Here is a 230,686-nt window from a genome sequence, read left to right as displayed (position 1 = left end):
GTATTGATAAATCCTCTTCATTTAGCAGCTATTTATAGTTCCTTTGTTAATAAGGGCAGTATGATAAAACCATATATTAAATATAATGGAACTGCAAAGTCAGAAATGTGGAAGTCTAATGTTTTTTCAGAAGAGGTGGCAAGCACAATTTTAAAGGATTTAACTCAGGTTGTTGAAAATCCTAGAGGTACTGGACATCAAGCATATATTAAAGGACTAAGCTTAGCAGGAAAGACTGGAACTGCAGAAATAAAGCTTTCTCAAGATGATGTTAATGGTACAGAATTAGGCTGGTTTGCGGCAGTTAATACGGATAGTCCTGATCTTCTTGTAATAGCTATGGCTGAGGATGTAAAAGAAAGAGGTGGAAGCCATTATGTAGTGCCAATGGTAAGAAAAGTATTTGAAAAATTTCATCCTGTTAAATAATAGAGGATGTATTTTAGAAGGAACTCTAATAAGTTTCTAATAAATATATATAGTTGTATTAATATAAATTATGAGGGGAGTTAAGAAGAGTGAAAGAAATACCAAGAATTGCTGAAACTGAGTGGAAGGTTATGAAGATTATATGGTCTGATGCTCCAGTGACAGCAAATAATGTAATAGAAAAATTAAGTGGTGATGTTAGTTGGAAACCTAAGACTGTAAAAACGTTGATTAACAGGTTACTAAATAAAAATATTATTTCCTATGAAAAGGAAGGACGAATATACAAATATTACCCTATTTTTACTGAAGAACAATGTGTAAAAATTGAACGTAACTCCTTTCTTGATAGGATATATAATGGGGGCTTTAAAGAAATGCTTTTAAATTTTATAGAGGATGAAAATTTATCAACAGAAGATATAGAAGACCTTAAACAAATTCTTGATTGCAAGAAAGATAGGTAAATTTATTATGTTAATATCTAAGTTTTTTTCTCATTTAATTTATTCTTCCATTACTAGTAGCATAGTGATATTTGGCATATTGTTAATTAAAATTTTATTTAATAAGAAATTGGGGGCAAAATGGAATTATTATATTTGGTTTATACTAATTTTAAAATTACTAATTCCTTATTTTCCTCAAATCCCAGTAAGTATAGATAGAATTATAAGCTTTTTTTCAAACATTGCACACAAAAGCATGAATATTACCAATGTAACAGTTTCAAATAATTCACATAAAGAATTATCTATGTTAATGGATTCAACGAAGGACTATGCTATTTCTATAAATAGAGATTATTCAATATTTTATATTCTGTGGTTAATAGTTTTTCTTATAGGCTTTGCCTTAATTGTTATAACCAATATTAAGCTTAGGGCAGGAATAAAAGATAGACCACAAATTTATGATGAAAATATTAAGGTTTTATTGGGAGGCTGTAAAAAAGATCTAAATATAAATCGTAGCATAAACATTGTAAGAATAGATGGTGATAGATGTCCAGCACTTTTTGGATTTATAAACCCCTATATTCTTATTCCTGATGGAATAGAAGAGAAAATTACACAGGATGAGATGAGATATATATTGCTACATGAACTAGCTCATTACAAGAGAAAGGACATGGCTGTAAGTTTGTTAATAAGTCTACTACAATTAATTTATTGGTTTAATCCTATTATATATTATGGTTTTTATCTTATGAAAAAAGATATGGAAATAGCTTGTGATGGACATGTTCTTTCAAAAATAAATGAGGAAGAGATAAAAGGCTATGGCCTTACTATTATTAAACTTCTAGAGCTAATTGCTTATAATAGAAATAATATTTTCACGCTTGGTATTATAAAAAGCAAAAATAATGCAAAAAATAGGATAAAAATGATAGCTGGATTTAAGAAAGATTCAAAAGGTATAGTGTTGACTAAAACAGTTGTTTTTATTATTTTAACATGTATGTTTTTAGGTAGTACACAAGGAAATGCCATAGTAAAGGATAAAAAAGTATTAGAAAAAAATAGTGTTCATAAAGATTTAAGCAGATTTTATAAGGGCTTTGAAGGAAGCTTTGTATTGTTTGATGTTAATAAAGGAGACTATATAGTTTATAACAAAGAGAAAAGTGAAAAAAGAGTATCACCTTGCTCAACCTATAAAATAGTAGAAGCTTTGATAGGGTTAGAAACAGGTGTTATTAAAGATGAGAAAGAACTTTTCAAATGGGATGGGAGTAAATATCCTTATAGGGAGTGGAATCAAGATAATACATTATTTTCTGCAATGAAATATTCTGTAAATTGGTATTTTGAAGAAGTAGATAGAGAAATAGGCAAAAATAAATTGAAGTACTATATAGATAAGATGGATTATGGTAACAAGGATATTTATTCTCTACAAGCTGATTACTGGCTTCAAGCTTCTTTAAAAATTTCACCTATAGAACAGGTGGAAATGCTAAAAAAAATGTATAATTATGAATTGCCTTTTTCCAAGAAAAATATAGACATAGTAAAAAATTCAATAAAAATAATGGAAGATGGGGAAAGAGTAATGTATGGCAAGACCGGTTCAGGTGTTGAAAATAATAAAGAAGTTAATGGTTGGTTTGTAGGATATATAGAAGAAAATAATGATATGTATTTTTTCGCGACAAATATTGAAGGAAAAAATGGTGCTACAGGCGTAAAAGCCAAGGAAATAACATTACAGATATTAAGAGATTTAGGTAATGTTATGAAAAAATAACTTAACAGATTGATTAAATAACAAAGGAGAATTTATATGAAAAAATTAGTAAATTCAAAATTCAAGGTAAATAAGTTTAAAATTGCTATATTTATGCCGCTTATGATCTTTTCTCTTACTAGCTGTGGAAAGGTAGCAACTCAGCCACCTGTAAACACGAAGTCTGACACACAATATAATTCGTCATTTTCACAACTTGAAAGTGATTATGCTGTTAAACTTGGTGTATATGCTTTTGATACAGAGACGAATAAAGAAGTCGTATATCGTGCTGATGATAGGTTTGCTTACTGTTCTACATTCAAAGCTTTAGCCGCTGGTGCTGTTTTAAAACAAGATTCATTAGAGCAGCTTAAACAAGTAGTTAAATATAACAAAGAAGATGTTCTCTCTCATGCTCCAATTACAAAAGATAACGTTGATAAAGGCATGACCATTGAAGAACTTTGCAATGCAGCAATACGTTTTAGTGATAATACAGCTGCAAATCTTTTATTTGATCATATAGGTGGACCTAATGGTTTTAAATCTGTACTTAATCAATTAGGGGATAACGTTACGCAACCTACACGTATAGAACCAGATCTAAACGAAGCCATACCTGAAGATATTAGGGACACTAGCACACCACGACAATTGGCAACTGATTTGCAAGCATACACAACTGGAGATATATTAACAGACGATAAGAAAAAAATTCTTATTGATTGGATGACAGGAAATGCAATAGGTAATACACTAATTCGTGCAGGAGCACCAGATGGCTGGGTAGTTGCTGACAAAAGTGGAGCTGGTTCTTACGGAACAAGAAATGATATTGCCATAGTAATGCCACCAAACAAAAAACCTATAATTATTGCAATATTGTCAACTCACGATAAAAAAGAGGCTAAATACGATGATAAACTGATTGCTCAAGCTTCTAAAATTATATTTGATTCTTTTAGCACAACTGAAAATAACAATTAAAGTAAGTTTGCCTATGTATTAAATTAGCGGAAAATCTCTAGCAAGTAAAACAGGAACTGCTGAACTGGAAAAGAAAAGTGCAGATGATAAAAATGGAAAATAAAATTTAATGTATTTAACTCAATATTATTAAAAGGAAAGATTAAAATGGCAAATAAGTAAGTTGAACTTTCAACTAAATTATATGAATTTATAATGGATGAAGAAATTAAACAGTTAAAAATATCATTTAAAGGTTTTAGTGAACAAGAAAAGCAAATGGCAACTGAATTAGTAAAAAGAATGAGTGAAATATAGAAAAATATTGGCTCGATATAAAAAATAAATCAGTGTTAGCAAAGCAAAATAATTCAAGGTAATATTTGGGTGTAATAGATTAACAAAGTAGAAATATGGTAACTAATACAGAAGTTTATATATAGGCAAAACAGGGGCTATTTGTAGCTGTAAGGAGGATTGAAATGGAATTTAGAAAAGCAGTTGAAACAGATGCTAATGATATAATGAGTATTATTATGCAGGCACAAGCATACTTAAAAAAACATGGGATTAACCAATGGCAGAATAACTATCCCAATGTTGAAATAATAAGTAATGATATTGATAATAAAAATGGTTATGTACTGTTAAAAGACGATAATATTGTTGCTACGGCAGCAGTTTCTTTTGATGGAGAAAAAACATATGACTCTATTTATGAGGGGCAATGGATTAGTGATAATGAATATGCAGTTATTCATAGAATCGCTATTGACAACAATTATAAAGGATTAGCATTAGCATCACAGATTATCAAAAATATAGAGCAGATTTGTTTGAATAAAGGTGTGTACAGTATAAAAATGGATACACATGAAGAAAACTTATCTATGCAAAAGCTGCTTAAGAAAAACAAATTTCAGTATTGTGGAATAATTTATTTAGAAGATGGAAATAAAAGAATAGCTTTTGAGAAAACACTATACTAAAAAATAGTCACAAAATCATGAGTAATCTTAATTAATGGATCTTCATTAGAATTACTTATGGATATATTTAATCATTCGTCAAAATCACAGACTTTAAGATACATTGGGATTACTGAAGAACAAAAGAGGGAAGTTTATTTGAAATCTAACATCGGATAGAAAAATGTACCCCTATTTCAAGCTAATATACATTTTTGGCGGGATAGGCAGAAACACCCAATATAAAAAATACCTCCTGTTAAGTTTATCGTATCTTAACAAGGAGGTATTTTTTATAAATAATTCTTTAGCTCTTATTGACATTTTTTTAAAAAGTATTCTATGTGATGTGAAACTATTTCTTTACAATAATCTGTAAGATCAAATTCTCCATTTTTGAGACCAATTGTATATCGTCCCCCTTGAGATTAGAAGCAATTCATCACGAATTTGATTTGCTCGATAATCAGTTGTCAAAACACTCTCATCCTGTGCTTTTTGTATGAGTATCAACAAATTGCTTGAATTGCTACTTCAAATGCGTCCCAAATAGATTTCATAATGTTCTTAACTTCCCTAGAATCCCCAATGTTATATGTTTCCTTTTTACTTTTGTCAAGTATGCTTTGTAGTGGATTATGAGGCTCGTACCCTGTTGCAGCTATTATTGTGTCTGCGTTTAATATACTTTCTCCATCTTTATTAGAAACTTTAACACCATTCGAATCTATTTTTTCAATCTTTGTGCTAGTCATTACTTTAATATTGTTGAATGGAAGTAAATCCTTCATCATATCCCAGTTCATAAATGGCATATTGTGAGGACCACCGCAAATAACCGGAAGCATTTCTATTATGCTAACATTTTTGCTCATTTTTGACAACCAAAGACCGGTTTCACAACCAACAAGACCTGCACCTATTATTACAATATCTTTACCAGCCAAGGATCATCCATTCTACCTGAAATAGTGACTGGAACATCCACAACCTGCTTAACTTGTCTACCGAATTCTCTGTACATTCCCTTATCGTTAAAATACATTGGTGGGTGATTCCAATACCAAGAATCATAAGTCCCAGCATCAACATTTAGCATATCATAGCCCGCTTCTACTAATATTTTAGCTGCTTCCAATCCTTCTTCTGTGTCCTTACCAACTTCATCAAATTTTTCTCCTGGTAATGCGCCTTGACGAAGTCCCTTCATCATACTCTTAACACTGAAACGTAGTGAAACTGGGAAATCTTCACCACATTGTGCCTTGATTCCCTTAACTATATCAGTTGCGATTTTCAAACGGCCTCTTAAGTCTCCGCCATATTCATCAACTCTTTTGTTAAAGAAACCGATTGCGAATTGATCTAAAAGATATCCTTCGTGTACAGCATGGACCTCAACTCCATCAAAACCTGACTGTTTTGCCACTGCTGCTGATTTTATGAAGTTTTCTATTAAAACTTTTATATCTTCAGTAGTCATTGCTTCATGAGTTAATCTTGGGTCAAAGCGGTTTTCTGCCTTTGAAGGAGCAATTGGCTTTTTATATAGTCCAGGCATTGCAGAACGTCCCAAACCACCTGTCAATTGTAAAAATATTTTTGCATTATAAGAATGAATTCTTTCATTCATTGGAGCTGTTGACATATTAAAGCATAGTGGATTATAAGTAGGGCAAGGTTGAATTTTATTTATCCCAGTTTTCTGGTACAGGCTTAGTGATGTATTCAGTTCCTGAGAATATAGGGCAAGCACCACCAAATTTACCAACCACACCATCAATCATCTTAATTGAATGAGGAACACCTGCTGGAATATAAACAGCACCTGGAGTTTTAATTTCGTAATAGTCATCACCTAAAGTTACTGCGATAGTAGCTGCATTTTCTTCTCCTAAGATTAAATACATTTCATCTCCATAATGAATATGTGGAGTTGCCTTTCCCATAATGCTTTAGCTTCTGGAACAATGCTAGAGCTCATAATCAATTCTAATTGTTTTAACAACATACCCCATAGAGAATATTTACATAACATATTCACCGAATGCGTTATGTAAATATATTCTATAACAATGATAAAAAAATGTAAACAATATGATTTAAAACCATAAATTACAATTAAATTTACGCTGCAAATTTAATTGTAATTTATGGACTATCATTGCTTACAGAAGTGAACAACAAGTTAATAAAGTAATCGATGAAAACGAATCTGATATAAAAGAAAAAAATACATACAAAATGAAACTTGCAACATTAGAAGGTTATAAAAAGTTAAATAACAGTAACACACTCTGATTCAGAAATCTATACCTGAAAAACAGTTATAATTCCAATATAATGCATAATGTTCATTGTGAATAAACTGTAAATATAGTAAAATAATATTATGTTTTATATATTATGGAGGGAATGAAAATGAATTGCAAAAATGTGTGATTAGTTTAGAGGTTTATTATTTTTTTAATTATTTACAATAAGAAAGTGAAGGTGAAGGACATGCTATACATAGGAATTGACATTGGATCAACTGCTTCTAAGGTATGTATTCTTGAACATGATAAAATTAAAAATACTTTTATTTACCCAACAGGTTGGAGTAGTGTCAAAACAGCTGAGGAAATAAAACAAGCAATAGAAAAGCTAGGAATGACCTCTAGTAATAGTAAAATAGTTGCAACAGGGTATGGAAGGGTTTCTGTACCCTATGCAGATAAAACAATAACTGAAATAACTTGCCATGCAGTTGGAGCGTATTACTTATTACATGAAGATTGTACAGTTATTGATATAGGTGGACAAGATACAAAAGTTATAACTGTTGAAAGTGGTAAGGTTACAAATTTCTCTATGAATGATAAGTGTGCAGCTGGCACTGGTAAATTTTTAGAATTAATGGCTGGAACACTAGGATTCGATATTGATGAACTTTGCACTGAAGCCGCAAAGGGGAGTGGAACAACTATCAGTTCAATGTGTACCGTTTTTGCAGAATCTGAAGTCATTAGTCTTATTGGTAGTGGAAAAAAACGTAAAGATATTGCATTTGGTGTTATAGAATCTATTACAGGTAAAGTAAAATCTCTGTGTCAAAAACATTCTGATTCACATAATTATTTCTTAACAGGAGGACTTTGCGATAGCCCATTTATTGTGGATCAACTTTCAGAAAAATTAGGTTCACCTGTAGCTACTCAAAAAATGGCAAGATATGCAGGTGCTATTGGAGCGGCTATAATGGCAAGCAGAATTGAAGAAAATTCTAATGAAGCATTATAACGGAGGGGGATATATTAATGAATAACTTACCAGAAAAATTTGAGGATTTTAGTGAAGCAAGAAGAAATGCTTTTTTAAGCATCAAGAATTTAAAAGATGAAGGCAAGAAGGTTGTGGGGGTGTTTTGTACTTTCACACCAACAGAAATAATAATGGCCGCAGATGCTATTGCAGTTTCATTATGCAGTATGACTGAGGAACCTATAGCTGATGCCGAAAGGGATTTACCAAGAAATCTATGCCCATTAATTAAAGCATCTTATGGCTTTGCAATTACAGATAAATGTCCATTTTTCTATTTTTCCGATATGATTGTTGGAGAAACTACATGTGATGGAAAGAAGAAGATGTATGAATATTTAGCAGATATTAAGAAGACTCATATTATGCAGCTTCCTCAAAACTGTAATGATGAGGATTCTTATAAACTATGGAGCAATGAATTAGTAAAGCTAAAGAAGTGTCTAGAAAATTTTTATGGTGTTGAAATTACGGATGAAAAGATTAAAATAGCGATTAAGCTTAAAAATAGGGAAAGAGTAGCTCTAAGAAAGTTTTATGAGCTAGGCCAGCTAGAACCACCAGCAATTACAGGCTACGAAATGCATAAGGTTCTATCTGGAGCAGGATTTAAATTGGATAAAGAAGTATTGATAAAAGATCTTGAAAGCATAACAAGTGAGTCACTAGATAGGTATAATAGTGGGGAAAGAAAAGTTTCGAGTGATGCAAAGAGAATACTTATTACAGGATGTCCTCTAGGACAAGGAACTGAAAAAATAATTAAGGCAATAGAAGAGAATGGTGGAGTAGTGGTATGCTATGAAAACTGCGGTGGAGCTAAAACAACAGAGACATTGGTTGATGAAAACAAGGATCCTCTTTACGCTTTAACAGAAAAATATTTAAATATTGGATGCTCTTGTATGACTCCAAATGATAACAGAATAGATTTGTTAGAAAAGTTATGTAAAGAATATAAAGCTGACGGAGTAATAGATGTAATACTTCAAGCTTGTCATACGTATAATGTAGAAACTCTTAGATTAAAAAGAGTTTTGAACAAGAAAAATATTCCATATATGAGCATTGAAACAGATTATTCTCAAGCAGATATAGGACAAATTAATACAAGAATGTCAGCATTTATAGAGATGTTATAATATAAATGATTTAGATGGATATTATTTCAATTTATAGATAGTATTTGAATTAAAAGCTTTACATTGTTAAAAAAAAGATTATAATAAAGTTGTAATAACTTTTAAATATTGATAGATGATGTTTTCGGGAGATTAAGCTTAAGCTTAGTTATTTAATATAACATCCTTAAATGGATAGCCGAAGGGCCAAGTATTACATGCGCTGTAATATGAATATCTCAGGCAAAAGGACCGAAGATTGATATACCTCTGGAAAGCAATTGCACCGAAGGAGTAATTCTCTCAGGTAAAAAGACAGAGATAAAGGCTTAAATGAGCTTCTTATCTTTGTCTTTTTTTATGCGCAAGCGGAAATAAATTGAATTAATGTATTTGTAAGGGGGGGATTAATTGATAGAAGAAGTATTGATTGTAACTAATAACCCATTATGTCTAGACAAATTTGGTGAAAAATATAAAGTCGAATTTTTAAGTACTGGAATAATGAATGTACTAAAAGCTGTAAGAAATCATATTCATAAGGGACACCTTTTGCTCACACATCCGCTTTCTAGTAGCATAAAGCCAAATGAAACGCCCTACAAAACTGTAATAATAACAAAATCAAAAAAAGAAGTAATAGATTTACAGTCAGTTAATTTTATTGAAGAATCAATACACACAACTGAAAAATTCATTAAAGATAGGGGAACACCAGCATGGTCAGATGCGGTGCGAAATGATTTCATGTTAATAGATTACGATATTATAAGTCATGGTCTAAATTGAAAATAAATGCAATATACTGGGAGGGCTTAAAATGGAGCATATTTATGACACTATAATTATAGGAGGTGGCCCAGCTGGGCTATCGGCAGGGCTTTACGCATCAAGGTCAAAACTTGATTCTATAATAATTGAACGAGGAAAATTTGGAGGACAGGCCGCAATAACAGATGAACTTGCAAATTATCCTGGCTCAATTGAAGGGTGCACTGGTCCAAAATTGATTAAAAGAATGAGAACTCAAGCCGAGGAATTTGGTACAAAGTTTGCAAAAGATACTGTAGAAAATATTTTACTTGAAGGTGAAATAAAAACTGTTAAATGCAAAAAAGAAACATATAAGGCTAAAACTATTGTAATTGCAACAGGCGCTTATCCCAGATTAGCAGGTTTTAAAAATGAAAATGAGCTACGGGGCAAGGGAATTTCATATTGCGCTACCTGTGATGCTGATTTCTTTACGGAGCTCGATGTAGCCGTAAATGGCGGTGGAGATTCCGCCATAACTGAAGCAATTTATCTCACGAAGTTTGCAGATAGTGTAACAGTAATTCATAGAAGAGATGAATTAAGAGCTTGTAAATCAATTCAAGAAAAAGCTTTTGCTAATCCAAAAATCAAGTTTATATACGACTCAGTTATAGATGAGGCAGAGGGCGATGAAATACTTGAAGGCCTTAAGGTCAGAAATGTTAAAACAGGCGAAGTTCAAAAAGTGAAGGTTGATGGATGCTTTGTATTTGTCGGATACATTCCTATTTCAGAAATATTCAAAGGCAAGGTCAATATGGATGAAAGTGGTTATGTAATGACGAATGATGATATGGTAACCAACATTCCAGGCGTTTTCGCAGCTGGAGATATTAGGGTCAAGAATTTGAGACAGGTTATAACTGCAGCAGCTGATGGCGCAATAGCAGCAACTTCTGCAGAAGTATATATAGCAAATAAATAGAATTAGGGGGTATTTAAAATGATTAGTTTGACAAAGGAAAATTTTGATGAGGAAGTAGTATCTTATTCTGAAAAAGCAGTATTTGTTGATTTCTGGGGTGACAAATGTGAAGTATGTAAGGAACTTATGCCTGGAGTACACGAACTAGAAAACAAATATAGCGATAAAATCAAATTTGCAAGTCTTAATATCGGTGGTTCTAGAAGACTCGCTATATCTCAAAGAGTACTTGGACTCCCAACGATGATAATTTATAAAAATAACGAAAAAATAAGCACTATTACCCCTGAAAACATCGAAACAATTGATGATGTAGAGAATTTTATTAAAAGCGTTTATGAAACATTGTAATAAATGGCTAAACTATTTCGGAGGTGGAAACTTTGCGTTTAGAACTTGGTGAAATTAAAATTAATGATGTTCAATTTGGCACTTGCACAAAGGTTGAAAAGGGAGTTCTTTTTGTAAATAAAGAAGAACTGCTTGCACATATAGGCGGAGATGAAAGAATTGAAAGTATTAGCATTGAAATTGCAAGACCCGGAGATGAGACAAGAATAATTCCAGTTAAAGACGTTATTGAGCCAAGGGTAAAGGTATCAGGTAGCGGTGGGATATTTCCAGGATTTATAAGCAAGGTTGATACAGTTGGAAATGGAAGAACAAATGTTTTGAAAGGCGCAGCTGTTGTAACTACTGGAAATATTGTTGGGTTCCAGGAAGGAATGATTGACATGAGTGGAATTGGTGCTAAATATACACCATTTTCAAAATTAAACAACGTTGTAATAACATGTGAAACAAAGAAAAGCGTACTTCCACATGATCACGAAGAAGCTGTTAGAATGGTTGGATTTAAGGCTGCAACATATCTTGGTGAATGTGCAAGAGAACTTGAGGCTGATGAAATTAAGACTTTCGAAACACTTCCTCTTTTAGAACAGGTAAAACAGTATCCTGATCTTCCTAAAGTAATATATGTATATATGCTTCAAAGTCAGGGGCTTCTTCATGACACTTATGTATATGGAGTTGATGCAAAGAAAATAATACCTACATTCATATACCCAACGGAAATATTTGATGGTGCTATTGTTTCAGGAAACTGTGTTTCAGCTTGTGATAAGAACCCATCGTATGTTCATATGAATCATCCTGTAATTGAGGATTTGTATGAGAGACATGGTATTGACTACAATTTTCTTGGATGTGTATTAACTAATGAAACTGTATACCTTGCAGATAAAGAAAGATCTTCAAGCTATACTGCAAAATTAGTTGAATATTTAGGTGCAGATGCAGTAATAATTTCTGAGGAGGGTTTTGGAAATCCAGACGCAGATTTAGTTATGAATTGTAACAAGATTTCAGCACTAGGAATTAAAACAGTACTAATAACCGATGAATATGCTGGTCAAGATGGAGCTTCACAATCACTTGCAGATTCAACTCCTAAGGGCGATGCAGTAGTAACTGCTGGAAATGCAAATGAAGTTATTGTACTTCCCACAATGAAGAAAATTATCGGTCATCCAGAAAATGCAAATGTTATTGCTGGAGGACATTTTGGAAGTTTGAGAGAGGACGGCTCAATTGAAGCTGAAATCCAGGTAATTACTGGAGCAACAAGCGAAGTTGGTTATAATACTTTAAGTACAAGAGGGTACTAATTTTTTTATAGAAAGGATGATATAAATGTTAAAAGGTAAAAAAGTAATTGCTATAGGTGATAGAGATGGAATACCAGGTCAAGCAATCGAAGAAAGCGTAAAAACTGCAGGAGCAGAAGTAATATTTGCTTCAACAGAATGCTTTGTCTGAACTGCCGCTGGTGCTATGGATCTGGAGATCCAAAAAAGAGTTAAAGAATTAGCAGACAAGAATGGTGCAGAAAACATTGTAGTTATACTTGGTGGAGCAGAAGCAGAAGCTTCAGGACTTTCAGCTGAAACAGTAGCTGCAGGGGACCCTACATTTGCAGGCCCACTTGCAGGAATTGAACTTGGTCTTGCTGTTTATCATATGATTGAGCCAGAAATAAAGGATGAATGTGATGCGACGGTTTATGATGAGCAGTGTGGAATGATGGAAATGGTTCTAGACGTTGACGATATAATTAAGGAGGTAAAGACAATAAGAGATGAGTTTTCAAAATATTAATTTTAAGTTTAAAAAGTAAATTCAAAATATGAGAAAAGGGGGAAACCCAATTGATTAAGGTAGTTCATTATATAAATCAGTTTTATGCTGGTATAGGCGGAGAAGAAGAGGCAAATTATAAACCAGAAGTAAGAGAAGGTTTCGTTGGTCCTGGAATGGGGCTAAACAAAATTTTTAAAGGTGAAGCTGAAATAGTTGCTACTGTTATTTGCGGAGATTCATATTTCAATGAAAATCTAGAAAAAGCAAAAGCTGAAGTAATTGAAATGATAAAAAGTTACAACCCTGATTTAGTAATTGCAGGCCCAGCTTTCAATGCAGGAAGATACGGAATGGCATGTGGTGCTGTTGCAAAAGAAGTTAAAGAAAAATTAAATGTTCCTGTGCTTACAGCAATGTATATTGAAAATCCTGGTGCTGACATATATAAAAAGGACGCATATATTATTGAGACTAGAAATAGTGCGGTTGGTATGAGGCAAGCACTTCCCGCTATGGTAAAGCTTGGTTTAAAACTTGTTCACGGTGAAGAAATAGGATCACCTGCAGAGGAAGGTTATATTGAAAGAGGAATAAGAAAGAATTATTTTGATACAGTTAGAGGTTCAAAAAGAGCAGTTAATATGCTCGTTAAGAAGCTTAAAGGAGAGGAATTTGCAACTGAGTTTGTAATGCCTGTATTTGATAGGGTAGAGCCAAATGCAGCTATAAAAGACATAACCAAAGCTAAAATTGCATTAGTTACATCAGGTGGAATAGTTCCAAAAGGTAACCCTGACCATATTGAATCCTCAAGCGCTTCAAAGTTTGGTAAATATGACATTTTCGGTGTTGACGATTTAACAGAGGCGACATATGAAACTGCACATGGTGGATTTGATCCAACTTATGCCAATTCTGATTGTGATAGGGTTCTTCCAGTAGATGTATTAAGACAAATGGAAAAAGAAGAAAAAATAGGTTCGCTTCACAGATATTTTTATTCTACGGTTGGAAATGGTACATCCGTTGCCAATTCAAAGAAATTTGGAGCACAAATTGTAAAGGAATTGTTAGCTGATGGTGTGGATGCTGTTATATTAACGTCAACATGAGGAACTTGTACACGTTGCGGTGCAACACTCGTTAAAGAAATAGAGCGTGGAGGACTTCCAGTAGTCCACATGTGCACAGTAGTTCCAATTTCACTTACAGTTGGAGCAAATAGAATAGTACCGACAATAGCTATCCCACATCCACTAGGAAACCCTAGTTTAGAGAAGGAAGCTGAAATGAAGCTTAGATATAAACTGGTAGCTAAAGCACTTAAAGCATTAGAAACCCAAGTTGATGGGCAAAAGGTTTTTGAAGAATAAAACTATTATTAAAAAATGCAAAAGTGAAGGTGTTTATCTTCACTTTTGTTAATTTAAATAAAGGAGGAATGAAATAATGAGCTTTCCAGTAGTTAAAAAAGCATCTTATATTCTTATTAACACTCCAGATATGGTAATGCATTGCGGAACAACAGCTGCAGTTGAGAGAAAAAACAATCCGGATTCAGAATTCTTAAAAGAGGCAAAAAATCATTTAAGAACTTTTGAGGATGTAGTAGCATATCCTCCTAATCAAACTTATATAGGTAACATAATTCCAGAGCAGCTTTTAGAAATTAAAAGACCTTGGAACAATTCAAAAATTGAAGGTGCTCAAAAAACAGGAAAATTCGGAGAAATAATGCCTCAGGATGAATTTTACGGATTGCTTAAGGTTTCAGATGTATTCGATTTAGTAGTCTTAGAAAAAGGTTTTACGCAAAGTGTTAGAGAAAAATTTGCGAATCATGAATTGCTTAATGTAAAAGTTGAAGCACTTGGCGTTGGCGAGGATATAGTCAACATAAAAGAATTAGTTGATACTCAAGATGCAGAGGGGTTGTATCTTGGTTATGATCTAATTGGGTGTGTAAAAAAAGCTCATGATGTAGATATAAATCTTTCAGCACATGTTATGCTTGAAAACCTTGCTGTTAAGGCTTCAGGTGTTCTTGCATTAATGCAGTTAGTTAAGATTACCGGAATTGATGTAAGCGAAGTTGATTACTTAATTGAATGCTCTGAAGAAGCAGTAGGAGATATGAATCAAAGAGGGGGGGGCAATCTTGCCAAAGCATGTGGTGAAATTGCTGGTATTAAAGGAGCAACTGGTATTGACATGAGAGGTTTTTGCGCTGCACCTGTTCATGCAATAATAAATGCTTCTGCTCTAGTAAAATCAGGAATTTTCAAAAATGTTATAGTTTTTGCAGGCGGATGTACTTCAAAGCTTGGAATGAATGGACGAGACCATGTAAAAAAAGGACTTCCAATTCTTGAGGATTGCCTTGGAGGATTCGCACTACTTATAACAGAAAATGATGGCATAAGCCCTGAAATAAGAACAGATATCATTGGAAAACATACAATTGGAGATGGCTCAGCACCTCAAGCTGTACTTGAAGCTTTAGTATTAAAACCGTTAACTAATGCTGGAATGAAAATAACTGATGTTGATAAATACGCTCCAGAGCTTCAAACTCCCGATATAACGGAGCCTGCTGGAGCCGGAGATGTACCAACTCAAAACTATAAAATGATCGGTGCTCTTGCTGTTAAAAACGGACAATTAGACAGAAAAGAACTTCCAAGCTTTGTGAAAAAGCATGGCTATCCCGGATTTGCTCCAACACAAGGACATATTCCATCAGCAGTACCAATAGTTGGACATGGAATTAGTGCAATATTGGAAGGAAGAATGAATAATTTTATGTTAATTGGCAAAGGAAGCTTGTTCCTTGGAAGAATGACTAATTTATTTGATGGAGTTTCAGTACTTGTGCAAAAGAATTCCGGAAAGCAAGATGATGGAGCTGAAGTTTCAAATGAAGAACTAAAGCTTATGATAGCCGGCAGCATGAAAAAATTTGCGGAAATGCTAATGAACGAATAATTGATGATTGTAGGGAGAGTGATTTTATGGGAAACATAAAAACAAAAAAGGCTATAGCTGAGGCTTTTAATGAAATAGCAGATGGTATTAAAAGTGGAAGCTTTAAAAAGAGAATTAAAATAGGCCTAACAACATATGGCTCGGAGCATGGTATTTCTGAAATGTTAAAAGCATGCATACTAGCATCAAAAAAGTATGGCAGCTTTGATATTGTACTGATAGGTGAAAAGGTTGACTGTGAATTTGAAGTAGTTGAAGTAGCTTCTGCAGAGGACGGGCACAATAAAATGTTAAAACTTTTGGAGGAAGGGAAAATCCAAGGTTGTGTTACCCAACATTTTAATTTTCCAATAGGAGTTTCTACAGTGGGGATGGCAGTTACTCCGGCAAAAGGACGCGACATGATAATAGCTACAACTACAGGGGCGACTTCAACTAATAGGGTAGAAGCCATGATTAAAAATGCTATAGGTGGAATTGCAGTTGCAAAAGCTACAGGAATAAAAAATCCTAAGGTAGGAATTTTAAATATTGATGGAGCAAGAGAAGTTGAAAGAAACTTAGGTGAATTAAAAAAGTCTGGTTATAATTTTGAATTCGCCGATTCATTAAGAGCAGATGGTGGACCAATGATGAGAGGGAATGATGTACTTGCAGGAACTCCAGATGTACTAATTTGCGATTCACTTACTGGAAACCTTCTTATTAAAATGCTTTCATCTTATACAACTGGTGGAGATTATGAAACTTCAGGTTATGGATATGGTCCAGGAGTTGGAGAAAACTATGATAAGATTATTAACATAATATCAAGGGCATCTGGTGCACCTCTTATTTGTGAAGCACTTAAATATTGCTTTGAGTGTGCACAAAATAACCTTATGATAGTAGCGGCAACGGAATATAAAGCTGCAGAAAAAGCCGGAATTAAAAAGTTAATTGATGGGATACTAAGCAAAAGTGGAAAATCATCAGAAGAAAAAGTTGCGATGCCTTCAAAGGAAGTAGTTACTTTTGCTATACCAGGTATAGACATTTTAGAACTCGATGATGCATGTGCTGCTCTTTGGAAGGAAGGCATATACTGCGAAAGTGGAATGGGTTGTACTGGACCTGTATTAATGATAAACGAGAAAAATTCTGAGAATAGCACAAAGATACTTGTAAAATGTGGTTATAAATAAAAATATTGGTTATAGAGAAGAAAGAGGTGTAGCAAATAATTAATTAACATAATTGTCTCCAATAGAATAATATATGAATGTAAGATTATTATTGGAGGTATTTAGTGGGATATTATATTAGAGTAGAAGAAAATGTAAAAATCTATGTAGAAGATATTAACCCTAAGGGTGAAAAGACAATAGTGTTTCTTCACGGTTGGCCCGGAAGCCATAAGTTGTTTGAATATCAGTTTAATGAACTTCCAAAGATGGGCTACAGGTGTATCGGTATAGATCAGAGGGGATTCGGTGAATCCGATAAGCCGTTCGAGGGCTATGACTATGATAGGTTATCAGACGATGTTCGAGGGGTAGTAGATGCACTTAAATTAAAGGATTTTACACTAGCGGGACATTCAACAGGAGGAGCAATTGCTATTAGATACATGTCCAGGCACAATGAATACGGGGTATCCAAACTAGCTCTTTTTGCAGCAGCAGCACCCAGCCTTATCCAGCGCCCATATTTCCCTTATGGATTGCAAGCGGAAGTTGTCAAAGATATGATTAAGGAAACATATAATGATCGACCTAAAATGTTAAGGGGATTTGGAGACATATTTTTCTTTCAGCATATAACCCAGGCATTTTCAGATTGGATTTTTCAATTGGGACTACAAGCAGCAGGTTGGGCCACTGCGGCAACTTCAACCAGTTGGTTAGGCGAGGAACGTTTATTTTTTGATCTTTCTAAAATAAGTGTTCCAACTTTAATTCTTCATGGTATTCATGACAAAGTCTGTCTCTTCCCATTAGGGCAGGCACAAAGACAAGGCATTAAAAATTCTAAACTTGTACCATTTGAATTCAGTGGCCACGCATTATTCTATGATGAGAAAGATAGATTTAACAAAGAATTGGCTTTATTTATTGAGGAGTAAGAAATTTAAAAGAGGCAATGGTTGAGTATGATGGATAGGCTTTTTAATGCGATAAGAAGTATCTTAGTTAACTAAGATACTTCTTTCTTAAAATGGACATTTCCTTTAAATCTTTATGGGTGAAATAAGGAAGTATATCTATTAGAAAAAAATCAGAATTTAGAAGGAGTGTAGATACATATGTAGAAACTATAGTTAATAATATTAATATCTACAAGTGCATTTGAAACATATGGAAGATTGAATCCATACCTAATAATAAAGTGGTTTAAATTGAAGGCATTACCCTTTCTTGTGGTTCCTCATAGAAAAGGAAATTAAAGATTATGTAAGTGGTGATTATAATTTAATTAAGATGTTAAAGGACTCTAACTTGATTATAAAGGTTTCCAAGTTTGTAAAAAGGTAAAATTGTGTTGCATGAGGGGGATAAATTATGGAATGGATTAAAATAGAAAGTGATAATTATATATTTAATTATCATGTTGGTTCTATTGCAGAAAAGGACATAGAAGAAATAATTGACATACAGGAAACTTGTTATGATTTTATTTGTAACTGTTTAACTATTAAAATGGGAACTAAAATTAAATACTACTTATGTGAGTCTTCTATAGAAGTTGGCAAATTGTATGGAGACAATGAACCATGCAATGGATTTGCCCGTAAACCAAATGAAATATATGCTGTATATAATAAAAAAGTTAAGTGTGTAGGATTTCATGAAGATGCACATATAATTTCATATAATATATCAATGCCTCCCCAAACATTTATAAGAGAGGGACTGGCAATGTGTTTTGACAAAGTTTCCTTGGGTATACCTAATTACAGTTGGGTAAAATTTTTTATTGATAATGATTTGTATGCAAATATAGAAGATTTAGTAATTGATGAAAATTTTTATAAGTATAGTGATTTAATAACTTATCCTATTGCTGGGGCATTTGTAGATTATCTTATTTCACTTTTTGGTATCGACAAATTCAAGCTATTCTATTGCTCACTAAAAGAAGAGGATTTTAAAGTGAGTTTTTTTGAATTATTCAATATCACCCTATCTAATGCAAATAGAAAGTTTATTAAATATATTAATAGTATAGGAAATAATAATGCTATTTCTAATATAATAAAAGGTGAATTAGAAGAGCGAAATATCTTAAAATTAATAAAATGATATAACACGTATGGGCGTGGAACTTAAATATTTTCAAGAAATATTAACGTAAAAAAAGGAGGTTGATAACAATGGGAAGAAAGAAAAAAATTATAATTGGATGTATACTAATTTGTTTAGTTTGTATCATTGGAGCTTATAAGTATGTAAATAATAATCAAAAGAATAACTTTAAGATAAGTCAAGTAAGTTGGAATGGCGACACAAAAATTTGGACTGATAATACTCAAAATAACATTTATGATATTAAATTTCAAATATTTGATGGAACAGATTTAAAAGAGATAACTTCTGAAAAATCTACTTATGCTATGAAAATTAATTCTACTGCTGAGAAGGGGGAATTAAAAATTAAGATTTATAACGATAAAAAAAGATTATTTGAAAAAAATGGAACTATGAATAAAACTATAACAATTTCAAATGGTGATAGTAAAAATATAAAGATTGAAATTATAGGAAAAAAGGCTAAAGGTCATATTAAAATTAAACTAACATAAAGAAAATGGTGTATCACAATTCACTTTAAATGTAAGTTCTAATACCAGGTAATTTCTATAATGTGATATATATAAGTTTATATAATGGATTATATTATTTTAGAGTAAATGAAACCCAATAAGGGCATACTTTTAGTTATGTTCTTTATGGGTTTTTTATTATATTAAATTTGGGGAGGGATTTTCATTAAAATAACTAATATAAAAAAACTGCGTTAAGAACGGTGAATAGTGTGGTGATGTTATAGTAGAAATACACACTGATATAGATAATTAATAAAAATTAGCTTCTATTTTTTTGTTTTTGATGGTAATATACTTATATAGAAAAATAGTCGTAAAAAAAGCACAAAATATTTCTATTTCGACTTTTTCTAAGATCCAAAACGTATAATGTGAAATTTAGAGATGATTTAATTATAATACCTTTATAAATGAATGGAGGAAGTATTTTGCGGAATGGTTTCTTGCATCTAGATAATATTATTAATGTAGATAATTTTCAAAAAATCCAGGATAATATAGCGGAGGTAACCGGCATTGCTATGGTGACGGTTGATTATAAAGGTAAAAGGATTACTACACATAGTAAGTGTAGTGAATTTTGTAAATTTGTAAGATTGCATCTAGACGTGGGTCACCTTTGTGAGAAATGTGACGCTAGAGGAGGACTCGAGGCTGCTAGATTACAACAACCATATCTATATATATGTCATGTAGGTGTAATAGACCTTGCAATTCCTATTGTAATAGATGGGCAATACTTTGGTGCGGTAATGGCAGGGCAAGTTATTATTAAAGATGAAGAAAAGGAAGATTTAGAACAAATAGTTAACAATAAATATTTTAATATGGAATTAGAAAAAGAAGGCGAACTTAAAGTTTTATATGAAAAGTTACCTATGATGACTTTGGACAGGGTTAAATCTGTCGCCAACATGATTTTTCATATTAGTAACTATATTGTAGAAGAAGCCTTATTAAAAATAACTTCAAATAAACATAATGATAAAATTTTAACTGTGGGTTCATTTAAGACGACAAATTTACAATTTAAAAAGGCTAATAAAGTGAAAACAGTGGAAGAAAATTTAAAGAATAATGTTAACTTAGATTTTAGTGAAGATAAAAATAATATAAAATGTGAGAATAAATGCGATATTATTTTAAAACCAGCATTAGATTATATACAAAAGAATTATAGGTACGCAATTACCCTTAATGGTATGGCATCCTTGTGTAACATTAGTCCTAGTTATTTTAGTAAGCTTTTTAAAAAATGTATTGGAGATAATTTCTCGAGTTATATAAATAAAGTGAGAATAAAAAAAGCTAAAGAGTTGCTTGAGGCGTCTGATGTCCCAATAAGCAATTTAGCATTGGATTTAGGGTTTGAGGATTGTGGTTACTTTATAAAAGTATTTAAAAGGATTGAAGGGGTAACCCCGGCGGTTTATAGAGATGAATATAATGTAGAAAAATAGCACTAGGCTAAAACTAGTGCTATTTTTTTCGTCTAAAACACTAAATGCGACAAATTACTGTGGAAATTTACATAAAGTGAGCAATGTTTTTCTACAAGAATGCAATATTTTTCAATGAAAATTTATTTATACAAGCTTATACTTTAGATAGTTAGTAAATTAACAAGGGCTGTGTTAACAGTGAAGAAAATGTTAATATCACCTTAAAATAGAGTTCAGGTTACAATTCAACAAATTACAATGTTTAAAAGAACTAAGGAGGAATAATATATGAGAATGTATGATTATTTAGCACCAGCGGTTAATTTTATGGGAGCAGGAGCTGTAAAAGTAGTAGGCGAAAGAGCTAAAATTTTAGGTGGAAAAAAAGCGTTAATAGTGACTGATAAGTTTCTTCGTAGTCTTCCGGGCGGTGCAGTAGCACAAGTTGAACTTTCATTAAAGGAAGCAGGAATTAGTTTTGTATTCTATGATGATGTTGAACCAAATCCTAAGGATAGAAACGCAATTGCAGGCGTAAAAATATTTAAAGATGAAAAATGTGACATGATTATTACAGTTGGTGGCGGAAGCTCACATGACTGCGGTAAGGGAATCGGTATATTGGCAACTCATCCAGGAGAATTAGTTGACTATGCAGGTATAGAAACTCTTGCAAATCCACTTCCTCCAATCATTGCTGTTAATACAACAGCTGGAACAGCTAGTGAAGTTACTCGTCACTGCGTTATTACAAATACTAAAACTAATATTAAATTTGTTATAGTTAGTTGGAGAAACTTACCATCAGTTTCAATCAATGACCCACTAACAATGGTTGGAAAACCTGCAGGACTTACAGCTGCAACTGGTATGGATGCTTTGACTCATGCTATAGAAGCATACGTTTCAAAGGATGCTAATCCTGTTACAGATGCTGCTGCTATCCAAGCTATTAAATTAATATCAAACAACTTACGACAAGCTTATGCACTAGGAGAAAACTTAGTGGCTAGAGAAAATATGTGTTATGCTTCACTGCTTGCTGGTATGGCATTCAATAATGCTAACTTAGGTTATGTACATGCAATGGCTCACCAATTAGGTGGACTTTATGATATGCCTCATGGAGTAGCTAACGCTATATTACTTCCATTCGTTGAAAAATGGAACGTTATTTCAAATCCACAGAAATTTGCTGATATAGCAGAATTCATGGGTGAAAATATACAAGGACTTTCAGTACTAGATGCAGCTCAGAAATCTATCGATGCTATGTTTAGACTTGCAAATGATGTTGGAATTCCAACTAACTTAAGATCACAAGGAGTTAAAGAAGAAGACCTCGAATATATGGCTGAATGGGCATTAAAAGATGGTAATGCATTCAGTAACCCAAGAAAAGGAAACAAGAAAGATATTGTTGAATTATTTAAGTCAGCATTATAAATTCTCTTTAACGACATTTTCGAAGAAGATAATTTAATATAAATTAAAACAATTATAATATGTCCTTGATGCAATCATCGAGGACATATTATAAATTATATATGTCTTTGATAGTTATAAATTTAACAAAATCTTACGTTTTAGAAGATGTTTTAATAAATTGTAAACAGTAGTTAAATAAAAAAATTATATTAAGAGAGGAAGTTTTAATATGTATATTCTACAAGATGGATTTAGTAAACCAACAAAGAGGATAGTAGCATTAAAGGAACAAATACTTTTAGCAGTTCCATGTATTGAAGTTGATAGAGCGTTATTAATAACAGAATCATTTAAAGAGACAGAAGGACAACCTGCAGTAGTTCGTAGGGCTAGAGCACTTGAAAAGATATTAAATGAAATTCCTATTATTATAAGAGATGAAGAGCTAGTAGTTGGAAGTCTTACTCAGGAAGCAAGATCAGCTCAAATTTTTCCTGAATTCTCAAATAAATGGATTAAAGATGAATTTGAAACCATAGGAAAGAGAAAAGGTGATTCATTCCAAATTACTGAAAAGGCAAAAGGACAACTTACAGAAGTCTTCAATTATTGGGAAGGCAAAACTACTAATGAACTTGCTACTTCATATATGTATCCAGAAACTATTGATGCAATTAATGAAAATGTATTTACAGTTGCAAACTATTATCTTAATGGAGTAGGACATGTATCTGTAGATTACGCTAAGGTTTTAGCTAAAGGATATAAAGGAATTATTGAAGAAGTTGAATGTGCAATTGCATCTGCTGATAAAGAAAATCCTGAATATATTAAGCAAAAACTATTTTGGGAATCTATCATATGTTCTTGCAAAGCCATAATAAATTATGCACATAGATATGCAAAGCTTGCTAGAGAAATGGCTTCAAAAGAATCTAATGACGTGCGCGCTAAAGAATTATTACAAATAGCTAAAAACTGTGAAACAGTACCTGAAAATGGAGCAACTAATTTTTATGAAGCTTGCCAATCATTCTGGTTTGTACATGCAGTTATAAATATAGAATCAAATGGACATTCTATTTCTCCAACAAGATTTGATCAATATATGTACCCATATTATGAAATAGAATTAAATTCAGGAAATTTTGACATAGATGCAATTCAAGAACTTATTGATTGTGTATGGGTTAAATTAAATGATATTAACAAAGTTCGTGATGAAGTATCAACAAGAGCATTTGGTGGATATCCACTGTTTCAAAACCTATGTGTAGGTGGACAAACTAGAGAAGGCAAAGATTCTACAAATGATTTATCATACATGTGCATAGACGCTACAGCTCATGTAAGATTAGCAGCACCTTCATTCTCAGTAAGAATATGGAACAAAACTCCCGATGAATTCTTATTAAGATGTTGTGAGTTAAGCAGATTAGGCCTTGGTATGCCGGCATTTTATAATGATGAAGTTGTAATTACAGCATTAGTTAGTAATGGATTAACAATTGAAGATGCTAGAGAATATGGAATTATTGGTTGCGTTGAACCACAAAAACCAGGTAAAACAGAGGGATGGCATGATTCAGGTTTCTTTAATCTAGCAAGACTATTAGAAGTCACTATAAATAATGGTATGAGTAATGGGAAACAAATTGGACCTAAGACTGGAGAATTTACACAGTTCAAGTCTATTGAAGAAATTATTGAAGCTTATACGAAACAAATGGAATACTTTGTTTATCAATTATCAGTGGCAGACAATTCTATTGATATTGCTCATGCAGAAAGAGCTCCATTACCTTTCCTATCTTGTATGGTTGATGACTGTATAACAGATGGTAAATCACTTCAAGAAGGCGGAGCACATTATAACTTTACAGGACCACAAGGTGTTGGTGTTGCGAATGTAGGAGACTCTTTTGCAGCTATTAAAAAGCTTGTATTTGACACTAAAATGATAACTTTAAAAGATTTAAAAGAAGCTTTAGATACTAACTTTGGTCAAGAAGATTCAACTTCAAAGATAGATTTTGAGGACTTAAGACAAATGTTAATTCATAGAGCACCTAAGTTTGGTAATGATATTGATGAAGTTGATGAATTAGCAAGTCAAGGAGCATATATTTACTGCAAAGAAGTTGCAAAACATAAAAATCCAAGAGGCGGTAATTTCCATGCGGGATTATATCCAGCAGCAATTAACATCCTATTTGGTGATCTTATAGGAGCAACTCCAGATGGTAGAAAAGCACATGAAGCATTAGCAGATGGTGTATCTCCAGTTAGAGGCGCAGATAGTAATGGACCAACTGCTGCTATAAATTCAGTAGCTAAATTAGATCATTTTATTGCATCTAATGGTACTTTATTAAATCAAAAATTCCATCCAGGTTCAATTCAAGGAAGTACTGGATTAAATAATTTAGCATCACTTGTTAGAAGCTTTTTCGATCAAAAGGGTATGCATGTACAGTTTAATATAATAGATAAGGAAACTCTTGTTGAAGCACAAAAGAATCCAAGCAAATATAGAGATTTAGTAGTACGTGTTGCCGGTTATAGTGCGCAATTTATAACATTAGATAAAGCAATTCAAGATGATATTATAAAGAGAACTGAACAAACTTTCTAAAAGGAGGAAAAGCAGATGCCGATAAGAAGAATTAATTATAAGCAAAAAGGCAAAATTTTTAATATGCAACGCTTTTCTATTCATGATGGACCTGGGATTAGGACAATAGTGTTTTTTAAAGGTTGTCCTTTAAAATGTGATTGGTGTAGTAATCCAGAATCACAGGATCCATTAGTTCAAATTATGTTTAATGAAAAAAATTGTATTGAGTGTAAAAAATGTGAAAAAAATTGTCCAGTAGGCGCAATTGATATGCTAAGACCTGGAAGAATAGATAGAGAAAAATGCACAAGTTGTGGACTTTGCGCTGAAAATTGTTATCCAGGAGGTATTGTGAAATCTGGGGAAGAAACTACTGTAGAGAAGGTAATGACTGAACTAAAGAAAGAAACTATTCAGTTCAGACGTTCTGGAGGTGGAGTTACATTATCTGGAGGAGAAATGCTTATGCAACCAGAATTTGCAATTGAACTTTTAAAAGCTTGCAAGTCAATGGGATGGCATACTGCAATAGAAACTACAGGCTATGCTAGTGAAGAGACCATAGATAAGATAATTCCCTTGGTTGATTTAGTGCTTTTAGATATAAAACATTTAGATGATGAAAAACATAAAAAACATGTTCATGTAAGTAATGAAATAATAATAAGAAATGCTAAAAAAATTGCTGCTTTTGACACAGAGCTTATTATAAGAGTACCTGTTATTCCACAATTTAATTGTGATAAAAACAGTATATCTGATATTGCTAAGTTTGCAAAAAGTTTAGGGATAGTACAGCACTTAGATTTATTACCATATCATAAGCTTGGGGCTAATAAGTATGAGAACCTAGGATTAGATTATATAATGGGACAGGAAATTAAAACGCCAGATGAGGATACTATGAATAACTTTAAAAAAGTAGTAGAGGAATATGGATTGGAATGTTCTATTGGAGGCTGAAGATAATAAAAATGCAGAAATTATGCATGAAGCATTTAATGAATTATCAAAGTTTTAATAATTATAGTAAAAAATATTAATATGTTGATTATATATCAATAATAAATTATCAATACCAGCTACATTTGTAGCTGGTATTTTATTAATTAGATTTACTTTATAATATTATATTTTATGTCTATATTCCTACTATCAAAATACACAAAGTCTCCTGTTTTTAAGTGCCATACAGCTTTTAGAGTTGTTGGATGCTTTATTCCGTTCATATCTTTATAATCTGCACAAACTGCTGACCACTTTGCATTTTGTATGTTGTCATTTACATCGGTATATGATCTATCATCTGTAGTAAAATTTGTGATAGTACCATTATCATCAAATGTGAAAATTCCACTTGCTGATATTCCATAATAGGTTATAGTAGCCTTTGCGTGGTTTTCATCAATTTCTTCCCAAGTAATAAAGTCTTGCAAAAAACTGTTTGGCATTAATAAACCTTCCGCAAGGTAAGTAACAAGGCATGATTTATCCATGGCTTCACCCTTTTCATTAAATAAAGTTATAGCCCTTCCGATAACGCCCTTCATAGAACCTACTCCAGCTTGGTATTTATCAATACCCTCAAAAGGGATACCAAACATACTTGTATCAACTAATGCAATCCTTTCTGGTTTGTCTACAAAGTTGTAGTGGGTGTATTTGATTTTGAGCTTTGGTTTACCCAATAGTACAAAATCAACATCGTAGTAATAGGCTTTCATGTTGGACATTTTGGGTGTGCCAATATATCCGCAATATTTAAAATATTTTTGAACTGGTGGAGGTAGTTTAGAAATATTCGCTGTGGTAAAAATCCCATTTTGAGTTTTCATTTTTGCTATCTGATAACTCGTTAACTTTGAGAATTTTGATTTCATGGGTGAATAAGGAATATTAAACCATAGCAATATGCATAAAATAAATAAAGCAACAACTGCTAAAATCCAAATCATAATTTTTTTACCTCTTTTCATTATATAGAAATTATATATAAACGCCTTTAACAATTTGAACCTCCTATATGTTGTTTTGTGAACACTGTTTATTATAATAACATTGTTTAAAAAAGTCAATAAATGTAGAACTTTCTTTTTTTAAGAACTAGAATTTTAAGGTATGATTTTCATGAATAATAAGATAAAAAAGATTTAAAAATTCAGCGGTTTATGATGGATAGGCATTTATTGCTTATCCATTATTTTTTGTGCCAATCGTCAGTGGGTAACATTATTTTTAATGTAGAATATGACAGAATTCCCCTAATTTAGCAAAGTTATTATGATAGAATGGTTGGGATTTCTTCTGTAATTTCTAGCAAAAATGTTTCAATAAATGAATTTATAGAAAAAGGTGATACTCCACTTTAAATTGCTAAAAGAAATGTTTGATATTCAATAGGAACCAGCGGGAAACCTAATAACAAGTACGATGTTACATTGTATGGTAACGTATAAAAGGAGTTGATTTTTATGAAATATACAATTGCTATCTGTGATGATGAACCTGTTCAAGTAAGAGTTATTGAAAAATATATGGAATCATTCAACAAAGAAAAAAAATTTCATATCATTTGTTCTAACAGTGGTGAACAATTACTTTCCCAAATACAATACAAGCCTGCACACATTTGCTTTTTAGATATCCAAATGAAAGGAATGAATGGACTGGAAATAGGAAAAAAAATTAGAGAACTTAATAAAAATGCAATCATTATATTTATTACAGGATTTAAAGATTATGCATTGCATGCTTTTGGCATAAAGGCTTTTGACTACATTATCAAACCGATTACGGAGGAGAGATTTAAAAATTTATTTCAAGAAATATCCGAAAAGCTGAAAATTACCTATCGTTATGCAGAAGAGGAAAAAGACCTAACTATCAAAACTAAAGAAGGTATCTACAACATTAAATACGATTCCATCTACTATTTTGAAAAACATTTGAGGAAAATCATTGCTGTGTGCAAGGGTAAAAATTTAGAATTTAATGAAAGTTTTAAGAACTTAAAGGATCATTTAGATATGACCTGTTTTACCCAATGTCATCAAGGATTTATTGTAAATAATAAGAAAATTTCATTTTACAAAAATCAACAAATTTGTGTGGAGAAAATAAATCTATATATTCCTGTAAGCAGAGCATGTGTGAATGAAGTTAGGAGAATTTCCTGTCATAATTTATTCCGTTAGGAGGTGGTATACATGTGCTTTTTATGGGGAGCTTATGAATTCTCAATTAATCTACTAGAATGTTACATATTGTACTTTTTTCTTACTCTAGTTCTTCAAAAAAAAATTAAAAATAAGTATACGGTTGTTTTCATTATTCTATTTCAAAGCATCCTTCTTCAACTTATAAATAAAGGGTTAGGGCATGCAAACTTTTTTGGGGTTATCCTTATTTTATGTGTTACTATTGTAATTTATTTTATAACCCTTAATTGCAACTTAAGAAATCTATTTTTTGTAATGATTCTGTTTATGGGATGTATGGCAACCTTTGATTTTCTCGGTGTTATTATTACAAGTATGGTATTTCACGTTTCTCCAGGTCTTCTTGTGCAAAAAAACATATATAGAGTAATCAGTGCAGTGACCACCCGAATAGTCATGTTATTTTTTATACAATTTAAAGTGAGTACTTCTTATATTAGGAAAATTCTTATTTACCAAATTACTATTGTTTTAATGATAAATATATTTTTCAATTCTATTTTTTTTAATATATATGAGGGGAAATCTTTTTTTAAAACTAATTTTTTTATAGGATTCATTACCCTCTGTATAATACTTTTCAGTTTTGTTATCATCAAAATTATCCAGCAAATTTTAATCTATTCAAAAAAAGAGGTAGAATGGTCTCTACAAGAAATAGAATATAAAAAGCAGATCTTTTATATGAACAATATACAAGAGTTAATTCATACATTAAGAGCACAGAGACATGACTTTAACAACCATATCAGTTGTATCTACGGGCTTTTAAAGACAGGAGAAATAAATGTCGCAAAAGAATATTCTGAAAAACTAGCAAATCAAACATCAGAAATTAATACTATTCTAAACATAGATATTCCTATTATTGCAGCACTGTTAAATTTCAAGTTATCTATCGCAAAAGAAAGAAAAATTGAATTGTATATAGATATAAATTTACCTAAAAATATTAAAATAGATCCTGTGAATATCTCTATACTTTTAGGGAATGCACTAGATAATGCCATAGAAGCTTGTGAAAATATAGCAAATGGAAATAAGTTTATTCGAATCAAAATGTATATAGAAAAAGTACATCTAATCATTAAAATTACCAATAGCACAAACAAAGCAACACAGGAGGGGACAGGGGAACATAAAACAACACATCCCGATAAGGAAAACCATGGGTTCGGACTTGAAAATATAAATTACATAGTAAACAAATATGATGGTTTAATACAAATAGAAGAAGAAGAAAATTTATTTATACTGAATATTGCCCTATTAATAAAATGACAGACAGATTACCCATAAATTTACAAAGAAATATTCGATTATGACATTTCAACAACCAATCATGCAAACTCTATTTAAACCTTTACACAAATATGTATAATTGTAATAAAAGAGGCAATATTTAATTTCGAATCAAACAATTTATTAAACTTTCCAAAAGAAAATATGTAAATCAAAGATAATTTAGTAGATTTACTTATAAAAATAATGAAAGTAGAAAAGGGGGAAATGTAATTATGAAGAAAACAAAACATTTGATTATATTAATCTTTACAGTTGCAACATTTTTTATGACAGGTACAGCTTACGGTTGGAATGGTAATAAGGATGGAACAGGAACTCATGCAGTGATTACGGATCAAGCAATGGAAATGTTAAATAACGACTTAGATCCAGGTGAACCACAGAAAGTAAAAGAAAATGTAGAACTTTTAAATCAATATATTAATGACTTGAAAGTTGGGTCTACTTACCCAGATTTTGATCCAAATGGATATGATTTGTATCAAGACCACTTCTGGGATCCAGATACAGGATATAATTTTACTCATACGGCGCCATGGTATACTAGTTATACGGTTACAGAAACAGCAGACAGTCAAAGTAGAAAATTTTCAGCATTGGCTTTAAATGAATGGAAAAAGGGGAATTACCAAAATGCTTCAAATCTACTTGGACAAGCTATTCACTACTTAGAAGATATCAACTGCCCTTATCATGCTGCGAATATTACGGCGGTAGATAGCGCAGGACATGTCAAATATGAGACATATGCTGATAATAACATAGGGAAATACCTTCTTAATACAATGAATGGAACAACTAAGCAGCCAGTATATGCAAACGTTATTACAACGGCTGATTTTTCAAATTGGATTACAAAAAACAATACTTACTGGGGAAAGCTTTCAAAATCATTATATTTTTCCAAATCTACTATGTCTAACTCATATGCAGATTGGGATTATTCGCTAGGAGAAGCACTACCAAATTCTCAAAAAAGTATAGCAATGTTCCTATATAGGTTTATAAATGAAGCAGCGAATACTATACCAGCAGCATCACTTAACTTTAATCAATTACAAGTTGTTATTAAAACAGCAGACTTTGATTATGCAAGTACAGACGATTATGTTTACTTTGGCATTGAAACACAGGATGGGCAAAAATTTGAATTGCCCTTGGACAATCCGGGGAATGATTTTAAAAGAAATCAAACAGACAGCTATAATTTGACTTTACCTAAAACTATTAATGCAGATACTATTACAAATACATGGTTAAGAAAAGCTATATATACCGCTCCGGGAGATGATTGGAAGCCTGAAAATATAAAGGTAATCATTTGCGGAGAGGTAAGACAAGATTTAAATATTACTCCAGTGTTAAGCGGAAATGTTAAATATACGATGCCTTTTAGTTTGAAATAAGAGTGATAGAAATGCTATGTATTTAGTATTTTATAAAAGTTGAAAATAATTTTTTCAAAAAAACATCATATAAAAGGGATTTCTAAATATGGAAATCCCTTTTGCATGCACTCGATAAATAAAGGTGATTATTTAACAATGAGACCTAGTATGCTCGATATAGAAACGGCTTGCATAGTGGTAACTATTGCTCCCTTAACATCAGCAATGTTTACTCCTATACCTTCAAGATTGCAACTGGTAAAATCTATTCCTTTAAGACTTGTAAAATTAAATTGAGCCTGGAGTAGATTAGACTCTTGAAATTCAACTTTTAAAAATTTTGAATTTTGAAAATCGGAAGAGCGTAATTGACATTGAAGGAAGGCGACTTGTTTACAATTAGAATAACTAAAAAAAGCAAATTGACCGTTACAATTTTCAAAAATCACATTTCTCAAGGTAGCTTCATTTAAATTAATACCAATAATCTTACAATTTACAAATTCTACTCTATGTAACGAAGCCTCATTAAAATCTACATTTGATAAATCACAATTTTCAAATCTCACATCCATAAGTTCTATACGTCTAAAAGCTATTTTATTAAAAATAACTTTTTTAAATATAACTTGTTTAAAATTTACCATGTCTGCTTTATGGTTTTCTAAAGAGCAATCACTAATTTTTCCATAAGAAAATATAGCTTCATCCACTATGTTTTCTTTAGATAACTCTAGGATATCTAAATCGCTATCAAAGGTAGGTCTTAAAATCTTCGTTTTTAGTTTAGTGTTTTCCATGTGTATTACCTCCAATTTAATCAAAAACAAATAACCCTACGTAAGGGTATGCTCTAAACGAACATTTCATTTATTCTTTCTCTATAATTATAACATTTTTTCACTAAATAAAAAATTAAAGGACTGTCTTTTGTAGGGCAAAATTTTGGAGCAGAAAAGTGGGATAGAATTTATAGGAGATTTTAGAGGTTGAATAATATAGTGTCTATGATATACTTTAAGAGTAAAAATTATTTATGTTTTAAAAATATGAGGTGAGTGAATATGATATATCCACATGGAAATATGTAAGGGCCATACGTCTTATAAAATAAGTTGTATTTAGGCGAATTATCGGTATAATTTCACATAGGAAAGCAGATCATGTAAGCGAAGCAAATTTCGCTTCGAGCATTGTGTATCTGCTCGTTATGTTAGCGTTGTAATTATTCAGTTGATAGGAGTGATACCATGAGAAACATAATAGAAGTTAAGGATTTTGTAAAGAAATATGATAAATTCACAGCAGTCGACAATGTTTCATTCGAGGTAGAAGAGGGAAGCATTTTTGCGTTTTTAGGTCCAAATGGAGCAGGTAAAAGCACAACCATCAATACTCTGTGTACCATATTTGATAAGACATCAGGAACCCTGACTATTGACGGAAAAGACGTTTCGCATGAAAAGGATGATGTTAGAAGTGTTATTGGGGTTGTTTTTCAGGAAACGACATTGGATAATAAAATGACCGTTCTTGAAAATTTAATTATGCATTGTCATTTTTATGGTATACCCAAAAGTGAAGTCACAGAGCGTATCCAATTTGTTTTAAATTTAGTGGATTTACTGGAGTGGAAAAAAGCAATGGTAAGCAGTCTGTCCGGCGGGATGAAACGTCGTGTGGAAATAGCCAGATCGCTACTACACTACCCAAAAGTATTGTTCTTAGATGAACCAACCACAGGTCTTGACCCTCAAACAAGGGCTCATATATGGAATTATATTGTAAAGCTTCAAAAGGAGAAGAATATTACTATTTTTTTAACTACGCATTACATGGATGAGGCCGAAATTTGCAGCAAAGTTGCCATTATGGATGGTGGTAAAATAGTTGCAATGGACACTCCGTATCGTTTGAAACAGCAATATACAAAGGATAAAGCAAATATTACAACTAGTGACGAGCAAGGTCTTGAGGCACTGCTAGACACTGCGGGGTTTAAATACATGAAAAAAACTGGTTATTATTCGATTGAAGTTAATAGTATACCCAAATTGATGGAGTTATTAAGTCAGCAGAAAGAGTCGATAACGGATTTGGAAATTAAAAAAGGCACATTGAATGATGTATTCTTAGAAATTACCGGAAAAGATATAAGGAAGTGAGAAATTTATGGATATTATATTAGCTTTATGGTTTAGAAACATTAAAATTTTTGTTCGCAATCGTGTTCAGCTTGTTTTCACGATTATCATGCCATTCTTCTTTTTATATGTGTTTAGTTCGATATTTAAAAATGACAATATTCAAAATCCAGTAAACTATATGCTCGCAGGTATTGTAATAACGACCGTCTTTCAAACTTCCCTTACTATTGCGACAAGTACAATTGAAGATATTGTTTCGGGATTTATGAAGGAGGTGCTAGTAAGTCCTGTTAAACGAATTCAGATTGCCGCGGGTCAGCTATTATCAGCAGCAACAATAGCAACCATGCAGGGTATTATTATTCTAATCATTGGTTATTTTATAGGGCTTAAATTCACATCCTGGATAACACCATTTGCGGTAATCTGCGTGATGATTGTTGTTGGACTTGTGTTTTCGGGGTTAGGATTGTTTTTAGCAGCTCTGGTTAAAAATTCACAAACTTTTCAAATTGTAATAACGGCGATAACAATGCCGATGACATTCCTTTGTGGCGCATATATTCCGCTTTCAATGTTACCAAAAACAATGCAATATGTTGCTTATCTCAATCCAATGACATATACAACAGCATTTTTTAGAACTATCATACTGGAAAAGACGTCTTTAACAACCGATCAAATGGTTGCGGAACAGCTTGCTTTTAAAATAGGGGATTTTGTAATTACACCTCTTATTAGCATGGCGATTGTAATCATTTTTGGGATCGTGTTTTTACTATTATCAACCTATGTTTTCTCAAGGGTGGATTTTTCAACAATTAATCGCTCAAAAAGTAAAGAGGCTGATATATGGAGTTAGTAATAATATGAGCAATGAGTATTAGCTAAGCAAAGTAATAAAGATAAACCTATATGTTCTGATATGACTGACGCTGATAAAAAGGCGTTAGTTTTTATTATTTAAGGTATAAATTCCTCCCCCAATTGCTAGAATAGTAAAAATTGCTCCTACTATATTATATAACATAAATTTGTACCCCCTACTTTCTTCATAATAGATTAGAGTTGCGACTTAATCCGTAGAAAAATTATACCATTAAAGTATTAAACTCCAATCTATCCTTTGCTTTTATATTAAATATGCCTTGACCTTCTGATATTAAATAATTAGTACTTAAACTCCGCTCTGTTCAACTTCACATTTCAATGGTACATATTTCTCAAAAGGTATTTTAAAATTATCCATATTTTCAACTTTGTTAAAAAATTCTTCTACAGAGTTGCAGTCGTATTCCCATAAATTTGTATCTAACCCTTGTAATTTAGCATTGGGTTTAAAGTATATTGTAAGTCTTAATTGCTCCATACCGTTATATTCTCCATCATCTAACTCAAAAGTAAATTGTCTAACAAACTCCGAATAAAATAAGGCTTCACCTTTAACTTCTTCTACTCCACATTGAAACAACAGACCATCATCAGCACAATCAACTTTGATACTAAAAAACTTTTTAAAAATTTCCAATGCCAATTTAGAATTTGGATTATTAAAATCAAACTTTGATTCACTTAACATATTAATTAATACTTCTTTGGATTCATTAGCATTTATCATTTTACCCTCCATTAAAATCTTATTTGGTACATAATTTTTTATTAATCTGACGCAACTCATAGGAATATTGTACCATTGGGTTATGCAAGTTGTCACAAATACCCTATTTTTATAAACACTAGCTATATTTCGGCATAATTTTTAATTTATGTATGTTATAATGCGAATGCAACATATCCAATAGGGGGAATATTAAATGAATAAAAATAAATTTTTAGCTAAGATTATAAGTTGGAGGTTCCTATAAAATGAATAATGCTGATATTAGCAAACGGTTATTTGAATTAGAGAATAAACAAAGAATGCTATTTATAGGAGTTTGTAGAGCACTAGAAAAGCTTGGAATAGAACAAGATGACAATTTAGAATTGTTTTGTATATCGCGATTTTCATATGAAGGTTTTGAAAATTTTAAGACGTTTTTATTAGAAAATTCAATTAAGCTTCATAATGAAAATTTAAGCAAAGTTAAGTTCATAAATGATTACAACGCCATTTTCTCAGATAAAAAATTATTATTATCTAAGTTAATGGAATTAGTTGATAAATCAGATGAATTTGAACAAATATGTAGATTATATTTTGATAGAATATAAGTATTTATTCAAAAAAATGGTGTGATTCCATTAGGTAGGAAGCCTTACGGCTCCTTTCCCCTCTAAGAACCGTACTTGTGTGTTTCCACACATGCGGCTCAAGCCCTCTCTTTACCTCAAACAAGTTGGTATTTGAACTTTTTGAAAGCCTTCTTAATCAGTTTGTATCCTTCTTTGCTGTTAGGGTTCCACTTGATTGTTTTTGATGTAATAATTCCAAGTTGTCATACCTTTCATCACCGCCTAATTTAGTAGGTACAACATGATTAATATTTAAAGACTCTTCTCCAACTAATGATTGTTTACACACTCTACATTTGTAATTACTGAGTTTTGCTAACTTCATTCTGGTCGAAACAGTATCATTTATGAAATCTTTCTTATCTCTTTTTTCAAAATATTCTTTTAAACTACCATCATCAGGACTATTCGTATATTTAACTACAGCGTGCCTCACTACCGGTAACGCAGTTTATCACGAAACACTACTAATTAGCGACTTCTTGTCGCACAGTAATATAAGAATATTGTTCAATTAGTTTACTATAGGTTGTGCTCATAACCGGTTTCATTTCCATAAGTAGTAACTTACGAATTGAGTAAACTTAAAAATTATTGGAGTCTACTACCCTAATACCTTTTTCAATGATGGCTTCAGTAAATAAACCATGCCCCTCAATTAAAGTACCACTAAAAGACCCATCATAGATAGTGTTTACACCACAAGTAGGACTTCTTGACTGTAATATTGCTAAATCTATCTTTTGTCCCTTAATTTTCTCCATTGCAAGTTCTACTCCTTTGCGATATTCTGCATCTACATTCTCACCATTCTCAGACATTACAATGCCGTTTACTATCTCAGCACATGCCCTTGGGCATTTCATACCTGTCAGCAGTTCAGGACATATTTCAATCACAGTATGTCTTTGTATAAATTCAACTACACTTCTATTCAAATTATTTCCGCCATTATATTTGCAGTTTTGTCCTATTACACAGGCACTTACTAAAATATTCATGTACATCTCTCCCAACAATTCGGATTTATCCACGCATTATATAAATAATGTTTACTTCACAATAATCTACTGTTGCGACTAATACAATTATTTAATTATACTATTATTACCGTAAATTGGATATTAAAAAGAATGTATGATTTTAACCAAATATTAAATGGTTACATAAGAATTTAAAACTTGAGATTATAAAAATAATCTGAAATTTTCATTAACTACGAAATAATATTTTTGCGTATGCTATCCCAAATTTGCTTTTAAAAAGTAAGCAAGTAGTATATAATAAATATAACGAACTGATGTTCTAATATGAGTAAATAAGATTAATAAAAAGGAAGATGATTTATGCTATGAGTAAATTAATATTTCATATTGACGCAAATAGTGCCTATCTCTCATGGGAAGCTGCGTATAGACTTCAACAAGGTGAGCAGTTAGATCTTAGAACAGTACCATCTGTAGTAGGCGGAGATGAAGAAAGCAGGCATGGAATTGTTTTAACTAAATCAATGCCTGCTAAAAAATTTGATATTCACACAGGCGAGACTTTATATAGTGCTAGGGCTAAGTGTCCTGGAATAATAATTGTACCTCCAAGATATTCATTATATATGAAATGTAGCGAGGCTATGCATCAAATATTTTTAGAATACACTCCAATTATTCAGCGTTTTTCAGTTGATGAAAGTTTTTTGGATTTTTCTAATATGGAACATTTATATCCTGACTATTTGAAACTCGCTGAAACTATAAAAGAGAGGATAAAGAATGAGCTTGGGTTTACAGTGAACATAGGGATATCAAATAACAAACTGCTTGCAAAGGTAGCTTCAGATTTTAAGAAGCCAGATAGAATTCACACACTTTTCCAAAATGAAATAAAAGATAAAATGTGGCCATTACCTGTTGAAGATTTATTTATGGTAGGTAGAGCGACAGCACCTAAATTGTACAATTTAAATATTAATACCATTGGGGAATTAGCAAATTATAATTTAGATATTTTAAAGAATAAATTAAAGAGTCACGGTCAAGTTATTTGGAATTACGCCAATGGCATCGAGTTTTCAGAAGTCCGCAAGAGCAATTATATTAAAGTGAAGGGTATAGGCAATTCTACAACAATAGCCTTTGATGTGGAAGATAAAGACACGGCTCATAAAGTATTACTATCCTTGTGTGAAACAGTTTCCATGCGTTTAAGAGATTCACACAATTGTTGTACTGTGATAAGTATAAGCGTCAGGGGTAGTGACTTAATATTTTATTCTCGTCAAAAGAAAGTAGATGTAGCAACTGACTCTACTCGCAAAATATATGAAATAGCATGCTATTTATTTGATAATGTTTGGAAAGGTAATCCAATAAGACACTTGGGGATACATATCACAGACTTTTGTAGTAATGAGCTTTATCAGTGTTCGTTACTAGATAGTTTTGATTATGAAAAAGATAAAAAGATAAATGATACCGTTGATAAAATAAGATTAAAATATGGGCCAAAAGCTGTAGTTCGGTCTTGTTTTCTTCATTCAGGACTAAATAGTATGTGTGGTGGAATGGCAGATGGTGAGGAAGATTATCCATTAATGAGCGCAATACTTTGAGGAGGTTTATAATAAATGAAGGTTTTAGCATTACCTGTAGAAATGGTAAGGAATTTAGCAATTAATAGTTTTGTACAATATTGGTTTATATATGGAGAAAACTAAATATATAATGGTGGTGTAATTTATTATGAAAATAATCGCAAAACCTATCGAAATGATTTGTTGGTTTGATAAAAAGGGTATTATTCATCCTTTGAAATTTAGATTCGAAAATCTAGATGACTCCAATTCTGTAGTGAAAGTAGACAGGGTCATAACCAGGGATAAGGAAAAATTGGCTGGAAATGAAATGTTAGTATTTAGGTGTCAAAGTATTATAGCAGGTATAGAAAAAATATATGAACTTAAATTTGAAGTTAGAAGTTGTAAATGGATGATCTATAAAATGTGAATGAATATAACTAATTACTATAGAGATAAAATTTACGGCATTTCTAGTTTGCAATTTACTTATATTTTAGGCTTTGTTTTAATTTAGTGTTGAAATTTGATATATTTGTAAGTCTTGCAATAAAACTTTCACCGATTTTACAAACTCTGCTACTTATAAGAGTAAGAAACCATTAGATAAATGGCTTAAATATGCTAAATGTATGATTGCAGGTTACTCTATTAGAAAGAGTGCTAAAATTGTAGAGATTAACATTGCAACAAGTTTCTTTTGGAGACATAAAATACTTGATTGCATTAAGTCATTTTTTGGTGTAGGATCTGTTGATGGTGTAATTGAGGCTGATGAAGTATTCTTCGAAGAGAGTTTCAAAGGTACAAAACCTTCTAAAATGCCGACAAAATCTCGTAAGAGAGGTAAATAAGTTAAAAAAAGAGGTATTTCTAACAAGCAAGTGTGTATTGCTAGTGCCATTGATAGACAAGGTAATTTAATTATGGAGTTACTATGTAAAGGTAGAATGACACACCAAGAGTTAGAAAGGCTCTATGAAGGTCGTATAGGGGATAACTCTATCCTTTGTACCGATAGTCATAAGGGTTATGTTCAATTTACTAAAGATTTTTCATTGGAACATAAGCGAATAAAAAGAGGGAAACACAAAGAAGGAATTTACCATATTCAACACATTAATGCTGTACACAGCAAATTGGAAAAGTGGATGGATAAGTTTAATGGTGTTGCAACTTAATATATCAGCAATTATATGTACTGGTTCAAATGGTTGCAACTATTTGAAGAAGATAAAGAAGTTATTAAAATCAAAAATTTTATGGTTCAATGTAATGTAGCCCACGCTTATACTAAAATATCAGATTTCAAAGAAAGAGAACCTATTTTTGTTTAGTGTACATTTATATTGGAATTGATTATGTAATTATTATTCAAATATGATATAATTTAGTGCACAATTATGATATTGTAAAATTAATTTTTATTTGACTTATAGAGATAGGAAGTGATGTAATGGGATTGTTAATAGAAAGCATTATTTTATGTTTAATCTTTTTCGTAATTTGCTTTTTAGGAACTGGAAGTGACGAAAAAAATATTAAAAGTTTTGGTTCATACCCAGATGAAATACAAGGCATAATAATCAATAATGATAGGTTGAAAAATAAAATTGTAAGGAAAAGTTCTCATATGTCGTTTATATCAAATGTTTTTATATTCTCTATAGTGTTGTTTTTATTTGGATTTATTATAAGAACTGATAGTTGGAAACAAAATTTTATAAATATCTTTATTTTAGGTGAGGTTCTTAATGCTTTTGATTTTTTCTTTATTGATATGATTTGGTGGAGAAATACAAAAAGAGTAAGATTTAAAGGAACAGAAAAATTAGATATTGCATATAAAAATCCTAAAAAGCACATTAGTTCATTCTTGAAAGGAATTATTGTTTTTGTGATTGTTTTTGTGATTGTTGCATTAGTTGATACAGTAATGTTAACTTTTTTAAAATAAATTTCAATTTATCTGATTTAAAAAGCAAAACAAGGGAAATCAAATGATATGCTCCCCTTATGGTAGACAGTTAAAATAATAAAACTGTTTACTATAAGGAGGGCTATTTTTTTATGGGAAGAAAATCAACTATATCAGACCAACAAAAAATTAAGGCTGTAACATCATATTTAAATGGAAAAGCTAGTATGTTAAGTTTATGCAACAAACTTCAAGTACATAAGAGTTCTTTTCAAAAATGGGTAATACGATATAAATCAGAAGGTGAAGCTGGGTTAAAACATTCTAGCAAAAATACTTCTTATACTGCCAAAATCAAGATTAACATTGTAAAAGAATATCTTGATGGGCATGGCTCACTGAATGATTTATGCATTAAGTATCATATTTCGTCAAATACAGTTTTATGCAATTGGATAAAGAAGTATAATGGTCATGAAAACATAAAATCTTCTGGAACAGGAGGAAAAATAATCATGACCAAAGGACGCAAAACTTCTTATATTGAACGCATTGAAATCATAAAGTACTGTATTGAAAACAATAACAGTTATAATAAAACTGTTGAAAAATATAAGGTATCTTATCCTCAGATTTATACCTGGATGAAGAAGTATAATCAGTTTGGTATTGAAGGGCTTTTGGACCGACGTGGAAAGCCAAAGGCTGAAGAGTTAATGACAGAAGATGAAAAGCTAAAAGCTCAATACAAGCTTTTAGAAGCACAAAATAGAAGATTACGGATGGAGAATGCTCTTCTAAAAAAAATCCAAGAGATAGAAAGAAGGCGATATTAAGCGAAGCTAGATACGAAGATACTTATCTTGCAATCCAAGAATTATCTAACAAAGATAAATTTCCTATAACTGAGTTGTGCATTATAGGCGGCGTTAGCCATTCTGCATATTATAAATGGCTACACAGAGAAAAAAGTAACCGAGTATTGAAAAACGAAGAATTATTAAAGCTTATTTGTGAGTTATATGAGGAAAAAGACGGTATCTTAGGCTATCGCCAGATGACGATTAAAATCCGTAGAGAATATAATAAAAAAGTTAATTATAAACGAATTTATCGTCTGATGCAGATATTAGGATTAAAATCCGTATGCAGAAAAAAAAGATATAATTATATTAAGTCAACTCCTGAAGTTACTGCAGAAAATATTTTGGATAGAAATTTTAAAGCAGAACAAGTCAATAAAAAATGGCTTACAGATGTAACCGAGTTTAAATATGGGAGAAGTGGACAAAAGGCTTATCTAAGTGCAATATTTGATTTAGGTGATAGAAGTATTGTTTCATATGTCATTGGTCATTCTAATAATAACCAATTGGTTTATCAAACCTTTAATCTTGCTGTTAAAGTATACCCTGATGCTAAACCAATATTTCATAGTGACCGAGGTTTCCAGTATACTTCAAAAATATTTAAAGAAAAACTAAAAAAAGCTGGAATGATACAGAGCATGTCGAGGGTTGGGCATTGTATTGATAATGGTCCAATGGAAGGATTTTGGGGAATCTTAAAAACAGAAATGTATTATCTTCATAAATTTGAAGACTATGAAAGCTTAAAGAAATCGATTGAAGACTATATAGAATATTATAATAATAGACGTTATCAAAAACGTTTAAAGTGCATGACACCAATGGAATATCAGCGATATCTATTAGGTAATGCAGCATAAATAAAGCGCCTACCAAATGATAGACGCCTTACATAAAATCTTTAATTATTTCCACTGTCTACTTGACAGGGGCAGTTCAAAATGGTTTCCCTTAAAAATCTCTATATTTTCAACACTCTTTTAAAACATAGCCATATTTTAAAATTGAGAGCAAAAATTTTGCTCTTTTATTAGTTAATTTAGTATACTACAGACGAACGCTAACTAATAGCCATAAAGTTTATTGAAATTGCTATTTTGTTAAAACCAAGGTAGATATAATACTTTCAATGTAATAAGTCATGCTAGGCACATTGTAAGCTATAGTTCTTGGCAAAGGCATTTTGTGCAAGAATTCACACAACAGCAGATGGTTATTTAAATATTAGTAAAAATCTTTACACCTTTATAAAAAGTGTTATTTTAAAAGTATTATCTGTGCATTCTGTATCAATATCCCCGCTATATTTAGATACCACAGTTCTAATGATATCCACGCCATATCCATGTATTAGGTTATTTTTTTTATTAGTGATAAATCTCAGGCCATTTACTTTTATCTGATTTATCTTTGAGTTTTCAACCTCATAAACAAAATATCCTTTATCTGTATTTGACTTAATATTTATAAATCTGGAGTTTTTATCTTGTATTTTTGAACATGCATCTATTGCGTTATCAATAGTATTAGAGAACATGCTAGATAAATCTGGTTGAGAAATATTTAATTGCTCAGGAACATAAATATTTATGTTAACATTTATACCCAAATCAATAAGCGTTTTGTGTTTGTTATTTAAAATTGAATTTACTACTTTATTCTCACAAAATGTATGAATTGACATAGAGCTTATACTTTCTGTCACATTGCCAAGGTAATGCCTTGCATCTTCAATGTTCCCCTCATACAAAAATGAGTTTATAACCCCTAAGTGATTTTTCATATCATGCAATATTTTCTTTGTGATATTCTGATTTTCTTCTATATCCATATAATGTTCCATCTGCATTACTAATTGTTTATTTAAGGAGTCAGCTTCGGAACCTAAAGCAATTTCTTTAATAACATAAAACGTAGCAATAATGCCAAAAATATATAAAGTCATTATCGTAATGACAATGAGGTTGTAAAAGGTGGTTACTTTAAATATAAAAGGAACAATGCTAAAAACAATGGAGATGAAGGTAGCTAAAGACATAATACATATGAGTGCCCATATTTTGCTAGATAAAATTTCTTTAGCCCATAATACAACCTTATAAAGAGCAAAATATATTAAAATAAAAATCAGAACTCTTAAAGAAGATTCAATTATGTCATTAAATCTATATTTGTAGATTGGGAAAAAAGAAGCTATTCTAGCAGCCAACATTTTCACACTTACAGAGATAGTTGAAACCATGGACACGGCACAAATCCTTTTTATTTTTACGTCTTTATAAAAGATTAATCCTATAATCAAGTAGATAACAAATGAATATATAATATTTTCGATATCTCCTGACATAATAGGTATCATACACATCACAAATAAGGCAAAAAAATTTAATGCAGAAAACATTTTCGAGTCTCTTTTCGTTAAAAATGCATTAAGTAATTTAAATAAAATAATTGTTTCTATAAACGAAATAATAATTAAAATAATGATTGGAATAATAACTGCAATTATCTTCATAAAGCACCCTACCTCAGTATTTGTTTTGCAAACGTTATTAAAGTTTTTTTATATCTGTTTCTACTTATTGGAACGTTGTATCCAATTGTAGTAATAGCATGATTTTGCTCAATGCTATTTATATTAGTTAAGTTTATTAAATATCTTTGGTGACAGCGTATAAAATTTCTATTAATAAGTTCTTTTTCTACATCATCAAGCTTTGAATAAAATTCATATTCGCCCTGCTTACAGATTAGTCTAATAATCCTCTTATCACTAAAAAAATACACAATATCGAAAAAGTTAATTTTATGAGTTTTATCTTTGAAATTTATTATATACACATCACTATTTATCATATCCAAACTATCGAGAGCTTCTTTAAATACCTTAGCTATTTTGTCAATTTTAAAAGGTTTTAGTATGTAATTGAAGGCTCTGACGTTATAGCCTTCGAATACATATTCCATAAGTCCTGTTACAAAAATAATTATAGCAATTTTATTTGTTTTTCTGATTATTTTGGCAGTATCTATTCCTGATATCTTTTTCATTTGAATATCTAAAAATATTATATCAAATTTATATGAATTGTTTTTTATGGTATTTATAAGCTGTTCTCCGCTTTCATAATCGTTTATTTTAGCATCAAGGTTGTTTTCTTTAATCTGGCCTGCCAGAATATTTTTCAGCATATTTCTTTGTTTAAATTCGTCTTCACATATAGCAATTTGTAACATAAACGTTGTTCCTCCAATATTTTAAGAAAAATTTTTAAAATTTCTTATATTTTCAAAAAAGATCTTAATAAAGTTGGTAAATTTCAAAAATTCCCAATATGATGTTGATTACGAAATGACTTTTGAGGTGTTTACAAATTTACTCTAATAATATTATAACATGATTTAACAGTAGTATTTTACAATTTATACAGCGTTAATTATGAGATTTCCACAAACATTACCAAACGTTACAAAATAACTACCAAGCGTTACAACACCTCAATTTATGAGATTGAACTTCGCATATTAACATGCTAATATTTCCTTATAATATAGAATGAGGAGGAGAAAAAATGTTAGAAGTAAAGAGTTTAAAGAAGACTTATGTATCAAAGGGTGGTGAATATATTGCTCTTAGGGATATTGATTTGAAAGTTAATGAAGGCGAATTTGTGGCTGTTATGGGGCCGTCTGGTAGTGGTAAAACCACACTGCTCAATTGTATATCAGGATTTATACATGCAGATTCGGGTCAAATTCTTTTGGATGGAGTAAATATTTTAAATGTTAATGAGGATAGGCTTGCAGATGTGAGACAGAATAAATTAGGATTTGTATTTCAGGATTATATGCTGGTTAATGGACTTACAGTACTTGAAAACATATTTCTGCCCCAAATTATTGCCAGTAAGGATATGAATAAAATGATGAAAAGAACAGAAGAACTTATGGAAAATTTCACAATAGAAACGATAAAAAATAAATATCCTAACGAAATATCAGGTGGAGAAAAACAAAGAGTTGCAATAGCGAGGGCACTCGCGAATAAGCCCTTAGTTCTTTTGGCAGATGAACCAACAGGTAATCTGGATTCAAAGTCTAGCTTAGCGGTAATAAAGGCATTCATGGATGCTAAGAAAAACTTAGGAGCAACAGTATTTATGGTTACACACGATGCCTTTGCAGCATCATATTGTGATAGAGTAGTAGCTCTTACAGACGGACACATTGTTAAAGAACTTATTAGAACTACCTCTCCGCGGGAATTTTTAAATGACATTCTAACTTTCATGAAGGGAATAAATGGTGAGACTTATGACGCTTAACGCTATTGTTAGAAAGCTATTTAAAAATAACATAAAGGAATATGCTTTGTTTATTTCATCAATCATATTTGCAGTTACAATGATTGGGGGATATGGCATTCTCCAATTTAGTCCAACGGTTACCAAAGTACTCATGGATGGTGGTTCGACGCAACAAATTACGTTAAGCATGTTTGCATTTACACTAATAGGAACATTTGTATTTGTAATATATGCTTATTCGTTATTTATAAGATATAAGTCAAGGGAAATAGGTGTTTTCATTTCTCTTGGAATCAGACGTAAAAATGTAAGGAAAATTGTTATAAAAGAGCTGAATATAATTTTCCTAGCAGCTACATTATTGGGATTACTCTTTTCAATATTAATTTCATGGCTAAGCTGGACTGTTTTAACCTTCTTTCTAAAAACAGAAGAAACAGCTTTTTCTATTGGATGGACTGGAATAGCTATTGCAATTTTATTTTCAGCTTTATGCATGATTATTACTAGAGTACTAACTTCACGATATATTAAAAAGATAGACATAATAAAGATACTTAAGGCTGAAGAACAGGTCGAGGATACTAAAGGTGATAGTTTCGTTTTGGGTTTAATTGGTATAGTAATGATACCTGTAGGAATCATTCTATTTACTTCAAGAAATATGCCATATTTTTTAATTGCATCTTTAGTGGGGTTGTATTTATTAATAGTACAGATTACATCAATAGGTGTTTTGTTTAAAAAAATTAGTCCTAGCTATTATTATAAAAATATTGTGTTTTTTAATTTGATAAAATCAAAGGGAAAACAATATACTTTACCATTATTTGTATCGACTATTCTAATTGGAGTTGGGATTTTCGGTGTTGCTTTTACTTCCGTTCCAATGATATCGGGTATTTTAAGTACAATCTATGTTGATCCTTATGATTATATGGTTAAAGTAGGATTTCAACAAGGAAATTTTAATGAAAGTGATATAAAAAAATTAGCAATAGATAATAATGTTACACTTAAGGACTTCAAGAAGTTTGATACAATCATTTTAGGTGAGTACTTTAAAAAATATAATGAATGGGCCCCTATCAATTTTGTAAGTGAAGAAACTGTATATAAACTTACTGGCAAAAAATTCGATATTGATCCAGGTTCTTATGTTACTATTATATCTGCTGACGAAAATAGTGATTCAAGTAAATATCACTCACAATCTATTGGGCCTATAACTCTACTAAATCCTACTACCAAAAAAGAATTCACTCTTAATAATAAAGGAATAAAATTTATTGATAAGATTATGAATCCGGATACACTATTTGATCGAAAAAGTTTTTGTGTTATGGATACCGCTTTGTTTAATAAGTTGCGAAGCGAAACAAAAGAGGAATGTATATTTAAAACATATATATTCAATACACCAAATTGGAGGGAAACAGGTGTTTTTAGTAATGCATTATTTGATTCAATAGTTAATGCTAGCGTAGGGAAATGGTGTCCAAACTATAGCACCGGGGTTATATTTGATAGAATAAGAGCACAAAGACCAAACGAACCAGTAAACTATGAATATAAGGAGTATAAAGAAAATAGCTTTAAGGCAAATAGATTGTGGGGATTTACACCATATTCAAGATATCACATATTTAATAGTGGCATTTCTGATTTTGCTGTTTATTTATTGCTTACTCTATATATTTCTATAATCGCAATTGTTTCAGCAATTATGACAATCGGTCTTAAAATATTAAATACAATGTGGCAAGATAAGTTAGTATATAAAAATATTACATTCCTTGGAGTAAGAAAAACTAAGATAAAATCAATTATATCAATGCAAGTTGCTTTAATATACTTTGTTCCAGTAACACTAGGAACTATTATCACCTTATTTTTATTTAAGTCAATAATGACTACTAATGTTTGGGCGTTTTCAAATGTATCATTTTTATTTGCTTGTGGATTATCCTTATTAGTAGTTTTAATCCAAGTTGGATTATTTTTTGTAATTAGAAAGCAGGCTATTAAAGAATGTGTTAATTTTATAGATTTGTAAATTAGAAAAAATGTAACAAAGTTATAGAAGCAAATGTTTTAAGAAAGGTGAGTTGAGAAATTGGCAGGTAATATTATGATTATTTATAAGTGTCAGAGTGTAATTGACGGAGCTGAAAAGTTATATGAGCTAAAGTATGAGATGGGTACTTGTAGGTGGATATTATTTAAAATTTAGATGTTAGAATATCAATTACTGAAATAATATAGCCTGTACACATTTTATATTATTTCAGTTTCTCATATTATGAATTGTGATTAATATGTTATTTTAATCATTAAGGAGAGAGATAAATAGAACGGCACCTGGGCAGTTAGTTAGTTTTATTATGTATGATTATATGAAATTAATGGCAATCATGGTATGATATAAAATATATTTTGCGTCTGGATTGTATAATACGGCGAGGCAAATGGTATGAAATTAAATTTTCAGATTGGATGTTCCTCTTAAAATGAAATTGATTAAAGCAAATAAAAAGCGGAATTTGAAATTGAATATGCGGTGCCTGCTAGATACTCAGATAGATATAGCGATAAGCGCTAGTTAAATGTGAAAGATGTAAAAAAATTAATTATATTAGGTGGTGCAGAATAAATATGAAAATTCAAAACAAAAAGACATATATAGTAGTGCTTATTTTAGTAACAATAGATCAGGTTATTAAAATAGTAATTAACAACAATTTTCTTGACAAGAGATCTACAATATTGCCTCATTTGCTATACTTTGAGCCTATGTTCAATAGGCACTATTCATGGTTTAATTCTATGTTGCAATTAGGTATCAGTAAGTATATACATATTTCACTAGTGGCAATTATGAGTATATTAATATATCTGTTTTATCAATATTTAAATAAACAATTTGGAACTAACAAAACTATTAATAGCATGTATGCTTTTATATTTTCTGGTGCTATGTGTTCATTAATTGACAAGATTTTTTGGAACGGTAGTTTAGATTACATATTAGTAAATGGTTTTTTCACGTTTGACTTAAAAGATGTATATATTAATATTTTTGTTGGGTTGCTAATCTTAACATTGCTCTTAAAAAACAAAGTTTTAGACCAAATTGATGATAATATAGTAAAAGATTTTACTGAATATATTCTACGAAAATTATAAACATAAATTACATCACTGAAAGAATAAGAATTATTAACAATTGTAGTTAAGTCACATTGTTCGTAAATCTCGTAATAAACAATTGCAAAATTACTTGAGAGAGCAGACGAAATAGACAGATTGTGTCATATAAATTGATACTGCCTTAGGGGGGATATTATGACAAGGAAATATAATTTATACCAAATTGACTCATTCACTAAGGAGAAGTTTTCTGGAAATCCAGCTGGAGTAATAACAAATGCTGACGGATTAACTGAAGCTGAAATGCAGAAAATAGCTAGGGAACTTAATAATTCTGAAACAGCATTTATTCTATCTTCAAATAATGATGAGTATGATGTTCACATACGGTTTTTCACTCCAACAAATGAAGTGCCAATTTGTGGACATGCAACTATTGCGGCTCACTATGCCCGTGCAATTGAAAACAGGCTTGTTACTTCTAGGGTTTATCATAAAACTGGTGCTGGAATTTTACCTGTTGATATAGTAAAAGAAAATGATGACTATAAAATTATTATGACACAAGGTAAGATTGAATTTGGATCGATTATTGATGGAATAAATATAAAAAATATTACATTGGCGTTGAATATAAGTAATAAGGATTTACTAGAAGATTATCCAATACAGGTAGTTTCAACAGGTCACTCTAAGGTTATGATTGGTATAAAAAACATTGAAACTTTAAATAAAATGAAACCAAATTATGATGCCCTTTCTAAATTGAGCAACGATATTAAGTGTAATGGATATTACGTTTTTACAGTTAATACTCAAGATACTGATATTTTAGTACATGGCAGAATGTTTGCTCCTGCGATAGGCATTAATGAAGATCCTGTAACTGGTAATGCAAATGGTCCTTTGGGTGCATATCTGGTTCATCACAAATTGGTTAATCATAATAATTCTTTATTTAGATTCAAAGCTAAACAAGGTGAAGCTATAAAAAGAACAGGTATTATCGACGTTGAGGTAAAGATAGAAAATAAAGAACCTGTAGAAATTAAAATTTCAGGAAATGCCATAATAGCATTTAAATCTGAATTATCATTGGAATGACTATCTTAAATAACAACCAATTTAGATAAGATAGAATAAAGTTTAATAGATAAATGAAATGCTGGGAGTGGATTTAGCGTGATTGAAAATCCGATCAAAAAAGAAGGTACAAACTAATTGATACTTTGATGAAATAGTGACAAATAATTAAATATTTATAAGTTTTCATGAAACCGGGGAGGTGTGTATATGGAGTATTGTGCGTGGCTACAGCAATTAATTAATGGTGAAAGAACTAAAGTTGGTGAGGGATACAAAGTTTACTATTCAAATAAGACCTTTGAAGAGCTTGATAGTATTAAAGGAAAAGAAGTATTTCTAGTTAATGAAAAAGAAATTGAAGATTTATTGTTTTTAGACTGCGAAAGGAAAATTATTGAGTTTAGCAAAGAAAAAGAAAACAGAGATGTATATGTTGTTGTATTAGAAATAGATACTGAGGTTGGAGGGATAGGGATATCAATTAATACCAATGAAGCGCTAGAAATAAGTGTGAAAGAAGACTCAAATTATAAACAAGTTCAGACTTTAGGATTAGATGGACTGAGATATAACCCAGCTGATTTTTCATATAGGTTTTTTGAAGAAATCTTATCTAAGGAATCTAAGGAGATTTTAGATGCTTATTATTGTATTAATAATGAACATCATATTTTAGATATTAGTAAAGCAATAGCGTTTAAAAGCGATTTCTTTGATAATGCACTCTTGTTGATTGGGATTAATTTAGTAAATAGATTAAAGCCAGTTTTTCAATATTTAAATAAAACACCGGATTTTATCGCTTATTATAAGGATGGTTTTTCCTGAAGTAAATTGTGGTATAAGGTGCTCCCATAGAAAAGTAAATGAAATTATAGAATTAGGAGGATAAAAAATGAAAGACGTGGCTAAAAGTGAAAAACAGTTGTTAGAACAACTTGGATCATGTCCTATATCAGAGGTTATAGGTATAGTGGATATAAACGGAGTTAGTGCTGGAAGAACAGGTGGTGAGAAGCTATGGACTTTAGGTGTGAAACTTGTTGCATGGAGAGTTGTGAAGGAATATCTAAAGACTGAACCATTACATATTAGACGAAAAGTTACTCATGAGGAACTGAATGATATTAGAAATATGATTAGGCCTGAGACAATAATAAAAATTAATGCTCGTGTTATAGAGGAGAGTGTATTTGGTAGATCTGATGCACTTTTTGAAGGATTTATTGAATTTGTTTCAAATGATAATGAATTAAACGTATATTTAGAGGAACTTAAAAAACCAATTATTTATATTGATAGTATCTTAGGAACATTTACTTTTAATAGGCAAGTTAATTGGTATATAGGAGATATAAGCTGGAATGGGAAAAGTATTAAACTGAATTTGTCGGTAGATGAACCAGAGGGCATAAATTTAGGTCTACAGGTTGCAAAAACCTTATGGGAAGATCAGGTAACATGGAATAACCGTGTATGCAAATATGCTGTACATGAATTATTGAAAATCAAAAATGAAAGTTGGCTTGAGGAAGAAGAGGACAAGGTAACATCTGAGCAGTTCAGAAATTGTATAATACTTGAAGAAATTACTATAAACCCAAATGGTGAATTCGAATTTTGGCACAATGATGGTGACTTATTCTGGGGACATTCAATTTTAATTTCAGGCAATTTGACTGACGGGCCAAATGATGCAGATATTACTGGATAGAGGAATAAATGATTGAAGTAGGGACAATGTTCTCGTATAACAGAATGTTGTCGTTTGCCTTGCTCGAGAGTATTTCGAATAGGTCATGTGATGTACTCAAGTCTATTTTTCAAATCAAGAAAATCTTCAAATCTTAGACAAGACACATTTCTTCACCAAGTCTGGTTAGGTTCAGAAATGTAGTCAACTGTGTGATGAAGTTTATGGGTAGATATTACTGCAGGGTCAAGTCCGGATGAAATAATGCGACCACTGTTTCTTGAATTCCGGTTTTAATTTTGGAAAGTGAACTTGGGCATATTGTAAGCATTTTATTGAGTATTTTAGGAGGATATGGTAAATTAATGTCGAAAAAGTTCCCACTCTTGTACTTATAGGAATTTTTAAAGGTAGGACATATATATATATTTTAATTTAAACCTTAGTCAAGAGGATTTAAATCAACTATTTAAGCCGTTTACACAGGCAGATAACTCAAATACTAGAAAATTTGGAGGAACTGGTCTTGGTCTTGAAATTAGTAAAGAATTAGTAAGGCTTATGGATGGCGCTAGAGTTAAGTGTATAGAAGCTGGTATGGATGATTATATCAGTAAGCCTATTAATTTTGAAAATCTGTTTAAAATTATAGAAGATGGCATAAAGAAGACATATGAGTAAAGGCAATAATCATAAAAAATTTCCGAAAGTTAGTAATAGAAATAACTATAATAAACAAAGCAAACCTAGTGATGAATCAATGGAAAAAGATTCTTTGTTTGGAATACCAATATAAGTAATGTTAATACATGAATTTTAAAACATTTTATATTAAGAATGTGCAGAATTAAAGGGTGGATTTAAATGATAGTATTTATAATAACGTTTGCTTTAGCAATACTAATAATAAGCATCATATGCTTAGATCTTAGCAATAAGGTACTTTTACTCAATAAAAAATTCATGAGCATATATTTTATTTTTGCACCTCATATTGTTTTGTTAGGGTGGCTTTTTAGCGAACGCACTAAATTTGGACAAGATAAAGTTATATGCAAATGGATTATTTTAATCCAAATAATTATTTTCAGTTTTTATATTTGGTTAAAAATAAACATAGCCCCAAACGCATTTAAGCAAATTGTTAACATTAGATTAAAGGTAATGTTAGGTGGCAAACGTCTTGTTCTCTATGGATTGTATGTAGCGTTTATTCAAATCTTAATATACATAATAGGGTTTAAAGCAATAAAAGACTTCGTTATTTCTAATAATATCGTTGTAATAGATGTTATTATTATGGTATTGACTACTATTACTTTACTTGCAAATGGAATGTTACGAATCTTATGTACTTCAAGAAGGCTAAGTATATTAAAAAGATATATAGTAGCCGTTATGGTCTTTATTCCAATTATAAATATTTTTATAATGTTGTATGCTTGTCATATTGCAAAAATAGAATATGATCATGAGTGTTATAAGGTAATTAATAATGAAGCACGTGTTGACTTAGAGGTATGTAAAACAAAATATCCTCTTGTGTTAGTTCATGGAGTTGGATTTAGAGATTTAAAATACATTAATTATTGGGGAAGAATACCTAAGGAATTGATTCGTAATGGGGCAACAGTTTATTATGGAAATCAAGAAGCTTGGGGAACAGTGGAATGTAATGCGCAGGACATTAAAGATAAAATTCTTGATATTGTTAAGGCAACAGGATGTGAAAAGGTAAATATTATAGCACATTCAAAAGGTGGATTAGATGCACGTTATATGATTAGTAAGTTAGAGATGGGGGAATATGTTGCATCGCTAACAATGGTGTCATCACCTCATAGAGGATGTAAGTTTGTTGATATTGCTTGTAATATGCCTGATAAGCTTTATAAAGCATATGTTTAGTGATTATATAGTGACCATTCCTTATATTTTAGTGAAGTTAACGGAAGGTGAAAATGATGGTTTAGTATCTATTAATTCTGCTAAATGGGGAGAATTTAAAGGTGTGCTTAAAAATAAGCATAGGCGTGGAATCTCTCATGGAGATATTATAGATTTAAGAAGAGATGATTATAAAGGATTTGATGTAATGGAAAAATATGTAGAGATTATATCAACCCTTAAAAATGAGGGATATTAAGTAAACCTACTTGTAAATATGCTAAATAAAGGTGTTTCCTCAGATGATTTTGTTATAAATGATACAAAATTTACAGCAGTTTTAATGACTACAAGTATATTGGGTGTGGTTACTATGATTGTGTTAAATAACGTTTATGATGAAAATATAATAACTGCTACAACAAATGCTTATGTAGAACTCCTTGTTAAAGGAGTTTCAAGAAAATAAAAGGAGCCAATAGATTATGATTTGGAACGTAGAAGCTATCTCTTTATTGATTTTAGGTAGATGTAAGGCTTAGTTGTATTTTAATTCCAAGAAATTTATATTGAAAGAGGTTCTAATAATGAAAGTTGTAGTAATTTACAAATCAAAAACAGGTTTTACAAAGCAATATGCAGAATGGATTGCAGAGGAGTTATCGGCTGATATTTTTGATGTTTCAAATGTTGCAACCAATATAGTGGCAGCCTATGACATCGTGATTTACGGTGGCAGTTTGTATGCTGTTGGTATCAATGGAGTAAAATATATAACAAAGAACTTGGATATACTTAAAGATAAAAAAGTCATTATTTTTGCAACGGGAGCATCTCCCTCTAGCCAAGAGGCGATAGATGAAGTAAGAAATACAAACTTTACTCCTGGAGAACAGAAACATATACAGTTCTTTTATTTAAGAGGTGGATTTAATTATAGTAAACTAAAGCCTTTTGATAAGGTGCTTATGACATTACTAAAATGGAAGATGCAGATGAAGGTGAAGATGAAAAAAGATTTAACACCTGATGAAAGAGGCATGCTAGCCTGCTACGATAAGCCCGTAGATTTTACAAGAAAGAAAAATATAGATAAAATAATCACTTATGTTAATTCATAACAGTATTTTATTGTTTAAGAACTAAAGCCATGTACTGGAATCAATATCCAGAATGTGGCCGGTTTTTACACGTATGTCAACTGTACCTGTAATTTTAGGTATTGATGAATTGACGTGTATGGTAGTTACACACAAACTTGTTGATGAAGTACTCAGAATGTATGATGGGATAATAGTAGCCAACAATGGAAGGATAGAGGAGATAGGTAATTTTGATGAATTAACACAGAAAAAAGGTTATTGTCCAACAGCCACAAACGGCAGCAATGCCTTTTTTCTTTTTCCTAAGATTGATGATAAATAGGTATAGTACATAAGATGAATCTTTGTACTATACCTATTTACCTGCCACTTATCATATATATATTGGGTTAGTATACAATTTACGGTAATGATAGTATAATTAAATAAATATTTTGTGTTACAACAGTATAATATTGCGTATTAAATATTATTTATACTACCTTTGAAAAAGAAAATAAGGATGAAGGGATTCATAAACATCACTGCTCTATGAACTATGAATATTTTTAGAAGGAGATGAAATAATATTAAATATTTAATATTTAATGGAAGCCCTCATAGGGGTAATACATGGCGGTTAGTTAAATTGATTCAGGAAGATTTACATGAAATCTCACCTGAATCAACATTTGAGGAAATACAGTTAACAGATTTGGAACTACCCTTTTGCACTGGATGTAGTCTTTGTTTTAGAAAAGGGCATGAACACTGTCCGCATCATAAAATTATGCAGAGAATAATTGATAAAATTGATGAAAGTGATGGCGTGATTTTTGCAATGACAACCTTTAATATGCAACCAAACGCTTTGACTAAAAATTTGATTGACCACTTGTGCTATATGTTTCACAGACCTCACTTTTTCAAAAACAAAGCAATAGTTGTTACAACAGTGGGTGGAGTAGGCGGTAATAGTGCAGTAAACTACCTTTCGGCGTGGCTAAAAGGAATTGGATTTAACTATTGTTATAAATTACCTGTCATATCATATAGTTGGAATGATTATACAGTAAATAAAAGAATAAAAATAAAATGCAGAAGGTTGGCAGAAAAATTTCATAATGATGTTTCATCTAAAAAAATGCATACACCGAGTTTTGCTGTTTTAATACCATACAATCTATTTAGAGGAATGAGCCTTGGATTGTGACAATGTTAAATTCTAAATACAGGGGATATTTCAACTATTACGGAGTAATAGGAAATAGTAAGGGACTTAGTGAATTCTATGGACCATCCCTAAGAATATTGTATAAATGGATGAATCGTAGAAATCAAAGAAAGGGTTTCAACTTGGAAGAGTTTAATAAAAAGATGAATTGGTATGGACTAATTAAACATAGAGTAGTGGAAAGAGCAGAAACACAAATGAGAATCGAAACCTGTTTTGAGTGATTACGTAAGCGAATATATTTGAAGAGCCCGCTGCGGTAGTTCCGCACGCTGGGATCTGTGCGGAGTGTACTGGGTGACTAATACGTCTACCGTGACATTCTACGATACATGAATAATTGTAATATATAACGAACTAATGGAGGAGGGATTTTTATGAATTTAACAGTAAGAGAAGCAATTAGTAGTGATTACAATGATATTAGTAACCTTAATGCCGAGGTATATAATTTGCATGTTGAAAATAGACCAGATGTTTTTAATATCAATAATCCTTTATTAAAAGAGCATTTTAGTAATTTATTGAATACATATAATACAAAATTATTTGTTGTTGAAAATACTGATAAAAAAGAATCAATTGCTTATAGTACAGTGAAAATTATTGATATGCAAAGCGTATCAATATTAATACCAAGAAGAGTGGCTTATATAGATGATTTCTGTGTCAATTCAAATTATAAGAAAAATGGGATTGGAAGATTATTATTTCAATATATTGTAGATTATGTAAGAGCAGAAGGTGCTTCATCATTACAATTAGTTGTATGGGAATTTAATAAAGGTGCAATTTATTTTTATGAAAAAATGGGAATGTTAACAAGAAACAAAAAAATGGAATTAAATTTATAGTGGTTATAATTTACAACATTCTTTTATTGCTCGTCAACTGTATAAGCACCATAAACGGTTGTTTTTGGAACTGAATAGGTGTGTGGTATAACAGCCATTAGTGGGATAAATAGTAATGGTTATTATACCAAACAAATTACGCAAATAGGAGGCAGTTTATCTATGGAAACAGAAATATTAAATGTTAAAGATTTAAATATTAATTATAAAAATATTGTAAAAGGTGCAGAGTATCTAAGAAATGGTGAAGTGATTGCAATTCCAACAGAAACTGTTTATGGATTAGCCGCAGATGCTTTTAATGAAAATGCAATAAAAAAAATATTTGAAGTTAAAGGAAGGCCACAGGATAATCCATTATTGGTACATATATATAAATTGGAACAAGTGTATGACATATGCAAAGATATTTCAAAAGAAGCAGAGAAAGTATTTGGTACTTTTTGGCCGGGATCAGTAACTTTGATTTTTAATAAGAAAGATTGCATTTCAGATACAATTACTGCAGGAATGAAAACTGTAGGAGTTAGATTCCCAAAAAGTGAAATAGCAAGGGCTATAATTAAAGAAAGTGGAACTTTATTAGTAGCTCCATCTGCAAATTTATCAGGAAAGCCATCAACTACTAGTGCCGAGCATTGCTACAATGATTTAAATGGAAAAATTTCTTGTATTTTAGATGGAGGGCCGTGTTCAATTGGGTTAGAGTCAACAATTATAGATATGTCTACTCCAGCCCCAATACTGCTAAGGCCAGGAGCAATAAGCTTGGATGACATATGTAATGTGATTCCAAATCTTATATATAAAAAGGATTTATTAAGCGTGAAAGAAAATGAAATTCCAAAGGCTCCAGGAATGAAATATAAACACTATGCACCAGATGCACCACTAACATTGGTTGAAGGAGATTATGTAAAAACTTCTAAATGGATTAAAGAAAATGCAAATGAGAATGATGTTGTAATTTGTTTTCAAGAATTTTTAAACGATTTTAAGGACTATCAACATATATATAGTTTAGGAAGCTTTAAAATGTTAAATATAGCTGCACAAAAGATGTTTGATTTGATTAGAGAATGTGATAAATTGAGTGTAAGTCATATTTATATACAAGCTCCCAATAACAATGGGTTAGGGAATTCTATAATCAATCGATTAGAAAAAGCAAGTGCAGGAAACATTATTCATATATAAAACATATCGGTTGTTTTTAATTACAATAACAGGAACAGCTGTGATTATTAAGAGCAATATTGAGAATATATTGTAGGATATAATTGACGAATAAAATGCAGTAACTGTGATATGTCGAACTTACTAAACATTGCGAATTGTAAATAATTTGTAAAAAGCAAAAGGCAACTTCTTTTTATTGAAGCTACCTTCCGGCTCATTATTCAAGCCAGGATGAAATAATCGCTCCTAGCATAGTACAAGCTATCCATACAGCAATATTTCCTACATTCTTCGACAGGATATTAAAATTAATCTCAACTACCTTATAATGTATGGAAAGTATTATGATGGATACTACGAAAAATCCTACTTTAAGATGATTCATGACAATTCCTCCTATAAATAATTCTCAAATTATTCATCGGATGTAGAATTACTTTTGCATCTTTTGCTAATCTATTTATAAGCTTTTGTAAATAATTTTTTAACTAAAGTAGGATATCTAAATTATTGACAATCTTATAATAATTATTCAATGAGGGTGATGAATTTTGAAATATAAGATTATTGTATAACTGTGGAAAAATAAGTAAAATTGCAATGCCATTCCCAAAAATAAAATAGTCAATTTATTTTTGGGGTAGTGTCAGCGAAAATGATATTTCGTACGTCAAGGAAAGTATAATTACAAAAATGTAATTATTTTACTTGACAAGTTCATAAATCTAACTATTTTTATGAATTTAAATTTTAAAATCATTGTGTACGAATGTGGGTGTTTTTGCCTATCCCCCCCAATATTCGTTGCGTTTTTGTCGAATTACGATAAAATTATTCCAAATAAGACGGTTAAAGTTAATACGTCAATTAGGTAAAATTATATTTATAGCAATAAGATGAATTGCAAGCAGGAGGTATATATGAGAAAAAAGATTTCAATTGTAACCGGGCAAAGGCGGCTTTTGATGAGCTGGGCGTTAAAAAGTTGCATACTGTCAAGGCTCTGCAAATAGAATATTCCGAGCTACTCACCCAAAAGAAAAAAGCCTATACAAAGTACCATTCGGTAAAAAAAGAAGTGTAGGAAGTAGTTACCGCAAATGCAAATGTTGACCGTCTTATAGGCGACGATATGGCTCATCGAAAAAAAGAAAAATAACAGGAGCAGAGATAATCTGACCTGTGATTTTTTCAGCTCACGGAGTGAGCGTAGCCACACAATTTATTGTGTGTTCAGTGGGGATTGGGGATACTCCCCAATAAGCAGATTTTCCAAAAATCCCGCAAGGGGATTTTGAGCAAATTCGCAAGGTATGTACCACCTTGGCCTGCTTGCCGGAATACTGACATTTAAAGCCGCCTAACATCTTTAGCCTTTGCGGGAGCGTGAACGCTTTTCAACGCTCCTGTAATTTTTTGTTTTATACCTCAGCATGTAAATTTCCGTCAAAATAAATACAATAGAGTTATGAAGGTATTATGCGTGAATTATATAACGACAAAAGAAGCAGCGAAAATTTCGGGAATCACAGACAGAATGGTTGTGTGCCATTGCTCTTCCGGGCGGATTAAGGGAGCTAAAAAAATGGGAAATACATGGCTTGTTCCTGCTGACACTGAAAAACCGGCTGACGGACGATATAGGAGCAGTAAAGTAAAGGATGGTGAAAATAAATGAAACGGATATTTTTGGTTGAGGACGATAAGGCAATCGCTAAAAACCTTATGCTTTTGCTCCGCGCGGAGAAATTTACAGTCACCCACGCCCCTACGCGGAGTGAAGCCCTTGCCGCTCTTGCCGGGAATAAATTTGACTTGGCGTTGATTGATATTTCTTTACCTGACGGAAATGGCTTTATGGTTTGCACGGAAATCAAAGAAACGCAAGATATTCCCGTTATCTTTCTGACGGCTTACGACGATGAGGCGAGTGTTGTTACCGGCCTGAATATGGGCGCGGACGACTATATCACCAAGCCTTTTCGTCCGCGTGAATTGATTGCGCGAATTGGAACCGCCCTGCGAAAAAGCGGGCGTTCTAGGTCGGCTTTTGAAATCCGAGGGCTTTATGTCGATACGGCAAGCGGCGTTGTGAAGAAAAACGGCAACGAGGTTTTCCTTTCAGCATTAGAATACCGCTTGTTGCTGGTGTTTATTAGAAACCCCAAAAGCATTATCACGAGGGGCAGGCTACTTGACGAATTGTGGGACGCGGCGGGCGAGTTTGTCAATGACAATACATTGACCGTGTACATCAAACGCCTGCGGGAGAAGATAGAGAACAACCCCGCAAGTCCGCAAATCGTTCTGACCGTTCGCGGAACGGGGTATAGATTGGGGGGCGAGTATGCTTCGGAATAGAGAGTTTCGGCAGCTTGCAATCTTGTTCTCCTTAATAGCTACCACCACTGTAACGCTGGGATTTACAATAAATAGGTTGGCTGGAATCCTTGCCATTGCTTCTGCCGCCGTCTTTGGCACAGCGTTTTTCGCGTTTACCAAAGCCCGATACAAAAGCATTGCTCGGATTTCAGATCAAATCGATCTTGTGCTTCATAATGCTGACCATTTGTATATTGGTGAATCGGACGAGGGCGAACTTTCCATTCTGCACAGCGAGATAACAAAAATGACGTTGCGCATTCGGGAGCAAAACGACGTGCTGAAAAAAGAAAAAGAACATCTTGCAGGTTCGCTGGCCGACATAGCCCACCAACTCCGAACCCCGCTCACATCCGTGAACCTCATTCTGTCATTGTTAGCGAATAACCCTGATGAAACCGAGCGGAAAGCATTTGTGCGGGAAACAGAGGAATTGCTTGTGCGGATGGATTGGCTGATTACTTCCCTATTGAAGTTATCCCGCTTGGACGCGGGCATTGTGGTGTTCCAAAGCGAGCAGATAGATGTAAACAACTTGATATGTGCCGCGATTCGCCCGTTTCTAATCCCAATGGAACTGCACGATATTGATTTTCAAATAGATGCACCGAAAGGTATGATTATTCAGGGTGATTCAGGTTGGCTTTCGGAAGCAATTCAAAACATCCTCAAAAATTGCATGGAGAGCGCAGGCGAGAACGGGAAGATTGAGATTGTCTGCACGGACAACCCACTGTTTACCGAGATTGCCATCCACGACAGCGGCGCGGGCTTTGAAAAAGAAGATTTACCCTGCCTGTTTAACAGGTTTTATCGTGGGAAAAACCCAAACGCTACAGGATACGGGATTGGATTGGCTCTCTGCAAGATGATTATAACACGGCAGGGAGGGACGATTACCGCAAAAAATCACCCGCAGGGCGGCGCAATATTTGCCATTCGTTTCCCAAAGTGACTAATCTCTCACCTGAAAGTCACAGAGATGTAAGTTTAAGGTGCTATTATATGGGTAAGACATGAGAAAGGAGACTCACATAATGGAGTTTTTAAAAATTGAAAATTTATACAAGGTCTACGGAAAGGGCGAAAACCAAGTTACCGCGCTTGACCATGTTTCGCTTACAATCGAAAAGGGGGAGTTTACCGCAATTATCGGCTCCTCCGGCTCCGGTAAATCCACATTGCTTCACATCATCGGCGGCGTGGACGTGCCGACAAGCGGAAAGGTGTATTTGGAGGGGCAGGATGTATATGCCCAAAACAATGAAAAACTCGCCATTTTCCGCAGGCGGCAGGTAGGGTTGATTTACCAGTTTCACAACCTCATTCCCACTCTGAATGTGGTGGAAAACATCACTTTGCCTATACTGATGGACAAGCGCAAGGTCAACGAGGAACGGCTGAATGACTTGTTGGAACTGCTTGGGCTAAAAGACCGCAAAACGCATTTACCCAATCAGCTTTCGGGCGGTCAGCAACAGCGCGTTTCCATAGGACGCTCTTTGATGAACTCCCCGGCGGTCATGCTTGCCGATGAACCCACGGGCAGTTTGGACAGCCGAAATGGACATGAAATCATCAAACTGCTGAAAGAAAGCAATAAAAAATATGGGCAGACCCTGCTCCTCGTCACCCATGACGAAAATATCGCCCTGCAAGCAGACCGCATTATCGGCATATCAGACGGCAAAGTAGTGCGAGACGAGAGGGTGAGACCATGAATATTTTCAATAAAGTTACCCTGCAAGGCATGAAAAAAAGCCAAACACGAACGATTGTAACGGTTATCGGGGTTATCCTGTCCGCCGCCATGATTACGGCAGTCGCTACCTTGGGTGTTTCCATACTGAACTATCTGGCAAAAGGCGCGGCCCAGGAATACGGCGATTGGCACGTCGAGTATTTGAACGTTGATTCCTCTTTCGCACAGGAACGAACTCTCGACAATGGAGTTGCAAACACCGCAACATTTGAAAATATCGGCTACGCAAAACTTGACGGAGGGAAAAACCCCAAAAGGCCGTATCTTTTTATAGCCGGATTTAGCAAGAAAGCCTTTGATACCTTGCCCATAACCCTGGTTTCAGGTAGATTGCCGAAAAACAGTGGGGAGATTCTTGTTCCGCTGAGCGTCGAAGCAAGCGGCGGCGTTCAATTTGCGGTGGGTGACACGCTTTCACTTGCTGTCGGAAGTCGCATGGAGGTCAACAAAAATCTCAGTCAACAAAACCCTTACATTTCTGGAAAAGAAACTCTTATGCCAAAAGCCAAGAGAACCTACAAGGTTGTCGGAATCTGCGAAAAACCCGGTTTTGATGAGTCTTCCGCGCCGGGATATACCTTGATAACGCAAGCAGATGCAGAAGGCAAAGCGGACAGCTTAAACCTATTTGTCACGCTTAAAAACCCGCATGGGGTTCACGCTTACGCAAGCAGCACAGCCCAAAGCCATAGCTATGTATTTAACGATAATGTGTTGCGCTTCATGGGTCTTTCGGAGGATAAGTTTTTCAACACGCTTCTGTACTCGATTGGCGGCATTTTGGTTGCATTGATAATGGTAGGCTCGATTTTTCTGATTTATAATTCGTTCAACATATCAATGAATGAACGCACACACCAGTTCGGGATTCTCTCGTCGGTGGGAGCCACAGCGAGGCAGCTGCGAAATTCGGTGCTAGTTGAGGGACTTTGTATAGGTGCGGTCGGCATACCGATTGGCGTTATCGTTGGCATAGGCAGCATCGGGCTTGTGATTTCCGGTGTCGCCAAGAATTTTGAGCACGTTCTCTACAGCAACGTCCATTTCACCTTGACAGTGTCCGTCCCCGCGATTGTCGGCGCGGCGGCAGTCAGCATAGTTACAATTCTGATTTCGGCCTATATCCCGGCCAGAAAGGCCGCAAGCACTCCCGTTATGGAGAGTATTCGCCAGACGAACGAGGTCAAAGTTGAATCCAAAGCCGTGAAAACGTCAAAACTGGCGCAGCGTATTTACGGTTTGGAGGGAACCCTTGCGCTAAAGAATTTTAAAAGAAACAAGAAACGCTATCGCAGCATTGTGCTATCACTTGTTTTAAGCGTAGTGCTGTTTATATCGACCAGTGCTTTTGTAACGGATATAAAACAGGTGTCGGAGCGGACAGTAGAGGTTACTACCTTTGACATCGGTTTGGCCACACAGGACATGGACGATAGCGAAATGTTGCCGCTTTACGACAAATTAAAAACCGCCGACGGTGTTTACGAAAGCTCGTATCAAGCGCTTATGAAGTATTCATGCGCGGTTAAAGCAAGCAATTTTTCAGACCGCTACCGGAAATACGCGGGTTATAATTTGCCGGACAAAACGGTTAATCTGCTAATGAACATCCAGTTTCTTGGTGATAGCGCCTATCTGAATATTATCAAAGGCTTGGGTTTGCCCGTAAAGGAATATACCGGGAAAAACGCGAAAATGATCGCCGTTGCCCAAAAGGTAGACAACGCGAAAGCCGGGCAGAGCGAGCTGATTGATATATTCAAGAGTTCTTCCATGAATTTTACCATCGCTCCCGAAACAAATGGCAAGCCGAAGATAAAACAGGGGCGAAACGTAAGCATTACGTTTGTCAATACCGTGTCGCCTGATACACTCCCGATCCTAGGAAACTCCGGGTCGAAGAATCCGTGCATTTTTAGCGTGATGGTCCCCTATTCGCTCAAAGAGAAGTTTGAAACCTCCGATACCCATGCGGTTATTAAGGGATTGACCTTTAGATCAAAGAATCCCACAAAGTCGATGGCTAAAATGGAAGCGATGATTAAGGGTGTGGGAATTAAATCCAATTATAAACTGTACAATTATTATGAAATGTTTGATCAGAGCCGCAATTATATATTAATTGTCAACGTGTTCGCTTATACTTTTATCATTATGATTTCGCTGATTGCGGTTGCTAATGTGTTCAACACTATTTCCACTAATATCAAGCTGCGTCGGCGAGAGCTTGCCATGCTCCGATCTGTGGGGATGTCTGACCGCGATTTCCAAAAGATGATGAATTTCGAGTGTGCCTTTTATGGCATGAAGGCGTTGCTCTTCGGGCTTCCCATAGCGGCAATCTCCTCTTGGCTGATTTACAAAGGGATGGTCAGCAGCGGGGAGGACATCGGTTTTATGTTCCCGTGGGGCAGTATGGCAATCAGCGTGTTCAGCGTGCTCTTTGTAGTGTTCATTACGATGCTGTATTCTGTTAGCAAGATAAAAAAAGAAAATATTATTGACGCGCTTCGGGATGACATGAATTAATTCAAAACCGATATTGACTTGATAGAAAATCAAAAAAACATCTAGTTCAAGTGATTCGCAATCGCCCCGAAGTTGTACCACAATAAAATACGGCAAAAAACCCGCCGCGCAAGCGGAAAAAGAAAAAAACGTTATTCGGCGTGGGTTCGTTATGCCATAAAAAGATATACAGAAAACGGTGGTTTTGAAAATCAAAATCGCCGTTTTCTGTATACCGGAGGGATTGATAAACTGTGCCCTTTTTCGGGACATAACGGCTTGATTTAGCCAGCCGACAGCAAAGTATCTTGTAACTTCGGGCCGGGCCTGTTTACTGCCCCAGCCGCCGTTCCCCGCCATCTCCCTTCATCAGCCATAGTCTGTGGAGCAATCCGCAAACATGATAAACGGGGATCTTTAAATGAAACTTAGATGGTAAAATTTAGGGCCTGTGTTCCGGTACTACACAGACCCATGCCACATGAGGTTTTCGTATGAAGAATGAATGAGAAAATTTGATGTGGACCAGCCTTTGAGTGCGGCATCTTAGTCTCATACTAAGATTGATTTATAATTCATTACTTCTGCGCCAATCAATTTTCAGGTAAATTGAATGATACCTATCCTCAATATCTATGTCTTTAGTCTCTCCATCCTCAATATTTCCATAAAGGATACCGACAATCAACATATCATGATATGTTGATTGTCTTGATAGCTGAATTATAAATACATTCATAAAATATACATTTGATCATACCATAATTCTCATAAATTATTAATTATAAGATAATAATATAATTAATAAATAAAAGAGGTGATATATATTAAAAAGAATATATTATTTTTAGTAATGACATTATTTTTGTCTTTATCTTTTTCAATTAATTCCCATGCCTCAGTTTCTAGTATCCCACAAAAAAACTCTACGGAAGAATTATATCAGGATATTTTTACTACATTGCGATTTGAAAATATACAAGATGGCTTGGAATCATACTATAAAAAGCCAGTGCAATATGACCTTTTTGATATAAAAGTTTTAGAGGCTATTAGACCTGATGGTTATAGGACATTTGGATTTTTATTAAAGCTTCAAGTTAAACCATTTGTGGGTGCGCATAATACTATTGGTATTGATAACATTACATTTGAAATATCTCCGTCAGGTGTTATTATGAAAAAATTTGAACATATTAAAAGTTTTGAGTTACCTCTATATTTGCAATGATTTTGCAACTTAATATGGACTTTGTTTTCTGTAATAGATTTGCTACTGCATATGGGGGTAGTGCTCGCAAAACGCGGAAAATATACGTTGAGACAGTTATTACCAAAAGAGTCTTTTATCAAAATATTCCGACTTAGAATTAATACTAAAAAGTTCTAACTCGAAAAAATATATAACATCACTGTAAAACATTGATATACCTAGGGTTTAATCACTAAATGATAAAACTCTTATTTTTTTGCTCAAAACAAGTTAGTAAAAGTAGAATTATAGTATTGATAATGCTAACTAAAAAAGTAATAAAAAATATATATTAGCTAATGTAAAACCTTTGAGAAAAATATTAAAATAACACGAGTATATTTAATATTCTCCCTGGATTTATCGTTATTTTGGTAATATGTATCTTAACGTGGTAAATTTACGCTTAGCGGATACTACCCCCTAATATAAGACAACTTGAATACTTCATTACCTAATGGTAATTCTAAAACCATTTTTTCTGTATTAGGGGTTTAGGTAGTAACGGAACAGAAATCAGCTATAGGTCTGTAAATATATGGCGATAACTAAACCTAATCTGTACACAGTAGGTGTTTGAGAATACTAATTATTTAATATGAACGTTCAAAAACACAAAAATTAGATATAGTGAACGCTCTATATACCGTTTAAAAAAGTACACCTTTACGGAGAGTAATTCGTTTTAACATCAAACTAAATTATGAAATGTATAAAGATAGGCTGTATTGGTTTGTAAAAATAGTATTTAATGGTATTATATTTCTAGTGATTAAGTCGCAACTTAAAGCGATGATGAAACAATTTTAAAGGGGGTACTATGAAATATAAGTCTTATTATATATATTTTTTTGGTGCAATAATTGGCTTTTTAGCCTTTGCATTTAGTATGAAATATGCAGAATTTGAACCAATATTGATTATAGTTGGTTGTGGTGGCACAACAGGAATGGCGTATTGCGTTACAAAATTAGTTAATTTCCATAAATGACGCAACATTCATATATTGCTCAACAAACCAAAAGGCAGCGATGCCTTTTTTCTTTTCTTAAGATTGATGATAAACAGCTATTTAAATTTAAAATTCAATTTTTTTACACACTTATAGTAGTTTTTGGTTCTGTTACTACCTGTACCCCTATTGGCAGCAAAATTTATTATGCGAAGTGTTGCCATAGCTAAATTATATGCGTATCAGATGTAAACAATACTACGCACGTATATTTGAAATACCCAGCCACCTTGTGCAAGTTGTAGGTTCATCACAACTTGTTCAAGGTGGACCAGCCCTAAGGTGGAATAGGCAAATTATCTAAAAAACCTTTTAGGTATTTTATGCAATTTTTTTCTGTATATAGATAAGTGGTATATATTTGTAACACCACAACATCCTGAGTATAAAGGTCATCAGGATGTCGGTTACCACAACAGCGAGTGCTACAGAGCATACCTCCTTTGAACAGAAAAACAGGCGCTCCGGCTGTTAAATAAGTAGGCTTTTTTTACATTGGAAACACACTTTTTTCAAATATTTATTGGCATGGGTCATTCCTCATTGAAGCTAAATTCATGACTGATTCGCTTTTTTTATGGGATTCGAATAATTGCAGATTGAAACAAGATCTTTCACTACTATTGCCATTTCTTCTGGCGATTTCTGTGTACTGTCGTTCAGCCACCTGAGAAGGATGTGCATAAACCCACCAGTGCTAAATGTTAAAGCGTACTGAATATTTTCTTTAGGAAAAGGCATCTTTTCACCCTTTACCTCATCAAAAGCGGGCGGCAAAAGCTCATCAACTTTTGAAAGAAAAAGAGGGAGCAAGTGATGGCGGTTAACGAGTGAGAGAAAATCCAAATGCTTTTTCATCACATTGAAAAATATTGTGGCAATATTAGGCAATGTTAAGTCTATTTGCTGCCGGATAAATGATTCATATTCTAACCAGATTTTATAAAAACAGCCTTCTAAAATTTCATCTTTCGAGAAGTAGTTTCGGTAAAAGGTCCGCCTAGAAAGCCCTGCATTATCCGTAATCTCCTGTATCGTAATTTAAAGAAAAATTTTTCTTGTTGGACATTCTTGGGGAAGTATACTTGGGACTCAACTAACTACGTGCTCCGCATAAAAACGTTATTTAGTTTGATCGCTCTGATCATATGCCTAATTTTGAAGAATCAGATATGTTTTGTGAATTTTGTATAGCTCTACTTAAGGAAATGACAATTGTATAGTAGTAGCGGTAGCTACTGTACACAATCTACTTTTTCATTATGTCACCATTTTCTAATATTCTGAAAGTAACACAATGGTAATTGAGTTACTTTCACCTTGAGGCTATTACTCATTATTAAAAAAATTGTAAATATACTCAATTTATGGTTATTGTGCTATGATTAAATATATATTTTATGTCGTACTCGTAAAAGAGAGTGTCGGCAACACGATACGTTAGGCGTCATACTAATTAAAGGAAAGGGTGAAAAAGATGAAAAAATTAACCAAACTAAATAGCGATAACATTGCAGAAGAACACATTTGCTGCGCTATATCGGATAAGAAATGTAAAGAAAGTTATGAACTAAAAAAAGATTGGCTAAAAAAAGAATTTGATAATGGTTATGTTTTCCGAAGAATTGATGCAAGAGCAAAAGTTTTTATTGAATATGGACCTGCTGAAATGAGCTGGGTTCCTATAGATGCTCCAAATTATCTAATGGTCAACTGTTTTTGGGTTTCCGGACAATATAAAGGTCAGGGTTATGGAAAAGAATTGTTGAAAACCGCTATTGAAGATGCAAGAAGTCAAGGAAAAAGTGGATTAGTTACTGTTGTTGGGACAAAGAAATTCCATTTTATGAGTGATACAAAATGGCTTTTGAAACAAGGATTTGTAGATTGTCAGAGAATATCATCCGGTTTCAGCCTTTTAGTGATGAAAATTGACCCCGATGCTGAAACACCTAAGTTAAAAAAATCTGTACTCAGTGGTGAATGTTTTGACAAAAAAGGAATAGTTGTATATTTTTCAAATAGGTGCCCATTTGCAGAATTTCACGCAAAGACTTCTTTGATTGAAACCGCTACTAAAAGGAATTTGCCCTACAAGATTATTAAACTTGAAACAATGGAACAGTCACAATTAGCACCAAGTCCTGCAACTATTTTTAGTTTATTCTTTAATGGTAAGTTTATTACAACAGATATAAGTGTCTGCATGGACAGCCACTTTGACAAAATATTAGAAAAAGAATTGAAATGAAGTACGAACGCCTAACAACGCACTCAAGTAGAAGATAGCCAATGCACATTCCTTCGCCAATCGCGTCGCGCTAGGGATTAGGAACGTCTTGAGTTCAAAACGTTATTTGAAATAAAATGTTAGCAAAAATAATGTTCTGAATTAATTTTTTAATGATGGGTGTTTTTGTGTGTCATAAGTACATCTTATTTATTTATGACATATGTCAAATGGATAGTAAATGTTTTGAAATATAAATATAGGAAACTAGTTTGGGAATGGCTACATTTCAGAGAATATCGAATTAGTGATTTGCCTATTCCCCCTTTTCGGGGGGGTGGGCAAAATAACCACTATCTATTACTTTGGGGGGAAGTCTAAAAGTTTGTGAATTAGGAATAACAAGTACACTTATAAACAGATTACTTATATAACAGGGGGTAAAAATTCAATGAAAAAAATCCAAAATTTACTTATGTGTCCCGTATGCAAATGTGACTTGTCTGAAAAATTGGAATGTAAGAAGTGCGGAAATAAATTCTCTTATGAGCACGGAGTTTTTGATGTTGTTTCTCCAAAATTGTCAAGTAATCAGGAGATATTGTGGGAGATAACGGATGATATGATTGAAAACGATATTGAAGCCACAAAACAGAAAGATAATGATAATGCCTGTATTAAAGATTACAATGTACATAAAAACAAAGAAACACTTGAGGCAGAAAAAATGCTGAGTGAGCACATGGACAGCTTGATTGAAGGCTTTTCAGGCATAGTTTGTGATCTTTCTACGGGAATGGGCTGCATGCTTCAAAAAATGCTCAACGCAAATAATAAAAATTTCTCTATTGTTTGTACTGATATAGATAAACGCATATTAATGTGGACTAGAAAATTAAAGCAAACAGATGATCATAGAGTATTCTATATAGCAAGCGACGGCAAATATATGTCAATAAAGGATAAAAGCTTTGATTATATTGCCTCATTAGCCGCATTTGGAAATATTCCCGAGAATGATAAGGTTGCAAAAGAATTATATCGAATACTTAAACCTAATGGCAAAATTGTCATTCAAGGCAATTATATTGAAAAAGACAGTAAAAGCTTTGAAAGAGGCTTGGTTGAAGAATATTTGGTTAATGATTTAAAAAATGCAGGCTTTGAAAATATTATATCAACAGTTGTAGCAGAAGCTGTATTGGCAGAAAATCCATATGATTTACTTCCTGTGGCAGGCGACACTCAGCGTTATTGCATAATTCAAGCTCAACGCACAAAATGAGCATAACACGAAGTTGATAAATCAGAATTTATCTAAGCGATTAAATAGAATTTAATAATAACAATTTTCTTATAGTACGTCATAACAGCCACAAAATAGTAGTTTCATTTTTGCTTTACAGTTCATTTAAAATGGGAAATGCTGTCTTGTGGCTGTTTTTTGCACGAATCGTCGCCGTACCCCATAGCCATCAAGCTAAGAAAATTCTATAAAAATAAAGACCCCCATTTGTAAAAATGTTATTATTTGAATGATAATAAAAACACATTGATGGGGGTATTTTACAAATGATAGAAGAAAAGGTAAAATTAATACGTGGGAATTCGTTTGCTTATGCTGTTTTATGGATGCAGAGGTTGCGAATAATACACTTGTTACCTTATGTACAAAGCTTAGTGCAAAAATAGGAATAGTTATTTCTAATCAAGCATTAGATCAACGTTTAAATGAAAGATGTGTGGAATTTTTAAAGAAGATTTTTGAGAACCTATTGCGCCAAACAATAACAGGTTTTGGGCGTAGAACCCCTTAATGTAATCAGCTTTTAAAAGCAGTTGGTTACATTTAGGACATCTTACTTCTTCAATTTTGATCACTTCATTTTGTATAAAAAAATAACGCCTAGTTTCCTAAGTGTCATGATATTTACAAGTATACTTCTGTAGTATCTTCCATGTGTTGAGTATTTATCTTACTTTTAAGCTCTTTTATAAAACTGGGCCAATTACTAAAACCAACCATCTTAAAACTTAACACTTTTACATCTCTACTTTGAGATTTATAGTTTATTACCATGTAATATTTAGTTTCCGTAGTATGTTTATCGCCTATTCCACTTATACCACCTACAATAGCGCCTAGCGGCCCTAATAATACTCCACCTACTGCAGCTCTACCGACAGTACTTTTATTTTTTTGGATTATATTACTTTTTGAAATACGTTGTACTCCTGTTATTTGTTCTAACATTAGGTGTATAGGTGGGTTTTTAAATACTCTTGCGTTAAGTGTTAAACATTGTTTGTCATTATCTATAGTTAAACTTACCAAAGTTTCTTTGCTATATCCGTCTATTCCATCTACTAAAGATAAAGTTATACTTCTGTTTTTATTTTTCTTACTAAATATACCTATTGCAATCACTCCTCGTGTGTTTTATATCATAATTATACAGTACAAGGGTGCATACTACAATAATTTGGATAAATCCCCACCATTAATCAGCCATAGTTAGTTAAATTTCATTTAAGTTGAAAGGTGCAAGTACCTTTCAACTTCTTTTTCTCTGTACGTTTAGATATTTCACCAAGTCCATATGTGACACTTAGAGAAATACCCATTCAAGATAACATCTTATTATGTTGAATGCCTTTTGTTTTATTTAAAGGTGAACTTTTTATATGAAATATACATTATATATTTAAGTTACCTACATTGCAGTAGATATTTATTCCTATATTCAGAAGGTGTACAATTCATATATTTTTTAAATACCTTTCCAAAATAACTTATTCCATTAAAGCCTACATCAAATGCAATATTAGAAATAGATTCTTTACTTTTTAAAAGTAATTCTGAAGATTTTGAAATTCTATATTCCATTAAATAATCAAAAGGTGTCTCTCTTAAGATCCTTTTAAAGCAACGGCAACATTCACTCTTGCTAATACTTGCTGCCATTGCAATATTATCTAATAAAATATTTTCTGCATAATATTTGTGTATATATTGTAGAGCTGATTTAACACGTTCGTCATCATGAGAAACTTCACAAACAGAAGCTTTAATATCTTCTTTCACTTCTCTAACTAAATTTAACCAAAGACTGCCTAGACAATTTTTCATTTCTAATTCGTATCCATAGTTTTTTTCATTAGACAATAAAAAAACCTCTTCTAAATATTTTAATATGTTTTTCTCCCATAGAACAACAGGTTTTAAACAAATAAATTTCAAATTATTACTTTCAATAATTGGATTTAAATATTTTTTCTCAATAAGCGACTGTTGAATACCTCCAATTAAAGTTGGGTCGAAGACAATGGAAAACATCATACAATTATTATTGTTATATGGCTTAATTTGATGCAATATATTTGAATTCACCATAATTCCTTCCCCAGGTTCTAATATTATTTTTTGATTTTCAACAAAAAAAATTACCTTATCGCAAATTGAATACGAAAACTGTATTTCCTTATGCCAATGCCATCTGATATGTCCATCTTCAAACAGATTAAATCTATCCGTATAAATTGCTATTGGAAAATCATAAGAACCATGTTTTGTTGTTTCCTGTAAAGTGTCATCTACTTCTATTTTTGATACCTGCATTTTTATCATCTCGCTAATATAGTTTTAAATTGCGGCAATATATTAATTGTTATAAATTGAAAATACTAATAAAATTATTACATACTTATTTAAATAAAGCAATATATTTGCAATCAGTTATAATATGATACTAGTAAATTATTATAGTAAATTTTTTTGAAATAATTACGAAGAAAGTGAGTGGAAACATAATGAATTTTCAACCAAGAACAAAGGGAATACTACTTGTAATAATAGGAGCCCTGTTATGGGGAATATCCGGTACTGTTGCTCAATACTTGTTTCAGAAAAAAGGATTTAGTCCAGAATGGCTTGTTGTGATTCGTCTATTAGTATCAGGATTAATTTTATTATTATATGCCTTTATAAAAGGCAACCAAAATATTCGGAAAATTTGGAAGTCTAAACATGACAGCTTGAGTCTTATATTTTTTAGCATTATAGGGATGTTAGGTGTTCAATATGCATATTTTGCTTCTATTAAATATGGTAATGCAGCAACAGCCACAATACTTCAGTATTTATCACCAGTGATAATTACTTGTTATTTAGCCATTCGTACTAAAAAAAATCCGAATGTACAAGAAATTATAGCTATTGCCTTAGCGATGTTAGGTACATTTTTTATCATTACTAAAGGTAATATTCATAACCTATCAATTTCTAAGTTAGCATTCTTTTGGGGAATTAGTTCAGCTTTTGCAGCAGCTTTCTATACATTGCAGCCTCGTTCTCTTCTTACTAAATGGGGTTCTACACTTGTGGCTGGATGGGGAATGCTCATTGGTGGAATAGCTTTTAGTCTTATTCATAAGCCTTGGAATTTTACAGGTCAATGGTCTATTACTTCAATATTTGCTGTTATATTTGTAGTATTATTTGGAACTCTCATTGCTTTTTATTGTTACCTGGAAAGCTTAAAATATATACAACCAACAGAAGCAAGTGTACTCTCTTCTGTTGAACCTTTATCTGCAGCTTTTTTATCTGCACTCTGGTTACAGGTTCCTTTTGGTATTCCGGAATGTTTAGGAACCGTATGCATTATAGTTACTATTATAATTTTAGCTCGTGAAAAACATAAAAAAAATATAGCAGAATTTTTAAATTATAAAAGTAGTTAAGACTATTAATAATTCCCTATTAATAACCAATAATCCAGCGAGATCGTCTATACCTTGCTGGATTATTTTTAGTTCAAACCTTTTATAAGATAACAATAATATAAAATACTAAACGATAAATAATGCATAAAGGGGGTGCATATTCTCAATTAGACACCTTTTATGCAGTGAAATAGAGACTTATTGTATATTTAAAGAGCATGAATGAGGGTATAGGCTAGTTATAGGTACATAACAAATGACGTGAAATTAAGTTCTCACGACATTGTTCTTTTTTGATCCTTAATATATAACGTGTTTTTTATCTTCTATATAATAAAATATACCATAATTTATAGTATGATTAACTAATCATTTTATGTCAGCAAAGGAAAGGGGTTAAAACATATGACTGAAAAGGAAATGTGGAATTTATATAACAAAAATAATGATATAAAAAATAAGACTTATGATGCTTGGTGTTTTGGTGGAAAACCTTCAATAGCAAATGAACTTGCAAAACTTGTATTAAACGGTATAAAGACAGGAACCGCATCGGCTTATCAATTATATGAGCTTGAAAATAGCCCGTTGCCGCCAATAGGCGGTTTGAATATTATTTTGGACTCTGATAATAATGCTGTTTGTATAACTGAAACAATTAAAGTTTATACTTGTCCATTTGGGAAAGTGTCAGAAAGCCATGCTTTTAAAGAGGGAGAAGGTGACAGTTCTATAGTATATTGGAGAACTGTACATAAAACTTTTTTTCAAAACAGCTCAAAGTATGTGGTCTCAATTTTGATGAGAATATGCCTGTTGTCTGTGAAGAATTTAAAGTGGTTTTTAAATAATATGCAATAATATTTAGTTGTAGTTATATGCCGAATGTAACACAATAATTGAGTTACATTCACTTTGTGACTATAGGTAGTTGTTCATATACAATAAATGACGTGAAAGTCACCTTTCATGGCATTATATTGTGCGCCCGGCATGGGCGCAATCTAATGGGTGAAAGTCCCTAGCACGGGTTAATAGTGCCAAGTGCATAGCTTAAGACAAGGGTGTCCATCGTGAGATGGAATCTGAAGGAAGTTGGCGGCCAAACTCCGGTCTGACGAACAGAAACTACATATAAGGCATATGCTTGTGGGTAAGTTTGCAATACAAAACGAAGCCCAAAACTATTCGAAACAAGTGGTGTAAATGTAGCAGATAGATGGAGTGAAAGATTGCGTTCTTACCCGGGGAGATCTGATAGGTAAGTTGTGGATATGAATTTAGAAATAACAACCCATACAGTGATGTATGGCTGAACTATCAGAAGTCAGCAGACGTCATAGTACCATGCAAAACGCGTTAGCGTGGGAAGGACTGAACAATAGGAGGTTTGGAATTTTGAAGGATACGAGAAAATATGATAAAAGCAGACAACTTCATAAAGAAGGCTCTCTACGAGAGAATAGAGTGGAACTCGAAGGTAATGTAGAAGTGCATAGTATTTCCTCTATGTCAGAAGAAGGAAGAAACGATGTGAATGAATATGATAATGGTTTACTCGAGCAGATATTATCGAGAGATAATATGAATAAAGCATATAAAAGAGTAAAAGCCAATAAAGGAAGTCATGGGATTGATGGTTTGACAGTAGATGAACTTCTACATTATCTAAAAGAGCATGGACAAGAATTAAGGCAATCATTATTAGAAAGTAGATATAGACCTCTAGCCGTAAGAAGGGTAGAAATACCAAAACCTGACGGTGGAATTAGGCTACTTGGAATACCTACTGTATTAGATAGAGTTATTCAACAAGCGATATCACAAACTCTAATACCAATATATGAAAAGAAATTTTCTGATAATAGTTACGGTTTTAGACCTTTAAGAAGTGGAAAACAAGCTGTTGAAAAATGTAGGGGATATATTAATGCTGGACATACATGGACGGTGAATATAGACCTTTCTAAATACTTTGATACGATAAATCATGATAAATTAATAAGGATACTATCGGAAGATATTAAAGATAGTAGAGTAATTTCTCTGATACGAAAGTATCTACAAAGTGGAGTGATGATAAATGGGGTATTTATGAATACAGAAGAAGGAGCACCTCAAGGCGGGCCTTTGTCCCCATTATTAAGTAACGTAATGTTACATGAACTCGATGTAGAACTAACAAAACGAGGACTAAACTTTTGTAGATATGCTGATGATGCGAATATATACGTCAAAAGTGAGAAATCAGCAAATAGAGTAATGAAGAGTATTACGAGATTTATTGAGGAAAAGTTAAAGCTTAGAGTGAATAAAGAAAAGAGTACAGTAGATAGACCTTGGAAACTTAAATTTTTAGGATTTTCATTTTACCGAGCAAAAGGTGAATACAGAATGAGAGTTCCTCAAAAACCTATAATCAAATTCAAAGCAAAGCTAAAAGAATTAACTTCAAGAAGTAATGCGATGAGCATGAAATATAGGTTTATGAAACTTAAGCAAGTGATAGTTGGATGGATAAATTATTTTGCTATTGCAGACATTAAAAGTATTCTTAAAACACTTGATGAATGGTTAAGGCGAAGAATTAGAATGTGTTTTTGGAAACAATGGAAAAAGATTAAAACAAAATATGGGAACCTTGTTAAATTAGGAATACCAAACAATAAAGCTTTGCAATATGCAAATACAAGGAAAGGCTATTGGAGAACATCCAATAGCCCTATATTAAACAAAACATTGACCAATAAATACCTTAAAAATATAGGATTAGTTTCTATATCTGAGACATATTTATTAAAACATTAATTTCTATTGAACCGCCGTGTACCGAACGGTATGCACGGTGGTGTGAGAGGTCGCTAAATAAATTAATTATTTAGCTCCTACTCGATTTTGAAATAAGTAATTATAGTTTGTTTCGAAATAGGCAAATATATCGTCACAACCTGAATTACTGTTAAGAGTATATTAGTAGCTTTAAAAACTGCTTAAACATAAGTAACTACTTAAGTTTAAGATACTTCTAGGTATTCACATACTGAATTATATTTATGACGTACTTGGAATATATGTCGTTACAAGTACCCCCCCCATCTAATGATGTGAGGGGTAATATATTTAGGTATATTAACAATGTGAAAGTAACATAATACCAATTGTGTTACTTTCACATTGGGTCTATTGCCTATTACTTAAAAATATCATTTTGAATGTATTACAAATTGATATTAGTATAATAATAAAACTCCGTAGTCAAAGGCTGGTCCACACCAAATTTGCTCCTTCATTTTTCATACGAAAACCTGATGTGGCACAAGCTCTTTCACTGCTCTAGGTCCTAAAGGAAGCTTTGGACAAGCTTACTCACTGCCTATAGGGGTATGTGTAGCAGTTTGCATAAATATTTAAAATTAAAATTTTTTTTTGTTTCTAAAATTAAAAATACTTTTTGGCCCTGCTGAAATAGAACCAAAATAGCTGACCTCCGCATTGTCTAATAATGTTAAACGAAGTTCAAACTCCATTACCGCTATCTTATGAGGTGTAAAATTATCATTGGGAAGATAATCGTAGATGGGTTTTTTTGTACCGTCCAACAACCTACCTGTTTCTATATCATAAAATCCATTTATTGTAAAAGGGTCACCTGCTAATCCCCAATTAATAGAAATACTCATTTTTGAGATTTGCTCAACTAAGGTAGGATTTTCTCCTTTATAATGTAAATAAAGCTTTCCCTGATAAGGGGTATCATCTGAAGACATACCTGAAATTTTCATTTCGTATGAGTCTATTATAGTCAATTTATCATTATAATTAAACATTCTCTGTGAAGAAAAATTACTTTGGTCCAAAGGCTCAACAATGTATTGAATATCCCAATCACTCTTCCCTAATTTATAACCATTGTGTTCATCATTAAAATAACCTACTGTACTACCCAAATAACAGTAAGGTGGATTATATTCAGTATTATTTATGAAATATATGTAACAGCCTAAAAATATTCCAAACATAATAATTAAAAAAGGTATGTATTTTTTAAATTTCTGTATGACCATATTTCCCTCCTTTACCAATTAATTTTACGACAAAAGGAAAGACTTAAAGTGTTTTCACTCTAAGTCCTTCCAATACTATCTTCATTCCTTGATACTTTATCTTTTTAAAACAATATTCCTTCAAACGGAACATCAATTTCCATCACTGTTGCAAATGGCTTATATTTTCCAATATATTGATCATAATGCTGTAATACGAACCAAGCTCTAAAGCCTGCTAAATCAACATACCTCTTTTCAACATCTGGTAGATCTAAACCAAAATGATCATAAATATTAAAATGTAAAGTTCCTCTAAATATATTATCAGTAACTGAATAGTTTCTTACTTCTACATTATTACCCCATGTATCATTTATAGTTATTGTAAGTCCTCCGAGAATATCCCCCGGTAAATGAAATACTGGAAGATTTGCATTAGCTTTTATATAAGTATATAGTGTATTATTACTATTACTATTACTATTACTTACATTATACTCTAAAGCTAATAAATTACCACCATTTTTAACTAATTCATTAATTAAAGCACCTTTAACTTGTGCAATATAAGTTATTGTTGATTCATGTTCGCTTACATTTTTTGTTAATGTAGAGTTACTATAATCACTTCCGTCTCCACTCTTAAAGTGATTAATCATGTCTAAAATAACCGCCTCCATTTCCCCTTGTGAAAATAAAGTTGTTGACATGTCCGCCCACTCTCTAAAAAGGGTTTCCGGATCATTAGATTCATAAAGTTGATACTGAAACTGTGAGTTGATTGCAAGTAATTTATCTTTTGTAAAGTCTTTTGTCTCCATATCCTTTGCTGGGTTTCCATTAGCATCTAAACCTTTTTTTCTCGATGATTGAAATATTAATGCATTAGCTATTGGTGGTGTTGCAGTATCTGATTGCCACTAAATCCTGAAGACATATCACATACAAAACTACTACATGAAAGGCCAGCTTCAGCTATACGACTACACACATTTCTAGGAGCATATATTCCTATCTTATACGTTGTTTTAGTTCTTTTAAATACTTCATGAATTTCACTGAAATAAGGAAGTATTGATGATGTAATATCACCATCTAATGCATCAAAATCAACTGTAAAGTATATTATAGTTCCGATGTGCGGTTTTGGGCGTAGAACCCCGTCATGGAAAAAGAAATATACAGACCGTGGCATAAGAAAAATTTTAGAAAAATACTCCGCGCAAGCTGGGTTAAAAACAATGTTATCTCCTCATAAATTATGGCATTTTTTGTTTGCCTGGCTAAAAAAACAAGGCATAGACGATGCTTTGATACAACCATGTTCAGTTCACGAAAGCAGAAAAACCCTTGAAATATATTCAAATTTATCAATTACTGAAGCTCAAGAGGCTTATAATGAGGCGATTAACAAATTTCCAATATACGGAATTGAGTTTTCAGTACAGGACAGCTATGTTCTTTATACCCCTATTAAGTAGAATATAAATAAAAAGTACAACTCGTAAGCATTTATATACAGAGTTGTACTTTTTATTTTTTGTAGTTTAAATTCAGTTTAAAAAACTATTGTAATATAAAAATATAATAAATATAAAAACATTTGAGCAAGTCAAATAGAAAATTATAAATGATAGGGAGAGGATAAACATGTTAAACTATACAAAAATGTTAAGCGAATTAAATAAGGACTCTTTGCCAGAAGCGGGAGGCAAGGGTGCTAATCTTGGCGAATTGATTAATGCAGGGCTTCCTGTTCCACCTGGCTTTATAGTTACAGCAAGTGCATATCGTGCTCATCTTAAAGAATCAAGGCTTAAAGAACGCATAGCAGGAAGGCTTGAAAACCTTGAAAAACGGGATATTGCTGCAATATCAGAGGCAAGTGATGATATCATATCATGGATTGAAGAGGCCCCAATGCCAATTAAGGTGCAGAAGGAAGTGGAGAATACATTTGAAAACTTTTCTAAAAGTATGAGGTCTGATGCAACATTATCGGTTGCAGTACGTTCAAGTGCTACAGCAGAGGATTTGCCATCAGCATCTTTTGCAGGACAGCATGACACTTATCTCGGAATTTATGGTAAAACGGACGTCCTTAAATATGTAAAAAAATGCTGGGCAAGTCTTTGGAGCTCCCAGGCTATATCCTATAGAATTAGCATGGGTTTTGAGCACCTTAAGGTTGATCTTGCGGTTGTAGTTCAGGCTATGATAAATTCCGAGGCGGCTGGGGTAATGTTTACTGCTAATCCTGTAAATGAAAATATTGATGAAATATTGATAAGTGCTGGGTATGGACTTGGAGAGGCGGTTGTTAGTGGGCTGATAACCCCTGATACCTTTATTATGACTAAGGAAGGTAGTATTAAGGAAAAGACTCTCGGCTCAAAAGAGATTAGAATTATGTTAATGGAAAAGGGCACAATTACTGAAGAAGTTCCGAAGGAGAAGCAGAAGTCATACTGCCTTGGATCTAGTGAACTTATACAATTAATAAACTTAGCAAATCTTGTTGAAAAACATTACGGCAGCCCCATGGATACAGAGTGGGCGCTTACAAGAGGTAAAATATACATGCTGCAGGCTAGGCCTATTACTACAATGGAATCTGGTATGGATTTGAATATCCTAGATCCTGAGGATAAGATAATTTATCAAGGGAAAAAAGCTCCATTTGGTCTTCAAAGTGTAATGGAGCATTCTTCCGAACCCATGACTCCCTTGGATTTTGATTTATTTTGTGAAGGCTATCAAGGCCTCAACACTTTTTTACATGATGATATGGGTCTACGTATGCCGAAAGAGCAGAACAAGCCGATGGAAAGAGAAAACGGATGTGTGGCAATCAGGTATAATGACCCAAGGTTGTCTCCTGCGATGTTATGGAAAATACCCACATCATTAATTAAAGATTTCTCTAAGAAGTCTAAGGATCTATGGCAGCCTGTTTCAGAAGAAATGAATGCATGGCTCAAAAGAATGGAAGTCGCAGGAAAGAATACAAACGACGCAATAAAATACGTGAAGCTTATTGAACAAACTTCGGAAGAATGTGGGGTGCTTTTCCGAAAAAGAATGCAGGATTTCATACCAAATGCGGTCAATTATATAAAGTTTGACTATTTACTGAAAAAAGCTGTGGGAAAGAAAAATATTGACGAGTTTAAAGAAAGTCTTTTCAGAGCCTTGCCCTTCAGAACAGCCCTCCAGAATAAAGCAATGGTAAAGGTTGCACAGGTGGCGGCCGTAAATGGAAAGGATAGCAAAGCCTTTAAAGAAGAATTCAACAGCTTTTTAAAGGGATACGGAGACAGACCTTCTTCTAGCATGGCCCCCACGCTAGGGTCGCCTACATGGCGTGAAAAGCCTGAAATTATTCATGAACTTATTGATGCATTGCTTCAAGATACCACCTTGCTAAATTCAGAGGAAAGCTTCAAAAAGCAGGAAGATGATTATGAAGATGCAAAAAAAAGAATTAAGAAAAGCCTAAAGCCACGCAAATACCTTAAATTTGAGAAAGCCCTTGAAGAAGCTAGAAATCAAGTAATAGTTAGAGAAGAAGGTTTATTTTATATTGAAAAGATCGTAGCCTGCATGCGTAGAATGATTCTGAAGCTCGGAAGTCTTCTGGCCAAAAAATCGCTAATAAATGAAGCTGGGGATGTATTCTTTATTTTTGTGAAAGAGCTTGGTCCTGTAGCGCAAGGAAAGTTAAATATAAAAGAAAAGATAGAGAAAAGGAAGAAAGCATTTAAAAAGGTTTATGCTGCACATGAAAAAGGAGTGCACTGGATAATATCAACTGGTTCATTTCCGGTATACAAAACAAAGGGGAAAAAGAGGGGCGATGAGAAAGATGAAGCGAATTCAATCAAAGGGAGTTCAGCAAGTCGTGGGGTATATGAAGGACCAGTATGTATTATAAGGGGACCTTCTGAATTCAATAAGCTAAAAAAAGGAGATATACTAGTATCAACCTATACTGCACCTGTTTGGACACCACTTTTTAGGGTGGCATCTGCAGTGGTCACTGAAATAGGAAGCGCGGGTTCCCATGCAGCAATTGTCTCCAGAGAATATGGAATACCTTGCGTTGTAGCTATTGATAACGTGACAAATATATTAAGGGATGGACAAAAAATACGAGTAGATGGTACAAAGGGAGTAATAACATTATTAAATGGAGCTAGCACATCATTTTCGACAAAAATCATACAAGGAATTAATGTGGATATTTAAAGGAGGAATTATTAGTGCTAAAAATTATTAAAAGATTGCCGGTTATGCTGTCTTTAATAGCCATTGGCTTCTTAATCATACAAATCATCTGCACTCTGTATCTGCCAAAATTGACGGCGGATATCGTAGATGTTGGAGTTCGGACATCAAATATTTCCTATATCTGGTCTAAAGGATACCTGATGATTGGCCTCTCTGTATTCAGTCTTTTAGGTGCACTGTGTAACACGTACCTGTTCTCTCAAATATCATATAAGCTTGGCGGTGAGCTGCGAGCAGATATTTATAGCAAGGTACTCAGCTTTTCAAAGAATGAATTTGATAAGATAGGCACATCATCGCTCATAACACGTAATACCAATGATGTAACTCAAGTGCAAACCTTAGTTGAAGGCGGACTTAAATTTTTAATACTCGCGCCTGCAATGCTCATTGGCGGTATTATCATGACTTGGGTGCTTAGCCCTACTTTGGCGCTCATTTTCTTGTGTACAGTTCCGATTTTAGGTATCACGTATTTCGTGATATATCGATACGCAAGCCCATTGTATGCAAAAATGCAAAAGCTTTTAGACAATTTGAACCTCTTTTTCAGGGAAGGTCTGATGGGCGTCAAGGTAATCCGCGCGTTTGGCAAAGAAAATCAGGAGTACGAGAAGTATAAAAACGTAAACCAGGAATATACCCGCAACTATGTGAAAGCGGGAACGATCATGAGCGTTTCTATTCCACTTGTCACGATGCTTGTCAGCTTAGCAACAGTACTCATCGTATGGGTTGGGGGTAAGGGCGTCGGGAATGGAACAATTGAAACCGGCGCGATCATGGCAGCAATAAGTTATTCAATACAAATACTGATGGGCTTCGCCATGCTGACCAATGTCGTTTTAAGTATTCCGCGCGGACAGATTTCAGCAAAGCGCATCTATGAAGTGCTGGATATGCCGCTCAGCGTCAAAGAACCGGATAAAGCGGCAAGTGCGCGCAAAACGTCACTGACCTTTGAAAATGTTAATTTCAGGTACCAGGGCGCTGAGGAAAAGACATTGGAGGATATTAGTTTTACAGTTCAAGTAGGTCAAACGCTAGCGATCATCGGCAGCACCGGTGATGGCAAATCCACGCTTGTCAACCTGATATCAAGGCTGTATGACATGGAAAAAGGCTGTATCCGAATCGGTGGAACACACATACGCGATATGGAGCAAAGGAAACTCCGGGATCTTGTCAGCTTTACCCCGCAAAAATCCACCTTATTCTTTGGCACCATCCGTTCCAATATGCTAGCAGGTAGATCAGAAGCCACAGATGATGAAATATGGACGGCGCTTGATATTGCGCAAGCCACTGAATTTGTCCGCACATTGCCAGAGGGTCTTGGCAGCGCGGTTGAAAAAGGCGGAGGCAATTTTTCCGGTGGACAAAAGCAGAGACTTTGTATTGCGAGGGCACTCCTTAAAAACGCCTTTATCTACGTGTTCGATGATTCTTTTTCAGCGCTGGACTTCAAAACTGAAGGGGCGGTACGGTCTGCAATGGGCGCTAGACTCAGAGACGCTATTACCATAATTGTGGCGCAGCGCATCAGCACTGTCATGAATGCCGATGTGATTCTTGTTCTTGATAACGGTAAGATTGCAGGTCTTGGCAATCACGAAACACTCAAAGAAACGAATCCTGTTTATCAGGAAATTATAGATTCTCAGTTTTATCGAGAGGAGAAGGCGGTATGAAAAAGAAAGATAACGAACGCGTGGGCGTAAAAGGCAAAATTATTCAAAAGCCTAAAAATATGTGGGGGACGATTAAGCGGCTCGCGGTTTACATTAAAAAAAGCAGTTTCATGATTACTTTGGCGTTGGTGGCGACAATTGTAGGAACAGTGATGCAGGTGTACAACCCAAAAAGGCTGGGCGCCGCCATAACGCTGGTCTTTGACGCGCTTCGTAACGGCAAAGTGATCAACTTTAACCAAGTTGGGGTAATTCTGTTTACCGTTGCCGCTATGTATGTGGGTATATTTATCACAACCTTTTTGCAGCAGCGGATTATGATTCTTGTGGCTCAAAAATCCACATATACGCTCAGAAATGAACTCAAATCCAAAATGAACAAGGTACCGGTCTCGTATTTTGATAAAAATGCCAATGGCAATCTGATGTCGGTAGCAACCAACGATATTGACAATATCGTCACGAATCTGCAGCAGAGCTTAACCGATTTGATTTCAAGCGTCGTTCTTCTCGTGGGCTTCTTCTGGATGATGATCTCCATTAGTCCGCTTTTAACCGGGATTGCTTGCCTGATCATCCCCGGCACCGTAATCATCATGTGCATTACAACGCCAAAAACAAAAAAATACACCAACGTGTATTACAAATCGTTAGGGGAGCTCAATACGCAAATCGAAGAAACCTATCAGGGATTTGCGGTTGTAAAGAGTTTTAATGGTGAGAATAAAGCAACCAAGAAATTCGACGCCATCAATGAAAACATGGTGAAAGCTGGATCGAAAGCACGGTTCTTTGGTGGCCTTATGATGCCCAGTATGGGTCTTATACAGAATATTATTTATGTCCTGATTGCTGTTATCGGTTCTGTTCATGTTGTGGCAAGAACGATCCTCATCGGTGATATTATAGCGTTCCTTCAATACTCAGGTCAATTTTCAAACCCGATTATGAAGATCTTGCAGAGCTGGGGCAATTTCATCGCCATGATTACGTCGGCGGAACGGGTTTTTGAAATGCTGGACTCGGAGGAAATGGTGGAATACAACAAGGAATTTCCAGATCATCGTGACGAAACAGCAAAGGTGGCCTTTGACCATGTGAAGTTCGGTTATACGGATGAACCGTTAATGAAGGACTTTAGCATTGATGTTCAGGATGGGAAAATGGTGGCCATTGTCGGACATACCGGCGCTGGAAAGACGACGCTCATAAATCTGCTTGAACGATTCTATGAGATACAGGACGGAAGTATTCGTATAAACGGAATAGACATCCGCAATACAGACCGTCAAGCGGTGCGTCAAAGAATAGGTATGGTCTTGCAGGATACATGGCTTTTCTCTGGAACGATCTACGATAACATCCGCTATGGTAATGAAAACGCAACTAAAGAGCAGATATATGCCGCCTCCAAAGCCGCCTATGCCGATGATTTTATCCAAAAGCTTCCGCACGGCTACAACACCATATTGAACGAGGATGCTGATAACATCTCTCAGGGGCAGTGGCAGCTTATAACAATTGCGAGAGCCTTTGTTTCAAACCCAGAAATACTCATTCTTGACGAAGCTACCTCTAATGTGGACAGTCGCACGGAACTCATCATTCAAAGTGCCATGAAACGACTGCTAAAAGGGCGCACAAGCTTTGTGGTAGCCCATCGGTTATCAACCATTTACGATGCAGATCGAATTTTGGTTATGGATAAAGGTGACATTGTGGAAACTGGAAGCCACAAGGAGTTATTAAATATGAACGGAACCTACGCTGATATTTATAATAGTCAATTTGCACAGAAATCATAGCTTAACAAATAATTAGTAAATTAATGCATCGCTAGTGAAAAAAAGATGAATAAAATATGCAAATGAAGTATGATGATGTTATAAAAATGATCTAAAGGTTAATGAAAGGGCAAAAGCATATGAATAAAGTACTTATCGTAGATGATGATTCTTATATTAGAGAGTTAGTTAAAGTTCTTTTAAAAGATGAAGGCTTTGATATATATGAAGCCGGGGATGGACTAGAGGCATTGGTAGAAATTGATAAAAGAAAAGTAGATATGGTTATACTAGATATTATGATGCCTAAAATGGATGGGTGGGAGTTATGTAAGCAGCTCAGGGAAGAATATGATTTTCCAATATTGATGCTGACGGCTAAAGGAGAAACTAAGGAAAAGGTTAAAGGCTTTCAGGTAGGAACTGATGATTACCTGGTTAAGCCTTTTGAACCAATGGAACTAATAATGAGAGTTAAAGCGTTATTAAGACGTTATAAAATTATGGCTTCTCAAACTGTGGAGATAAATGAACTATTTATGGATAGTAAAACCAGTGAAGTTATTGTTAAAGGAAAGTCTATTACTCTACCATTAAAAGAGTTCGAACTTTTGTTTAAGCTTGCTAGTTACCCTGGGAAAACTATTGCTAGAGAGCAATTAATTGAAGATATATGGGGATATGACTTTGAAGGAAATGAGCGAACTTTGGATGTACATGTTAATAGACTTCGTGAACGGTTTCCTGAAAATAGCTACTCTTTTAAAATTAAGACTTTTAGGGGCTTAGGCTATCGTTTTGAGGTAAAGTCATGAAAATATGGGAAGCATTAAAAGTCATAATGAAATTAATTGTATTTATAGTACTGGCAATAGGTCACTTTTCTCTAGCTTTTTTCATTACAAAATATATTTATAAAATTTTGGGTATAGCCACTTCTGAAGTCATTATACAGGTTAGCTCATCTCTGGTTGGCTTGATTTTGATAGGGATTACTTTTTCTATTATCAGATATTTCGATAAGGGTCAAGAAAAATATATGAATGAGATTTTTCGGACACTAAAGAAAATCTCAGGTGGAGATTTTAAGGTTAAAATAAAGGGCGATTTTAGTTATAATAAATCTGCTAATGAACTAGTAGTAGGTATTAATGATATGACTTCAAATTTAAATCAAATAGAAAAAATGAAGCAGGAATTTATATCTAATGTATCCCATGAAATACAATCTCCACTTACTTCTATAAGAGGATTTGCACAGGTTTTAAAAAATGATAAGTTGAGTTATGAAGATAGGTTGAATTATTTAAGTATAATTGAAAATGAAAGCAGGCGATTATCAAAATTAAGTGATAATTTGCTAAACTTAACAGCACTAGAATCAGATCATGTCAGTTTGAATTGTAAGCCTTATAGGCTTGATAAGCAAATAAAAAGTATTATACTTTTATATGAACCTCAGTGGTCTGAGAAGAATATAGACATGGAGGTATTTGCAGAGGACGTAATAATCACTGCAGATGAAGACCTTTTAAATCAAGTTTGGATAAACCTTATTAATAATAGCATTAAGTTTACTTCGGAAAATGGAAATATAAAAATTTATTTACACGATAGAGATGATAATATAGAATTTAGAATAGCTGACACTGGAGTTGGTATTGGAAGTGAGGATAAGGTACATGTTTTTGATCGTTTTTATAAGGCTGATAAATCCAGAAATAGAAACAAAGAAGGAAATGGGTTAGGTCTTTCTATAGTGAAAAAAATTATAGATATGCATAAAGGAAATATAGATGTAGAAAGTAAATTGGGAGAAGGCACTATGTTTATTGTAAGTCTACAGAAAGCCCCACCTTGTTAAATACTGTTTAATTAAAATCACAGCATCTACACTTTTAAGAAAACTTACGTAGTACTTATAGCAGAAAAAATAGGCTATATCAAGCTTTCAGAGAGTTAGGCAGGGCTATTCGAACAGGATATTTAATGAAGTATATCAGAGATGAAGAATTAAGGAGCACAATACAGGCAGCTACAAACAAAAGTGAAGGTTTTAATTGCTTTACAACATGGGCGTTGTTTGGAGGAGGCGGAATTATTGCAGAGAATAATAGGGATGAACAGCGAAAAATAATAAAGTATAATCATTTAGTTTCCAATTGCATTATATTTTATAACGTTTTTCATATAACCCAAATTCTTCAAGAGTTAATAATGGAAGGGCATAAAATTGAGGAAGATACTATAGCCGCTTTAAGTCCATGTATCACTCAGCATATTAATCGTTTTGGGCGTTATAATTTGGATTTAAATCGTAAGCCACCAGATATAGAATACAATTTATCATTGGATATGGAATAAACGAGGAATTTACTGCATTAGATAAGAACGACAACGTGATATTATTGGTAATAACTGTCTTATGGCTGTTTTTTGCACGAATCGTTGCCGTACCCCATAGCCATCAAGCTAAGGGAAGTCTATAAAAATAAAGCCCCCCATTTGTAAAAATGTTATCATTTAAAAGATAACAAAACACATCAATGGGGGTAATTTACAAATGATAGAAAAAAACTTAAAATTGGATAAAGATATGAAACATTTTGCAGCTGAAATTAAAAGATGCTTTTCAAAAGAGGAGATTGAAGAAATAGCTAGAGTAACAGGCTTTGTGAAAAGAAAAGGTAAAATTAAAGCATGGAAATTCGTTTGCTTATGCTGCTTTATGGATGCAGAGGTTGCGAATAATACACTTGTTACCTTATGTACAAAACTTAGTGCAAAAATAGGAATAGTTATTTCTAATCAAGCATTAGATCAACGTTTAAATGAAAGATGTGTGGAATTTTTAAAGAAAATTTTTGAAAACCTGTTGCGCCAAACAATAACAAATAATACTTGCATACCAAGTGTATGGGATGAACATTTCAAACGAATAAGAATACTTGATTCTACTGCTTTTCAAGTACCAGAAAGCTATAAAGATATTTATCCTGGATCTGGTGGCTGCTCTCAAGCTTCAGGTGTAAAAATACAACTAGAATATGAATTGAAATCTGGAAATCTTCTTAATATACAAGTAGGAGCTGGCTCAGGAAGCGACAATACTTTTGGGAGCAAAATAAGAGATACTATCAAATCTGGGGATCTTATTTTAAGAGATCTTGGGTATTTCAACTTTGAAGATTTTTTGGACATAGAAGATAGAGAAGAGTTTTACATATCAAGACTCAAACCTAATATAGCAGTATATATAGAAAATAAGGATATAGAGTACTATAAGAATGGCGCTCCTAAAAAATCAAGCCTTTTTAAAAGAATCTATATTTCTGACATAATGAAACAGATGGGCGAGGGGGACCGTTATGAAATTAAGGATGTCTATGTAGGCAAGGAAAAGACGCTAAAAACAAGGCTTATTTTATATAAACTAACAAATGATCAATTGAAAAAAAGAACAGAAAAATCTGTGAAGAATGCTAAAAAAAAGGGTATAGAAAAAAGTAATAATACGATTGAATTATTAGGTATATCTATTTATATAACGAATATTAAGGAAGAAGTTTTAAGTTCAAAGCAGGTTCATGAGTTTTACAGTTTAAGATGGCAGATCGAAATAATATTTAAAACGTGGAAATCCATATTTAGTATACAGGTTGTAAAGTTAGTTAAAATAGAACGGTTTCAATGTCAGCTTTATGGAAAACTTATTTTGCTACTAATAAGCTCTGCTGTAATGTTTAAAATGAGGACTTTAGCTTTAGAAAATAAAGGCCTTGAAGCCAGTGAAATTAAAACTTGTGAAATAGTTCATGAATATATTGATAGTCTATATTTTGAGCTTATCAAATTCCCTAATAAAGTTCTCGATACCTTAAAATTAATATTTGAAAATGTAGTTAGGAATGGTCTGAAATCTCATAAAAAGGATAAGAAAACTGTTTTTGATATTCTTGGAGTTTGTTATAAATTAACATCATCGCAGGCTAAAGTTGCAGCATAAAACAACTTGATAAAATTGTAAAAGTCCCACTATATACGTGGCTTTTTTTGGTGTACCCTAAAATTGTTTGAATACTATTGTACACTTAAAATTTACCATTAAAATTTATCAAAATAAATTTTAATGGTAAAATATAGTATTTAATACTGACTTACTAATATTCAATATGGCTTAGCTTGATGGCTATGTGGCTCTACCCCTTATAGCGTTCTTTTAACCTTTGAAGAAGCATAGATATATTTGGTTCTTAAGCTTTCAGAGTAGTATTAACTTCTTTCCATAAAAAAACTCTATGACTTATATTTATTCTATATCAATCATGGAAGTTTACACAAACTTTGAAACAGACTCACTTGAAAGTCTATAATAATCTCCAACTCCGCATTTGGCTTTATACTTTTATATTTATATAAATAACTTTGATTCACTCAATTTTCTACTATTGAATCGAGCTCATCAACTCAAAGAAATATTTTGCATCTTGAGTTTTATAAAGATTGTACCAAGAATCTAAGGTTTGTGGTGAAAACACCTCTAGAATTTTCAATATGTGCAAAGTAAATTCAAGAGGAGCTATTCCAGAGGCAGTAATCAAACTTCTATCAGTTACTGCGTATTCTTGCTTATAATATTTTTCTCCTGCATAGCTTGGACAGACCATTTTAAGATATCCCAGGTCATTGCTTGTATGAGCTCGCTTATTTAATACTCCTTCCATAGCAAGTCCTATTGTAGCACCACAAATTGCCCCTACAACAATACCTTTCTCTAAACATTCTTCAGCCATTCTTATAATGGGAGCATGAATTGCTTCTGTCCATGTATTCCCACCAGGTAGAATCAATGCAACTGTCTCTTCAATACTACACTCCTTAAGTTCAATTTCTGGCAATATTTCTAGACCTCCCATTGTAGTAATAGGGTTCTTGTTAATTCCTACAGTTACTATTTTTAGAGGCATTAATCCCTTTTTGTAGTACCTTCCCGAATTGATTTCAGTACTTAAATAACCTATTTCCCAGTCTGCCATTGTATCAAATACATAAAGATATACTTTGTTTTTCATTTTCTATTCCTCCACTTTCATTTTATTAGTACTATTTATCACAGGATGGTTTCAAGCTCCATCTTAATCAATTATATATTATCTTTACTGACAAATTCAGTCAGTGGAGATAATAGTCCAGCAAATCTTTAAGAATTGATGCCATAGCAGCTTTAAAACTATTTGGTTCAAGCACCTTTATTGGTTTACCATATGGAAGTAGAATATGAGGAACATAGGTATGGATTGAGTCTTCATCCATTAAAAAATTCGCTCTGCATTCAGTTCGTTCTATCAGATGATATCCTAAAAACCAATGTGCACAAAGGTCATTCAATGCTTCTGACTTGCCCTCAATTACTAAAGTGCAAAGTCCTACTTTACTTTCTATATTCGATAATAAGCTTTCTGTAAAAAACTCACGTGCCGAAAAAGCTTCAGGACGCTTAAACGTATTTTTAGTGCTTATAATATTTATTATTCTATCTACCCTAAAGCTGCGAATTTCATTCCTAAGATGGCAAAATGCAATAGCGTACCATTTATTGTTCCAGTAAAGCATCCCATAGGGGTCAACAACCCTATGCTTGGGATGCCCTTCATAACCTGTACAGTATTCAATTTCCATAGAGCATTCATTTGCAACAGCTTGCTCGAGTTCCATTAATATAGGTTTGACAGCTGGATCGCAAATACGGCTCACTACTTCAAATCCAACTAAATGACGATTGAGAACTTTTTCTTGTTCTTGATTCGAAAACATCTTTAACTTTGATGTTGCACTATTTAATGATTCCATAAAAGGATATCCTGATTCCATTGCAAAAACAGCAGCATGCAAAAGTGATTTTTTCTCTTCAAGATCAAAAACCAGGGGTGCTCGGATAAAATTGTTAAGCAAACTATATCCGCCGTTATGACCAGGCTCCGATATTATTGGCACTCCACTAACACACAGTGCATCCATATAACGATAAACTGATCGTATGTTTATTTCTAACCTTTCGGATATTTGCTTTGCAGTTATTTTTGTACCTGAATTCAGCATCCATAAAATTGCTAGCATATTATCATTTTTTGGCATAATGCACCCCCTAATCTGGTTAACAATTAAATTTTATTGTTTAGGGTATAATATCATTAAATATTGTTTTTAAAAACTTATAACATTTCTTATTATTAAATCAACTGTGACGCATTTTTTTACGATTACGACATAAATATATGGCTAATTATACTATAATTTACTACAAATTCTATATAAGAAATTAAAATAAATTTTGTTATATAGAAGTAAAAAACATTTTATATATTATGGATTGAAAAACACAAATGTCGTGAAAACTTAATTTCACGTCATTTGTTGTTCCATTATAACTAGCCTATACCCTCATTATTGCTTTTTTAATAAGCAATAAGTCTTTATTTACTGTATAAAAGGTGTCTAATTGAGAATATGCACTCCATTTATGCATAATTTATATGCTTAATAAGACTTTTTGTTATATAATAAAATTAGAGAGAATATTATAGTAAATCGAGGTGAAATAGTATGCATAACATTTTAATTATCGAAGATTCTGAAGCTATGCGATTGGAATTAACTGAATTTTTAAGGAGATATGGATATAGTGTAGATGCTCCTAATTTTTTCGATGATATTCTACAATATATTAATTCAGCTAATCCAGATTTAATTCTTTTAGATATAAATTTACCAATGTATGATGGATATTATTTGTGCAAAGAAATCAGAAAAAAATCTCAAATACCAATTATTGTTGTTACAAGTAGAGCTAGTGAATTAGATGAGCTGATGAGTATGAATTTAGGGGCTGATGATTTTATTACAAAGCCTTATAATACTCAAATTTTATTAGCAAGAATATTTTCTGTATTAAAAAGAACATATGATAATTCTAAAGATACAGATATGTTAATTCATAAAGGTTTGCAATTGAATATAGCAAAGGGCAATATAATGTTTGAGGAAAAAACAATAAAACTTACAAAAAATGAATTAAAAATATTAAGTTTTTTAATTAGAAACAAAAGTAATATAGTATCACGAGAAGAATTAATGGAATACTTATGGTCATCAGATTATTTTGCGGATGATAATAGTCTATCTGTAAATATAACAAGACTTAGAAAAAAACTTGATGAGATAGGGAGCTTAAACTTTATTGAAACAAGGCGAGGGTTAGGGTATATAGTCGAATGAAAATATTAGATTTTTTTAAAGAAAGAGTAGTATTTTTATTAGTTAATATGGTTTTAGCTTTAGCTTTAATAATTTTTCTTCATTATATTGGCATTTATACATACTTAATTTTATTTATATTATGTTTATGGTTTATTCCTATGCTGTCTTTATTAACATTGGATTATGTAAAAAGAAGTAATTATTATAATGACTTACTAAAAAACTTAGACAGCCTGGACAGAAAATATTTGTTAAGTGAAGTAATAACTGAGCCTGAATTTATGGATGGAAAAATCCTTTATGAAATAATAATTTCTACAAATAGAGATATGCATGAACATATAAAAGAGTTCAGTGAAAAGCAGCGAGAATACAAGAAATATATTGAGTCCTGGGTTCATGAAATTAAAACACCTATTGCATGCGGAAAACTTATAATAGAAAATAACAAAAATGAAACAACTAGAAAGATAGAAGAAGAATTAAATGATATTGAAGAGTATGTAGAGCAAGTTTTATATTATGCACGAAGCACCGATGCAAACAAGGATTATATTATCAAAAAAATTAAACTAGAAGAATCAGTTAAAAATGTTGTAAAGAAAAATTCAAGAACTTTTATTTACAAAAATATCAAATTAGATTTAAAAAGCTTAGATTTTGAAATATATAATGATACAAAATGGGTAGAATTTATTATAAATCAAATAATTATAAATTCTATAAAATATTCTAAAAAAGAAAATCCGAAAATAAGTATATATGCTAAAAAGAATAAAAATAATGTCACTTTAATAATCGAAGATAATGGCATAGGAATTTCAGAAAGTGATTTAAAAAAAGTATTTAGTAAAGGATTTACAGGTGAGAATGGAAGAATGTATGGAAAATCTACAGGAATGGGATTATATATATGCAGTAACCTTTCTAAAAAATTAGGTTTAGGAATTGAAATTATATCAAAAAAGACATTAGGAACTAAAGTTAGTATAATTTTCCCTATGGGTAATTTTTCTCATATGGAACAATAAAAACAGCAAGTTTTTAAATAAGGTCGAGCCATATGCGGGGGGAATTAGATCTTCATATGGCTCGACCTTATTCTTATTAATCTTTCAATATTGAAAGATTAATGTAATGTATTTAAATATGAGATAACGGGTTTATATAATACAATAAGCTTACAGAATCAATGTCTAATAAAAAAATGTAGGAGGAATAAAGAATGGAAATGATTTTAAAGGTTAGTAACATAGAAAAATATTATGGCAAAAAAGGACTCATAACGAAAGCTATTGATAACATAAATTTTGAAGTTGAAAAAGGTGACTTTGTAGGAGTTATGGGCCCATCCGGTAGTGGAAAAACTACATTACTTAACTGTGTATCAACTATAGATAATGTTTCAACAGGAAGTATAGTGATAAATGGTAAGGATATAACAAAAATGAAAGTTAAAGCTTTAGAAAGATTTAGAAGAGAGGAACTTGGTTTTATATTTCAAGACTTTAATCTTTTAGATACCCTTACTGCTTATGAGAATATAGCATTAGCATTAACAATTCAAAACAGAAGTGTTAATGAAATAAAGGATTTAGTAGGAAAAGTAGCTGAAAAGCTTGAAATAAAAGAAGTTTTAAATAAATTTCCATACGAAATGTCTGGAGGCCAAAAACAGCGAATAGCCGCAGCTAGAGCTATTATAACAAGCCCTTCATTAATTTTAGCAGATGAACCAACAGGTTCCTTAGATTCAAAATCGGCAAGACTTCTTTTAGAATCCTTTGAAAAGTTAAATAAAGAAATGCAGGCTACGATTTTAATGGTAACTCATGATGCATTTACTGCTAGTTATGCTAAAAGAATATTATTTATTAAGGATGGCAAGATTTTTAATGAGTTAGAAAGAAAAAATGACTCAAGAAAAACCTTTTTTAACAAAATAATTGAAGTGATAACCCTCCTTGGAGGTGACGCTAATAATGTATTATAATTTATCCATAAGAAATCTTAAAAGAAGCTTCAAAGATTATGCAATATATTTTCTAACAGTGACTTTTGCGGTATGTATATTTTACTCTTTTAACTCTATAGATGCACAAAAGATAATGAAAGATATAAGTCAATCACAAACACAAGCTATAGATAGTGTTACAAAGATTATGGGGGGATTATCTATACTGGTATCAATAATACTTAGCTTTCTAATTATCTATGCTAATAACTTTTTAATAAAGAGAAGGAAAAAAGAATTTGGAATTTATATGACTTTAGGTATGGGAAGAACTAAGGTATCTGGAATATTATTTTTAGAAACTTTAATAATAGGTATTTTATCCCTTGTAGTAGGTCTTTTGATGGGCTTATTTTTATCACAAGTACTATCACTGGTAACAGCTAAAATGTTTGAAATAAATATGAGTAACTATAAATTCATTTTTTCAGAAAGTGCTGTTTTTAAAACGATAGGCTGTTTTAGCATTATTTTCATTTTTGTAATGTTTTTTAACTTTATTTCTATATCAAAATATAAGCTGATAGATTTAATATACGCTTCACATAAAAACGAAAGCATAAGCATTAAAAACAAAAAATTCTCTTTTGTATTATTCTTAATAGCAGTAACTCTTTTAATAGGTGCTTATATAATGGCTATAAGAAATAATCAATTTTCAATAAGTTCATCTAGTTATTGGTACATTTTATTTATTATTTGCGGTATGGGAACCTTATTCTTCTTTATATCTTTATCTAGTTTTGTAATGCGAATACTACAATTTAATGAAAAGATATATTTTAAAAATTTAAATATGTTTATAACAAGACAAATAAGTAGTAAAATAAAGACAAATTATATTTCCATAACTTTAATATGTTTAATGTTATTTTTATCTATTGAAGTACTGTCATCAGGTCTTGCTCTTAATAAGAGCCTTTCAAAAAACATTAAATTTGATACTCCATATGATGCAACTATATATAGTTTTAAAAGAGGAGGTTCTATAATAGAAGAACTGAAAAAAAGTAATATCAATATAAACAAATTTACTGATTCTTATGTAGAATATAAAACCTATGATACAAAACTTTCATATCATAGTATTTTAGATCCAAATGCTATTGAAAAAACTAATAAGAATAAGAAAATTCAAGGACTTTTAACTGATAGTATTGAGGCTATGAAGCTTACTGATTTCAACAAACTTATGCTTCTTCAAGGTAAAAAGCCTATTGATCTGGGTGATGATGAGTATGCAATTATCTCTAGTACTGAGAGTACGAAAATTCTATATACGAATCTTATAAAAATAAACTTAAACGGTAATGAGCTTAAGCCTAAATATGATAAAGGTATATATGTAAATATTGAAACTACCTATGTTCCATATAATTATGGAACCATTGTAGCAGGAGATAAGGTTGTTAATAATTTACATGTGGTACCATTTTCACAAAAATTATCTATTCAATATAAAAGTGCCGATAAAGAACTAATTTCTAAAAAAATAAATACTTTATTTAATAACACATCAAAACCCGGAGAATTTAGTCAGTATAGCAAAGTAGATACTTATGCTACAGAGCAAGGTAACTCTGTTAGCTTTGCATTTATAGGAATTTACTTGGGGTTGGTATTACTAATAACTAGTGTAGCTATTTTATCACTTCAGCAATTGTCTGAATGTGCTGATAGTATAGAAAGATATAAGATTTTAATGAAAATAGGAGTAGAAGAAAGAACAATCAATAAAGCTATTTTTATTCAAATAGCAATTTATTTTTTTACACCTTTGAGCTTGGCTGTAATTCATTCTATAGCAGGATTAAAACTCGCAAATGATATCCTGCTAAGAACTGGAGCTATTAATATAATAGGCTATATAATATTTACTGCAATTTGTATATGTATTATATATGGGGGATATTTTCTAGCCACATATATAGGCGCAAAAAACATTATTAAGAACAGTAATTAGATATAGGCAAACAATATAACGAAAATTATATTGTTTGCCTTTTATCTAGTAGTAAGAGGGGTACAGGTAGTAACGGAACCAAAAACGGCTATAAGCGTGTAAAAAAATGGATTTTAAATACCTGTTTATCATCAATCTTAAGAAAAAGAAAAAAGGCATGCTGCCTTTTGGGTTGTTGAACAATATAAGAAAATACCGAATTAACTCAACTTCATATCATTCTCATTTTCTATAACTTCAAAATGTACTCTTTGCCCTCATAGATATTTTCCCCCCTATTACATTCATATGGTATGTCCTTAATATATGCAAATCCCAACTTTTTCAATATTTTTCCGGAAATGTGATTTTCTTTTGCATGTCTTCCCATTATTTCTTTTATCCCCAGTTCTTCCTTGGCAACTTTTATAACTTCCTGCATTGCTTCTGTTGTGTACCCAAATCCCCACGCTTTTTTGCCAAAATTATAAGCCATTTCAAATTTCCCATACTCTTCTTCAACATAAATTAATCCAATTCCAAGCAAATTTCCCGTTTCCTTCGATAAAATTGCCCATCTGTACCAATCATCAGAATCTATTTTGCTTAATTCTTTTTTCACCCAGTTAACAGTTTTGTTTATATCATTATGACTGGTCCAAAACATATATTTTGCTACCTCAGGATCACTTTCCCAACACTCAAATACTTCCTGTGCATCTTCCATACAAAATGGCCGTAATATTAATCTATCCGTTTCTAATGTGGGTGTTTTCATACCTATATACCCCTTTCACTATGTTATATATGAATAATCTATAATTCGCAATTTCCTACAGTTGCGACTTAATCACTAGAAATATAATACCATTAAATACTATTTTTACAAACCAATACAGCCTATCTGTATACATTTCATAATTTAAATAGAAACTATAGTTTGATGTTAAAACGAATTGCTCTCCGTAAAGGTGTACCTTTTTAAACAGTATATAGAGCGTTCAATATATTTAGCTTTTGCATTTTTGAACGTTCATATTAAACAATTGATATTTTCAAACATATCCTGTATTATTTTAATAAATATTGTCTTAGAAAGAGGTTATTTATATGTAAAATATTGCATACATATGAGTTTCATCAATTGAACAGCATACAGATAGACAAGAAATAGCACTGTGTGAATTTAAAATTAATAGATATTTTATTGAAAAAGTTAGTGGCAAAGATGCTGAAAGAGCAGGGTATAAAAAAATGATGGAGTACGTTAGGGATGGTGATACTCTTTATATAGAAAGTATAAGTAGACTCGAAAGAAGCACCAAGGATTTACTTAATATTGTTGAACAACTAAAAATTAAAGGTGTAGAACTTGTTAGTCTTAAAGAGAATATTGATACAAAAACAATCATTCATTTTTTACTTCTTACGTATACATTATATTGTCTTAATAAAATTAATAAAAGTAGAAAACATTATACTAAATTAATCTTTATGTTGGGTATTATAATAAATTATATGACATATAAACATTCTCAATATCTTGGATATGATGGTTATTTTTTAGATATAACTTCAGGGGGATCTCTTTATAGCTTATGGCCTGTATTTTAAATTTATTTATCTACCGCACTAGATTACTTTACTTGTAAAAAATACGGTAATCCTCAGCAAGATTAAAAACGCAACACTTTCAAAATCTGTCTTAACTTTATAAGTCATCTTCTTCAATAATAATCATAACAGAATATTGAGTTGAAAACATAAGACTGCCCCCATTTGAGCTATATTGAATGTCATTAATTTTCACTTTATTATTTTTGATAAAATCATTTACTTCTGTTACTAAACAAAATTTATTGGTATTATTAAATATCCTTATTTGTTTCAAATTCGCCATCACCTTTCTATTTTATCAAACTTTAATTTGCCAGTTGGTAAGAACACATCTTCTTTTTGCGTTACTTTTATGACACGCATGATTCCTCTTACCACTCCAGCTACATAACCTACAAAAGTCCCTAAGCCAACTCCAATTAGGAGAATCATTTTAGGAGATAATTCAAAAAAAGAAGGAGTTCTTTCGCCAACCCAATATCCACTGATCACCCCTAATAAAACTATTGAACCAATTATTAATGAACGCTTAAAAACAGATTTAAGCATGATATCACTTATATTATTACCCATACTTATAATCACCTCCACTAAATTTAAAAGTCGTGCATCCATTGCATTAACAAAGACATCAATTATTTCTTTGAAAGAGAGCTTCCTTTTCTCTAAAATATATAAAAACTCATCTTCATAACGTTCTCTCCACTTTTTAGGATATAGATAAATAACCCATTTCATATCATACCCAACCTCTTAAAACCTAAGTTTGTAACATTCTCCATTTCTCTCAATTTTCCTTGTAAATATTCTCTGCCTTCAGGAGTAATTTGATAAGGTTTTCTCCTGTCTTTTGAGGGAACACTCTCAATGAACTTTAGTTTTTCAATACGACTAATAGCACCATATAATGTACCTGGTCCAATTTTAATATTGTATGAAATTTCGATATCTTCCATGATCGCATAACCATGTTTGTTACTCTCTGCTAAACTAATTAAAATAAATAATGTAGGTTCTGAAAATCGTTCAATTGAGCTCATTATTCTTTGTTCTTGTTCATCTCCTATAACTTATTATGTTGCATGGTATATCACATAACGTAATAGTAAACTGCAAAAACCTATTTGTCAATATTAATATGTAGTAACCGTGTGATTACATTAATTTCGGCTCTATTTAGAATTAGATGGATATATAAATTACATTCAAATATATATCGAAATTATATTGACATTATATAGAGAATTGTCTAAAATGTATTTAGATGACATTCTAAGTAATGCTTAGATACAAATATGAAGAATGAGGGGATAAAATGAAGATAATTTTTGATAAAAGGCAAGGTGTATTACTTGATTTGTTTGATAGTATATCCTGGGTATTGAATGATTGCCACAGGGAGATGCATTCAAAGTTTGAAGCAGAGGTCAACAAAGATGTAGAAAGAGCCGTAAAAGCACTATCTAAGATAGTTAATAAAAATATTGAGCTTTTAGAGGTATATTTTAAAGAAGAGTCACCATTAAATTATCCAATAGATAAGAACTCAGATATATGGGGCTGCTCTGATAAGGAGGAACTTATAAATTTTATAAGAAAGTTGAATGGTCAGCAAATTAAATATGAAGCGATTAAATCTATGGGAGAATTCAAGGAGGATGCTGCTTCTAAGGAAAAGATTAATGAGATACTGCAAAGTGATATCAAAATATTAGACTTAATAGAATCTTTAAAAGTGGATGATAACATGAAGTGGAAGCTACTAAAACTTATTAATAATAGTGACAAATGGGTAAGAGAATTTATGCAGTTTATTGAGGGATATATCTCTCAATATGAACAGACCATGGAGAAATATGAAAAATCAATACAAGTATTTAATAATTATGTTGAAGAAAATATAAATAACGACGGAATTAAATTTTTAGAGAAAATACTTGGAAACTTCAAGGATGTATTTTTAAAATTTGATGATTATGAGGAAATAAACGTTAATACTATTTTTTTTAATTCAATAAGTTGTGCTTTTCATGAATCAGATAAAAAATTGTATATGTTCTTGGGGAGGGATTTTGAAGCAACAACAAAACGATTAATTGGAGAAAATGAATTTGAAAAAAATATCAACATATTCAAAAATTTGTGTGATAAAACAAGGTTTAATATACTAAATTATCTTATGGATGGAGAAGTCTATAGTCAGGAAATAGCTAATAAATATGGGATTTCCATGGCCACAGTGTCGTATCATATGAATTATTTGGCAAGTGTAAAATTAGTTAAATCTGAAAAAAGAGCGCAAAAGACTTATTATGTTGTTAATAAGGATACTTTAAGAGAGTCTATTGAGTTTTTGAAGAAAACATTTAAATTGTAAATAGTCGGGGGGTAATAAAATGAAGAGGTATTTTTTCAGATTTAAGGGTCTACTTTCTGTAAATGTTTTTATTATTGCACTTACCGCAGTAGCAAATGTGTATCTTGCTTTTATATTAAAATCAATTGTTGATATAGGAACAAAGGGTACGGTGAGTGAATTAAAGACAGCTTTGGTATTTTCTCTATGTTATGTGGTAGCAACATTTGCTATAGGTTATACAAGAAAGTTTTTGGAAGCTTTGTATATTAAGAAAACGTTGGTATCATTAAAAAACGATGTATTTAGTAAAATACTTGGGCAAAATTTAAAAAGCTTTAATGAAGAAAATAGTGCGAAATATATTTCTTTGATTACAAATGATATTAATATTGTTGAGCAGGATTATTTTATAAACATTCTTCAGATTATTTATAACGCTATATCCTTTGGAATTGCTACTTTTGCTATAATAAAAATGAATGTTTATATTACAATTGGTGTTTTTGTTGTTGGGGCAGTTACTATTATAATTCCTATGGCGTTTGGAAAAAAATTAGGAAAAAGCAAAAATATATATTCTGATAACCTAGGTATATTTACAACAAAGGTTAAGGATATGTTTTCAGGATTTGAAGTGATAAAAAGTTTTAATATTGAGGACAAAATTCAAGATGAATATAAAATATCAAATTATAGGGTTGAAAATTCAAAATATAAGTATTTACTGCTTAGTGCTTTTGTTGATGGTTTATCTGAAATAGGTGGATTTTTAATGTTTTTTACAGCAATGGGACTGGGAACTTATTTTGTTATTAAGGGTGAGTTAACAGTGGGTGCAATGATTGCTACAGTTCAATTGATGAATAATATAGTTGGGCCGCTTGTTGCAGTGTCAACAAGATTAAACAAGGTTAAAGCAGTTAAATTAATCGGTGAGAAGCTAGTGAAATTTGTAGGTGAAAATCAAAATCGCGATAGTGGGATTGATAAGTTAAGTTTTGAAAGGGGAATAACCTTTGAAAATGTAAATTTCTGCTACAGTGAAGAACGGAAGGCGCTAGATCGTGTATCTTTGAATATTAAAAAAGGTAGTAAATATGCAATTGTTGGGGGAAGTGGAAGCGGTAAATCTACTATAATCAAATTGTTTTTAAGGTATTATGAGAATTTTGAGGGAGCTATAAAAATTGATGGAGTTGATAATAGAGAGATTAAAGTTAGTGATTTGTATAAGTTGATTACGGTAATACATCAAAATGTATTTATGTTTGATAATAGTATAGGAGAAAATATTGCGTTATTTAAGGAATATGGTGAGGGGGATATTAAAAGGGCGGTAAAGCTTTCAGGACTTGAAGAATTAGTAGGTAGACTTTCTGGTGGACTCGATAGTAATGTTGGTGAAAATGGTTGTAATCTATCAGGTGGAGAAAAGAAGAGGGTGGCTATTGCTAGGGCATTGATTAAAAACACTCCAATCCTTGTACTTGACGAAGCAACATCATCACTTGATAATGAGACAGCTTATAATATAGAAAAATCAATTTTAGGTATTAATGAATTGACGTGTATGGTAGTTACACACAAACTTGTTGATGAAGTACTCAGAATGTATGATGGGATAATAGTAGTCAACAATGGAAGGATAGAGGAGATAGGTAGTTTTGATGAATTAACACAGAAAAAAGGATACTTTTTTAGTCTTTATAATGTTACAAAGGAAGATGACAAGTGAAAGTATGTGGAGAAAGCGAATGCCAGTAGGACGAAAGTTCAGGAAAAAAGGTTATTGTCCAACAGCCACAAACGGCAGCAATGCCTTTTTTCTTTTTCATAAGAGTGATGATAAATAGGTATAGTACATAAGATAAATCTTTGTACTATAGCTATTTACCTGCACTTCTCATATATATAGGTAATAAATTACTCCCATTAAAACTGGTAGCATACCAATCCAGTTCGTTTTATTCCACCACTTTTTTTAATTCGTAATATGTCTTCCTGTTGCGATGTATAACTAATATTTGTATTCTAATATATTATAAGTCAAATCGTTCTTTTATCATCTTTGCAACCATTTCTGCTGGAAGATTGGAATTGTCGATTTTTATATAATTTTCAAATGGAATTTCGCCATCATTGCTGACACAACGATAGTTGTTGTCATCATTAATGAGTCTTTGGGTTGACATTTCAACATCTCTTTTTGTTGCTTTGTGCTTCAAACGATTTTCAGTAGCATTCCTTTGTAGTCTTATAGATTGAGGTGCAACAAGTTCCACATAATATATATCTGCACCTTGTTTTCTAAAAATGTCACAGACATGTTCTACATAATTCCAATCGGATTGCTGGTCAAATGCCCACATATATGTGAAAATTAATCCGTAACAGTCAGAATTCGCAAATTCCTCAAAAATAACATCCCTCATTCGTGTTATTGCTTTTCCGTAAAAATATCCAAATGTCTCTATTACAGGTTCAATAAGTATATGATTATGGAATAACCGAAAATCCGTAATTTTGGCCAGTTCCTGTCCAACTGTCATTTTACCGACAGCAGTATCTCCAATTAAAAATACTAATTTCAAAACAACACCTCTTTTCTCAAATATAAATATTACTTCGCAATATTTTACGGTTGCAACATAAATATATGGTTAATTATCCTATTTTAACTTCGAATAATATATAAAATAAAAAGATTTTATATATTAGGGATCAAAAAAATAAAATGCCGTGAAATAAAAATTTCACGGCATTTGTTATATATGCACATCTAGCCTATAGACTCAAAGTGAAAGTAACTCAATTACTATTGTGTCAAGTACATAACTATAATTTATGTACTTGACATAGCAACATAGTTGCTATACAATATAGTCACTAAGTTACTAAGTTACATTACATGGTAGGTGATATAAATGGCAAATTCTTCTCAATTATTAAAAGGAATTTTAGAAGGGTGTATATTAAAAATAATTTTAAAAAAAGAAACCTATGGATATGAATTATATAGTTCATTAAAAATTAGTGGTTTTGATGACTTATCTGAAGGAACTTTATATCCGTTGCTAATCAGGTTAGAAAAAAATGGTTTATTGTCCTCAATAAGTCGGGACTCACCGCTGGGACCAAAACGAAAATACTATTCTCTTACTAAATTAGGAGAACAGGAATTTTTAGATTTTTGTAGCTCCTGGGATAAAATTTCTAAATCAGTTAATAAGATATTAGGGGATGATTTAAATGATTAAAACAAGTGCATTAATAAAACAATTAAATAAATCAGCTAAAAACTTATCTCTAGAAAATAAAAAAATATTTGATGACATGGTACTCTATATAAGAACATCAAATTTAAAAACAAGGGATGCAGAAGAATTTCTCCAACAGATATTAGACAGTTTTTTAAATGCAGAGCATCAAGGTGTGAGTATTGAATATATGTTGGGAACATCTGATATTAAGAATTACTGTGAAGAAGTAGTAAGCACTTATAAATCAAGCTATAATTACATTTCACGTTGTAGTGAATATATTATGTATGCAGGAATGATCATAGTAATAATTTCATTTATTACTTTTATTACGCAAAATTTCACTGCATTTATAATAAATGGGACTAAAAATTTATCATTTTATTTAAATGTCAATTTAGGATTAATTTCTCAACTTTTGATTGTAGGTCCTGTGGTAATTATTTTTATGACTTATTTTAGAAGTAGCTGTTTTAAAGAAAATACCAAACGTGGTAAACTAAAAGTTTTTTTTAAAGATTGGATATTTAGTATGATAGTAATTTGTACAATGGTTGCTTTTTTTATGTTTGTAGGTGATATATTATTATTTAGATTAAATATAATTATAGTTCTTATTATTGGGTTTGCTTTATATTTTATAGGCAATTATGCATCAGAAAAATAAAGACTTTAAAATTTAAGATTTAAAATATAAGAGGTAGTAACCGCAAAACGCGAAAAGGGTAATAGCCTCAATCTGAAAGTAACTCAATTGGTGTTGAGTTACTTTCAGAATATTAATAGCTTAGTTATTAAATATAAAAAAACAAAAGAAATCACCTATAAATTAATATAGCTGATTTTTATTCTATGCTTTACTACTCTATTTTAAAGAAGTATAAGAACTTTTTCTTTTATTGAGAAAAAGTGTAGCCCATGCAATAAATGATAAAGATGAAAGTATTGTATATAATATACCAAATTTATTTCCTAATATACTAAATCCTCCTCCTAAACAAAGAAGAAATATATTCAAAAATTTTTTGTTTTTCATGTAAACTACCTCCTATTTATTTTGATTTAAATTATTACTATTACTTCTAGTATATTCTTATATGCAACATTATACAAATGAGCTTTCAATATTATATTCATAATGAACACTTGTTGTAAATGTAATAATAGTTAATGTCGTGAAATCTTTATTTAGGGGAGGGGGAAAGTACGTCTATTTTTAGAAGATAATCAAAAATAAGAAGGAATATAGATACAATTGTGAAAATTAAAGTTAATAGTCTTAATGTTAAAGCTAATTTCAGAAAGAGGAGAAAGATTGAATCCCCATAGTAGAGATAACGCCGCAACGTTCAATAGCTCGTTTCAGAAATTGAGCAATTTTCGTAGCTATCGTCATTTAAGTATATACTTAAGGTGATAGCTTTTATCGCATAATTAACAAAATTGAGGTAAGTATTATCCAGTAATATGGGCAAACTAAAACTGGATGATAAACATGCCATAGGGAAATTACATATGTGGATACAAGAAGCTTTTCAATTTGATAATGAAGCGGCTAATTAAAAGATATTAAACCATGGAGGAGATAAAATGAGTTTTAAGATTATTGCAGACTATCATACTCATACTAATATTGCAAAGGGACATATTCCCTTATTTAATATTATTTTGGGAGAACATGCAAAAGGAAGTATTGAATCAAATGTTAAAGCTGGAATAAAAAGAGGATTAAAAGAAATTGCTATAACAGACCATGGTTATAAACATATTACCTTCGGGATGAAACTAAATCAATATGAAAAATTACGCAAATCAATTGATGATATTAATAAGAGTTCATTATTGAAGGCGAATGACTTTAAGATTCTTCTTGGCGTAGAATGTAATATTGTTACTAAAAAAGGTGATATAGATATTAAAGATGAAGTAATTGATTACCTGGATATAATTTGTGTGGGTTATCATCCTGGAGCAGTGCAAAATCCATTTTTATTGAGGAATTATACAGAAGCTGCGATTAATGCCATTAAAAAATATGAAATTGCAATATTAAATCATCCTTTAGAGCATGTTAATCCAGATATTATCGAAATTGGAAAGGTTGCTGTTGAAAGAAATACTGCTTTGGAAATTAACAGAAGTCATAAGAATATGGATATTGAAACAATAAAAAAGTTAAAGAATATGGGTGTTAAATTTTCATTGGGAAGTGATGCACACAAATCGGAGGATGTAGGGTATTTTGGTAAAGCTTATAATATTGCAGTTGAGGCAGGTCTTACAGATGATGATATTGTTAATGCTGATGGAAGTGCACATAGATCAATGAAATTATTAAGATATTAGTGTGGCTAGATTAAACTTTATTTCCATTCCGACAATTACTTTTAGAGTCTGTAAGAGCTACCTTTTTTTCGTTGCAATATATTATATTTATTTTATGTATAAAGAATTGTAGAAACATTTAAGTCATTAGAGAAAGTGTGTTCAAAGAATGTTTAATATCAATGGTTAATATCAATGTTTAATGCATATACTACAATTATAAAACAAAGCTAAAAAATAAGAAATAAGGTGATTTAAATGATATACATATATAATTGTTATGGAGGAACCCACTCATCTATTTTAGCAATCGCTTATCACTTAAAAATGCTAGATGAAACCCGAGAACCGACTAAGGATGAAATATTGGAATTACCTAACTTTAATAAGTTAGTATATGGAAATCGTGGAGAACTTTTTTATTATGGAAGTGATGAGGATGGTAACAAAGTCTATGTTGTAGGTAGGGGACGTTCAAAGGTTTTAATTCCTGGATTATATAATTTAGCATCTATGCTTCATAAACAAAATCTATTAAATGAAAAAATTATATTTTCCAATACGTCACCAACTGTTCCATTACCAATGACCTTTGGTGGATTATTTTCTAGATGGCTAAAAATTGATTTTATAGGAGTGCCCTTGCTTGTAAAGGGAGCAAAACAATCATACCAGGACGTTATAAAACTTGTAAATCACACAAAGGAGGCAGCAAAGGCAGCAAAGGAAGATAAGTCAGGGGTTATTATTTTAGATAATAAGGAATTTAAGAAAAAATGATTTTTAACTATTATACGGGTTACATCAACTAAAAGCTGATGTAACTTTTTATTTCAAAACGGGAAAGTAATTAATGGGGATATATCAAACTTTATGAATATTGAGAACAAAAAAATATCGCAAATCCATTTTCAGAATAGTGCGATATCCTAATTTAGTATTAAATTTTTTCGGATAATAACATGATACAACTTTAGTGGTTATACCTCACTTATAAATTGGAATTTATATTTATCGTTTAACCTTTAAGACCGTTTGTCTGTCGTTCCATATTTTCTATAACAATATCATAAATATCACCTAATGAAGCACAATACTCAAGTACTTTCCATGGAGTATTTGTGTGAAAATGAATTTTAATCAGTTCCTCATCACCAACCGCAAGTAAGCAATCGCCTTCAATGTTTTTAGTAATATACTCGTTTATTCTATCTTCTGAAAGATTTTCTCCTTCAATTAATAACTGCGTATCAAATCTGTATTCAAGCATAATTATTCTCCTTTTCCGTTTTACAAATTCTGATTTGTATTTTGGTTAATTATAACATATTTTTTAAATATCACACTATTTAATTTTCAAAGAACATCTTTTATCAGTTGCTACGTAATACGGATCTTTCACGACATAATGTTTTTATGTAGGTTTATATATTAATTGCCTTTTCCTTGTATATTATAAATATATTCATGCTATAATTACTACTATATACAAATGGTTGGAAGAAGAATATGTTGATAATAATTCATTAAATAATACACATTCTGGAACCCCGCAAGGGCGGTTTGTCTAAAATATAGGATTAAGGATGTGTTAATATGAAAATCGAACATGTAGCTATATGGACTAAAGATATTGAAAAATTAAAGAAATTTTATGTGGATTATTTTGATGGCATTGCTGGTGATAAATATACTAATATAAAAAAACATTTCGAATCATATTTTATTAAATTTGAATCAGGTGCTAGACTTGAAATTATGCAGATGACGACAATTCCTTCCAATTTAAATGATGCTATTAGTCAATATATTGGCTTAATTCATATTGCTTTTTCTGTAGGGAGTGTCGAAAAGGTTAATAGACTTACTGATACATTAAGAAAATCAGGTTACATGGTAGTAAGTGAGCCACGTTATACTGGAGATGGTTACTATGAGAGTTGCATTTTAGACCATGATGGAAATCGAATAGAGATAACAGAATAAGGCTGATATTTAACATTATTATGTTATTGTCCAACAACCACGAACGGTAATAATAGTATAATTAAATAAATGATTTGCGTCGCAACAGTATAAAAAGACGACGTAAAAATACTGTAAAATTCATTTGAATTTTACAGTATTTTTAAATATTATTCGGTTTTATTAGTTGTGACGTTTTATAAGAAAATTATTCGGTTTCTATATCCTTTTATAATGGCCACTTATTTTATAATACGGAATTAGAACGATTGGCTGATTTGCAGGTGTAAACAAATCTATTCCCCCTTGGTTTTCATCTGGTCTAAAATATTTCATCCCAAACTTTTCTACCACCCATCCTTTAACTCCAATAGGGATTGAACCATAATTGCCATTTTTCTCAACTGATTCAAATGATGGCATTGCATTACCTGTCGCGCCAATCAGTGTGCAGTAACATCTTTCTGTAATTTCAATTCTGTATAAATTCTTTGTTTCTAAAGGACTCATAGAAATCTTCTCCTTTCTTTATTTAAAAGTTACACGGTCTAATGTTACAACTTCAACCTAATCCCATATAAATTATAACATATTATCCATATTTATACACAATTACATTCATATAATAGAGATGGATATAAAAGAATATATATTATTTACCACGGATGGGAAAAACCAAAGGAGAGAAGTGGATTATAAATTCAGATGTAATGCTAGATATTGTAAATGATTTTATTGGGAAAATTATCTCAAGTGAAAATTTTATGCTTGCAGTAAATTTTTTGAACTTTTTGTCCCAGTGTACGTTTAATAATTGTGAGGTGAAAAAAATGAATGCAATAAATATATCGAATCTTAAAAAATCTTATGATGGAAAGACTAATGCAATAAACAATATAAGTCTGCGCATACCCAAGGGTGAAATATTTGGATTTCTTGGTCCTAACGGCTCGGGAAAAACTACTACTGTTAGAATTCTCAATGGAATTCTTTCATCAACCTCAGGTCATGCTGAAATTTTAGGAAAGCCTGTGAATGAACATAATCTTGAACTCCATAGATTATGTGGAGTTATGACCGAAAGTTCTTCCTGCTATGAAAATCTTACGGCTGAGGAAAATCTAAAATTCTTTGGAAGAATGCATGGTATGGAAGAAAAGCTGCTGAAGGAACGCATAGATTTCATTTTAAAAAGGCTGGAATTACTAGATATAAGAAATAAGAAGGTTAAAGCTTTAAGTACAGGGATGAGGAAGAGAGTTTCTCTAGCTATAGCTATTATTCACAATCCTCAAATTTTATTTCTTGATGAGCCTACTTCTGGCTTGGACCCAGAAAATGCACTTAATGTCTCAAAACTTATAAAAGAACTTGCAGAAGAAAATGAAGTTACAATCTTTCTTTGCACTCATCAGTTAAAATACGCTGAAAATATTTGCACATTGTATGGCTTTATAAATGATGGTAATATTCTTGGATTCGGTACTTTTGATGAACTCGCGTCAAAGAAAAATGCAAGTCTTCAATTAAAAATCAGGGGAAAAAATATTTCAGAGAAATTTGGACTTATTCATGAAGATCATAATCTATATAGTAAATCTATTTCAGGGGACGCCGAAGTGAATGCTATTATACATAATATAATAGCAAACGGCGGAGAAATTTATGAGGTGCTGCAACAGAAATGGTCCCTGGAGCAGCTGTATTTTATGTATATAAAAGGCACAGCCGACGGTGTAACATTGTAATAATGGGGGTGGATTAATATGAATAGAAATGAAAAAGTATTAATTAAAAAAGATTTAAATGAGATAACAAGTTCAAAGCGGGTAATTGTGCCAATGGCTATTGTACCCATTGTTCTCACCGTACTTATACCTTTGGCGTTAATTATCGGTGTCAATTATATCGGGAATGCTTCAGATGTCTTAAGAGGGTTCGGCTCTCTTCTTAAAAAGCTACCTTCTGAATATAAGGCATATAGTCCTGCACAACTTGTAATAAAAATTGCTATAAATTATATGTTTCCATCATACTTTCTTATAATTCCCATAATGTGTTCAGGGATTATTGGAGCCAGCAGTTTAGTAGGCGAAAAAGAACATAAGACAATGGAGACACTACTTTATACACCAATATCCATGGAACAACTGCTAAGGGCAAAGATTTTAGGCGTTTTTATACCATCCTATATTATAACCCTGCTTTCATTTATAGCTTTTGGCATAATAATCAATATAGGTGGATTCATATATTTTGGAGGACTTATTTTTCCGGATATAAAATGGCTCATTATAATACTTTGGATTTCACCTGCTATTAATTTGTTATCCTTAACCTTCACTGTAATGGTATCAGCAAAGTCAAAAACCTTTCAGGAAGCACAGCAGGTAAGCGGCATTCTTGTTCTTCCTGTAATTATTCTATTGGTAGGTCAAATGACAGGTGTAATTATGCTCAATAACCTTATTATGTTTACAGCGGGTGGTGTTCTCCTGATAATTGATTATATATTAATAAAGAGAATTTCTTCTAAATTTATTCCTGAGAAGCTGATTTAAATATAGGGTATTGTTCTATTTACATTCCCACTATCACTTGCTTTTGTTATCCATTTAATCTAACGACTTAAGTGCATATTGGAAAGATTAGAATTAGATAGGATAAATCGTATTACAAATGACACAGGCTTTCTGTGAAAGCATTGATATAGCTTAATTTAAATAATGAAATTATCATCTAAATAAATTGCAGATATAGAGTGTATTTCAATAATCATAAATGAGATAGCCATTAAAATAATAAAGACGTAGAAATTCACTTTAGATGAAATATATACAGATATTTGAGAAGTAATAAAGAAGGAGAATCCTCTGATGATGTGGGTTCTCCTTTTATTGTGCGCCCGGCATGGGCGCAATCTAATGGGTGAAAGTCCCTAGCACGGGTTAATAGTGCCAAGTGCATAGCTTAAGACAAGGGTGTCCATCGTGAGATGGAATCTGAAGGAAGTTGGCGGCCAAACTCCGGTCTGACGAACAGAAACTACATATAAGGCATATGCTTGTGGGTAAGTTTGCAATACAAAACGAAGCCCAAAACTATTCGAAACAAGTGGTGTAAATGTAGCAGATAGATGGAGTGAAAGATTGCGTTCTTACCCGGGGAGATCTGATAGGTAAGTTGTGGATATGAATTTAGAAATAACAACCCATACAGTGATGTATGGCTGAACTATCAGAAGTCAGCAGACGTCATAGTACCATGCAAAACGCGTTAGCGTGGGAAGGACTGAACAATAGGAGGTTTGGAATTTTGAAGGATACGAGAAAATATGATAAAAGCAGACAACTTCATAAAGAAGGCTCTCTACGAGAGAATAGAGTGGAACTCGAAGGTAATGTAGAAGTGCATAGTATTTCCTCTATGTCAGAAGAAGGAAGAAACGATGTGAATGAATATGATAATGGTTTACTCGAGCAGATATTATCGAGAGATAATATGAATAAAGCATATAAAAGAGTAAAAGCCAATAAAGGAAGTCATGGGATTGATGGTTTGACAGTAGATGAACTTCTACATTATCTAAAAGAGCATGGACAAGAATTAAGGCAATCATTATTAGAAAGTAGATATAGACCTCTAGCCGTAAGAAGGGTAGAAATACCAAAACCTGACGGTGGAATTAGGCTACTTGGAATACCTACTGTATTAGATAGAGTTATTCAACAAGCGATATCACAAACTCTAATACCAATATATGAAAAGAAATTTTCTGATAATAGTTACGGTTTTAGACCTTTAAGAAGTGGAAAACAAGCTGTTGAAAAATGTAGGGGATATATTAATGCTGGACATACATGGACGGTGAATATAGACCTTTCTAAATACTTTGATACGATAAATCATGATAAATTAATAAGGATACTATCGGAAGATATTAAAGATAGTAGAGTAATTTCTCTGATACGAAAGTATCTACAAAGTGGAGTGATGATAAATGGGGTATTTATGAATACAGAAGAAGGAGCACCTCAAGGCGGGCCTTTGTCCCCATTATTAAGTAACGTAATGTTACATGAACTCGATGTAGAACTAACAAAACGAGGACTAAACTTTTGTAGATATGCTGATGATGCGAATATATACGTCAAAAGTGAGAAATCAGCAAATAGAGTAATGAAGAGTATTACGAGATTTATTGAGGAAAAGTTAAAGCTTAGAGTGAATAAAGAAAAGAGTACAGTAGATAGACCTTGGAAACTTAAATTTTTAGGATTTTCATTTTACCGAGCAAAAGGTGAATACAGAATGAGAGTTCCTCAAAAACCTATAATCAAATTCAAAGCAAAGCTAAAAGAATTAACTTCAAGAAGTAATGCGATGAGCATGAAATATAGGTTTATGAAACTTAAGCAAGTGATAGTTGGATGGATAAATTATTTTGCTATTGCAGACATTAAAAGTATTCTTAAAACACTTGATGAATGGTTAAGGCGAAGAATTAGAATGTGTTTTTGGAAACAATGGAAAAAGATTAAAACAAAATATGGGAACCTTGTTAAATTAGGAATACCAAACAATAAAGCTTTGCAATATGCAAATACAAGGAAAGGCTATTGGAGAACATCCAATAGCCCTATATTAAACAAAACATTGACCAATAAATACCTTAAAAATATAGGATTAGTTTCTATATCTGAGACATATTTATTAAAACATTAATTTCTATTGAACCGCCGTGTACCGAACGGTATGCACGGTGGTGTGAGAGGTCGCTAAATAAATTAATTATTTAGCTCCTACTCGATTTATTTGTTACAAATTTATAGTTGACAAAAATAAAGAAAAAATGTTATGCTGTCTATGAAATTAATAGACAGGAGAAAGATATGAATGAGTTTATTCGCAGTGCAACTATTGAAGATTTTAAAAGAAGTTATGTATGGGATGGTAAAAAAGCAGAATTTATTTGTTTAATATGTGGAAAATATATTGGCGAAAATGATGAAAGTGTAAATATTCATACTGCAAATCATGGAACTCCTATTGAAATGCTGCTGATGCTGGACAAGAAATATACAGGATTGACTGAAATTCAAAAAGAGTTTTTAGATATGGTATCTAATAAATATAGTGACAAAGAAATAGCAATGAAGCTTGCATGTGCAGAATCCACAGTAAGAAATATGAGATTTGCATTGAGAGAGAGGGCAAGACAAGCACGGGCATTTTTGGCGGTTATGGAATTAGCTGAGGAAAAGATGCCAAAAATAAAAAATCCGAAGCTTCGTGTGTTCCCTGTTAAAGAAGAGAAGCGGAAAGCATTATTACCAAGGTTTGCTGATTTGTTTGAACCTGATAGAGAATATACGGAAGCTGAAGTAAAGAAAATCATTAAAACTATTTATGAAGATGATGCAATAATACGACGGTACCTGGTAGACCATCGATACTTGAGCAGAACCAATGATGGCAGCAAATATTATAAGAATTGTGAGGAAAATATCATGAGAAATATAAATAAAAAAGGAATTATAAACAACTATAAGCAGCAAGAAATACAGATGGGTATAATTCAAATATATAATACGGTTAATGGATATTCTAATGTGAATATATGTACAAATTTATATAAGCCCTTTGAATCAATTAAGTTTCAATTAAATTTAGGTAGGATTAAAATTAAAAGATTACAAGAGGATTGGGCTGCTTACGGAGAGAATGCCTTTGAGTTCAAAGTTGTAGAAAAACTTAAACCTAATGAGGTATCTACAGATAAAGAAAAGGTTGATGATTTAAAAGATCTTTTAAATATGTGGATTGAAAGTCAAGGAGAGAACCTAAAGTTATATAAATAAATATTAGGGGCAGAAACGGTAAATGTATTTTTAGCAGAAAAAGATATTAAACACTGTAGAGGTCGCCATTTATGCTGGTTCAAAAGTCCAGGACAATGTGTAATTAAATAAATTGAAAATTAAGGACATTCAATATAGTACAACTGGTGGTATGTTTTCAACTCAATATTCTGTTATGATTGTTATTGAAGGAGATGAAATACTCTGTTAAGACAGAGTTTTCTTAAATTGCGTCATAAACGAATGTACGATTTAATATAAAATCGTACATTCATAAAAATATAACTTTTTATTGTATAGGAAATAGCTTGGGATGACATATAGGAATGTTATAAAGGAATTATACTATTTCTTTTGATGTGGCTTCACTAGAAGATATACCCCAATAAATATAAAAAGTACTGGTACAAAGTATATTCCTATGCTCTGTTTTATAAAATCATATATTGCATTACTTCCAAATAATTTATTAATAATTGAAAGAACACCTATTATCACCAATGCACAGCCGACTATTAGCCCACTTTTGTCTTTCATGTTTTCTATAGTATCATTATTTAGATTTTCTTTCTTATTGAAATTATGATAATTACTAAATATAAAGTCAGAGTCACATACATTTTCGCCTCTATCAAGCTTATGAGCGATATTGAATGTGTCAAAGAGCAAATAGAACCAAAGTGGAATTTGAATTACGCTTGTTAATCCTCCTAACCCAATAAATCTAAATAAGGGTTCCACCATGAAAAATATAACCATTGCTTGTATTCCCTTTTTCATAAGTCCTAAGTACATATATCCAAGCCCAGGAACTAAGGCTGCCATAAAGGTTAAAAAATCATTTCTTTTTTGCATTATATCCATCTCCAATCAAATATTTTAAATCATTCATGTTTTCATTATATTTATATTGCACAACCATAATTTCTGTTTTTAATCTGCATTGTGTTTTAATTATTTTATATTGTAAGTTAGTACTAATTATCAGCATCATAGTCAGCCCTGCAACAATTAGTGACATAGCAGGAATATCTATTGAACTTTTTTTATTCTTTTCAATTCTGTTTATTAGCTTCTCATTATAATTGCTACTTAGCTCATGTTCTTCAAAGGAATTTAGTATTAGTCTATCTAAATCATCCCATTTTTCGTGCATATTTCGATATCCCCCCTTTGAATTTCTATCCTCAGTTTTTGTTTTGCCCTATAAACTCTTCCCTCTACAGTTTTTTGAGATACATTTAAAACCTTAGATATTTCCTTTTCCTTTAACCCTACATAATAGTATAATACTACAGCTTCTTTTAAATCTCGTGGAAGGCTACATATGCATTTCCTGACATGATTTTTCTCATCTATGTCACATTCCGTCGGTTGAATATTATTAGTAAAAAGTCCGGTTAAAAATCCCTTTAGATTTCTCTTTCTCTTATAATCTAAAGCTTTTGATATTGATATTTTATAAATATATGTGGATAACGAACATTCTTCTCTAAATTTTGCTATATTATTATACAAGGCAATAAATACTTCTTGCGACAAATCTTCAGCTTCAAAGTAATCTTGAGTATATGCATAGCATAAAGAGATAACCTTTCTTTTGTACTTATTTACTATTTCAATAAAGCTCTCATTGTCCTTGTTTCTAAGTCTCTCTACTATTTGGTGTTCTTCCAAAAAAATCACTCCTGACTATTAACACTCACTACCCCATTAGCAATATCAACTTTTAATTTACCGTCCCCATTCCCAATTTTTGTTGATATTCCTTTATTTACTCTTTTCTCTCCATTTACTATACATGCTCCACTATTTATATTCGCGTCTACATTTAAGTTCTTACTCTCTGTGTATACAGTAATCTTACCATTACTTGCATTCATATTTATATCTTTACAAAGTTTATTTCTAAAATATATATTAGCATTAGAAACATTTATATTACTTTTTTCAATATCTCCCTCTAAGGAAATATTTGCATTACTTGCATCAATATCTATATTAGATTTTATATTTGAATCAATAGTTTTTATCTGACAATTAGCAGCATCGATTTTTAAATTGTATCCATAAGGTACATATATATATGCCTTGACATGTTTAATATAACTTTCTTTAATATTAACCTCATACCCCTCCATAGTTTTTTCCTCAGCTATTTTATAATCGTTAACAGAACTATTTTCTTTCACATAGATATCTGCTTGGATTTTTATATTTTGGTCTTGTGATCTACAAATCTTAATATCCGCATTGGGAGCTTTAAATACAAGTCTATTTCCATTAATAGATAAGGTTTTAGATGCACTTATTTTTTTTGTGTTATTTAAAGAACCTATTTTAAAGTTTTCGTCGTTAAATTCAATGCCAGACCCAACTTTATCTATTATGCTTCCAAATTTTCCGGATAAATTAAGGAATACATTTATTCCTAAATACAAAAATATAATTAAAATCGTCAAGTAATTAAATTGATTTCTACAGCTCTCATGCTTTCTATTAGACTGTATTAATATCTCTACTCCCAGTAGAATGAAAATCCCAGGCCACCATATAAAAATTTGCTTACCAAGTTCTGGATTATTCATATATATAATCATCCAGATACCAAGAAAAATTAGCCCTATTGAAGAAGTAATCGTACCTATTTTTCTCATAAAAATCCCCCTTTAATTTAGTTCTCATAGGTTTAGACGTATGTACTATGAAAAAACCCACAGACTTTTTTAAATTTTGTGGAATTTTTTATTATATTATTAAAATGTAGGTACATGGACCTTGGGAATAGTCTAATAGAATACCATAATAGGTATAACTTCTTGTCCATCACTAATTCCGATATTGGGGTTAGAGGCTAATTGGCTATAATATCAAATATTAGCTATAAATAAAATAAAAAAGCCATCCAATATAAATTTCGTTATATTGGATAGCTTTATTATTAGTTAACCTATTAATCTTTCTATTGTATTATCTAGGCATTCTACAATACCGAATCTACCATTAAATATATTAAAGTTATAATGTTCATATAGATCTTTAGCTAATATATTTCCATTATTAAATGTTGTATTTGTTTTCTCAGGTATAATTAACTTAAACCCATACTCAAATGCAACTTTACAAGTAGTATCAAAGCAATACTCTGTTTGCATACCTGTCATAATTAATTTGTTAATACCTTTATTATCTAAATAATCTTTTAAAATTGTCTCCTTAAAAGCAGAATTAAAAGTTTTACTTATTACCGTTTCATTTATAGCAGGACTTATTTCTCCATAGATTTTCCAGCCTTCTGAATTAGGCTCTAATTCACCCCCAATTTTATCAGTATGTTGAATATAAATTACTTCTACATTTTTTTCTCTACATGTTTTAATTAATTTTTTTATATTACTAATGACCTCTTCTACTGCGAAAGGCTTGGCTAAGACTAGTGCATTTTGAACGTCTACAACTAAAAGGGCTGTATTTCTCATAGTTACATCTCCTTTTTAATTTAATCTATATAAGACTAATATTTACTTAATTATACTATTAATAATGTACATTCCATAGAAAAATATGTTCAGATTGAATACCTAATGCATAATTCATATATATCGTTAGTTGACTTCGCCGTTATTTTATCATGTTATATCAATTTTATGTCTTAAAGTGGATTTTGTCGTGAATGTTGGCGGTACGTATAAAAACTATTAATTTAAAAATAAATAACATAATCAATAATACTATTGATACGGGAATATAATATTGTGTAGATCAGGTATTTTTTAGTTTTCTAATTTATCTTTTCGATTAAATAATCTCAAAGAGGTTAAAATTGCCCCAATCATACAAATAACCGCTGCAGTTATATATACAGTTTTCATGCCGTAAATAAATGCATCATTTCTTCCTACTACGTAATCTGTTACATGATATCCAATTTTATAGCTCATCATGCTATACAAAAGAGTAGTAGATAAAGCTATGCCGCATACCATTCCCAAATTTCTTACAAGTCCATTTATACTTCCTGCAATGCCTAGCTTATCCTTTGATACTGTTGACATTATTAAAGAAGTATTAGGTGATTGGAATAACCCAGTACCCAGTGACATAACCCCTATAAAAATTACCATGCTTATAGTTGAAGATTTCTCATTTAGAGTTGACATTAATATTAAACCTAAACTTAAAACTACTAACCCAATAAAAGTTAAAATTTCTGAGCCTATTTTATCTGAAAAATGTCCACTAAGAGGTGCCACCACAGACAAAACTAATGGATAGATCATAAGTAATAAACCAGTAGATGAAGGTGAAAAATTCATCACATCCTGAAGATAAAAAGGTTGAATAATACTTGAGCAAAAGATGGCTACAAAGGATATGAATCCACAAAAAATACTAAGTGAAAACAATTTATTTTCGAAAATTTCTAGCTGTAATAAAGGGTCCTCACATTTCTTTTCCACCATAACAAATACAATAAAAGAAATAATTGCGATTAAAAACCCTAATAAAATAATGGGCTGAGTAAATCCAACCTCTTGACCTTTACCTAAAGCTACAAATAGAGGAACTATAGCAAACATAAACAATAACGCTCCTGGTACATCTAATTTTCCTTTTGCTCTTTTGTGTTCTTTAGGAAGTATCTTAAAACTATAAAGTAAAGTTATTATACCTATTGGGACATTTATTAAAAAAATATATTCCCAACTAGTGGCTTGTACTATAAATCCTCCCAGTGGTGGTCCAACTAAAGCTCCAAGTGCCACGAAGGTTCCTGAGATTCCTAGTGCTTTCCCTCTTTCATTTGATGGAAATACTGCAGTGATAATCCCTTGGCTGTTTGCCATAGTGGCTGCGGCCCCTATTGCCTGTATTACTCTAGCCAGAACTAAAACAAACAGTGAACTTGTTACTCCACAAAATAAAGAACCGAGTGTAAATAAAGCTATACCAAACTTGAATATCTTTGTTTTAGAAACTATATCGCCCAATCTTCCAAAAACTAATATAGTTGCTGAAATTATAATTAAATAACTGGTTACTACCAGTTGAATACCTGCTGATGTTACATTTAAAGATTTAGCCATAACAGGTAAAGCTACATTTACAATGCTACTATCTAGGGTAGACATAAAAACTACCATTACAATTATAATTAGAATTACCCATCTATGTTTATTAATGCTATTATTTGCTGCTTCCATTTATATTCTCCTTTTATCCTTATAATTTAAAATTATTCATATTATTTAAAATCTTATTCAATGAATCTAGGGTAATAACTTTCTCCTTTTCACTTAAATCATTTGTTATTAGACCTTCCAACTTATGAATTTCATTGAGCACATTTGGAATTATAATCTTAGCCTCCTGTGTTAAATATAATTTATATGCTCTAGAATCGGCCTCATCCTCTTTTCTATCTAAGTATCCAAGGTTTATAAGTTTTGTGACAGTCCTAGCTGACATTGCCTTATCAAAACCTAATTCTTTACTTATTTTATTCTGGCTTATACCTTCATTTTCATTTAATACAAGTAAATATGGGTAAGAACCACTGCTTAATTCATATTTCTTTAACACCTTATCCAAATAAACCTGGGTGGTTCTAAAAATTTTATTATTGAGTTTAATTAAATGCATTATATCTTCTTTCAAAATTTAACCCCCTTATACTCAAGTATCTTAAAAAACTTCTTGTTTTAATTGACAAGTCAACCTTATTATAGAACGATTTTGTTGACTCGTCAACTATATATTTAAACCAAAAATACAGGTATATTTTAAAACTTCTGTAGAACATTATATATATATAGTAGGTTAAAAAATATTAATGATATGGAGGTGTATAAAATGTCAATGAAAAGTACAATTTATGAAGTTACAATAACAGAAGAGGGGCTTGAAAATTATAAAGCTGATACGATTACTGCAAAAGACATGGCTGAAAATTTAGGCATTGATGCCGTTATGACTGATTTTCAGTGGGATGAAGGTATAGAGGAAGGTTTAATTCTTACTGCCAGAATCATAGATGATATATCAGTAGAAGATGCTTTATCCGAATTGAAAAATGTTGACTATATTGATCATGTAGAAGAAAGTTAGCAAAATAAGTTGTGCCGCAATTTGGTAATATACCCCGGGAAATTTTCTGAAGGAGACTGCAACTGCCGATAATTATTATAAAAGGTAACGTAAGTTACGGACTTTTATCACTAATAGTAATATACTGTAATTAAAGAATTTAAGGGGGTAACAGTATGAAAAGCTTAATTAAAAATATAGAATTCTCAAAAGTAATTGATTTAAAGAATTTAATATCTTATCAAGAGGCCCAGGTTATAAGTAGAACGATTGCGCAGACACCATCTGTGAGTATTACATTATTCTCACTGGATAAAGGAGAAGGTATCAGCACCCACGTAACTCCTGGAGACGCTATGGTTCAAGTATTAGATGGTGAAGCGGAAATTACCATAGATAATGATATTTTCAATGTTAAGGCAGGCGAAACAATAATCATGCCTTCTAATGTTCCTCATGGACTTGAAGCTCGCGTAAGATTCCAAATGCTTTTAACGGTGATAAAAGGTTAAATAATTAAGGTTGTAGCAATAGTAGCTCCGCATATGCTTTTTTTTAAAAAAGCACTGAAAACTTTTCTGTTGATTAGTTTTTAGTGCTTTTGTTTGCCAGAAAATAAATAAGGGCTAGTAGCTGCAGTATCCTATTTTTTTAGAAACTTAATTTATTTTATTAAATTCGACAATTTATTTAAATAAAGACACCAATAATTACTAGCCTTTGGTATAATATAGTTATAAGATTTTAAAATAGTTGTATAAAATAAACTAATAAGGCATGTTAAAAAATAGACAAGCGTATTGACTTGTTATTTTTGAAGGTTCTTAAAGGGTTAAATTATCAATAATTAGTAAAATTGTATAAGAATAAGGAAAAGGTGGAGGAATAATTTATGATAATAATAAGAAACTTATTAGGGATTGTAATGTTATTTGGTGTTTTATATCTAGTATCAAATAATAAGGTCAATATTAATAAGAAATTAATTATTAAGGCATTTGCTATACAATTTGTAGTGGCAATCTTATTAGTTAAAGTTCCATTGGGAAGGGTAGTTATACAAAATGTATCAGATGGGGTTAGTAACGTTTTAAACTATGGTAGTGCGGGGTTAAACTTTATATTTGGATCATTAGCAGACGGAGCTGCACCAACAGGAATGGTATTTGGTATACAAGTATTAGGTAACATAATATTTGTATCAGCATTGGTTTCAGCTTTATTTTATCTAGGAGTTTTAGGGCTTGTAATTAAAATAATAGGTGGAGCAATAGGAAAGGTTATTGGAACAAGCAAAGTAGAAAGTTTTGTGGCAGTAGCAAATATGTTTTTAGGGCAAACAGATTCACCATTACTTGTAAGCAAGTATCTACCTAAAATGACTGAAAGTGAAATAATGCTAGTGCTTGTATCAGGTATGGGTAGTATGTCCGTTAGTGTAATAATGGGATATGTTGGTCTCGGAATACCTATGGAATATCTTTTAATTGGTAGTACATTAGTGCCACTCGGAAGTATAATTATCTCTAAAATATTAATTCCTGAGGCAGAAGTGGCGAGTGAAATAGAGAATTTAAAAATAGATAATAAGGGTGATAATGAAAACTTAATATCAGCTATTTCAGAAGGCGCATCTGCAGGGCTTAATATGACTCTTGGAATTGGTGCAGTACTTATAGCAATAGTAGCACTAGTTGCAATGCTTAATGGGTTTCTTGGAATCTTTGGAGTATCACTGGAAGGAATACTCGGATATGCATTTGCACCAATAGGTTATTTAATGGGTGTTCCGAATGACCAAGTATTACTTGCAGGGCAATTACTTGGAAGTAAGATGGCGTTAAATGAGTTTGTAGCATTTGGACAACTTGGTAAAGTAATTAGCACATTAGATTATAGAACAGGACTTATGCTTGCAGTATCATTAACAGGTTTTGCAAACATATCAAGTATGGGAATCTGTGTATCAGGAATATCAGTATTCTGTCCAGATAAGAGAGGACAACTATCAAAACTTGCTTTTAGAGGAATGATAGGTGGTTTCTGTGTAAGTATATTAAGCGCATTAATTGTAGGTTTAATTATTGCAATATAGAATATTAAAGTTAGTCATATAAAATAATAATATAAAAAAAGATATGGGATTCATAGTTTAAAATGAATCCCATATCTTTTTTTGTAAACTGAAGTTCTCTATTTGCTATAGTACATTTAATGATTTCCCTATCTTGAGATTTCTCAATGTTCTATATATAAACATAATAAACTAGTTTTACAACTTTTGAGTTCAAATTATCTAAAAATATATTATTGGTATTTTGGATTTAAATGACAGTAAATATGGTAAAATAATAAGAGAAAATGCGATTTTCAAGCGTTATATAATATGGAGGGAAGAGGCTATGACAGAAAAAGAAAAAATGTTAAGTGGAAAACCATATAAAGCATTCGGAGAAGAACTATTATCTGAACGTCAATATGCAAAAGAAATGATATTTGACTATAACACTCTACGCCCAAGCCAAGGTGAAAAGCAAATGGAAATTGTAAAAAAATTATTAGGTGTAGTTGGGAGTGGGTTCCATATAGAATCACCATTTCGATGTGACTATGGATATAATATTTCTATTGGAGAAAAATTTTATAGTAACTACAATTGTACTATTTTAGATTGCGCTAAGGTTACAATTGGTGATAATGTTATGTTTGCGCCAAACGTAAGCCTTTTTACCGCAGGTCATCCTATTCATTTTGAACCACGCAATGCAGCACTTGAATATGCATTTCCAATTAATATAGGCGATAATGTTTGGATAGGAGGTGGTGTTATAGTAAATCCAGGAATTACTATTGGTGATAATGTAGTGATTGGCTCTGGTAGCGTTGTAACTAAAGATATTGCATCTAATTCTATAGCTGTAGGTAATCCTTGTAAAATAATAAGAGAAGTTACAGAGGAAGATAAGAAATACTACTTTAAAAACTTTAAAATTAAATAAATAGGATTCTCCTATAAAATAGATATTTACAAATAACACCGGCAAGATAGCGGTGTTATTTTTTGTACGTCCAATGTAATTTATATTGTATAAAGGGATGACAAATAAATAAGTTGAACTTTCAACTAAACTAAGATATACTAATTATTAGTTGAAAGTCCAACTAATAATTAGTCATAAGGAGGTATAATAATGAGAAAATTAGAATGTAAGGTATTGCGATTTGTAGGAACATTATCTAGGGCTATAAACTCTAAATCCGATTTAAAATATAAAAAATTTAATTTGCAAAAAGGTCAATATATGTTTCTAACTAGAGTTTGTGAGAATCCTGGAATTAATTTTGTTAATTTATCAAGTATGCTAAAAGTAGATAAAACTACAACTACAAAAGCAGTAAAAAAGCTTATTGATATTGGCTATTTCAATAAACAACAAGATGAAATTGATAGGAGAGAATATAAATTAACTCCTACTAAAAAGGCTTTAGAAATATATGAATTTATTATGGATGAAGAAATTAAACAGTTAAAAATATCCTTTAAAGGTTTTAGTGAACACGAAAAGCAAATGGCAACTGAATTAATAAAAAGAATGAGTGAAAATATAGAAAAATATTGGCTCGATATTCGATATAAAAAATAAATCATAAGGGAAGTATTATGAATAAAATATTAAATACTATTATAAGAATGACATTAGGACTTTTATTATGTGCATGTGGAACTGTAATGGCTCTTAATTCTAAATTGGGATTAAGTCCATGGGACGTATTACATCAAGGCTTAGCAAAGGTAATTGGTATAAATATTGGACAGGCTAGTATTATAGTAGGAGTAGTTGTAGTGATAATCACTAGTATACTAGGACTTAAGGTGGGGCTAGGAACTGTAGCTAATATGATAGTAATTGGGTGTTTTATAGATTTAATAATATACACTAAAATTATTCCAATTTGTAGTAGTTTAATTACAGGGATATTAATGATGATAGGAGGAATGTTTGTAAATGCCATAGGAAGTTATTTATATATAGGATGTGAGATGGGATGTGGTCCCAGAGATGGACTTATGATTGCATTAGTGAAGCTTACTGGTAAACCAATAAGCTTAATAAGGTTATGTATAGAAATGGGAGCCTTAATTTTGGGTTGGATATTAAGCGGATTTGTTGGAATTGGAACATTTATTACTGTATTTGGAGTCGGATATTGTGTTCAAATAATTTACAAAGTATTTAAGTTTGATGTAAATGCACTAAGACAAAGAAACTTAAAACAAGGTGTTATATTTATTAATGAGTGTTTAGCAAATCAAAATAATTCAAGGTGATATTTGGGAGTAATAGATTAACAAAGTAGAAATATGGTAACTAATACAGAAGTTTATATATAGGCAAAACAGGAGCTATTTGTAGCTATAAGGAGGAGTGAAATGAAATTTAGAAAAGCAGTTGAAACAGATACTAATGATATAATGAGTATTATCATGCAGGCACAAGCATACTTAAAAAAACATGGGGTTAACCAATGGCAGAATAACTATCCCAATGTTGAAATAATAAGTAATGATATTGATAATAAAAATGGTTATGTACTGTTAAAAGACGATAATATTGTTGCTACGGCAGCAGTTTCTTTTGATGGAGAAAAAACATATGACTCTATTTATGAGGGGCAATGGATTAGTGATAATGAATATGCAGTTATTCATAGAATCGCTATTGACAACAATTATAAAGGATTAGCATTAGCATCACAGATTATCAAAAATATAGAGCAGATTTGTTTGAATAAAGGTGTGTACAGTATAAAAATGGATACACATGAAGAAAACTTATCTATGCAAAAGCTGCTTAAGAAAAACAAATTTCAGTATTGTGGAATAATTTATTTAGAAGATGGAAATAAAAGAATAGCTTTTGAGAAAACACTATACTAAAAAAATAGTCACAAAATCATGAGTAATCTTAATTAATGGATCTTCATTAGAATTACTTATGGATATATTTAATCATTCGTCAAAATCACAGACGTTAAGATACATTGGGATTACTGAAGAACAAAAGAGGGAAGTTTATTTGAAATCTAACATTGGATAGAAAAATGTACCCCTATTTCAAGCTAATATACATTTTTGGCGGAATAGGCAGAAACACCCAATATAAAAAATACCTCCTGTTAAGTTTATCGTATCTTAACAAGGAGGTATTTTATATAAATAATTCTTTAGCTCTTATTGACATTTTTTTAAAAAGTATTCTATGTGATGTGAAACTATTTCTTTACAATAATCTGTAAGATCAAATTCACCATTTTTTTGAGACCAATTGTATATCGTCCCCCTTGAGATTAGAAGCAATTCATCACGAATTTGATTTGCTCGATAATCAGTTCTCAAAACACTCTCATCCTGTGCTTTTTGTATGAGTATCAACAAATTGCTTGAAAGTGCGCGATTATCTGAGAGAAAAAATTCACTACCATGTGTCAATTGAGCCTTGTAAATTTGAGTAATAGCATCTACACCAAGCATCTTAGCATATTTCGTTTGATAACCAATATACTCTATTATCTTATCAATTATGTTCTCGGCCTGCAAATGATTAACCACATATTCATCAAAATATTTATCACATTCAGAATAGCCTTCGATTATTATACCTTCCTTGCCCTTCAAATGGTGATAAAAAGCTCCCGTTGACACTTCTGATTTTTCACATATTTGTTTTATAGTAATTGCATCATAGCCTTGTTCTTTCATCAATTTCAAAGAAATATCCAGAATATGGTTTTTGGTACTGATTGCCTGCTTTTGCCTGTTTGTCATCTCTTCCATAATATAACCTCCGCAACTCAAGGGAGTAGATAAATAGCTACTAATTATTAAATATTCATTGCTACTTCAAATGCGTCCCAAATAGATTTCATAATGTTCTTAACTTCCCTAGAATCCCCAATATTATATGTTTCCTTTTTACTTTTGTCAAGTATGCTTTGTAGTGGATTATGAGGCTCGTACCCTGTTGCAGCTATTATTGTGTCTGCGTTTAATATACTTTCTCCATCTTTATTAGAAACTTTAACACCATTCGAATCTATTTTTTCAATCTTTGTGCTAGTCATTACTTTAATATTGTTGAATGGAAGTAAATCCTTCATCATATCCCAGTTCATAAATGGCATATTGTGAGGACCACCGCAAATAACCGGAAGCATTTCTATTATGCTAACATTTCTGCCCATTTTTGACAACCAAAGACCGGTTTCACAACCAACAAGACCTGCACCTATTATTACAATATCTTTACCAGCCAAGGATGGATCCATTAATACATCAGCTGCATTTAAGATCTTTCTATCTGTGTCAAATTTAGGGATAAACGCCTTAGAACCTGTTGCAATTACAATAACATCAGCATCAGTTTTCTCAATCATCGACTCATCAGCAGTTGTATTTAATTGAACGTTAACTCCTAATATATTCATTTGTCTTTGATACCATTTGCATAGAGATCGGTCATCGCTCTTGAAATCAGGTATTCCACCTGGTATTAAGGTTCCACCTAATTTACCGCTCTTTTCAAGCAATGTTACATGGTGGCATCTCAACTTGCAAACTCTTGCAGTCTCCATACCTGCAAGTCCACCACCAATTATTAAAACACTCTTTTTTTTCATCGCTGGTGTTAAGTGATATGATTTTTCACGACCACATTGAGGATTTACTGCACAAGATAATGGTAGCCCATGAGCAATTCTTCCCATACACCCATCATGACAAGATAGACATGGCCTAATATCTTCCCACTCATCCGCTTTTATCTTCATAGGTAGATATGGGTCAGCCAAAAGTGGACGTCCAAAGGAAACAATATCACAAGAATTAGTATCAAATGCGTCATTAATCACGTCAGGGTCATCCATTCTACCTGAAATAGTGACTGGAACATCCACAACTTGCTTAACTTGTCTACCGAATTCTCTGTACATTCCCTTTTCGTTAAAATACATTGGTGGGTGATTCCAATACCAAGAATCATAAGTTCCAGCATCAACATTTAGCATATCATAGCCCGCTTCTACTAATATTTTAGCCGCGTCCAATCCTTCTTCTGTATCCTTACCAACTTCATTAAATTTTTCTCCTGGTAATGCGCCTTGACGAAGTCCCTTCATCATACTCTTAACACTGAAACGTAGTGAAACTGGAAAATCTTCACCACATTGTGCCTTGATTCCCTTAACTATATCAGTTGAGATTTTCAAACGGCCTCTTAAGTCTCCACCATATTCATCAACTCTTTTGTTAAAGAAACCGATTGCAAATTGATCTAAAAGATATCCTTCGTGTACAGCATGGACCTCAACTCCATCAAAACCTGACTGTTTTGCCACTGCTGCTGATTTTATGAAGTTTTCTATTAAAACTTTTATATCTTCAGTAGTCATTGCTTCATGAGTTAATCTTGGGTCAAAGCGGTTTTCTGCCTTTGAAGGAGCAATTGGCTTTTTATAGAGTCCAGGCATTGCAGAACGTCCCAAACCACCTGTCAATTGTAAAAATATTTTTGCATTATAAGAATGAATTCTTTCATTCATTGGAGCTGTTGACATATTAAAGCATAGTGGATTATAAGTAGGGCAAGGAAGTCCTTGTTCTGGAATTTCATTGTAGTCTACTGCACAAATACCTGTAATTATCAAACCTGTACCACCTTTTGCACGTTCAACGTAGTATTCTTGTGCATTTTCATTAAATCCACCATTGGAATCTGAATAGGCAATTAACCCCATAGGTGCCATAGCAATTCTATTTTTCAAGGTTAATTTATTTATTTTAATAGGTTCAAATAATCTATCTACTTTACTCATATTATTTACTCTCCTTTTCAATTGTTGAATTTTATTTATCCCAGTTTTCTGGTACAGGCTTAGTGATATATTCAGTTCCTAAGAATATAGGGCAAGCACCACCAAATTTACCAACGACACCATCAATCATCTTAATTGAATGAGGAACACCTGCTGGAATATAAACAGCACCTGGAGTTTTAATTTCGTAATAGTCATCACCTAAAGTTACTGCGATAGTAGCTGCATTTTCTTCTCCTAAAATTAAATACATTTCATCGCCATAATGAATATGTGGAGTTGCCTTTCCCATAGCTCCACTTTTAGCAGCTTTAATTACATCTTCAGTAATTGGCATCAATGCTGGGCAAACCCAAGCTTTAGCTTCTTCAACAAGGCCTGAACTCATTTGGATTGGAAATCCTTTGTCACCTATAGAACCTTGATGATCTGGTAAGCTTTTTTTCCAGTGTATTTCATTTACAACGAGATGTTTAGTATCATTCAATTTAAAAGGTTTTTCTGGAACAGGATTAGTGATGTATTCAGTTCCTAAATAAACAGGACAAGCACCACCAAACTTACCAATTATACCATCAATCATCTTAATTGAATGAGGAATGCCTGCTGGAATATAAACAGCACCTGGAGTTTTAATTTCGTAGTAGTCATCACCTAAAGTTACTGCGATAGTAGCTGCATTTTCTTCTCCTAAAATTAAATACATTTCATCGCCATAATGAATATGTGGATTTGCCTTTCCTATAGATCCACTTTTAGCAGCTTTAATTAGATCTTCAGTAATTGGCATCAATGCTGGGCAAACCCAAGCTTTAGCTTCTGGAACAATGCTAGAACTCATAATCACAGGAAAACCCTTACCTCCTATAGAACCCTCGTGATCTGGAAGACTCTCTTGCCAGCAAATTTCATTAACTACCAAATGTTCAAATTTCCTTTCCATAATAATTGCCCCCTTCTAATTGTATTGACAATATACCTCGTAGAGAATATTTACATAACATATTCACCGAATGTGTTATGTAAATATATTCTATAACAATGATAAAAAAATGTCAATAATATAATTAATAACCATAAAATTACAATTAAATTTACACTGCAAATTTAATTTTAGCCTATGGACTCAGAAAACTTGCCAGGTTCAAAAAAAACCTCAGTAGGGGTTGTGAGCCCTAACCCCCGTAATTCTTAATGCAAATAAGGTCATAAAACTCGAGATAAATCGCCTTCCCCAGTGTATTTTTTATTAGAAGAATTTGCTAACATAGGAAGAATACCGGAAATGCTTGAAATGTTGGGAACTATGAGAGGTCTAAGAGTTTATCCAATGGCAATATTGCAAAGTTTAGCACAATTAAAAAACATGTATGGAAATGATAGAACTAAAACTTTTATTGCGCAGTTTGATACTATAGCTGTTTTAGGAGTTAATGATTTAACTTCTGCAGAATATGTTTCAAAGTTACTAGGGACAAAAACAATCACGACAGAAAGTTCAAGTAAAAATCAGGGTCAAAAAACTATAAGCAAGAGTTACTAATCAAGACTATTGATTTTTGCAAACGAAGTAAGAGTGAGTAAACCAGATGAAGTATTAATAATACCTAGAGGATATCACCCTTGTAAAGTCTATAAAGCACAATATAAAAACTGGAAACAAAAAGAACTCATACGTCCAATATGTATTTACTAAAACATCTATATAAAGGAGACAGAAAAATGAAAAAATTAGTAGGGATCGGGTTATCCGCAGCAATTTTATTAGGAACAGTACCATTATCAGGTTGTTCTTTATTAGGAAAGAAGGCAAATGGTATCATTGCTTACGGAAGTGAACAACAAGTTAATAAAGTAATCGATGAAAACAAATCTGATATAAAAGAAAAAAACACATACAAAATGAAACTTGCAACATTTGTATATGTTAATCTAAAACTACCCCACAATTCTAATTGAAATATCCCCCACCTTACAGTAAACTTTCTTATGAGAGGCATCATAAGAGGGGGAAATGGAGATGATTAAATTGAGTGAAAAACAACACATCATAATATCGGCACATCTAAACGGAAAGTCTCAAAGGTCCATAGCTAGAGAGACTGGAATTGATAGAAAAACCATTAGTAAATATGTTAAAGAATACGAAGTGGCAAGACAAGAAATTTTGAATTTTAATGGAGGAATTGATGATATAAGAGAACTTCAGGACAGTATTGTTGAGAAACCTAAATACAATTGCATAAATAGAAAAAAGAAAAAATTAACCGATGAAATTATAAATAAGATAAAGGGGTATATTGAAGAAAACCAGCAAAAACGGCATGCCGGGAGGCATAAGCAGCAAAAAAAGAAAATTGATATATATGAAGCGTTAAAAGAAGACGATTACGATATAAGTTATCCAACTGTGAGTAACTATATAAATAAATTACTTGAGAATGGAGCCGAGGCATTTATAAAATCAGAATATGAGCTTGGGGATATTTGTGAATTTGATTGGGGGGAAGTAAAGTTAACTATTAATGCTGTGGATAGAACATTTCAAATGGCTGTATTTACATCTGCAAAAGGGAATTATAGATATGCACAGTTATTTGCTAAACAAAATTCAGAGTGTTTTCAAGAAGCTCATGCTTTGTTTTTTGAACATATAGGACAAGTATATAGAACAATCGTTTATGATAACATGAGAGTTGCAGTTAAAAAATTTGTAGGACCTACTGAGAAAGAACCTACGGATGCATTGCTTAAAATGTCCATGTATTATGGCTTTGATTTTAGGTTTTGCAATACTCGAGCTGGAAATGAAAAAGGTCATGTCGAGCGAAGTGTAGAGGTAGTACGACGTAAGTCTTTTTGTAAAAATGATAGTTTTAAATCATTAGAAGAAGCTAATAAATATCTGATGGAAACATGCGATAAATTGAATAGCCAACCACATAAAATAAAAAATATGAAGACTGCAAAAGAAATTCTTAATGAGGAAAGACAACATATGGGGCCTTATATTGCAAAACTTGACACTGCTAGGATAGAAGAACCTAGAGTGGATAAATATTCGACATTCTCAGTGAATACCTGTCGGTATTCTGTACCTGATATATATGTTGGAAAAAGAATATTCATAAAAATATATTCCAATGACATTGTTTGCTTTAGTGAGGGTAAAAAAATAGCTTCCCATGAAAGGAAGTTAGGATTTTATGAATGGTCTATTAAGCTTGAACATTATCTTAATACCTTTAAAAGAAAGCCAGGATCATTAGCTTCAAGCACTGCAATGCTACAAGCAGACCCTAGGATTCAAAACATCTATGATACCTATTATAACAAAAAAGAGAAAGATTTTATAGAATTACTTTTATTTATAGGTAAAAGTAATATCTCTAAGGTCCTAAATGCAATAAATTTATTAAATAAAATAAATCCTACGGATATAACAACCGAAAAAATAAAGTCTATTTGTAATAGAGATTATACTAATTTTATCGAAAATAATGTTATCCAACTAAATTCAACTGTTGAATTTGAACCTAACGGTTTACTAGATGTGTATAAATCTTTAATACCAATATCAACGGAAGATTTTAATAATGAGGTGGCTATAATATGATAAATAAGAAGAAATTATATAAAGATATTGAAGAATTAGCAATAGATCTTAAACTTGCAGGTATAAAAAACAACTTTGAGGTGGGTGCGAAAGATGCTTGCATTAATGACATAAGCTATGAAGAATTTCTTTACAAATTATTGGAAAAAGAATCTGTTTTAAGAAGTGAAAGTAGTAAACAAAATAGAATTAGAATAGCAAAGTTTCCTTATAAAAAATATATCGAAGATCTTGTAGTTGAAGATTTACCAGTTGATGCTAAAAAGAAATTAAAGACGTTAAGTTCACTTGAATTTATTAGTACAGGACAAAATGTAATTTTAGCTGGAAATCCTGGGACAGGCAAGACCCACATGAGTATTGGCCTTGGAATAAAAGCTTGTTTAGCTGGCTATAAAGTTCTTTTTATTACGGTATCATCGCTTATCACCCAATTAAAAGAAAGTCGTTCTCAGAAAGTATTAAGAGCATTTGAAAATAAATTTGATAAATATGATTTAATTATTGCTGATGAATTGGGATATATTTCTTATGATAAAGAAGGTTCAGAACTTTTATTTAGTCACTTATCATTAAGAGCAGGTAGAAAATCAACTATAGTAACCACAAATTTATCCTTTGAAAGGTGGAATGAGATATTTAAAGACCCTATTATGACCGCTGCAATGATCGATAGACTTACGCATAAGGCATATATAGTAAATATGAATGGTAACTCCTACAGATTAAAGGAAACTAAAGAATGGCTCGCAAAACAATAATAAAATTTCCCTTCACTATATAATTAATTTGGAGGGAATATTATTTTTTTTACAATTTTTGGTGGAGGAGTTTTGGGTTAGAATATGGGGGAGTTTTCACTTGACAAATACAACATTAGAAGGTAAGAAAGTACTTGTAATGGATAAAAAGACTGGTGAAGAACTAGTAAAGAAAGAATTATTAAGGAGAATTGTAAACAAAGATGACACAAAAGCAATTGATAAATTACCAGCTTTAACAGCTGAGCAAGGCGCATTATTGGCGAAAGAAGAAGTAAAAGACACGACAATTGATGGAACTAAATTGAAATATGAAGGTAATACAGTCATCGGTAACAGCCGTGCCTATGCAGATATGTTTGCAATTGTTGACGATGCTGCATACGAAAATGTGAAGGGCGAAGAAACTGAAAGTAATTACAAAGTAACAACATTTATCAACTATACTAACATTTTTTCATAATTAAATAATTCAATTATTTTGCTTAAAGGAAGAGAATACACAAAATAATTTACACCCTCCTGAAACCGCTCAAATGGTAATAATTAAATAGTAAATTATAAATAGGAAAAAGCTTTGTAAAAGTTACAAAGCTTTTCTTCATTCATGGAAAGTATGGTATAGTTACTGCGTCCGTACTTAATATTAGGACGATGGCGAATGCAAATTCGGGTAAACTGGGGACTCAGAAAAAAATGAAAAAGTCAAAATTGATTAAGGTAGGTAATTAATATATTATATTTTATGGTAATCGTGGTGGATTTGTTGGCGTAGATTATATTAAATTAGTTTAATGACCATAGCAAAAATATTCCACTAAAGAATTAATTTAGTGGAATATTTTTGTGAATAATAAAGAAGAATAAATTGAAAGGTGAGAAATTGACCGTTATTATTAAGGTGAATTAAGTGTTTGCATTTCACCTGGGTATTTGGTGAAATATTATTAATAAGCATGGACGGGGGGATTACATATAAAAAAAGGGGCGAATTAATAGCAGTAAGACCTGAGAAGGTTATAGAAGCTAGGTTTACTTTAACCTCGCGTCAAAATGATATTTTAGGTATACTATTTACTCAAATTGAAGATGATCATAATGTAGAATATTGTATTGATATTAATAGATATAAAATGCTATATAATATTAAAGATAAAAACAATATTTACGGTGATTTAAAGAAATCAGTAAAAATTTTTGAGGAAAAAGGGTTTCTGATAGTAGGGTCAGCGCCAACATTTCACGTTATCTAAACTAAGAGAGCAAGAAACGAGTAATCTGAACCTACTGCACATTGTATACATATAATCTTCGTAACCGCCATTTGCGCCCCAAAAATAGTGCTCTTAATTATAATTTTAATCAAGGTTAAACTATAAGTGCTATCTCTTTTTCTAGTATAGTTAAGTCGGAAATGTTGGCGCTATCCCGAATTGACCTGACATTACTAAAGTTGTAACACTGAGTACTAATAAAATAGTATAATAAAATTAGGAGAGTGGTGTTACAAATGGCAAAGAAAATATATGATCAAGTATTTAAAGAAAAACTGGTAAAATTAAATATAGAAAATAGTAGAACAATTCCAAGTCTAATTAAAGAGTATGGTGTATCTAGATCAACCCTTAATGTGTGGATTAAAAGCTATTGTGAAGAATGCAAAGAATCAGAAGAAAAAATATCTCCTAGTGTTTATGAGGAAAATAAACTATTAAAAAAGCGAACTACTGAATTAGAAAAGGAAAATGCTTTCTTAAAAAAAGCTGCGGCATTCTTCGCCAAGGAAATAGACAATTAATCTACCAGTTTATATTTGCCAACAATAAAGAGTTTGGCATCAGATGGTTATTACGTCGCTTTGAGCTATCACCTAATGCATATTATAATTATTTAAAATTCAGAAAAAATATCTATAATGAACAAAAGAAATTAGTTTTAAAACATATACAGAAAATTTTCCACAGTGAAAATGGAAAAATGAGATTTAGAATGGTAAAACGCTCATTAGAAAAACAAGGATCTAATTTGAGCTTATTAACTGTGCATAAAATATGAAAGAATTAAATATTAAGTCGGTTTCATTTAGGAAAAGACCTAATTATGTAAAAGGAACCTCACATAAAGTATTATCAAATATCCTAAATAGAGATTTTACAGATGTAGCTAAAAATTTAAAATGGTGTACAGATTTCACCTATATATATCTTTCAAGTGGTAGGATAATGTACAATTGTTCTATTTTAGATCTATATGATAGAAGTATTGTAGCAACTAAAATATCTAATAATATAACCGCTGAACTAGCTATTGATACACTTAGTGAAGCTATATCTAATCATAAGCCCCCTACGGGATTAATAATTCATAGTGATCAGGGATCGCAATATACCTCAAAGGCATTCACTTCCTTTTGCGAGGATAAAAAAATGCAGCAGTCTATGAGCAAAGCAGGTTGTCCATATGGTAACGCTCCTATGGAGTGTTTCTTTGGAAAACTCAAGAATGAACATATTAAGCATTACAGTATTAAAGATGCTCTACATTTAGAAGAACTAATAAATGATTATATTTTTAGAGATTATCACCATAAACGGCCTCATAGTTCTCTGGGAGGATTAACCCCTTTTGAGAAAAGATATTCTAAGTAATTATTTACACACAAGTGTTACAATTTTACTTGACCAGGTCAAATATAACTTATTGTATTTTAAGACAAGGCAAACTTTAAAAAATAAGCTGCTTGTGTAAAGCAGCTTATTCATATCTATATCAATCATTCATAAATATAATAGGTTTTATTTATGAATACATTTATTACTTGTCAAATTTTTTTAAATGGTTAATCACATTCATTGCATTCGCGTCTTTTACATTCATCGCAGTCATGTCTTTTACATTCATTGCATTCGCGTCTTTTACATTCATCGCATTCATGTCTTTTACATTCATTACAATCGTGTCTTTTACATTCATTACAATCGTGTCTTTTACATTCATCGCATTCATGTCTTTTACACTCATTACAATCGTGTCTTTTACATTCATCGCATTCATGTCTTTTACATTCATTACAATCGTGTCTTTTACATTCATCGCATTCATGTCTTTTACATTCATCGCAGTCATGTCTTTTACATTCATTGCATTCGCGTCTTTTACATTCATCGCAGTCATGTCTTTTACACTCATTGCATTCGCGTCTATTACATTCATTACAATCGTGTCTTTTACATTCATCGCATTCATGTCTTTTACACTCATTACAATCGTGTCTTTTACATTCATTGCATTCGCGTCTATTACATTCATTGCATTCATGTCTTTTACATTCATTACAATCGTGTATGAGGGACTTTTTACGTTGTTGTTTATCATATTCGCTCATATCAGCGTGCCAATAACTATACATAGTTTTACCTCCTAGCAGTATCAGTTTTTCTAACTGCTACTCTATGTTATTCAAATAAAAATATACTGTGATTAATTATCTAGTATTAAAATTGAAAATAATAAACAATTGGAACATTTAGAATGCAATTTAAAAGATAAAAATTTATTTTCGAGTCCGGCATAGGAGCCAATAATTTTATGTATACTGAGTAAATAAGTTAACAGAAAGTGTTTCACAAGCTTGGGCAAAAAGAGAGGGGAAGAAATATTTCTTAATAAATGAAAAATACTCTTCATTAATGTATATGTTGGAATGTCCCGATGTACAAGTTAGCCTTACGAAAGGGCCTGATGGATATTTTCGCTTAAACAAAATTATAGATAATAATTCAGCTGTTGCTATATTAGATGGTCCAGATGTATTATCACGTGACCTATTGGACTACACATTTTATAAAAAGGATGAGGTTGAATACCTAAGGGCAGGTGGTGCTACTTATGTATCAGAAGATGCAATTGAAACTTTTCCAACAAAGAATAAATTCAAATTTACAATTAAGAAAGACGGATATGCTAGCTGGTATAAAATAGATAAGGAATCAGCTGGTAAGGAAATTACTGTAGATATACCGAAGAATACAGCCTTTGTAGTTTATGATAGCAATGGAGTTTTAGTGAATGATTCTCTAATTACAGGTATTAAAAAGGTTACATTGTCTAAAAATGGAACAATCGTATTTTTAGGTAATGCACAATCAAAGTTTACGATTCAATATAAGGAATCTTCAAAGCAATAATAAGCAGACTTCAATGGCATAATCCTTACATAGCGCAACTATGTAAGGGTTATAGCGCTTGGTCCGGTACAAAATATCCTGCGGGTCGATACATTTTGAGCAAAGAATGATTTTGTTTAATTTAAAAGCGGCTTTCAAAATTTTTAATGTATATATTATAGTGCCCACAATCCTCCTTGGGGTATAGAAACGATTACTATTAACGTTAGAAAAAGCAAAAGCTACCATGGTTCAAACCAACAGGAATAAAGCGAAAAGCAGTAATTCCAAAGGGAGGTAACAGATGAGAAATACTTCACTAATAATGAAGTCCACATTACCCAACAATGTCATATGGAAATAAATTAATTTTATTCATGTTTACAGATATGTAGAAAAAATGGAACAACGAATATATTAATATTTTTGCATATCATTTAGAATTAGAGGTATTGCAAGAAAAATGTAGAATAAGTATGAATGCAGTATATTTATAGTAATTATTTGTAGAATAATTTTATTTTTGGAGGTATGCGTAAAATATGAAGGATTTTTTAATTATGGGTTTTCTAGTTTTAATTGGAGGAATTATCTTACTTTCAATAACTATTATGTTTATTACAAGGAAAATAAAAATAATAAATCCTAAAATAATATATATTATTCTAGGATTATTTCCTATTATTTTGTTAGTCATTCCTACTGCATTAGTTTCACCATATAAAGGCTATTCTATTGAAAATTTATCACTTTCAATTCCAAGATGTATATATTCTTTGGAGATACTATTAACTGTAATAGTAATTTTAGGTATAGTTAATATGTTCCCAGGGTCTACATTTGTCAGTAAAGATATAAATTACAGTGCTAAGAAAATTGGCTCAGGAGTAAGACTTTTACAGTATTCTATTTTTGGTAACATACTTTATATAATACCAACATTAATATTCATAATATATGCAATTAATTTGATAATTAACACTCCAAATTATGGAAAAGACGCTTTAGGTACCTTCTCTTGGTTTTTCATATGGGGTGTATTGCTTTTTCCAGCAGCTGCACAGCTTTATGTTATTCTAGCAATTTGTATAATTTCTATATTAACTTTAGCAGTTATATTCTTTATAACATCTGTAAATGGAACTATTCGAGTAACTTCAGTAGCAGTAGCAAATAAAAAAATTCGTATATTATACACTATTTCTATGGGATTACCTGTAATCAATGTTATTAGCATGCTTTTCCTATGTTATATTGCAAAGAACAAATTAAAGATTGAATCTATTTATTTTTAAGTTTATTTTTGTTGAAAATCTATGGATAATAAGGGGCTATAGGTACGGCGCCTCTGAATCTTTGTAAAACGGGTGGACAAAAAAGTGGATATAAAATCAAACCAACTAATTAAGAGATCAATTATTAGTACTTACCAATCGTATCTGACTTTTATTTTTACCATAATAACAATTTCCTTGCTCTAAAGAGGTTGTTATTATAATACTTTATGTGTTAACTAATGTTCATTTCTGATAGCATCCAATGCCTTTTTTTCGTATACAACGATTCTTTTAAGACCATTTTCTGATTCTCCACGGTTTAGCTGTGCTAAAATACGCCTACGATAATCTTTGTCATCCAAAAATGATAGTTTATGAGTGGTCTTAAAAATTAGTCCAAATTCTCCAATTGCATGACCCAGTATGGTTGGATGTCCACCTCTTAGTAACATTTTGATAGGGGTTCTAATGTTGGTAGCTCTAAGGAAGAGGTTCTTAGAGAAAAACTTGCATGGTTATTCCAGGAAACATTTGGTGAGGTGATAGTGTACTGGCGTTTGTTGTAAATAATAGTGTTAAGAAAATCTTAGAAAAGAGTTTTATTATTACTATCACAACTGCTTATGGCCTGTATTTTTAATTTATTTATCTACCGCACTAGATTACTTTACTTGTAAAAAATACGGTAATCCTCAGCAAGATTAATCTAATCATATATTTACAAATAAAGGTAGTCATACTGCCGTTTCGGTTCCGTTGCTATAAATGCCCCCATATTTGATATAAAATCATTCCATATAATGAGATGTTATATTTAACAGACTTTCTCGTATCCATTTCTTAATATACCTAATAGCTTGGCATTACTGAGTCCAGTTTCCGTAAGTTCCCCTACAACATTCTCTACCATCTTTAAACCTTGTAAAGCATAAGGATGTAAATTAAATTGGCTAAAAAGATTATGTATTTAATATAGCAATAATTATAAAAATCAATAGAAAAACATTAACAATAGTAGAAATACACATGGTAATTAATCTTTTCTTAACGGAAAGCATGGTATAAGAATAGAAAACTTTGTTGTTGTGGAGGAAATTGAAAACATATTGTTTCATTATAAAGTGGCCAAACTAAGCTAATGCTAAAAAACCTTTATGGATATGAACACTAAGTAGTGGGTAAAATATTTATGCATATAAAAATAGATTAGGCTAGAATACTGACTTGATATTTTTTTAAATGATATTTAAAGTAATGAATAGGAGAGGTGATTACAACGGGAAAAATAAAAGCTTTTTATACAATGCCACATCCACCTATAATAATTCCAGAAGTGGGACGTGGAGAGGAAAAAAAGATAAAAAACACATACGATGCTTGCGTGCGCATTGGAGGCGAAATATCAGAGTTAAAACCAGAAGTAATAATAGTAGTGACACCACATGGAACTATGTTTTCAGATGCCATAGCTCTTTCTTTTGAAAGTTCTATTTCAGGAAATTTAAAGCAATTTGGGGCGTCAAAAGTTTCTATGAATTTTGAAATAGACATGGATTTGACAGGGAAAATTATGGCTAAGGCACGCAGTAATAATATACCGACGGTAGAAGTAAGCACAAGTTTTCTTAAAAAATACGATAGAGAATATGAATTAGATCACGGCAGCATAGTTCCACTGTACTTTGTTGTTGATAGGTATAATTCTTTTAAGCTTGTTCATATTACCTATGGGGGGCTTAGTCCTATACAGTTATATAAATTTGGTAAACTCATTAAAGAGGCAATAGAGGAGAGCAATGAAAATGCTGTATTTATTGGAAGTGGTGATCTTTCACATCATCTTAAAGATGAAGGACCTTATGATTATAATCCCTATGGAGAAGTGTTTGATGCCGAAATAATAAGTCTATTAACAAAGGGTGATGTAGCAGGAGTATTTAATATAAATCCAGAAATGGTTGAAAATGCTGGAGAATGTGGCTTAAGGTCTTATTATATAATGCTTGGAGCAATGGAAGGTAATGAAATAAAGGGAGAACTCCTTTCCTATGAAGGCACCTTCGGAGTGGGTTATGCGGTAATGAAATTTGACCTTAAAAACAGTGATAGAGATACATTATCAGAAATTACTAATGAAAAAAGAAAAAAATATGAGGAAAGAGTAAATAACGAAGATGTTTATGTTAGGCTTGCCAGAGAAAGTCTTACTCATTATCTAATAGAGGGTAATTTCATGGATCAACCAAACTATGTAACAGAGGAAATGATAAATAATAAAAGAGGGGTATTTGTTTCTCTTAAAAAATTTGGGCAGTTAAGGGGCTGCATAGGTACAATTTTTCCTGTAACAGAAAGTGTAGCAAGTGAAATAATGCGAAATGCCATTGAAGCAGGAGAAGGGGACCCAAGGTTTAGTCACGTATCGGAGGGAGAACTTGAGGATATTCTGTTTTCCGTAGATGTTTTAACGGAGCCTATAGCAGCTATAAAAGAACAATTAGATCCTAAAAAATATGGAGTTATTGTGAGAAGTGGTAGAAAGAGTGGACTACTATTACCAGATCTTGCTGGTGTTAATACCATAGAGGAGCAAATAAGTATAGTATTAAATAAAGCATCAATTTCCCCAAATGAAAAATATTCTATAGAAAAGTTTGAGGTTATAAGGCATAAATAGGAGTGGTAATTATGGAAAAAGAAGCTTTGTTTTATGAAAAACAAGGAGAGGTAGTTAAATGCAAACTTTGCCCTCATAATTGCCATATTCCATCAGGCGCTCATGGCATATGTAATGTACGGGTAAATAGCAAGGGAAAACTTTATACGATAAATTATGGAGAAATAACTTCTATGGCTCAAGATCCCATAGAAAAAAAACCACTATATCATTTTAAGCCAGGAAGCAATATACTTTCTGTAGGAAGCTTTGGTTGCAATTTTAGCTGTGGGTTTTGCCAAAATTACTCCATATCCCAAGGGAGAGCAAAGAGCGAATATGTACCACCAGAAAAATTAGTGGAAATATGCAAAAGTCTGGAAGGTAATATTGGGATAGCATTTACATATAATGAACCTTCTATTTGGTATGAATATGTATACAACTCATCAAAACTATTAAAAGAAACGGTAAAAGATATAAATATAGTGGTGGTTACGAATGGCTATATTAAAGAAGAACCTCTAAAGATACTTCTTCCATATGTGGATGCTATGAATATTGATTTAAAAGCGTTAAACAACAAGTATTATAAGGATATATGCGGAGGCAGTGTGACACCTGTTATGGATACTATTAAAATAGCATCAAAACAGTGTCATGTAGAGGTAACTACTCTACTCGTAAATGGAGAAAATGATTCTGCAGAAGAAATTGAGGGAATTGCAGGATTTATTGCCTCATTAAATAAAGATATTCCACTTCATTTATCAAGATATTTTCCAAACTATAAGATGGATAATCCTGCTACAAAAGTTGAGGTAATGTATAAAGATAGGCGAATAGCAAAAAAATATCTTAACTACGTATATTTAGGTAATGTAGCAGGCACAGATAACTCGACTTACTGCCCAAAGTGCAGTTACAAGCTTATTGCAAGAGAGGGATACCAGCTTCATGTTAATACTAGTGATGATATCTGTCCAAAGTGTGGTTATAAAATAAATATTATACTTTAAATTAACAATAATCTCCAAAGCTAAATTTATTTTGCATAAATATAGTTTGGAGGTTTTATTTTAAGAGATTTAATAGATGTTGAGGTACCCGACCACCTACATTCAAACTAATAAAAAAGCCACAGTAAAAAATATACTGTGGCTTTTTTGATTCAATATAACATCTTGGTTTTTTCACACCAATATACTTAACTTCCCCTATTTATACAATTCTTTAACTGCTTCTCTTGTTTCAATTAAGATTTCTTCTACTTCTTTTATATTATTTCTAACCATGCCTATAAATAACATATCTATTATTGCTAGCTGTGATATTCTCGAGCTAATTGCACCTTCCCTTAAAGATTTTTCTACTGCTGGCACACGTAATACTACATCTGAGATATCAGCTATCTTATTATTTACACTAGCCTTTGTTATTGCTATTACTGGAACCTTTCTCTTTTTTGCATTTTCTACACATTTAATAACTTCTCTTGTTTCCCCTGAGTAGGATATTGCTATTGCTACATCACCTGGCTCCATTAGTATAGATGAGGTTATTTGCAAATGTGTATCTGTATGTGATATACATCTCTTATTTATCCTGCTTAACTTATAATAAAGATCTTGACCTACTAAAGCTGATACTCCTACACTAAATACATATATATTTTTAGCATTTATAAGTAATTCTATTGCATTATCTAGTTCTTCTTCCTTTAAAAATCTAACTGTCTGTTCCATGATAGAATCTACTGAATTTTTTATTACATGAATTATATTCTTTGTTCCTAAATCTTTATCCAAGTATTGAAACCCTATATCTTGATCCATTTTATCTAAATTTATAGATAACTTAAGCTTCATTTCATTTAAGCTATTAAAACCTATTTTTTTAGCAAACCTAACCACTGTTGGAGCTGATGTTTTAGTAGTATAGGCTATATCCTTAGCTGACATTGATATAATACTTTTCTTAGTTTCTAATAAATAATTTGCTATTAATTTTTCACTATCTGTAAAACTATCGTAATTTTGCCTTATATATTGTAATACATTCATAATATCACACCCTATTTACATTTGATGTTAGCTCTATTTATTTACTATATTAAAGTAAAATTTTTTACCACCATTTATATATTTTAATAGATAAATATGATTTTGTAAAACAGAAGCTACAACATTTGTCCTATAATCACTCTTTTGACTTGTTTTTAATATTTGTAATTCTCCCATATACCTCATGTAATTTTCGTTATCTATAATAATATCTCCATAATTTTTATCCACTGTATTTAAGGCCTTTATTTTATTTCCATTAAGAACTAATCTACTTTCACTAGCTCTTATAGCATCTCTAGCCTCATCTTCTCTTTGGGTGTAAGTTTCAGTAAGTAATCCTAGGGTTACAGTATCATATTCTTTTAATTCTATAAAAAGCTCTACTGCATCTGGATTTAATCCAGATAGATCTTCTAGTTCTTTTTTGCTTGGAAGTGAATCACCTATAAATACAGATTTATTTCCTAATGCAAACAAATGATTCGCAGCCTCTCTTACTTCTATACCTCTATGATCTTCTAAACTTGGTAGGCCATCATATAATGGGCCTCTTTTTCTATTATTTGATTGTACAAAAGCAGAAGATTCTATTCCTCTTTTACTTAAAATAGAATTTTTTTCTTTCATACATTCTTCTGAAATACCTGTACCCACTCTTGGATAAAAATTATGTAATGCATCAACATTTTTATAATTAGGGGAATATCTATCTAGGTTTTCAAAAAACTTTTTAGTTATTGTTGATGCATTTAGTTGTATTTTAATTCCATAAGTGTTTTTGCTCATTTTAGATACTTCTTCTTCTGTATATCCAAAATCTATTCTTATAGTCTTAACCCCTATATCAAATAGTCCCTTCAAATCCATATCATTTAAGTCTAAAAACTTAAATGTGTTAGGAGAAATATCGCTTATTATATCCATATTATATTTTTTAGCCAATTTGAAAAATTCTTGTGCCTCAGTCTTTAAGATACTATAATTTGCCTCTGGTATATGAAATGAGGTAAATATTCTAGTAAATCCAAGTTTATGGGCCTCATTTAATAACTTTATATTTTCTTCCTTTGTATTGTCTAGTCCAAAATAAATAGAAAAACCATAACTCATAAAAATCCCTCCTCAAATCATAGATTGTTATTCTACTGGATCTTCAAAACCTAACATGTTAGTAAAGAAATATCCACCTATATATGATACCAATACACCTAATAAGAATACTGGCATTTTTCCATTTGCAATTAATAATGCGAGTGGTAATCCTGATACACCTAATGCAACTGCTCCTACCTTAAATATTGCCATAACTGCTCCACCTAGTGCTGCTCCAAAACAAGCTCCAACAAATGGCTTTCCAAGTGGTAATGTTACTCCATATATTAATGGCTCTCCTATTCCTAAAAATCCTGGTATTAATCCATTTTTAGCTACTTTCCTTAATCTTTCATTTTTTGTTTTTCTAAGTACTGCTATAGTAGCTCCTACCTGCGCCATTCCAGCTGTAGCTAATATAGGAAGTAATACTGTAAATCCAACATTAGCTATTAAATCTGCATGTATTGGAGTTAATGCTTGGTGCATTCCTGTCATAACGAGTGGTAAGAATAACCCTCCTGATACTGATCCTGATATAACTGATATTATCATATTATCGGATGCAATAGTTTGAGCTACAACTATTCCTATACTATCTGAAACAAATCCCCCAATTGGTTGAAGTATAAATATTGCTACTAAAACCGAAAGTGTAAGTGTAACGAGTGGTGTAACGAATAAATCCAACACATCTGGTACAAACTTCCTGCAAACCTTTTCAATGTAACAAGCTAAACTTACTACTAATATTACTGAAATAATCCCCCCACGTCCTGGAGTTAATGCTGTTCCAAAAAGAGTTATCTTTGCAAGTGCTGCTGATGATAGAATACCACCTAATACTCCACCCATCATTGGCATTTGTGAACCGAATTCTTTAGCTGCATTTACACCAACTAAAATTGATAATATAGAGAATACGCCATTACCTATAAGCCCTATTATTTGAGCTGCTGTTGTGGTTTTATATACATCACCCAAATATACTCCTGCTATATTATTAACTGCAAGTACAAGCCCAGAAGCTACGAATAGTGGTATTAAGGGAATAAATATATTCCCTAGTTTTTTAAGTATGTTTTTAAACTTAGTGTTATTCTTTTCTTTTAATTTATTTTTAGTTTCTGCTACTGCATCTTCACCTATAACTGGATTTCCCCCAAGTATTTTTGTTACTTCTTCAGTTACCTTATTTACCTTTCCTGGGCCATAAATAACTTGTAACTGTCCCTCTGACTCAACCACTCCAAGGGCTCCTTCAGATTTTTTTATTTTATCTATTTTAGCTTTTGAAAGATCGTTAAGTTCTAATCTGCATCGCGTCATACAGTTTGTAACAGATTTTATATTACTTTTCCCTCCAACTAGCTCCACTAAGTTTTTAGCAATATCTTTATTTACCATAATATTTCCTCCCTATTTTAGATATTATTTAGTGCTTTTGCTATATATCCTTTATTTTCATCTAATATGATTTTTGCTTCCTCTTTATTAAGCTTTGATAATATCATGAATATTGAAAGCTTAACATCAAAATCTGTTTTATTTAATATTTCTGATGCTTCTTCAATAGCTACTCCCGTTGCTTCACAAATTATTAACTTAGCTCTCTCAACTAGTTTTTCATTTGTTGATTTTACATCTACCATAAGGTTGCCATATACTTTACCTAGCTTTATCATAACCCCTGTTGATAACATATTTAGTACTAGTTTCTGAGCTGTTCCTGATTTTAATCTTGTTGATCCTGTCACAACTTCTGCTCCAACTACTGGTTCTATTGATATTTTCGATGTTTTTGAAACTTGTGAATTAGCATTACAAGTAACTGAAATGGTTAATGCTCCTATTTCATTTGCATACTCTAGTCCTCCTATAACATATGGAGTTCTACCTGATGCTGCAAGTCCTACTATTGTATCATTCGCTGTTATATTTTTATTTTTCAAATCTTTTACTGCGAGTTCCTTAGAATCCTCAGCGCCTTCCTTTGCACTAAACATAGCTTGTTTACCACCTGCTATAATCCCTTGTACTAGTTCTTCAGAAATTCCATATGTAGGTGGACATTCTGATGCATCTAAAATTCCAAGTCTTCCGGAAGTTCCTGCACCTATATAAATTAATCTCCCACCTTTATACATTCTTAAAGTTATACAATCTATGGCTTCTACTATTTTAGGAAGTTCCTTTTCCACGGCTTCTGCTACCTTTTTATCTTCATTATTTATTATTTTCACCATTTCTAAGGTTGAAATTTTATCTATGTCCATGGTATTTTCATTTCTACTTTCTGTTGTTAGTTTTTTTAAGTTTAATATATCCATATTTCCTCCTTTATTGCTGATCATTTTTCTTTTGTGTACGGTTTCATCTTATGAGATTATATTAGCATAACTGAAATTGCATTTCAAGTATTTTTTAAAAAAAAGTTATTTCATTTCATTCATGTTTTGTGAATATATTCCTTATCCTTCTTGCTTTCATTAATAATAACGTAATCAGTGATAAACCTAAGTATTTTCAAAAAATATAATGCATAAAACTTGAAAATTATGCTACAATTAGAATAAGAATGTATAAAATATTCATATGATAGCATAGATTGGAAATATGAGCTTAATTGTATATAATGAATATAACAGAGAAATAAAGCTCAATTTTATCTAACATAGCATAATTCATAAAAAATAATTGAAATTTACGGAGGATATAACATATGAGAATAGCTGACGCTATAATAAAGACACTTTCACTTAATGAAGTGAATTACGTATTTGGAATACCATCTGCAACATTTGCGGGTATACTTGATGCTTTAAATGACAGTGATATAGAATTTATAATAACAAAGAATGAAGCAGGGGCTACTTACTGCGCTACAAAATATTCTGATTTATCAAATAAATTAGGGGTATGTATGTTGGCAGGTGGTGTAGGTGTAAACAATGCCATCAATGGAATTGCAGACGCGCAAAGAAATAAACTTCCTATGCTTGTTATAAATGGGGATATAAAAAGGTCTTTCATGGGCAAAGGTGCTTTGCAAGAATTTGATAATATAAAATTGCTTAGTAGCTTAACAAAATACTCGAAAAATATTCTAAATGAAGATGAAGTTATTGAAGAGATTGAAAAAGCGATTACAATAGCCATGACACCACCATGTGGTCCCGTTGCATTATCAATTCCTTTTGATATTCAAAATAATGAATTTAAAGGAATTCTTCCTACTAATAAAATAGTCATTGAAGCAATGCATTTTGATGAAAAAAGTTTAAAAGAAGCTATTAATGAGATTAATAATACTCAAAAGGGATTAATCTTAGTTGGTAGAGGTTCAAGAGGTATTAGTAAAGAAATAAAAGCATTAAGCGAAAAACTTAAATGGCCTGTAATGTCTACACCCAATGGTAAAGGGATTGTGCACACAGACTTCCCTTATTATATTGGAAATTATGGATTTTGTTCAGCAGATGGAGCTGTGGAGTATGTAGAGAAAGAACAATTTGGTTGTCTATTAATCCTTGGTTCATCTTTAGGACAAGCTGCAACAAGGGATTACAATGATATTCTCGTTAAAGATAGAAAAGTTATAAGAATAGACTGGGATGTAGCGGAGTTTAATAAAGTTTTTAAAGAAGATATTTCTGTTTGTTGCGACCTAAAACAAGCAGTAACTTTGATTAGTAACAATGTATCAGTAAAGGAAAATCCATTCATTAAACCTTTGATGAATAAGCCTTATGTAAAGAACCATACAGGGATGTCTTTAAGACTATTTACTGAAAAAATATCAGACTTACTGCCTGCGGATACTTGTTTCGTAAGTGATATGGGGGATTTTTTTAATTGTTTATTTAAGTATATGCCAATAAAAGAGACAATGGATTTTCAAACAAGTATAAATTACGCATGTATGGGAACCGGTGTAGGGGGAGTTGTAGGTTCATACTTAGCTAATCCTGATAGAACATATGCCGTAATGGTAGGCGATGGTGGATTTTACATGAATGGAATGGAAATACTAACAGCTAAAGAATATAATATACCTATTATCTACTTTGTTGTAAATAATTCAATGTTAGGACTTGTTAATAATGGATTAAATGTACTATATGGTAGAAGTTGCAAAGGCAAAGTTAAATTTGCTAAAAAAAGTATAGCTTCTATTGCAGACGCCATGGGAGTAGAAGCTATACAGATAACCTCAAATGAGGAAGTTGATAACATAAAGGACTTGCTACACAATAGAACACAACCATTACTTATTGAATTAGTTACTGATGGTTCAGAAATTGTTATAGATACTGATAGATTACAAAAAGTTAAATCATCTCCTGCGGAGAGCTGTGCAGATTCGAGAAGATGAATTTGAATTAAATGAAGAAGTAATAAATTAAGAGCATCCGTTTGGATGCTCTTTTATCAATCTCAGTCGCAAGTTATTTAGGGGAATGTCCCGGGGGACATTAACAAATTGGGAATACAATTTGTCTTGCTAAAACTTAATCTGCGGAGTAGCTTTTTCTTTCTCATCCACATTGAAGAAAGGTTCTTCTTTGAAACTAAACATGCTTGCAATCAGGCTTGATGGAAACATTTGTACAGAGTTATTGTAATCCATAGCAACATCGTTGTAAAATTGCCTTGCATAGCTAATTTTATCCTCTGCTTTTGACAATTCTCCCTGAAGCTCAAGAAAATTTGTATTTGCCTTAAGTTCTGGATATGCTTCTGCTACAGCAAACAATTTTCCAAGAACCTGTGTTAACTCACCATTAGCCTTCATCATATCGCCAGGTGTATTTGAGGAAAGATAGTTAGTTCTGGCTGAGGTTACTTCTTCAAAGGTACTACGTTCATGATTAGCATAGCCTTTTACAATTTCAACTAGGTTAGGGATAAGATCAAATCTTCTTTTTAGCTGTACGTCTATTTGGCTCCATGAATTCCTCACCTTATTACGTTTGATTATGAGGTTATTATAAAGAAAAATCAGTATCAGTACTAGTGCAGATATTATAATTACTGGAATTAACATAAAAATCGCTCCTTTATTCTTTTTTAATTATGACGCATTAAAATGCGCCACCGCCGCCACAACCGCCACCGCCACCGGAACTACCGCCACTAAAGCCACCACCACCACCAGAAGATGATGAATTCTCAGAACTTGCAACGCTTTGTGCTGTGGAAATTGCACCCTCCACGGTATGGATAGTATCATCAAACATTGCACCAAAGCCACTGAAGTAACCATAGCTTGCCCCATACATATAGGTGAGATTATTATTATTATTTAGATCCTCATCGCTGAAAACAATAGGAAGCTGTTTTATAACTTCCTTTGCGACGCCAAGAGAAATGGCGTATACAAGATAGTGTTCCCATAATATAATAGACGGAATTTCAGCTTTATCTAATCTGCTGAAGTCTTTTAAAAAGTTTTTGAAGGACTGCCACATTGCATGCTGCTCATTTCCATATGCTGTTCTTCTTTTTATTAATGTTGAGAAAATCACCATTATAACCCCTTGAATTATGGCAACTACAGCAATTGGAGTAAACAGTAGTAATGTAACAGCTATTCCAATTAATAAATAAGAAAATCCTGTTAATGTTCCAAGTAAGATTCCCTTTTTACAGGTTTGATCAAAAAAATCATTTTTAGCAGCTTCCTCACATGCGAGTGTATTCCATTTATCATAATCAGCCTTAAATTCTAGTGCTTCACTCTTTTCTTTAACATAATCCTTTATTTCATCAAGGGCAACATAATTTCCGTTTCCTATTTTACCTATAAACCAGCTTATCAAAAACTCTTCGTGCGTCTTTAAAGTTATTGATGGTGCTTTTTCATTTAAGGTAATTACATATTTATCTATCTCCTTACTATTAAAGAAACCCTTTTTAGTAATCTTATTTTGAGAAATTATAAGTTTCTTCTTTCTTGCAAGATCCATAAGGGTAGCCATTACATCTCTAGTATTTACTTTGCCAAAGGACATTAAAACACTCATTTCTGCGGGGGTATAATCACCCGGAAGCTCCCTGTAATACTTGCCATAAAAGTTTGGTTTAATTTCTTTATCATATTTTATATATATATAATAAATTATTGGAAACCATAACAGTATGAGAACTATTGCTAGAGGGTTGCCTACAGATTTACGCTGCGATTGCATTTCAACCTGCTGCTGCACCTCCTTCCTTGATTCCTCTCTTGTTTTATTTGCTTCATCCGCAAGGGTAGCTTCATTTGCCATTATTCTAGGTAGTGCAGTTTCATCTACTACATTACTCGATCCAGGAACAAGATTTATAGGGAATAAAACCAGGGTTTCTATAAAAGTACCCGGTGACACTGTAGGCACAGTAAATTCTACAGTACGGTTATCTAATATGGAAGATTCGCCTATAAGGGGCCCATGAGCAAATATTTTCAACTCCTCTTTTGTAGCTCCAGGTGGAAGTGTTATTTTTATTTTTATGTTATCCAATCTAGTTTTCCACCTAGAGTCAACTATCTTTCTGTTAAACTCTGCAGTGTCCTTATATTTTGTAACAGCATCAATTAACTTGTATTTTATAACAAAGGTTTTTTCTTGATTTTTTGAAACCTCAAAAAGCTTAAGCCTTGCCAAGGTTCCTTCCTCTATAAAGTTATAGGTGCCTGGTTTGCCTGTGGCATCAAGAGAATTACCGGGATTTAGCTGAAGTTCTTTTAAATTATCATTTTCCAGTACATAAACTTTTTTGTCTTTTATGCCTTTTGTAAAAGAAAAATCAACATCTCTAGTAACTCCATTAAACTTACCGTCGAAATTATAAGTAAGCCGCTCTTCAAAGTCAGCTGAACCGTCCTTATTTACTATTACATTAATAGCATACCTAGATAAATTATATGTTTTAGTTCCCGAAGCATATACTTGTTGTCCAAATGTAGAGAGAGTAAAAAGAACAATTGCCAAAAACATTTTAGTAAAAATTATTGTGAAACCCTTTTTCATAAATTCACCTTCCTATAATCTTATTATATACAATTTATTCAAGGAATTCACTATATTTCATATTTTAACGTCATTTTAAAAGGAAAGTTTAATTATGAATGTAGCTAAAGATTTAAAATCAGTAAATAGAGAATTATGTTTTGAAAAATTTGAATTATTTAATACGTCATGCAAAGTCATTTATGAAAGTGACGATAAGGCTAGTGGATTTTCAGCTATTGAAATAGCTGAAAAATTAAACATACAAAGAACTAATGCCTGCAGTGATTTAAATGCTTTAATTAGAGAAGGAAGAATAGAGAAAATTAAAGGGAAGCCAGTTTTATATACAGTGAATAATTATGAGAAACCGGCTAAACGTGATGAATAATGGTACATTATTAGATTTACCAGACAATGTTGGTATTGAAAGAAATGTTATAGTTGATGGTAATGGTGCATACCCTATAAGTGTAGGACATCTACCAGTAAATAGACAAATACAAAATAAAGAATATTCAGGAATTCTGCTACAGCAAAATTTCTGATATAACGGGTGCTATCACTTCACCATTTTCAAGAGGAACAATGATTGAACTCTGCACACCAATTTAAGGTAATTATGGTATAATTAAATAGGAATTTTCTGTCGTAATACTTGAAAATGATGATTACATAAAGCTTGTAAAACAGTTTGATAGACAAATATAAAGTAATTATAGCTGTAGGAGATGAAGGAATGAATAGTATTTTCAATTTATCTGAATATATGAATAATGGCATTGAAAATGTTGTAAGGGGGATATTAAAGGCATCCTTTAAAAATACAAAAGAAACAGCATTTGTATTAAAATATGTATTATCAAGTAGGGAAGCAAAAAAGAAGAGAGGGAGATTTGAAAGAAAAGGAGAAAATGTTCCTGCATTTTTGATTTCTAGCATAACCAGTAGATGTAACCTGTTTTGTAAAGGTTGCTATGCAAGGGAATTTAACTCCTGTGGAGAAGGAGTACAAAAACAACAGTTGTCTACCGAAAGATGGGAAAGTATTTTTATGGAAGCTAGGGAGATTGGAATTTCTTTTATACTGCTTGCAGGTGGAGAACCTTTAATGAGAAAAGATGTTATAGAAAAAGCAGCAAAGGTGAAAGAGATTATGTTTCCTATATTCACCAATGGTGTAATGCTCCAGGAAGAGTATATAAAGCTATTCCATGAAAATAGAAATCTTGTACCTATACTTAGCATTGAAGGAGATATGGAGCAGACAGATGGTAGGCGAGGGGAAGGAACTTATGAAGTTTTAATGAATGTAATGGACAAACTTAAGGAAAAAGGTATTTTGTTTGGGGCTTCTGCTACGGTGACAACTGAAAATTTCATGACTGTCTCCAGTAAAGCTTTTTTTGACAAGCTATACAATAAAGGCTGTAGGGCATTAGTTTTTGTAGAATACGTGCCCGTGACAAAAGAAACATGGAAGCTTGCACCTACTGAGAATGAGCGCAAAAAATTGGAATGTGAGCAGCACAAACTTAGAAAGCACTATGAAGATGCTATTTTTCTATCCTTTCCTGGTGATGAGAAATACTCAGGGGGATGTCTTGCAGCTGGAAGAGGCTTCTTCCACATTAATGTAGATGGTTCAGCAGAACCCTGTCCTTTCTCACCTTATTCTGATACAAACTTAAAGGAATGTACTTTAAGAGAGGCTCTGAAGTCGCCACTATTTACAAAACTTAATGAAACAGGAATGCTGATTGGAGAACATGCGGGTGGTTGCCTTCTTTTTGAGAAAGAAAAGGAAGTTAAAGAATTAATTAGCAGCGGTAAATAAATTTAAAACATATATTCGCAAATTTAATAATGAAAAGGAGTGAATTTTTTATGAATATTAATGCAAATATAAGGTCAATGGTTAATGATTTCTCAAAAATAGAAGAAGTAGAGGGCATCTTATTAGCTGGATCACACGCAACAAAAACTAATGATAAAGATTCGGATTATGATATATACATTTATACATCTAAGGAAATACCAATATTAAAGAGAAAGGTAATTACTGATAAATATTGTAGTTACATGGAACTAAATAATACCTTTTGGGAAACCGAAGATGATGGATTTCTAAAAGAAGGTAATATCCCAGTAGAAATTATATATAGAGACTTAGATTGGATTGATGGTTTATTAAATAGAAACTTAGTAAAATGTGAAGCAGATGCAGGATATACAACTTGCTTTTGGGCTAACTTCATAAATTCGATTATACTGTATGATAAAAATGGTGATTTAAATAAGCTGAAACAGAAATATGAGATAGGATATCCTTATGAATTAAAGCAAAACATAATAAAAAAGAACTATCCACTACTAAAGCTTCAAATGCCTTCATATTATTATCAAATTGAGAAGGCTTTAAAAAGAAATGATTTTATTAGTGTAAATCATAGAGTAGCAGCATTGTTTGCAAGTTATTTTGATATTATATTTGCAATAAATGAAATGCCGCATCCAGGTGAGAAAAAAATTCTTAAGATCATAAAAGATAATAATTTAAGCGTGCCTACAGATATGGGAATAAACGTTAATAATATTTTAAAGTATTCAGCAGTAAATGATATAACAATATTATTAGAAATAGATTTATTGATTGATAAATTAGATATATTGCTAAAGAATGAGGGGATACCATATGGTAGATAGTTCTTATTAACAACCCCCTCGACGAATCAAGATTGAAAGTGAAATATCATTATTTTGAAACTTCCATAGAGTTGGATTTTAGCTAGCATTTTATAAACTATATTAGTTGAAATAAAATCTGAATTTTGAAAAATAAGAAATATGAATGCAGAGGTGAATGATTTGTCATGTAAATCTAAATATGCTTTGATTATTGTAAGTTTAGTTTTAGTAGGGATTTTTTTTATGTATGGTAGTGTAAATTCTAAGAATAAAAATCCTAAAACTATACTTCCTGAAACTACTGGGGTAGAGACTTTTAGTGGCGTTGTAAAAAATATTGAAACTATTGAAAACATTGTTTTTATAGTTGTCGGTAAAGATAGTAAAGAAACAGTTTATTATACAAGCACAGGTAGGGCTGTTGCAAAGGAAGTTTTAAATCTCAAGGTTGGTGATAATGTGGATTTAAAATATGCACGTGGAGCTCCCAAAAAATACAAAGAAGTAATTGCAATGCCACTATTAAATATTAAAGTTATAGAATAAATTAATTTTTATTTACTATACACTATAAGACATATGTATGTTTTTTAGACAGTTTTACAAATTTGATTATATACAATCCTTTCGTTTGAATTTATATTGTATCTATAGCAAGTGCATGCAAGTGATTGAAAGTGCATGTACTTGGTTAACTTGGTAAATACAAAATTGACCTAGGCTTATGGCTTATGGCATAATTTTTCAAATGGAGGGGTTTAAAATGAGATTTAATTTTGATCAAACTATTGATGTAGAAAAAATAAATGCTTATATGGTTGGTGCTGGACTTGCATCACTTTCTGCTGCGGTATTTTTAATTAGAGATGGACATGTTCCAGGAAAAAACATTCATATATATGAAGAATTAAACATCACAGGTGGGAGCATGGACGGAAGTGGTGATGCTGAGAATGGTTATGTAATTCGTGGTGGAAGAATGTTTGATAGGGAAGCTTATGCTTGTACTTTTGGAGTAATGGAAAGCATTCCTTCATTAACTGATCCTAAAGTTTCAATACTTGATGAATTTAATGCTTTTAATAAAAAAATTCATACCCATGCAAAAGCTAGATTAATAGATAATGATGCTAAAATAACTGATGTATCAGCTTTGGGACTTGTTCGCGCTGATAGAATGGCATTAATGGATATAATGATTAATTCTGAAGATTCTTTGGGAACAAAAACTATTAGAGAATGTTTCCCAGAACCATTTTTTAAATCAAACTTCTGGCTTCAATGGACTACACTCTTTGCATTTGAAACTTGGCACAGTGCTAAAGAATTAAAGAGATATCTTCATAGATTTATTCAAGAATTACCACGTCTAAGTGATTTATCTGGAATACGTCGTACACCATATAATCAATATGATTCAATGTTATTACCTATGACAAAATGGTTAGAGGCGCAAGGTGTTAATTTTGAATTAGATTGCAGGGTAACTGATTTTGAATTTAAACCATCAGATACTGAAACTACGGTTACAGCATTCAAATGTGAAAAAAATGGGAAAGAAACTAGAATAGAAGTTGGAGAGGGAGACCTTGCATTTGCTACTATCGGCTCTTTAACAGCGGGTACTAGCCTTGGATCAATGACTACACCAGCAAAGATTAACGACAAAAGTGTAGGTGGAGCATGGGATCTTTGGGAGAAAATTGCTAAGGGACGTCCTGAGTTTGGTAAACCTCAAGTCTTTGATGAACGTGTTGAAGAATCAATGTGGCAGTCTTTCACAGTTACTCTTAAAGACCCAACAATGTATAAAAGAATAATAGAATTCTCAGGAAATCAACCAGGAACTGGAGCTCATATGACATTTAGAGATTCTGCATGGCTCATGACAATAGTTGTACACAATCAACCACATTTTCTTAATCAACCTGATAACATACAAACTTTCTGGGGTTATTCTTTGTTCCCATATGCAAAAGGTGATTTCATAAAGAAGAGGATGGTGGATTGTACTGGTGAGGAAATATTAACTGAGGTATTATATCACCTAAACTTTAAAGAGGATATGGAGAAGATTCTTAAAACGTCTATTTGTATACCTTGTATACTACCTTTTACAACAGCACAATTTTTAACTAGAGAAAAGGGCGATAGACCACAAGTTATTCCAGAAGGTTCAACTAATTTAGCATTACTTGGACAGTTTTGTGAAATAGAAGATGATGTAGTATTTACTATGGATTATTCTGTAAGAGGCGCACAAACTGCTGTTTATAAATTCCTAAATCTAAATAAAAGAGTTACACCTATTTATAAAGGACAGCATGATGTTCGTGTACTAATTAATTCTGCCCTTGAAATGATGAAGGATGATAACTTAAGTAAAGAAATAAATGCACTTAAATCTATGATATTGAAATAAGCTAATGACAGTTCAGCTTCGAAGAAGATGAATAGCACCGAAGGTGATAAATAGCACCGAAGGTGATAAATAGCACCGAAGGTGATAATTAATGGGACGGTTGTCCATTTTTCTATAAAAAGAAGATTGGACAACCGTCCTCATTAATGTCTAGATAAAGCACCAAGCATGCTGCCTTCAACCACATTTCGCATCTTTTCTACCATGATTTGAGGTGAGTCTTTCATGCCGGTTTTAATCCACTGAACGATTATACCTACAAAAGCATGGGTATAAAAATCAGCAATAAACTTTTTGTCCATATCAGGAACATTCATGCCTAAGGATACATCATTAACAATCCCCATAATAAGTTCGCAACTAAAGTCAAAGAAATATCCATTAAAAGCATTTTGACCAGGTGTGTTAAGCGCATTAATATAAAAGGAATTATTATTCATTAGGTAGCACAAGGTTCTATACATGCCATCAGTCCAATTTTCATAACGATTGCAGTTAGCGATGCATTCTGTAACTTCAGTGTAATAAATCCAATTCACAAGATCGAATTTATCTTTAAAATGATAATAAAATGTTTGTCTATTAAGTCTACAATTGTCTGCAATGTTTTGAATTGAAATCTTTGACAAAGGAACTGTTTTCATTAATTGTTTTAAGGATAAAGCAAGGGCCTTTTCTGTTATTATTGATTCAGACATAATAATCACCTACAAAAACTAGTTTTAATAGTAATTATACACCATAAATATGGATTTTTTGTAGATAGTTCTATAATAGAAAATTAAATTTCACGTGTTTTTTAGACAAACACTCAAAAGTGTGTAAATACAATTAACGTTACTAGGTTTATAATAATAGATAAGATATTTATTATTAACGGGACAAAATGGAGGGAAATTTTATGAGTAAAAAATCAAGCAAAAATGGTATGAACGTATTACTTACGTTAGGTGCAATAGCTGGTGCGGCTGCTGTAGCAACTATTAGTGCAAAGAAGTTTAAAAATAATTCTAAAACAACGATAGATTTATCAGAAAATAGAAATAATGAAGATAGACAAGTTTATTTTATTGGTGGAGGGTTAGCTTCCTTAGCTGGTGCTGCTTATCTTGTACGAGATTGTAACTTTAAAGGAGAAAATATTCATATTATTGAAGGAATGAAAATCTTAGGAGGCAGTAACGATGGTGCAGGAGATGCCATAAATGGTTATGTATGCCGTGGCGGTAGAATGTTAAATGAAGAAACCTATGAGAATTTTTGGGAATTGTTTTCAGGTATACCATCCCTAGATATGCCGGGTAAAAGCGTTAAAGAAGAAATTCTTAATTTTGATCATTTACACCCAACACATGCACAGGCACGGTTAATTGATAAAGATGGAGTAATTCTAGATGTGACTAGTATGGGCTTTAATAATTCCGATCGTATGGCTCTTGGAAAACTTATGATTACTTCAGGAGAAAAATTAGATAATAAGACTATTGAGGAATGGTTTAGTCATACGCCACATTTCTTTGAAACTAATTTTTGGTATATGTGGCAAACAACCTTTGCTTTCCAAAAATGGTCCAGTCTTTTTGAGTTTAAGCGTTACATGGAACGTATGATTTTTGAATTTTCTCGTATTGAAACTTTAGAGGGGGTTACACGTACTCAGTACAATCAATATGAGTCTGTTATTCTTCCATTAAAAGCTTACTTAGATAACTTTGGAGTTGATTTTAGTATAAATGCAACTGTAACTGATTTAGATTTCAAATCAGGAGATGAAATTACAGTAACGGCTATGCATATAGAAGAAAAAGAAGGTGAAAGGGTTATTCAGTTAAACCCTAGAGACGTTTGCATTATGACAAATGGATGCATGACTGACTGCGCAACTCTTGGTGATATGTACACACCTGCAGAATATAATCCAAGCAAACCAATATCTGGTGAACTTTGGGCGAAAATAGCTAAAAAGAAAAGAGGTCTTGGAAATCCAGAACCCTTCTTTGGACATGCAAATGAAACTAATTGGGAAAGCTTTACCGTGACTTGTAAGGGTAATAAATTGTTAAACCTAATTGAAAAATTCTCCACTAATATTCCAGGTAGTGGCGCATTAATGACATTTAAGGATTCTAATTGGTTAATGAGCATAGTTGTTGCAGCTCAACCACACTTTAAAAATCAGCCCATTGATACAACTATGTTCTGGGGCTATAGCATATATACTGATAAAGTTGGTGATTTTGTAAAGAAATCAATGCGTGATTGTACAGGTGAGGAAATGCTAATAGAACTTCTACACCACATGCATATGGAAGACAAGCAAGAGGAAATTATGGACACTATAATTAATGTTATTCCATGTATGATGCCGTATGTAGATGCTCAGTTCCAGCCTCGGAAGATGACTGATCGTCCAAGTGTTGTACCAGAATGCTCAACAAATTTCGCTATGATTAGCCAGTTCGTTGAAATTCCAGAAGATATGGTATTTACAGAAGAATATTCTGTACGCGCAGCAAGAATTGCGATATACACGTTATTTGATGTAAAAGATAAAACTATTTGTCCAGTAACTCCTTATAGAAAGAATACGAGGATATTAAAAGAAGCATTAAAAACTTCATTTAGATAAAAAATTCGGAAATATAAGTAGGGTTGCTTTTGCAAATCTATTTATATTTTTTTGAGCGGGTAAAATTAAGTTCTATCTGTTACATTCTTTATTGAGTCCTTTCAAAATGAATTTTAAGTGTACTTTATTTTATTTCTATGATATAATATCTTTATACAATACAAACAATAATAATTATTAAGAAATATTTATTGGTGTTTATTAAAAAAATTGTCGTTATAACCAATAAAAGTTGAGAATTATTTGTTGAAATAGGAATACTATAATGTTAATGATAACATTTTAATATGGATAAATTTATATAATATGGAGGGATAGCAAATGTCAATTTATGATTTTAAAGCAATTACAATCGATGGTGAAGAAATATCTTTGGAACAATATAGGGGAAAGGTATTGGTTATAGTTAATACAGCAAGTAAGTGTGGATTTACACCACAGTATGAGGGTTTGGAGAAGATTTATGAACAGTACAAGGATAAGGACTTTGAAATACTAGGCTATCCAAGCAATCAATTTGCTGGGCAGGAACCAGGTGAAAGCAATGAAATAAAGAATTTCTGCACAATTAATTATGGAGTGAGTTTTCAATTGTTCGAGAAGGGTGATGTAAGAGGGGAAAATGCCCTTCCGCTTTTTAAATATTTGACAGAGGAAGCAACTTTCAGAGGTTTTGATCTGAATAAGCCTAATGAAAAAAAACTTAATGATATACTCTACAAAAGATTTCCTGAATTCCTAGAAGGGGATTCAGTGAAATGGAATTTTACAAAATTCCTTATTGGTAGAGATGGCAATGTAGTCGGAAGATATGAACCAACAATTGAGCCGGCAGCTATGTCAACAGATATTGAAAAATTATTAGCGGAGAATGATATATCTGAAATTGACAAATCAGAAGTTGACGTAGACAATAAAAAAATTTATACTGGCAAAGATGATGAAGAAGTTTTAAATTGTGAAGGAAAACCTTGCAACTTTGTATATAATGATAAAAATGATTAGTTAGTTAATGACATTTCAAAATGGAATTTAAAAGGATTAGTAATGAGAATTTTACATAAAATTCCTCATTGCTAATCCTTTGATTTACTTAGATAAATCCTTTTTACTTCCATAATAAGAAACATTTATTTTTGTTCCTATATCTACAAGGGTACCGGCCTCGGCATTTTGCATGAATATTTTTTTATTGTTATTTTTGGAATGATTGCCCTTACGGGCTTTGTCATCCATATTTATAGGTGTTTTCTCCCCAAGCTCTAATTGAATGTTATCTAGAATTTCTTTAGCATCATCAAGGGTTTTGCCATTTAATTGTGGGACAGTAACCTGTTCAATTTTTTTTCCTTGGCTTATAACTAAATCTACTTTGCCATCTTTTTCATAGGATGTATTTACCTCAGGTGATTGACTAATAACTAAACCCTGAGCAATACTATCACTATATTCATTTGAAATATTGCCAAGCATAAAGCCATTATTAACTACAGTCTGATTTGCAATATCTTGGGTCCTTCCAATAAGTGAGGGCACAAATTTATTTTCAACAACGGATAGTTGTTCATCTGCCTGTTGTTTTTTATCAACATGCTGTATCTCATCTGACTGTAATTTTTCATCTGCTTTTGGAACTGTAGTTTCGACAATGGGAGCTGGTGTATTAATAGAAGTCCCGTTGGATATAAATTTACCTAAAATGGAAGCAATCACAACTAAAATAATTGAGGCAATAATAATTACTGCCTTTTTATTATTAACGGTCTTCTCATTCCCCGTTATTACTTCGTTATCTTTTTTATTTGCTGCTTTTTCAGCGATGGATGCTCCACTCATAACCGTTGTGAAATTGTCTTTTATATCAGAAAATATTGTTGCACCCATAATATTTGTAGCATCATCTAGGTCATTATTTACCTTAACTTCATAATTAGAATCTTCTTTAATTGCATTTATTATATCTGCCATGTCCTTAGCCGTTTGGTATCTTTTAAAAGGCTCTTTTTGCATTGCCTTCAAAATTACCTGGTTTATATTTTCAGGAATATCTGTAATGATTTCTTTGGGCGCAGTAACGGGTTCATGAATATGCATTATAGCTATGGAAATAGAGCTTTCTGAATTATAAGGTACTTGTCCAGTAATCATTTCATACATTACAATACCTAAGGAATATATGTCTGTTCTACAATCTATAAAATTTCCTTTTGCTTGTTCTGGAGAAAAATAGTGTACGGTACCCATAACTTTACTAGAATTGGTTATGGTTCTTGAATCAGCAACTTTAGCTATTCCAAAATCCATAACCTTAACTATATTATCTTCTGTTATCATGATATTATCCGGTTTTATATCTCTATGAATTACATTGTTAATATGTGCACATTGAAGTGCTTTGGCTATTTGGAGTGAGATATCTAAAGCCTTTTGCGAAGTAAGTCTAACATTTTCATTTATTAATTGCTTTAATGTTATTCCATTAATATATTCCATAACTATAAAATTAATATGGTTTTCTGAACCAACATCATGAATATTCACGATATTTGGATGTGACAATCTTGCGATTGAAGTAGCTTCCCTTTTAAATCTTAAAACAAACTCTTCATCATTACTTAACTCTGCTTTTAATATCTTTACAGCGACAAATCTATTTAACAAGTGGCACTTTGCTTTATAGACAGTTCCCATACCGCCTTCGCCAATTTTCTCTAATAACTCATATCTATTTAAAAGTAATTTTCCTATCATATTTAGCCTCCCATGAAAAACGGCAATGTATTTATTATAACATAGTAGCACTTATGAGACGTTTATCTTTAATTAAACTACTAAGTTTTTAATTGCTTGTTTTGGAAAACCAATGTCCGCATCTGATTTTCAATATAATTTTATCAATAAAAAATGAAAACAGAAGGCTATTTTACTTTTTAAAAGTAAAATAGCCTTCTGTTTTTTATTTTTAAGAGGAAATTTCAATTTCTCCGTTTATTGTATAATCTTTACCGTTAACGCATAAAGTTATTTGTTGCTTATTTTCGCTGGTAATAATAACTTTATGTGTTTTGATATTTATTTTAAGTAATGATTCTCTAAACAAAACATTAAAAGAGAATGAACTCCAATTTTTTGGTATAAAAGGATTTAAAAGAAGCTTTCCATCTTTTACTCTCATCCCAGCAAAGCCTTCAACTACGGACATCCAAGTTCCAGCCATACTAGTAATATGACATCCATCTTTTGTATCGTTATTGTAATTGTCTAAATCTAGTCTTGCAGTTCTAAGATACATTTCATAAGCTTTTTCATGTTTTCCTAATTTTGCGGCAAGGATAGTATGCACACAAGGAGATAAAGATGACTCATGTACTGTTCTTGACTCATAAAATTCAAAATTTCTTCTTATGGTATCTAAATCATATCTATCTTGTAGAAAATATATTCCTTGCAATACATCTGCTTGTTTTATAAAGCAAGATCTAAGAATTCTATCCCAAGACCATTTTTGATTTAATGGTAAATTTTTGCGATCCAAGTCTTTTACAAGAATCTGCTGCTTATCCATATATCCATCTTGTTGCATGAATATCCCTAGCTCTTCATCTACTGGATAATACATATTTTTAATGATATCTTGCCATTTACTAACTTCTGCTTCTTTTAAACCTAATTTATTTACTAACTCTGAATATCTCCCAGGTTCATTATTTTTTAAATGATTAATTACACAAGTAGTATATTCTAGTGTCCAAGCAGCAATTCTATTAGTATACCAGTTATTATTTGAATTATTTTCATATTCATTAGGGCCAGTAACTCCAAGTATTACATATTTTCCTTTGTTTGAAGCAAAACTAACTCTTTCTTCCCAGAATCTTGAGATCTCTACTAATACTTCTAATCCATATTGACCTAAATAACATTTATCTCCAGTATAATTAACATAATTATATATACCATATGCTATAGCACCATTTCTATGAATTTCTTCAAAAGTTATTTCCCATTCATTGTGACACTCTTCTCCATTCATAGTAACCATTGGATATAGAGCACCTTTTGTAAAACCTAATTTTCTTGCATTTTCTTTAGCTTTTTCTAATTGCTTATACCTATAAAGCAAAAGATTTCTAGATATACTTGGATCAGCAGTACTTAAATAAAATGGTATGCAATATGCTTCTGTATCCCAATAAGTACTTCCACCATATTTTTCTCCTGTAAAACCCTTTGGGCCTATGTTTAATCTATCATCTTCTCCAGAATATGTCTGATTCAATTGAAAAATATTAAATCTAATAGCTTGCTGCGCCGAAACATCTCCTTCAATAACAATATCGCTTTGTTTCCATTTTTCACCCCAAGCTATTGCTTGATCTTTAAGTAATAATTCAAAACCGCTTCCATAAGCTTTATCTAAAATTTTTCTATTAACAGCCAATAATTCTTCTACAGCGTAATCTCTTGAAGTTACATTGCAAACATACTTATACACTACGATTTCTTCATTTTGTTTTACATTTAAATTAACTATATTACCTACAAATTTTTCTGATTCTATAAATTCTGCATTAAAATCTACCTTTTTATCTGCTCGAAAAATATCTAGTTTCATTGAAGAACACACATAAAAATCAAGTTTTTTTGTTTTTACTATTAAAGATGATTGTTCTTTATTGCACTGCTTTGAGATTTCATCCCAAAATTTTTCATCATAATTAGAATCCGCATTTTTTATATCACCATCTAAGTAAGCGGATATACACAATGTACCTTCAAAATTAACTGGTGTAATTGAATATCTAATTGCTCCTATTTCTTTTGCAGCAATACTTACAAATCTCTTTGCATCTACATTTACTTCTTTTCCGCTAGTAAGCTTTGCGGTAAAGCATCTATGTAGATATCCTTCTTTCATATTTAAAATTCTCACAAAATTTTTCACTTCACATTTTGCAAGGTCTAGTGTTTCTCCATCAACACTAACATCTATTCCAATCCAATTGGTAGAATTTAATACCTTTGCAAAATATTCTGGGTATCCATTTTTCCACCAGCCAACTCTTGTTTTATCCGGATAGTAAACTCCTGCCATATAACTTCCCTGAAGAGACTTTCCGCTGTACGTTTCTTCGAAGTTAGCTCTTTGTCCCATATACCCATTTCCTATACTAAAAATTCCTTCAGATACTTCATGATTATCTTGGTTAAAACCTTCCTCTATAATATTCCATTCATCTAATTTTAAATATTGTTTCATATTGAGTCTCCTTTACAATAAATTTAATAGTTTAATTTTTCAAATGTCATTTCTTTCAAAGAAGAAACAACGATATTAGCTTTATTTAAAACAAGTGGATCGCCGATTCCAACACTATACATTCCAGCATTTATTGCGGATTCAATACCCGCCTTGGCATCTTCGAAAACTACACATTCAGAAGGGGATACACCAAGTTCCTTTGCACCCAATAAGAAAACTTCTGGATCGGGCTTTGCATTGCTTGTTTTAGTTCCATCGATTATTGCATCAAAGTGATTAACTAATTTTATATTATTTAATATGGTCATGGCATTTTTACTTGCAGAACCTAGTGCAATTTTAATCCCATTATTCTTTAATTCTTCTAAAAATTCCACTGTACCAGGTAAAATTTCATCAGGGGTCATCTTTAAAATATACTCACGATACCAATTATTTTTTTTCTCTGCAAGAGTCATTTTTTCTGATTCAGTTAAAGTTAAACCTCCTATATTTAAAAGTATTTTAAGAGATTCCATTCTACTTATACCTTTTAAGCTTTCATTTTGCTCCTTGGTAAAATCAAACCCTAATTCCTTAGCTAGTCTTCTCCATGCTAAATAATGATATTTAGCAGTATCTACAATCACCCCATCTAAATCAAACAAACAAGCCTTAATCTTTGTCATTGCTTTTTACCTCCAGTTTTTATTATTAATAAACTTTTAATACTTATATCTAAAAAAGCTATATTATTTATACTAATTCTAATTGCCAAACCATTTGGATACTTTTACTTTCACCTGGCATTATGCTGCTCATACCTCCAAGAATTTCAAGCTCAGTGTAGGCTAGCTTATCATCCACATAAACTTCAACATTACTTCCATGTGGATATACAACTTGTCCTTCATACTGAAATTTCTGCGTAAGTAAGAGGGTTTTGTGTTTATATGCACTGCAATAATATCTTAGTATCGCATCATCTGTTACTACACCTACTTTAAACTTCTCTTCATTGTTACAATTCAATCTTAAAATTTTTCTATCTTCTTTTCTCAAAGAATAAGCATTGTTTGAAGGTATATCAAAATCTTGATAAAATGTTATTCCTCCTATAAATACGTCAGAGTTTAGTTTTATATCTATATATCCAGGAGATAATGCTTGGGTATTACCCCAAACTGCCCATTGTACTGGTTCTTCATTTAAGTTAACTATGGTTTCCTTTATAGTTATATGATTACATTTATCTTCAAATAATATTTCCCTTATAAATTTAAGACCAACAATGTTTGATATAGGACTACTTAATGTAACTACTAATGAATTTTCTAACTTAGCTATGTCGTATTCAAAAACATTTAAATCAATATCAAATATTGGAGGCCATGCCCATTTTGTTTGTGGAGCAGGCCAACCTTTATATCCTCCAAAATTAAGCCAGTTTTCTGGAATATATTCAGCTTTTATATCACCTTTAATTCCTATAAGATTCGCATTTCTATATAACACATTTAAATTTTTTGTTGAAAACTCTAAAATCCTACCACCCTGCTCTGGGACTATAATTACTTTTATTATTCCGTTTTCAAGTATTATCTCTTGTGTGTTTTTACACTTTACTATTGAATAATTTAGCATACTCAAAACCCTTCCGTTTTAGGGGAATAACCCCAAACTTGTATCTATTTCTACTCCATAATGGTCTGACACCACGAAGTCGTTTTTGCCATTAAATATTACTTTAGAATATTTAACATCTACACATTTATTTGTTAAAATTAGATCCAGCCTTAAATCATTTTTATTTAAATCCCATCCATCTATTTTACCTTTTACAGTTATACCACAATCTTTTTCCTTAGAGAGGGTATAAGTATCCTTTATTCCTTTTTTCATTAAATAATCATAGCCTTCATTTGATGCAAAAGCGTTATTATTAAAATCTCCCATAAAGAATGTTAATCTGTCATTTTTCATATTATTAAGTAACTTATCTACTTGCTGACTGAACGGTTCTTCTTCATCTTGCCACCAGCCTAAATGACAAGAGTAGAAATCTATAATTTCGTTATTTATTCTAATTGAAGCTTTTACGACCTTTCTAGTTTTCCAAAAATCCAAGTCCTTGCTGTTGCTTATGAAAAATGAGTAAGAATCTTCTTCTATTATTTTATGTTTAGTTATAATACTTACCCCTTCTTCATATATTCCATAACCTATATGAGAAAAATCCCACAGCATTGAGTATTCTTTGCATCCTAAGTTCTCTAATTCTTTTAATAAAACTAAAGCAAAATTATCTTGTTTTATGTTATTAAAGGCTATATTTTCCTTTATAGATTGATTTACTTCTTGCAGGGCAATTACATCAAAATTTTTTTCTTTTATAGTATTTGCAATAATGCTCATCTTTTCTTTTGGGCTTTCTTCCATCCAAGAATGACAATTTAAAGTTAATAATTTCATTTTAGACTCCTAATATATCTATAATATCCGATTTTAAAACATCTGCCTTTGGTCCATATATAGCCTGTATCCCTTTACCTTTAATTATTAAGGCTAAAGCCTTATTTTTTTTCCATTCATTTTCTTCGGCAACTAATAAATTATCTTTTACTGTTACACGAAGACGGGTCATACATGCGTCCACATCTACAATATTTTCGTTCCCTCCAAGTAATTCAATAATGGTTGCGGCTTGACTTCCTTTTTTACTAGCCTCAACTTTTTGATTTACAGTAGAATCAATTGAATTTTCCTCCATATCAATTTCATTTCCGTTACGGCCTGGAGTTGCTATATTAAATTTCTTGATCATAAATTTAGATACAACATAATTTATGCAGAAAAATACGACGGTCACCAGTACATATCTTATAAGATCACCTATAATCCCTGCTTTTACAATCATCGGTATACGTGCTACAAGCTCTATAACACCAAAACTGTGAACTCGCAGATTAAATATGTCCGCACACATAAATGCAAAGCCTTGCATAACTGCATAAGTACCATATAATATTGGTGAAACAAACATAAACATGAATTCTAATGGTTCAGTAACACCTGTTAAGAAAACTGCAATGGCTGCTGAAAAAAATACTGATTTATATTTTGATCGTTTTTCATTTGGTACACTTTTATACATAGCAAGTGCAACACCCATTAAGGAGCCAGCTCCGCCAATCATTTGGCCAACTTTAAAACGTGCTGGATGAATTGTTGCAAGTAAGTTATTATATGCACTCATATCTCCAGCGGCTTTTAAGTTACCTAAGTCAGTAACCCATGCAAGCCAAAGCGGATCTTGTCCAAGTATAAGACTGCCTGCATTAGCTCCAGTTAATACTTTATATGCTCCACCAAGATCTGTATAATTTATTGGTATTGTAATCATATGATGAAGTCCAAAAGGTAGTAATAGACGCTCAAGCGTACCATATATAAAGGGTGAAATAAATGGTGCAGTATTTTGTGATGTTGCAATCCATTTGCCAAATCCATTTATAACTGATTGAGCAAATGGCCAAACTATTACAAATAAAAGTGCAACAACGCTGGAGCCTGCGATAACAACGAATGGTACAAATCGTTTACCATTAAAGAATGCAAGTGCATTTGGTAATTTATTATAGTTATAATACTTATTAAATAAAACTGCTCCAAGAAAACCTGATATAATACCAACAAATACTCCCATATTCAATGCTGGGGATCCAAGAACAGAAATAAAGTAATCTTTAACCAAAAAGTGCTGACCTGTTAAGGAAGTTACTGTTGCATGAGCATCCGTGAGCATCTCATTGGTAATATTAAATACATTACCAGTAATTTTATTTATTAAAATATATGCAATGAGTGCTGCAAATGCTCCACCAGCACGCTCTTTAGCCCAAGAACCACCGATAGCTACAGCAAATAATAGCCCTAAATTAACTATTAGCCCCCATCCTATACCTCCCACAACTTGCGATAACGTTTGCACAAATGAAGAATTAGGTGCTGCTATTCCTATAACTGATCCTAATGAAATCATTAGTCCACCTGCTGGCATAACTGCGACCACCACTAATAATGCCTTACCAAATTTTTGCCAAAAATCGAATGAAATTATTTTTGATTTGTTCTTAACCATAGTCCAATTACCTCCAATATTGATTTAATGAATATGTATTTATAAAAATTTCAATACGCAATTGTATTTTTATATTAAACATGTGCAAACGTTTGCGTTCTTTATTAAAGTATATTTCATAGTGAAAATATTGTCAATGAAATATTAAAATAAATTTCTAAATAAAATTGTACCCATGTTTGAACTGTACACCATGTTTCATCCAATAAATATTTTTCAATCAAGTCATTTGCAAGAATGTTGTTGAAATTTTAGGATATAATATATAAATAATCACTTATATGTGGAATAGACATATTATAATAATTAGAACACATATTGACAATTGGAATAGGTTGGAATACAATAGTTTTAAATTAAAAACTGTGAAGAGGAAAAGTAAATAGTATACTGTTCAAAGAGAGAGAAACTCACCGGCTGAAAAGTTTCTTGAATAAGCAATATTGAAAACCACCTCTGAGTTGATTACTGAACTTAAGTAGGTAATTCCGCAAACCGGCGTTAGTGGTATTGAGTGACAGAGGTGAGTTTAAACTAAGCCTTCTGTAATTTGGGTGGAATCGCGATAAAACTCGTCCCTTATTTTGGGACGGGTTTATTATTTTTTGAAGGAGGAATATTTATGTTAAAGGTTGTAATAAAAGATGGAAGTGTAATAAATTCTAATGAAGAAGAAGGAAAAAGGGCGCTTAGACACACCACATCCCATATACTCGCTCAGGCAGTAAAGAGATTGTATCCAAATGCTAAATTGGCTATAGGTCCTGCAATAGATAATGGGTTTTATTATGACTTTGATGTGGAAGAACCCTTTACTATGGATATACTCCAAAAAATTGAAGAAGAAATGAGAAAAATAGTTAAGGAAGATTTAAGACTCGAGAGATCAGTTATTTCTCGAGAAGAAGCTTTAAAACTTATGAAGGATAAGGGCGAGATTTATAAAATAGAACTCATTAATGATTTGCCAGAGTATGAAGAACTAGTTTTCTTTAAGCAAGGAGATTTTATAGAACTCTGTGCAGGGCCTCATGTACTATCAACTTCAAAGGTAAAAGCTTTCAAATTATTATCAGTTGCAGGCGCTTACTGGAGGGGTAGTGAAAAAAATAAAATGCTTCAAAGAATATATGGAACGGCATTTGCAAGGAAAAGTGAACTTGATGAATATTTGAATATGCTTGAAGAAGCGAAGAAAAGGGATCATAGAAAACTTGGGAAAGAGCTAAAATTATTTGCTTTAATGGATGAGGGACCAGGATTTCCATTCTTTCTCCCTAATGGTGTAGTTTTAAAAAACAAATTAATTGAGTACTGGAGAGAAATTCATAAGAAGGCAGGTTATGTTGAGATAGAAACTCCTATGGTGTTAAACAAAGAACTTTGGGAAACATCTGGGCATTGGTCTCACTATAAAGAGAACATGTATACAGTCAATATAGATGAAGAAGAATTCGCTATAAAACCAATGAACTGCCCGGGAGGAATGCTTGTATATAAATCAGAAACTCACTCTTACAGGGATCTACCAATAAGAGCGGGAGAACTAGGGAAAGTGCACAGACATGAACTATCTGGAGCTTTGCACGGACTTATGAGAGTTAGAGCATTTACACAGGATGATGCTCACATATTCATGTTACCAGAGCAGATAAAAGAAGAAATAAAGGGCGTAGTTAAACTTATAAATGAGGTTTATGGAAGGTTAGGGTTTAAATATAGAGTAGAACTTTCAACAAGACCTGAAAATTCTATGGGAAGTGATGAAGAGTGGCAATTAGCAGAAAGCTCACTTCAGGGCGCTCTCACGGAAATGAACATGGATTTTAAGATAAATGAAGGAGACGGGGCATTCTACGGACCTAAAATTGACTTTCACTTGCAAGATAGCATAGGACGGGAATGGCAATGTGGAACTATACAACTAGATTTACAGCTACCACAAAGATTTGACCTTCAATATATTGGCAGTGATGGAGAAAAGCACAGACCAATTGTTATACACAGAGTAATTTTTGGTAGTATAGAAAGATTTATTGGCATTTTGATAGAACATTTTGCAGGCAAGTTCCCAACATGGATATCACCTGTACAAGTTAAAGTACTGCCTATATCGGAGCAGTATAATGATTATGCAAAAGATGTAGTAAATAAACTGGAAGAAAATAATATCAGAGTTAGTTTAGATGGTAGAGCAGAAAAAATAGGATATAAAATTAGAGATGCTCGAAACGAGAGGTTGCCATATATTATTGTTATTGGTGAAAAAGAAGAAAACTCAGCGAGTATATCCCTTAGAAGTAGAAAGAATGGCGATGAGGGCAATTGCTTACTTGAGGACTTTATTTCAAGAATCATACAGGAAATCGATAGTAAAAGGCTAGATGATTAATTGTAAAAAACATGAAATTTATTTATACCATTTCGGTTGTTTTTAAAATAAAAAACATTCTATTCAATATAATAAGGCTACATTCCTTTAAGATAATTTAAAGGAGTGTAGCCTTATTAGTGATTTGCTGTTCCATGACTGCAGTTTCATTGATAGGTAAAAGATATCAAAGGGATAAATGTACCTGGTACTTTAAAAACCTCACTTAACTTATTTTCTTTCAGGTTATAACAATACAAGCTGTTAGGATAAGTTGTTAGCCCCATAAAGTTTGCTTCATGCGCCCCACTGGGAACTGCAACAAAGTAAATACTTTTCTCATTAGAGCTGAGACAGGCTATATATGGTTGAGAAATTTCAATAATCTTATTTGTTTTTTTTAGCTGTTCTTGAGTTAGTAAGCTACTTACTTTATTTCCATTTACAACTAACTTATAAAATCCTCTTTCAGTGTTTTTTACGCCTGCTCCTCCTAAAATTATAAAGTTGCCTGATTTTGATAAAGAAATTGAATCTAATCTCACAGCATTTATCTTAGCCAACTCTTTTTTTTCACCGCCATTTGTATTCATTTCCATAATAGTGTACTTTATTTTCGAAGATTCATTTTGTTCCTCAAACCTCTTTGTTATAAATTCATTATAAGAAAATGTTAGTGCAATAATCTTATTTTTATATATATAAAAATCTTGTACAGCAATATCAGAACCAAATTCTAAAGTTTTCCCATATTTTTTATCAACATCTATTTTTGATGTTTTGGGCACAGGAGAGTTTTTATCTCCACTTTTCGCAAAAATTATATTTCCCTTTTCATCACCAAAGTTTACGTTAAATTGACCTAAGGGATCATTAGTAATTTGATATGTTTCTTTGGTAGACATATTAAGCCTAAATACATCCCATGGGTTGGTTCCGATGGCGTCAGAATAAAGTAAGATATCTCCTTTAGTATTAACTTTACCGGTTACTACTACATCTCTATTGTTTAATATCTTTTGTTTTATTTGTGTCTTAGTATTTAGCATCCATAAATCGCTTTTATTTTGAGAATTGCAAACTGTTATAACTATCCATTCGCCTTTGCTTAAATTTAGTGAGTTCTTTGACAGTGTACTATTTGTTTTATGAAAGACAAACAGTGCACTCAAAGAAATGAAAATAACTAAAATTAATATCATGCACACAATGTGCTTTTTTTTAATACTGAGAATACTTTTAATTTTACTAAGCATCAAAATACAACACCTCAAGTCGCTATTTTATAGTAAATAGGGATAAGATAAATAGAATTGATAAAAAAGAACGAATAATATATACGATAAATGGAGAGCAATGTTTTACTTTTACTATATATTATGAAGGGAATTGTGAAATAAGTCTTCTACTGTGACTGTTAAATTTAAAAAATCCTGCTAATAAAATAAATTAGCAGGATTTTTTCTAACATTTATTAATTTTCAGTTTTTAAATTTCTCATATATATTCTAAAAACAAGCTCTTCTAAAAAGTTGAACACACTTGTGGTTATCAAGTATATCCCTACTGCAATTGGAGCTGCTTTAGCAACAAATAAACCAACTACTGCCATTATTATGATATTACTCTTGCTCATTGTAGCCTGGCCTTTAATTTCTAAAAAAGTTACATATGAAAGCAGGCTTGGGGTTAAGGATACAAGCATATATATCAGTGGAACGATAAAATAACTGTCTGAGATCTTAATACTAGACACCCAAGGTATAAGATATGTACCTACGCTCACAGGGATTTTATTAAATACACTCCACATAGTCATTAATATAGGCAGTTGGAGTAGTGTTACTAAGCACCCCATCATACTTTTTGCACTTTGGACAGATTGTTTTTTAACTTCTACTTCAAGTTTTTCTTTGTTATCTTTATATTTTTCCTTAAGTTCTTTCATTTTTATAGCAAACCTTTGCTGCTGTTGCATGGATTTTTTTTGTTTGAAAGACATTGGTGAAAGTACTAATCTTACACTTATCGTAAGTAAAACTATTGCTAGGCCCCAATCCCCAGTGAAATTAAAAATTGAATTTAATAAACTACTTAAAAAATTAAAAATGATGTTCATATTTATCCTCCTTCGAATAATTTTGGCTAAAACATCATTTCAATTTTAAAACGATCTGTATATATCCACATACCATATTTCTCATAAATAATATAATCTTCTGGAAGTATTTTCTTTATAAATCCGAGCCACTGAATTAAAATATTTCTTGCAACATTTTCTTCAGTTTTATACTTAAGATTTTTATAGGAGTATACAGTATAAGAGACTATGCTAGCAAAACATATAACTAAAAACATTAACTGAATTAAATTTATTAAGTCATAATTCAACTTACACACCTCCTCACTTGCTATTTTTAAACATTATAACATATATTATGGACAATATTACATTTGTAAAAAACAATAGGATCTTTTTATAAATATTTCTATTTCCTGTAAGTCAATTTTGTCTTTGCCCCCATCCTCTTCGCAAAGGAATATGTGATATTTCCAAAAAAACATTTGTAAAAAGGAAGGGGTATTTTTGTCGCATATGCAACATCAACTAGTCCAGTTTCTTTCCAATACTTATTGTCATAAAATTCATCCTCAGTTCCAGCATGGCTCATCCCACGAAAAATATTATAAACCAATAAATTCACAAATGTTGGAGAATATAACTTCCCACTATCAACGTCCTTGTAGAATTTCTCAGCAACTCTTTCGCATCTTTTAGTCACTTTTTGTGGAGGTTCATACTCTCCGTAACTATTCGATATAACTGGAAGTTCATATCCACGATTAAATCCCCAACACATAAATGTTTCTCTTAAGTATTTGGTACAGCTTTTAGCGCCATTTCCACCTGCAGTGGATACCGCGAGCATCTTCTTTCTGAAAAAGCTTGGTCTATGAGTTTTAAAAGCCAAATGATCTATAAAATTCTTCATCAATGCGCTCACATGATTGCTATAGCAAGGACTCGTAATAATTGTCGCATCATTTTCTTCAATTTTATCAATAAGTTTTTGCACTTCCAAGTGATGAGGGCAACTTTTATTTCCTCTAATAAAGCATGAACTACATCCGGCACAAAAGGGGAGTCCTATTTCTTTTAAATGTACCTCGTCAAAATCTATATTTCTATCTGAAAGTTCTTGCATATGTTTTTTTACTATTTCCACAAGTGCCCAGGTATTTCCTTTATGTGCACTCCCATTGATAATTAGTATTTTCAATTAAATCATCTCCTTCGGAGCTGAAAGATTAACGACTTCAGAAGGGGATTTATACTCCCACTTATATAAGTGGGAGACTTCCCTTCTGAAATGTCGTTAACATCACCACCTATCTAAAGGCTTATTTATAATAGTATATCTTGTGATTTTTTCCCACACAACCAAAAGTATGCTTCCAATTAGGTAGCATACAATATCTTTTATATCAAATGAAGTTCCGATAATTGTTGAAATCATTTTATTGTTTTCTAAATGTAGCAAATCTACAATATGATAATATTGACCCAATTCTACGGCTGAAGCAAAAAAGAATAGGTAAATAGGTAAAAACTTTATTGGTTTTTGTATAAACCCTCTTATGAAGGTGTACATTAAAATAACTACCAGAATATCTCCAATGTATGGTCGAATAATGGTGTCATTTATAAAAAGTGCAATAATTGTTTCAGTTATCAATAAAATAATAAAACTCAATATATACTTAATGTTTATTTTCATAAAGACCCTCTACTTTCACTCATTTACTTTAAAATAAACAGAAATACTTAAAGTGGTTTTACTCTAAGTCACTCCAATATTACGTTCATTCCTTGTTGCAAACGGCTTATATTTTCCATGATATTATATATTTATACAATGCAATTGAATAACTAGTACCTTTATTATATCGTAAAGCAAACGAATTACCATCATTTTGAATTTATTTTAATTTTAACGACATTTCAGAAGTCAAGTCTCCCACTACTATAAGTGGGAGTTATATACATTAACAAAGAGAAAACTTCAGTGAGAGTATACATATCCTTCTGAAGTCGTTAAGATTGTAGCACCGCAGGTGATGATTTAATGTTATACTTGATGATATATTAAAAATTGGAAATAAAAATACATTTTTTAACCGTAATAACGGTAGGGGGGAAAACTATGAAAAAAAAATCTAATAACTTAATTATCAAACTAATTGTCGGTGTAGCACTAGGGTTAGGTATTGGTTTAGTATGTCCAAAAAGCTTAATGGTTGTAATTGTTACCATTAAATATATACTAGGACAAATAATCTTCTTTGCTGTACCACTTATCATCATTGGATTTATAGCACCATCTATCACTAAGCTAAAACAGAATGCTACAAAAATGTTAGGTATTGCTGTTTTTATAGCTTATGTATCCTCAATTGGTGCTGCAACTATGTCAGCAATCGCTGGATATGCAATTATACCAAGTCTTTCAATAACACCTGCTACTGAGGGATTAAAAGAGCTACCTGCATTAATCTTCAAACTTGATATACCTCAAATTATGCCAGTTATGAGTGCATTAGTATTCTCTATGGTTATTGGATTAGCTGCAACATGGACAAGCGCTAAAACAATTGAAACCGCTTTAGATGAATTTCAAAACATGGTTTTAGAAATTGTTACAAGAATAGTCATTCCTATTCTTCCTGTTTTCATAGCTTCAACATTTGCGACTCTTGCTTATGAGGGATCTGTCACAAAACAACTTCCTATTTTCTTAGGTGTCGTTTTAATAGCAATTGTTGGGCATATTATCTGGCTTACTGCTTTATACGGCATTGCTGGTGTATACGCAGGTAAAAACCCTATGTCTGTTTTAAAACACTATGGTCCTGCATACTTAACAGCAGTTGGGACAATGTCTTCAGCTGCTACACTACCTGTTGCATTATCATGTGCAAAAAAATCAGATTCACTGAGACCGGATATGGTAGACTTTGGTATTCCTCTATTTGCAAATATTCACCTTTGTGGTTCTGTTTTAACTGAAGTTTTTTTTGTTATGACTGTTTCACAAATTCTTTATGGAAAGCTTCCAAATCTTACATCTATGGTAGTATTCGTTATTCTACTTGGTATTTTCGCAATAGGTGCTCCTGGTGTTCCTGGAGGAACTGTTTTGGCTTCTTTAGGTCTTATCGTAAGCGTTTTAGGTTTCAATGAAACGGGTACTGCACTAATGATTACAATTTTTGCGTTGCAAGATAGCTTTGGTACTGCGTGTAATGTTACTGGGGATGGTGCGTTAACACTGATACTTACAGGATATGCAAATAAACATAAATTATAAATATATTAAAAGGCCAGGCACATCATGGAATTATTATCTATGATGTGCCTGGTTTTCTAATATGGTAGTTTTTAATATCCATATAAGGACATTAATAGAAAATTGGAGAGGGAAACCTCTCCTTCTTTATTAGCAAAAATCTGATTGCTATTAGTGTTTTTTATTGGTAAAATATACCGAAGATAATAAAGAAACACTAGAAGTTGTTGCATGGATATATGGTAGTAATATTATTTGTAAAAAATATAGTAACCAGTGGATGCGCCAAAAGCCTAAAGTATAGGTAAAGTATAAAGCACAAAATAAAAACATATAAAGAGGAATTTAATATGAGTAAAATACTAGTTGTTGAAGATACACAAAGGCTTAGAACGGAACTAAAAGTATTATTGGAGCGTTATGGATATGAAGTTATAGCTCCTGAAACATTTGATAATATTATAGATGTTATTAAAATGCAGCAGCCGGAACTTCTGATGCTAGATATTAACCTACCTGTATATGACGGTTATTATATCTGCAGAGAAGTGCGAAGATTTTCAGAAGTTCCAATTATTATAGTAACCAGCCGTGACAGTGACATGGATGAACTTCTGAGCATAAAATTAGGTGCAGATGATTTTATAACAAAGCCATATAACACAGAGATACTATTAGCTAGGGTAAATGCAGTACTAAAACGGAGCGAGGCAGGGAATAAATCTAAAGAGGGGATGGAATGTAGTGGACTTACCATAAATTTATGTAACAGTTCAATGGCAGCAAATGGAGTAAAGATTGACATTACAAAAAATGAACTAATTTTATTGACAAGCCTTATAAAAAGAAAAAATGAAATTGTGTCAAGAGAAGAATTAATGGAAGAGTTATGGTCTGCAGAATATTTTGCTGATGATAATAGCCTTTCTATAAATATGACAAGACTTAGAAAAAAATTAGATGAAATAGGCCTTAAAGAGTTTATTAAAACAAAAAGAGGACAAGGGTACATAGTAGAATGAATATTAGAAAATATTTGAATGATAAGAAGCTATTTCTATGCTGTAATACACTACTTAGCATTCTGTTAATACTGTTCTTGATCTATATTAATATAGAGAGTGTCTGTTTATTCGGTATTTTAATAATCTGGTATTTCCCAATTCTTTTATTTATGACAATTGATTACGTGAAGAAAAAGGAATTTTATGATTGTGTTATTGAAAGTACAGAAAAAATAAATGAATTATATCTGATAAAGGAGACACTTGATGAACCTGACTTTTTCGAAGGAAATATTATATATAATACATTTGGAAAAATTGAAAAAAGTGTTGTTAATAAAATTTGTGAATACCAGCAGGTGACAGATAATTATAAAGAATATTTAGAAATATGGCTGCATGAAATAAAAACACCATTAGCATCCGCTGAACTTATTATTGACAATAATCCGTCACAGGTGACAAAGAATGTTAAAACTGAATTAAAGCAGATAGAACGTTTACTGAATCAAGTATTGTATTATTCAAAGAGTGAGTATGCTGAGAATGATTATTTAATTAAAAAGCTTTCATTAGAGCGTGTTGTCAAAAAATGTTTTAAGACCTTTGCAAAATCTTTTATTTACAGTAGAATACATTTAGAATTTGACAATCTTGAGGTTTTTGTATATTCGGATGAAAAATGGCTTAATTTTATTTTACAGCAGATTATAACAAATGCTATTAAATATTTAGATAAGGACGAGAAAATCATAAGAGTTACAGCAAAAAAAAGAAATAATCAAATAATACTTACGATTGAAGATAATGGAATTGGTATATCAGAATCGGATATTGAACAGGTTTTTAATCATGGATTTACTGGTGAGAATGGAAGAATTTACGGCGAATCTACAGGTATGGGGCTATATATATGTAAAAAGTTATCAGATAAGTTAAATATAGCTCTTAGCATAGAGTCAACCGGAGGAGAAGGTACAAAATTTAATATAGTATTCCCAGTAGGCGGAACAATGTGTTTTGAGTCATGATAATCATGACTTATTTTTTTGCTCAGTAATCTTTCAAAAATGAAAGATTACTGAAATGTAAATCAATATAGGATTATGTAAATACGTATTATACTTAGTACATAAAGTGTTAGACGAGGAGGAAATAAAAGATGAAAGAAATATTAAAAGTAAGTCATATAGAAAAATATTATGGTACAAAAGGAATGCTGACAAAGGCGTTAGACAGAATTTCATTTAGCGTTAATGAGGGAGAATTTGTTGGAATTATGGGACCATCGGGAAGCGGAAAAACAACGCTGCTTAATTGTATATCAACGATTGATGATATTACAGGTGGTGAAATAAATATTAATGGAACAAGAATAGATGGAATGTCTGAGAATAAATTAGAAAAGTTTAGAAGAGAAGAGTTAGGTTTTATCTTTCAGGATTTAAATCTCCTAGATACATTAACAGCATATGAAAATATAGCACTTGCACTAACGATTCAAAAGAAAAATCCAAAAGAAATAGCAGCAATGATAGAAAATATCTCAGAAAAATTAGGAATAAGAGATATATTAAATAAATATCCGTGTCAGATGTCGGGCGGACAAAAACAGCGTATAGCATGTGCGAGAGCGATTATTTCAAGACCATCCCTTCTTTTAGCTGATGAACCGACGGGAGCTTTGGATTCTAAATCAGCTGCTCAGTTTTTAGATTCATTAGAATATCTAAACCGGGATATGCAGGCAACCATACTAATGGTTACGCATGATGCATTTACAGCAAGCTATGCGAAAAGAATTCTTTTTATAAAAGACGGCAAACTCTTTACAGAGATAAAAAGAGGCAAAGATAGCAGAAAAGATTTTTTTGACAGAGTCATTGAAGTAATAACAGAAATGGGAGGAGAAACCAATCATGTATTTTAAGCTGGTATATAAAAACGTTAAAAAAAGTTTTGGCGATTACCTTATTTACTTTATTACACTGACATTTTCGGTTGCCATGTTTTTTACATTTAATTCATTGGATTCACAGGCTGGATTTTCGCAAATCCAAAGCAGTCAGGAAATGATACTTAATCTTTTGGAAAATATTCTAGGAATCATTTCGCTATTTGTATCAGTAGTCATCGGTTTTTTAGTTATATATGCAAATAATTTTCTGATTAAACGAAGAAAAAATGAGTTTGGTATCTATGGAAGCCTGGGAATGGGACGTAATGATATTTCAAGGATGCTTTTGATGGAAACTTTATTAATTGGAATAATAGCAATGTTTTTCGGTATTATTTTAGGAATATTTGCTTCAAAAGGGTTACAGGTAGTAACAATAGAGATGTTTAGAGGCGACAAATCGCTAGATTTATCAAAATATAAGTTCGTTTTTTCGTGGAGTGCATTACGTAAAACTGCTATATGTTTTGCAAGTATTTTTGCATGTGTTGCCGCATTTAATATTAAGATAATTAAAAAGAATAAGCTGATTAATTTATTATATGATATAAAAAGCGATAAAACAAAATTTATGTCTGTGAAAGCAGGTTTCTTAGCTTTTACATTATCGCTTATTATGTTAGTCATTTCCTATGCAATTATTTTGAATATAGGTCTTAAACCAAAAAATAAATTGTTCTTTGTAAGTTTGGGGTGTGGCGTAATAGGAACATATTTATTCTTTTTATCATTGGGAAGCTTTATAACAGAATGCTTACGTAAAGTAGATAAGCTATATCTAAAAAACATAAATTTATTTACAATAAGGCAGATTGGGAATAAAATAAGTAAAAATGTGATTTCATTGACAATTATCACACTCATGCTTTTTTTAACAATTACGATTTTATCAAGTGGAATTGGTGTGAATAAAGCTATTATTGGGAATTCTAAATTTAACCAGCCTTTTGAGGTTACAATATATGGATTAGCAGATAAAAAAGCAGCATTAGAAATAATGAATAATAAAGACACGGTTATTAAAGACGACATAAAGGAAATCTATGCATATGAAGTTTATGAAAGTGGAATTCAGATTAAAAGTTTAATGAGTGATGAATATTTATCAGACATTACTAAAAATGACATGAAATTATTAAACACACAGCAGCAGATTGCAGTTATGAAACTGTCAGATTATAATAATTTGATTGGCATGGAAGGCAGAGAAAAATTACAGATTGATGATAAATCTTACGCAATCTGTTCTAACAATAAAATTGTTGTGAATGGATTAAAAGGAAAAGCTAATGAGATCTCAATAAATGGAAAGCAGTTTAAGTCAGAAAAAGATGAGTGTTTATATAGCAATTTTAGTAATATAAATGATCCAGCCTCGACAGCAATCATTATTTTAGCCGATGATCAGGTGAAAAACTTTAATGCGAGCATGGGCGGCCTTGTAATTAATACATTTAAGGATTTAGACATTGCGGTTATTGATAAGTATGATAATGAATTATTAAATTACGGTAATTACATTGCTGCATGTCGTGTAATGAGACAGATTGGAAATTTAACAACATCAATGTTGGCTTCTTTTGTGGGAATATATGTAGGCATAATCTTTTTAGTGTCAAGCGGCGCCATACTTGCAATTCAGGAGTTGTCAGAAGCGAGTGATAGCAAAAGAAGATATAAAATGCTTCGAAAACTTGGGGTTGGAAGAAAACAGGTTAATAACAGTATATTAGCGCAGATTTTGGTTTACTTCTTGGTTCCATTTGCAATGGCATTATTACACTCATGTATCGCATTAAAAGTTATCGGTAAGCTTATTAAACAGTTGGGCACAACGAATATGATGACAAATATTATTATTGTTTCTGCTATTGTATGCTGTATATATGGAATATATTTAATGATAACTTATGCAGGTGCTAAAAGAATGAATAAGTAGTATGGGAATGTGCAACCATGGGTGCTGATTGAATGAGGCCAACTTAGAGATTTAGTAACCTTAGATGAATACAGAAAACATTTAACTAATCTGAAAAAATAGGTAGGCAACATAGTATTCTATGATGTTATATCTGTTTTTTTAGATTAGTATTTTATTAAGCTTTTAAAATATAACATAAGAATATATTATTGTAACAATAGTTTGTGATAGAGGTTGCTATTAAAAAAGTGAAATTTATGTAATGAAATGAAAAAATTTACGTATTAACATATGAGATTACTTGGTCGGGTAAAAAACAAAGAAGGGAGGGCTTTAAAAAGATGAAGCAACTTGCATTGTGTGATATTTCATATAAAAAAGAAGTTACAGAAGAATTATGTAAAGAAGAAATTGCTCATATTTTTGAAATCTATTACAAAAGAGTTTTCAACTATATGTATTATCGCGTTAATAGCATTGAAACGTCAGAAGACCTTACAAGTCAGGTTTTTGAAAAAATAATGTTTAAAATAGACATGTATTCTAAACATAAGTCACCTTTTGAGGTGTGGATGTTTGCTATAGCTAGAAACATAGTAAATGATTATTTTAGAAGCTTAAAAAAGCATAAATTATTCTCTATTGACACAATTAAGGACTTGGTATCAAAAGGAAAAACTCCAGAAGAGATAATATTATCAGCAGAAAGTAACAGTGAACTTTCAAAGGCTTTGAAGATGTTGAATGAAAGGGATCGAAATATTGTTTCTCTTAAGTTCGGTGCAAATCTTAAAAATCAGGAGATAGCACAAATATTAGATATTACAGAAGGCAATGTTGGAGTAATACTTTATAGAACAATGAAAAAGCTAAAAAAGAAAATTGAGGAAGAGAGGGAACAATATGAGCAATAAGAAAATTGAAGATAAGTTTTCTAGAGAAATAGATGCTTATTTTAATGGGATAGAGGATAAGAGAAAAATAGAGCAAAGTGAATATAATGAACTTTTAGAATTTAGCAAGAATATATCAGATAAAGATTTTAGCAAAGATAGCAATAAAGAAGCTATATTTAATAAAACTTTGAAAAGTATAAATGAAAATAAAGGAGAGAATATTATGAAGAAATCAAATAAATTTAAAAAAACTGCTATTGCAGTGGCAGCAATATGTATAATAAGCGTTTCTGTAATGCAAACATCCTTTGCTCAAGAGATAGCTGAGAAAGTAATAAAAACTATATCTTTAGGACATATAAGTGTTATACAAACGGAACCATCTAAAATAAAAGAGATGAGACTTACGGATGAGTATAAAGGCAAAGTTTTTGATAAACAAGGAAAGCAAGTACAAGTAGTTACGAAGGAGAATCGCAACGAATTATTCACAGCAAAAGGTGAAAAAATTGCTCATATGCAGAATGGAAAAATAATAACTGTAGCTGAGCAAGAAAAAATGGACAAAGAAAGGGAAGAAGGTGTAGTTGTTGAAGTAAAAGATTCTAGTAAATTAAATGAATATACTTGCTTTGATGTTAAGCTTCCAACGTTTTTGCCAGAAGGATATAAATTTGATAGAGCAGAATTTTATAAGGAGAAGAATGAAACAAAAGTTAAAAATAGTAAATATATTGAGTTGTATTTCACTAATGAGAAATCTGGAGAATGTATACATGTGCAACAAAGGTTTCCAGATGGAACCACTAAAGGTGAACTTTCAACAGACGGTACAATTGAAAAAACGAAAATTAATGGTGCAAATGCTGTAATAAGTAATAATAGAAGCATTGATTGGGAAACTAAAACTGCGATTTATTTTTTAGCGGGTAAAGATGCAGGAATTACAAAGAGTGAATTAATAAAGATTGCAGAATCTATTAAATAATCATTAAGGCATATGAAAATAAATCACAAGTAAGGGATATTACCATACTTGTGATTTATTTATTTTTTTTAATGTATGATCTTTATTTATGAAAAAAATGTTCCAATGTGTGGTAAAAAATGATAATATTACATAAAGGATTGAGAAGCGGTTGTATTTTGTGACGAAGGTGTCATAAACAAATATAAAATAGATTGAAATATATAAAGGAAGCGTCTGTGTGAAAAAGTATGAATATAAATGCGTCTTTATAGCAGGGGCTGGTGAAAGAACAACAGGGATAATGAATGAATATGGAGAATAAGGGTGGGGGTTTGTTAGGCCTTCGTAGTGTTGGCATTATTATAAAAGATTAATTGAAAATCACTTTAGGGTCAAAATATGAATCAATTGAGGGAGACGGAATTGAATAATCAAAATGATAATATTAATAAAGCATTACTTGTGATAGATATACAGGAGGATGCTACAGGAAAAACAGCAAAACGACCATATAAAAATTCACAAGAACTTATTAGTAATGTGAATTTAGTTATTGAAAGTAGTGAAAAGAAAGGAATTACTGTTATATATATAAAGCATGAAATAAATAGTAATTTTTTAAATAAAATTGTAATCAGAAACAGATTTATCAAAGGAACGCAGGGAAGTGAGATAGATTCAAGAATAAAGATTGTTAATAATTATATTTATTCAAAAGATAAAGGAAATGCTTTTTCAAATCCTAAATTAGATAGTTTCCTTAAACAAAATCATATCAATGAAGTCTTTATTGTTGGATTAGATGCAACTGCATGTGTATACAGGACATCAATAGGAGCAATAGATAAAGGATATAAATCAATAGTTTTAGAGGATGTAATAGTAACCTCAAATATGAGGAAGATGCCAAAAATATTAGAAAAGTATGAGAACGAAGGGATACTCTTAACTACAATTCAAAAGTTTAAACAAAATAAATAATGAGTTCCTTAGAGTACAATTTTCTTTAAAGGGTACAAGTATAAAATTTATACTTAATAAGACTCATTTTTCATAAAGAGTAGATTAATCCTAAATATACGATTGATGAACAATCGTAAAAAAATGTGTCGTAAGAGTAAGACAATATAAATGAAGGGAGTTAAATATGGTTATTCCAAATTCAGGTAAAGTATATCCAAGAAGTAATGATTACCAAACAATATATCTTAAAAATGTAATTACAAGAGATAATATAAGAGTTGGAGATTATACAATATATAATGATTATTATAGTGATCCAAGGGATTTTGAAAAAAATAATGTATTATATCAGTATCCTGTAAACAATGATAAGTTAATAATTGGGAAGTTTTGTTCAATTGCATGTAAAGCGAAGTTTCTCATGACAAGTGGAAATCACACAATGAAATCAATATCTACTTATACATTTCCAATATTTTATGAGGAATGGGGTTTAGACGTCAGTAATGTAACAGATGCTTGGGATAATAAAGGAGATATTGTAATTGGCAATGATGTGTGGATAGGTTATGACGCTATAATTATGTCAGGTGTGAAAATTGGTGATGGTGCAATTATTGGAACCAGAGCAATAGTTACTAAAGATGTTCCACCTTATACTATTGTTGGAGGCATACCTGCAAAAGTTATAAAGAAAAGGTTTAGTGATGATATAATTTTAAAATTATTGAAAATTAAGTGGTGGGATTGGACAGATGAAAAAATCCAAGCAAATATTAAATATATTCAATCAGGAAACATTGATAAGTTAGATAGAAGGAAACTTAAGGGAATGTAGAAAAATAAATGAACAATACTGGTCATTGCTTAACTTGAGCATCCTTGAGGCTGAATATAGAAATAGTACAATTTATGGGATGGTATACTTAATTTTAAGTTTATAATAGATAATAAGTCTCCATTTCTTTAAATTACTTTAAATCGTGGAGACTTATTATGTTGAATGATGTTCATATGTATTTTTACCAATTTTCATAATGTATTAGTTCTTTAAGTTTTTTTCGCGTACGAGCTTTTGGTGTTTCATTTGCATAACCAAGAGTAATAATGCCAACTACATATTTATCATCAGGTATATTTAAAATTGGTCTTATTTCTTCTTGGATAAACCATGCAACACAACAAGTACCTAATCCTAAGTTATCAGCTTCAAGCAGCATATGTCCTATACAAATTGAGGTATCTCTGATTATCTGCTTAAGTTCTTCTTGTGAACTATCTTCATTTAATAATACATTTACATCGTCTTCTATTCTGCAACGTATATCTGCTACACATACAATAAAAACTGGAGAAGAAATCATCCATTTTTGGTTATGAGAAACTTTAGCTAATTTTTGTCTACTTAATTCGGATTTTACTACAATGAAATGCCAAGGCTGCGTGTTACTACCAGATGGAGCAAGTCTTGCACTCTCAAGTAGCTGTGTTATTTTTTCATTTTCAACTGGTTTATCAATATATTTCCTTATACTTCTACGCGCTGTAATTTCTTTTATCATAGTTTTAGATGCCTCCTTAATATATATAGTGTAGCACAGGCTACACTATATCCCTGTTAATATAATATTTAAAATTGATACGTAATATGAATAGGTTTGGATTCAGATGTTGAGCCGATAAAAACTATCACCATAAGTATATGCTTAAATGATGATAGCCACTAAAGTTGCTCAATTTCTGAAACAAGCTAAAGAACGATGCCGCGTTTCCACTACTATGGAGATTCAATCTTTTCCCTCTTTCTGAAATTTTCTTTAACACTAAGAGTATTAACTTTAATTTCCACAAATGCATCTTAAATCATTCTAAGCCTTGATTATTTTCTAAAAATAGACGTAATTTCCCCCTCCCCTAAATAAAAACTTTATGCTATTTTATTTATTCCTCCTGGTGGCGAATAATTTTGGCGATTTAATTTCTCTTTTGTAATCATTTTACCTTTACCACAGCAAGAACAGATATTTATATCTATCCCTGTAAGCTTTAAAAGAAGCTCCGCTGCACTTAACTTAACTTCTAAATTTTGATTTTTATTTTCTATTGTCCCTGTAAGTTCTTTGCATTTTTGAAGCTTAGTTGACCTATTTCTATTGCTTAATATTCCATAATGTCTAATTTTAACAAACTTTCTTGGTAAAACATGCATGAGAAATCTTCTAATAAATTCATCTACTGTAAGTGTCATAAACTTTTCTTTATTATGGTCTTTATAATCTCTCCATTTAAATGTTACATATCCATTTTCTAAATTTACAATTCGATGATTAGATATCGCTACTCTATGAGTATATCTACCAAGGTATTCAAGTACGTACTCCGCACTCCCAAAAGGAGGTCTACAATATACAATCCATTCTTTTTTATATAACTTATCTATGAAGCTCTGAAATATATGTTTCTTTGTTAATTCCTCAATTCCTGTAGTATATTTAAGTGCATTACTATAATAAGCTCTTTTAAGGTAAAATAAAAATTTACCTCTAAATTTTCTTGAAAGCACTTTCACTGGGATAAAGAAATCTTTTTTTGAATTTATCCATCGGTTACCATCTAAAGTTAATCCGCCACTAGGAACTATGCAATGTACGTGTGGATGATTCATTAAATTTTGACCCCACGTATGCAAAATTGCCATAAATCCAATTTCTGCTCCTAAATGTTTTTTATCACTTGAAAGTTCAAGTAGTGTTTCAGAAACAGATTTAAATAGAATAGAATACATTTCCTTTTGGTTTGTTAATGTTATATAGTTAAGCTCTTCAGGAATAGTGAAAACTACATGAAAATACCCTACGGATAATAAATCCTCTTTTCTTTTTTCAAGCCATCTTTCCTTGGATAAAGTTTGGCATTTAGGACAATGCCTGTTTCGGCAGGAATTATAAGAAATCCTAACGTGTCCACATTCATCACATTCGTCTACATGACCACCAAGCTCTGCTGTTCTACAAGCTTCAATAGCTATCATAGTTTTTAAAATATTCAGCGGAAGCTGATGATTCCTCCTATATTCATCACCATGTTGATTGAATATATCTTGAATCTCAATCATCGTTCTCTCCTAAGAGGATATCCAACGGACTCTTTATATTAAGTAAATCCATCCTTCTAAGATGTAAATAGATAGTGGTAGTAGTAATTCGGGTATGTCCTAAAAGTCTTTGAATGTAGCAGATATCCGTACCAGCATCCAATAAGTGAGTTGCAAAGCTATGGCGAAGCGTATGGACAGTTGCATGCTTAGTAATTTTAGTTTTTTTTATAGATTTCTCGAGCGTTTTCTGAACACTACGTGGACTTATAGAATCTGTACGACCCTTTCCAGAAAATAAATATTCCGTAGGATGATATCTGCTCCAATACTCTCTGAGGATTTCTAAATTTGCTTTAGACAACAATGAATATCTATCTTTTTTACCTTTGCCCTCTCTAATTAATATTTGCATGTTTTTACTATCAATATCTGTTATTTTTAGGTTGCAAACTTCACTAACTCTTAATCCTGCGGAGTAGACCGTCATGAGAATTGCCTTATGCTTGAGGTTTTCAGTAACATCAAAGATGGATTTAACCTCATCTGGAGATAATACAGCAGGTAATTTTGATGGTTCTTTCATCCTTGCAATTTTGTCCGAATTCCAATATCTATTTAGAGTTTTAGTATAAAAAAATTTAAGACTTGAATTAATATAATTAACTGTTCCTTCACTTAATTTTTTTTTAATGATACAATAATGTAGATAGTCACAAATTTCTTTTTCACCTAAATACTTTGGTGATTTGTTGTAAAATTTAGCAAAGTTACTAACGTGATTGATATAGCTTTTTATAGTCATTGGACTATAACCCCTTAGTTCCATATCCATTTTCATTTTTTCTTTTAATTCTGACATAAATAATAACACTTCCTTATTTTTTATTTCGACAATAAAAGTTTATAGGAAGTGTGTATTATAATAAAGAAGTATCTTAGTCAAATAAGGATACTTCTTTCTATTTTATTTAAGTAAAAATTAAATTAATATGATTAGCACTTGTCTGCCACCGTTTTTAGCGGTTTAGTTCTTTTAGGCCTTTACGAGCACTTTTGTAATTTCAGAGATGTACATTGTATGATAATCCTTGTTTGGATACCATTTTGCATCATTCTCTTTGGACTCGAAATTTTCAGGCGGCATGGCACAATGATATACCTTCCTACAAACAATTATCATGTTTGCTTCTTCAAAGGATACTGTATCGTCAACAAAATAAGGAGTGAGTCCAGCTTCGTTTACCTTATCTGTGTCTCTTCCTGAAATGCTACCACATATATTTAGGGCTTTCCTATACTTCTCATCAAAAAAAGCAATCGTAAACATGTCATTTGCATCGATAAATTCTTTCGTATATCTCTGAGGCCTTATGTATGTGGTAACAACATTCATTCCCCAATATACACCAACACCACCCCAACTAGCAGTCATTGTATTAAATTTCTCCTTATTCCCTGCTGTTATCAGCAGCCATTCTTTCCCGATTTTTGTGAAAGGGTTGAACTGTAATTCCTCGACTTTAATTTCTTTAAACATAATTGTCCTCCTGTAAATTTTTTTATAGTTTATAACAAATAATTAACTTATGCATTATATAACCATATTAACATATACAAGCATGCAGACCAACTCTTAAAACTTTTATTATACAATTTATACATAATTATGTTAACTGCTTGAATAACTATAGGGATATATCATATAATTGAATAAAGATATAATGTAAGGTTTTATTTGAAAGCGTACATTCATTTTTGTTTAAAGCATTGGCATCATCAATCGCAAATCAGTAATAATTGAACAAGTGGTGAAGGCGGTAAGTAATATACTATACGAATAGGAGTGGAAATTATGTTTGAAATCATAGATAATAAAAAGGAATCACTAGATGGCAAGAGACCCTTGAGTAGAATTGCTGTAGAAAATTTAAAAAAATATTTTGATGTGGAACTAACATATAATTCTAATGCGATAGAAGGAAATACTCTGACAATAACTGAAACTAAAGTAATCTTGGAGGATGGCTTAACTATAGGAAAAGGTAAGAGCTTAAAAGAACATTTAGAAGTAATTAACCACAAGGAAGCAATTGATTATGTAGAAGACATTGTAAGTGAAGATACGGATATATCAGAAAGGGTTATTAAAGACTTACATTACTTAATATTGAAAAGTATAGATAATAAGTATGCTGGAGAATATAGACAAAATAATGCAATTATCAGTGGTAGCAAGCATATACCTGTAGAACATTTTTTAGTGAAAGAAAAAATGACAGAACTAATAGAGTGGTATAATTGCAGCAAGAATAAAAAACATCCAATAGAATTGGCAGCAGAGTTTCACTTTAGGTATGTGTATATTCATCCTTTTACTGATGGAAATGGAAGAACTGCAAGGCTTCTTATGAATCTTATATTAATGAGAAATGGATACCCTATAACAGTGATAAGGACTGAAAATAGAGAGGAATATATGAAAGCATTAGAATTGGCTAGTTTAGAGGGGAAGTTAGAGGGATTTATAAAAATCATTTCAGGAGCTGTAGATAGAAGCTTAGATACGTATCTATATTTAACAAAATAATTTAGAAATAAAAAGCCATGGTTACTTCTGTTTTATGAAGTATTCATGGTTATTTTAATTTAGATTTAATTTCATCTATAGAATATGGTATATTATAGGTAGATTATAGGAGTATGAACGATAATTCGTAAAATCATTAAGGGGGATGTCATGTATAAAATATTGATAATTGAAGACGAAGAGAAAATTAGAGATATAATAAAAGAATCTCTTTGTAAATGGGGTTTTGAAGCCTATGCAGTTAATAACTTCAATAATGTATTTGAAGAATTTGTGAAGGTAAAGCCGGAACTTGTTCTAATGGATGTAAATCTGCCTGCTTTTGATGGATTTTATTGGTGTAATAAAATTAGAAATGTTTCTAAGGTGCCAGTAATATTTTTATCTTCAAGAAGTACAAATATGGATGTTATTATGGCAGTGAATACGGGTGCGGATGATTACATTACAAAACCTTTTTCTCTGGATATACTTATGGCAAAAATAAATGCAATTTTACGTAGGACCTATTCTTATGGAGATACAAGTTTGGATACTATTGATTATAAAGGCGCTGTGCTATCATTAAGGGATAACACCCTTTACGTAGGCGAAAAATCAATTGAACTAACCAAAAATGAATTTAAAATATTATATGTATTAATGAAAAAGCATGAAACCATAGTAAGCCGCGAGGATATAATGCAAGAACTTTGGCAAGATGAAAACTTCATCGATGACAATACACTAACAGTTAATATAAACAGACTGAGAAAAAAGCTAAAAGAAATTGGTCTTATAGATTTTATTAAGACCATTATAAATCAAGGATATGTTATTAAATGAGCTTTATTAAATATTTAAAGGAGAACCTTAAGCTTTTAGTATTTTACTTTCTTCTCATGGCTTTTATTTCATTAACTATATGTTTTGACAGAAAAAATCGCGTACTTACTTCTAATTTACTTTACATAATATTTGTTTCTTTTTTCATGTTAATAATTTATATTAGTATAGATTATTATGAAAAATCCCAGCATATTAAAAAGCTTTTATTCGTTAAAAATTCAGAAGATAAAACTCCTATTTTACCGGGTCCAATAGATTATAAAGATGAAATATATGCTCAAATAATTCAGATGATTTATGAAGATTTCCTGAAAATTGCAAGAAGCACGGAAACAGATTTCAAAGAAAATGCAGAGTTTATGACTGCGTGGGTTCATGAAATTAAAACTCCAATTACTACATCAAAGTTATTGATTGAGAGCACAGGCGCTACATCTTCATCCTTAAAAGAAGAACTTGAAAAGATTGAGGATTATGTTGAAAAGGTACTTTATTATTCAAGAAGTAATAATTTTTCTGAAGATTATATCCTTTCAGAAGTGAGTATCAACAAAGTAATTAAAGAAAGTATTAAAAAACATTCAATTATATTTATAAAAAAACATATTAAATTAATAAATAATGTACCTGAAACTCTTATTATAGATACCGATAAAAAGTGGTTGCTTTTCATAATTGATCAGCTCCTTTCAAATTCATTAAAATATACCAGCAATGGTGGAAGCATAATATTTAAACATATTAAAGCCACAAAAGAGGTTTTATTAATAGTAGAAGATACGGGAATAGGCATTAAAAGTGAAGATATAAATAGATTATTTAAAAAGTCTTTTACAGGTTTTAACGGAAGAAACGAAAACTTAAAAGCTAGTGGAATGGGTTTGTACCTTTCTCAAAAAATTGCTAAAAAACTTGGCCATTATATTACCCTAGAATCAGAATATGGTAAAGGCACCAAAGTAATTATTCATTTTCTAAAATGGGATAATTACTATGATGTTACAAAAATGTAAGGTGAAGTAAGAACGGTATATTTTGATTTTTGTATAATTCAATCTTTTGCGTTTGAGCGCTTTTTATTGTGCGTGAAAATTTACAAGTTGGAGATAACTTGAGGATGAGTGTAACACATTTATAGTACATAATAAAAAATGTAGTCAAAATGACGTATATATATTGATTGCAAATTTATTTTGGAGGTTGATGACAATGAATAAAAAAAGATTGATAAAATTAGTATTGGCAGTTGGATTAATAGCTTCAAGTACGGGAGTAGTCGCATTTGCAAGCCGAAATTCTGCTAGTGTGACTAAAAATGTTGTTAAAGTGGCGAGTGAAAAGACGGAGATTGCTGTGAAGAAGGATATTTCGGACACTTTGGCTGTAAAAGGTAACACTAAAAAAGTAACGAATAATGTTACAAAAGAGGAGCTTACCCAAAAGTTGAAAAAATTTGAAGGTGGAACAGAAAAGGATAGCCTTGCAACTATCCAAGAAATAGAAAATATAATAAAAGAAATTGAAAACGGTGGAGGCCGTGGGGTTTGTGTAGAGATAGATACACAAACAGGTCAGGTTTTAGACATATATAGGCTCGCGGTACCGGAATAATGTTAGAGTTCAGTGGTTCAAATAATTCTATTGTAGGCTTTACGCGTTATAATTTAAATACAATGAAATTTGCAATATAATTCCCAATGCAGAAAAAAATAGTAGGTGGTTAAAGAATGATAAATATATTAATTGTGGAAGATGACGTGCCAATATCAAATTTAATTAAACTTAATTTAAATATGGCAAACTATGAGTGTAAGCAATGCTATGATGGAGAAGAAGCTTTAAAAATGATACAAAATGAAAAATTTGATTTAGTACTTCTTGATATAATGCTTCCAAATATGGATGGTTTTACTTTATTTGAGAAGATAAAACCATTAGAATTACCTGCAATTTTTTTAACTGCTAAAAATTCTGTTGAGAATAAAGTTAATGGGTTAAGAATTGGTGCAGATGACTATATTACAAAACCATTTGAAGGCATAGAGCTTATTGCAAGAATTAAAAATGTTCTAAGGCATTATAAAAAAAATACTGAAACATTTAAATGCAAAAATTTAGAAATAAATCTTCGGGAGCGGACAGTAAAGGAAAAGGGGGAAATCATTGATCTTACATTGAAGGAATTTGAACTTTTGGCATTTTTAGTACAAAATAAAAACATAGCACTTACAAGAGAGCGACTAGTAGAGAAAGTTTGGGGTTATGACTATATTGGAGAAACTAGAACTATAGACAATCATATTCAAAAACTAAGAAAAAAATTAGGCTTAAAGGACAATATAAAAACAGTGTTTGGTTTAGGATATAGATTGGAGGAGTAAATGAAACTTTGGGAGAAAATATTCATATGTACATTAATAGTTTTTCAGGTTTTTTTCATTTCTTCCAGTGTATATTTGATAAATAAAAGCTTTACATTAAATTTAGATAGTGAAATTAATTCTGGAATAAATGAGCAAAATAGACTATGTAGCTTATTGGAAGCTAATATGTATTTAGCAAAAATCTATAAGTATACCAATCCTGAACAGTATCAATTTAGCAAAAAAGAAACAGATTCAATTATAAGCACATACATGAGTTATTTTAAAGGTGAAAAAATATACATAAATATAACAGATGAGTTCGGCGAAAAAATTTGTAATGATTTTAAGGGAAATGCCAATATTACAAAGGCAGAATTGAATACACCTTTAAATAAAGTTACTTATGCAATACGAGATGTAAATAGTAAATCATATGTGTTTATAAATAAAAAAATAAATTTAAATAATTATTATTACAGGATTTATTATATAAAGGATATATCAAGTATTTATGAAAATCAAAAATCTATGTTTAACCTTTTAATCAGGTTAAATATAATTATATGCATTGCATTAGCAGGCGTTATGGTAATATTAAGTAAAGCCATTGTGAAGCCTATAAATAAACTCATAAAATCAACTCAAGAAATATCTGAAGGTAATTTCAGTGAAAGAGTAAGTGTAGGGTCCGATGATGAGATTGGATTACTTGCTAAAAACTTTAATAATATGGCAGACGTAATAGAAGATAAGATAAATGCACTAGAAAATGTATCAGAGGATAAGCAAAGATTTATTGATAATTTATCACATGAAATTAGGACTCCTTTGACTTCAATAATAGGGTATGCTGACTTTTTAAGGACTAATAAATGTGATGAGAAAACCACTATAGAATCCTTAAATTATATATATAATGAAGGCAAAAGATTAGAAAAATTATCTTCAAAATTAATGGATTTGATAATTTTAAAAAGAGAAAGCATAAAAAAGAAGAATACAAATGTAAAAAAACTTTTATATGAAATTAATAGTCATTTACATTGTAAGCTGAGGGATAAAGAAATAAATTTGAAAATTATAACAGAGGATTTTGATTTACTAATAGACAAAGAACTGTTTGTTATTTTAATAAGCAATATAATTGATAATGCAGTAAAGGCATCTAAAATAGGGGATGAAATTTGCTTAAAGGCTTATATGAATATAAATGCAATAATTGAAGTTAAAGACAATGGGGTAGGTATTGCTAAAGATGAGATAGAAAAAATTTTTGAGCCTTTTTACATGGGAGATAAATCTAGGAATAGGAGTAATAATGGTGCTGGTTTGGGGCTCTCAATATGTACACAGATTGCTGAGATTCATAATGCTAAAATTTGTGTTGAGAGTAATTTAGGCAAGGGTACTACTATGCGGATGGTGTTTAAGGATATAAGTTGCCACCTATAAAATAGAGATAATGGGACTAATTTATTTAATAATAGGAATTGTGAGTAGATATAAATAAAATGTTACAAAAATGTAAGATGAAAGAGCAAAATGTAAGCCAAAGCAATGGCGGTATATTTTGCTTTTTTGTATACTAAGAGTGTAAAACATATTCAAAATAATTAACATTAACGACATTTCAGAAGGGAAGTCACCCACTTCTATAAGTGGGTGTTACATACTATAACAAAGAAAAAACTTCAGTGGAAGTATAAAACTCCTTCTGAAGTCGTTGATGCTATAGCTTCGCAGAAGATAATTTAACGGGGGGTATTTATAATGACAGAAGTATTAAAGATAGAAAATCTAAGAAAAGTTTACGGATCAAAATTTGGTGGTGTAAAATATACAGCACTTGATGATATAAATTTGAAAGTAGAAAATGGTGAATTTGTAGCAATAATGGGACCATCTGGTTCAGGAAAAACAACCTTTTTAAATGCAATATCAACTATTGATAAACCAACCTCAGGAAGTGTAATAATTCATGGTGATGACATAACCAAACTAAAGGAGCCCAATTTGTCTAAATTTAGAAGAGAAAAACTTGGATTTATATTCCAAGACTTTAATTTGCTTGATACTATGACTCTAAAGGAAAATATTGTACTGCCTTTAGCTCTTGCAAAAACTCCTTATAAGATTATAAAGACAAAGTTACAAGACATAAGTATTAAGCTTGGCATTAGGGACATATTAAGCAAATATCCTTATGAGGTATCAGGAGGACAAAAGCAAAGAGCAGCGGCCGCAAGAGCAATGATTACTGAGCCTTCTATGGTGCTCGCTGATGAACCTACAGGTGCTTTAGATTCCAAATCTTCCAAAGAATTGCTCGGATGCCTTGAGAATTTAAATGAAAAAAATAAAGCTACAATTCTTATGGTTACTCATGATGCCTTTGCAGCATCTTATTGCACGCGAATTGTATTTATTAAAGATGGTAAACTATTTAATGAAATTTATAAAGGGGATAAATCAAGGAAGGATTTCTATCAAAATATATTAAAGATTCTTTCAGTCATAGGAGGTGGTACAGATGACCTTAATTAGCATGGCTGTAAACAATATAAGGAAAAACTTTAAAAATTACTGGACATTTTTTCTAAGTTCTACCTTCAGTGTTTTTGCATTATATCTTTTTATGTCTATTGTAAATAATAGTGATGTAAAAGTCCAACTAGGAGAGATGAAAAGCTGTATGAGTATATTTATCATTGCTGCCTACATGATTGCAGCTTTCTCAGCGTTTTTTATATGGTATTCTAATTCTTTCCTTATAAAATCAAGGAAAAAAGAGTTTGCAACTTATATGTTACTAGGCATGTCCAAAAAGCAGGTAGTAACATTAAACATTATAGAAAATTTAATAACTATATTTGGTGCCTTTTGCAGCGGAATTTGTTTAGGACTAATTTTCAATAAATTTTTTATAATGCTATTATATGTAATGATAAGAGTTACAGGTGATGTGCCTTTTCAGATTAGTTTAGAAGCTTTAAAATTTTGCTCTATAGTATTTGGAGCTATGTTTATAATAATTAGTATTCACGGTTCTAAGCTTATATACAGGGATAACCTTATAGATCTTTTCAATTCATCAAAAAAAGCTGAAAAAGGTTTAAAAGTATCCTTTTTAACCCTAATAATTAGCATCCTTTCTTTAGTTTTCTTAGGCTATGGATATTATATGGCTATTAGAAAGGTTGCTGCTGATATTCGCCTAGCTCCCTTGATAATATTGTTAGTTGTTATCGGAACTATATTATTTTTTACAAGCTTTACTTCTTTAATTATTTATATTAGTAAAAAGAATGAAAAAAGTCTCTTTAAAGGAACAAAACTTATATATATTTCACAACTTTACTATAGATATAAAGGTAATGTAGGTACCCTAAGTGTAATAGCAGTTACAACTACTGTAGCTCTTTGTGCCATGATTTTCTGCTTTGGACTTCTTAATCAAGTTGAAGAAAATTCAAGAAATATGAGACCATTTTCTATAGAATATGCAAATGGTACTAATAATACAGATAAAATCTTTGAGGATACTATTAAAAATCACAAAAAGGTTTCAGTTGTATATAAGGATAATATGGAGTTTCTTAAGGTAAAAACTAAAGATTACCTGCTTGGCAGTCATGAATTTTTAGTTTTAAACGAAAGTAAATTTAATGAAATTAATAGTCATGAAAAATCGGACATAAAAATAAATTTGAAAAATGATAGGGATTGCTATTTCTTTCAAATAGCCATGGCTGTTACTAATAAAAGCGTGATTGGTAAAGAGGTTAAATTAATGGGGGGAGGTAGTGACTATAATCTAAAGATAACTGATACTGATATGAAATACTTTATGGCACTTGATAACTCTAAACCAACGTTTGTTGTTAAGGACAGTGTCTACTCTCAAATTAAAAATACAATTTCTAAAGAGAATACCTATAAAGTAACGGGATATATACTTAATAATGATTTCTTTTCAGAAAATTTTATTAAAGACCTTAAAAGCAAAATACCTTCTGAAAATAAGCTTTTAACCTTCTATGAACATTTTACAGATGGCATAACGTTAGCGGGTATGATGGCCTTCAGTGGATTATTCATTGGATTAGTATTTCTTACAGCTACAGGCAGCATTATATATTTTAAAATGTCCATGGAAGCTGAGGAGGATAAAAACAAATTCATAATTCTTAAAAATATAGGGGCTAGTAAAGCTGAAATAACAAAAGCTATCTCAAAGGAACTAATGATTTTATTTGGAGTACCCTTCGTTATGGCAACGATAAATTCTTTTGCTGCATCAATTCCAATTGGAAAAATGGTTACAATTAATATTACTAAAGAGTTTATTATTATAATTTTGGTTTATGCAGTGCTTTATAGTATATACTATTTAATAACTTTAAAATCCTATATTAAAATTATAAGTAGATAACATTAAGATAGAAGGGTAAATTATCTTCAGCGAAACTATATTGACGACTTCAGAAGAAGAGTTAGACTCCTACTGAAGTTATCTCTTTATGATTAAATAATCATTTCATATAATAAAGGGTATCTTGAGCTAAATCCTTATTATATGAAATGATTTTTCTTTTATTTATAAAAGAAATTATACAAGCATTACTGATTATTTGAACAATCCCATTCTTGTTAGAAAGGGGTTTATTAACAGTAGTATAATTAATAATAATGCCATTTTACCGAAAACACTTCTTAAAATTTTATTTAATTTAGGATAATTTGTTTTACTGCTATAATTTCCTACTGTAAGAAAAGCTAATGTAATAATGCTATCTGTAATTTTAAAATATAATGTATTTGTTATTCCAATTTGTTTCATAAAAAAGGAGCCTAAATAAACATCTCCTATGGTTAATGCAATGGTAAGTCATTTAAAAATAATAATCCAATACCAACAAAAGGGTTAGGAGATTTTTTATTTTATACAATACTACTTTCAGGCATATATAAAGTAAGTAATGATTCTAATTTTGTATTTTATGGGGCATGTTTAATATTTTTAGGATGTGCAATAAATTGGATTATAGTTTGTTTTATATATAATAAGAAATGGTATAAGGGGTTCCCAGCAACATTTATCCCTCTTATGTCACTATTACCATTATTTTTGAAGCTTGTAAATTGAATGTTTAGTTCATAAATATTGTTAACATAGCTTTATAATAATCAATAAAAAGTGCCTGTTTCATTGCCAACTATTGATATGGGACATATTATATATATAATATGCCCCATATCAATAGTTAATTATAAAGTCTTCCTAATGCGTCTGCTCCAAGTATAGCTGCATATACATCATCTGCAGTAACCGCAAATGGCATATTATGAATAGTTTCTCCCACTGCGCAGGAAGTTTCAGCGACCCTTCTTATATCTTCTTCTTTTATTTCTTTGATTCCCATTTCTTCTAAAGTAACAGGCAATCCTAAATCAATACAAATGCCTATAACATCATCGAGTTCTTCTTGTGGGCTATTTTCTAAAACTAATTGAGCTAGTAATCCAAAGGCTACTTTTTCTCCATGATATAAGTGATGACATTCCTCAAGAACTGTGAAACCATTATGAATTGCATGAGCAGCTGCTAGCCCACCACTCTCAAAGCCTATACCACTTAAGTATGTGTTAGCCTCTATTATATTTTCAACTGCTGGAGTACAAACTCCTATTTCTACCGCTACTTTGGCTTTAATACTATCTTCTAATAAAGTATTATAACAAAGCTCTGCTAAGGCATAAGCAGCTTTGGTAATTTTACCGCCACTCATATTTGATGCATTAGATTGCTTGCAAGCTCTTGCTTCAAAATATGTCGCTAATGCATCTCCTATGCCTGCTACTAATAATCGAGCTGGGGCATTAGCTACTATTCCTGTATCAACTAAAACTACATTTGGACTATTTGGTAAAAATAAATATTTGCTGAAACTGCCTTATTCTGTATATATAACGGAGAGTGAACTGCAAGGAGCATCTGTTGAAGCAATAGTTGGTACTATTACCACGGGTAAATTTTCATAGTAAGCTACAGCCTTAGCAGTATCAAATATTTTACCTCCGCCTATTCCTATAACGACATCGCAGTTATTAGTTTTTACGTCTTCTCTTAATCTATCTATTTCGCTGTTGCAACATTCTCCATTAAATTTTTGAAATGTAAGTTTAACGTCTGTCCCTTTAAAGCTTTTATCTATAATTGGTTGGTTTCTCTTGATGCCATTAGAACTTGCAATTATATAAAATGATTTTCCTAAGTTTTTTGTATGTTCGTTTAAGTTTCTTAATTCTCCATTTCCTTGAATATATTTTCCAGGTGATATTATTGTCTTTAGCATTTTTCCAACTCCTATTGTTTAGTGGCATTATTGTTCATATATATTTTAACATCAAAATGCGGGCCTTTCTATGAAGTTGGTTAAAAAATTAACATAATGATGTAAAGAATTAGTATAAACTACCGATTTTTTAATGCAATATAGTATTGTTCATAAATTATTATCATATTTGTCATGTTACTGTCACATAATAGGACTAGTATTAATGAATAGGATCCCCCTATAAAATAGATATTTACAAATAACACCGGATAGATACCGGTGTTATTTTTTTGCATTAAATTTCAGGTTTATTGCTATAAAAATCAATGTAATTGCTGATTGTAATAAATAGCTAAAAATCTTATAATGATGAAAGGCGATTAGAAAATGAGTGGGCATTTTTAGTTTGTTTAATAATGAAAATAAAGTAGAATCTCAGTAAAATAGATAAGTGCAACCAGTAGTTGACAATAAGAAAGCTGGAGTTGGTAGCTTTTTTATAACTATTTTCGTAGGATGGATATGGAGGTGTTAATAGTGAATTTTTCAGAAAGACTACGAAAATCAAGAAAAGAGAAAGGATTTTCTCAGGAAGAGTTAGCTGATAGAATAGGAATATCGAGACAGGCTGTTTCAAAATGGGAGTCAGGTCAATCAAATCCTGATACTAATAATTTAATAATGCTAAGTGAATTATATGGAATAAGTTTAGACGTTTTACTAAAAGGAGATCAGGAAAAAGTAGAAGAGATAACAAAAGTCATTAATAGAAGTTTCCATTATGAATATAAAAGCAAGAGAAAAATTTTTGGAATTCCATTAGTTCATATTAATATTGGACTAGGAATTTATGAAGCAAAAGGAATTATTGCAATAGGAAATATTTCAAGGGGATTAATATCATTAGGAATACTTTCGCTAGGCGTGTTAAGTTTTGGGGTTGTAGCGATAGGGCTGATAAGTATAGCAAGTATAGCTATAGGTATTTTAGTCGCTCTAGGGGGAATTGCCATTGGCACTATTGCCATAGGGGGAGTAGCAATGGGAGTAATTACCCTTGGAGGGTTATCCATTGGAATGTATTCAGTAGGTGGTTGTTCAATTGCGTCAGAAATAGCAATAGGTAATTATGCAATGGGACATATAGCAATAGGAAGTAGTGCCAATGGGGTGAGAACTATTATTGATACATCATCTAATGGTAATTTTGCCAATATTACAGCTGCGCAGATAGAAAATTTAATCAAAGAAGAGTATCCAAAATTATGGGATCCTATTGTACATTTTATGACAATGTTTTTATAGGGAGGATACTCAGGAAGAAAATTTGTCTAACATAATGATAAGTAGATCTTTTCAACAATATTAATTAGCCTGTATTTGCAATATATATGTGAATACAGGTTAATTTTTTGAGTATCTGGAAACAAATAATTACTTCAATTATTATTTACAACGTAACAATGTTATGTTACACTAAATGTATAATAAAAAAACAATATTGTTAAATAACCTCAAAGCATAAAAGGAGTGGCAATATGGATAAAGAGTTAATAACGAAAAAAGAGTTGCTAGAAGTCACGAATGTTTCCTATGGGCAGTTGTATAGATGGAAAAGGAAAAATCTTATACCAGAAGAATGGTTTATAAAAAAATCTAGCTATACTGGTCAAGAAACCTATTTCCCAAGGGAGGAAATATTAGATAGAATAGAAAAAATTATTAATATGAAAGGGGATGCATCATTAGATGACCTGGCACAAATGTTTTCACCACAGTTAGCGGATGTGTTTTTAAATGAGAGCGAGTTATTAAAAAAGAAGATTGTTACGAAGCAGACATTAACAATGTATAAAAACATCTATGGAGAAATAAAAACATTTTCTTTTAAAAAAATCTTATATATTTCACTATTAGAAAAGAGCTTAGTATCTGGTAATGTATCTTTAGAAGAAAGTAAACTTATAATAGAGACTTTAGAAGGAAATTATAAGTCGTTAGAAGGTAAAAATTGCGAGATGATTTTTTTAAGAAAATTTGGGATGGCGCTATGTTTTTTAATAACTGTTCCTAATGAGGTTTATATAGAAAAAGATGCAAAAATAGTATTAAGGCTTAATATTTCACAGTGCATCGAGGATCTTAAAATTAAAATTTAACGACATTTAAGCTCCGCAGGAGATGATTTAATATAGAAAAATATGGGAGGTTTAATATGGAAAAGATGAATAATAATGATATAAAAATAAACGGCTCAGGAAGTTCAGGTGGTGGAAAATATAATAGTGTAATTATAAGTGGGTCAGGAAAAATTAACGGTGATTTAGAGTGCATAGACTTTAAAACTAGTGGTTCATCAAAAGTTGCAGGTAATTTAAAAGCAGAAAGTATAAAAATCAGCGGGTCTGCAAAAATTGAAGGTGATGTAGAAGTAGGAGATATAAAGATAAGTGGATCCTCTCATATCGTAGGAAATGTAAAAAGCAAAAGCATAAAAATAAGTGGATCAACTCATATAGAAGGAAGCCTATACGGAGAAGAAGTTAGTGTAGCGGGCTCAGTGAATATAGGGAAAAATTGTGAAACGGAATGTTTTAAGGCTAGTGGTGGTTTTAAAATACAAGGATCATTAAATGCAGGACAAGTAAATGTTAAACTAGGTGGGAAATGCATTGTAAAAGAAATTGGTGGCGAGCATATTGAAATAAAAATTAATTTTTTTGATAATTCTTTGGTTAGAAAAGTAATTGATAAAATGTTTAATTCAAGAAGTGAGTTAACCACAGAGCTAATAGAAGGGGATGATATATATATCCAAAACACCAATGTAAAAATAGTAAGAGGAGATAATATTACGGTAGGTGAAGGTTGTAATATAGGGCTTTTAGAATATAAGGGAGAGATTAATATTTCCGATGCGTCCATAGTCAAAGAGGTAAAGAAGCTATAAATGTAATTAAAGTAAAACTTAATTATCTATTGAAGGTGTTTAAAAGTATGTATTTATTGTATAATCATAGGATATTATCATAAAGTATAAAAGGAGAAATTATGAGTTTAGCTTTTCTAAATATGATTATATATATCATCAGAAATATATTATTAATTAAACAAAATATTTTTTGGTCGAGATTTCTTATAGTGAGGCTTTAAAATCTATTCCCAAAATAGTTATTATAAACCATAGATTAGAAAAATTATTAGTTGAACAATCTATTATTAGTAAGAAACAGTAGTAGGGTTAATCAATAGACGAGGATTAGAAAATTAGTTTTGAAAAAATTTAGAAGATTGGTAGGCGAGTGTTATGAAAAGAGTATTTGCACCGGGATGTGCATTAATGATTTATAAACCAGAGTTAGGGAGAAAAGTACTGGATTTTTTAAATAGTGAGTTAGGAGATATAGATGAATATTTAATTTGTTGTAATCATAAACCTAATTTGGAAAATGGAACACAAATAATAAATGTCTGTGCTGGTTGTGATAGACGGTATAGGGAACTTTATGAAGAAGTAACGACAATTTCACTTTGGGAGATATTAGCTGAGGTAAAAACATTCCCATTCCCAGATTATAAAGGAATGGAAATGACTATACTTGATCCATGTCCTACTCGAGATCAGGAAAGAGTGCATAATGCAGTAAGAGTGCTATTGAAAAAAATGAATATCAACTTGGTAGAACCAGAAAAGACGAGAACAATTGGTACTTGTTGTGGAGATAGCTTTTATGGTGTTCTTTCTGTGGAGCAGGTTAAGGAGCAAATGAAAAAACGTGCTCACGAGATGCCTGCTAGCGATGTTGTTGTTTATTGTGTTTCTTGTTCTAAATCAATGTATATAGGTGGTAAGAAACCGAGGTACTTAGTAGACCTTTTATTTGGAGAGGATACAATACCGGGGACATTTGAACCAGATGATTGGCACGGGCAACTTAATAATTTTATAAATGAACATTAAAAATTTTTTAGTTTCAACAGGTACTATTTTTAAAGTATACTCACGAGGGCAATTATATGCCTTCTTTTTTTATCTCCAATAAGTCCCAAAACAAGCCAAATGGAATATCTGCACGTTTTCTGAATTCGCTTTTATCAAAATTTTATTATACTAAACATATAAGTCATTTAAGCTTGATTGAAGTTAGTTTATTTGACAAAGTCATATTTGTAAATTTGTTAATGCTAATTAACGAATTCAATAATACCAAGTATTATTAGCAATATACCTGAAAATAAGGGTGCGTATTTGCCCAAAATTTCACCTAATACATGATTACCTACGGCCTCACCAAATATAATTGTAAGAATACTTAATATAAATGTAGATATGACTGTAAGTTGAATATTAACTCCGGTTATACTTGCAGCTACTCCGGTTCCTAAATTGTTAAAGGTTAATCCGAATGCTACAATGAGAGCTTCTTTCATATTTATATCGCCAGAGTTATCTAAATCTGATTCTTCAGCATAATCAATCATTTCACTAATGTTTTTCAAGGCAAGTGCCTTTGAATTAGTCTTATTTAAAAGATTTACTATACTTTGGATTATAAAATATACTCCCAATATAATAATAACTATAGCACCTAAACCATTAGCTATTGAGTGAGGTAAAAATTTTGATATATATGCTCCAACTAACATAGATAAAAGTGTTCCTACGGATGTTACAATGGCTATTATAAGATTTGCAATTATACCTATTTTTACTTTCTTTATTCCGTAAGCTATTCCTACAACAGCGTTATCTAGGTTAGAGGATAAGCTAAATGATAATGCTGATATAATTAATGACATATAGGTTCTCCCTTTTCATTATTTACATTTTAATATATGGGTTATAACCTTATAAGGTGAAGAATTATCTTCAATGGAAAAAGTGTATAACATCAAAAAGGGATATCTGATGAGAAAAACTAATGAGAGTAGTATTAATATATAAAAAAATTAGGATACTATTTATAGTATCCTAATCAATGAGTTTTTGTGTTATCTACTACGTAATGCGTCTATCGGATCCATTTTTGAAGCTTTTAAAGATGGATAAAAGCCTGAAATCATACTTAAAACTACGCAGAATAGTAAAATTAAACCAGCATCTGCAAGTGGCAATTTAGCTACTTCCATATAAGGAGCATTTGCAGAGATATTCTTTAAGAAACCATAAACTGCTGAATTGATGAGTTTAGATGCACCTAAAGTAAATAGTAATCCTATGCCTGCTGATAAGACGCCAATAATAAATGATTCTGCAACGAAAATATTCAAGATATCTTTTTTTCGTGCACCCACGGCGCGGAGAATACCTATTTCCTTAATTCTTTCAAGTACAGAAATATAAACAACTATTGATATCATTAGAGCTGCTACAAGAATTGATATTCCGGAAAATCCCATAAGTGCATAACGCACTTGTTTCATTGCTCCATCAACTTGCGAAGATATAGTTTTACCGGTTAATTCAAATTTGTATTTATCTTGTGAATCATTTAATTTTTGGAGGCTTGCATCTAAGTCTTTAGTATTACTAGAATATAAAACTAAGGAAGGGCTTTCCAAAGTTATTTTATCTATTTTAAACTCTATTTCATAAAAATTAATTGCCCAATCACTCGTTGCGTAATAGGTATCAATTAAAGTTGTAGTATTGGCAATTCCGGCGATCTTCCAAGCTTTCACAATGGGTACTTCAGGAATACCACTTTGCTCACTATGTGGATTAGAACCTTGTTTTAAATAGCGAACGTACATATTTTTACCAATTAAGTCCTTGAGATCACCACCATTTTTTTCTAAATCCTTCGCGGTGGAAAGTGAGATAACAATTTCATTTGTGGAACCTGCTTCTGGAAGGCTGCCATATTGAATGTCATTTTTAACATCTTCTAGCACCCCTGGAGCCATCATCATAACCAATTTTTCTCTAGTGGATTGGTCGGACAGTTTAGTCATCAATTTTTCATCTTTAATTATGCTTTGATCTAAAGAATAAAATTGTGCAACAGGAATTCCTTTGCCTCCAATTTGAAAGTAATAGGCATATATATTTTTATCTAAGGACATAACTGAGTTTATATCACTATATTTTAGAGGCTTAATATTTTTTAGAGACTTATCAGTATTTTCTTTTAACCCTACAGTTATTGCATTTGTTGGAAATATGCCTTTAACTTGAGTATCAACTGCATTAGTTGTACCTGAAGTAATAGCTATAGCTAAGGCAATTCCACAAATACCTATAGAAGTACCAATGGCTGTTGCTAGGGTTCTACCTTTTTTAAGCCATGCGTTACGAAGTGATATTTTTAAGGATGATAAAAAGGACATTTTTGATTTTGTTTCTATTTTATCTATAATAGGCGCAGCGGTTGACACCGAGGCCATATTTTCTTCAATAGAAATTAACTTACCATCTTCCATTTTAACAATTAAATCTGCATAAGCCTTAGCAAGGTCCGGTGCATGGGTAACCATGAGTACTAGCTTATCTTTTGAAATTTCTTTTAATAATTCCATAACTTGCTCACCTGTTTTAACATCTAAGGCGCCAGTTGGTTCATCGGCTAAAATTATTTCTGGATCATTAGCAAGAGCACGGGCAATAGCAACACGTTGGCGCTGTCCACCTGACAGAAGGTTTACTTTCTTCTTCATTTGATTTGATAGTCCAACTTGCTCTAAGAGGCTACATGCTTTTTTCGTTTTATTTTGCTTAGATATTCCTGATAAATCTAAAGCGAGTTCCACATTTTGGATTGATGTTAGTGAATTAAGCAAGTTAAACTGTTGAAAAATAAAACCCACTGTATTTTTTCTATAAGTGTCTAAATCTTTTTCTCCGGCCTCTTTTAAAGATTTTCCGTTAACAATAACATCACCTTCAAAATCCTTATCCAAAGCTCCTATTAAGTTCATCATTGTTGTTTTTCCGCAACCAGAAGGTCCAACAATTGCCACGAGTTTTCCATTAGGTAAATCAAAAGAAACATCATCTAATGCTATAACCTGGTGCTTACCGATTTTATATGTTTTTCTTAAATTTTTAATTTGTAACATTTACTATTCCTCCTATTCATCACGCAATGCGTCGATAACTTGAATTTTAGTTGCTCTTTTAGATGGAAAGTGTCCCGCTAAAACTGCGACTAATATACTGATAACAATTAGTCCGGCAATAGTTACAAAGGGAATTTTAATATCTGTAAATGGGATACCGGTTAATGGGATATTTACGATATTATCTGCATTAATATTTAATACATTATTGATTATTCTATTTGCAATTGGTTGTATTATAAAAGCTACTAGAACTCCAGTGACCCCTGCAAAAAGACCAATTAAGGCAGACTCAGCTTGGAAAATACGAGCAATATCTTTATTTCTTGCTCCCACAGCTTTTAAAATACCTATTTCCTTTTTACGCTCAAGTACACTTGAGAAAATTACAATCCCTATTAAAATTGTTGAAACTACGAGTGCTAGTGATATAAATACAATCATAACCGCCTCGGCCAAATTAATTAAAGTTTTGATAGCAGTTTTAACCATAACAATTTGTGAGGTTGCGGAAAAGCCTTTTGTTTCCGTCATTTTATTTCCGCCAATACCGCCATTTTCCTTAGCATTAATGTAATTTAATACAGCTTCATTGTTATGAACGTCTTTTATAACCACTTCTGCATTTACTATGCGGTTTTCTTTTCCTATAAAATAGCCATCATTTTTTAGCCATGTATTAACTGCATCATAAGAATAATATGCAGAGGCTGAGCTTAAGGCTATTTCATCCACAACACCGACAACTTTAAAATCCTGTGTATATTTTTTACCTAGAATTTCATCTCCTGTGATTGGATTTGTGGTTTTCTCCTGAATTATTACCTTGAGTTTCTTACCAATGGCTTTTGTATAATCATCTTTATCTGGGTTCATGCCATACATTTCAATTACATTTTTAGCCATATCCTTATTTACTAATAATTCATTCTTATTGTCCTTTGGTACACTACCTTTTAGTGCATGCTCAATGTTTGTAAGATAATTTTCACCAGCTAAGGAGTTAAAGGGAATATCCTTTAATTCTTTATTATTTGCTTCAAAAGAAGTAATATCTTTAACATTTAGGTCTTCTCTAACATTTAATACGTCGGGATTTTTCTTAATGCTGTCATAGACATTTATATTCTTTGGGTAATCAGTTTTTTCAATCGCCGCATCTTTAAACTTCATAGATGCTTGTATTATGTTAGCACTAGCAAAAGAATTTGTTTGAATATCTATGTAATTAGTTGCCCCATTGCTAAGCCCGATAACTAATAAAATACCTGCTATTCCAATTGAACCAGCAATAGTGGTTACGACTATTCGTCCCATTTTCTCTTTAATATTTCTAAGGGATAGTTTTATGGCATTTCCAAAAGACATGCTACCATCTTTCTTTTTTAGCTCTGATTTTAAACTATTTTTTTCAGATTCATTAATTTTCTCGTCTTTTTGAATTTTACCATCTAGAATAGCTACAACGCGGGTAGAGTATTCATATGCCAGTTCTCGGTTGTGAGTAACCATAATAATTAACTTATCACGAGCAACATCTTTAATAAGCTGCATAATTTGAATCCCTGTTTTTTTATCAAGGGCTCCTGTTGGCTCATCTGCTAGTATTATGTCTGGATCATTTGCAAGGGCTCTTGCTATAGCTACACGTTGTTTTTGGCCTCCAGATAATTCACCTGGCTTATGATCCATATGTTTTTCCAGGCCTACCTGTTTAAGTAAGCTTTCTGCACGCTTTATACGATCCTTTTTTGATAGACCGATTAAATTCATAACAATTTCAACATTTTCAAGTGCTGATAAATGTTCAATTAAATTAAAGGATTGAAAAATAAAGCCTATATTGTTTTTACGATATAAATCCCAATTCTTTTTTTTGTATTTTTTAGTTGATTTTCCCTCAATAATTAAATCACCTGAAGTTGGCCTATCGAGGCCAGCGATTATATTTAAAAGTGTGGATTTTCCACAGCCTGACGGTCCGAGAATTGAAACCAATTCCCCTTTTTCAAAATTAAGATTTACAGAGCTAAGAGCGTTGAAACTCTTCTTTTTTTCAATAGTATATTCCTTTGAAAGATTGTTTAATGATAAAAGCATAAATAACTCCTTTCGAATCCATTAGTGTATTTCCAGTTTTGAGCTTATACATTTATAATAGCAATTGAATCTTAAATAAGCCCTGTGTTAATCTTAAATCTACCTTAAATCATCCCCTGGGTCGCTGCATTAACAACTTCTGACGGAGCTTTTGATTACCACTTATAGATGTGGAAGACTTCCTTCTGAAATGTCGTTAAATAACAAAGGAACTCCCTCAAGATAGAAACAAATTCTAAAGTGAGATAGTTCCTTTAGTTATTCTAATTTGATGATAAATTTACAGCCTTTTCCTATAGCAGTTTCAAGGCTTATTCGTCCATTATGTTTCTCGATTATAGTCTTAGTAATTGCAAGTCCGAGGCCCGTACCTCCAGTTTGGGAGTTCCTTGCGCTATCCACTCTTTTAAAGGGCTCAAATATTTCAGCGGATAGGTCCAGAGGAATTCCAATTCCATTATCCAGAATTTCTAGTACTACTTTGTTAAAAGAATTCTTTAATAAAATTTTTATTTCTGTACCTCGCTTATTATATTTTAAAGCGTTATTAAGAATGTTAATGAGGGCTCTATCCATTTGTTTCACATCAATAAGAACAACTTTTTTATCGAATGGTATCTCAAAAGAATATTTAAAACCAGCCTCTTCGATTTGAGGTATTAATGAGGCTATAAGCTCTCTTAAATATTCACAAATATCTACGCTTTTAAGATTAAGCTTAAAATCTGAGCTCCCCATTTTAGATAATTCAAATAAATCTCCTATTAAACTATTGGCTCTTGAACTATTATTTATTATAATGCCCAAAAACTTTTCTCTGTCACAGTCCGATATATCCTTGTTATTCATTAGTAAATCAGAGTATCCCATTATATTAGAGAGGGGAGTTTTTAAATCATGAGATATATCTAGTATTAGCTTTCTCCTATTATCTTGAGATTTTTCTTTTAGATTTTTCTCGCTTTCAATTTTTTCTGCCATTATGTTGAAAGCATCTTTAAGCTCCCCAAATTCGTTTGTCGATCTCAAATCAACCCTGGCAGAATAATCACCGCCTGCAATTGTTGTAACTCCACTTAATAATTTTTTTAAAGGTTTTACAAAATTATTAGAGGTTAACCGTGAGTAAATAATAAGCCCAAGGATAAAAGAAGTAATATTAATTAAACCACCTAAAATTAGAATAAATATAAAATTATCTATGGCTCTAGGAATTCCATTTTTATCGAAAAAAATGCCATTAACGAATTGAGTTTTAATAGGAATAACTATTTTTAACCAAAAATCACCGTTGTTATTATAGCGTACATTATAATAATATTCTTCTTGATGCTTGCCGCTATTAATTAAGAATTCACTAAACTCACTCTTAGTATATTGTTCTATATTCTTCGGATTTATTCCCCTTGAAAAAACAACCTTATAATTTTTGTCAATTACCTGAACCCCACCTTTATATTTTAAAACCTGAGAAAAATCTATATTCTCATAGTCATCTCTCATAATTTGAGAAGCTGATAGTTCTGGTATTTCATCATGTTTTATTAATCCCTTAAAGCTTACTGAAATGATTAAGGACACTATAATGAAGATTATTGTAGAAAAAATAAATAGTAATAAATAATTTAACAAAAGCATGTTTGCAACTTTCTTTTTTTTCATACGTTATTCCTTAGCCCTAAGTTGTTTTCCAGCTTATAACCAATTCCTCTTATAGTTTTTAAATACTGAGGATACTTTGGGTTATCTTCAATCTTGTCTCTTAAATGGCTAATATGCACCATGATTGTATTATCATCGCCATCGCAAAAGTAAGCATCTTCCCATACCGCTTCATAAAGTTGCTTTTTTGTATATACTCTTCCTACGTTTTCCATAAAAATTTGAAGTAATTTTAGCTCCTTTGCATTACATTCTAATTGTTTATTATCTTTATATACACTGTAACTATTTTTATCAAAAGTTAAATCTCCTATTTGAATAATTAACTTATCGGGTATTTTTAGCGCCATTTTGTACTTGTAGGATCTTCTTAGTTGCGCATGGACCCTTGCGATTAGTTCAATGGGATTAAAGGGTTTGACCATATAGTCATCGGCACCTAGTCCCAGTCCTAATATTTTATCTGAATCTTCACCTCTTGCAGTTAAAAAAATTACAGGGATTTCACTTGTTTCTCTTATCTTTCTCAGTAAATTGAAACCATCAAGCCCCGGCATCATTACGTCAAGAATAGCTAAATTGATTTCGTTATTCTTAAATATCTCCAAAGCTTTTAACCCGTTTTCTGCATCATATACCGTAAAGGATTCTTTTATAAGGTGTAATTCCAATAGTTGCCTTAAATCCTGATTATCCTCTGCTATTAAAATATTTAAGATGTCCACCTCCATGTCTAAAATTTACTCTTTAACGACAGTCCAGAAGGAAAGTCACCCACTTCTATAAGCGAGAGTACCTACTATAAGTAGGAGTTACTTACCCTAACAAATAGAAAACTTCAGTGGGGGTATAAATCTCCTTCTGAAGTCGTTAATATTGCAGCACCGCAGGTGATGATTTAATTATGCCCTAGGGTGTAGAAATTATCAATTAATATTATTAAAATTAATTGTCTCAATCAGAAAGTCGTTGTGCAAACAATTTTAAATTATTAGTATAACAGTTTTAAATAACAATATATATGATAAAATAATAGGTATATATAATTTAGAAAGTTAAGGGGGAAGTATAAATGGCTGATCAAAGACTTAACAAACTTGCAAAGCTACTTGTGAATTATTCTACTAAGGTTAAACCAGGTGATTTTGTATTTGTATCTTGTGATGAGGTTGCAAGACCTTGGATGGTAGAGGTAGTAAAGGAAGCTGTGAAGGCAGGTGCTCATGTGGAAACTGTATTAACTTCACAGGAGGTATCAGAAATAAAACTTAAATATAGCAGTGAAGAACAGCTTCTTCAAGAAAATCTGATTTTTAAAACTATGCTTGAAAAAGCAGATGTGTGGATTTCCGCTTGGGGAAGTAGAAATACAAAGACAAATTCAAGAATTGATGCAAATAAATTTAAAATGTATTCCCAAGGGGAAGCGAGTTGGAGAAAAATATATTCTGAGAAGATGGGCAATGGGTCGTTAAGATGGTGTGGCACACAATTTCCTACTTATGCAGATGCTCAGGAAGCTTCAATGAGCTTTAGCGATTACGAGGACTTTGTTTATGGTGCAGGATTACTTGATGCGAAAGATCCAGTAGCAGAATGGAAAAGGATAAGTTCAGAGCAAGAAAGATGGGTTAGATACCTTGATACTAAAAAAGGATTACAGTTTATTTCTGAGGGAACAGATATCAAAGTAAATATATCGGGAAGAAAGTGGATAAACTGCGATGGAAAAGAAAATTTTCCAGACGGAGAGATATTTACTTCACCTGTTGAGGACGGAGTGGATGGAGTAATTACCTTTAGCTTTCCAGGAATATATATGGGTAAAGAAATTGAAGGGATAGTTCTAGAGGTTGAAAAAGGAAAGGTGGTTAAAGGATCAGCCACGAAAGGAGAGGACCTACTTAAGGCACTTCTTGAAACTGATGAAGGAGCGCGCAGCTTTGGTGAGGTAGCTATAGGCACAAACTATGGCATTGTGGATTTTACAAGAAACATGCTTTTTGATGAAAAAATTGGCGGAACGGTGCATATGGCTATTGGAGATTCAATGCCAGAAGCCGGTGGATTAAATAGATCTACTATTCATTGGGATATGCTTTGCAATATGAGAAATGGTGGGAAAATTTATGCTGATGGTGAATTATTCTATGAAAATGGAAAGTTTATTGAAGGCATACTAGAAAAGTATGGCTTATAAGATAAAAGATAGGATTTCCTATCTTTTTTAACTTGAAAATTGTAAAAATTATTTACTTTTTTCTATTTAATTGCTCTGCAATAATTATTGATAAATACTTACCAGTATTTTTTGCTTCCGAAGTAGTATTAGTATAGGAGCCTAGTTCAATTAATACTGCATTACCACTTCTATTTTGGTTATAAAAACCAATTCCGCGATTAACAACAGTAATTTCTAGCCCTCTTAAAAGATTAGGATATAATTTATTTGATATTCCTATCATGGAATCTATCAATTTTTTCTGTTGAGCATATTTGGGGTTTTGCTGTGCGATTACAAACATAAATTGGGCAACATTTTCCCCGTCTATTTTCGTCGTTACTGTATTCTTATCGTTTACACTATCTCTATGTAAATCAATAATTAAATCAAAATTTTCATATACTTTTAAATAATTATCTAGAGTAACACCAGATTTCTTGTAGGCTTTAGGATAATATGGCTTATCATTTACCGTTTTATCATGTATAACGGCGATTCCATATTTTTTTTCTAATTTCTCCTTTATTACATCCCCTACAGCACATACATTTCTTGTTTGATCTGTACTACTGTTAGTTTTAGAGGTATCATTATCCGAGGTCCGATAAGCTTCTGAGGTATGAGTATGATATATTAGGACTCGAGGCTTTTTTCTATTTAAGGGTTGTTTCAAATCTGGACCAGGGAGATTTGAAACAACATTTGGGTCTTCAGACTTATTTACCTGATTTTCAATTAATTTAAAGGGTATAACTGTTTTTATATTTTCGCCTTCATTGTTAGTGCTATTTTCATTTTTAATTTCATTATTAACATCCTGTTTTCCAGTGTTTGGGGAATTAATTGAAGCTAATGTAAGGTTAACAACCTTAATATAAAAGTGATTTTGAAATTTTCGTTCATTGCTTGCATTAACACTTTTAGTTAAAATTAAGCCTAATAAAATAATAATGAGAAACGTGGAAACACTTAAAAACATTCTTCCACTATCATCTTTTTTAACAACTTTACGCCTCATCTTGATCCCCCCACTACATTTTTATCTTTTATTTAGATGAAGTCTTTTGAGTATTTTTTAATGCTGAAACGAGTGCATTTACACAAACTTCAATATCGCTGTCGCTGGATATATTATTTCCAAGCTCAATAACTGTTGAATTGTTAGATAAATCTTCATTGAAATAAGATATTCCAAATTGATAAAAGTACATTTCGGATTTAACTTCTTTTGAATTTTTAATATTTCCTAATAGACTGTCAACAAATTTTTTATTTGCTTTATAACGCGGGTTTCTTTTAGTAAATTGAAATACCATTTTTCTCGCATTAGATTTTTCATTTTCTAATATATTGGAGTGTATGTCTATTAAAATAGTATTTGAATATTGCTTGACATTTTTTGTTATTAAAGCACGTGCAGCTTGATATGATTTATTATAGTCTGCCGGTGGGTCACACTTTATAAAATGGCTATTAAAACCTTCTTTTACAAGTTTATTGCTCAATAAAGCACCCACATCAGATACTTTCATTCCAGAGGGATAAGCTTCATCAGCGTGACTATTGTAAATTACTATGTCAGCTGAAAATGGTACTATAGAATCAGTATTATCACTTGTTGATTTTTTTATAATAGCTGCTGAGGCTGTATTTGGTGTGTTTTTAACTGTACTTTTAGAAGTTATTACTGGTGTTTTTACTTGCAATGTTGTAGCTTTAACAATATTTTTATCAGAGATTATGTTTGAAGTGTTTATGGCAATACCGAGTCCTCCTATAATAACGAAAACGACCGTCCCAAGTAATATACCTTTGAAATTTATCTTCCTATACTTTGAAATCATAATAATCCTCCTTTTTATTTCAAAACTATTTAAAATCATTGAAGTAGTTCCTATAAGTCTATTGCTTTTGCCAGCCAGCTCCAATACTTTTATTATTGTATTTCCATATTGCAGGTTTTCTCTAGCTCCTAAATAAGAAATAACCTGACCATCGCAGGAAATTTCACAGTCTTCTCTCATTTTATGAAAAGCATAGAGCAAGAGAGGATTAAACCAGTAAATTATGGACAATAAAGTAATAGCATAATTTATAAATATATCCTTGTTTTTCAAATGGGTTAATTCATGCATTATAATATATTTAAATTCTTCATCACCAATATTGGCGGCTACACTGACTGGAATTAATATCTTTGGTTTAATCAATCCACACAAAGAAGGGCTATTTATTTTTTGCGAATATGATAATTCTACCTCAGTTCTTATATTCATAGCTTTCTTGCATTTATTTAGAATTTCTCTATGTGTGCTGTTTATATTTTTTATAGACGTTCCAACAATATCCTTTAATTTTTTATATCCTGTAACTAATATCGCTATTGATAATGAGGTGCCCAATATCCATATAAAACAAAACACTTTTTCAATATTAACTTTGTGGTTTAAAGGAATACGGTTAGCCTTACTAATTACACTTTTATTTGAAGGGTGCATCGCACTTATTGATATTGGATTGCTTAAAGTTGCATTTGTAAGTTCTTTTGAAGAATTACTTTGTGTTATTTGTGTAGATTTATTTGTAGTACCCTGTACATGAAAATTTTCATATAAATTAGAGATATTTAAAGGGGTTTGTGGCCCAAATGGAATTATTAATTTTATAATTAATATTAACCATATATAATAGTGGAAAGTAAAATTTAGTTTATTTCTAAATATTCCTTTGAAAATTAATATCATTAGTACAATTATGCTACCAATTAAAGATGAAAGTACAATCATCTCAAAAATATTTAAAAAATCCACACGCATCAACCTTCCCTTTTACTTGATTGGTTTAGTATATTTTTTAACTCATCTATATCTGTTTCAGATATTTCTTCTGATTGGGCAAAAGTTAAGAGCATAGATTTGATAGAGCCATTAAATACCCTATTAATAAAGGAGTGGCTTTCAGATTTTTTACATTCATCTTCTGATATTAAAGGGAAATATAAATATTCATAACCTAATTTAGTAAATCCAATTGCATTTTTAGTTAATAGTCTGTTTATCAGACTTTTAACTGTAGCTGGTTTCCAATCGGATTTATCCTTTAATTCTTGTATAATATTGGTTGATGAAATTTCAGAATTAATCCATATTATTTTCATTATTTCCCATTCAGCATTTGATATCTTGGGAATTTTACACATTCCATATCACCTCATTTCAATTACAACTGTAATTTGTATTATTCTATACTATATTCCTCTAAATGATAATTATTACATTTCTATTTAAATAGAACTAAGGAGTAAACCAATAAAGATTTATGATATTATAAATTATGCTTGAATGGAATTTTCTAAAAGTAATAATAAATTTAAAATGAGGAGAAATTTAAGATGAAGTTACGGAGGTACCAATCAGAAGATTGCAAAGAAATTATTGAACTGTTTTACAACACCGTTCATTCTGTAAATGCAAGAGATTATAACGAAGCACAACTTGATGTGTGGGCGCCTAAAGACATTGATATTTCTGCATGGGATCAATCTCTTTCAGAACATTATTCTGTTGTAATTGAAGAAGATAGTATGATAATTGGATTTGGTGATTTAGATGATTCTGGGTATTTTGATAGACTATTTGTTCATAAGGATTATCAAGAAATGGGTGTTGCAACTATAATAGCAGATGAATTAGAGAAATATGCACAGAAAAACGATATGAAAATTGTTATAACCTACGCGTCTATAACTGCAAAACCTTTCTTTCAAAAGCGAGGGTATAAAGTGGTAAAAGAACAAGCAGTTGAACGAAAAGGACAAATTTTAACGAATTTTGTTATGGAGAAAAAGTGTTTGTTGGAAAATCTGCAAAATAACTATGAATTTTGAGCTGATAAGCATCTGTATAATTAGGTGCTTTTTTTATGTCTATTTTCATAACAAAGGGATTTAAGATAATATGTGGAATATTCTTAATAAGATAACAAATTAAAACTTACCAATTTTTTTTGCATACTATGATTGGAATATTGGTGGTTATGGAATACTATTTCATTGGTGGGATAGATAGTAAGGGGAGTGAATGTAATGCATAAAATGAAAAAAGTTTTTGTAAGCGCTAGTATACTAGTAATTATTGCTGCTATAATTTTTAAGTTTGATATACCTAATAAGATATATGCAAAAAAATTCTTAAACATTGATATTGAGAAAGCTAAGAGCATAAAAAATAATATTCCGAAAGATATTATGGAGAGTATTGTTGAAAGCAGGGATGCAACGAGTGAAAGAAATCAAAGCATAAGGACAATTAATGACTTCAAAAAAGAGTTTCTTTATAAATATGAAAACTTAAAAAATACCCCGGATTATATAGAAGTAGATGAATCAAAAAAAGGAATTTCGGTAGATGGAGAAAAGGCTATAGAGGATATAGAATATATTTTTAAAGAATTGAAGTATGGATATGCTGGTTATAAATATTTTGGAGGAGATGAAAAGTTTCTAAAAGCAAAAGAAAATATTTTAATAGAATTTAAGAAGTTGCAGAAAAAGAATGGCAGAATTGAATGTAACGAATTAGAAAAAGTTATGTGTGAGAATTTAGATTTTATTCAAGATGGGCATTTTTCTATAGGGGGTGGCAGAACATGTAAGGAGTCTATTATGTACACTACTGAAAAATACGAAGTTATAAAAAAGGATAACTCTTATTTTTTGAAATTGAATAACGATATGAAAGGTATTGTTACTATAAATAAAGAGGAGCCTGAAAAATACATTAAGCCTTCTATAGATGAAAATGGAAATATTGTATATAGATTATGTAGATTATATAAGAGTAATGAAGATATGTTACCAATTGACCTAAAATTTAAAGATGGTAATAAGGACAATAATATAAGCATTAACTTAGAGAATACATCAAAAAATTACGTGCATAAAGGAAGTAATAATAGTTATAAATATGAAGAAGTTTATAAAATACCAGTAATTGATTTAAATTCTTTTGAACCATCTGAAAAACTTGAAAAATTTGTGGAAGATGGTAAAAAGATATCTAAGAAAGATTTAGTTATAATTGATTTAAGAGGGAATTACGGTGGGAATGAAATATATGCTTTCGATTGGATTAAAAATTTTACAAATCAAGAGTACAAATCACCGGGCTTTAGTTCAACGCTACTTACTAAAAATTCAAAAGATGCATTGCTTTACAACGGTAAAAAAATGGTGGGACCAAAGGATTATCCTAAATTTGAACAGCAACTTAATGATATGTATAAAAATAAGAAAAGTGATCTTAAATATATCGGTTGGTCAGAAGTAGGACATGATGATTCAACTCATATTAATAATGAAAAGATAATTTTTGTTTTAATGGATAAGAATACAGCTTCAGCAGGTGAAGGCTTTGTAAAGGCATTAAAAAGTTGTAGTAACACATTTTTTATAGGTACAAACACAAGTGGGATGTCAAATATAGGGAATGTGGGATATTATGTTCTACCAAATTCTAAGATCGATATTTTTTTTGGAAATACTCTTTTTGTAGATAATGATTTAGAATGGAGAGATGGATTAGGAGTTTTACCTGACTTCTGGGTTAATTCTAAAGATGAGGAATATAGATTACTTAAATTCATAAAGAATTACTCAGAAGGCAGTATCAAAAAGAATGTGCAGAAATAAGCGGAAATAAGACCAATAATATTAATATAAAACTGTCTAGATTAACTTTATAGTTGATTTAGACAGTTTTTCTCTAATCTCATCAGTAAGGTCCGAACTCGTAATTATAACATCTATATCATCTAAAGTAGCAAATTTATAGGTGCCATCAACATTAAATTTTTCTTTTTCTACAAGTAAAAATACTTCTTTACTATTAGAGACTATAATTTCTTTAACATTACCATCTTCTAATGTAACAGTACCTACGCTATTTGTAATTAAGTTTATTCCAGAACTCCCCACAAAACCTTTATTAAAGGTATATTTAGATATACTCTTAGTTGCCTCTGAACCAAAAACCCCACCAGATTTATTATTATATACTCCACCTATACATATTAGCTTAACGGTTTCATTATCATTAAAAAGGGGTGGTATTAGTGACATATTAGTTATTAAAGTTAAATTTTTAGTACTATTAGATATTAATTTAGCTAACAAAAAGTTGATACTTGAGGTATCTAAAAAAATCACATCTCCATTCTCTATAAGGGAAAAAGCTTTTTGAGATATTAACTCTTTGCTATTTAAGTTTACGTTCATTCTAGTAGTTATAGAGCTGTTTTTAGAAATCTTTCTATTTAGGATAGCTCCACCATAGGTCCTTTGAAGGGCCTCAGATTTTTCTAGTCTTTGTAGATCCTTTCTTATCATACATTCTGAAACATTAAATCGTTCACTTAGTTCTTTAACTTTTATTCTACCGGTTTCATTAAGTATACTTAAGATTTGTTCTAGTCTTTCTTCAGTAAACATTTAAGCACCTCATCAATTATTATCATTTAGTGTTGTTGCTGATTAATATTATAACATTATTATCTAAACTTACAAAATATATTGAATAAAAACTTTAAATAGTATACAATGATAACAAACAATAGAAAACAACTTAAATTAATTAACAGAAATATTTAAAAGATGTTATAATTTAGCGTGATAAGGTAATGCTTAGCGTGATATTTTATATATTAAGACATTTGAAAAAAAGCTAGCCATGTTAATGGTTAGCTTTTTTATGCATATAGTCACAATGCATAGGCAATATTATAGGATGCTCCGTAACTGTAGTTTTTGTAGCTCCTCTATACAATTTATAAATAGGAGAGCTGTTGAATTAATATATGAATATTTAAAAATTAAAACAAAAAAATCATATAACCATCTTACTGCTCCATTTACCACACCTATCTCCAAAACAGCCTACAGTTTTTTCACCATCTTTTATTTCAATTACTTCACAATTGTTACCACAACCATTGCACTCTATATTTCGAGGGGCAAAATCATTGAAAGCTACTTCAAACCCTTTGAAATTTGTTTTTCCTGTCTTCATAACTGCTTCATTTGCAAGTACTGCCGCTCCAATAGCACCCATTACATCGTAGTGCTCTGGAACATGAATCTCAGTGCCTAAGGCTTTTTCAAAAGCTACTTTAATGCCTATATTCGCTGCAACTCCACCTTGAAAAAATATTTTTGATCGAATTTGTTTTCCTTTCCCTACATTGCTTAGATAATTCCTAACCATTGCCTCACAAAGACCTCCTATTATATCGTCCTCATTATATCCAAGCTGTTGCTTATGTATCATGTCAGATTCCGCAAAAACAGCACATCTCCCAGCTATTCTTACAGGTGATTTTGACTTTAATGCATACTCTCCAAAATCTTCAATAGGTATCTCTAGCCTTTCCGCCTGCCTATCAATAAAAGAACCTGTGCCTGCTGCGCAAACCGTATTCATTGCAAAATCTGTCACTATGCCATTTTTTAATAGTATTATCTTTGAATCTTGACCTCCAATTTCTAATATAGTACTTACATCTTTATCAATTTCGAGTGCTGCCACTGCATGAGCAGTAATTTCATTTTTTACTATGTCAGCGCCTATTAAAAAAGAAGCCATATGTCTTCCGCTACCTGTAGTTCCAACTGAGCTTATTTGCTTACTATCGTATTTTTCACTTAGAATTTTAAGTCCATCTTGGATTGCTTTTATAGGTTTACCTTTTGTTCTTAAATATAATTTTTCAATAACTTTTAATGTATTATCTAATAGTACAATATTAGTACTTACAGATCCCACATCAACTCCCATATAGTACATTGTTTTTCCTCCTCTCTAACATATCTACAAATGCTTCTATTCTAGTAATATACCCTGCCTCTCCAGTCATTTCATCTACTATCAAAGTCATTATCGGAAAATCTTTATCATTTGAAATTGCAGTCAAAATTGATTTTGATACAATTTCTGGCATACATCCCATAGGAAAAATTTGAATGGCTCCATCAAAATTCTCTTTTTCAGCAAGGAGTACTTCTCCTATGCACTCTCTAGCGTGCCCACCGATATAATATGGGAGATATTCTCTAGAAGCTCTCCTTATGTCAATTGAGTTAAGCTTTAAAGGGCGAAGTGCTGTATCTTTAATCCACCAACTAGGAGTAAGCATTCGTTTAGTGGCGACCCCATAATCCATAAGTTTATCTTCTATATAAAGATTAGAAAAGGGTTCAATTATAGTATAAATTTCACCGATAATTGCAATTTTTACTGGGGACTTATGTTTATTAATAGGAATCTCGTTTATTTTATTTTTATATTCTTTTAGAATATTCACCATCTGTGATGGCGAACTTGCTTTCGAAGCATTAAGGGTACATTCTTTTAAAAGGCCCTTAAATTCTCCTTTGGTTACCTCGAATCCTGTTAAATAATGTGCTTTACTTTCAATTTTTTCTATTAGCTCAATTACATTATAGGCTACCTTTAACGCTCTAATTTTTTGAGCTTTACCTAATGGGCTATTACCCGTGATATTGGATAGGCGATTTAAGAATTCTTCTTTACCTATGTCAAAAGGGCTATCAACTACGATAAAAGTCAAATCGTGTCCTAATTTCTTTAGCGCATTCATCTGTAATTCACAGTACTCGCCAAATCTACAGGGACCACAGCTTCCAGGGATAATTATGGTATCCGCTCCAAGATCTATACTCTGTAAATAATTGCCCATCATAATTTTATAAGGTAAGCACATTTCTTCTGGAGAAAACTTTGAACCGAGCTCTAACGCCTCGTTACTACTAAATGGTGGAACTATGCATTCTATACCCAGTCCATCAAATAGTGCTTTAGCTGCAAGATATGTGTTGCCTAAATGTGGAAATGTTATCTTCATTATTATTTTTCCTTTCAATCATATCAATAAAGGCCTCAAGCCTTGTGTCTAGGCCGCCTTCACCAGTATGTTCATCAACTTTTAAAACTAAAAGAGGGAAATCTCCAATTTTTTCTTTAATAAGTTCTAGTACAACAGAGTCTATTCCACAAGCAAAGGATGATATGTATATTGCTCCATCTATTTCATTATTTTTAGCTATACTAGTTGTAAATCCATAAGAATTTGCAGCAAAAGTCCAAAAGGGCCTTTTAAAAAGAGTTTTTACTTCTGCCTTAATTTGTTCCTCCGCCATATATTCCTCTGTTATAACTCCTACACCTAGTTTGTTTAATTTTTTTACTATATTCATATTAATGAAAGTATCGTAAAGATTATATGGATGTCCTACTAAAGCAACATTTTTTTTAAAGCCTTCATCTTTAATCCCAAATTTAAAATTCCTCTGTGTTTCTAAGGCTTTGTTAAATGCAACGCTTACCTTGCTATTATCTTTCGTAATCATTCGAGCTAGTTTTTTACACCAACAATATAATTCTTTCTCATTAGTTGCATATATAGGTTCTGTCATTACCTTTGGCAAATTGGGTATGCTATACATTATCATTTCTGGAAGTCCACAAAACTTAGGGCATATAAATTCGCGTGCGCGGACCCTCATAATTCTAGGTATTATTAGTAAATCACATCTGTCCTTTATATCTAGTATGTGTCCATGAAATATCTTTATGGGCAAACAAGCCTCGTCTACACAGTATTTAACCCCTCCATTTAAAATGTTTTTGTTTGTATCAGCAGATGTAATTACTTCTGCACCTAATTCAATTAAAAACTTTTCTATAAAAGGAAAGTATTTATAATATAATAAGCCTTTAGGAATACCAACTTTCATAATTTCCTCCTTACATCCTTTTTTACTAGCACTTTTTAATTCTGAACTATTAAGCTGAAAAGTATTCGTAAAATATAAAAAAACTGGATTTAGTATCCATGATTTAGCGACATTTCAGCTTCGAGGGTGATGATTTAATATTATTTATATATGACATAAAATTCCGAAAAATGCATTGGATTTTTATCGTTGTCGTATTATGGTATAATAAAATAATACTCCAAAGGAAGTACGGGATTTAATTTTGGGGTGAAGCTTTATGTGAAATTAAGGTGCCTATACCCTAACCTGTCAACTAACCTGGGAGGAAAAAGGAGTGGAAATAATGACCAAATTTAAAAGTCTTAAATCTATTTTATTAACAACAACATTAACAATTGGTGTATCAATGCTTACATCACAAAATATATTTGCAGCTACATCAACAACTAAAACTTATACTGTTAAAAGTGGGGATTGTCTATCTTCAATAGCGATGAAGTACGGACAATCATTAAATGACTTAAGGAAAGCTAATAACAAATGGAATGATTCTATTTTTCCGGGGCAAGTTCTTAAGATTTCAGGAGGAACTAGTGCTACGGTGAAACAAACAACACAAACGAAGAGCGATTCACTTAAAACTTATACTGTTAAAAGTGGGGATTGCTTATCTTCAATAGCGAAAAAGTGTGGACAATCATTAAATGATTTAAGGAAAGATAATAACAAATGGAATGATTCCATTTTCCCAGGACAAGTTCTTAAGATTTCAGGAGGTACTAGTTCTACTGCAGCGCAAACAGCGCAAACGAAATCTACGGCAATAAAATATACAGATAGCGATTTGAACTTGCTAGCTAGATTAATAACCGCTGAAGCAGGAGGAGAAAGTTATGAGGCTCAGGTTGCTGTAGGCGCAATAGTTGTAAATAGAGTTAAGAGCAGTTATTTTCCAAATTCAATTAAGGCTGTTATTAATGAAAATACAAATGGGCGTTATCAATTCACCCCGGTATTAAATGGTAACATTAATAGACCTGCAGAGGCAAGCGGTATGAAGGCTGCAATGGAATCACTTAATGGAAATGATCCAACAAATAAAGCTTTGTTTTTTTACAGTGGAGCTACTCCCAAAGGATTGACTGAGCCACAACCAGTTTCCAGAATAATAGGTAATATGACATTTGTACAATTGATAAAAAAGTAAAGTATTACTTTAGTGAAATGCGTAAAATAAAAGTATAATACGACAATACATAATAGTAATATAATTCATTGGCACTTGTAGAAAATTTACAGGTGCTTTTCTAATGGCTAATAATGGAGCTATTAATTCTTATGGATTACACAGTTATTAAAAGTCTATAGGTAAGTAATCATTATATTTCAGAACTTAATTAAAATCCTTTTTTTAGTGGAATTAATTGTTGAGTTTTTTAATTATGCCGCATTCATACAAGTTAGATAATATTGTTTTAATGATGGCATAAATAGGGACAACAGTAAAGGCAGCCAAAGGTCCACCTACTGCAACTGCACCTATTACTAAGAAGATGTCAGTTAAAGGGTGAATTTTCATTGCGTGAGACATAATTGCAGGCACAACAACCCTTCCTTTTAAAGTTTGTACAATGATGAATACAATAATAAGTTTTACTATCATGAGAAATCCCATGCTTAAAGCAATGATAGAGGGAATAATCATGGAAATAAAAAAACCTATAAAAGGAATAAAAGCCAAAATAAAAGTTATTGAGGAGAAAAGTAGAGCATTGGGAATGCCTATTATTTTGTAGGCAATAAATATCATAATGGATAAAGAAAGAGCTACTTTTGCTTGACCTGTAACATAAGCATCCAATACCTTATTGCTCTCAGAAAGAATTTTCAGAACAAGTTTTCCATACTTTTTAGGGGTTATGCACATGATTTTATCTTTAAATTTACAACCATCTTTAAGCAAAAAAAATAATATTATTAACACAAGAAATAGAGTTGAAAATGTGTGCATTGCATACTTTACTGCAAACATAAGGGTTTGACCCAAATTATGCGTATAAGTATTAGCTATATTGGCAAATGTTTTATATATCTCAGGGGGTATATAGTTATTAATTTTATTCATTATTTGATTAACAGGGTCTTGGCTTTTCATAAAATTGGTTAGTTCTTCTATTGTTCCATTAAACTGAATTGCAATATAATTACTAAAAAAGGTTATAGCACCTGTGCCAATAGATACTCCAAGGATTAATGTTAATAGAGCTGAGGTACTTGGTTTTAAACCATTTTTCATGAAAATTGTATTTAATGGGTTCATAATATAAAACAAAAACACAGAAAATATAAAAGGAGTTAAAAATGATTTAAAAAGTATAATTATAATTTTATGAACAAAGAACATCTTACTGAAAAGAAGTATGGCCAAAAAAATTAAATTAATAATCAGCAAATTTTTTAGTATGTTATTTTTAAGCATAGTCATACACTTCCTTTAATTTACTCCATATAATATAGTTTGAGCATGTAGCTATATACTTATTCATTGCTAACAAATAGATATATCTAAACATTAACGTCTTTGTCTTTCTTCTTTTAATGTTTTGTCGCATAATAAATATTTTTGTAGATATAATAATAAAAGATAGTTTATTAAATCAAACAAAAGGGGAGATGAAATTATGAAAAACAAACCAGATGACAGGAGAGATAATGTAGATAAAATTCAGGAGAATATTGATAATTCTATTGAAAATTTTAACCTTGCTGAAGAAGCTATTGAAAAAACAGATGATGAAAAAATTATAAATTCGCTAGAGGAAAAGAATGAGAGAAGAAAAGAAGCTATTACAGGCATGAGAACAGAAATTAGAGAAGAGGCAATAGATAAAAAAAACGGATATAGATAGAGTAAGAATACAATAATCAGAAACGGTATAGCAATATTTAGCTATACCGTTTTTATGAATTTTGTATGTAAACATACTGGTATTTTATTTGCTTTCGCAGTATATATTAAGCATCTTTAATTTGATAATTATAATTATTATTATTATATTTTCATGTTATTATGGTAAGAAATTAGAAAAGATAGATAAAGCTCAATTTATACGTGTGTTTAAATAAATTTAAGGGGTATGATTTTATGAAGAATGAGATATTATTAAAAAGTGTTGATGATAATTTGGAAGAAAAACTTATAGAGATACGTCATAATTTTCATAAGCATCCAGAGTTATCTAAAGAGGAGTTTAAAACAACGCAGACTTTACGTAAGCTATTAAATGAAGCTCAAATTCGTGTACTTGATCTACCACTTGAAACAGGGTTAGTTGCAGAAATAAAAGGATTTAAGGAAGGGCCTATTATTGCAATTCGTTGCGATATTGATGCGTTGCCTATTATTGAAGAAACAGATTTAGATTATAAGTCAGAAGTTTTTGGAAAAATGCATGCTTGTGGACACGATTTTCATACAACTGTTATTTTAGGTGCAGCTTATTTATTAAAACAATAAGAATCAACATTATCTGGAACAGTACGGGTTATATTTCAACCAGCTGAAGAAATAGGGAAGGGTGCAGAAGACATTTTGGCAAGCGGAGTCCTATCAGGTGTTGATGCAATTTTTGGATTGCATAGCTCACCAGATTTAGAAGTAGGCAGTTTAGGAACAAATGTGGGAGCTTTGACTGCAGCAGTTGATCGTTTTGAAGTCGAAATTGCAGGCACTGGAACACATGCGTCATCACCGGAAAAGGGAACAGATCCGATTATTGTTGCAGCTCATATGATTACAGCATTACAAACAATTGTTAGTCGTAATGTTAGTGCATTTGATCAAGTACTCATTAGTGTTACTCACTTGGAAAGTGGTAATACATGGAACGTAATTCCCACTACAGCTTATTTTGAAGGAACTGTGAGGACGCTTAAGGCTGAAACACGTGAATTCGTCCCTAAAAAAATGCTGCAAATAGTTAAAGGAATGGCTGACTCATTTGGTGCAACTGCCGAGCTAAAATGGTATTGCGGACCGCCAGCAACAAATAACACAGCGAAGTGGACGTCTGTTGCATTAGAAGTAGCAAAAGAACAGGGATATGTTATTAAGGAACTTCCTCAAACCCTAATTGGAGAAGACTTTGCTTATTATCAAGAGCAAATAGAGGGTGCATTTGTTAGTATAGGTACAGGTGTGTCATATTCACTTCATCATCCTAAATTTACAGTAGATGATGCGGCAATTCTACCAAGTGCAAATTATTTTGCGAAACTCGGTAGGCGCGCATTGCTTATTTTAACAGAAAAATAAAGTCGATTTATGAAACAAGATTAATATGGTAATGTGCTAATAACCATATATGTGATATAATATACCTTTATACAATCAAATATTATCTGTTGAAAAGTCTTATTTTCAATTGTATTTTATAATGAATGCAAATAAATTATAGTAATGGAGAGATGAAAGTTGAAATACAAAAAAAAATTTACTCTGATTGTTTTATTTCTAGTATTTTCTATGAACTTAAATGTTTTCGCAGTTAGTAGTAATGACACTGCTAGTTTACCAACAATATATGGGAAAGCAGCCATCACTGTAGATGTTGCAACTGGCGAAATAATTTACGCGAAAAATGTTGACAAGCTAACGTACCCAGCAAGTACAACAAAGTTAATGACCGCGCTATTGCTCGCTGAGAACAGGGAAAAAACTGATGAAATAAAATATACGCAAAGTGCAAAAATCCAGCCTGCGGATTCATTAAATGTTAATTTTCATCCAATTGGACTTGATGAAACTATGTCAGGTGCTGACGTAATGGATGGACTGTCACTGTTTTCAGCGAATGATCTGGCCTGTATGATCGCAGACGACGTCTCAGGAAATGGTACAAACTTTGAGAAAACGATGAATGATAAGGCAGCCCAATTGAACATGACAGGAACTCATTTTGTAACTCCTAATGGGCTTTCGCGTCCCAATCATTATACTACGCCTTATGATATGAGTATATTGGCTAGAGCTGCATTTTTAAACCCATGGGTAAAAGAATCAATGACTAAAAAGAAAAGTACCATATCAACATCAAAAGGTACAACATTTAAAATTGAAAATAGCAACAAGCTTCTTGGCGTAGATGGTTGTATTGGTGGGAAAACAGGATATACTTCACAAGCTGGAAGATGTCTTGTAGCCTTTTATGAAAGAAATGGTAGAGAAATTATGGGGGTTGTTATGGGATCAGTTATGGATGCCAAAGACACTTATGTTTTCAATGATATGGAAAACATAATTAACTATAGCTATAATTTGCAGAAAGAAGTATTACATGCAAATAATTCTGTAATAAGAACTGAAACATTAAAATACAAACCGCTTGGATTCTTTGGTCCAGAGAAAACTATTAGTGTACCACTGGTAGCTAAAGAGGATGTTAGCTATTACAACAACGAAGCAAACAAAAAAGATTTGAAGGAAAATATAAACTTAACCAGTATGTCTGTTTCTAGTCTTAAAGGAAATAAGAGCGTTGGAACTTTGACATTAACTGAAAAAGGGAAGGTCAAAACTTACAAGCTGTATTCAACAGTTTCGAAAGGATCTTTACTAAAAAACAATATACATATATACATTATGGCTACTGGGATATTTATTTTATTTTTAATAGGAATAGCGGTTATAATAAGAATGATTAATTTAAATAAGAGAAAAAGAAGGAACAATAGATTTAAAAGGAATTTTTAAAATGAAGTGAAGAAAGGGCTGTATTGTGGATATTAAATCCATGATAGGGCCTTTTTTTACGTGGATGGCTGATGTATCTGTACTGTAAGTGCCATCAAGGCGAAGTATTCATTCTAAGAATTCAATTAATAGCAGAAAAAACAAAATCCTTATAGAATCCTTATAATTACTTAGTATTATAAAACTATAGTAAACGAAAGGAAGATGAGTATATATGAAAAATTACATTTTACAAACAAAAAATCTTTGCAAAACTTTCAAAAAACAGCGTGCAGTAAACAACATTTCGCTGTCCATTGAGAAAAATTCTGTCTATGGATTGCTAGGCCCGAATGGTGCCGGAAAATCAACTCTATTAAAAATGATTACGGGAATGCTTCATCCAACATCAGGAGAAATTATTTTCGAAGGTCATGAGTGGAGCAGGAAGGATCTTTCTAATATAGGAGTTTTGATTGAATCTCCACCTCTTTATGAAAATCTTACGGCTGTTGAAAACCTGAAAGTACGAACTATTCTTTTAGGACTTCCAGATTCCCGTATTAAAGAAGTACTGGAAATTGTGGATTTGACGAATACAGGAAAAAAGCAGGCAGGACAGTTTTCTATGGGAATGAAGCAAAGGCTTGGAATTGCAATTGCACTACTAAATAAACCCAAATTGCTAATTTTGGATGAGCCTACAAATGGCCTGGATCCTCTTGGAATACAAGATTTACGTGAGTTAATATGTTCATTCCCGGCGCAGGGAATGACAGTCATCCTCTCTAGTCATATATTGTCTGAGGTTGAATTGATTGCAGATCACATTGGTATCATAGGCAATGGGGTGCTGGGGTATAACGGCAAAATTAATCCTGGTGAAGATCTGGAAGTACTTTTCACAGAGGTTGTGAAAAAGAATAGGAAGGAGGATTTATAATGCTTAAATGTTTACAATCAGAAAATTTAAAATTCAAAAGAACATTTATAAAAAAGCTGATTCTTATCGCACCTATAGTTACTTTGTTATTTGGATTTAAGACCGAAAAATATTTCGAAGCCAATAGCTTCAATTGGTGGTATATGCTGATACTACCGGGATATATTTCAATAATGGCAGTAATGACTAACGAAAAGGAGCAAAAAAAGTTACGCTATAGGGCTGTATTTGGTCTGCCAATTTCACTAAAAAAAGTGTGGATTTCAAAAGTTTTGACAAACGGGATTTATATGACTTTTTCATGTATGGTTTTTATAGTTGGAATTTTTTTAGGAAGGTATCTAATGATCACTCCCGTACCAGTTTTTAGTGCATTTGCCGGAGCTGGTTTGATTGCAGTTACATCTTTATGGCAGATTCCACTTTGTATGTTTTTAGCGAAGAAACTGGGAATGCTAGGGACGGTTTTGATAAACGTTGGAGTTGGAACTGTATTAAATGTTATGGCTGTAAGTACATCAATGTGGTGGATTTCTCCTTATAGTTGGACGTCACGTATTATGTGTTCCATTCTTGGGATTTTGCCAAATGGAACGCCAGCAGGCATAGGAGATCCACTGCGAAATCCAGTCGTGATTCCAATTGGAACTATTTTGTCCATTATTCTGTTTGCTTTGCTAATGATTGTTACTGCTAATTGGTTTGAAAAACAGGAGGTTAATTAATATGATTGCTTTACTTAGGTGTATAAAATCGGATTTTTATAAATTAAGACATACTTCTATTCCGTGGATTCATTTACTTATTCCACTAGCGGGAGCATTTATGTTTTTGGTGTATTATAGATTGACTTCATGGGACACAGTAACAAAAATAAGCGGGTATCTGGAGCTCCTAGCAATTGCATTTCCTTTGCTGATAGGAATAATCAGTGGGATAGTAATTGAGCAGGAAGAGCAAGCTGGAAATTTTCAAACACTACTGTGCAGTACAAAATCAAAATGCACCACGTATTTGAGTAAGCTAATTATTTTACTTTTATTGGGAAGCTTTTCTATTATACTTGCTGTAGGAATCTTTGCACTTGGATTCCAAACAATTCCTGATATATTTTACTTGAAAGCCTCAGGAGCATTGGTTCTAGGAAATATATTCATCTATATCTTGCATATGTTCATAAGTCTTCAATTTGGAAAAGGAGCTTCCACAGGGCTTGGAGTTTTCGAAAGTCTGATTTCTGCTCTGATGCTTACTGGTCTTGGAAATAGAATATGGCATTTTATTCCATGCGCGTGGAGCGTGAGATTTTGCGATTACCTCGTTTTCAAATTTATTTATCATCCTTCAGTTAATTCCTACGCTACTCAATTGGCGGTTGATACGAAGCAAGGATTATTTATAATGTTATTTGCCATATGTATAGCCTTTGTTGCAAGTTTATTTTGGTTCAGAAAGTGGGAAGGAAGAAAGTCATATGAATAAGGAGGATTTGTTATGAAGATAAAAAAAGTATTTGTACTTTTGTTCACAGTTTTATTTTGTACGCTAACAATAGGATGTTCTCCAAAAGATGGGATAATTAAAAAAGCAAGAAACCATGCAATTAAAGATAAAGTTGTTTGCAAGGTAAATGTTAAAAATGCTACTCAAATCAGTTATAAAGAAGTAACTTATCAAATTTCAAATGTTTCATTGGATCGGTCTAAACTTGGGGGATGGAACGGAATTATTGACAAAGTGGCAGTTCTTGATAAAAATAATTGTATACTTAAACAAAAGGAAATTGATTTGTCTGCCCAATTAACAATAGAGGATGTAAAAAAGGATCTTCCCCAAAATGCAAAGTTTATTGTATCTTTTCAAAGTGTTTGTTCAATAAAAGGTATAGATAGTAAAGAAGCCATCGCCGTCCAAGTGGATAACAACTTTTACAAAGCGATTCCGGTAGGTAGCGCGTATACTGATAAAACAGCCATCAAATTATATCCTGCGGAGTAAAAATAAAAGTGCTTATAATAAGCTTCGCTATGATTTGGAATTTGTGGATAATATAAGTTGATTTGATAATATTTTGACGTTATACTAGTTATAGACAACATACGAGGAGTGAGGAATATGGCAAAAATTCTGGTTATCGATGATGAACCTGATATTCTGGCTTTAATTAAAAATATTCTTCAGAAAGATAATCATTTGGTAACTACGGTTGTGAATCCTGAAAAAATTTTAACTAGTGAATTTTCAAACTTTGATTTGATTTTACTTGATGTCATGATGCCGGGTATGGATGGATTTACTTTTTGTAAGGAGATTCGTGGTATTGTAGACTGTCCTATTATTTTTCTTACAGCAAAAACTATGGAAATAGATATTATGTACGGGTTAGGGCTTGGCGCGGATGGTTACATTACAAAACCATTTGGAGTGGGGGAACTAAGAGCCAGAGTAAATGCTTATCTTAGGCGGGAAAACCGTGAAAGGCGAATTACTCTTTGTGTATCCGGGGTGAAGTTTGATTTAGCTGGTAAGGACATTTTAGTGGATGATAAAAAAATTCCTTTTACCAAAAGTGAATATAACATATGCGAATTTCTTGCCAGAAATCAAGGCCAGGTTTTTTCAAAGGACAAAATATACGAAGGTGTTTATGGGTATGATGGAGAAAGTGACAGCTCAGCTATTACGGAGCACGTTAAAAACATACGGGCAAAGATAGCTGTGTTTGAACTGTCACCAATTGAGACGGTATGGGGGATAGGGTACAAATGGAAGTAAAGAAAAAAGCTTTTACGTTAAAGGCGGTCTTTTTTAAGTATCTATTAATTTTAGGAGTTACATTTATTGTTTTCGCAGGAGTATATATGGGAATTTTTAATCTAGGCGTAAGAAATGGTGTGATTCTTATACCGAGTTACTGCGAGGATTTGGCTAGGAGCGCTAAACCATTACTTGCATCTACACCGAAAATCACAGAAAACATGATACCCTATGGATGTAAATTTGCTGTTTTCGATAAAGAATATCAGGTTGTAAAAACAAATTTAGAGGGTCAGGACTTACTTACCGCAACAGAATATGCTAAGGGTACTTACCTTAAAAGTGTAAGCAAAAAGAACTACTATTTCATTGAAAGGGAAGATGGGTTTTGTGTTTTAGAGTACTATGTTCAAATGAGCTACCAATCTGAGTTTTTAAATAAGCATTTACCGGATCCCGAAAAAATCATGATTATA

The 230,686-nt window shown here is 31.7% G+C and carries 219 protein-coding genes, 7 pseudogenes, 1 riboswitch and 1 other annotated feature (2 of these 228 running past the window's edge); of the genes and pseudogenes, 150 read left to right on the top strand and 76 right to left on the bottom strand.

Translation table 11 applies throughout. The annotated features are described in order from the left end of the window. From ACWJJ2_RS07060 to ACWJJ2_RS07040, 5 genes are all read left to right on the top strand, one after another. On the top strand, positions 1 to 429 hold the end of the coding sequence (locus ACWJJ2_RS07060; RefSeq protein ID WP_220286622.1) for a penicillin-binding transpeptidase domain-containing protein. Its footprint begins 1,644 nt before the window's first position; 429 of the gene's 2,073 nt are visible here — the last part of the coding sequence; its start codon lies beyond the left edge, outside the window; it ends in the stop codon at positions 427 to 429. An 89-nt stretch (positions 430 to 518) separates the two neighbouring features. Beyond that, positions 519 to 896, top strand: a complete 378-nt coding sequence (locus ACWJJ2_RS07055; RefSeq protein ID WP_216303803.1) for a BlaI/MecI/CopY family transcriptional regulator — start codon at positions 519 to 521, stop codon at positions 894 to 896. 7 nt (positions 897 to 903) lie between these two features. Further along, positions 904 to 2,682 (top strand): BlaR1 family beta-lactam sensor/signal transducer, encoded by a 1,779-nt coding sequence (locus tag ACWJJ2_RS07050; RefSeq protein WP_462954324.1) that lies wholly within the window; start codon positions 904 to 906, stop codon positions 2,680 to 2,682. Positions 2,683 to 2,718: 36 nt separating this feature from the next. After that, a complete protein-coding gene (bla, locus tag ACWJJ2_RS07045; RefSeq protein ID WP_462954085.1) occupies positions 2,719 to 3,651 on the top strand; it encodes a class A beta-lactamase in 933 nt (310 codons plus the stop codon). Between the two features lie 461 nt (positions 3,652 to 4,112). After that, on the top strand, positions 4,113 to 4,619 hold the full coding sequence (locus ACWJJ2_RS07040) for a GNAT family N-acetyltransferase (RefSeq protein WP_220286625.1): 507 nt from the start codon (positions 4,113 to 4,115) through the stop codon (positions 4,617 to 4,619). Positions 4,620 to 5,107: 488 nt separating this feature from the next. Here the strand turns inward: ACWJJ2_RS07040 and ACWJJ2_RS07035 are convergent, their stop codons facing one another. From ACWJJ2_RS07035 to ACWJJ2_RS07025, 3 genes are read right to left on the bottom strand one after another with little or no spacing between them, the layout of a single operon-like run. Continuing rightward, positions 5,108 to 5,545, bottom strand: coding sequence for an FAD-dependent oxidoreductase (locus ACWJJ2_RS07035; protein ID WP_462954084.1), 438 nt, complete (start codon positions 5,543 to 5,545; stop codon positions 5,108 to 5,110). Beyond that, positions 5,524 to 6,231 carry an oxidoreductase gene (locus tag ACWJJ2_RS07030; protein ID WP_462954083.1) on the bottom strand — a complete coding sequence of 236 codons (708 nt, stop codon included), beginning with the start codon at positions 6,229 to 6,231 and terminating at the stop codon, positions 5,524 to 5,526. The genes ACWJJ2_RS07035 and ACWJJ2_RS07030 overlap by 22 nt, the downstream gene beginning before the upstream one ends. A gap of 55 nt (positions 6,232 to 6,286) precedes the next feature. Then, the gene (locus ACWJJ2_RS07025; protein WP_216303807.1) at positions 6,287 to 6,547 is read right to left on the bottom strand and encodes a hypothetical protein; all 261 of its coding nucleotides are present in this window, start codon (positions 6,545 to 6,547) and stop codon (positions 6,287 to 6,289) included. 553 nt (positions 6,548 to 7,100) lie between these two features. Here ACWJJ2_RS07025 and ACWJJ2_RS07020 point away from each other — a divergent pair. The 17 genes from ACWJJ2_RS07020 (at position 7,101) to ACWJJ2_RS06940 (ending at position 26,145) form a co-directional block, all read left to right on the top strand. Continuing rightward, positions 7,101 to 7,880, top strand: a complete 780-nt coding sequence (locus tag ACWJJ2_RS07020) for an acyl-CoA dehydratase activase (RefSeq protein ID WP_462954082.1) — start codon at positions 7,101 to 7,103, stop codon at positions 7,878 to 7,880. 17 nt (positions 7,881 to 7,897) lie between these two features. Further along, on the top strand, positions 7,898 to 9,043 hold the full coding sequence (locus ACWJJ2_RS07015; protein ID WP_220286627.1) for a double-cubane-cluster-containing anaerobic reductase: 1,146 nt from the start codon (positions 7,898 to 7,900) through the stop codon (positions 9,041 to 9,043). 239 nt (positions 9,044 to 9,282) lie between these two features. After that, positions 9,283 to 9,351, top strand: a riboswitch (glycine riboswitch). An 82-nt stretch (positions 9,352 to 9,433) separates the two neighbouring features. Beyond that, positions 9,434 to 9,811, top strand: a complete 378-nt coding sequence (locus ACWJJ2_RS07010) for a GrdX family protein (protein ID WP_187351433.1) — start codon at positions 9,434 to 9,436, stop codon at positions 9,809 to 9,811. A 31-nt stretch (positions 9,812 to 9,842) separates the two neighbouring features. Beyond that, positions 9,843 to 10,763, top strand: a complete 921-nt coding sequence (gene trxB, locus ACWJJ2_RS07005; RefSeq protein WP_165413472.1) for a thioredoxin-disulfide reductase — start codon at positions 9,843 to 9,845, stop codon at positions 10,761 to 10,763. A gap of 18 nt (positions 10,764 to 10,781) precedes the next feature. Beyond that, positions 10,782 to 11,114: a thioredoxin family protein gene (locus ACWJJ2_RS07000; protein WP_216303811.1), complete on the top strand. Its 333-nt coding sequence runs from the start codon at positions 10,782 to 10,784 to the stop codon at positions 11,112 to 11,114. A 32-nt stretch (positions 11,115 to 11,146) separates the two neighbouring features. After that, positions 11,147 to 12,433 carry a glycine/sarcosine/betaine reductase component B subunit gene (locus ACWJJ2_RS06995; RefSeq protein ID WP_462954081.1) on the top strand — a complete coding sequence of 429 codons (1,287 nt, stop codon included), beginning with the start codon at positions 11,147 to 11,149 and terminating at the stop codon, positions 12,431 to 12,433. A 25-nt stretch (positions 12,434 to 12,458) separates the two neighbouring features. Next, positions 12,459 to 12,923: a glycine/sarcosine/betaine reductase complex selenoprotein A gene (grdA, locus tag ACWJJ2_RS06990; RefSeq protein WP_165413475.1), complete on the top strand. Its 465-nt coding sequence runs from the start codon at positions 12,459 to 12,461 to the stop codon at positions 12,921 to 12,923. A 50-nt stretch (positions 12,924 to 12,973) separates the two neighbouring features. After that, positions 12,974 to 14,278 carry a glycine reductase complex selenoprotein B gene (gene grdB / locus ACWJJ2_RS06985; RefSeq protein WP_165413476.1) on the top strand — a complete coding sequence of 435 codons (1,305 nt, stop codon included), beginning with the start codon at positions 12,974 to 12,976 and terminating at the stop codon, positions 14,276 to 14,278. A 76-nt stretch (positions 14,279 to 14,354) separates the two neighbouring features. Next, positions 14,355 to 15,890 (top strand): glycine/sarcosine/betaine reductase complex component C subunit beta, encoded by a 1,536-nt coding sequence (grdC, locus tag ACWJJ2_RS06980; protein ID WP_462954080.1) that lies wholly within the window; start codon positions 14,355 to 14,357, stop codon positions 15,888 to 15,890. Between the two features lie 26 nt (positions 15,891 to 15,916). Then, the gene (gene grdD, locus ACWJJ2_RS06975; RefSeq protein ID WP_462954079.1) at positions 15,917 to 17,074 is read left to right on the top strand and encodes a glycine/sarcosine/betaine reductase complex component C subunit alpha; all 1,158 of its coding nucleotides are present in this window, start codon (positions 15,917 to 15,919) and stop codon (positions 17,072 to 17,074) included. A gap of 104 nt (positions 17,075 to 17,178) precedes the next feature. Beyond that, positions 17,179 to 17,994, top strand: a complete 816-nt coding sequence (locus tag ACWJJ2_RS06970) for an alpha/beta fold hydrolase (RefSeq protein ID WP_462953059.1) — start codon at positions 17,179 to 17,181, stop codon at positions 17,992 to 17,994. Between the two features lie 436 nt (positions 17,995 to 18,430). Next, a complete protein-coding gene (locus tag ACWJJ2_RS06965; RefSeq protein ID WP_462954078.1) occupies positions 18,431 to 19,171 on the top strand; it encodes a hypothetical protein in 741 nt (246 codons plus the stop codon). A 71-nt stretch (positions 19,172 to 19,242) separates the two neighbouring features. Further along, entirely contained in the window at positions 19,243 to 19,671 is a 429-nt protein-coding gene (locus ACWJJ2_RS06960) for a hypothetical protein (protein ID WP_462954077.1), read from the top strand. A 434-nt stretch (positions 19,672 to 20,105) separates the two neighbouring features. Further along, positions 20,106 to 21,155 carry a PocR ligand-binding domain-containing protein gene (locus ACWJJ2_RS06955; protein WP_462954076.1) on the top strand — a complete coding sequence of 350 codons (1,050 nt, stop codon included), beginning with the start codon at positions 20,106 to 20,108 and terminating at the stop codon, positions 21,153 to 21,155. A gap of 270 nt (positions 21,156 to 21,425) precedes the next feature. Further along, positions 21,426 to 22,583, top strand: coding sequence for an iron-containing alcohol dehydrogenase (locus ACWJJ2_RS06950; protein WP_165414189.1), 1,158 nt, complete (start codon positions 21,426 to 21,428; stop codon positions 22,581 to 22,583). 211 nt (positions 22,584 to 22,794) lie between these two features. Next, the gene (locus ACWJJ2_RS06945) at positions 22,795 to 25,200 is read left to right on the top strand and encodes a glycyl radical protein (protein ID WP_165414188.1); all 2,406 of its coding nucleotides are present in this window, start codon (positions 22,795 to 22,797) and stop codon (positions 25,198 to 25,200) included. 15 nt (positions 25,201 to 25,215) lie between these two features. Then, positions 25,216 to 26,145 (top strand): glycyl-radical enzyme activating protein, encoded by a 930-nt coding sequence (locus ACWJJ2_RS06940; RefSeq protein WP_462954075.1) that lies wholly within the window; start codon positions 25,216 to 25,218, stop codon positions 26,143 to 26,145. A gap of 152 nt (positions 26,146 to 26,297) precedes the next feature. On the opposite strand, the gene ACWJJ2_RS06935 is transcribed toward ACWJJ2_RS06940, so the two are convergent. After that, the gene (locus tag ACWJJ2_RS06935; protein WP_462954074.1) at positions 26,298 to 27,191 is read right to left on the bottom strand and encodes a DUF6544 family protein; all 894 of its coding nucleotides are present in this window, start codon (positions 27,189 to 27,191) and stop codon (positions 26,298 to 26,300) included. Between the two features lie 462 nt (positions 27,192 to 27,653). Between ACWJJ2_RS06935 and ACWJJ2_RS06930 the strand changes: the two genes are divergently transcribed. The 3 genes from ACWJJ2_RS06930 (at position 27,654) to ACWJJ2_RS06920 (ending at position 31,111) form a co-directional block, all read left to right on the top strand. Beyond that, on the top strand, positions 27,654 to 28,376 hold the full coding sequence (locus ACWJJ2_RS06930; protein ID WP_462954073.1) for a LytR/AlgR family response regulator transcription factor: 723 nt from the start codon (positions 27,654 to 27,656) through the stop codon (positions 28,374 to 28,376). A 708-nt stretch (positions 28,377 to 29,084) separates the two neighbouring features. Continuing rightward, positions 29,085 to 29,681: a sensor histidine kinase gene (locus ACWJJ2_RS06925; RefSeq protein WP_462954072.1), complete on the top strand. Its 597-nt coding sequence runs from the start codon at positions 29,085 to 29,087 to the stop codon at positions 29,679 to 29,681. Positions 29,682 to 29,917: 236 nt separating this feature from the next. Beyond that, positions 29,918 to 31,111, top strand: coding sequence for a phospholipase C (locus ACWJJ2_RS06920; RefSeq protein ID WP_462954071.1), 1,194 nt, complete (start codon positions 29,918 to 29,920; stop codon positions 31,109 to 31,111). Between the two features lie 128 nt (positions 31,112 to 31,239). On the opposite strand, the gene ACWJJ2_RS06915 is transcribed toward ACWJJ2_RS06920, so the two are convergent. Next, positions 31,240 to 31,893, bottom strand: a complete 654-nt coding sequence (locus ACWJJ2_RS06915) for a pentapeptide repeat-containing protein (protein ID WP_220286638.1) — start codon at positions 31,891 to 31,893, stop codon at positions 31,240 to 31,242. A gap of 450 nt (positions 31,894 to 32,343) precedes the next feature. On the opposite strand from ACWJJ2_RS06915, the gene ACWJJ2_RS06910 reads away from it, so the two are divergent. Together ACWJJ2_RS06910 and ACWJJ2_RS06905 are read left to right on the top strand one after the other, a co-directional pair. After that, entirely contained in the window at positions 32,344 to 33,258 is a 915-nt protein-coding gene (locus ACWJJ2_RS06910) for an ABC transporter ATP-binding protein (RefSeq protein WP_216303826.1), read from the top strand. 7 nt (positions 33,259 to 33,265) lie between these two features. Further along, positions 33,266 to 34,102, top strand: coding sequence for an ABC transporter permease (locus tag ACWJJ2_RS06905; RefSeq protein ID WP_220320225.1), 837 nt, complete (start codon positions 33,266 to 33,268; stop codon positions 34,100 to 34,102). Positions 34,103 to 34,417: 315 nt separating this feature from the next. Here ACWJJ2_RS06905 and ACWJJ2_RS06900 read toward each other — a convergent pair whose 3' ends face one another. After that, the gene (locus tag ACWJJ2_RS06900; RefSeq protein ID WP_216303828.1) at positions 34,418 to 34,858 is read right to left on the bottom strand and encodes a hypothetical protein; all 441 of its coding nucleotides are present in this window, start codon (positions 34,856 to 34,858) and stop codon (positions 34,418 to 34,420) included. 248 nt (positions 34,859 to 35,106) lie between these two features. On the opposite strand from ACWJJ2_RS06900, the gene ACWJJ2_RS06895 reads away from it, so the two are divergent. Then, positions 35,107 to 35,454, top strand: a complete 348-nt coding sequence (locus ACWJJ2_RS06895; RefSeq protein ID WP_462954070.1) for a hypothetical protein — start codon at positions 35,107 to 35,109, stop codon at positions 35,452 to 35,454. Positions 35,455 to 35,611: 157 nt separating this feature from the next. On the opposite strand, the gene ACWJJ2_RS06890 is transcribed toward ACWJJ2_RS06895, so the two are convergent. Together ACWJJ2_RS06890 and ACWJJ2_RS06885 are read right to left on the bottom strand one after the other, a co-directional pair. After that, positions 35,612 to 35,911 carry an HNH endonuclease gene (locus ACWJJ2_RS06890; RefSeq protein WP_216303830.1) on the bottom strand — a complete coding sequence of 100 codons (300 nt, stop codon included), beginning with the start codon at positions 35,909 to 35,911 and terminating at the stop codon, positions 35,612 to 35,614. Between the two features lie 148 nt (positions 35,912 to 36,059). Continuing rightward, a complete protein-coding gene (locus ACWJJ2_RS06885) occupies positions 36,060 to 36,476 on the bottom strand; it encodes a 2-thiouracil desulfurase family protein (protein WP_220320224.1) in 417 nt (138 codons plus the stop codon). Positions 36,477 to 36,826: 350 nt separating this feature from the next. Between ACWJJ2_RS06885 and ACWJJ2_RS06880 the strand changes: the two genes are divergently transcribed. From ACWJJ2_RS06880 to ACWJJ2_RS06855, 6 genes and pseudogenes are all read left to right on the top strand, one after another. Then, positions 36,827 to 38,083 (top strand): Y-family DNA polymerase, encoded by a 1,257-nt coding sequence (locus ACWJJ2_RS06880; RefSeq protein WP_462954069.1) that lies wholly within the window; start codon positions 36,827 to 36,829, stop codon positions 38,081 to 38,083. A gap of 130 nt (positions 38,084 to 38,213) precedes the next feature. Then, entirely contained in the window at positions 38,214 to 38,477 is a 264-nt protein-coding gene (locus ACWJJ2_RS06875) for a hypothetical protein (RefSeq protein WP_165414698.1), read from the top strand. A gap of 100 nt (positions 38,478 to 38,577) precedes the next feature. After that, positions 38,578 to 39,384, top strand: a pseudogene (locus ACWJJ2_RS06870) (IS1595 family transposase); the annotation flags it as partial. 119 nt (positions 39,385 to 39,503) lie between these two features. Next, positions 39,504 to 40,004 carry a hypothetical protein gene (locus ACWJJ2_RS06865; RefSeq protein WP_462954068.1) on the top strand — a complete coding sequence of 167 codons (501 nt, stop codon included), beginning with the start codon at positions 39,504 to 39,506 and terminating at the stop codon, positions 40,002 to 40,004. 113 nt (positions 40,005 to 40,117) lie between these two features. Beyond that, entirely contained in the window at positions 40,118 to 40,801 is a 684-nt protein-coding gene (locus ACWJJ2_RS06860) for a helix-turn-helix domain-containing protein (protein WP_258280590.1), read from the top strand. A gap of 74 nt (positions 40,802 to 40,875) precedes the next feature. Continuing rightward, positions 40,876 to 41,694, top strand: a complete 819-nt coding sequence (locus ACWJJ2_RS06855; protein WP_253198320.1) for an IS3 family transposase — start codon at positions 40,876 to 40,878, stop codon at positions 41,692 to 41,694. A 377-nt stretch (positions 41,695 to 42,071) separates the two neighbouring features. Here the strand turns inward: ACWJJ2_RS06855 and ACWJJ2_RS06850 are convergent, their stop codons facing one another. Both ACWJJ2_RS06850 and ACWJJ2_RS06845 read right to left on the bottom strand, forming a co-directional pair. Beyond that, positions 42,072 to 43,349 carry a sensor histidine kinase gene (locus tag ACWJJ2_RS06850; protein WP_462954067.1) on the bottom strand — a complete coding sequence of 426 codons (1,278 nt, stop codon included), beginning with the start codon at positions 43,347 to 43,349 and terminating at the stop codon, positions 42,072 to 42,074. Positions 43,350 to 43,357: 8 nt separating this feature from the next. Further along, positions 43,358 to 44,071, bottom strand: coding sequence for a LytR/AlgR family response regulator transcription factor (locus tag ACWJJ2_RS06845; protein ID WP_462954066.1), 714 nt, complete (start codon positions 44,069 to 44,071; stop codon positions 43,358 to 43,360). 335 nt (positions 44,072 to 44,406) lie between these two features. Between ACWJJ2_RS06845 and ACWJJ2_RS06840 the strand changes: the two genes are divergently transcribed. From ACWJJ2_RS06840 to ACWJJ2_RS06765, 16 genes and pseudogenes are all read left to right on the top strand, one after another. Then, complete coding sequence (locus tag ACWJJ2_RS06840; RefSeq protein WP_462954065.1) at positions 44,407 to 45,159, top strand: ABC transporter ATP-binding protein; 753 nt, start codon at positions 44,407 to 44,409, stop codon at positions 45,157 to 45,159. Next, positions 45,137 to 47,197 (top strand): FtsX-like permease family protein, encoded by a 2,061-nt coding sequence (locus ACWJJ2_RS06835; protein ID WP_462954064.1) that lies wholly within the window; start codon positions 45,137 to 45,139, stop codon positions 47,195 to 47,197. The genes ACWJJ2_RS06840 and ACWJJ2_RS06835 overlap by 23 nt, the downstream gene beginning before the upstream one ends. A 599-nt stretch (positions 47,198 to 47,796) precedes the next feature. Beyond that, entirely contained in the window at positions 47,797 to 48,327 is a 531-nt protein-coding gene (locus ACWJJ2_RS06830; protein ID WP_220286643.1) for a signal peptidase II, read from the top strand. Positions 48,328 to 48,486: 159 nt separating this feature from the next. After that, complete coding sequence (locus tag ACWJJ2_RS06825; RefSeq protein ID WP_220286644.1) at positions 48,487 to 49,395, top strand: PhzF family isomerase; 909 nt, start codon at positions 48,487 to 48,489, stop codon at positions 49,393 to 49,395. Positions 49,396 to 49,584: 189 nt separating this feature from the next. Further along, positions 49,585 to 50,205: a DUF4303 domain-containing protein gene (locus tag ACWJJ2_RS06820; protein WP_220286645.1), complete on the top strand. Its 621-nt coding sequence runs from the start codon at positions 49,585 to 49,587 to the stop codon at positions 50,203 to 50,205. A 67-nt stretch (positions 50,206 to 50,272) separates the two neighbouring features. After that, positions 50,273 to 51,091, top strand: a complete 819-nt coding sequence (locus tag ACWJJ2_RS06815) for a DUF2262 domain-containing protein (RefSeq protein ID WP_220286646.1) — start codon at positions 50,273 to 50,275, stop codon at positions 51,089 to 51,091. Positions 51,092 to 51,529: 438 nt separating this feature from the next. Continuing rightward, positions 51,530 to 51,640 (top strand): annotated as a pseudogene (locus tag ACWJJ2_RS06810) (ATP-binding protein); the annotation flags it as partial. A 103-nt stretch (positions 51,641 to 51,743) separates the two neighbouring features. Then, complete coding sequence (locus ACWJJ2_RS06805; protein WP_258280718.1) at positions 51,744 to 51,866, top strand: hypothetical protein; 123 nt, start codon at positions 51,744 to 51,746, stop codon at positions 51,864 to 51,866. 68 nt (positions 51,867 to 51,934) lie between these two features. Next, positions 51,935 to 53,216: pseudogene (locus ACWJJ2_RS06800) on the top strand (esterase/lipase family protein). 18 nt (positions 53,217 to 53,234) lie between these two features. After that, positions 53,235 to 53,426, top strand: coding sequence for a hypothetical protein (locus ACWJJ2_RS06795; protein ID WP_216303605.1), 192 nt, complete (start codon positions 53,235 to 53,237; stop codon positions 53,424 to 53,426). 118 nt (positions 53,427 to 53,544) lie between these two features. Next, positions 53,545 to 54,078: a flavodoxin domain-containing protein gene (locus tag ACWJJ2_RS06790; protein WP_216303606.1), complete on the top strand. Its 534-nt coding sequence runs from the start codon at positions 53,545 to 53,547 to the stop codon at positions 54,076 to 54,078. 73 nt (positions 54,079 to 54,151) lie between these two features. After that, positions 54,152 to 54,382 carry a hypothetical protein gene (locus ACWJJ2_RS06785; protein WP_220320222.1) on the top strand — a complete coding sequence of 77 codons (231 nt, stop codon included), beginning with the start codon at positions 54,152 to 54,154 and terminating at the stop codon, positions 54,380 to 54,382. 306 nt (positions 54,383 to 54,688) lie between these two features. Further along, positions 54,689 to 55,252, top strand: a complete 564-nt coding sequence (locus ACWJJ2_RS06780) for a flavodoxin family protein (RefSeq protein WP_462954063.1) — start codon at positions 54,689 to 54,691, stop codon at positions 55,250 to 55,252. A 2-nt stretch (positions 55,253 to 55,254) separates the two neighbouring features. After that, entirely contained in the window at positions 55,255 to 55,497 is a 243-nt protein-coding gene (locus tag ACWJJ2_RS06775) for a hypothetical protein (RefSeq protein WP_220286648.1), read from the top strand. 153 nt (positions 55,498 to 55,650) lie between these two features. Continuing rightward, positions 55,651 to 56,127 carry a GNAT family N-acetyltransferase gene (locus ACWJJ2_RS06770; protein WP_462954062.1) on the top strand — a complete coding sequence of 159 codons (477 nt, stop codon included), beginning with the start codon at positions 55,651 to 55,653 and terminating at the stop codon, positions 56,125 to 56,127. 162 nt (positions 56,128 to 56,289) lie between these two features. Next, the gene (locus tag ACWJJ2_RS06765; protein WP_220286650.1) at positions 56,290 to 57,324 is read left to right on the top strand and encodes an L-threonylcarbamoyladenylate synthase; all 1,035 of its coding nucleotides are present in this window, start codon (positions 56,290 to 56,292) and stop codon (positions 57,322 to 57,324) included. 199 nt (positions 57,325 to 57,523) lie between these two features. Here ACWJJ2_RS06765 and ACWJJ2_RS06760 read toward each other — a convergent pair whose 3' ends face one another. Continuing rightward, positions 57,524 to 57,691, bottom strand: a complete 168-nt coding sequence (locus ACWJJ2_RS06760; protein WP_462954061.1) for a hypothetical protein — start codon at positions 57,689 to 57,691, stop codon at positions 57,524 to 57,526. A 1,083-nt stretch (positions 57,692 to 58,774) separates the two neighbouring features. Between ACWJJ2_RS06760 and ACWJJ2_RS06755 the strand changes: the two are divergent. The 7 genes and pseudogenes from ACWJJ2_RS06755 to ACWJJ2_RS06725 form a co-directional block, all read left to right on the top strand. After that, positions 58,775 to 58,861, top strand: a pseudogene (locus tag ACWJJ2_RS06755) (hypothetical protein); the annotation flags it as partial. A 119-nt stretch (positions 58,862 to 58,980) separates the two neighbouring features. Next, the gene (locus tag ACWJJ2_RS06750) at positions 58,981 to 59,667 is read left to right on the top strand and encodes a response regulator transcription factor (RefSeq protein WP_220286652.1); all 687 of its coding nucleotides are present in this window, start codon (positions 58,981 to 58,983) and stop codon (positions 59,665 to 59,667) included. After that, positions 59,654 to 60,643 carry a sensor histidine kinase gene (locus tag ACWJJ2_RS06745; RefSeq protein ID WP_220286653.1) on the top strand — a complete coding sequence of 330 codons (990 nt, stop codon included), beginning with the start codon at positions 59,654 to 59,656 and terminating at the stop codon, positions 60,641 to 60,643. Before ACWJJ2_RS06750 ends, ACWJJ2_RS06745 begins: the two co-directional genes overlap by 14 nt. 82 nt (positions 60,644 to 60,725) lie before the next feature. Continuing rightward, positions 60,726 to 61,409, top strand: coding sequence for an ABC transporter ATP-binding protein (locus ACWJJ2_RS06740; protein ID WP_220286654.1), 684 nt, complete (start codon positions 60,726 to 60,728; stop codon positions 61,407 to 61,409). After that, positions 61,406 to 63,979 (top strand): ABC transporter permease, encoded by a 2,574-nt coding sequence (locus ACWJJ2_RS06735; RefSeq protein ID WP_462954060.1) that lies wholly within the window; start codon positions 61,406 to 61,408, stop codon positions 63,977 to 63,979. The genes ACWJJ2_RS06740 and ACWJJ2_RS06735 overlap by 4 nt, the downstream gene beginning before the upstream one ends. Before the next feature lie 832 nt (positions 63,980 to 64,811). After that, positions 64,812 to 65,189, top strand: a complete 378-nt coding sequence (locus ACWJJ2_RS06730; protein WP_462954059.1) for a DUF3888 domain-containing protein — start codon at positions 64,812 to 64,814, stop codon at positions 65,187 to 65,189. Between the two features lie 841 nt (positions 65,190 to 66,030). After that, on the top strand, positions 66,031 to 66,201 hold the full coding sequence (locus ACWJJ2_RS06725) for a hypothetical protein (protein ID WP_220286658.1): 171 nt from the start codon (positions 66,031 to 66,033) through the stop codon (positions 66,199 to 66,201). Positions 66,202 to 66,777: 576 nt separating this feature from the next. On the opposite strand, the gene ACWJJ2_RS06720 is transcribed toward ACWJJ2_RS06725, so the two are convergent. After that, the gene (locus ACWJJ2_RS06720) at positions 66,778 to 67,080 is read right to left on the bottom strand and encodes a TetR-like C-terminal domain-containing protein (RefSeq protein WP_462954058.1); all 303 of its coding nucleotides are present in this window, start codon (positions 67,078 to 67,080) and stop codon (positions 66,778 to 66,780) included. A gap of 619 nt (positions 67,081 to 67,699) precedes the next feature. Between ACWJJ2_RS06720 and ACWJJ2_RS06715 the strand changes: the two genes are divergently transcribed. From ACWJJ2_RS06715 to ACWJJ2_RS06705, 3 genes are all read left to right on the top strand, one after another. After that, positions 67,700 to 68,473, top strand: a complete 774-nt coding sequence (locus tag ACWJJ2_RS06715) for a GNAT family N-acetyltransferase (protein WP_462954057.1) — start codon at positions 67,700 to 67,702, stop codon at positions 68,471 to 68,473. A gap of 430 nt (positions 68,474 to 68,903) precedes the next feature. Further along, positions 68,904 to 69,737: a class I SAM-dependent methyltransferase gene (locus ACWJJ2_RS06710; RefSeq protein ID WP_462954056.1), complete on the top strand. Its 834-nt coding sequence runs from the start codon at positions 68,904 to 68,906 to the stop codon at positions 69,735 to 69,737. 343 nt (positions 69,738 to 70,080) lie between these two features. After that, positions 70,081 to 70,269 carry a hypothetical protein gene (locus tag ACWJJ2_RS06705; protein WP_220286665.1) on the top strand — a complete coding sequence of 63 codons (189 nt, stop codon included), beginning with the start codon at positions 70,081 to 70,083 and terminating at the stop codon, positions 70,267 to 70,269. A gap of 113 nt (positions 70,270 to 70,382) precedes the next feature. Here ACWJJ2_RS06705 and ACWJJ2_RS06700 read toward each other — a convergent pair whose 3' ends face one another. Together ACWJJ2_RS06700 and ACWJJ2_RS06695 are read right to left on the bottom strand one after the other, a co-directional pair. Further along, the gene (locus ACWJJ2_RS06700) at positions 70,383 to 70,880 is read right to left on the bottom strand and encodes a hypothetical protein (protein WP_462954055.1); all 498 of its coding nucleotides are present in this window, start codon (positions 70,878 to 70,880) and stop codon (positions 70,383 to 70,385) included. Positions 70,881 to 71,162: 282 nt separating this feature from the next. Beyond that, positions 71,163 to 72,080 (bottom strand): AraC family transcriptional regulator, encoded by a 918-nt coding sequence (locus ACWJJ2_RS06695; RefSeq protein ID WP_462954054.1) that lies wholly within the window; start codon positions 72,078 to 72,080, stop codon positions 71,163 to 71,165. Between the two features lie 182 nt (positions 72,081 to 72,262). Between ACWJJ2_RS06695 and ACWJJ2_RS06690 the strand changes: the two genes are divergently transcribed. The 3 genes from ACWJJ2_RS06690 (at position 72,263) to ltrA (ACWJJ2_RS06680) (ending at position 75,985) form a co-directional block, all read left to right on the top strand. Further along, on the top strand, positions 72,263 to 73,195 hold the full coding sequence (locus tag ACWJJ2_RS06690) for a DMT family transporter (protein WP_462954053.1): 933 nt from the start codon (positions 72,263 to 72,265) through the stop codon (positions 73,193 to 73,195). Between the two features lie 387 nt (positions 73,196 to 73,582). Continuing rightward, positions 73,583 to 74,038 carry an ASCH domain-containing protein gene (locus ACWJJ2_RS06685; protein WP_462954052.1) on the top strand — a complete coding sequence of 152 codons (456 nt, stop codon included), beginning with the start codon at positions 73,583 to 73,585 and terminating at the stop codon, positions 74,036 to 74,038. Positions 74,039 to 74,575: 537 nt separating this feature from the next. After that, positions 74,576 to 75,985 (top strand): group II intron reverse transcriptase/maturase, encoded by a 1,410-nt coding sequence (gene ltrA, locus ACWJJ2_RS06680; RefSeq protein WP_462952630.1) that lies wholly within the window; start codon positions 74,576 to 74,578, stop codon positions 75,983 to 75,985. Between the two features lie 605 nt (positions 75,986 to 76,590). Here the strand turns inward: ltrA (ACWJJ2_RS06680) and ACWJJ2_RS06675 are convergent. From ACWJJ2_RS06675 to ACWJJ2_RS06665, 3 genes are all read right to left on the bottom strand, one after another. Then, positions 76,591 to 77,241: a hypothetical protein gene (locus ACWJJ2_RS06675; RefSeq protein ID WP_462954051.1), complete on the bottom strand. Its 651-nt coding sequence runs from the start codon at positions 77,239 to 77,241 to the stop codon at positions 76,591 to 76,593. Positions 77,242 to 77,345: 104 nt separating this feature from the next. Next, complete coding sequence (locus ACWJJ2_RS06670; protein ID WP_462954050.1) at positions 77,346 to 78,044, bottom strand: DUF3289 family protein; 699 nt, start codon at positions 78,042 to 78,044, stop codon at positions 77,346 to 77,348. Between the two features lie 68 nt (positions 78,045 to 78,112). Further along, complete coding sequence (locus ACWJJ2_RS06665) at positions 78,113 to 78,418, bottom strand: glycoside hydrolase domain-containing protein (protein ID WP_462954049.1); 306 nt, start codon at positions 78,416 to 78,418, stop codon at positions 78,113 to 78,115. Here ACWJJ2_RS06665 and ACWJJ2_RS06660 point away from each other — a divergent pair. From ACWJJ2_RS06660 to ACWJJ2_RS06625, 8 genes are all read left to right on the top strand, one after another. Further along, complete coding sequence (locus ACWJJ2_RS06660) at positions 78,360 to 78,704, top strand: tyrosine-type recombinase/integrase (protein ID WP_462954048.1); 345 nt, start codon at positions 78,360 to 78,362, stop codon at positions 78,702 to 78,704. The two genes, ACWJJ2_RS06665 and ACWJJ2_RS06660, sit on opposite strands and share 59 nt — an antisense overlap. Positions 78,705 to 78,873: 169 nt before the next feature. Further along, positions 78,874 to 81,471 (top strand): PEP/pyruvate-binding domain-containing protein, encoded by a 2,598-nt coding sequence (locus ACWJJ2_RS06655; RefSeq protein ID WP_462954047.1) that lies wholly within the window; start codon positions 78,874 to 78,876, stop codon positions 81,469 to 81,471. Positions 81,472 to 81,485: 14 nt separating this feature from the next. Next, positions 81,486 to 83,204 carry an ABC transporter ATP-binding protein gene (locus ACWJJ2_RS06650; protein WP_462954046.1) on the top strand — a complete coding sequence of 573 codons (1,719 nt, stop codon included), beginning with the start codon at positions 81,486 to 81,488 and terminating at the stop codon, positions 83,202 to 83,204. Next, complete coding sequence (locus ACWJJ2_RS06645) at positions 83,201 to 85,009, top strand: ABC transporter ATP-binding protein (RefSeq protein WP_462954045.1); 1,809 nt, start codon at positions 83,201 to 83,203, stop codon at positions 85,007 to 85,009. The genes ACWJJ2_RS06650 and ACWJJ2_RS06645 overlap by 4 nt, the downstream gene beginning before the upstream one ends. Positions 85,010 to 85,128: 119 nt before the next feature. Next, entirely contained in the window at positions 85,129 to 85,803 is a 675-nt protein-coding gene (locus ACWJJ2_RS06640) for a response regulator transcription factor (RefSeq protein WP_462954044.1), read from the top strand. Continuing rightward, a complete protein-coding gene (locus tag ACWJJ2_RS06635) occupies positions 85,800 to 86,852 on the top strand; it encodes a sensor histidine kinase (protein WP_462954043.1) in 1,053 nt (350 codons plus the stop codon). Before ACWJJ2_RS06640 ends, ACWJJ2_RS06635 begins: the two co-directional genes overlap by 4 nt. A 107-nt stretch (positions 86,853 to 86,959) precedes the next feature. Next, entirely contained in the window at positions 86,960 to 87,352 is a 393-nt protein-coding gene (locus ACWJJ2_RS06630; RefSeq protein WP_462954323.1) for a Tn3 family transposase, read from the top strand. A 199-nt stretch (positions 87,353 to 87,551) separates the two neighbouring features. Next, the gene (locus ACWJJ2_RS06625) at positions 87,552 to 88,994 is read left to right on the top strand and encodes an IS4 family transposase (RefSeq protein WP_462954042.1); all 1,443 of its coding nucleotides are present in this window, start codon (positions 87,552 to 87,554) and stop codon (positions 88,992 to 88,994) included. Positions 88,995 to 89,433: 439 nt separating this feature from the next. Here ACWJJ2_RS06625 and ACWJJ2_RS06620 read toward each other — a convergent pair whose 3' ends face one another. Both ACWJJ2_RS06620 and ACWJJ2_RS06615 read right to left on the bottom strand, forming a co-directional pair. Next, positions 89,434 to 90,060, bottom strand: a complete 627-nt coding sequence (locus ACWJJ2_RS06620) for a type 1 glutamine amidotransferase family protein (protein WP_164946729.1) — start codon at positions 90,058 to 90,060, stop codon at positions 89,434 to 89,436. Between the two features lie 100 nt (positions 90,061 to 90,160). Then, positions 90,161 to 91,123 carry a helix-turn-helix transcriptional regulator gene (locus ACWJJ2_RS06615; RefSeq protein ID WP_462954041.1) on the bottom strand — a complete coding sequence of 321 codons (963 nt, stop codon included), beginning with the start codon at positions 91,121 to 91,123 and terminating at the stop codon, positions 90,161 to 90,163. A 468-nt stretch (positions 91,124 to 91,591) separates the two neighbouring features. On the opposite strand from ACWJJ2_RS06615, the gene ACWJJ2_RS06610 reads away from it, so the two are divergent. From ACWJJ2_RS06610 to ACWJJ2_RS06595, 4 genes are all read left to right on the top strand, one after another. After that, positions 91,592 to 92,263, top strand: coding sequence for a response regulator transcription factor (locus tag ACWJJ2_RS06610; protein ID WP_462954040.1), 672 nt, complete (start codon positions 91,592 to 91,594; stop codon positions 92,261 to 92,263). Continuing rightward, the gene (locus ACWJJ2_RS06605) at positions 92,260 to 93,276 is read left to right on the top strand and encodes a sensor histidine kinase (protein WP_462954039.1); all 1,017 of its coding nucleotides are present in this window, start codon (positions 92,260 to 92,262) and stop codon (positions 93,274 to 93,276) included. The genes ACWJJ2_RS06610 and ACWJJ2_RS06605 overlap by 4 nt, the downstream gene beginning before the upstream one ends. A gap of 194 nt (positions 93,277 to 93,470) precedes the next feature. After that, positions 93,471 to 94,238, top strand: a complete 768-nt coding sequence (locus ACWJJ2_RS06600; protein ID WP_462954038.1) for an ABC transporter ATP-binding protein — start codon at positions 93,471 to 93,473, stop codon at positions 94,236 to 94,238. Continuing rightward, a complete protein-coding gene (locus ACWJJ2_RS06595; RefSeq protein WP_462954037.1) occupies positions 94,228 to 96,222 on the top strand; it encodes an ABC transporter permease in 1,995 nt (664 codons plus the stop codon). Before ACWJJ2_RS06600 ends, ACWJJ2_RS06595 begins: the two co-directional genes overlap by 11 nt. Positions 96,223 to 96,451: 229 nt before the next feature. Here the strand turns inward: ACWJJ2_RS06595 and ACWJJ2_RS06590 are convergent, their stop codons facing one another. Then, entirely contained in the window at positions 96,452 to 96,979 is a 528-nt protein-coding gene (locus ACWJJ2_RS06590; RefSeq protein ID WP_462954036.1) for a GNAT family N-acetyltransferase, read from the bottom strand. Between the two features lie 365 nt (positions 96,980 to 97,344). Between ACWJJ2_RS06590 and ACWJJ2_RS06585 the strand changes: the two genes are divergently transcribed. Further along, on the top strand, positions 97,345 to 97,815 hold the full coding sequence (locus ACWJJ2_RS06585; RefSeq protein ID WP_462954322.1) for a recombinase family protein: 471 nt from the start codon (positions 97,345 to 97,347) through the stop codon (positions 97,813 to 97,815). A 97-nt stretch (positions 97,816 to 97,912) separates the two neighbouring features. Here the strand turns inward: ACWJJ2_RS06585 and ACWJJ2_RS06580 are convergent, their stop codons facing one another. The 3 genes from ACWJJ2_RS06580 to ACWJJ2_RS06570 are packed head-to-tail and all read right to left on the bottom strand — an operon-like array spanning position 97,913 to position 98,858. Continuing rightward, a complete protein-coding gene (locus ACWJJ2_RS06580) occupies positions 97,913 to 98,092 on the bottom strand; it encodes a hypothetical protein (protein ID WP_165414627.1) in 180 nt (59 codons plus the stop codon). A gap of 8 nt (positions 98,093 to 98,100) precedes the next feature. After that, positions 98,101 to 98,556: a hypothetical protein gene (locus tag ACWJJ2_RS06575; RefSeq protein WP_462954035.1), complete on the bottom strand. Its 456-nt coding sequence runs from the start codon at positions 98,554 to 98,556 to the stop codon at positions 98,101 to 98,103. Continuing rightward, positions 98,553 to 98,858 carry a PadR family transcriptional regulator gene (locus ACWJJ2_RS06570; protein WP_165414625.1) on the bottom strand — a complete coding sequence of 102 codons (306 nt, stop codon included), beginning with the start codon at positions 98,856 to 98,858 and terminating at the stop codon, positions 98,553 to 98,555. The genes ACWJJ2_RS06575 and ACWJJ2_RS06570 overlap by 4 nt, the downstream gene beginning before the upstream one ends. Before the next feature lie 275 nt (positions 98,859 to 99,133). Between ACWJJ2_RS06570 and ACWJJ2_RS06565 the strand changes: the two genes are divergently transcribed. Both ACWJJ2_RS06565 and ACWJJ2_RS06560 read left to right on the top strand, forming a co-directional pair. Then, positions 99,134 to 100,195, top strand: a complete 1,062-nt coding sequence (locus ACWJJ2_RS06565; RefSeq protein ID WP_462954034.1) for an ArsR/SmtB family transcription factor — start codon at positions 99,134 to 99,136, stop codon at positions 100,193 to 100,195. Between the two features lie 19 nt (positions 100,196 to 100,214). Then, entirely contained in the window at positions 100,215 to 101,912 is a 1,698-nt protein-coding gene (locus ACWJJ2_RS06560) for an ABC transporter ATP-binding protein (protein ID WP_462954033.1), read from the top strand. A 304-nt stretch (positions 101,913 to 102,216) separates the two neighbouring features. Here ACWJJ2_RS06560 and ACWJJ2_RS06555 read toward each other — a convergent pair whose 3' ends face one another. Beyond that, positions 102,217 to 102,768: an AAA family ATPase gene (locus ACWJJ2_RS06555; protein WP_462954032.1), complete on the bottom strand. Its 552-nt coding sequence runs from the start codon at positions 102,766 to 102,768 to the stop codon at positions 102,217 to 102,219. A gap of 333 nt (positions 102,769 to 103,101) precedes the next feature. Here ACWJJ2_RS06555 and ACWJJ2_RS06550 point away from each other — a divergent pair, with 333 nt between their 5' ends. Together ACWJJ2_RS06550 and ACWJJ2_RS06545 are read left to right on the top strand one after the other, a co-directional pair. Beyond that, the gene (locus tag ACWJJ2_RS06550; RefSeq protein WP_216303628.1) at positions 103,102 to 103,434 is read left to right on the top strand and encodes a PadR family transcriptional regulator; all 333 of its coding nucleotides are present in this window, start codon (positions 103,102 to 103,104) and stop codon (positions 103,432 to 103,434) included. Then, positions 103,427 to 104,104, top strand: coding sequence for a hypothetical protein (locus ACWJJ2_RS06545; protein ID WP_462954031.1), 678 nt, complete (start codon positions 103,427 to 103,429; stop codon positions 104,102 to 104,104). Before ACWJJ2_RS06550 ends, ACWJJ2_RS06545 begins: the two co-directional genes overlap by 8 nt. A 198-nt stretch (positions 104,105 to 104,302) precedes the next feature. Here ACWJJ2_RS06545 and ACWJJ2_RS06540 read toward each other — a convergent pair whose 3' ends face one another. After that, positions 104,303 to 104,473, bottom strand: a complete 171-nt coding sequence (locus ACWJJ2_RS06540; RefSeq protein ID WP_462954030.1) for a hypothetical protein — start codon at positions 104,471 to 104,473, stop codon at positions 104,303 to 104,305. Positions 104,474 to 105,027: 554 nt separating this feature from the next. Here ACWJJ2_RS06540 and ACWJJ2_RS06535 point away from each other — a divergent pair. Next, complete coding sequence (locus tag ACWJJ2_RS06535) at positions 105,028 to 105,783, top strand: hypothetical protein (protein WP_462954029.1); 756 nt, start codon at positions 105,028 to 105,030, stop codon at positions 105,781 to 105,783. 237 nt (positions 105,784 to 106,020) lie between these two features. After that, positions 106,021 to 106,542, top strand: a complete 522-nt coding sequence (locus ACWJJ2_RS06530) for a DUF3189 family protein (protein WP_220320031.1) — start codon at positions 106,021 to 106,023, stop codon at positions 106,540 to 106,542. A gap of 238 nt (positions 106,543 to 106,780) precedes the next feature. Here the strand turns inward: ACWJJ2_RS06530 and ACWJJ2_RS06525 are convergent, their stop codons facing one another. Then, positions 106,781 to 107,032: a kinase to dihydroxyacetone kinase gene (locus ACWJJ2_RS06525; RefSeq protein WP_462954028.1), complete on the bottom strand. Its 252-nt coding sequence runs from the start codon at positions 107,030 to 107,032 to the stop codon at positions 106,781 to 106,783. Positions 107,033 to 107,358: 326 nt separating this feature from the next. Here ACWJJ2_RS06525 and ACWJJ2_RS06520 point away from each other — a divergent pair, with 326 nt between their 5' ends. After that, the gene (locus tag ACWJJ2_RS06520; RefSeq protein ID WP_216303633.1) at positions 107,359 to 107,748 is read left to right on the top strand and encodes a VOC family protein; all 390 of its coding nucleotides are present in this window, start codon (positions 107,359 to 107,361) and stop codon (positions 107,746 to 107,748) included. 198 nt (positions 107,749 to 107,946) lie between these two features. Here ACWJJ2_RS06520 and ACWJJ2_RS06515 read toward each other — a convergent pair whose 3' ends face one another. Beyond that, a complete protein-coding gene (locus tag ACWJJ2_RS06515; protein ID WP_216303634.1) occupies positions 107,947 to 108,237 on the bottom strand; it encodes a hypothetical protein in 291 nt (96 codons plus the stop codon). 320 nt (positions 108,238 to 108,557) lie between these two features. Here ACWJJ2_RS06515 and ACWJJ2_RS06510 point away from each other — a divergent pair, with 320 nt between their 5' ends. The 4 genes from ACWJJ2_RS06510 to ACWJJ2_RS06495 all read left to right on the top strand — a co-directional run bounded on the left by ACWJJ2_RS06510 (position 108,558) and on the right by ACWJJ2_RS06495 (position 113,588). Further along, positions 108,558 to 109,475, top strand: a complete 918-nt coding sequence (locus ACWJJ2_RS06510; RefSeq protein ID WP_462954321.1) for an ABC transporter ATP-binding protein — start codon at positions 108,558 to 108,560, stop codon at positions 109,473 to 109,475. Between the two features lie 18 nt (positions 109,476 to 109,493). Next, positions 109,494 to 110,288, top strand: coding sequence for an ABC transporter permease subunit (locus ACWJJ2_RS06505; protein ID WP_216303635.1), 795 nt, complete (start codon positions 109,494 to 109,496; stop codon positions 110,286 to 110,288). 754 nt (positions 110,289 to 111,042) lie between these two features. Beyond that, a complete protein-coding gene (ltrA, locus tag ACWJJ2_RS06500) occupies positions 111,043 to 112,452 on the top strand; it encodes a group II intron reverse transcriptase/maturase (RefSeq protein WP_462952630.1) in 1,410 nt (469 codons plus the stop codon). A 167-nt stretch (positions 112,453 to 112,619) separates the two neighbouring features. Then, positions 112,620 to 113,588, top strand: a complete 969-nt coding sequence (locus tag ACWJJ2_RS06495) for a DUF2087 domain-containing protein (RefSeq protein ID WP_462954027.1) — start codon at positions 112,620 to 112,622, stop codon at positions 113,586 to 113,588. 345 nt (positions 113,589 to 113,933) lie between these two features. Here the strand turns inward: ACWJJ2_RS06495 and ACWJJ2_RS06490 are convergent, their stop codons facing one another. From ACWJJ2_RS06490 to ACWJJ2_RS06460, 7 genes are all read right to left on the bottom strand, one after another. Beyond that, complete coding sequence (locus tag ACWJJ2_RS06490) at positions 113,934 to 114,443, bottom strand: hypothetical protein (protein WP_220320033.1); 510 nt, start codon at positions 114,441 to 114,443, stop codon at positions 113,934 to 113,936. After that, positions 114,427 to 114,744: a hypothetical protein gene (locus ACWJJ2_RS06485; protein ID WP_216303638.1), complete on the bottom strand. Its 318-nt coding sequence runs from the start codon at positions 114,742 to 114,744 to the stop codon at positions 114,427 to 114,429. The genes ACWJJ2_RS06490 and ACWJJ2_RS06485 overlap by 17 nt, the downstream gene beginning before the upstream one ends. Then, positions 114,720 to 115,265 (bottom strand): RNA polymerase sigma factor, encoded by a 546-nt coding sequence (locus ACWJJ2_RS06480; RefSeq protein ID WP_216303639.1) that lies wholly within the window; start codon positions 115,263 to 115,265, stop codon positions 114,720 to 114,722. Before ACWJJ2_RS06480 ends, ACWJJ2_RS06485 begins: the two co-directional genes overlap by 25 nt. A 5-nt stretch (positions 115,266 to 115,270) precedes the next feature. Further along, positions 115,271 to 116,245, bottom strand: a complete 975-nt coding sequence (locus ACWJJ2_RS06475; protein ID WP_220287066.1) for a hypothetical protein — start codon at positions 116,243 to 116,245, stop codon at positions 115,271 to 115,273. Between the two features lie 288 nt (positions 116,246 to 116,533). After that, positions 116,534 to 117,067 (bottom strand): cysteine hydrolase family protein, encoded by a 534-nt coding sequence (locus ACWJJ2_RS06470; protein WP_216303641.1) that lies wholly within the window; start codon positions 117,065 to 117,067, stop codon positions 116,534 to 116,536. Positions 117,068 to 117,361: 294 nt separating this feature from the next. Further along, the gene (locus tag ACWJJ2_RS06465) at positions 117,362 to 118,792 is read right to left on the bottom strand and encodes an MFS transporter (RefSeq protein WP_216303642.1); all 1,431 of its coding nucleotides are present in this window, start codon (positions 118,790 to 118,792) and stop codon (positions 117,362 to 117,364) included. Positions 118,793 to 118,811: 19 nt separating this feature from the next. Beyond that, positions 118,812 to 119,231, bottom strand: a complete 420-nt coding sequence (locus ACWJJ2_RS06460) for a MarR family winged helix-turn-helix transcriptional regulator (RefSeq protein WP_216303654.1) — start codon at positions 119,229 to 119,231, stop codon at positions 118,812 to 118,814. A 210-nt stretch (positions 119,232 to 119,441) separates the two neighbouring features. On the opposite strand from ACWJJ2_RS06460, the gene ACWJJ2_RS06455 reads away from it, so the two are divergent. The 7 genes from ACWJJ2_RS06455 (at position 119,442) to ACWJJ2_RS06425 (ending at position 124,614) form a co-directional block, all read left to right on the top strand. Then, positions 119,442 to 119,696, top strand: coding sequence for a hypothetical protein (locus ACWJJ2_RS06455; RefSeq protein ID WP_462954026.1), 255 nt, complete (start codon positions 119,442 to 119,444; stop codon positions 119,694 to 119,696). A gap of 155 nt (positions 119,697 to 119,851) precedes the next feature. Further along, a complete protein-coding gene (locus tag ACWJJ2_RS06450) occupies positions 119,852 to 120,187 on the top strand; it encodes a cupin domain-containing protein (protein ID WP_216303644.1) in 336 nt (111 codons plus the stop codon). 380 nt (positions 120,188 to 120,567) lie between these two features. Then, positions 120,568 to 121,770, top strand: a complete 1,203-nt coding sequence (locus ACWJJ2_RS06445; protein ID WP_462954025.1) for a NupC/NupG family nucleoside CNT transporter — start codon at positions 120,568 to 120,570, stop codon at positions 121,768 to 121,770. 307 nt (positions 121,771 to 122,077) lie between these two features. Next, entirely contained in the window at positions 122,078 to 122,674 is a 597-nt protein-coding gene (locus tag ACWJJ2_RS06440; protein WP_462954024.1) for a sugar O-acetyltransferase, read from the top strand. Positions 122,675 to 122,866: 192 nt separating this feature from the next. Next, the gene (locus tag ACWJJ2_RS06435) at positions 122,867 to 123,319 is read left to right on the top strand and encodes a MarR family winged helix-turn-helix transcriptional regulator (protein ID WP_462954023.1); all 453 of its coding nucleotides are present in this window, start codon (positions 122,867 to 122,869) and stop codon (positions 123,317 to 123,319) included. Between the two features lie 17 nt (positions 123,320 to 123,336). Further along, complete coding sequence (locus ACWJJ2_RS06430; protein ID WP_462954022.1) at positions 123,337 to 124,005, top strand: YczE/YyaS/YitT family protein; 669 nt, start codon at positions 123,337 to 123,339, stop codon at positions 124,003 to 124,005. A 102-nt stretch (positions 124,006 to 124,107) separates the two neighbouring features. Then, entirely contained in the window at positions 124,108 to 124,614 is a 507-nt protein-coding gene (locus tag ACWJJ2_RS06425) for a GNAT family N-acetyltransferase (RefSeq protein ID WP_462954021.1), read from the top strand. A 294-nt stretch (positions 124,615 to 124,908) separates the two neighbouring features. On the opposite strand, the gene ACWJJ2_RS06420 is transcribed toward ACWJJ2_RS06425, so the two are convergent. Genes ACWJJ2_RS06420 through ACWJJ2_RS06410 form a run of 3 tightly spaced genes read right to left on the bottom strand, consistent with a single transcriptional unit; the run spans position 124,909 to position 128,490 of the window. Then, entirely contained in the window at positions 124,909 to 125,511 is a 603-nt protein-coding gene (locus ACWJJ2_RS06420) for a TetR/AcrR family transcriptional regulator (protein ID WP_462954020.1), read from the bottom strand. Positions 125,512 to 125,558: 47 nt separating this feature from the next. Continuing rightward, positions 125,559 to 127,547, bottom strand: a complete 1,989-nt coding sequence (locus ACWJJ2_RS06415) for an oxidoreductase (protein ID WP_462954019.1) — start codon at positions 127,545 to 127,547, stop codon at positions 125,559 to 125,561. Positions 127,548 to 127,578: 31 nt separating this feature from the next. Next, positions 127,579 to 128,490: a hypothetical protein gene (locus ACWJJ2_RS06410; RefSeq protein WP_462954018.1), complete on the bottom strand. Its 912-nt coding sequence runs from the start codon at positions 128,488 to 128,490 to the stop codon at positions 127,579 to 127,581. 294 nt (positions 128,491 to 128,784) lie between these two features. On the opposite strand from ACWJJ2_RS06410, the gene ACWJJ2_RS06405 reads away from it, so the two are divergent. From ACWJJ2_RS06405 to ACWJJ2_RS06370, 8 genes are all read left to right on the top strand, one after another. Continuing rightward, positions 128,785 to 129,090 (top strand): type IV secretory system conjugative DNA transfer family protein, encoded by a 306-nt coding sequence (locus ACWJJ2_RS06405; RefSeq protein ID WP_462954017.1) that lies wholly within the window; start codon positions 128,785 to 128,787, stop codon positions 129,088 to 129,090. Between the two features lie 179 nt (positions 129,091 to 129,269). Then, positions 129,270 to 129,506 (top strand): lipoprotein BA_5634 family protein, encoded by a 237-nt coding sequence (locus tag ACWJJ2_RS06400; RefSeq protein ID WP_462954016.1) that lies wholly within the window; start codon positions 129,270 to 129,272, stop codon positions 129,504 to 129,506. Positions 129,507 to 129,567: 61 nt separating this feature from the next. Further along, complete coding sequence (gene istA / locus ACWJJ2_RS06395; protein WP_462953320.1) at positions 129,568 to 131,163, top strand: IS21 family transposase; 1,596 nt, start codon at positions 129,568 to 129,570, stop codon at positions 131,161 to 131,163. After that, positions 131,160 to 131,924: an IS21-like element helper ATPase IstB gene (gene istB / locus ACWJJ2_RS06390; RefSeq protein ID WP_258876041.1), complete on the top strand. Its 765-nt coding sequence runs from the start codon at positions 131,160 to 131,162 to the stop codon at positions 131,922 to 131,924. Before istA ends, istB begins: the two co-directional genes overlap by 4 nt. Before the next feature lie 100 nt (positions 131,925 to 132,024). After that, positions 132,025 to 132,387, top strand: a complete 363-nt coding sequence (locus ACWJJ2_RS06385; RefSeq protein WP_462954015.1) for a lipoprotein BA_5634 family protein — start codon at positions 132,025 to 132,027, stop codon at positions 132,385 to 132,387. Positions 132,388 to 132,838: 451 nt separating this feature from the next. After that, positions 132,839 to 133,177, top strand: a complete 339-nt coding sequence (locus ACWJJ2_RS06380; RefSeq protein WP_462954014.1) for a RepB family plasmid replication initiator protein — start codon at positions 132,839 to 132,841, stop codon at positions 133,175 to 133,177. 257 nt (positions 133,178 to 133,434) lie between these two features. Further along, positions 133,435 to 133,722: a transposase gene (locus ACWJJ2_RS06375; RefSeq protein WP_462954013.1), complete on the top strand. Its 288-nt coding sequence runs from the start codon at positions 133,435 to 133,437 to the stop codon at positions 133,720 to 133,722. Between the two features lie 253 nt (positions 133,723 to 133,975). Beyond that, complete coding sequence (locus ACWJJ2_RS06370) at positions 133,976 to 134,572, top strand: IS3 family transposase (RefSeq protein WP_462954012.1); 597 nt, start codon at positions 133,976 to 133,978, stop codon at positions 134,570 to 134,572. Positions 134,573 to 134,738: 166 nt separating this feature from the next. Here ACWJJ2_RS06370 and ACWJJ2_RS06365 read toward each other — a convergent pair whose 3' ends face one another. Beyond that, the gene (locus tag ACWJJ2_RS06365) at positions 134,739 to 135,257 is read right to left on the bottom strand and encodes a hypothetical protein (RefSeq protein ID WP_462954011.1); all 519 of its coding nucleotides are present in this window, start codon (positions 135,255 to 135,257) and stop codon (positions 134,739 to 134,741) included. Between the two features lie 356 nt (positions 135,258 to 135,613). Here ACWJJ2_RS06365 and ACWJJ2_RS06360 point away from each other — a divergent pair, with 356 nt between their 5' ends. Then, entirely contained in the window at positions 135,614 to 136,111 is a 498-nt protein-coding gene (locus ACWJJ2_RS06360) for a hypothetical protein (RefSeq protein ID WP_220287073.1), read from the top strand. Between the two features lie 521 nt (positions 136,112 to 136,632). Continuing rightward, complete coding sequence (locus tag ACWJJ2_RS06355) at positions 136,633 to 137,385, top strand: hypothetical protein (protein ID WP_462954010.1); 753 nt, start codon at positions 136,633 to 136,635, stop codon at positions 137,383 to 137,385. 218 nt (positions 137,386 to 137,603) lie between these two features. On the opposite strand, the gene ACWJJ2_RS06350 is transcribed toward ACWJJ2_RS06355, so the two are convergent. Then, positions 137,604 to 137,819, bottom strand: coding sequence for a Tn3 family transposase (locus tag ACWJJ2_RS06350; RefSeq protein WP_216302941.1), 216 nt, complete (start codon positions 137,817 to 137,819; stop codon positions 137,604 to 137,606). Positions 137,820 to 138,670: 851 nt separating this feature from the next. Here ACWJJ2_RS06350 and amrA point away from each other — a divergent pair. Continuing rightward, positions 138,671 to 140,044: an AmmeMemoRadiSam system protein A gene (gene amrA, locus ACWJJ2_RS06345; RefSeq protein ID WP_462954320.1), complete on the top strand. Its 1,374-nt coding sequence runs from the start codon at positions 138,671 to 138,673 to the stop codon at positions 140,042 to 140,044. An 11-nt stretch (positions 140,045 to 140,055) separates the two neighbouring features. Next, positions 140,056 to 141,042 carry an AmmeMemoRadiSam system radical SAM enzyme gene (amrS, locus tag ACWJJ2_RS06340; protein ID WP_462954009.1) on the top strand — a complete coding sequence of 329 codons (987 nt, stop codon included), beginning with the start codon at positions 140,056 to 140,058 and terminating at the stop codon, positions 141,040 to 141,042. A 198-nt stretch (positions 141,043 to 141,240) separates the two neighbouring features. On the opposite strand, the gene ACWJJ2_RS06335 is transcribed toward amrS, so the two are convergent. The 4 genes from ACWJJ2_RS06335 to murQ are packed head-to-tail and all read right to left on the bottom strand — an operon-like array spanning position 141,241 to position 145,511. Continuing rightward, a complete protein-coding gene (locus ACWJJ2_RS06335; protein ID WP_462954008.1) occupies positions 141,241 to 142,086 on the bottom strand; it encodes a MurR/RpiR family transcriptional regulator in 846 nt (281 codons plus the stop codon). 33 nt (positions 142,087 to 142,119) lie between these two features. Then, positions 142,120 to 143,199 carry a DUF871 domain-containing protein gene (locus tag ACWJJ2_RS06330; RefSeq protein ID WP_216302944.1) on the bottom strand — a complete coding sequence of 360 codons (1,080 nt, stop codon included), beginning with the start codon at positions 143,197 to 143,199 and terminating at the stop codon, positions 142,120 to 142,122. A 27-nt stretch (positions 143,200 to 143,226) separates the two neighbouring features. Continuing rightward, positions 143,227 to 144,588, bottom strand: coding sequence for a PTS transporter subunit EIIC (locus tag ACWJJ2_RS06325; RefSeq protein ID WP_216302945.1), 1,362 nt, complete (start codon positions 144,586 to 144,588; stop codon positions 143,227 to 143,229). A gap of 17 nt (positions 144,589 to 144,605) precedes the next feature. Further along, on the bottom strand, positions 144,606 to 145,511 hold the full coding sequence (gene murQ / locus ACWJJ2_RS06320; protein WP_216302946.1) for an N-acetylmuramic acid 6-phosphate etherase: 906 nt from the start codon (positions 145,509 to 145,511) through the stop codon (positions 144,606 to 144,608). A 392-nt stretch (positions 145,512 to 145,903) separates the two neighbouring features. On the opposite strand from murQ, the gene ACWJJ2_RS06315 reads away from it, so the two are divergent. Next, positions 145,904 to 147,556 carry a thiamine pyrophosphate-binding protein gene (locus ACWJJ2_RS06315; RefSeq protein WP_462954007.1) on the top strand — a complete coding sequence of 551 codons (1,653 nt, stop codon included), beginning with the start codon at positions 145,904 to 145,906 and terminating at the stop codon, positions 147,554 to 147,556. Between the two features lie 129 nt (positions 147,557 to 147,685). Here ACWJJ2_RS06315 and ACWJJ2_RS06310 read toward each other — a convergent pair whose 3' ends face one another. Next, on the bottom strand, positions 147,686 to 148,144 hold the full coding sequence (locus ACWJJ2_RS06310; protein ID WP_258280710.1) for a LemA family protein: 459 nt from the start codon (positions 148,142 to 148,144) through the stop codon (positions 147,686 to 147,688). Positions 148,145 to 148,265: 121 nt separating this feature from the next. Continuing rightward, a complete protein-coding gene (locus ACWJJ2_RS06305; RefSeq protein WP_462954006.1) occupies positions 148,266 to 150,197 on the bottom strand; it encodes a DUF2207 domain-containing protein in 1,932 nt (643 codons plus the stop codon). 94 nt (positions 150,198 to 150,291) lie between these two features. Between ACWJJ2_RS06305 and ACWJJ2_RS06300 the strand changes: the two genes are divergently transcribed. From ACWJJ2_RS06300 to ACWJJ2_RS06275, 6 genes are all read left to right on the top strand, one after another. Beyond that, the gene (locus tag ACWJJ2_RS06300) at positions 150,292 to 150,567 is read left to right on the top strand and encodes a hypothetical protein (protein WP_220287084.1); all 276 of its coding nucleotides are present in this window, start codon (positions 150,292 to 150,294) and stop codon (positions 150,565 to 150,567) included. Then, the gene (locus ACWJJ2_RS06295) at positions 150,560 to 150,724 is read left to right on the top strand and encodes a family 4 glycosyl hydrolase (RefSeq protein WP_220287085.1); all 165 of its coding nucleotides are present in this window, start codon (positions 150,560 to 150,562) and stop codon (positions 150,722 to 150,724) included. Before ACWJJ2_RS06300 ends, ACWJJ2_RS06295 begins: the two co-directional genes overlap by 8 nt. A 191-nt stretch (positions 150,725 to 150,915) precedes the next feature. Further along, on the top strand, positions 150,916 to 152,013 hold the full coding sequence (locus ACWJJ2_RS06290) for a radical SAM protein (protein WP_216302950.1): 1,098 nt from the start codon (positions 150,916 to 150,918) through the stop codon (positions 152,011 to 152,013). 50 nt (positions 152,014 to 152,063) lie between these two features. After that, entirely contained in the window at positions 152,064 to 152,882 is an 819-nt protein-coding gene (locus ACWJJ2_RS06285; RefSeq protein WP_462954005.1) for a DUF4037 domain-containing protein, read from the top strand. A 141-nt stretch (positions 152,883 to 153,023) separates the two neighbouring features. Beyond that, the gene (locus ACWJJ2_RS06280; RefSeq protein ID WP_462954004.1) at positions 153,024 to 153,410 is read left to right on the top strand and encodes a hypothetical protein; all 387 of its coding nucleotides are present in this window, start codon (positions 153,024 to 153,026) and stop codon (positions 153,408 to 153,410) included. A gap of 217 nt (positions 153,411 to 153,627) precedes the next feature. Continuing rightward, the gene (locus tag ACWJJ2_RS06275) at positions 153,628 to 155,286 is read left to right on the top strand and encodes an oleate hydratase (RefSeq protein ID WP_220287091.1); all 1,659 of its coding nucleotides are present in this window, start codon (positions 153,628 to 153,630) and stop codon (positions 155,284 to 155,286) included. 143 nt (positions 155,287 to 155,429) lie between these two features. On the opposite strand, the gene dhaS is transcribed toward ACWJJ2_RS06275, so the two are convergent. Further along, positions 155,430 to 155,984 carry a dihydroxyacetone kinase transcriptional activator DhaS gene (gene dhaS / locus ACWJJ2_RS06270; protein ID WP_216302954.1) on the bottom strand — a complete coding sequence of 185 codons (555 nt, stop codon included), beginning with the start codon at positions 155,982 to 155,984 and terminating at the stop codon, positions 155,430 to 155,432. A gap of 203 nt (positions 155,985 to 156,187) precedes the next feature. On the opposite strand from dhaS, the gene ACWJJ2_RS06265 reads away from it, so the two are divergent. Both ACWJJ2_RS06265 and ACWJJ2_RS06260 read left to right on the top strand, forming a co-directional pair. Continuing rightward, complete coding sequence (locus ACWJJ2_RS06265) at positions 156,188 to 157,915, top strand: oleate hydratase (RefSeq protein ID WP_216302955.1); 1,728 nt, start codon at positions 156,188 to 156,190, stop codon at positions 157,913 to 157,915. Positions 157,916 to 158,236: 321 nt separating this feature from the next. Next, positions 158,237 to 158,779 (top strand): annotated as a pseudogene (locus tag ACWJJ2_RS06260) (glutathione peroxidase); the annotation flags it as partial. Positions 158,780 to 159,004: 225 nt separating this feature from the next. Here the strand turns inward: ACWJJ2_RS06260 and pknB are convergent. The 6 genes from pknB to ACWJJ2_RS06230 all read right to left on the bottom strand — a co-directional run bounded on the left by pknB (position 159,005) and on the right by ACWJJ2_RS06230 (position 167,298). After that, positions 159,005 to 160,666, bottom strand: a complete 1,662-nt coding sequence (gene pknB / locus ACWJJ2_RS06255; protein WP_462954003.1) for a Stk1 family PASTA domain-containing Ser/Thr kinase — start codon at positions 160,664 to 160,666, stop codon at positions 159,005 to 159,007. Positions 160,667 to 160,877: 211 nt separating this feature from the next. Next, a complete protein-coding gene (locus ACWJJ2_RS06250; RefSeq protein ID WP_462954002.1) occupies positions 160,878 to 163,175 on the bottom strand; it encodes a glycoside hydrolase family 65 protein in 2,298 nt (765 codons plus the stop codon). 23 nt (positions 163,176 to 163,198) lie between these two features. Beyond that, positions 163,199 to 163,846, bottom strand: a complete 648-nt coding sequence (gene pgmB / locus ACWJJ2_RS06245) for a beta-phosphoglucomutase (protein WP_462954001.1) — start codon at positions 163,844 to 163,846, stop codon at positions 163,199 to 163,201. Positions 163,847 to 163,913: 67 nt separating this feature from the next. After that, positions 163,914 to 164,801 carry a DUF4380 domain-containing protein gene (locus ACWJJ2_RS06240; RefSeq protein WP_462954000.1) on the bottom strand — a complete coding sequence of 296 codons (888 nt, stop codon included), beginning with the start codon at positions 164,799 to 164,801 and terminating at the stop codon, positions 163,914 to 163,916. Between the two features lie 18 nt (positions 164,802 to 164,819). Beyond that, on the bottom strand, positions 164,820 to 165,629 hold the full coding sequence (locus tag ACWJJ2_RS06235; RefSeq protein ID WP_220287099.1) for an endonuclease/exonuclease/phosphatase family protein: 810 nt from the start codon (positions 165,627 to 165,629) through the stop codon (positions 164,820 to 164,822). Position 165,630: 1 nt separating this feature from the next. After that, complete coding sequence (locus ACWJJ2_RS06230; RefSeq protein WP_462953999.1) at positions 165,631 to 167,298, bottom strand: PTS transporter subunit IIBC; 1,668 nt, start codon at positions 167,296 to 167,298, stop codon at positions 165,631 to 165,633. A 356-nt stretch (positions 167,299 to 167,654) separates the two neighbouring features. Then, positions 167,655 to 167,881 (top strand) — a binding site (T-box leader). A gap of 39 nt (positions 167,882 to 167,920) precedes the next feature. Here ACWJJ2_RS06230 and thrS point away from each other — a divergent pair. Further along, positions 167,921 to 169,690 (top strand): threonine--tRNA ligase, encoded by a 1,770-nt coding sequence (thrS, locus tag ACWJJ2_RS06225; protein WP_220287103.1) that lies wholly within the window; start codon positions 167,921 to 167,923, stop codon positions 169,688 to 169,690. 146 nt (positions 169,691 to 169,836) lie between these two features. Here thrS and ACWJJ2_RS06220 read toward each other — a convergent pair whose 3' ends face one another. The 5 genes from ACWJJ2_RS06220 to ACWJJ2_RS06200 form a co-directional block, all read right to left on the bottom strand. Next, the gene (locus ACWJJ2_RS06220) at positions 169,837 to 170,871 is read right to left on the bottom strand and encodes a hypothetical protein (protein ID WP_462953998.1); all 1,035 of its coding nucleotides are present in this window, start codon (positions 170,869 to 170,871) and stop codon (positions 169,837 to 169,839) included. 272 nt (positions 170,872 to 171,143) lie between these two features. Then, positions 171,144 to 171,788, bottom strand: a complete 645-nt coding sequence (locus tag ACWJJ2_RS06215) for a YidC/Oxa1 family membrane protein insertase (protein ID WP_165414747.1) — start codon at positions 171,786 to 171,788, stop codon at positions 171,144 to 171,146. Between the two features lie 26 nt (positions 171,789 to 171,814). Continuing rightward, positions 171,815 to 172,060 carry a hypothetical protein gene (locus ACWJJ2_RS06210; protein ID WP_216302965.1) on the bottom strand — a complete coding sequence of 82 codons (246 nt, stop codon included), beginning with the start codon at positions 172,058 to 172,060 and terminating at the stop codon, positions 171,815 to 171,817. A gap of 98 nt (positions 172,061 to 172,158) precedes the next feature. Continuing rightward, positions 172,159 to 172,950 (bottom strand): NAD(P)H-dependent oxidoreductase, encoded by a 792-nt coding sequence (locus tag ACWJJ2_RS06205; RefSeq protein WP_216302966.1) that lies wholly within the window; start codon positions 172,948 to 172,950, stop codon positions 172,159 to 172,161. 102 nt (positions 172,951 to 173,052) lie between these two features. Next, positions 173,053 to 173,448, bottom strand: a complete 396-nt coding sequence (locus ACWJJ2_RS06200) for a ribosomal maturation YjgA family protein (RefSeq protein ID WP_216302967.1) — start codon at positions 173,446 to 173,448, stop codon at positions 173,053 to 173,055. 426 nt (positions 173,449 to 173,874) lie between these two features. Between ACWJJ2_RS06200 and ACWJJ2_RS06195 the strand changes: the two genes are divergently transcribed. From ACWJJ2_RS06195 to ACWJJ2_RS06155, 9 genes are all read left to right on the top strand, one after another. After that, entirely contained in the window at positions 173,875 to 175,038 is a 1,164-nt protein-coding gene (locus ACWJJ2_RS06195; RefSeq protein WP_462953997.1) for a dicarboxylate/amino acid:cation symporter, read from the top strand. Positions 175,039 to 175,367: 329 nt separating this feature from the next. Continuing rightward, positions 175,368 to 176,039 (top strand): response regulator transcription factor, encoded by a 672-nt coding sequence (locus tag ACWJJ2_RS06190; RefSeq protein WP_216302969.1) that lies wholly within the window; start codon positions 175,368 to 175,370, stop codon positions 176,037 to 176,039. Between the two features lie 152 nt (positions 176,040 to 176,191). Next, positions 176,192 to 177,052: a sensor histidine kinase gene (locus tag ACWJJ2_RS06185; RefSeq protein ID WP_253198164.1), complete on the top strand. Its 861-nt coding sequence runs from the start codon at positions 176,192 to 176,194 to the stop codon at positions 177,050 to 177,052. A 131-nt stretch (positions 177,053 to 177,183) separates the two neighbouring features. Beyond that, a complete protein-coding gene (locus tag ACWJJ2_RS06180; protein WP_216302971.1) occupies positions 177,184 to 177,951 on the top strand; it encodes an ABC transporter ATP-binding protein in 768 nt (255 codons plus the stop codon). Next, entirely contained in the window at positions 177,941 to 179,917 is a 1,977-nt protein-coding gene (locus tag ACWJJ2_RS06175) for an ABC transporter permease (protein ID WP_462953996.1), read from the top strand. The genes ACWJJ2_RS06180 and ACWJJ2_RS06175 overlap by 11 nt, the downstream gene beginning before the upstream one ends. Before the next feature lie 323 nt (positions 179,918 to 180,240). Beyond that, positions 180,241 to 180,813, top strand: coding sequence for a sigma-70 family RNA polymerase sigma factor (locus ACWJJ2_RS06170; RefSeq protein WP_216302974.1), 573 nt, complete (start codon positions 180,241 to 180,243; stop codon positions 180,811 to 180,813). After that, positions 180,803 to 181,783: a DUF4367 domain-containing protein gene (locus ACWJJ2_RS06165; RefSeq protein ID WP_462953995.1), complete on the top strand. Its 981-nt coding sequence runs from the start codon at positions 180,803 to 180,805 to the stop codon at positions 181,781 to 181,783. Before ACWJJ2_RS06170 ends, ACWJJ2_RS06165 begins: the two co-directional genes overlap by 11 nt. Before the next feature lie 405 nt (positions 181,784 to 182,188). After that, a complete protein-coding gene (locus ACWJJ2_RS06160) occupies positions 182,189 to 182,746 on the top strand; it encodes a cysteine hydrolase family protein (RefSeq protein ID WP_462953994.1) in 558 nt (185 codons plus the stop codon). Between the two features lie 166 nt (positions 182,747 to 182,912). Then, positions 182,913 to 183,566, top strand: a complete 654-nt coding sequence (locus ACWJJ2_RS06155) for a CatB-related O-acetyltransferase (protein WP_462953993.1) — start codon at positions 182,913 to 182,915, stop codon at positions 183,564 to 183,566. Between the two features lie 184 nt (positions 183,567 to 183,750). On the opposite strand, the gene ACWJJ2_RS06150 is transcribed toward ACWJJ2_RS06155, so the two are convergent. The 4 genes from ACWJJ2_RS06150 to ACWJJ2_RS06135 form a co-directional block, all read right to left on the bottom strand. Beyond that, positions 183,751 to 184,290: a nitroreductase family protein gene (locus tag ACWJJ2_RS06150; RefSeq protein WP_462953992.1), complete on the bottom strand. Its 540-nt coding sequence runs from the start codon at positions 184,288 to 184,290 to the stop codon at positions 183,751 to 183,753. Between the two features lie 365 nt (positions 184,291 to 184,655). Then, positions 184,656 to 185,843: an IS91 family transposase gene (locus ACWJJ2_RS06145; RefSeq protein WP_216304460.1), complete on the bottom strand. Its 1,188-nt coding sequence runs from the start codon at positions 185,841 to 185,843 to the stop codon at positions 184,656 to 184,658. Next, a complete protein-coding gene (locus tag ACWJJ2_RS06140; protein ID WP_216304459.1) occupies positions 185,836 to 186,684 on the bottom strand; it encodes a site-specific integrase in 849 nt (282 codons plus the stop codon). The genes ACWJJ2_RS06145 and ACWJJ2_RS06140 overlap by 8 nt, the downstream gene beginning before the upstream one ends. A 174-nt stretch (positions 186,685 to 186,858) precedes the next feature. Further along, positions 186,859 to 187,365 (bottom strand): flavin reductase, encoded by a 507-nt coding sequence (locus tag ACWJJ2_RS06135; RefSeq protein WP_462954319.1) that lies wholly within the window; start codon positions 187,363 to 187,365, stop codon positions 186,859 to 186,861. Between the two features lie 312 nt (positions 187,366 to 187,677). Here ACWJJ2_RS06135 and ACWJJ2_RS06130 point away from each other — a divergent pair, with 312 nt between their 5' ends. The 8 genes from ACWJJ2_RS06130 to ACWJJ2_RS06095 all read left to right on the top strand — a co-directional run bounded on the left by ACWJJ2_RS06130 (position 187,678) and on the right by ACWJJ2_RS06095 (position 196,038). Continuing rightward, complete coding sequence (locus tag ACWJJ2_RS06130; protein ID WP_462953991.1) at positions 187,678 to 188,412, top strand: Fic family protein; 735 nt, start codon at positions 187,678 to 187,680, stop codon at positions 188,410 to 188,412. A gap of 150 nt (positions 188,413 to 188,562) precedes the next feature. Further along, on the top strand, positions 188,563 to 189,237 hold the full coding sequence (locus ACWJJ2_RS06125; protein ID WP_462953990.1) for a response regulator transcription factor: 675 nt from the start codon (positions 188,563 to 188,565) through the stop codon (positions 189,235 to 189,237). Further along, positions 189,234 to 190,253: a sensor histidine kinase gene (locus ACWJJ2_RS06120; RefSeq protein WP_462953989.1), complete on the top strand. Its 1,020-nt coding sequence runs from the start codon at positions 189,234 to 189,236 to the stop codon at positions 190,251 to 190,253. Before ACWJJ2_RS06125 ends, ACWJJ2_RS06120 begins: the two co-directional genes overlap by 4 nt. A 196-nt stretch (positions 190,254 to 190,449) precedes the next feature. Then, positions 190,450 to 190,851, top strand: a complete 402-nt coding sequence (locus ACWJJ2_RS06115; RefSeq protein ID WP_462953988.1) for a hypothetical protein — start codon at positions 190,450 to 190,452, stop codon at positions 190,849 to 190,851. A gap of 116 nt (positions 190,852 to 190,967) precedes the next feature. Continuing rightward, the gene (locus ACWJJ2_RS06110) at positions 190,968 to 191,621 is read left to right on the top strand and encodes a response regulator transcription factor (protein WP_462953987.1); all 654 of its coding nucleotides are present in this window, start codon (positions 190,968 to 190,970) and stop codon (positions 191,619 to 191,621) included. Continuing rightward, complete coding sequence (locus tag ACWJJ2_RS06105) at positions 191,622 to 193,058, top strand: HAMP domain-containing sensor histidine kinase (RefSeq protein ID WP_462953986.1); 1,437 nt, start codon at positions 191,622 to 191,624, stop codon at positions 193,056 to 193,058. A 318-nt stretch (positions 193,059 to 193,376) separates the two neighbouring features. Then, entirely contained in the window at positions 193,377 to 194,150 is a 774-nt protein-coding gene (locus tag ACWJJ2_RS06100) for an ABC transporter ATP-binding protein (RefSeq protein ID WP_216302981.1), read from the top strand. Further along, entirely contained in the window at positions 194,137 to 196,038 is a 1,902-nt protein-coding gene (locus ACWJJ2_RS06095) for an FtsX-like permease family protein (RefSeq protein ID WP_462953985.1), read from the top strand. Before ACWJJ2_RS06100 ends, ACWJJ2_RS06095 begins: the two co-directional genes overlap by 14 nt. Positions 196,039 to 196,233: 195 nt before the next feature. On the opposite strand, the gene ACWJJ2_RS06090 is transcribed toward ACWJJ2_RS06095, so the two are convergent. Both ACWJJ2_RS06090 and ACWJJ2_RS06085 read right to left on the bottom strand, forming a co-directional pair. Further along, positions 196,234 to 196,446 (bottom strand): hypothetical protein, encoded by a 213-nt coding sequence (locus tag ACWJJ2_RS06090; RefSeq protein ID WP_220287540.1) that lies wholly within the window; start codon positions 196,444 to 196,446, stop codon positions 196,234 to 196,236. A 424-nt stretch (positions 196,447 to 196,870) separates the two neighbouring features. After that, positions 196,871 to 197,962: pseudogene (locus tag ACWJJ2_RS06085) on the bottom strand (glycerol dehydrogenase). 519 nt (positions 197,963 to 198,481) lie between these two features. Between ACWJJ2_RS06085 and ACWJJ2_RS06080 the strand changes: the two are divergent. The 4 genes from ACWJJ2_RS06080 (at position 198,482) to ACWJJ2_RS06065 (ending at position 201,905) form a co-directional block, all read left to right on the top strand. Next, positions 198,482 to 199,249 (top strand): helix-turn-helix domain-containing protein, encoded by a 768-nt coding sequence (locus ACWJJ2_RS06080; protein ID WP_220287545.1) that lies wholly within the window; start codon positions 198,482 to 198,484, stop codon positions 199,247 to 199,249. 233 nt (positions 199,250 to 199,482) lie between these two features. After that, positions 199,483 to 200,103 (top strand): YhbD family protein, encoded by a 621-nt coding sequence (locus tag ACWJJ2_RS06075; RefSeq protein WP_220287547.1) that lies wholly within the window; start codon positions 199,483 to 199,485, stop codon positions 200,101 to 200,103. 56 nt (positions 200,104 to 200,159) lie between these two features. Continuing rightward, complete coding sequence (locus ACWJJ2_RS06070) at positions 200,160 to 200,894, top strand: polymer-forming cytoskeletal protein (RefSeq protein WP_220287549.1); 735 nt, start codon at positions 200,160 to 200,162, stop codon at positions 200,892 to 200,894. Positions 200,895 to 201,251: 357 nt separating this feature from the next. After that, positions 201,252 to 201,905, top strand: coding sequence for a (Fe-S)-binding protein (locus tag ACWJJ2_RS06065; protein ID WP_220287551.1), 654 nt, complete (start codon positions 201,252 to 201,254; stop codon positions 201,903 to 201,905). Positions 201,906 to 202,129: 224 nt separating this feature from the next. On the opposite strand, the gene ACWJJ2_RS06060 is transcribed toward ACWJJ2_RS06065, so the two are convergent. From ACWJJ2_RS06060 to ACWJJ2_RS06040, 5 genes are all read right to left on the bottom strand, one after another. Beyond that, positions 202,130 to 202,744: a manganese efflux pump gene (locus tag ACWJJ2_RS06060; RefSeq protein ID WP_220287553.1), complete on the bottom strand. Its 615-nt coding sequence runs from the start codon at positions 202,742 to 202,744 to the stop codon at positions 202,130 to 202,132. A gap of 192 nt (positions 202,745 to 202,936) precedes the next feature. Next, positions 202,937 to 205,003, bottom strand: coding sequence for an ABC transporter ATP-binding protein/permease (locus ACWJJ2_RS06055; RefSeq protein WP_220286965.1), 2,067 nt, complete (start codon positions 205,001 to 205,003; stop codon positions 202,937 to 202,939). A 12-nt stretch (positions 205,004 to 205,015) separates the two neighbouring features. Then, positions 205,016 to 207,103, bottom strand: coding sequence for an ABC transporter ATP-binding protein/permease (locus ACWJJ2_RS06050; RefSeq protein WP_220286964.1), 2,088 nt, complete (start codon positions 207,101 to 207,103; stop codon positions 205,016 to 205,018). A 258-nt stretch (positions 207,104 to 207,361) separates the two neighbouring features. Further along, positions 207,362 to 208,765: a sensor histidine kinase gene (locus ACWJJ2_RS06045; RefSeq protein ID WP_216302998.1), complete on the bottom strand. Its 1,404-nt coding sequence runs from the start codon at positions 208,763 to 208,765 to the stop codon at positions 207,362 to 207,364. Further along, positions 208,762 to 209,484, bottom strand: a complete 723-nt coding sequence (locus tag ACWJJ2_RS06040; RefSeq protein ID WP_462954318.1) for a response regulator transcription factor — start codon at positions 209,482 to 209,484, stop codon at positions 208,762 to 208,764. Before ACWJJ2_RS06040 ends, ACWJJ2_RS06045 begins: the two co-directional genes overlap by 4 nt. Positions 209,485 to 209,837: 353 nt before the next feature. On the opposite strand from ACWJJ2_RS06040, the gene ACWJJ2_RS06035 reads away from it, so the two are divergent. After that, positions 209,838 to 210,965 (top strand): aminopeptidase, encoded by a 1,128-nt coding sequence (locus tag ACWJJ2_RS06035; protein ID WP_462953984.1) that lies wholly within the window; start codon positions 209,838 to 209,840, stop codon positions 210,963 to 210,965. Positions 210,966 to 211,017: 52 nt separating this feature from the next. Here ACWJJ2_RS06035 and ACWJJ2_RS06030 read toward each other — a convergent pair whose 3' ends face one another. From ACWJJ2_RS06030 to ACWJJ2_RS06020, 3 genes are read right to left on the bottom strand one after another with little or no spacing between them, the layout of a single operon-like run. Further along, positions 211,018 to 212,007, bottom strand: coding sequence for a stage II sporulation protein P (locus ACWJJ2_RS06030; protein WP_462953983.1), 990 nt, complete (start codon positions 212,005 to 212,007; stop codon positions 211,018 to 211,020). A 28-nt stretch (positions 212,008 to 212,035) separates the two neighbouring features. Continuing rightward, on the bottom strand, positions 212,036 to 213,805 hold the full coding sequence (locus ACWJJ2_RS06025; protein WP_462953982.1) for a M56 family metallopeptidase: 1,770 nt from the start codon (positions 213,803 to 213,805) through the stop codon (positions 212,036 to 212,038). Next, positions 213,805 to 214,188: a BlaI/MecI/CopY family transcriptional regulator gene (locus ACWJJ2_RS06020; protein ID WP_216303003.1), complete on the bottom strand. Its 384-nt coding sequence runs from the start codon at positions 214,186 to 214,188 to the stop codon at positions 213,805 to 213,807. Before ACWJJ2_RS06020 ends, ACWJJ2_RS06025 begins: the two co-directional genes overlap by 1 nt. Before the next feature lie 192 nt (positions 214,189 to 214,380). Between ACWJJ2_RS06020 and ACWJJ2_RS06015 the strand changes: the two genes are divergently transcribed. Both ACWJJ2_RS06015 and ACWJJ2_RS06010 read left to right on the top strand, forming a co-directional pair. Next, positions 214,381 to 214,875: a GNAT family N-acetyltransferase gene (locus tag ACWJJ2_RS06015; RefSeq protein ID WP_462953981.1), complete on the top strand. Its 495-nt coding sequence runs from the start codon at positions 214,381 to 214,383 to the stop codon at positions 214,873 to 214,875. Positions 214,876 to 215,073: 198 nt separating this feature from the next. Further along, positions 215,074 to 216,678, top strand: a complete 1,605-nt coding sequence (locus ACWJJ2_RS06010; RefSeq protein ID WP_462953980.1) for a S41 family peptidase — start codon at positions 215,074 to 215,076, stop codon at positions 216,676 to 216,678. A gap of 36 nt (positions 216,679 to 216,714) precedes the next feature. Here the strand turns inward: ACWJJ2_RS06010 and ACWJJ2_RS06005 are convergent, their stop codons facing one another. From ACWJJ2_RS06005 to ACWJJ2_RS05990, 4 genes are all read right to left on the bottom strand, one after another. Then, positions 216,715 to 217,476 carry a DeoR/GlpR family DNA-binding transcription regulator gene (locus ACWJJ2_RS06005; RefSeq protein ID WP_462953979.1) on the bottom strand — a complete coding sequence of 254 codons (762 nt, stop codon included), beginning with the start codon at positions 217,474 to 217,476 and terminating at the stop codon, positions 216,715 to 216,717. 394 nt (positions 217,477 to 217,870) lie between these two features. Next, positions 217,871 to 218,827 (bottom strand): acyl-CoA dehydratase activase, encoded by a 957-nt coding sequence (locus ACWJJ2_RS06000; protein WP_216303006.1) that lies wholly within the window; start codon positions 218,825 to 218,827, stop codon positions 217,871 to 217,873. Further along, positions 218,808 to 219,905, bottom strand: coding sequence for an acyl-CoA dehydratase activase-related protein (locus ACWJJ2_RS05995; RefSeq protein ID WP_220286957.1), 1,098 nt, complete (start codon positions 219,903 to 219,905; stop codon positions 218,808 to 218,810). Before ACWJJ2_RS05995 ends, ACWJJ2_RS06000 begins: the two co-directional genes overlap by 20 nt. Further along, entirely contained in the window at positions 219,859 to 220,797 is a 939-nt protein-coding gene (locus tag ACWJJ2_RS05990) for an acyl-CoA dehydratase activase-related protein (protein WP_220286956.1), read from the bottom strand. Before ACWJJ2_RS05990 ends, ACWJJ2_RS05995 begins: the two co-directional genes overlap by 47 nt. A gap of 325 nt (positions 220,798 to 221,122) precedes the next feature. Between ACWJJ2_RS05990 and ACWJJ2_RS05985 the strand changes: the two genes are divergently transcribed. Next, positions 221,123 to 221,986, top strand: coding sequence for a cell wall hydrolase (locus ACWJJ2_RS05985; RefSeq protein WP_462954317.1), 864 nt, complete (start codon positions 221,123 to 221,125; stop codon positions 221,984 to 221,986). A gap of 213 nt (positions 221,987 to 222,199) precedes the next feature. Here the strand turns inward: ACWJJ2_RS05985 and ACWJJ2_RS05980 are convergent, their stop codons facing one another. Next, complete coding sequence (locus tag ACWJJ2_RS05980) at positions 222,200 to 223,183, bottom strand: AI-2E family transporter (RefSeq protein ID WP_462954316.1); 984 nt, start codon at positions 223,181 to 223,183, stop codon at positions 222,200 to 222,202. 277 nt (positions 223,184 to 223,460) lie between these two features. Between ACWJJ2_RS05980 and tlp the strand changes: the two genes are divergently transcribed. The 9 genes and pseudogenes from tlp to ACWJJ2_RS05935 form a co-directional block, all read left to right on the top strand. Further along, positions 223,461 to 223,688 carry a small acid-soluble spore protein Tlp gene (tlp, locus tag ACWJJ2_RS05975; RefSeq protein ID WP_216303011.1) on the top strand — a complete coding sequence of 76 codons (228 nt, stop codon included), beginning with the start codon at positions 223,461 to 223,463 and terminating at the stop codon, positions 223,686 to 223,688. Positions 223,689 to 223,924: 236 nt separating this feature from the next. Beyond that, positions 223,925 to 225,094, top strand: a pseudogene (locus tag ACWJJ2_RS05970) (amidohydrolase). Between the two features lie 210 nt (positions 225,095 to 225,304). Continuing rightward, positions 225,305 to 226,531, top strand: coding sequence for a D-alanyl-D-alanine carboxypeptidase family protein (locus tag ACWJJ2_RS05965; RefSeq protein ID WP_462954315.1), 1,227 nt, complete (start codon positions 225,305 to 225,307; stop codon positions 226,529 to 226,531). A gap of 214 nt (positions 226,532 to 226,745) precedes the next feature. Beyond that, complete coding sequence (locus ACWJJ2_RS05960) at positions 226,746 to 227,453, top strand: lantibiotic protection ABC transporter ATP-binding protein (protein ID WP_462953978.1); 708 nt, start codon at positions 226,746 to 226,748, stop codon at positions 227,451 to 227,453. Next, positions 227,453 to 228,178, top strand: coding sequence for a lantibiotic immunity ABC transporter MutE/EpiE family permease subunit (locus tag ACWJJ2_RS05955; protein WP_462953977.1), 726 nt, complete (start codon positions 227,453 to 227,455; stop codon positions 228,176 to 228,178). The genes ACWJJ2_RS05960 and ACWJJ2_RS05955 overlap by 1 nt, the downstream gene beginning before the upstream one ends. Position 228,179: 1 nt before the next feature. Further along, the gene (locus tag ACWJJ2_RS05950) at positions 228,180 to 228,935 is read left to right on the top strand and encodes a lantibiotic immunity ABC transporter MutG family permease subunit (protein ID WP_462953976.1); all 756 of its coding nucleotides are present in this window, start codon (positions 228,180 to 228,182) and stop codon (positions 228,933 to 228,935) included. 12 nt (positions 228,936 to 228,947) lie between these two features. Next, complete coding sequence (locus ACWJJ2_RS05945) at positions 228,948 to 229,451, top strand: NisI/SpaI family lantibiotic immunity lipoprotein (protein WP_462953975.1); 504 nt, start codon at positions 228,948 to 228,950, stop codon at positions 229,449 to 229,451. A gap of 117 nt (positions 229,452 to 229,568) precedes the next feature. After that, positions 229,569 to 230,228 carry a response regulator transcription factor gene (locus tag ACWJJ2_RS05940; protein ID WP_462953974.1) on the top strand — a complete coding sequence of 220 codons (660 nt, stop codon included), beginning with the start codon at positions 229,569 to 229,571 and terminating at the stop codon, positions 230,226 to 230,228. After that, positions 230,219 to 230,686, top strand: partial view of a sensor histidine kinase gene (locus ACWJJ2_RS05935; protein WP_216303018.1) — the start only. The gene runs 906 nt beyond the window's last position; only the first 468 of its 1,374 coding nucleotides appear in the window; its start codon is at positions 230,219 to 230,221; its stop codon lies beyond the right edge, outside the window. Before ACWJJ2_RS05940 ends, ACWJJ2_RS05935 begins: the two co-directional genes overlap by 10 nt.

The organism is Clostridium sp. CM039 (genome assembly GCF_055081075.1).
The sequence above is the reverse complement of the archived record's forward strand: the minus strand, read 5'-3'. Positions and strand labels throughout refer to the sequence as shown.

What these genes read in the sequence shown, in the direction of transcription:
- ACWJJ2_RS07050 (WP_462954324.1), top strand. Translation starts at nt 904, where the DNA reads ATGTTAATATCTAAGTTTTTTTCTCATTTAATTTATTCTTCCATTACT.
- bla (WP_462954085.1), top strand. Translation starts at nt 2,719, where the DNA reads ATGAAAAAATTAGTAAATTCAAAATTCAAGGTAAATAAGTTTAAAATT.
- ACWJJ2_RS07040 (WP_220286625.1), top strand. Translation starts at nt 4,113, where the DNA reads ATGGAATTTAGAAAAGCAGTTGAAACAGATGCTAATGATATAATGAGT.
- ACWJJ2_RS07030 (WP_462954083.1), bottom strand. Translation starts at nt 6,231, where the DNA reads ATGAATGAAAGAATTCATTCTTATAATGCAAAAATATTTTTACAATTG.
- ACWJJ2_RS07025 (WP_216303807.1), bottom strand. Translation starts at nt 6,547, where the DNA reads ATGGGAAAGGCAACTCCACATATTCATTATGGAGATGAAATGTATTTA.
- ACWJJ2_RS07020 (WP_462954082.1), top strand. Translation starts at nt 7,101, where the DNA reads ATGCTATACATAGGAATTGACATTGGATCAACTGCTTCTAAGGTATGT.
- ACWJJ2_RS07015 (WP_220286627.1), top strand. Translation starts at nt 7,898, where the DNA reads ATGAATAACTTACCAGAAAAATTTGAGGATTTTAGTGAAGCAAGAAGA.
- trxB (WP_165413472.1), top strand. Translation starts at nt 9,843, where the DNA reads ATGGAGCATATTTATGACACTATAATTATAGGAGGTGGCCCAGCTGGG.
- ACWJJ2_RS07000 (WP_216303811.1), top strand. Translation starts at nt 10,782, where the DNA reads ATGATTAGTTTGACAAAGGAAAATTTTGATGAGGAAGTAGTATCTTAT.
- grdC (WP_462954080.1), top strand. Translation starts at nt 14,355, where the DNA reads ATGAGCTTTCCAGTAGTTAAAAAAGCATCTTATATTCTTATTAACACT.
- grdD (WP_462954079.1), top strand. Translation starts at nt 15,917, where the DNA reads ATGGGAAACATAAAAACAAAAAAGGCTATAGCTGAGGCTTTTAATGAA.
- ACWJJ2_RS06965 (WP_462954078.1), top strand. Translation starts at nt 18,431, where the DNA reads ATGGAATGGATTAAAATAGAAAGTGATAATTATATATTTAATTATCAT.
- ACWJJ2_RS06960 (WP_462954077.1), top strand. Translation starts at nt 19,243, where the DNA reads ATGGGAAGAAAGAAAAAAATTATAATTGGATGTATACTAATTTGTTTA.
- ACWJJ2_RS06955 (WP_462954076.1), top strand. Translation starts at nt 20,106, where the DNA reads ATGAATGGAGGAAGTATTTTGCGGAATGGTTTCTTGCATCTAGATAAT.
- ACWJJ2_RS06950 (WP_165414189.1), top strand. Translation starts at nt 21,426, where the DNA reads ATGAGAATGTATGATTATTTAGCACCAGCGGTTAATTTTATGGGAGCA.
- ACWJJ2_RS06945 (WP_165414188.1), top strand. Translation starts at nt 22,795, where the DNA reads ATGTATATTCTACAAGATGGATTTAGTAAACCAACAAAGAGGATAGTA.
- ACWJJ2_RS06940 (WP_462954075.1), top strand. Translation starts at nt 25,216, where the DNA reads ATGCCGATAAGAAGAATTAATTATAAGCAAAAAGGCAAAATTTTTAAT.
- ACWJJ2_RS06930 (WP_462954073.1), top strand. Translation starts at nt 27,654, where the DNA reads ATGAAATATACAATTGCTATCTGTGATGATGAACCTGTTCAAGTAAGA.
- ACWJJ2_RS06925 (WP_462954072.1), top strand. Translation starts at nt 29,085, where the DNA reads ATGAACAATATACAAGAGTTAATTCATACATTAAGAGCACAGAGACAT.
- ACWJJ2_RS06920 (WP_462954071.1), top strand. Translation starts at nt 29,918, where the DNA reads ATGAAGAAAACAAAACATTTGATTATATTAATCTTTACAGTTGCAACA.
- ACWJJ2_RS06915 (WP_220286638.1), bottom strand. Translation starts at nt 31,893, where the DNA reads ATGGAAAACACTAAACTAAAAACGAAGATTTTAAGACCTACCTTTGAT.
- ACWJJ2_RS06910 (WP_216303826.1), top strand. Translation starts at nt 32,344, where the DNA reads ATGAGAAACATAATAGAAGTTAAGGATTTTGTAAAGAAATATGATAAA.
- ACWJJ2_RS06905 (WP_220320225.1), top strand. Translation starts at nt 33,266, where the DNA reads ATGGATATTATATTAGCTTTATGGTTTAGAAACATTAAAATTTTTGTT.
- ACWJJ2_RS06900 (WP_216303828.1), bottom strand. Translation starts at nt 34,858, where the DNA reads ATGATAAATGCTAATGAATCCAAAGAAGTATTAATTAATATGTTAAGT.
- ACWJJ2_RS06895 (WP_462954070.1), top strand. Translation starts at nt 35,107, where the DNA reads ATGAATAATGCTGATATTAGCAAACGGTTATTTGAATTAGAGAATAAA.
- ACWJJ2_RS06885 (WP_220320224.1), bottom strand. Translation starts at nt 36,476, where the DNA reads ATGAATATTTTAGTAAGTGCCTGTGTAATAGGACAAAACTGCAAATAT.
- ACWJJ2_RS06880 (WP_462954069.1), top strand. Translation starts at nt 36,827, where the DNA reads ATGAGTAAATTAATATTTCATATTGACGCAAATAGTGCCTATCTCTCA.
- ACWJJ2_RS06875 (WP_165414698.1), top strand. Translation starts at nt 38,214, where the DNA reads ATGAAAATAATCGCAAAACCTATCGAAATGATTTGTTGGTTTGATAAA.
- ACWJJ2_RS06865 (WP_462954068.1), top strand. Translation starts at nt 39,504, where the DNA reads ATGGGATTGTTAATAGAAAGCATTATTTTATGTTTAATCTTTTTCGTA.
- ACWJJ2_RS06860 (WP_258280590.1), top strand. Translation starts at nt 40,118, where the DNA reads ATGGGAAGAAAATCAACTATATCAGACCAACAAAAAATTAAGGCTGTA.
- ACWJJ2_RS06850 (WP_462954067.1), bottom strand. Translation starts at nt 43,349, where the DNA reads ATGAAGATAATTGCAGTTATTATTCCAATCATTATTTTAATTATTATT.
- ACWJJ2_RS06845 (WP_462954066.1), bottom strand. Translation starts at nt 44,071, where the DNA reads ATGTTACAAATTGCTATATGTGAAGACGAATTTAAACAAAGAAATATG.
- ACWJJ2_RS06840 (WP_462954065.1), top strand. Translation starts at nt 44,407, where the DNA reads ATGTTAGAAGTAAAGAGTTTAAAGAAGACTTATGTATCAAAGGGTGGT.
- ACWJJ2_RS06835 (WP_462954064.1), top strand. Translation starts at nt 45,137, where the DNA reads ATGGTGAGACTTATGACGCTTAACGCTATTGTTAGAAAGCTATTTAAA.
- ACWJJ2_RS06830 (WP_220286643.1), top strand. Translation starts at nt 47,797, where the DNA reads ATGAAAATTCAAAACAAAAAGACATATATAGTAGTGCTTATTTTAGTA.
- ACWJJ2_RS06825 (WP_220286644.1), top strand. Translation starts at nt 48,487, where the DNA reads ATGACAAGGAAATATAATTTATACCAAATTGACTCATTCACTAAGGAG.
- ACWJJ2_RS06820 (WP_220286645.1), top strand. Translation starts at nt 49,585, where the DNA reads ATGGAGTATTGTGCGTGGCTACAGCAATTAATTAATGGTGAAAGAACT.
- ACWJJ2_RS06815 (WP_220286646.1), top strand. Translation starts at nt 50,273, where the DNA reads ATGAAAGACGTGGCTAAAAGTGAAAAACAGTTGTTAGAACAACTTGGA.
- ACWJJ2_RS06805 (WP_258280718.1), top strand. Translation starts at nt 51,744, where the DNA reads ATGAGTAAAGGCAATAATCATAAAAAATTTCCGAAAGTTAGTAATAGA.
- ACWJJ2_RS06795 (WP_216303605.1), top strand. Translation starts at nt 53,235, where the DNA reads ATGCTAAATAAAGGTGTTTCCTCAGATGATTTTGTTATAAATGATACA.
- ACWJJ2_RS06790 (WP_216303606.1), top strand. Translation starts at nt 53,545, where the DNA reads ATGAAAGTTGTAGTAATTTACAAATCAAAAACAGGTTTTACAAAGCAA.
- ACWJJ2_RS06785 (WP_220320222.1), top strand. Translation starts at nt 54,152, where the DNA reads ATGTCAACTGTACCTGTAATTTTAGGTATTGATGAATTGACGTGTATG.
- ACWJJ2_RS06775 (WP_220286648.1), top strand. Translation starts at nt 55,255, where the DNA reads ATGTTAAATTCTAAATACAGGGGATATTTCAACTATTACGGAGTAATA.
- ACWJJ2_RS06770 (WP_462954062.1), top strand. Translation starts at nt 55,651, where the DNA reads ATGAATTTAACAGTAAGAGAAGCAATTAGTAGTGATTACAATGATATT.
- ACWJJ2_RS06765 (WP_220286650.1), top strand. Translation starts at nt 56,290, where the DNA reads ATGGAAACAGAAATATTAAATGTTAAAGATTTAAATATTAATTATAAA.
- ACWJJ2_RS06760 (WP_462954061.1), bottom strand. Translation starts at nt 57,691, where the DNA reads ATGAATCATCTTAAAGTAGGATTTTTCGTAGTATCCATCATAATACTT.
- ACWJJ2_RS06750 (WP_220286652.1), top strand. Translation starts at nt 58,981, where the DNA reads ATGAAACGGATATTTTTGGTTGAGGACGATAAGGCAATCGCTAAAAAC.
- ACWJJ2_RS06745 (WP_220286653.1), top strand. Translation starts at nt 59,654, where the DNA reads ATGCTTCGGAATAGAGAGTTTCGGCAGCTTGCAATCTTGTTCTCCTTA.
- ACWJJ2_RS06740 (WP_220286654.1), top strand. Translation starts at nt 60,726, where the DNA reads ATGGAGTTTTTAAAAATTGAAAATTTATACAAGGTCTACGGAAAGGGC.
- ACWJJ2_RS06735 (WP_462954060.1), top strand. Translation starts at nt 61,406, where the DNA reads ATGAATATTTTCAATAAAGTTACCCTGCAAGGCATGAAAAAAAGCCAA.
- ACWJJ2_RS06730 (WP_462954059.1), top strand. Translation starts at nt 64,812, where the DNA reads ATGACATTATTTTTGTCTTTATCTTTTTCAATTAATTCCCATGCCTCA.
- ACWJJ2_RS06725 (WP_220286658.1), top strand. Translation starts at nt 66,031, where the DNA reads ATGAAATATAAGTCTTATTATATATATTTTTTTGGTGCAATAATTGGC.
- ACWJJ2_RS06720 (WP_462954058.1), bottom strand. Translation starts at nt 67,080, where the DNA reads ATGAAAAAGCATTTGGATTTTCTCTCACTCGTTAACCGCCATCACTTG.
- ACWJJ2_RS06715 (WP_462954057.1), top strand. Translation starts at nt 67,700, where the DNA reads ATGAAAAAATTAACCAAACTAAATAGCGATAACATTGCAGAAGAACAC.
- ACWJJ2_RS06710 (WP_462954056.1), top strand. Translation starts at nt 68,904, where the DNA reads ATGAAAAAAATCCAAAATTTACTTATGTGTCCCGTATGCAAATGTGAC.
- ACWJJ2_RS06705 (WP_220286665.1), top strand. Translation starts at nt 70,081, where the DNA reads ATGGATGCAGAGGTTGCGAATAATACACTTGTTACCTTATGTACAAAG.
- ACWJJ2_RS06695 (WP_462954054.1), bottom strand. Translation starts at nt 72,080, where the DNA reads ATGATAAAAATGCAGGTATCAAAAATAGAAGTAGATGACACTTTACAG.
- ACWJJ2_RS06690 (WP_462954053.1), top strand. Translation starts at nt 72,263, where the DNA reads ATGAATTTTCAACCAAGAACAAAGGGAATACTACTTGTAATAATAGGA.
- ACWJJ2_RS06685 (WP_462954052.1), top strand. Translation starts at nt 73,583, where the DNA reads ATGACTGAAAAGGAAATGTGGAATTTATATAACAAAAATAATGATATA.
- ACWJJ2_RS06675 (WP_462954051.1), bottom strand. Translation starts at nt 77,241, where the DNA reads ATGGTCATACAGAAATTTAAAAAATACATACCTTTTTTAATTATTATG.
- ACWJJ2_RS06670 (WP_462954050.1), bottom strand. Translation starts at nt 78,044, where the DNA reads ATGGAGACAAAAGACTTTACAAAAGATAAATTACTTGCAATCAACTCA.
- ACWJJ2_RS06660 (WP_462954048.1), top strand. Translation starts at nt 78,360, where the DNA reads ATGTGCGGTTTTGGGCGTAGAACCCCGTCATGGAAAAAGAAATATACA.
- ACWJJ2_RS06665 (WP_462954049.1), bottom strand. Translation starts at nt 78,418, where the DNA reads ATGCCACGGTCTGTATATTTCTTTTTCCATGACGGGGTTCTACGCCCA.
- ACWJJ2_RS06655 (WP_462954047.1), top strand. Translation starts at nt 78,874, where the DNA reads ATGTTAAACTATACAAAAATGTTAAGCGAATTAAATAAGGACTCTTTG.
- ACWJJ2_RS06645 (WP_462954045.1), top strand. Translation starts at nt 83,201, where the DNA reads ATGAAAAAGAAAGATAACGAACGCGTGGGCGTAAAAGGCAAAATTATT.
- ACWJJ2_RS06640 (WP_462954044.1), top strand. Translation starts at nt 85,129, where the DNA reads ATGAATAAAGTACTTATCGTAGATGATGATTCTTATATTAGAGAGTTA.
- ACWJJ2_RS06635 (WP_462954043.1), top strand. Translation starts at nt 85,800, where the DNA reads ATGAAAATATGGGAAGCATTAAAAGTCATAATGAAATTAATTGTATTT.
- ACWJJ2_RS06625 (WP_462954042.1), top strand. Translation starts at nt 87,552, where the DNA reads ATGATAGAAAAAAACTTAAAATTGGATAAAGATATGAAACATTTTGCA.
- ACWJJ2_RS06620 (WP_164946729.1), bottom strand. Translation starts at nt 90,060, where the DNA reads ATGAAAAACAAAGTATATCTTTATGTATTTGATACAATGGCAGACTGG.
- ACWJJ2_RS06615 (WP_462954041.1), bottom strand. Translation starts at nt 91,123, where the DNA reads ATGCCAAAAAATGATAATATGCTAGCAATTTTATGGATGCTGAATTCA.
- ACWJJ2_RS06610 (WP_462954040.1), top strand. Translation starts at nt 91,592, where the DNA reads ATGCATAACATTTTAATTATCGAAGATTCTGAAGCTATGCGATTGGAA.
- ACWJJ2_RS06605 (WP_462954039.1), top strand. Translation starts at nt 92,260, where the DNA reads ATGAAAATATTAGATTTTTTTAAAGAAAGAGTAGTATTTTTATTAGTT.
- ACWJJ2_RS06600 (WP_462954038.1), top strand. Translation starts at nt 93,471, where the DNA reads ATGGAAATGATTTTAAAGGTTAGTAACATAGAAAAATATTATGGCAAA.
- ACWJJ2_RS06595 (WP_462954037.1), top strand. Translation starts at nt 94,228, where the DNA reads ATGTATTATAATTTATCCATAAGAAATCTTAAAAGAAGCTTCAAAGAT.
- ACWJJ2_RS06590 (WP_462954036.1), bottom strand. Translation starts at nt 96,979, where the DNA reads ATGAAAACACCCACATTAGAAACGGATAGATTAATATTACGGCCATTT.
- ACWJJ2_RS06575 (WP_462954035.1), bottom strand. Translation starts at nt 98,556, where the DNA reads ATGAAATGGGTTATTTATCTATATCCTAAAAAGTGGAGAGAACGTTAT.
- ACWJJ2_RS06570 (WP_165414625.1), bottom strand. Translation starts at nt 98,858, where the DNA reads ATGAGCTCAATTGAACGATTTTCAGAACCTACATTATTTATTTTAATT.
- ACWJJ2_RS06565 (WP_462954034.1), top strand. Translation starts at nt 99,134, where the DNA reads ATGAAGATAATTTTTGATAAAAGGCAAGGTGTATTACTTGATTTGTTT.
- ACWJJ2_RS06560 (WP_462954033.1), top strand. Translation starts at nt 100,215, where the DNA reads ATGAAGAGGTATTTTTTCAGATTTAAGGGTCTACTTTCTGTAAATGTT.
- ACWJJ2_RS06550 (WP_216303628.1), top strand. Translation starts at nt 103,102, where the DNA reads ATGGCAAATTCTTCTCAATTATTAAAAGGAATTTTAGAAGGGTGTATA.
- ACWJJ2_RS06545 (WP_462954031.1), top strand. Translation starts at nt 103,427, where the DNA reads ATGATTAAAACAAGTGCATTAATAAAACAATTAAATAAATCAGCTAAA.
- ACWJJ2_RS06540 (WP_462954030.1), bottom strand. Translation starts at nt 104,473, where the DNA reads ATGAAAAACAAAAAATTTTTGAATATATTTCTTCTTTGTTTAGGAGGA.
- ACWJJ2_RS06535 (WP_462954029.1), top strand. Translation starts at nt 105,028, where the DNA reads ATGAGTTTTAAGATTATTGCAGACTATCATACTCATACTAATATTGCA.
- ACWJJ2_RS06530 (WP_220320031.1), top strand. Translation starts at nt 106,021, where the DNA reads ATGATATACATATATAATTGTTATGGAGGAACCCACTCATCTATTTTA.
- ACWJJ2_RS06525 (WP_462954028.1), bottom strand. Translation starts at nt 107,032, where the DNA reads ATGCTTGAATACAGATTTGATACGCAGTTATTAATTGAAGGAGAAAAT.
- ACWJJ2_RS06520 (WP_216303633.1), top strand. Translation starts at nt 107,359, where the DNA reads ATGAAAATCGAACATGTAGCTATATGGACTAAAGATATTGAAAAATTA.
- ACWJJ2_RS06515 (WP_216303634.1), bottom strand. Translation starts at nt 108,237, where the DNA reads ATGAGTCCTTTAGAAACAAAGAATTTATACAGAATTGAAATTACAGAA.
- ACWJJ2_RS06510 (WP_462954321.1), top strand. Translation starts at nt 108,558, where the DNA reads ATGAATGCAATAAATATATCGAATCTTAAAAAATCTTATGATGGAAAG.
- ACWJJ2_RS06505 (WP_216303635.1), top strand. Translation starts at nt 109,494, where the DNA reads ATGAATAGAAATGAAAAAGTATTAATTAAAAAAGATTTAAATGAGATA.
- ACWJJ2_RS06495 (WP_462954027.1), top strand. Translation starts at nt 112,620, where the DNA reads ATGAATGAGTTTATTCGCAGTGCAACTATTGAAGATTTTAAAAGAAGT.
- ACWJJ2_RS06490 (WP_220320033.1), bottom strand. Translation starts at nt 114,443, where the DNA reads ATGCAAAAAAGAAATGATTTTTTAACCTTTATGGCAGCCTTAGTTCCT.
- ACWJJ2_RS06485 (WP_216303638.1), bottom strand. Translation starts at nt 114,744, where the DNA reads ATGCACGAAAAATGGGATGATTTAGATAGACTAATACTAAATTCCTTT.
- ACWJJ2_RS06475 (WP_220287066.1), bottom strand. Translation starts at nt 116,245, where the DNA reads ATGAGAAAAATAGGTACGATTACTTCTTCAATAGGGCTAATTTTTCTT.
- ACWJJ2_RS06470 (WP_216303641.1), bottom strand. Translation starts at nt 117,067, where the DNA reads ATGAGAAATACAGCCCTTTTAGTTGTAGACGTTCAAAATGCACTAGTC.
- ACWJJ2_RS06465 (WP_216303642.1), bottom strand. Translation starts at nt 118,792, where the DNA reads ATGGAAGCAGCAAATAATAGCATTAATAAACATAGATGGGTAATTCTA.
- ACWJJ2_RS06460 (WP_216303654.1), bottom strand. Translation starts at nt 119,231, where the DNA reads ATGCATTTAATTAAACTCAATAATAAAATTTTTAGAACCACCCAGGTT.
- ACWJJ2_RS06455 (WP_462954026.1), top strand. Translation starts at nt 119,442, where the DNA reads ATGTCAATGAAAAGTACAATTTATGAAGTTACAATAACAGAAGAGGGG.
- ACWJJ2_RS06450 (WP_216303644.1), top strand. Translation starts at nt 119,852, where the DNA reads ATGAAAAGCTTAATTAAAAATATAGAATTCTCAAAAGTAATTGATTTA.
- ACWJJ2_RS06445 (WP_462954025.1), top strand. Translation starts at nt 120,568, where the DNA reads ATGATAATAATAAGAAACTTATTAGGGATTGTAATGTTATTTGGTGTT.
- ACWJJ2_RS06440 (WP_462954024.1), top strand. Translation starts at nt 122,078, where the DNA reads ATGACAGAAAAAGAAAAAATGTTAAGTGGAAAACCATATAAAGCATTC.
- ACWJJ2_RS06435 (WP_462954023.1), top strand. Translation starts at nt 122,867, where the DNA reads ATGAGAAAATTAGAATGTAAGGTATTGCGATTTGTAGGAACATTATCT.
- ACWJJ2_RS06430 (WP_462954022.1), top strand. Translation starts at nt 123,337, where the DNA reads ATGAATAAAATATTAAATACTATTATAAGAATGACATTAGGACTTTTA.
- ACWJJ2_RS06425 (WP_462954021.1), top strand. Translation starts at nt 124,108, where the DNA reads ATGAAATTTAGAAAAGCAGTTGAAACAGATACTAATGATATAATGAGT.
- ACWJJ2_RS06420 (WP_462954020.1), bottom strand. Translation starts at nt 125,511, where the DNA reads ATGGAAGAGATGACAAACAGGCAAAAGCAGGCAATCAGTACCAAAAAC.
- ACWJJ2_RS06415 (WP_462954019.1), bottom strand. Translation starts at nt 127,547, where the DNA reads ATGAGTAAAGTAGATAGATTATTTGAACCTATTAAAATAAATAAATTA.
- ACWJJ2_RS06410 (WP_462954018.1), bottom strand. Translation starts at nt 128,490, where the DNA reads ATGGAAAGGAAATTTGAACATTTGGTAGTTAATGAAATTTGCTGGCAA.
- ACWJJ2_RS06400 (WP_462954016.1), top strand. Translation starts at nt 129,270, where the DNA reads ATGAAAAAATTAGTAGGGATCGGGTTATCCGCAGCAATTTTATTAGGA.
- istA (WP_462953320.1), top strand. Translation starts at nt 129,568, where the DNA reads ATGATTAAATTGAGTGAAAAACAACACATCATAATATCGGCACATCTA.
- istB (WP_258876041.1), top strand. Translation starts at nt 131,160, where the DNA reads ATGATAAATAAGAAGAAATTATATAAAGATATTGAAGAATTAGCAATA.
- ACWJJ2_RS06375 (WP_462954013.1), top strand. Translation starts at nt 133,435, where the DNA reads ATGGCAAAGAAAATATATGATCAAGTATTTAAAGAAAAACTGGTAAAA.
- ACWJJ2_RS06370 (WP_462954012.1), top strand. Translation starts at nt 133,976, where the DNA reads ATGAAAGAATTAAATATTAAGTCGGTTTCATTTAGGAAAAGACCTAAT.
- ACWJJ2_RS06365 (WP_462954011.1), bottom strand. Translation starts at nt 135,257, where the DNA reads ATGAATGTAAAAGACATGAATGCAATGAATGTAATAGACGCGAATGCA.
- ACWJJ2_RS06360 (WP_220287073.1), top strand. Translation starts at nt 135,614, where the DNA reads ATGTATATGTTGGAATGTCCCGATGTACAAGTTAGCCTTACGAAAGGG.
- ACWJJ2_RS06355 (WP_462954010.1), top strand. Translation starts at nt 136,633, where the DNA reads ATGAAGGATTTTTTAATTATGGGTTTTCTAGTTTTAATTGGAGGAATT.
- ACWJJ2_RS06350 (WP_216302941.1), bottom strand. Translation starts at nt 137,819, where the DNA reads ATGTTACTAAGAGGTGGACATCCAACCATACTGGGTCATGCAATTGGA.
- amrA (WP_462954320.1), top strand. Translation starts at nt 138,671, where the DNA reads ATGCCACATCCACCTATAATAATTCCAGAAGTGGGACGTGGAGAGGAA.
- amrS (WP_462954009.1), top strand. Translation starts at nt 140,056, where the DNA reads ATGGAAAAAGAAGCTTTGTTTTATGAAAAACAAGGAGAGGTAGTTAAA.
- ACWJJ2_RS06335 (WP_462954008.1), bottom strand. Translation starts at nt 142,086, where the DNA reads ATGAATGTATTACAATATATAAGGCAAAATTACGATAGTTTTACAGAT.
- ACWJJ2_RS06330 (WP_216302944.1), bottom strand. Translation starts at nt 143,199, where the DNA reads ATGAGTTATGGTTTTTCTATTTATTTTGGACTAGACAATACAAAGGAA.
- ACWJJ2_RS06325 (WP_216302945.1), bottom strand. Translation starts at nt 144,588, where the DNA reads ATGGTAAATAAAGATATTGCTAAAAACTTAGTGGAGCTAGTTGGAGGG.
- murQ (WP_216302946.1), bottom strand. Translation starts at nt 145,511, where the DNA reads ATGGATATATTAAACTTAAAAAAACTAACAACAGAAAGTAGAAATGAA.
- ACWJJ2_RS06315 (WP_462954007.1), top strand. Translation starts at nt 145,904, where the DNA reads ATGAGAATAGCTGACGCTATAATAAAGACACTTTCACTTAATGAAGTG.
- ACWJJ2_RS06305 (WP_462954006.1), bottom strand. Translation starts at nt 150,197, where the DNA reads ATGAAAAAGGGTTTCACAATAATTTTTACTAAAATGTTTTTGGCAATT.
- ACWJJ2_RS06300 (WP_220287084.1), top strand. Translation starts at nt 150,292, where the DNA reads ATGAATGTAGCTAAAGATTTAAAATCAGTAAATAGAGAATTATGTTTT.
- ACWJJ2_RS06295 (WP_220287085.1), top strand. Translation starts at nt 150,560, where the DNA reads ATGAATAATGGTACATTATTAGATTTACCAGACAATGTTGGTATTGAA.
- ACWJJ2_RS06290 (WP_216302950.1), top strand. Translation starts at nt 150,916, where the DNA reads ATGAATAGTATTTTCAATTTATCTGAATATATGAATAATGGCATTGAA.
- ACWJJ2_RS06285 (WP_462954005.1), top strand. Translation starts at nt 152,064, where the DNA reads ATGAATATTAATGCAAATATAAGGTCAATGGTTAATGATTTCTCAAAA.
- ACWJJ2_RS06280 (WP_462954004.1), top strand. Translation starts at nt 153,024, where the DNA reads ATGAATGCAGAGGTGAATGATTTGTCATGTAAATCTAAATATGCTTTG.
- ACWJJ2_RS06275 (WP_220287091.1), top strand. Translation starts at nt 153,628, where the DNA reads ATGAGATTTAATTTTGATCAAACTATTGATGTAGAAAAAATAAATGCT.
- dhaS (WP_216302954.1), bottom strand. Translation starts at nt 155,984, where the DNA reads ATGTCTGAATCAATAATAACAGAAAAGGCCCTTGCTTTATCCTTAAAA.
- ACWJJ2_RS06265 (WP_216302955.1), top strand. Translation starts at nt 156,188, where the DNA reads ATGAGTAAAAAATCAAGCAAAAATGGTATGAACGTATTACTTACGTTA.
- pknB (WP_462954003.1), bottom strand. Translation starts at nt 160,666, where the DNA reads ATGATAGGAAAATTACTTTTAAATAGATATGAGTTATTAGAGAAAATT.
- ACWJJ2_RS06250 (WP_462954002.1), bottom strand. Translation starts at nt 163,175, where the DNA reads ATGAAACAATATTTAAAATTAGATGAATGGAATATTATAGAGGAAGGT.
- pgmB (WP_462954001.1), bottom strand. Translation starts at nt 163,846, where the DNA reads ATGACAAAGATTAAGGCTTGTTTGTTTGATTTAGATGGGGTGATTGTA.
- ACWJJ2_RS06240 (WP_462954000.1), bottom strand. Translation starts at nt 164,801, where the DNA reads ATGCTAAATTATTCAATAGTAAAGTGTAAAAACACACAAGAGATAATA.
- ACWJJ2_RS06235 (WP_220287099.1), bottom strand. Translation starts at nt 165,629, where the DNA reads ATGAAATTATTAACTTTAAATTGTCATTCTTGGATGGAAGAAAGCCCA.
- ACWJJ2_RS06230 (WP_462953999.1), bottom strand. Translation starts at nt 167,298, where the DNA reads ATGGTTAAGAACAAATCAAAAATAATTTCATTCGATTTTTGGCAAAAA.
- thrS (WP_220287103.1), top strand. Translation starts at nt 167,921, where the DNA reads ATGTTAAAGGTTGTAATAAAAGATGGAAGTGTAATAAATTCTAATGAA.
- ACWJJ2_RS06220 (WP_462953998.1), bottom strand. Translation starts at nt 170,871, where the DNA reads ATGATATTAATTTTAGTTATTTTCATTTCTTTGAGTGCACTGTTTGTC.
- ACWJJ2_RS06215 (WP_165414747.1), bottom strand. Translation starts at nt 171,788, where the DNA reads ATGAACATCATTTTTAATTTTTTAAGTAGTTTATTAAATTCAATTTTT.
- ACWJJ2_RS06200 (WP_216302967.1), bottom strand. Translation starts at nt 173,448, where the DNA reads ATGAAAATAAACATTAAGTATATATTGAGTTTTATTATTTTATTGATA.
- ACWJJ2_RS06195 (WP_462953997.1), top strand. Translation starts at nt 173,875, where the DNA reads ATGAAAAAAAAATCTAATAACTTAATTATCAAACTAATTGTCGGTGTA.
- ACWJJ2_RS06190 (WP_216302969.1), top strand. Translation starts at nt 175,368, where the DNA reads ATGAGTAAAATACTAGTTGTTGAAGATACACAAAGGCTTAGAACGGAA.
- ACWJJ2_RS06185 (WP_253198164.1), top strand. Translation starts at nt 176,192, where the DNA reads ATGACAATTGATTACGTGAAGAAAAAGGAATTTTATGATTGTGTTATT.
- ACWJJ2_RS06180 (WP_216302971.1), top strand. Translation starts at nt 177,184, where the DNA reads ATGAAAGAAATATTAAAAGTAAGTCATATAGAAAAATATTATGGTACA.
- ACWJJ2_RS06175 (WP_462953996.1), top strand. Translation starts at nt 177,941, where the DNA reads ATGTATTTTAAGCTGGTATATAAAAACGTTAAAAAAAGTTTTGGCGAT.
- ACWJJ2_RS06170 (WP_216302974.1), top strand. Translation starts at nt 180,241, where the DNA reads ATGAAGCAACTTGCATTGTGTGATATTTCATATAAAAAAGAAGTTACA.
- ACWJJ2_RS06165 (WP_462953995.1), top strand. Translation starts at nt 180,803, where the DNA reads ATGAGCAATAAGAAAATTGAAGATAAGTTTTCTAGAGAAATAGATGCT.
- ACWJJ2_RS06155 (WP_462953993.1), top strand. Translation starts at nt 182,913, where the DNA reads ATGGTTATTCCAAATTCAGGTAAAGTATATCCAAGAAGTAATGATTAC.
- ACWJJ2_RS06150 (WP_462953992.1), bottom strand. Translation starts at nt 184,290, where the DNA reads ATGATAAAAGAAATTACAGCGCGTAGAAGTATAAGGAAATATATTGAT.
- ACWJJ2_RS06145 (WP_216304460.1), bottom strand. Translation starts at nt 185,843, where the DNA reads ATGATTGAGATTCAAGATATATTCAATCAACATGGTGATGAATATAGG.
- ACWJJ2_RS06140 (WP_216304459.1), bottom strand. Translation starts at nt 186,684, where the DNA reads ATGTCAGAATTAAAAGAAAAAATGAAAATGGATATGGAACTAAGGGGT.
- ACWJJ2_RS06130 (WP_462953991.1), top strand. Translation starts at nt 187,678, where the DNA reads ATGTTTGAAATCATAGATAATAAAAAGGAATCACTAGATGGCAAGAGA.
- ACWJJ2_RS06125 (WP_462953990.1), top strand. Translation starts at nt 188,563, where the DNA reads ATGTATAAAATATTGATAATTGAAGACGAAGAGAAAATTAGAGATATA.
- ACWJJ2_RS06120 (WP_462953989.1), top strand. Translation starts at nt 189,234, where the DNA reads ATGAGCTTTATTAAATATTTAAAGGAGAACCTTAAGCTTTTAGTATTT.
- ACWJJ2_RS06115 (WP_462953988.1), top strand. Translation starts at nt 190,450, where the DNA reads ATGAATAAAAAAAGATTGATAAAATTAGTATTGGCAGTTGGATTAATA.
- ACWJJ2_RS06110 (WP_462953987.1), top strand. Translation starts at nt 190,968, where the DNA reads ATGATAAATATATTAATTGTGGAAGATGACGTGCCAATATCAAATTTA.
- ACWJJ2_RS06105 (WP_462953986.1), top strand. Translation starts at nt 191,622, where the DNA reads ATGAAACTTTGGGAGAAAATATTCATATGTACATTAATAGTTTTTCAG.
- ACWJJ2_RS06100 (WP_216302981.1), top strand. Translation starts at nt 193,377, where the DNA reads ATGACAGAAGTATTAAAGATAGAAAATCTAAGAAAAGTTTACGGATCA.
- ACWJJ2_RS06095 (WP_462953985.1), top strand. Translation starts at nt 194,137, where the DNA reads ATGACCTTAATTAGCATGGCTGTAAACAATATAAGGAAAAACTTTAAA.
- ACWJJ2_RS06090 (WP_220287540.1), bottom strand. Translation starts at nt 196,446, where the DNA reads ATGAAACAAATTGGAATAACAAATACATTATATTTTAAAATTACAGAT.
- ACWJJ2_RS06075 (WP_220287547.1), top strand. Translation starts at nt 199,483, where the DNA reads ATGGATAAAGAGTTAATAACGAAAAAAGAGTTGCTAGAAGTCACGAAT.
- ACWJJ2_RS06070 (WP_220287549.1), top strand. Translation starts at nt 200,160, where the DNA reads ATGGAAAAGATGAATAATAATGATATAAAAATAAACGGCTCAGGAAGT.
- ACWJJ2_RS06065 (WP_220287551.1), top strand. Translation starts at nt 201,252, where the DNA reads ATGAAAAGAGTATTTGCACCGGGATGTGCATTAATGATTTATAAACCA.
- ACWJJ2_RS06060 (WP_220287553.1), bottom strand. Translation starts at nt 202,744, where the DNA reads ATGTCATTAATTATATCAGCATTATCATTTAGCTTATCCTCTAACCTA.
- ACWJJ2_RS06055 (WP_220286965.1), bottom strand. Translation starts at nt 205,003, where the DNA reads ATGTTACAAATTAAAAATTTAAGAAAAACATATAAAATCGGTAAGCAC.
- ACWJJ2_RS06050 (WP_220286964.1), bottom strand. Translation starts at nt 207,103, where the DNA reads ATGCTTTTATCATTAAACAATCTTTCAAAGGAATATACTATTGAAAAA.
- ACWJJ2_RS06045 (WP_216302998.1), bottom strand. Translation starts at nt 208,765, where the DNA reads ATGAAAAAAAAGAAAGTTGCAAACATGCTTTTGTTAAATTATTTATTA.
- ACWJJ2_RS06035 (WP_462953984.1), top strand. Translation starts at nt 209,838, where the DNA reads ATGGCTGATCAAAGACTTAACAAACTTGCAAAGCTACTTGTGAATTAT.
- ACWJJ2_RS06030 (WP_462953983.1), bottom strand. Translation starts at nt 212,007, where the DNA reads ATGAGGCGTAAAGTTGTTAAAAAAGATGATAGTGGAAGAATGTTTTTA.
- ACWJJ2_RS06025 (WP_462953982.1), bottom strand. Translation starts at nt 213,805, where the DNA reads ATGCGTGTGGATTTTTTAAATATTTTTGAGATGATTGTACTTTCATCT.
- ACWJJ2_RS06020 (WP_216303003.1), bottom strand. Translation starts at nt 214,188, where the DNA reads ATGTGTAAAATTCCCAAGATATCAAATGCTGAATGGGAAATAATGAAA.
- ACWJJ2_RS06015 (WP_462953981.1), top strand. Translation starts at nt 214,381, where the DNA reads ATGAAGTTACGGAGGTACCAATCAGAAGATTGCAAAGAAATTATTGAA.
- ACWJJ2_RS06010 (WP_462953980.1), top strand. Translation starts at nt 215,074, where the DNA reads ATGCATAAAATGAAAAAAGTTTTTGTAAGCGCTAGTATACTAGTAATT.
- ACWJJ2_RS06005 (WP_462953979.1), bottom strand. Translation starts at nt 217,476, where the DNA reads ATGTTTACTGAAGAAAGACTAGAACAAATCTTAAGTATACTTAATGAA.
- ACWJJ2_RS06000 (WP_216303006.1), bottom strand. Translation starts at nt 218,827, where the DNA reads ATGTACTATATGGGAGTTGATGTGGGATCTGTAAGTACTAATATTGTA.
- ACWJJ2_RS05995 (WP_220286957.1), bottom strand. Translation starts at nt 219,905, where the DNA reads ATGAAGATAACATTTCCACATTTAGGCAACACATATCTTGCAGCTAAA.
- ACWJJ2_RS05990 (WP_220286956.1), bottom strand. Translation starts at nt 220,797, where the DNA reads ATGAAAGTTGGTATTCCTAAAGGCTTATTATATTATAAATACTTTCCT.
- ACWJJ2_RS05985 (WP_462954317.1), top strand. Translation starts at nt 221,123, where the DNA reads ATGACCAAATTTAAAAGTCTTAAATCTATTTTATTAACAACAACATTA.
- ACWJJ2_RS05980 (WP_462954316.1), bottom strand. Translation starts at nt 223,183, where the DNA reads ATGTTCTTTGTTCATAAAATTATAATTATACTTTTTAAATCATTTTTA.
- tlp (WP_216303011.1), top strand. Translation starts at nt 223,461, where the DNA reads ATGAAAAACAAACCAGATGACAGGAGAGATAATGTAGATAAAATTCAG.
- ACWJJ2_RS05965 (WP_462954315.1), top strand. Translation starts at nt 225,305, where the DNA reads ATGAACTTAAATGTTTTCGCAGTTAGTAGTAATGACACTGCTAGTTTA.
- ACWJJ2_RS05960 (WP_462953978.1), top strand. Translation starts at nt 226,746, where the DNA reads ATGAAAAATTACATTTTACAAACAAAAAATCTTTGCAAAACTTTCAAA.
- ACWJJ2_RS05955 (WP_462953977.1), top strand. Translation starts at nt 227,453, where the DNA reads ATGCTTAAATGTTTACAATCAGAAAATTTAAAATTCAAAAGAACATTT.
- ACWJJ2_RS05950 (WP_462953976.1), top strand. Translation starts at nt 228,180, where the DNA reads ATGATTGCTTTACTTAGGTGTATAAAATCGGATTTTTATAAATTAAGA.
- ACWJJ2_RS05945 (WP_462953975.1), top strand. Translation starts at nt 228,948, where the DNA reads ATGAAGATAAAAAAAGTATTTGTACTTTTGTTCACAGTTTTATTTTGT.
- ACWJJ2_RS05940 (WP_462953974.1), top strand. Translation starts at nt 229,569, where the DNA reads ATGGCAAAAATTCTGGTTATCGATGATGAACCTGATATTCTGGCTTTA.